We start from the raw sequence: 221687 nt of genomic DNA on the forward strand, positions 1-221687 counted from the left end.
GTTGAAGAACGAAAACGCCGCGCCCGGCATAAAGCTGGGCGCGGCGTTTGGCTTTTGAGAGGTCCCTCATCCGACCTCCCCTTGGGAGGCCACCTTCTCCCGCAAGGGGAGAAGGATCGGGTCGCTAGATATGCAGGACACGCCCATAGGCGTCGAGCGCGGCTTCGTGCATGGCTTCCGACATGGTCGGGTGGGCGTAGACGATGCCGTGCAGGTCTTCCTCGGTGGCTTCCAGGGTGATCGCCGTGACGAAGCCCTGGATCATCTCGGTGACCTCGTGGCCGATCATGTGCGCGCCGATCAGGGCGCCGGTCTTGCCGTCGAAGACCGTCTTGACGAAGCCCTCGATCTCGCCCGCCGCCACGGCCTTGCCGTTGACGCGGAACGGGAAGCGGCCGGCCTTGACCTCGATGCCCGCCGCCTTGGCGGCCGCCTCGGTCAGGCCCACCGAGGCGACCTGCGGATTGGCGTAGGTGCAGCCGGGGATCGGCGAGTTGACGTGCGGGGTCTTGTAGCCGGCGATGTGCTCGGCCGCGTGGATGCCCTCGTGGCTGGCCTTGTGGGCCAGCCAGGGCGGGCCGGCGGCGTCACCGATGGCGTAGAGGCCCGGCACATTGGTCTCGCCGTGCTTGCCGGTGACGACATGGCCGCGGTCCATGTTCAGGCCGATGGCGTCCAGGCCTTCGGTATTGGGCGCGATGCCGACCGCGACGATGCACACGGCGGCGGTCAGGGTCTCGGCCTTGCCGCCGACCTCGACCGCCACCGAGACGCCGTCCTTGGTCTTCTCGACCTTGGTGACCTTGGCGCCGATGCGGAAGGTGATGCCGCGCTTCTCGAAGGCCTTCTGGGCGGCCTTGGAGACCTCGGCGTCCTCGACCGGCATGATGCGGTCGACGGCCTCGACGACGGTCACCTCAGCGCCGAGGGCGCGGTAGAAGCTGGCGAACTCGATGCCGATGGCGCCCGAGCCGATGACCACCAGCGACTTGGGCATGGCCTTGGGGGCCAGGGCGTCGCGATAGGTCCAGATCTTGTCGCCGTCCGAGACCGCGCCGATGGCGGGGATGTCGCGGGCCCGGGCGCCGCTGGCCAGGATCACGTTCTTGGCCTGGATCGTGCGGCTGCCGCCGGCCTTCAGGGCCACGACGACCTTGGGCGACGGGCTGCCCTTCTCGAGCTTGGCCTCGCCCTCGACGACCTCGATCTTGTGCTTCTTCATCAGGAAGGCGATGCCCGAGGACATGGTCTTGGCCACCCCGCGCGAGCGGTCGATGATCTTGGCGAAGTCGAACGAAGCCTTCTCGACCGACAGGCCGTAGCCGGACAGGTGCGACAGCTGCTCGTAGATCTCGCCGGACTTCAGCAGCGCCTTGGTCGGGATGCAGCCCCAGTTCAGGCAGATGCCGCCCAGGTTCTCGCGCTCGATGATCGCCGTCTTCAGGCCCAGCTGGCTGGCGCGGATCGCGGCCACATAGCCGCCGGGGCCGGCCCCGATGACGACGACGTCGAATTCCGTGGACATGGTCTTCTTACCCTAGGTTTGACGCCTTCGGGGGGAGCCGGCGGGCGTCGGTCGATCGATCTGCAAACCGATCCGGGAGTTACAGCAGCGCCTCGACGGCGAGCTTCAGGTCTTCAGGCTTGGTGGTGGGGGCGAAGCGTTCGACGACCTCGCCGTCGCGGCCGATCAGGAACTTGGTGAAGTTCCATTTGATCGCCTCGGTGCCCATCAGGCCCTTCTGCTCGTGCTTGAGATAGGCGTAGAGCGGATGGGCCGACGGGCCGTTGACGTCGATCTTGGCCAGGACCGGGAAGGTCACGTCATAGGTCAGCGAGCAGAAGTTCGCGATTTCCTCGGCGTTCCCGGGCTCCTGGGCCCCGAACTGGTTGCAGGGGAAGGCCAGGACCGTGAAGCCCTTGTCCTTGTAGTCCCGGTACAACGTCTCCAGCCCCTCGTACTGCGGGGTGAAGCCGCACTTGCTGGCTGTGTTGACGATCAGCAGCACCTGGCCGCGATAGTCGGCCAGGCTTGCGTCCTGGCCGTCCAGCGTCTTGGCGGAATAGTCGTAGACGGACATCCCTGCCCTCCCCAGCCCGAGTTAGACGATCAGGGTCAGCGGCTCTTCGATCAGCGGCTTGAAGGCGGCCAGGAACTTGGCCCCGATCGCGCCGTCGACCACGCGGTGGTCGCAGGTCAGGGTGACGGTCATCACCGTGGCCACGGCCAGCTGACCGTCCTTGACCACCGGGCGCTGTTCGCCCGCTCCGACGCTCATGATCGCGCCCTGCGGCTCGTTGATGATCGAGGCGAAGGCCTTGATGCCGAACATGCCCAGGTTGGAGACCGAGAAGGTGCCGCCCTGGAATTCCTCGGGCTTCAGCTTCTTGGACTTGGCGCGAGCCGCCAGGTCCTTCACCTCGGCCGAGATCTGGGCCAGGCCCTTGGTCTCGGCGGCGCGGACGATCGGGGTGATCAGGCCGCCGTCGATGGCCACGGCCACGGCGATGTCGGCGTGGTGGTGCAGGGCGATGCCCTCGGGCGTGTACGAAGCGTTGGCCTCCGGCACGCGCTTGAGCGCCACGGCCGCGGCCTTGATGATGATGTCGTTGACCGAGACCTTGACGCCCTGGCCTTCCAGCAGGTGGTTGATCTTGGCGCGGGCGGCCAGCAGGGCGTCGATCTCCAGATCGATCGTCAGCGGGAAGTGCGGCACGTCGCGGAAGCTGTCGGTCAGGCGGCGGGCGATGGTCTTGCGCATGCCGTCCAGCGGGACCAGGTCATAGGAGCCGGCGGGGATGCCCTGCTGCTCCAGCGACAGCACCTTGCGCGGCTCGGCGGGCGCCGAGGCGGCGGCAGGAGCCGAGGCCGGGGCGGCCTTGGCGGCGGGCGCGCCGCCCTTCTGGGCGGCCTCGACGTCGGCCTTGACCACGCGGCCGTGGGGACCGGTGCCGGCGATCGCCTTCAGGTCCAGGTTCGCGGCCGAGGCCAGGCGACGGGCCAGCGGCGAGGCGAACACGCGGTCGCCAGTGGTCGCGGGGGCCGGCGACGGCTTGGCCGGAGCGGCGGTCTCGCCGGCGGCCTGGGCGGGCGCGGCCGGAGCCGGAGCCGCCTTCGGCGCCTCAGCGGCGGGCGCGGCCTTGGCCGGCGCCTCCTTTGAAGGCGGCGGCGCGGGGCTCTCGCCCTCGCCGGCCAGCTTGGCGATCTGGGCGTTGACCTTGACGTTCTCGGTCCCGGCCTCGACCAGGATGGCTTCGATCACGCCTTCGTCGACGGCTTCCACTTCCATGGTCGCCTTGTCGGTCTCGATCTCGGCGATCACGTCGCCGGCCTTGACGGTGTCGCCGACCTTGACGTGCCACTTGGCGAGGGTCCCCTCCTCCATGGTGGGCGACAGGGCGGGCATCAGGATGTCGATCGACATTGAGCTTCTTCCTCAAGCGTTCGGGACGGCTTCGACCAGAACGGTCGGCGTCCATTTGGCCTTGCGACGGGCAAGGCGTTGTTCGTCCGTTTCGTCGTGATAGTCCAGCCGTTCGGGCGCGCGATCGGCGAAACCCGGCAGGTCGGTCCCCACGACGTTGAGGGTGGCGTAGGCCTGGCCCTCGTCCTCGATCATCGCCGCCACGTAGACGGCGCATTCCCGGCAGATCAGGAAGTCCACCGCCCGCCGCCCGAACCGGTAGCGCATCAGCGATCCCGGCGCGGCGGTGATGTGCAGCCGGCTGCCCGGATCGCTGGTCGTCCGTGCCCCCTGCCGACGGCAGAACGAGCACTGGCAGGCCCGCAGGGCCAGCTCGGCCACCGGCTTGCCGGGGTCGAGCTGCACGTGCACCGCGCCGCAGTGGCAGGAGCCGTTGAGGGTGTTCATTGGCGTAGCGCCCTAATCCGTGCCTCATCCTTAGGACGGATCAAAACGTAATGGCCAGCGTCGCCCTCTTCGGCAAACCCCGCGTCCCATTTCTCGCCAACGAGTTGGAGAAATGCAGACGAGTAAAGCTCCAACGCTTCTTCTGAAGAGCCGGGGTAAGACAAGCTTCTGAGTAGCTCGCGAGAGATGGTCACTCGCAGCCGTTTACGGCCATCAGTGGCCCACCCTTGGTAGCCTTCGCCGACAATGCCGAAGGATCCCTCTCGAAGCTTGTCTTCAAACCGGAACATCAGCCTACCGGTAGCAGACCGTCTTGGCCGCCTTGACGATCTTGGGGACCGACGGCAGCGACAGGGCTTCCAGGTTCGCCGCATAGGGCAGCGGCACGTCTTCCTGGTGGACCCGCAGCGGCGGGGCGTCCAGGTAATCGAAGCCGAACTCGGTGATCCGGGCGACGATCTCGGCGCCGACGCCCATCGGGCCCCAGCCTTCCTCGACGGTCACGAGGCGGTTGGTCTTCTTGACGCTCTCCAGGATCGTGTCGTGGTCCATCGGGCGGATCGTGCGCAGGTCGATGACCTCGGCCGAAATGCCTTCCTTGGCCAGTTCCTCGGCCGCCTGCAGGGCGAAGCCCACCATGCGGCTGTAGGCCACCAGGGTGACGTCGGAGCCCTGGCGACGGACCTTGGCCTTGCCGATCGGCACGATCCAGTCCTCGACGTCCGGGATGTCGAACTCGTGGCCGTACATCATCTCGTGTTCGAGGAAGACGATCGGGTTCGGGTCGCGGATGGCGGCCTTCATCAGGCCCTTGGCGTCGGCCGCGTCATAGGGCGCGACGACCTTCAGGCCGGGGACGTTGCCGTACCAGGCCGCGTAGTCCTGGCTGTGCTGGGCGCCGACCCGCGAGGCCGCGCCGTTGGGGCCGCGGAACACGATCGACGACTTGATCTGGCCGCCCGACATGTAGAGCGTCTTGGCGGCCGAGTTGATGATCTGGTCGATCGCCTGCATGGCGAAGTTCCAGGTCATGAACTCGACGATCGGCTTCAGGCCCGCCATCGCCGCGCCGACGCCGAGGCCGGCGAAGCCGTGCTCGGTGATCGGCGTGTCGATGACCCGCTTGTCGCCAAATTCCTGCAGCAGGTCGCGCGAGACCTTGTAGGCGCCCTGGTACTGGGCGACTTCCTCGCCCATCAGGAACACCTTGTCGTCGCGGCGCATCTCCTCGGCCATGGCGTCGCGCAGGGCGTCGCGGACCGTGATCTTCTTCAGCGGCGTGCCTTCCGGGATTTCCGGATCAGCGAAGGTCGAGGCGGCCGAGATCGGGCCAGTGGACGGAGCGGCGGCGACCGGTGCGGGCGCCGGAGCGGCTTCGGCGGCGGCCGGCGCGGCAGCCGGAGCCGGCGAAGCGGCTTCACCCTCGCCCTTCAGCTTGGCGATCAGGGTGTTGACCTTCACGTTCTCGGATCCGGCGGGCACGATGATGGCCTCGATCACGCCCTCATCAACGGCTTCGACTTCCATCGTCGCCTTGTCTGTCTCGATCTCGGCGATCACGTCGCCGGCCTTGACGGTGTCGCCTTCCTTGACCAGCCACTTGGCCAGGGTCCCCTCTTCCATCGTCGGGGACAGGGCGGGCATCAGGATGTCCGTCACTGGGCGGCCTCCAGGTATACGTCGGTGTAGAGTTCGGAAGGATCGGGCTCGGGGCTGGTGCGGGCGAACTCGGCCGCCTCGGCCACGACGCGCTTCACCTCGGCGTCGACGACCTTCAGGTCGTCCTCGGTGACGCCGGCCTTGGCCAGGCGCTCCTTCAGGTGGTCGATCGGATCGCGGGTCTGCTTGACGTTGTCGACCTCGTCCTTGGTCCGGTACTTGGCCGGATCGGACATCGAGTGGCCGCGATAGCGATAGGTCTTCATCTCAAGGATGAACGGACCCTGGCCGCTGCGGGCATGCTCGGCGGCGCGGGCGCCGGCCTCGGCCACGGCGATCACGTCCATGCCGTCGACTTCCTCGCCCGGGATCCGGAACGAGGTGCCCCGTTTGTGGAAGGCGGTCTCCGACGCCGAACGCTCGACGCTGGTGCCCATGGCGTACTGGTTGTTCTCGATCACGTACACGACCGGCAGCTTCCACAGCTGGGCCATGTTGAAGCTCTCGTAGACCTGACCCTGGTTGGCCGCGCCGTCGCCGAAATAGGCGAAGGCGACATTGCCGTTGCCGCGGTAGTGGTTGTTCAGCGCCAGGCCGGTGCCGAGCGAGACCTGGGCGCCGACGATGCCGTGGCCGCCGTAGAAACCGGTCTCGACGTCGAACATGTGCATCGAGCCGCCCTTGCCGCGCGACGAACCGCCCGCGCGGCCGGTCAGTTCGGCCATGACTTCGTTCGGATCCATGCCGGCGGCCAGCATGTGGCCGTGGTCGCGGTAGCCGGTGATGATCTGGTCGCCCTTGACCTTGATCGACTGCATGCCGACGGCGATGGCTTCCTGACCGATGTACAGGTGGCAGAAGCCGCCGATCAGGCCCATGCCGTACAGTTGGCCGGCGCGCTCCTCGAAGCGGCGGATCAACAGCATGTCGTGGTAGAATTTCAGAAGCTCGTCCTTGCCGACGAAGGCGTTGACACCGGTGGCATCAGCCTTCCCCGCCGGGGCTTCACCCTTGCGCGTACGCGCCATTCAACTCTCCCTGGCCAATCTTCATCGCGGCCTACTCCTGGACGCCCACCGGCCGAATGAACCTTCGGTTCCGCGTAGATGGGGACCCTTTGTCAAACCCGAAACGGGCCAGGCTCGCCTGATCCGCCGGCAGACGCCGAGGACCTGGTCTCCCACCAAACGCTCAGCGCGGGGTGCGGATCACATAGTCCCTGGGATCGGCGTATCCCAGGAGCGAACGCGCGCGTTCTTCCAGGAGGTCCGCCGACAAACTGCCGCTGCGTAATAGACGAGCACGGGCCTCCAGGTCCATCCTTTCGGCGCGGATCTTCTTCAACTCCAGCGTCTTGGCGGCGAGATCTGCGTTGCGCTGCGACGTCGATAACAGGCCGCGCTCCCCCGTCAGGGCGTGAAACACGAAGTAAGTGATCAGCAGAAGGAGCGCCGCAGTCGGCAGGAGAGATTGCAGTCGGGCGAACATCAGCGATTCCCAGGAGGGGAAGTTTACCCTGCCCGATCATGCTTAACGCCTTACTAAACGGGGGGTTTGGCGCGGTGGCGGCAAGTCCTCGCAAGCAGCCTGCCAACGCTTTCATTTGAGATGGTTTCAAGGGCATCTAGATACCGCGTCGCAGCATATAAACGGCCGTTTCGCGGGGTTTTCTGCGGCGCTGCGGCAGGACCTCGAAGCAGTCTTTAGAAAAATTGTTGGTGAATGAAGGCGCCGGCGCCTCCGGATCGGGCGATCGGCGGCGGGAACGTCGCGAATCGCCGCGTGCAAGGCTTTGTGAAAAGTCGATATCGGCGTTATGTTAGCGGTAACCAAAAAACTGGGGGGTCGCATGTTCAAACGTCGCGCTTTCATCCTGTCTCTCGTCGGCGCCGGCATGACGCCCGCCCTGGCCCATGGCGGCGCGGCCAAGCCACGGCGCGAACGCTCCGTCGTCGGCGACGGTCCCGAGCCGAGCGTCATCAAGGGCGACCCGCCCAAGCTGGACTTCGGAGACGGGCTGCGGGTGCCGCTCGACAAGGAGGCCTTCGCCACGCTGTGGGAGGATTCCGGGCGCTGGATGACGTTCGGGCTGGGGCTTGGCCGCGCGGAAAGCGAATCCAACGCCAAGGCCGACAAGGCCGCCAGCCTGACCATGCAGATCATGTTGTTGACCCTGGCCAACGCCCCCGAGCGCCTGGAACAGGTGGATGGCCGCGGCTGGCGGTCCCGCAGCGGCAAGCTCAGCGACCTGGTGATGGGCGAGGTCCCCCTGCCTGGCCAGCCTGTCCGTCCCGCGAACGGTAGTTACCTGGACAAGGGGCTGTTCGGAGGCTCCGGACCGAGCATCACCGCCGACAACACCGCCGACCTCCAATACTCTCAGCGTTACGTCGCCGCCACGGCCTATGTCGTCAAGAAGGCCGACCTGTCGCTGGACGACGTGCGCGCCCTGGGCCGGCTGGCGGAAGAGAAGCGCGCCACGACCTCGCAATAGCGCCGCGAGACCGACATGGTTACGTCTCGCCGTCCTGCCAGGGACGACGAGACGTGAGACCGATGGGTCGCCTAGCGGCCCTTGAGCACCGCGCGGCCGGCATAGACGGCCTGGTCGTCGAGGGCTTCCTCGATGCGCAGCAGCTGGTTGTACTTGGCCAGCCGGTCCGAGCGGGCCAGCGAGCCGGTCTTGATCTGACCGCAGTTGAGGGCGACGGCCAGGTCGGCGATCGTGCTGTCCTCGGTCTCGCCCGAGCGGTGGCTCATGACGCTGGTATAGGCGCTGCGGTGGGCCAGATCGACGGCGTCGATGGTCTCCGACAGGGTGCCGATCTGGTTGACCTTGATCAGGATCGAGTTGGCCAGGCCCTTGTCCAGGCCGATCTGCAGGCGCTTGGGATTGGTGACGAACAGGTCGTCGCCGACCAGCTGAACGGTCTTGCCCAGGGTGTCGGTCAGCAGCTTCCAGCCCTCGAAATCGTCCTCCGACATGCCGTCCTCGATCGACAGGATCGGGAACTTGCCGGCCAGGTTGGCCAGGTAGTCCACCATCTGGGCCGGGTCGAGGCTCTTGCCCTCGCCTTCCAGCTCATACTTGCCGTTCTTGAAGAACTCGGTTGCGGCGACGTCCAGGCCCAGGACGAAGTCCTCGCCCGACTTGTAGCCAGCCGCTTCACCGGCCTTGACGATGAAGGCCAGCGCGTCCTCGGCCGAGCCGAGGTTGGGGGCGAAGCCGCCTTCGTCGCCGACATTGGTGTTGTGGCCGGCGTCCTTCAGGGCCTTCTTCAGGCCGTGGAAGATCTCCGCGCCCATCCGCAGCGCCTCGGCGAAGGTCGGCGCGCCGGTCGGCAGGATCATGAATTCCTGGATGTCGATCGGATTGTCGGCGTGGGCCCCGCCGTTGATGATGTTCATCATCGGCACCGGCAGCACCCGGGCCGAAACGCCGCCGACATATTTGTAGAGCGGCAGGCCGGCCGATTCCGCGGCGGCCTTGGCCGTGGCCAGCGAGACGCCGAGGATGGCGTTGGCGCCCAGGCGGCTCTTGTTGGGCGTGCCGTCCAGTTCGATCATCAGGTTGTCGATGCGGCGCTGGTCTTCGGCGTCGACGCCGGACAGCGCGTCGAACAGCTCGCCATTGACGGCGTCCACGGCCGCCTTGACGCCCTTGCCGCCGTAGCGGGACTTGTCGCCGTCGCGCTTTTCGACCGCTTCGTGCGCGCCGGTCGAGGCGCCCGAGGGCACGGCGGCGCGGCCAAAGGCGCCGTCCTCCAGCACGACATCGACCTCGACCGTCGGATTGCCGCGGCTGTCCAGGATTTCGCGGGCGATGATGTCGACGATCTCGGTCATGGGAGCTCCCCTTTCAAAAGGCGCTTCCCCTTAGCGGCGCGGGCCGCCAACCGCAACCGGCGCTGGCCGGATCATCGGAACGAACGTTCGGCGCTACGCCTGCAGAATCGGCGGCGCCCAGCCCTTGCCGAGACGGAATTTCACCCGGTCCGAACCGAAGTCCAGCTCGACCCGGGCGAACATCCTCAGCACGTCGACGCCCAGCAGCACGGCGGGCCGGCCGTTGAGGTTCCAGACGTCGAAGATGTGCAGGTCGGCCAGCACCAGCGGCAGGTTGGTCATCCGCAGGGCGCCCAGTTCGATCGAGCGGACGACGCGCAGTTCGCCGACCGTCGCCTCGCCCGCCGCGCCGATCAGCCGGACCGCCATGGCGGGTTCGGGCTTGCGGCGCACCCGCAGCTTGATGGCCTGCGCCAGAGCCATGTTGCCCATGCTGGCCCCGGATCCGGAGTCGATGAAGGCCACGCAGCGTACGCCGCTGACCCGGGCGTTGGCGACCGCCAGCCGGCCGAACCGGGCGTCGGCCACCACCGAGACCTCGCGCGCGCCGGGATAGGCGACCGACATGGCGGAGCTGCGACGGATCTCCAGCCGCTTGCGGCGGAAGTCCATGATGACGTTGCGGTCATCGAGCATGTCGACGCCCAGCAGGCCGTCCACGCCCAGCCGCTCGGGCGTAAGCACCGGCAGTTCGGCGTCCTTCATGCGCGAATCGCCCGCCACCATCAGCGGCACCTTGGCCGTGGGCGTGAGGGCCGAGCCTCCCACCCCGTGCAGCATCACGTCGGGACCGCGCTCCAGGGCCAGGCGTTCGGCCAGCGTCGTCGACAACGCGCTGCGGTCCGCGCCGGTGTCGATGACGAAGTTGAACGGCCCCTGCCCGTTGATGAAGACCTCGACCGTCATCCGGTCGGTCGCATCCAGGGCCGTGTCGAGGAAGACCGCGGGGGGCTCGCCCTCGATCGGCGCCAGCGGAGCGGGCGGCGGCGTCGAAGGTTGCGCCATGGACGGCGTCTGCAGCGACGCCGGCAGCAAAGCCGCGGCGGTCGCGGATCGAGCCCAGGCCTGCTCGGCCATCAGCGACAATCCCAGTCCCGCCGTGAGGTTTCGGCGTGTGAGCATGGGCGGATCTCCCTGCCCGCCAGGATAACACGGTTTTTCGACCGCGATGTCGAAATCCAGGTCGGCGGGCGCCAGGGAGGCGTTTTGTCGCTGGGCTCAAAAGCGAAAAGGCGGCGGTCCGGGGACCGCCGCCTTTCAAGCTCTATCGCCGTCTCCCGCCAGGGCGGAAGCGAAGGTGGAGACCTAGTCTTCCTTCGGCGTCAGGATCTGCTTGCCGTTGTACAGACCGGTCTTCAGGTCCACGTGGTGCGGACGGCGCAGTTCGCCCGAGTCCTTGTCTTCGACGAAGGAGTTGGCGCCCAGGGCGTGGTGCGACCGGCGCATGTTCCGGCGAGAAGGCGAAGTTTTTCTTTTAGGAACGGCCATCGAAGTGACTCTGCTCGCTGAGCGTGAAAATCGGAAGCGGCGACTCGGGCAATGCCCAGGCCGCCGCGTGAGGGCGCGCTTATGCCCGAATCTCTTCGGAGATGCAACCGCGCTTGTTAGACCAGTCGACCCTGCTCTTTCGCCGCCGCGATGAAGCTGGCGAACAGGGGGTGCGGGGCGAACGGTCGGCTCTTCAGCTCGGGATGATATTGCACCCCGATGAACCACGGATGGTCCTCGCGTTCGACGATTTCGGGCAGCACGCCGTTGGGCGAGCGGCCGGTCAGCTTCAGGCCGGCGTCCTCCATCAGGTGGGCGTAGCCGATATTGACCTCGTAGCGGTGGCGGTGGCGCTCGCTGATGTCGGTGGTCCCGTAGATCTCGGCGACCTTGCTGCCGGCGGTCAGGACGGCCTCGTAGGCCCCCAGGCGCATGGTGCCGCCCAGGTCGTCGTTGCCGCGCCTCTGGACCGTCTCGTTGCCCTTGATCCATTCGGTCATCAGCCCGACCACCGGACGCTCGGTGGGGCCGAACTCGCTGGACGAGGCGTCCTTGATGCCGGCGACGTTGCGCAGGGTCTCGATGACCGCCATCTGCATGCCGAAGCAGATGCCAAAGTAAGGCACCTTGCGTTCGCGGGCGAACTGGGCGGCGCGGATCTTGCCCTCGGCCCCCCGCTCGCCGAAGCCGCCGGGCACCATGATGGCGTGGGCGTTCTCCAGGCGGGCCGCCGCGGCGCCGGGATCGCCCTCGAAGGTCTCGCTCTCCACCCAGTCCAGGTTGACCTTGACCTTGTTGGCCAGGCCGCCGTGGTGCAGGGCCTCGATCAGCGACTTGTAGGCGTCCTTGAGGACCGTGTACTTGCCGACCACCGCGATGGTCACTTCGCCGTCCGGGTGGTTGACGGTCTGGTCGATCGCCTCCCAGCGCGACAGGTCCGGCTTGGGCGCGTCGCCCATGCCGAACACGTCCAGCACCTCGGCGTCCAGGCCTTCCTTGTGATAGTCGATCGGCACCGCATAGATCGACGAGCTGTCCATCGCCTGGATCACCGCGCTGGGCCGCACGTTGCAGAACTGGGCGATCTTGCGCTTTTCCTCGACCGGGATGTCCTGCTCGCAGCGGCACAGCAGGATGTCGGGCTGGATGCCGATCGAGCGCAGTTCCTTGACCGAGTGCTGGGTCGGCTTGGTCTTCATCTCGCCGGCCGTTTTGATGAACGGCAGCAGGGTCAGGTGCACGTAGCAGCTCTGGCCGCGCGGCAGGTCCTGGCGCAGCTGGCGGATGGCCTCGAAGAACGGCAGGCCCTCGATGTCGCCCACCGTGCCGCCGATCTCGACCAGCACGAAGTCGACGGCCTTCTCACCGGTCTCGTCGAGCGCCGGCGACAGGACGAAGTCCTTGATCTCGTTGGTGACGTGCGGAATCACCTGGACGGTCGCGCCCAGATAGTCACCGCGCCGCTCCTTCTCGATGATCGTCTTGTAGATCTGGCCGGTGGTGATGTTGTCGGCCTTGGTGGCCGACACCCCGGTGAAGCGCTCGTAGTGGCCCAGGTCCAGGTCGGTCTCGGCCCCGTCGTCGGTGACGAAGACCTCGCCGTGCTGATACGGGGACATCGTGCCCGGATCGACGTTGAGATAGGGGTCGAGCTTACGAAGGCGAACCTTGTAGCCGCGAGCCTGCAGGAGCGCTCCGAGCGCTGCGGAGGCGAGGCCTTTTCCCAATGAGGAAACCACGCCGCCGGTGATGAAGATGTACCGGGTCATGGGCGGTCAGATTAGCCGTGATTCGACGTCGCCGGGGAAAAGACCGGCGTTCATCAACAGTAAAAAAGTCGCCGACCCTATTGGGCCGGCTGTTGCGCGGCCGGCGCCGGGGCGTTGATCACCGGGACCGGGGCCGCCGCGGCGGGCTTGGCCTCGGCCTTGGGAGCCGGCGCCTTGGCGGCAGGCTTGGGCGTCGAGACGGCGGGCGCCGGGGCGCTGATCGTCGGGGTCGGGGCCTCGATGGCGGCCGGGGCGGCGGTCGCGGGGGCCGGAACGGTCGTGGTCGGCGCGGGCGCGGTCGGACCGGCGGGGAGCGGGGCGGCGTTCAGGGTCTTGCTGTCCAGGCCGTCCAGCTTCAGGCGATCGACCACCGAATTGCCGGCGCCCATGCGGCCGGTCAGGATGGTCAGGGCCAGGCTGATGATCAGGAAGATCGAGAACAGGATCCAGGTCGTGCGGGTCAGCAGGTCGCCCGCGCCGCGCGCGGTCATGAAACCGCCGCCGCCGCCGCCCATGCCCAGCGCGCCGCCTTCGGAGCGCTGCATCAGCACCACGCCGATCAGGGCGATGCAAACGATGATATTGATGGTCAGCAGAACGCCGATGAGCATGTCTAATTCGATCTCGATCCGGGCGACGGACGCTTCCGCCGCGAAAAACGAAGCGGCCCCTCTATCACTTGCGACGGGCCCGCGCCATAGCTGGGGACGAACCGGCCGCACTCAAGCCCGTCCCTCAAGTCCGCATCGGGTCCATCGTCGCGCATGATCCTCGAGACCGAACGCCTCAGCCTGACGCCCCTGACCGTTGAGGACGCCCCCCTCGTCTACCCGTTCATGAGCGATCCGGAGGCGATGGCCCACTGGGATCGCGACGCCATCGAGGATCCCGACGAGGTCGAGGCCACGGTCGCCGCCCAGGTGGCCGAGATGGAGGAGCGCCGGGCGATGTACTGGGCGATCCGCCTGGGCCAGGACGGCCGCTTTCTCGGCTATTGCGAATTGGTCGACCTGGACTGGCGCCATCATCGCGGCGAACTGGGCTTCATCATCGCCCGCGAGGACTGGGGCCAGGGCTACGCCACCGAGGCCGCCGCCGCCCTGCTGGCCCACTGCGCCTCGTCCCTGGGCCTCAAGCGGATGGTCGCCCGCACCCATGTGGGCGACGCCCGGGCCGAGAAGGTGCTGCAGAAGCTGGGCTTCGAGCAGGAAGGCTATCTGAAGGGCCACGTCGACCGCGACGGCGAACGCCGCGACTGCCGGCTGTATGGGCTGCTGTTCTAATCCTCCCCCTGTGGGGGAGGCGATCGCGCAGCGATCGGTGGGGGGAGTTTTGGGGTCGTCGATCCAGGTTGCGGCCATCGGCCGATCACTCCCCCCTCCGTCGGCTTCGCCGACACCTCCCCCACAGGGGGAGGATCTTGGATGCACGGCTTGGCCGCCTCACGCGGCTAGCCGCTGAGCTATCGGAAAGGGACGCGGAGCGCCGGACACCGTCCGGGAGTTTGAAAATGAGTACCGTTTTCGACGAAGCCCGATCGCTCCGCGCGGTCGTTATCCGGAAGCCCGCGGCGCTGAGCCCTGTTGGGGCCTCGCCGCCTTGAAGCCTCCGACGGGCGGGCCAGGTCAACGAACCCCGGTCCCGGACCGCGAGCGCGTCACCGCCCGCCTGTTGCTCCGCCAGCCCTCGCGCCACGCTGTATCCGTGTTCCGAGCCCAGCCGGCACCAGAGACGCGAGGTTTGGTCCAAAGGGACCGCCGACAGAGCTTCCCGCTCGATCGCCCCTCGCCGCCGCATCGGTCGCTGGCCATGCGCCCTTTCCCTGCGTCGAGGTGAGGTCAGGATAAGGGCGGTTTGGGAGGGTGAGGACAGAAACGGGTCGAGAAAGTTCAAGGCGTTGAAATCGCGGGAGTTTGTTCGCTGAACGCCGAGTACGGCCGGGGACGTGCACTCACGGCAAGGCGTTCGCGGATCGATCCACGGCTTCAGGGTGAGTGCATGTCCCCAACGCCACCCACGGCGTCATCAGCGCCGGACTCAGCGGGTCCGTTGGGGACACGCACTCACGACCGGCGCCCTGCACGCCGGCTGGCGCACCGCCGTGAGTGCGCGTCCCCGGCCCCTAGGCCGCCGCGATGATCGCCAGGAAGTCCGCCGCCTTCAGCGAGGCGCCGCCGACCAGGGCGCCGCCGACCTCGGGCGTGGCCAGGATTTCGCGGGCGTTGTCGGGCTTCACTGAGCCGCCGTAGAGGATCGGCACGGTCGCGCCGTGCTGGCCGAACCGCTCGACCAGAACGCCGCGCAGCGCCCCGTGGATGTGCTCGATGTCGGCCGAGGTCGGCGTGCGGCCCGTGCCGATGGCCCAGACCGGCTCGTAGGCCACGGCGAAATCCTGCCCGGCCAGCGAAGCCGGCAGCGAGCCGCGCGCCATGGCGGTGACCACCGCCTCGGCCTGGCCGGCGTCGCGCTGCTGGCAGGTCTCGCCGAAGCAGACGATCGGCTCCAGGCCGGCGGCCAGGGCCGCCTCGACCTTGGCCGAGACCAGGGCGTCGCTCTCGCCATGGGCGGCGCGGCGCTCGGAATGGCCCAGAATCACCAGCCGGGCGCCCGCGTCGGCCAGCATGGCGGCCGAGACGTCGCCGGTGTGGGCGCCCTCAGGGGCCGGATGACAGTCCTGGCCGCCGACGATCACCCCCTCGCCGGCCATGGCCTGGGCCATCCGGTGCAGCAGGGTCGCGGCCGGGCAGATCGCCACCCGCGCCGCGGGCGGCCTGGCCGACACCGCCGCAGCCACCGCGCGGGCCTCGTCGAGCGAGGCTTCCAGGCCAAACATCTTCCAGTTTCCGGCGATCAGCGGCCGGGGCGTGGTCAGAGAAAGGGTCATGGGCCCGGTTTGGGGCCTCTGGCGGGACGGAAGTCAAGACCGCTTGGGTTCCACCGCCGCTTGCCCGGCGCCCCGGGGCTCTACTATACCCGCAACGCGCGTCCGTTCCGTCGCCCTGCGTGGAATCCGCGCGATTTTCGAGGAAGGTTTCTCCCAGTCATGCTCGCCGGCTTCCGCTCCTTCGCCAAATCGCCGTTCGCGGTGGTCCTGTTTGGTCTGCTCATCGTCAGCTTCGCGGTGTTCGGCATCAGCGACGTCTTCCGCCATCCGCCCGGCAAGTGGGTGATCGCGGCCGGGTCGCGCAACATGTCGCCGGAGGACTTCAAGGCGCAGTTCGAGAACTTCCGCAAGCAGCAGCAGGCCCAGGGCCAGACCATCACGCCGGACGTCGCCGTCCAGCAGGGCGTCGATCGCAAGATCCTGACCCAGCTGTCGCTGCAGGAATCCCTGGCCGAGCTGGTCCGCAAGATGGGCGTGCGCCCGTCCGACAAGCTGGTTGGCGACACCCTGCGCGAGCAGCTGGCCAGCCTGCCGCCCGGCCAGCGGCCGTTCGACCCGATCACCGGCAAGTTCGACCCGGTGATGTACCAGCGCCTGCTGGCCCAGAACGAGCTGACCCCGGCCCGCTACGAGGCCTCGCTGCGCGACGACATCGCCCAGGCCCACCTGTTCAGCGCCGTGGCCTCCAGCCTGCGCGCCCCGCGCATCTATTCGGCCCTGCAGGCCGCCTACGGCCTGGAAGGCCGCGACCTGGCCGCCTTCGCGATCAATCCCGCGACCGTCGAGAAGCCGGCCGCCCCGACCGACGCCCAGCTGCAGGCCTTCATGAAGGAGCACGCCGCCCAGCTGACTCGTCCGGAGACCCGGGTGCTGTCGGTGGCCCGCTTCAGCGCCAAGGCCCTGGAGAACACGGTGACCGTGCCCGAAGCCGACATCGTCAAGACCTACAACTTCCGCAAGGACACCCTGGGCACGGCCGAGACCCGCTCGTTCGTCCAGATCGTCGCCCCCGACGCCAAGGCCGCCGCGGTGATCGCCCAGCGCCTGGCCAAGGGCGACCAGCCGGCCATCGTCGCCAGCGCCTATGGCAAGCAGCCGGTGATGATCGACTCCAAGCCGAAGTCCGCCCTGCCCGACCGCAAGGTGGCCGACGCGGTGTTCGCCCTGGCCCCCGGCCAGGTCAGCGCCCCGATCAACGGCGACCTCGGCGTCTCGGTGGTCAAGCTGACCAAGGTCAGCCCGGCGACCACGCCCAGCCTGGAGTCGCAGCGCCCGGCCATCGAGGCCGAGCTGAAGACCCAGGCCGCCCAGGCCAAGGCCTACGAGCAGACCCAGACCTATCAGGACGCTCACGACGGCGGCGCCAACCTGATCGACGCGGCCACCAAGGCCGGGGCCCTGGTGCTGACCACCTCGCCGATCGCCGCCAACGGCGCCGACCAGAGCGGCCAGCCGGTCGCCGGCCTCACCCCCGACGCCCTGAAGACCGCCTTCGAGCTGCCCTCGGGCGGCGAGAGCGAGCTGATCGAGGCCGGCAAGGGCGAATATTTCGCCGTCCGGGTCGAGAAGGTCATCCCCTCGGCCATGCCGCCCCTGGCCGAGATCCGCGCGCCCCTGGCCCAGCAATGGCAGTTGGACCAGCTGCTGCAGCGCATGAAGGCCAAGGCCGACGAACTGGTCGCCCGGGTCAAGAAGGGCGAGTCGCTGGAAGCGGTCGCCGCCTCGGCCCAGACCCAGGTGCAGCGCGTGCCCAACATCACCCGCCAGAACGCCCGCCAGTTCCAGGGCCTGGGCCGTGACCTGCTGATGGGCGCCTTCGGGGCGAAGCCCGGCGTGGCGTTCGTCAGCCGCGGCCCGCAGGGCGGCTATCTGGTCGCCCTGGTCGAGAAGGTCCATCCGGGCTCGCCCGAGCAGATGGCCCAGATCACCGAGGCCGCCCGCCCGCAGACCTCGCAAGGCCTGTTCCGCGACCTCGGCATGGCCGCCCAGGAGGCCGCCCGGACCCAGCTGAAGACCAAGGTCAACCTGACCCTGGCCCGCCAGGCGATCGGCGTCGACACCAGCGCCCTCCCCGCCGAGGACGGCAAGGCGCCGGCCAAGGCCAAGGAAAAGGCTCCCAAGGGCCTGGCTCAATGAGCCTGGAGCCCTCGCTCGACGCCTTCACCGCCGCCTACGAGTCCGGCCGCCCGCAGGTGGTCTGGACCCGGCTGATCGACGACCTGGAGACCCCGGTCTCGGCCTATCTGAAGATCGGCCACGGCCGCCCCTACGCCTTCCTGTTCGAGAGCGTCGAGGGCGGCGCCTGGCGCGGGCGTTATTCGATCGTGGCCATGAAGCCGGACCTGGTCTGGCGCTGCCGCGGCGACCAGGCCGAGATCGCCCAGGGCGACGACATCGCCGCCGGCCGCTTCACGCCGCAAGCGGGCGGCGCGCTGGACAGCCTGCGCGACCTGATCGCCCAGTCGCGGATCGAGCTGCCGGCCGGCCTGCCGCCGCCGTCGGCCGGCGTGTTCGGGGCCCTGGGCTACGACATGGTCCGCCTGGCCGAGCGCCTGCCGGACGTCAACACCGACATCCTGGGCCTGCCGGACGGGATCATGACCCGGCCGTCGATCGTGGCGGTGTTCGACGCCATCGCCCAGGAGATCATCCTGGTCACCACCGCCCGGCCCCGGGCCGGGGTGTCGGCGGCCGACGCCTACGCCGCCGCACAGGGCCGTATCGAGAGCGTGATGGCCGACCTGCGCGGTCCCTTGAGCCAGCCGGCCCCGCGCCAGAGCCACGGCCAGGCGGAGTTCACCACGCCGGTCAGCCGCGAGGACTACGCGGTGGTGGTCGAGAAGGCCAAGGAGTACATCCGGGCCGGCGACATCTTCCAGGTGGTGCCCAGCCACCGCTTCCGTGCGCCGTTCCCGCTGGAGCCGTTCGCCCTGTACCGCTCGCTGCGGCGGACCAACCCGTCGCCGTTCCTGTATTTCCTGGACCTGGACGGCTTCAACCTGGTCGGCTCCAGCCCCGAGATCCTGGTGCGGCTGCGCGACGGCAAGATCACCATCCGCCCGATCGCCGGCACGCGTCCGCGCGGCGCCACGCCCGAGCAGGACCTGGCGCTGGAGAAGGAGCTGCTGGCCGATCCCAAGGAACGGTCCGAGCACCTGATGCTGCTGGACCTGGGCCGCAACGACGTGGGCCGGGTGGCGATGCTCAAGCACGCCGGCAGCAACGATCCGGCGGCCAAGGGCAAGCACGCCAACGTCCGGGTCACCGACAGCTTCAAGATCGAGCGCTACAGCCACGTCATGCACATCGTCTCCAACGTCGAGGGCGATGCGCCGGACGGCGTGGACCCGGTCGACGTGCTGATGGCCGCCCTGCCCGCCGGCACGCTGTCGGGCGCGCCCAAGGTGCGGGCCATGGAGATCATCGACGAGCTGGAGGTCGAGAAACGCGGCATCGGCTATGCCGGCGCGGTGGGCTATATCGGCGCCGACGGCTCGGTCGACACCTGCATCGTGCTGCGCACAGCGCTGGTCAAGGACGGCATGATGTACGTCCAGGCCGGCGGCGGCGTGGTGGCCGACAGCGACCCGGACGCCGAGTACGACGAGACCCTGCATAAGTCGCGGGCCCTGAAGCGCGCGGCCGAGGAGGCCTGGCGGTTCGCCTAGGCTAAAGTCAGGGCCTAGCGGCCCGCGTCGCCCAGGCGGTCGGACGGCAGGTGCTGGACGACCGCCGGCGGGGCCATGACCATCACCGCGGCGAAGGTCACGGCGCTGAGCGCCGCGAAGGCGGCCGCGGCCAGGACCGGCCCCATCTTCTGCCGGCGCATCGGCTTGCGCAGCAGGGCCCGGGCATAGGCCAGGGCGGCGGTGTCGAGCGTGGAATCAGCGAGGTCCATGCCCGTGAGCATGCCCGGCGACTCGCATCGAGGCGAGATCACAGATGTCGCACCCGCAACCGGCCGTCCCACTTGCGGTTCAGGTACTCGCAGACCAGCCGCCGATGGCAGTGATGCGGCGCGGCCTCCGAGCAGAGCAGGCACGCGCCCTCGAACAGGTCCGGCTTGAGCCGCGCCTCGATCTTGCGCTCGGCCATCAAGCTCAGAAAGCGGGTCTCGTAGACGCGCCAGTCGCCCTTGTCGCGCTTGAACGCCTTGAGCATGTCGTCCGACGGCGCCAGCAGCGGCTCGTGGCGATACGCCATGCCGCCGATCTCGCCGAGGAAGTAGGCAAGGTCGTCGGCCTTGGCGAAACCGGCCAGCTGCGAGGTGTTGTGCAGGCGCACGTCGATCACCGAGCGTACCTGGGCCGCCTTCAGACGCTCGAAGAAGCCCCTGGCCGTGGTCTGGGTGAAGCCGATGGTCGCGACATCTGTCACCCGACCGCCCCCAACGGCGCCTCCGCCACGGCCTCGGCGAACGCCACCTTGCGGGCGCGTTGTCGATAGGCGCGGTCCAGCCGATCGGTCGGACTCTCGAAGATGTCTTCGTGATCTAGTCCTTCGCAGACCAGCAGGCGGTGCTCCGTCTGCTCGTGCGCCTCGATCCGCCCGTCCGGCAGGATATGGGCGACCGCCGAACCCAACGCACGCAGCTGCCGGGAAACCAGCAAGCAACGGTGACAGTCCAATGGCTCCTGCTCGGCGCACATCATCGCGACGACATGGGTTTCGGCGCCCTTGCGAACCCGATCCAGCCCAGCCTTGAAGGCCGGCTCCTCAGCCATCGCTTCGTAGTCGGCGACGCCGTCCTCGAACAGGCGCGCCTCGGACGGGCGTCCGCCCAGGGCGTCGCCCAGGAAGACATAGGCCACGCCGATCGTCTTGAGCCGCTCAGCCAACGCGTCCTTGTTGAACTGCGGCGTGTGCTTGGACCAGGGACTGGTCCTGACATCCGCCACCGCCGTCACGCCGCCCGCGTTCAGCAAGGCCTGGAAACGGTCCCAGCTGTGCGTGGAATGGCCGACCGTCAGAATGCGCGGCTCATTGGAGGGCATAGATTCCATTGACCTGAAGATAGCATCGATCCGGAGCAACGTCCCAGGCGCGCGCGAGACCCAGGCGAACGTGAGCCAATCCCCGTTTTGGGAGCAATGCGCTCGCTCCCGCCAAGCCTTGCTTATCGAACGCCTGCCTGAAATCCTTCGCCCCCACGCTGAGATTTAGTCGGTGGCCGTCGAGAGTCAGTTCCGCGCGAAGCTTGTGGTCCTCCTTGTAGATCTGATCGACCAGTCTGATCTGGGCGGCGTCGATCGACAGGCCGGAGAGTGAACCGCAATGAGCGCCTGGCGGGACATAGGCCTTGCCGCCGTCGAACTTGAGATCCGTCCCGAACACCTTTTCCGGCGAAAGCGCCTCTGCGCGCCGCAGAACCTGCGTGAAGGCTTCGCCTTCCAGCTTGTCCAGTTCACGCACCTTTCCGCGAACGACAATGTCCTCGGTGTTGTGAGGCAGCGCGGTTTCTGGACGGACACCGTTGAAATCCAGGACGTGCCCGGGATGGAAGGTGGTGTTGGGGCCACAGAACTTGGCTTCCCAGAAGGCTCCAGCCTTGGGTTCGGGACGGATCATGACCCCTCGTTCAAGGTCGAAACCCGCCACGCATCGTTGAAACCGGTTGTAGATCGTCACTTCCGTGACGACGACCTTGAAGCTCACGCGCGCAATCCATGAGGAAGTTCAAGCCATGTTATCAATCCTATGGCGAGTCCGCGCGGCGACGCAACATCGGATGGCTTGGCCTGCGGCGTGGTTGCCCCTAGAAGCAAGCGGCGAAAGGCGGCGTCATGATCCTGGTCATCGATAACTACGACAGCTTCACCTACAACCTCGTCCACTATCTGAACGAGCTGGGGGCCGACACCGTCGTGCATCGCAACGACGATCTGTCGGTGCAGGAGGCCCTGGGCCTTCATCCGCAGGCCGTGCTGCTGTCGCCGGGCCCCAAGGCCCCCGACCAGGCCGGCATCTGCCTGCCGCTGCTGCGCGGCGCGCCGGACGACCTGGCCATTCTCGGCGTCTGCCTGGGCCACCAGGCCATCGGCCAGGCCTATGGCGGCGACGTGATCCGCGCCAAGGAAGTGATGCACGGCAAGACCAGCAAGATCTTCCACAACGACCAGGGCGTGTTCAAGGGCCTGCCCAACCCGTTCATCGCCACCCGCTACCACAGCCTGGCGGTCGACAAGGCCACCCTGCCCGACGACCTGGAGATCACCGCCTGGACAGAGGACGGCGAGATCATGGGCGTGCAGCACAAGACCCGGCCGGTCTACGGCGTGCAGTTCCACCCCGAGTCGATCGCCACCGAGGGCGGCCACCAGCTGCTGGCCAACTTCCTGGACCTGGCCAAGGTCCAGCGCGACGCGGCGATCTGGGTCTAGGCGATGTCGGACGCCTTCAAGCCCCTGCTGGCCAAGCTGGCCGACGGCCAGACCCTGGACGAGGACGACGCCGAGACCTTCTTCGCCGCCTGCCTGCGCGGCGAGCCGACGCCCGCTCAGGTGGCCGCGGCGGTCACAGCCATGCGCCTGCGCGGCGAGACGGTGGGCGAGATCACCGCATGCGCCCGCGCCATGCGCCGCGCCGCCATCCACCTGGACCATCCCTATGAGGTGATCGACGTCTGCGGCACCGGCGGCGACGGTCTGCATACCCTGAACATCTCGACCGCGGTGGGCTTCGTGGCGGCGGGTGGTGGCCTGAAGGTCGCCAAGCACGGCAACCGGGCGATCACCAGCAAGTCCGGCACTGCCGACGTGCTGGCGGCCCTGGGGGTCAATATCGACGCTTCCCTCGTCCAGCAGCGCCGGGCGCTGGACACCGCTGGCATCTGCTTCCTGTTCGCCCAGTCGCACCACGGGGCGATGAAGCACGTCTCGCCGATCCGTCAGCAGCTGGGCTTCCGCACCATCTTCAACCTGCTGGGCCCGCTGACCAATCCGGCGGGGGCCAAGCGCCAGGTGGTGGGCGTCTCGGCCCACCGCTTCGTCGAGCCGGTGGCCAAGGCCCTGGGCGCGTTGGGGGCCGAGCGCGCCTGGTCGGTGCACGGGGCCGGCATGGACGAACTGACCACCACCGGCGAGACCGAGGTCGCCGAGTGGCGCGACGGGGCCCTGCGCCTGTTCACCATCACGCCCGAGGCCGTCGGCCTGCCGCGCGCCGCCCTGGCCGACATCACCGGCGGCGACCCGGCCTTCAACGCCGCCGCCCTGACCGCCCTGCTGGACGGCCAGCCGGGCGCCTATCGCGACATCGTCATGCTCAACGCCGCCGCCGCCTTCCTGGTGGCCGACAAGGTCGAGACCCTGCGCGAGGGCGTCGAACTGGCCGGCGCGGTGCTCGACGACGGCCGAGCCAAGGCGGCCCTGGCCGGCCTGGTCGCGGCCACCAATTCAGAAATCGCAGCATGACCGACATTCTCGCCAAGATCGCCGCCTACAAGCGCGAGGACGTCGCCGATCGCAAGCGCCGGCGCTCGTTCGCCCAGCTCGACGCCGCCGCCAAGGCCGCCAACAGCCCGCGCGGCTTCAAGGCCGCGCTGGAGGCCGGCCATGCGCCGGGTCGGCTGTCGCTGATCGCCGAAATCAAGAAGGCCTCGCCGTCCAAGGGTCTGATCCGCGCCGACTTCGACCCGCCGGCCCTGGCTCGCGCCTATGCCGAGGGCGGGGCGTCCTGTCTTTCCGTGCTGACCGACGGCCCCAGCTTCCAGGGCGCCGACGGCTACCTGATCGACGCCCGCGCCGCCGTCGCCCTGCCCTGCATCCGCAAGGACTTCCTCGTCGATCCCTGGCAGGTGGCCGAAAGCCGCGCCCTGGGCGCCGACGCCATCCTGGTGATCCTGGCGATGATCGACGACGCCGTCGCCGCTGACCTGATGAGCGAAGCCGCTCGCCTTGGCATGGACGCCCTGGTCGAGGTGCATGACGAGGCCGAGATGGAGCGGGCCGGCCAGCTGGGCTCGACCCTGGTGGGGATCAACAACCGCGACCTGAAGAGCTTTGTGGTCGACCTGGCCGTCACCGAGCGCCTGGCCGCCCAGGCGCCCCGGGACGCCCTGCTGGTCACCGAAAGCGGCGTCTTCACCCCCGACGACGTGGCGCGCATGGAGGCGGCGGGCGCCAAGGCCATGCTGGTCGGCGAAAGCCTGATGCGGCAGGCGAACGTGGCGGCGGCGACGCGAGCGCTGCTGGGCTAGCCCTTTCGAAACCGGCGCCCGGCATCGCTCGGCCACGGGGCCGCCGCGCGTCAGGCGCCGGTGGCGTCCACGACGATGGCGACCGTCTTGCCGCGCGACAGCGGATCCCATCCCGCCGCGATGGCGGAGGCGATGGCGTTCTTCACCAGTTTCGGATCGATCTGCGAAGCCTTCAGCAGCGGAGCGCCGTATCGGGGTTGCGGCCCGGGCGGAAACTCCACCACCGCCTCGCGCTGCCCCTCCTGGTGGCGCACGGCGATCGCCATGCCGTGGCGCACCGGCGCGTCGCTGGACCACCCGGGCTGGCGATGAAGCCGCCAGACATAGGGCTCTCCATCGACTTCGATCTCTAGTTCAGCGCTCTGCTTGGTTCGTGCCATGCCAGGGTGTTAGCCCGGTCAGCGCGCCCAGGCCACCCCATCCCGGCGCCGTCCGCCCCCGCCGACGCGAATCCCTTCGACAGCTCGAGCCCGCCCGCGACCGCCGCCGATTCGAGGAAGTCGCGGAAACCGGCCGACGCGCCCCTGCTCCGACACTTGTATTTCCTCGGAAATTCGCCCGGCCCGCCGGCGAACACCGTTAACTTGACATCAACAAAGAACACCTAGAGAACATTCACAGAGGTTTGCGGTTTGTTCCGCGACGACTGGCGAGGCCGGACATGCTCACGCGCAAGCAGCACGAGCTGCTGATGTTCATCCACGAGCGGATCAAGGAGAGCGGCGTCTCCCCCTCCTTCGACGAGATGAAGGAGGCGCTGGACCTGGCGTCCAAGTCGGGCATCCACCGGCTGATCACGGCGCTGGAGGAGCGCGGCTTCATCCGCCGCCTGGCCCACCGGGCCCGGGCGCTGGAGGTGGTCAAGCTGCCGCAGCAGGCCACGGCGGCGGCCCCGCCCAAGGGACGCGGCGCGTTCAAGCCGCAGGTGCTGGAAGGCGGCGGCCAGGCTTCGGCGGCCCCCGCGCCGATCGCCGCCGACAACACCCGCGAGCTGCCGATCCTGGGCCGCATCGCCGCCGGCACCCCGATCGACGCCATCCAGCATGAACGCGAGCGCCTGCCGGTGCCCGAGACCATGCTGGGGGCCGGCGAGCACTATGTGCTTGAGGTCCAGGGCGACTCGATGATCGAGGCCGGCATCCTGGACGGCGACTATGTGATCATCCGCAAGGGCGACACGGCCAACAGCGGCGAGATCGTCGTGGCCCTGGTCGGCGAGGAAGCCACCCTCAAGCGCCTGCGCAAGAAGGGCGGCTCGATCGCCCTGGAAGCCGCCAACCCCAAGTACGAGACCCGCATCTTCGGTCCCGACCAGGTCGAGGTGCAGGGCAAGCTGGTGGGGCTGATCCGGCGGTATCACTAAGTTTTCGGCGAATATCAAAGCCACGGCTGGGGACAGGCACATGTGCCTGTCCCCTTTCATATCCTAACTCGCCATCCCCGCCGGCCGGTTCTCCACATACTGCGGCACGTTCAGCGGCGGCAGCCAGGGCTCGCGACGCTTGACCCAGACCTCGTACTGCGGCGTGAACTGGCCCACCGCGTCCAGCCCGCCCAGGTGGATCTCGATCTCGCCGTCGCCCTCGCCTTCAGCCGTCCAGAACAACGGCGAGCCGCAGGTCGGGCAGCCGTGGATCAGGCCGTGCTCGGCGCCGGTCCAGATCGCGGGCCGCCCCTCGATCCGCACCTTGTCGCTCCGAAACGCCGCGAAGGCGTTGAACGGCGCGCCGTGGCGCTTGCGGCAGGTCAGGCAGTGGCACAGCCCCACCCGCAGCGGCCCGCCCGTCACGACATAGCGCACCGCCCCGCACGCGCACCCGCCTTCCCGCTCCATGATCGTCTCCATCGCTCGTCCCGGCCTAAACGTCCGACGCGCCGCTCGGCTCAAAAGGCCAGCCGCCCCTCCAGCTCGGCGAACGGGACCATGACGTGCTCGCTATAGGCCGGGCGGCCCCTCAACCGGTCGTACCAGACCGCCAGACGCGGCAAGGCCGGGCGATCGATCTCAAGCTCGAAATAACGATAGAGATGCGCCCCGATGGCGATGTCGGCCAGGGACGGGTCTTCGCCGACGATGAACGGACGATCGACCAGCCGCGCATCGACCAAGGTCAGATAGCGAACGGTCTGGTCCAGGGCCCGCGCCACGGCGCCCTCGTCGCGCCGGGCCTTCGGCGTGCGATAGCCGCCCCAGAACACCCCGCCCAGGAAGGCCGGCTGCAGCGCCGTCTGCGCCCAGTCCATCCAGCCATCGACCGTCGCCCGGGCCGCCGGGTCGGCCCGCCAGAAGCGGTCCGCGCCATGGGTCGCCGCCAGGTAGCGCAGGATGGCGTGCGATTCCCACACGACGGCCGCGCCGTCCGCGATCACCGGGACCTTGCCGTGCGGGTTCATCGCCCGGAACGCCGGATCGTCCAGGCCGCCGACGTCGCCGCCGGCCGGAATGTGCTCATGCGGCAGGCCCAGCTCGCCGACCAGCCACAACACCTTCTGGACATTGACCGAGCTGCGCCGGCCCCACACCCTCAACATGCCTACCGTTCCGCAACGCCGGTCCAGGGCCGGACGCCCCGCAGCGGCTGGGCCCAGACGATCCACCATTCGCCGCCACGCCGATAGAGCTCGGCCGCCCCGTTGGCGGCGAAGTCGTCGGCGTCGAGCACGATGCGGTCGCGGCAGGCCGGCGGAATGGGCGGCGCGGCGCCCCGCAGCACCACGATCTCGGCCTCGGCGCACATCGCCGCCAGGCCGTCGGCGTCCGGCGCGGCCTTGCTCCACGACAGGGCCAGGGCCACGGGCGCGCCGACGGCGGGGGCGCAGGATCGCCGGTCGCAGGCGTAGAGCGGGCTGGGCGCGACGCTGTCCGGCAGGGCCAGGCCACGGCGGCGGCTCCACAGCTCGGCCCCGAAGCGGTGGGCGTCGGGACGCAGCAGCACCGCCGCGCGACCCTGGCGCACGGCCGCCGTGGTCCCGTCCGGCGCGATCCAGGCGTCGGGCGGCGCCGCGCGCGGCCACAGGGCCACCGCCAGGGCCAGGGGCGCGCCCAGCCAGCGCAGGCGGCCCCGCCACAGGCACAGCAGCATCAGCCCGACAAAGGCCAGGGCCAGGGTGAAGGGCGGGCCGCTGGCGACCACCCGCTGGGCGCCGCCGGCGCTGGCGAAGCCGTCGGCGATCGCCATCATCGCGGCGATGCCCCAGCCGGCGATCGCCAGGAACGGCCGGCCCAGGCCCAAGGGCTCGAGCGCCGCGCCCAGGGCCAGGAACGGCATGATCACGAACGACGACAGCGGCGCCACCATGAGGTTGGCCGGCAGGCCCCAGACGGCGACGCGGTTGAAGTGCTGCATGGCGAACGGCCCGGTCGCCATGCCGGCCACGAAGCTGGCGCCGACGCTGACCGCCAGCCAGCCGAGCGCGCCCTGGATGGCCCGGATCCACCAGGGGGCGGAAATCTCGCGCACCGGACGCGGCCAGGCCTCGGCCAAGGCCACCAGGGCGGCGGTGGCGGCGAACGACATCTGGAAGCCCGGCGCGCCGGCGGATTCCGGCTGGACCAGCAGGATGATCAGGGCGGCCACCGCCAGCCCGTGCAGGGTGATGGCCTGGCGGTCGAACAGGATGGCGGCGAAGGCCACGGTGGCTGTGATCGCCGCGCGCAGGGCCGGTGGCGGCGCGCCCGAAATGACCAGATAGGTCGCGACCGCCGCCAGGCCCGCCACGGCCGCGACCTTCTTGCCTGGAACCCGCAGCGCCGCCCAGGGCCAGGCGGCGATCAGCAGCCGCACCAGTCCGAACGCGAAGCCGCCGACGATGGCCATGTGCAGGCCCGAGATCGACAGGATGTGCGCCAGGCCCGAGGCGCGCATGGCGTCGGTCTGCTGCTGGGTGATCCAGGCCTCGTGGCCGGTGACCATGGCCGCGGCGATCCCGCCGCGCGCCACGCCCATGTCCTCGACGATGCGGCTGGCCAGCCGCCAGCGGAAGGCGTTGACCGCCATGGCCGCCCGCAACCGCCAGGGCGGCGGGTCCAGGGCGGCGGCCCGTGACGCGCCGATCGCGAAGCCGACCCCGCCCACGCCGTGGAACCAGGCGTCGCGGGCGAAGTCGTAGGCCCCCGGCGCGGCGGGCGGCGGCGGCGGTCCCAGCATGGCCCGCAGGCGGACCGCCTGGCCCGGCGCGGGGATGTCCTCGGCCTCGACGGTCACCCGCACCCGCTTGGGCGTGTCCTCCGCGGCCAGGCGGCTGATCCGCACCGGTGCGATCATCAGGCGCGGCCCGCCCGCCCCGGGACTGACCACGTCGACCACGAAGCCGTCGATGGTCATCACCGCCCGCTCGCCCGCCAGGATCGGCGCGGCCACCGCGTGCGAGCGGACCTTGCCGGCCAAGGCCCCGGCCGCCAGAAAGGTCGCCAGCACCAGGAAGACCGACAGTCCTGTCGCCGACCGCCGTCCGATCAGCGCCGCCAGGATCGCCAATCCGGCCGCCAGTCCGGCCAGCAAAACCCAGGACGGTTCGGCCCTCAGTTCCAGGTAGCCGGCCGCGCCGAGGCCGAACGCCACGGGCGACCACAGCATCCAGCGCTCGCGATTGGCGTCGATCTCGCCGATCAGCGAAGCTGTTACCGCTCCCAGGCTAGGACGCGCGCGAAGACGCGTGCTAAGACGCGCCGCCCAGCCACCGGATATGTCCGGTGACGTCCTCGCCACGTCCGTGGCCTCCAGTTCGTCAGCCTTGATCCCGATGACCAATTCCCCCTCGCCTTCGGGCGTCGTCACCCGCTTCGCCCCGTCGCCGACCGGCTTCCTGCACATCGGCGGCGCGCGCACGGCGCTGTTCAACTGGTTATATGCACGCCATACGGGTGGGAAGTTCCTTGTTCGCGTCGAGGACACCGATCGCGAGCGTTCGACCGAAGCGGCCGTCGCCGCGATCTTCGAAGGCCTGGACTGGCTGGGCCTGAAGTCCGACGACGAAGTGGTCTTCCAGTATAGCCGCGCCGACCGCCACCGCGCCGTGGTCGAGGAGATGCTGGCCGCCGGCCGCGCCTATCGCTGCTGGATGACCGTCGAGGAACTGGCCGCGGCCCGCGAGGCCGCCCGGGCCGGCGGTCCCGCCCTGCGCTCGCCGTGGCGCGACGCCCCGCCCCCCAACGACCCCAGCCTGCCCCACGTCATCCGCTTCAAGGGTCCGACCGAGGGGACGACCCTGGTCGACGACCTGGTCAAGGGTCCGGTGACCTTCAACAACGCCGACCTCGACGACCTGGTCCTGCTGCGCGCCGACGGGGCCCCGACCTACAACCTGGCCGTGGTGGTCGACGACCACGACATGGGCGTCACCCACGTGATCCGCGGCGACGACCACCTGAACAACGCCGCCCGCCAGACCCTGATCTACCAGGCCAACGACTGGACCCTGCCCGCCTTCGGCCACATCCCGCTGATCCACGGGCCCGACGGCGCCAAGCTCAGCAAGCGCCACGGCGCCCAGGCGGTCGGCGAGTTCGCCGACATGGGCTACATCCCCGAGGGCATGCGCAACTACCTGGCCCGGCTGGGCTGGGGCCATGGCGACGACGAGGTGTTCAACGACGAACAGGCGATCGCCTGGTTCGACGTCAAGGACGTGGTCAAGGCCCCCGCCCGCCTGGACTGGGCCAAGCTGAACTTCATCAACGGCCAGCACCTGCGCGTGGCCGAGGACGGCCGCCTGGCCGACCTGACCCTGAAGGCCCTGCAGGCCCAGGCCGCGCCACTGCCGACCGACGCCGCCCAGCGCCTGCTGGCGGTCGTGCCGCAGGTCAAGGAAGGCGCCAAGACCATCCTGGAGTTGGCCGAGCACTGCGCGTTCGCCCTGAAGGTGCGTCCGCTGGCCCTGGAAGAGAAGACCGTCAAGCAACTGACCGACGAGACCGTCGAGCGGCTGGCGCGCCTGCGCGTCCAGCTGGGCGCGGCGCCGGTCTGGGGCGTGGCGGAGCTGGAAACCCTGTTGAAATCCTTCGCGGAATCCGAGGGCGTAGGCTTTGGCAAGTTCGGCCCCTCGCTGCGCGGCGTCCTCACCGGCGGCGCCCAGGCGCCCGACCTGAACAAGATCATGGCCGCGCTGGGTCGCGAGGAGTCTCTAGGGCGCCTTGACGACGCCCTGGCGTCGCGCGCATGAGGCGCTATAACGCAACCGCGAAATCGAAAACTGGACTGATCGTTCCACCATTGAAGGGGTCTCTCGCATGACCGACAAAGCCACGCTGACGATCGGCGACAAGAACTACGACCTGCCGATTCTCAAGGGCAGCACGGGTCCGGACGTCCTGGACGTGCGCAAACTGTATGGCGACTCCGACCACTTCACCTTCGATCCGGGCTTCACCTCGACGGCGTCGTGCGAAAGCAAGATCACCTATATCGACGGCGACGCCGGCATTTTGCTGCACCGCGGCTATCCGATCGACCAGCTGGCCGAGAAGTCCTCGTTCCTGGAAGTCTGCCACCTGCTGCTGAACGGCGAACTGCCGACGGCCGAGGAGTTCACCAAGTTCGAACGCAACATCACCTACCACACGATGCTGCACGCCCAGTTCGACAGCTTCTTCCAGGGCTTCCGTCGCGACGCCCACCCGATGGCGGTGATGACCGGCGCGGTCGGCGCCCTGTCGGCCTTCTACGCTGACAGCCTGAACGTCGACGACCCCAAGCAGCGCGAGATCAGCGCCCATCGCCTGATCGCCAAGATGCCGACCATCGCCGCGCGCGCCTTCCAATACTCGCAAGGCCGTCCGTTCGTGACGCCGCGCAACGAGCTCAGCTACTCGGAAAACTTCCTGCGCATGTGCTTCTCGGTGCCGGCCGAGGACTGGGTTCCCAACCCCGTCCTGACCCGCGCCATGGACCGCATCTTCATCCTGCACGCCGACCACGAGCAGAACGCCTCGACCTCGACCGTCCGCCTGGCCGGTTCGTCGGGCGCCCACCCGTTCGCCTGCATCGCGGCCGGCATCGCCTGCCTCTGGGGCCCGTCGCACGGCGGCGCCAACCAGGAAGCCCTGGAGATGCTGGAAGAGATCGGCTCGGTCGAGAACATCCCCGCCTTCGTGCAGGGCGTGAAGGACAAGAAGTACAAGCTGATGGGCTTCGGCCATCGCGTGTACAAGAACTTCGACCCGCGCGCCAAGGTCATGCAGAAGACCTGCTACGAGGTGCTCGAGCAGCTGGGCATCAACGACCCGCTGTTGCACGTGGCCATGGAACTGGAGAAGGTCGCCCTCAGCGACCAGTACTTCATCGACCGCAAGCTGTACCCGAACATCGACTTCTATTCGGGCATCACCCTGCGCGCCATGGGCTTCCCGACCAACATGTTCACCGTCCTGTTCGCCCTGGCCCGCACCGTCGGCTGGATCAGCCAGTGGAAGGAAATGTTCGAGGACCCCTCGCGCAAGATCGGCCGCCCGCGCCAGCTCTACACCGGCGCGACGCAACGCGACTACGTGCCGGTCGACAAGCGCGGCTAGGCGCTTCGACATTGCTGACTTGGAAAAGGCCTCGCGAAAGCGGGGCCTTTTTGTTGATGCGGCCAACTGAATAAGACGCGCTGCGGATATGCGGCCGGCCTCAAAGCCGGCAGCATGGCGGCCGCCGCCACGATTGGTTAACCTGCGTTTACGCGATGCGTCACGACTCGGGGCAACCTCTGCCGGTGATTGATAGCCTCGATCGCTGATCAGCTTGAACGGAGGGACCAGATCGCCATGACCTTCCTGAGAGACAACATCGCCGCTTTCGACGCGATGAAGGCCGACCTGGAGGCCGATCACCTCGGTGAATGGGTCGTATTTGAGAGCGGGACCTTCATCAAGGCGTTCAAATCCTTTGAAGAGGCCGCCACCGAAGCCGTGGATCGCTTCGAGAACGGCGTCTACCTCATAAGGCAGGTAGGCGCTCCGCCGGTTCAGCTCCCCGGCGGCATGGTGTTTCGCCCGACGCACGTGAATGGTCCAGGCTGGCTTTAAATCCGGCAGGGATGGAGCGACGCCAGGCGATCTCCTGGAGCGCTTCGGGCCGACCTTGCTTGTCGATATTGGCCTCAAATCTCGATCCACCGCCGGCGAACGGCCCGATCTTCCGACAAAAGGTGTCCGCGCCCTGATCGATACCGGAGCGGGCGGCGACTGCATCGATGACGATCTGGCAAAGTCCATCGGGCTGCCGATCACCGACGAGGGCGAAATCAGCGGCATTGGAGGCAAACAGCACGCCTTCATCTATACGGCCCGACTATACGTTCCGAAACTGAACCGCCTCCTGTTCCAACCCTTCACCGGGGTGAAGCTGCAGGAAGGCCAGCAGTGGCATCGCGTCATCCTTGGGCGGACGTTCCTACGTCCCTTTTCGATGCGGTACGATGGCCCGAGCGGCGCCGTCGCGATCGAGGACTACGAAGACCCTACGGCGAAGGCGCTGCGGTAATCCGTAAGAGCTACCGTCCCTCGGCGCTGCGCAGGATGAAGCCCAGGATCTCGGCCACCGCCCGATAGAGCGCCTCGGGGATCTCCTCGTCGAGCTCGATGGTCGACAGGGCCTGGGCGAGAGCCGGGTTCTCCTCGATCGGCACGCCGTGCTCGCGGGCGGTCTCGATGATCTTGTCGCCGACCCAGCCGCGGCCGGAGGCGACCACGCGCGGGGCGTTGGGCTCCTCATAGTGCAAGGCCACGGCGATGCGCGGCCCGGCCGAGCGGATCGCGCCGGTCATGGGGCCCCGCTCATGTCGCTTGATCCAGGAACTGGCCCGGCGCGGCGGCGGGCGCGCGCGGCTGGCCGGCGTGGAAGGCGATCTCGGGCTCCAGGGCCGCCTCGCGCAGGGCGCTGCCCAGGCGCTCCTCGCCCGTGCGCAGGCGGGCCATGGCGGCGGGACGCTCGGCCCACAGCGAGACCCGGGCCCGGTCGCCGGTCAGGGCGACCTGGGCGTGGACGGGGCCCATCGGCTCGACGTCCAGCGAGAAGCGGGCGCGCCAAGTGCGGCCCAGGACAGAGGCGCCCTCCCCGCCCGAGCCGCCGCCGTCGCGGCTGATCTCGAATTGGGCGGCCGCCGGACCCTGCGGGGTCATGAACGGCATGTCGAACACCCAGCGCTGCCCGTGCTCCTCGGCTGGACGGCCGACGGCGGGGGGATCCGGCAGCGACGCGATCTGCAGCAGCTCGGTGCGCGCCAGGGCCGCCCCGGTCTCGGCCAGCAGGCGCTGGGCGACGGCGTGCGGTCCGGCGCCGGCGGGCAGGCCCGGCTGGGCGGCGGCCTGGGCGTGGGTCGGGGCGCCGGCATAGGGCGGCGGGGTCTGGGACGGTGGGCCGGACCCGACCTCGGGTCCGCCATAGGCCATCGCCGCCGCCGACGCGGCGCGGCCCAGGGGTGCGGCGGGGAGGTCGTCGGCCAGGATGGCGCCGAAAGCCGGCAAGGCGGGCGCCTGTGGGGCCACGGGCCGGGCGGCCTGCAACGGCGCGTTGACATTGGGCCAGCCGCCGGGCGGCCGGGTGACCATCGGCGGCGCGCCGTCGGCTCGGGGCAAAGCCGGAGCTTCCGGGACGGGCGGCATCGACCTGGAAGCCGAACTCGCTGGCGAAGCCGTCGTCGCGGCCAGCGCCTGGGGCGTGCCGCGGTCGGCTTGCTGGGCCGAGGCGGCCGCAGCGAGGGCGGACGCGCCCGGCGTCGCAGCAGACGTCGCGCCGCCGGACGTCGGCGTCGGCGCCGCGCCAGCCTGTGCGGCCATTGGCGGCAGGGCGTCGGCCCAGGACCGGACGACTTCGCGGAACACCAGCAGGGCCGCCTTCATGTCGCTGTTGGGCGTGGGGGTCGGCACCACTCTGGGCGGGTCGGTCAGGGTGCCGGTCCGCGGACGCGCCGACGGGCCGTCCGGGGCGGCGGTCGCCAGCCGCGCCTCCAGGAACAGGCCGGACCGCTGCAGGGCCTGGCGGATCTCCGGACCGCTGACCTGCCCGTCCAGGCGGGTGCTCAAGGCCATGACCTGGTCGATGGCCGCCTTGACCTGGCGGGGGGTGTCGGGCTCGGCGGCGGCCTGGGCCATGTCGGCCATCAGGGGCGCCAGGCCGGCCTGGCGGGCGGCGGCGCGGCCGGCGGCGGCGGCCACGGCCCGGGCGGGGGTCTCGACCAGGACTTCCGGACCAGCAGCGGCGACGCGGGCGTCGGCGGCCTTGGCGCGGCCAAGCTCGCCCTCGCCCACGGCGTCCTTGGCCAGATGGGCCAGGTCGCCCTGCGACTGGGACTGGGATTGGTCGATCATCGCGCCCAGGGTCTCGACCGTCTGGATCACCGCGATCCGGGCGAGCGCCTCGGCCGCCTGGTCGGCCCGGCTGACGGGGGCGGACGGCGTCAAGGACGACAAGGGGGTGACCGAAAAGATCGTCACGCCGGGGCTCCAGCCGGCGACGGGACGGTCGCCAGGCCCCCACCCTAGGCGAGAGCCGTGAAGCGGATCTTAAAGGCTTGCTTAACGGATCGGCGCAGGCGCGGCGGCTAGACGATCCGCCCGCGCGCCCTCAGGAAGTCCAGCAGCGCCGAAGCGGCCGCTTCGGAGGGGTCGGGCATGCCGCGCCCCATCTTGTCCAGGGCGGCGTTCTGGGCGGCGACCTGGGCGGCGCGCAGGGCCGGGTCGTCCAGCCGTCGGGCGACCTCGGCCGCCAGGGCCGGGCCGGTGCAGGCGTCCTGCAGCAGTTCTGGCGCGACCGTGGCGTCGGCGGCGATGTTGAACAGGGTCACCCAGCGCGGCTTGAACATCGATTTGAGCAGGGCGTAGGTGATCTTGCCGGTGACGTAGCCGACCACCATCGGGCAGCCGGCCAGGGCCAGCTCGGTGGTCACGGTGCCGCTGCAGGCCAGGGCGACCGTGCCGGCGACCATGGCGTCGTCCTTCAGCGCCTCGTCCTCGACGACATGGGCCCGGAACGGCCAGGCCGCGACCCGGGCCTTGACCGACTCGGCCACGGTCGAGGCGGCGGGCACGACGACGTGCAGGTCCGGCCGCTGGGCCTTGAGGCGGCGCACCGCGTCCTCGAACGGCGGCATGACCCGCTGGATCTCCGACGGCCGGCTGCCGGCCAGCACCAGCAGGACCGGCTCGCCGGGACGCGCGCCGATCGCGGCGCGCAGTCTGGCTGGGTCGGCGCGGCTGAAGTCGTGGGCCAGGGCCGAATTGCCGACGAAGACGTTAGCCAGGCCGGCGGCGTCGAAATACGGCTTGTCCATCGGCTGGATCGACAACAGCAGGTCCACCGCCCCGGCCAGGTCCTTGGCGCGGCTTGCGTGATAGGCCCAGACCTGGGGGGCGACGTACTTGACAAGCGGCAGGCCGGGATGCTGCTTCCGCAGCGCCTTGGCCAGGCGGATGTTGAAGCCCCAGCTGTCGATCAGCACCGCCACGTCGGGCGTCTCGCGGGCCGCCAGGGCCAGGGTGTCCTTCAGGCGGGCCATGGCGCGCGGATAGGCCTTCAGGCTCTCGACGATGCCCAGGATCGACAGCTGGGCGATGTCGAACGGGCTCTGGACGCCCTCGGCGGCCATCTTGGCGCCGCCGACGCCGACGAAGCGCACCTTGTCGGCGCCGAGGCGCCGGCGCAGCACGCGGGCCAGCTTGGCGCCCAGGGCGTCGCCCGAGGCCTCGGCCGCCACCAGCATCACGGTCAGCGGCCCTGGCTTCGGCGGACCGCCGGGGCTCATGCGTCGGCCCGTGGTTCGACCCCGTACACGAACAGGCCCAGGTCGTCGGCGCAGGCGATCACCTGCTCGCGGTCGACGATCAGCAGGCGGCCGGCCTCGCCGACCACGCCGGCTAGGCCGGCGCGGGCCGCGCGCTGGATGGTGGCCACGCCGATGGTGGGCAGGTCGACCCGGGTCTCCTGGATCGGCTTGGGGGCCTTGGCCAGCACGCCGCGCGGCGCCTCGGCGTTGCCGCGGATGGCGTGCGGCAGGTCGGCGACCCGGCGCAGCATGGCGTCGGTGCCCTCCTGGGCCTCGACCGCCAGGACCAGGCCGTTGCAGACCACCGCCCCCTGCCCCACGTCCAGCGCGCCGATGGCCCGCGCCACGTCGAGGGCCCGGTCCATGTCGGCGACATGGGCGTCCTTGGGAACGTGCTGGCCCAGGGCGCCGCGCGGCAGGGTCATCTCGCCCCGCACCTCGTGAGCGCCCTCGATGGCGAAGCCTTCCTTCTCGAACTCGGCCAGGAGACGGCGCAGCAGGGCGTCGTCGCCCTTGCGGGCGGCGCTGACCAGGGCCGGGATCACGGTCAGGCCGCGCAGGTCCGGCTTGATGGCCGAGAAGTCGGGCCGCTCGACGACGCCGGCGAAGCACACGGCCTCGCAGCCCTCGGCCCGCAGCGCCTTGAACACCTTGCCGAACTCGCCCAGCCCGACCTCGACGCCCGGATAGCGGGCCAGCACCGGCAGGGCGAACGACTTCAGCCGCATCACGGCGAACGGCCGGCCGGCCGCCTCGCAATGCTGGGCCAGTTCCACCGGCAGGGAGCCGCCCCCCGCGATCAGACCAAGCTTGCGCATGGCCTAGACCTCGCGCTCGGGCAGGCACAACGGCCTGTTGGCGTCGGCGCGGATGAAGTCGACGATCTCCATCACCTCGGGCGTCGCGGCGTGGGTTTCGGCCACGTCGTCCAGGCGCTCCTGGAAGGTGCCTTCGTCGGCGAACAGCAGGCGGTAGGCGGCCCGCAGGGCGTTGATCGCCTCGCGCGTGAAGCCCCGCCGCTTGAGGCCGACCAGGTTCAGGCCCTCCAGGTGGGCGTGGTTGCCCCACACCGAGCCGTACGGAATGATGTCCTTGGTCACCACCCCGCCGCCGCCGACGAACGAGTAGCGGCCGATGCGGGTGAACTGGTGGACGGCGCACAGGCCGCCCATGAACACGAAGTCGCCGATCACCACGTGGCCGCCCAGGGTGGCGTTGTTGGCGAAAGTCACGCGGTCGCCGACCACGCAGTCGTGGGCCACGTGGGCGCCGACCATGTAGAGGCTGTCGGAGCCGACCGTGGTCACCCCGCCGCCGCCCACCGTGCCGGCGTGCATGGTGACGTGCTCGCGGATGATGTTGCGCTCGCCGATCACCAGGCGGGTGTCCTCGCCCTTGTGGGCCAGGTGCTGGGGCGCGCCGCCCAGCACGGCGAACGGGTGGACGGCCGTGCCGGCGCCGACCTGGGTCGCGCCCTCGATCACCACGTGCGAGACTAGCCGCACGCCGTCGCCCAGCTGGACCTGGGGGCCCACGGTGCAGAAGGCGCCGATCTCGACGCCCTGGCCCAGCTGGGCGCCGGGCGAGACGATGGCCGTCGGGTGGATCTGGGTCATGCCTTGGGCGTCTCCACCACCATCGCCGCGAACTCGGCCTCGGCCGCGACCTTGTCGCCGACCTTGGCCACGCCCTTGAACTTGAAGATGCTGGAACGGGCGCGGACCACCTCGACCTCCATGCGGATCACGTCGCCGGGCCGCACGGGATTGCGGAAGCGGGCGTTGTCGACCGACATGAAGAAGATGGTCTTGCCCTCGGTGTCGACCTCGAGCGACTTGCTCATCAGCACCGCGCCGGTCTGGGCCAGGGCCTCGATGATCAGCACGCCGGGCATCACCGGATTGCCCGGGAAATGGCCCTGAAAGAACGGCTCGTTAATCGTCACGCACTTGATGCCGACGATCGACTGGTGCGGGCGATAGGCCTCGGCCCGGTCGACCAGCAGGAACGGATAGCGGTGCGGGATCCTGGCGAGGATCTCGGCGATGTCGATGGCGGCCATAGCCTCGCTGGCCTGGGGCTCTTCGGTCTTGGATTGGCTCATTCTAGCCCCTTGGTTCCCCGGCCGCCCGCCTTGCGCGACAGCCATGCGGTCTCTCGGAGCCACCGCTTCAGCGGTCGCGCCGGAAACCCAGTCCATGTTTCGCCGGCCGGCACGTCCTTGAAGACCGACGCCGAGGCGCCGATCTGGGCGCCCGCGCCGACCGTCAGGTGATCGGCCACGCCGGCCTTTCCGCCGAACGCGACCCCGTCGCCGACCACGGTGCTGCCGGAAATGCCCGTGAAGGCGGCGGCGACGCAGTTACGACCCAGCCGGACGTTGTGGGCGACATGGACGAGATTGTCGATCTTGGTGTTCTCGCCGATGGTCGTATCGCCGAACGCGCCGCGGTCCACGCAGCTGTTGGCGCCGATCGTCACCCCGTCCTGCAGGATGACCCGGCCCAGTTGCGGCAGGTCGACGACGCCGCCGGGCCCGCCGGCCGCGCCGAATCCGGCTTCGCCGATCACCGCCCCGGCATGGATCGACACCCGATCGCCGACCAGGGCGAAGCCGATCACGGCATTGGCCCCGATCCGGCAGTCGCGGCCCACGGCCACGCCAGGGCCGATCGTCGCGCCAGGAGCCAGATAGGTCCCCCGGCCGATTCGCGCGCCCTGGCCGACGACCACGCCGGGAGACAGGGTCACGCCCTCCTCCAGGTGGCTGTCGGGATGGATGTGCTGCGCGCCGTCGTGGCGGCGGGGGGCGTGCAGCCGCCGCGCCGCCGCGGCCCAGGCGGCCTGCGGGTGGCTTGTCAGCAACAGGATGTAGGCGGCTCGCGCCTGGACCTGGACCTGGTCGGCGTGTTCCGGCCGCAGGAAGCAGGCCGCGCCCTCCAGGCCGGCCAGGTCGGCCAGGCGCCGAGGATCGGACAGAAAGGTGATGGCGCCCGCGCCGGCGCTCTCGAGCGGCGCGGCGTGCGAGATCAGGTGACGGCCGTCGGCCGGATCGGCCAGCCGAGCACCGCTCAGGCTGGCCAGTTCCGCGAGAGTCGCCGGACCCAGGTCTTCGAAAAAGCGCGGGTCCGGCATCGGTCCTCTCGTGAGCGGCCCGGGCGTCATGCCCGGGCCGACTCGACTACTTCTTGGGAGTCGTCGGCTGCAGAGCTTGAGCCCCCGGAGCCGCTTGGTCCAGACGTTCGCGATCGAAGGTCAGGGTCTTGATGCGGGCGTCGACGGCGGTGACGACCGCGTCGGTGATGTCCATGGCCGGATTGCCCAGCAGCACCGACTCGCGCTCGATCAGGATCGAGCAGGTCTTGGCCTGGTAGGCCTGGCGGATGGCCGGGTCCAGTTCCTGATAGACGCGGGCCAGTTGCTTCTGCTCGGTGGCCTCGACTTCGCGCTGGCGCAGCTGGCCCTTACGCTGGAAGGCGTTGCCGCGCACCTGCAGGGCGGCGGCCTGTTGTTCGAGGGCGCTCTGGTCGAGGGTGGCCCGCTTGGCGTCCAACGCCTTGGCGTCAGCTTCCAGGCTGGTCCGCTCGGCGTTCAGTTCGGCGTTGACCTGCGAGATGATGGTCTTCAGGCGGGCGTCGACGGCCTTGCCCACCTGCGAGCGGGCGACGGCGCCCTGGCTCGAGAAGATGCAGACGCCGGCGATCGGCGCGCCGTGGGTGACCGGCGGCGCGGCCGGGGCCGTCGGAGGCGTGGCCTGGGCGAAGGCGCCCGACGCCGTGGCGAGAGCGGCCAGACCCGAAACGGTCGCGGCGAGGAACTTGGGGGTCATGCTTATTAAAACCTTGTGGAGGTGGAGAACCGGAAGGTCTCGGTCCTGTCGTAGTCATCTTTAGCGAGAATATGGCTGAAATCGAACGTGATGGGCCCCATGGGGGATTTCCAGTCGATGCTCAACCCCGCCGAAGCCCGCAGGCCCAGGTCGTCCTTGATGTTCTTGTTGATCTCGCCGCCCGCCGTCAGGCGGTCGACGTCGTCCAGCTGGCCGGCCGTACCGAAGTCGCTGAACAGGCGGGCCTTGATCCCGTACTGCTCGGGCAGGAAGGTCGGGACCGTCAGCTCGAACGTGCCGATGGCGTACAGCTTGGCGCCCAGGGCGCTGCTCTGCGTCGTCGTGTCGCGCGGGCCGATACCGGCGATCTCGAAGCCGCGGAACGAGCTGCCGCCCTTGTAGAAGCGGTCGTTGATGCGGATGTTGTCGCCGCCCCAGCCTTCGATATAGCCCGCCGAACCGGTGGCGCTGAAGATGAAGTCCTTGTTGAAGCCCCAGTACCAGCCGGCGTCGGTCTCGGTCTTCAGATACTTGGTGTCGCCGCCGAAGCCGGCCAGATCCTGGCTCAGGTCGGCGAACCAGCCGCGCGTCGGCTGGATCGGGTCGTTGCGCTTGTCGAGCCGCAGGTTGTAGCCGAACAGCGAGGTTATGTACGAGCCGCGCTGCAGGCAGAGGATGTCGGACACCGACCCGCTGGCGCAGAGATTGTCCGCGACGCTCACCTTGTCCTGGCGGAGCTGGTAGCGCAGGCCCATCGAGGCGTTCTGCGTCAGCGGGAAGCCCAGGCGCAGCGTGCCGCCGGTCGATTCCGTGTCGTAGGCGGCGTAGTCGCTGAGGTCGTAGCGATATGAATACAGGTCCAGGCCCGCGCGCAGGTCGCGGCCCAGGAAGCGCGGCTCGGTGAAGCCGAAGTCGATCTGCTGGCGCAGCGAGCCGACCGAGACGCGGGCCCGCAGGTTCTGGCCGCGGCCGCGGAAGTTGCGCTCGGTGATGCCGACGTCCAGCACCAGCTTGTCGACCGAGCTGTAGCCGGCGCTGAACGACAGTTCGCCGGTCGGCTGCTCCTCGGTCTTGACCCGCAGGGTGGTGCGGTCCGGCTGGGCGCTCGGCACCTCCTCGATGTCGACGTCCTTGAAGAAGCCCAGGGCCCGGACGCGGTTCTTCGAGCGGTCGACCAGCACCCGGTTGTAGGCGTCGCCCTCGGCCACTTCCAGCTCGCGGCGCACCACATAGTCCAGCGTGCGGGTGTTGCCGACGATGTCGATCCGGTCGACGTAGACGCGCGGGCCTTCCCGTACCGAGAACACCACGTCCACGGTGTTGTTCTCGTGGTTGGGCACGTAGCGCGGACGCACGTCCACGAAGGCGAAGCCGGCCGCGCCCGCCGCGAAGGTCAGGGCGTCGGTGGCCTGCTCGATCTTCTCGTCTTCATACAGCTGGCCGGCGCGGATCGGCAGGATCTGGGCCAGCAGGTTGCCGTCCAGCTTCTTCAGCTCGGTTTCGACGGTGACCTTGCCGAACTTGTACTTGGGGCCTTCGTCGATCGTATAGGTGACCGCGAAGCCGTTCTTGTCGGTCGCCAGCTCGGCGACCGAGGCCACGACCCGGAAGTCGAAATAGCCGCGGTTGCGGTAGAACTTGCGCAGCTGCTCGCGATCGTACTCGATCCGGTCCGGATCGTAGTTGTCGTTGCTGGTCAGGAACTTGTACCAGTGCGACTCCTTGGTGACGATCACGTCCTTCAGGTCGTTGTCCGAATATTCGACATTGCCCAGGAAGTTGACGCCCAGCACGCCGCTCTTGGGGCCTTCGCTGATCTCGAACACCAGGTCGACGCGCTTCTGCGGCAGTTCGACCACCTTGGGCGTCACGGTCGCCGAGATGCGGCCCGAGCGGCGATACAGCTCGATGATGCGCTGGACGTCGGCCTGGACCTTGGCGCGGGTGAAGATGCCGCGCGGACGGATCTGGACCTCGTCCTTCAGCTTGTCTTCCTTGAGCGCCGAGTTCCCCTCGAAGACCACCTGGTTGATGATCGGGTTCTCGACGACCTTGACGATCAGGTCGCCGCCCTGCAGCTCGATCTTCACGTCGGCGAACAGGTCGGTGCGGGCCAGGGTCTTCAGCGCCAGATCGAGGCGCTGAGGGTCGACCGTCTCGCCCGGCTGGATCGGCAGGTAGGACAGCACGGTCCCTTGCTCGATCCGCTCGTTGCCCTGCACCACGATGCGCTGCACCACGCCCGTGGCCTGGGCCTGGGCGAGGGCCGCCTGCGGCGCGGTCAGCGCCGTGGAACCGAGAAGAAGCGCAACGCCGGTGGCGAACGCGGCGCTATGGGCGCGAATTTTGTTCATGGGACCAATCATGGACGGACGGCCAGCTCACGAGAACAGGTCACGAGAACAGGCCGCCAATGAATTTGAACACGTCGTAGCGATGGAGATCGTTCCAGGCCGCGAACAGCATGAAACCAAGGATCAAGGCAAGCCCCGCTCTGAAGCCGGCCGCCTGGAACTCGGCCTTCAGCGGTCGCTTGGCGATCGCCTCGTAGGCGTACATCAGCAAATGGCCGCCATCGAGCACCGGTATGGGCAGCAGGTTCATGAAGCCGATGCTGACCGACAGGGTGGCGACCATGATCATCTGGCCGACGAAGAAGCGCAGCAGCAGAGTCTGGATGTCGGGCGCGTCGACCGTCGTGGCCGAGGCCATCGCGCCGACCGCGTGGCCGATGCCGATCACGCCGCTGATCTGGTCGGCCGAGATCTGGCCCGTGACCAGACGGCCAAGATAGAAGCCGATGGTGCTGATCTGGTCCCAGACCTGCACGGTGGCGTCGGGAATGGCGCGCCAGATCGACGAGCGATAGTGATAGGGCTTGCTGACATTGCCCACGCCCAGCCGGCCGATCTTCATGCGGCCGTTGATCTTGTCCACCACCTCGACCTGGACCGGCGTGGCCACCAGATGCACGGTCTGGCCTCCACGCTCGACCGTAAAGTCGATAGGCAGGCGCGCCCGCAGGATGACGTAGCCGCTGAGCTCCTCGAAGGTCTTGATCCGGCGACCGTCGACCTTGGTGACCAGATCGCCCGGCTTGAACCCGGCCGCCGCCGCCGGGCCGTCGGCCGGAACTGTGTCGATTCTCGCCGGATGGCGATATTCGCCCAGCGTCACAGCGAAGACGGCGAACACGGCGATCGCCAGGGCGAAATTGGCCATCGGACCGGCGACGGCGATGATCGCGCGCTGCCAGACGGGCTTGAAATGATAGTAGCGCGAAACGGCCGCCTCGCCTTCCCGGCTGGCGATCTCGCGCTTGAGGACGGCTAGGTCGCTGCCGTCAGGCACGCTGGCGGCGTTGTCGTCGCCTGAGAATCGCACGTAGCCGCCCAGCGGGATCGCGGCGATCCGCCACTCGACGCCGGTCTTGTCGCGCCAGGCCACGATCTTGGGACCAAAGCCGATCGAGAAGCAGTCGATCGCCACGCCACAGGCTCGCGCGGCCCAGAAATGGCCGAGTTCGTGCACTGTCACGACGACGGACAGCACGAACACGAACGCAAGAAGGCCCGTCAAAAACCCAATCATAAGGTGGCGCCCAACTCCCCGGTCAGTCTCTAGATACGGTTTTGGCCGACAACCTCGGCCGCAATGCGGCGAGCCGAGGCGTCGGTCATCATCGCGCTGTCGAGGGCGTCGCCGTGGCTGTCGGCGAGCTCGCCCAGGCCGTTCATGCGCTCAAGTGTCCCCGCCACCGCGCGGGCAATATCCAGAAAGCCGATCTGCCGGTCAAGGAAGGCCGCGACGGCCACCTCGTTGGCGGCGTTCATCGCGGCCGGCGCGCCGCCGCCCAGGCGCAGGGCCTCGCGGGCGATGGCGATCGACGGGAACCGGTCCAGGTCCGGCGCCTCGAAGGTCAGCTGGCCGTAGGCGGCCAGGTCCAGGGGCTTGGCGGGCCAGGACAGGCGCTGGGGCCAGGAGAAGGCGCAGGAGATCGGGCTGCGCATGTCCGGCGGGCCCAGCTGGGCCAGCGTCGAGCCGTCGGCGTATTCGACGAGGCTGTGGATCACGGACTGCGGGTGGATCACGACGTCGATGCGCTCTTGCGGGGTCTCGAACAGGTAGGACGCCTCGATCATCTCGAGGCCCTTGTTCATCATCGTCGCGGAATCGACCGAAATCTTGGCGCCCATCGACCAGTTGGGGTGGGCCACCGCCTGCTCCGGCGTGGCCTTGGCCATGGCGGCCTTGTCCCAGGTGCGGAAGGGACCGCCCGAGGCTGTCAGGATCAGGCGCGATACCTGGTCGATACAGTCGCGCTGCAGCACCTGGAAGATCGCCGAGTGCTCGGAATCGACGGGAATCACCGAGCCGCCGGCCTCGCGGGCGATGGCCAGCAGGGCCGGTCCGGCGCAGACCAGGCTTTCCTTGTTGGCCAGGGCGATGACCGCGCCGGTGCGGGCGGCGGCCAGGGTCGGGGCCAGCCCCGCCGCGCCGACGATGGCCGACATCACCCAGTCCGCCCCCATGGCGGCGGCCTCGGAGACCGCGGCGGGTCCGGCGGCGGCCCGCACGCCGGACCCGGCCAGGCGCTCGCGCAGCCGCGGCAGGCAGGTCTCGTCGTCGATGACCGCCACCTGGGGCCGCCAGCGCAGGGCCTGCTGCGCCAGCTTCTCGACGTTGCGGCCGGCGGTCAGGGCCAGGATCTCGACGTGGACGTCGGCCTGTTCGAACAGGTCCAGCGTCGAAACGCCGATGGACCCCGTCGACCCCAGCACCACGACCTTGCGGGCCTCGCCCGGGCGGGTGTGGGTCAAGGCAGCCACCCCCACTGGTCGAGCAGGCGCGCGCCGGCGACCACGATCGCCGCGAACATCAGGCCGTCGACGCGGTCCAGCATGCCGCCGTGGCCAGGGATCAGGTCGCCCGAATCCTTCACGCCGAACCGACGCTTGAGGATGGATTCCCAGAGGTCGCCGGTCATGGTGGCCAGGCCGCCCAGCAGGCCGATCGCGGCGGCCACGGGCCAGGCCAGGTGCAGGTCCGGCAAGGCGGGCAGCGCCTGGGACAGGGCGACGATGCCGACCGCGCCCAGCGAGGCGGCGACCAGTCCGCCGAAGAAGCCCGACCATGTCTTGTTGGGCGAAAAGCGCGGCCACAGCTTGGGGCCCTTCAGCAGGCTGCCCGTCGCGAAGGCGAAGATGTCGGCGAACCAGGTGACGGTGAACATCAGCAGGGTCCAGGACAGGCCGGCCTCCATCCGGCGCAGCCAGATCATCGCGATCACCGCCGGCGCGATATAGATCACGCCATAGGCCGCGTCGGCCCGCCGCTCGACCGCCCCCCGCGCCATCGACGCCGCGGCCAGGGCCCCGACGACCACTACGGGCCAGGTGATGTAGTAGTGGCCGCGGAAAGCGACGATCACCGAGATCGCCACGGCCGCGCCGATCGCCAGCGCCACGCCCAGCACGGACCGCCGGGCGCTCATCTCGGCCCACTCTCGAGCGAGCAACGCGACGCCCACCAGGATCAGGCCCAGGTACCAGACGTCGCCGAACCAGACGGCGGCCACGACCGTAGGCACCAGCACCGTGGCCGAGGCGACACGGATCCGCAGGTTGCTCCAGTTGAAACGCTTAGCCGGCGACGGCGACGTCATCGACGGCGATACCTCCATAGCGACGGTCGCGGCTGCGATATTCCGTCAACGCGGCGGCCAGGTGTTCGGGCCCATAGTCCGGCCAAAGAACGTCCTGATACACGAGTTCGGCGTAGGCGCATTCCCAAAGCAGGAAATTGGAGATCCGCTGCTCGCCGCTGGTGCGCACGATGACGTCCGGAGCCGGGGCCCCGGCCGTCGACAGCCGCTGTTCGAACAGCGCCTCGTCCAGATCGGCCGCCCGGGCCTCGCCCCGTTCCACAGCCTCGGCGAAGGCGCGCGCGGCGTCGGCGATGTCGGCCCGGCCGCCATAGTTGAAGGCCACCTGCAGCAGGAAGGCGTCGTTGTGGGCGGTGCGGCGCTCGGCTCGTTCGATGACATCCAGCACGTCGGGGGCCAGGCCCGTCCGGCGGCCGATGATCCGCACCTTCACGCCCTCGCGGGCCAGGCGCTCGAGGTCGGACTCCAGATAGGCCTTCAGCAGGCCCATCAGTTCCGACACCTCCTGCGGCGGACGGCTCCAGTTCTCGGTGGAAAAGCCGAACACCGTCATCACACCCACGCCCAGGGGCGCGGCGCCCTCGACGGTCCGCTTCAGGGCGTTGACGCCAGCCCGATGGCCCAGGACGCGCGGCAGGTTGCGCCGCTTCGCCCAACGGCCGTTGCCGTCCATGATGATGGCCACATGCAGGGATTGGCCCGACTTGGCGCCCCCGGCGCGCGTCGAGACATCCTGCAGGCCGGTCGTCGGCGCCATGCGCTTCAGCCTTCCCTCATCTCCCCCACAACGCAGGTCGATGCTAAACCTGCATGATCTCTTGTTCTTTGGTTTTCAAGGCCTCGTCGACCCGCTTGATGGCCTCGTCGGTCATCTTTTGGACCTCGGTTTCCATCTTTTTCAGCTCGTCTTCGCTGATGACGGAAGCCTTCTCGGCCTTCTTGAGATCGTCGTTGGCGTCGCGGCGGATGTTGCGGACCGCGACCTTCTGCTGCTCGGCGTACTTGCCGGCGATCTTCACCAGGTCCTTGCGACGCTCTTCGGTCAGCGGCGGGATCGGGATGCGCAGGTTCTGGCCTTCCACGACCGGGTTCAGGCCCAGGCCCGAATTGCGGATCGCCTTCTCGACCGAGACGACGACCCCCTTGTCCCAGACGTTGACGTTGATCTGACGCGGCTCGGGCACGCTGATCGAGGCCACCGCGTTCAGCGGGGTCGGCGAGCCGTAGGCCTCGACCATCACCTGGTCCAGCAGGCTGGCGGAGGCGCGGCCCGTGCGCAGGGAGGCGAACTCCTCCTTCAGGGCGACGACGGACTTGTCCATGCGGTCCTTGTAGCGGGACAGGACGGGTTTTTCGGCGGTGGCCATGGCTTGGGCTCTCTTCGCTGGGAAATTAAGCGGCGCGGTCGCCGGAAACGACGGTGTACGTTCCCTGGCCCTTGAGGACGTTCAACAGGTTGCCGCGTCCCTTGATGGAGAAGACCACGATCGGGATGTTGTTGTCGCGCATCAGCGCCACGGCCGAGGCGTCCATGACCCGCAGGTCCTTGGCCAGAACGTCCATGTAGGTGAGCGTGTCGTAGCGCTTGGCGGCCGAGTCCTTCTTGGGGTCGGCGCTGTAGATGCCGTCGACGCTGGTGCCCTTGAACAGGGCGTCGCACTGCATTTCGGCGGCGCGCAGGGCCGCGGCGGTGTCGGTGGTGAAGAACGGGTTGCCGGTGCCGGCGGCGAAGATCACCACCCTGCCCTTCTCCAGGTGCCGCTGGGCGCGACGGCGGATGTAGGGCTCGCAGACCGTGGCCATCGGGATGGCCGACTGCACGCGGGTGGAGACGCCGATACGCTCCAGGGCGTCCTGCATGGCCAGGGCGTTCATGACCGTGGCCAGCATGCCCATGTAGTCGGCGCTGGAGCGTTCCATGCCCTTGGCCGCGCCGGCCATGCCGCGGAAGATGTTGCCGCCGCCGATCACCAGGCACAGCTCGACGCCGGACTGGACGATCTCGCGGATGTCCTCGGCCACCGATTCGACGGTCTTGGTGTCGATGCCGTAGGGCGTGTCGCCCATCAACACCTCGCCCGAAACCTTCAGAAGCACTCGGCGATAGGGTCTGTGCTGGGCTTCGGACATGCGGAGGCTCTTCCTGAGTCGTCGGGACGCAACATAGTGCGCGTTCCGAAAAAGTGGGATCGGTTTTCCGGGCTTAAACCGGCCAGATCGCGTGCAGGTGCACGACCGGGGCGCAAAAAAAAGCGCGGCGCGCGCTCGATGCGCGCCGCGCCTTTCATAGGCGGTCTCGTTCGCCGCCCCGCCAGAAGAGCGATGGGCGGCGAACGAGGCTTAGGCTTGGCCGGCCATGGCGGCGACTTCGGCGGCGAAATCGCCTTCCGGAGCCTTCTCGACGCCTTCACCCAGGGCCAGGCGAACGAAGCCCTTCACGGTGAGCGGCGAGCCCAGTTCCTTGCCGGCTTCGGCGACCAGCTGCTCGACGGTCTGGTCCGGGTTCATGACGAAAGCCTGCTTCAGCAGCACGACTTCTTCCAGGAACTTGCGGATGCGGCCTTCGACCATCTTCTCGACCACGGCCGGGGGCTTGCCCGACTCCAGCGCCTGCGCGGTGAAGATCTGGCGCTCCTTCTCGATGGCGGCCTGGTCCAGATCGTCCGGCGACAGCGACAGCGGGGCGGTCGCGGCCACGTGCATGGCGATCTTGCGGCCCAGCTCAACGATCTTGGCCTGGTCGCCAGCGCCTTCGATGGCCACGAGCACGGCGATGCGGCCCAGATCCGGGGCCGTCGCGTTGTGGATGTAGGTCGCCACGGCGCCTTCAGCCACGGCGAACCTGGCCGAGCGGCGCAGCACCATGTTTTCGCCGATCGTGGCGATCAGGTGGGTCAGCAAATCCGACACGACTTCGCCGTCGGGCGTGGTGGCCGCGCCGATGGCGTCCACGCCCTCGTTGTCCAGGCCTGCCCTGGCGATCTTGCGCACGGCGTTCTGGAACAGTTCGTTGCGCGACAAGAAGTCGGTTTCGGCGTTCACCTCGACGGCGGCGGCGGTCATCCCCGCCCCTTCGGCGCGGACCACGATGCCCACGAGGCCTTCGGCGGCGACGCGGTCGGCCTTCTTGGCGGCCTTGGACAGGCCCTTCTCGCGCAGCCAGTCGATGGACGCGTCGATGTTGCCGTTGTTTTCGACCAGGGCCTTCTTGCAGTCCATCATGCCGACGCCGGACTTTTCGCGCAGCTCTTTCACCAGCGCAGCGGTCACTTCAGCCATGAGTTCCTCCATTAAACGTCAGAGCGCTTCCAACCGCGACCAAGACCGGTTCGGCGGGAGAAACGCGTGAAACAAAATTACGACCGGGCTTGATAGCCCGGTCGCATGTCAGGTTCACGAAGACCGGATCGAGACCGAAATCCCGATCCGGCGATCGGAAAATTAGCTCGCGGCCGGCTCTTCGGCGACGGCTTCGATCGCTTCGGCGGTCGCTTCTTGAGCGGCTTCCGGAGCGGCTTCGACGGCGGCCGGAGCAGCGGCGGCTTCGAACGCCGCTTCCTGCTCGGCGACTTCAGCGGCGGCGACTTCCGGCGCGGCGGCTTCAGCCACCGGTTCCGGGGTCAGTTCGCGCGCCAGGGTCGGCTCGATCGGGGCCACCGAGGCGCCCAGGTCGACGCCCGAGGCGGCTTGGCCGGCGGCCAGGCCGTCCAGCACCGCGTCGGCGATCAGGTCGCAGTACAGCTGCAGGGCGCGGGCGGCGTCGTCGTTGCCCGGGATCGGATAGGTGATGCCGTCCGGATCGCAGTTGGTGTCGAGGATGGCGACGACCGGGATGTTCAGCTTGCGGGCTTCCAGGATCGCGATCGCTTCCTTGTTGGTGTCGATCACGAACATGATGTCGGGGATGCCGCCCATGTCCTTGATGCCGCCCAGCGACAGTTCCAGCTTGTCGCGCTCGCGGGTCAGCTGCAGCAGTTCCTTCTTGGAACGGCCCGAGCCGTCGCCGCCCAGCACGCCTTCGAGTTCGCGCAGGCGCGCGATCGAGCCCGAAACGGTGCGCCAGTTGGTCAGGGTGCCGCCCAGCCAGCGGTGGTTGACATAGTACTGGGCGCAGCGCTTGGCGGCCGTGGCGACCGGGTCGCTGGCCTGGCGCTTAGTGCCGACGAACAGCACGCGGCCGCCGGCGGCGGCGACTTCACGCACCTTCACCAGGGCCTGGTGCAGGAGCGGGATCGACTGCGACAGGTCGATGATGTGGATGTTCGAACGCGAACCAAAGATGTAGCGGTCCATCTTCGGGTTCCAGCGGTGCGTCTGGTGGCCGAAGTGGGCGCCAGCTTCCAAGAGCTGACGCATGGAGAATTCGGGAAGCGCCATGATAGGTCTCCTTCTTCCGGTTGAACCTCCGTGGACACCCCCGCTCCGACGATTCGGACCGGGACCGGAACGGTAACGACGGGATGTCTCCCCGGCGTCGCCGCACGTCCACGTGTGGAATGGCCGCGCAGATAGGCGCGAACGGACCAAAAAGCAAGCCCTTAGACGCCTGAACCTTGCCCGTCGGGCCGCCGGCCCGGCAAGGTCATGCCGCCGTCGCGTCTTCCGGCCGGCTCAGGCGGTAGAGCGCGCGGGGCTCTCTTGCGTGGATCACCTCGCGCTCGAACGCGAACCCCGCCCGCTCCAGCACCCGGCGCGAGGCGCCGTGGTCGATCATGACCACCCCGACCGGGGACGGCAGGGCTAGCGGTCCAGCGCATGTTCGACTAGCGCCTCCGCGATCTCGCCGGCATATCCCCGGCCCCAGACGCCGCGCGCCAGGGCGTAGGCGATCTCGATCTCCGGAACGCCTTCCACCGTCAACGACCGAATTCCGGTGCTTTCCACGAAGGCGCTGTCGGGCGTGCGCCGATCCACAGTCCGAAGCCGTGGCGGTCCCAATGGGCCAGATTGGCCGCCAGATAGGCTCTTGTCGCCTCCGCGGGTCGGATATCCCGCCCAGATAACGTGAGACGGCCGAACCGAGGTGCAAGGCGACCAGGTCGGGCAGATCCCGCTCGTCCAGGCGCTCGGCGATCAGGCGGGCGGTCGCGAGACGGTCCATCGGGCGGCTCGCATGGCGACTTCGATCGGCGCAGGCCCACAAATGAACCCGATCTGTCCACAGGCGAACCGCAATCGTCATGCGTTTCTGACACAGAGATCGTGTCTGATGGCTCAGGTCCGACGGCTGGGTGGGAGCCGCTTGGCCTGCCGTGACGGGTAGAGGTGGCTCATGCTCGCGGTGTTCGATCTGGACGGCACGCTGCTGGACGGCGATTCCACGGCGCTATGGCTATGGGACCGGGCTTGCCGCTCGGTTCCCCGCCTGCTGACCACGCTGCTGGTCGCGCCGGTCGCCGTCCCGATGGTGATCGCGCCGCGCACCCGGCAGGCCGGAGCCTCGATCCTGCTGTGGATCGCCACGGTCGGACTGGACGAGCGGGCGCTGCGGGACTCGTGCGCCGATTTCGCCGCCCGTTTCCATGCCGACGCCCTGCCCCTTCGCTGGCGCCGCCACGGGGTCGAGACCCTCGACGCTCATCTCGCCGGCGGCGACGAGGTCGTCGTCGTCACCGCCGCCCCGACCCTCCTGGCCCAGGCCCTGATCGCCCCGCTGGACCGGCCGATCATCGTGCTGGGCACCTCGCTCAAGCGCCGGGCCGGCGGCTGGGTCGCCGACATCCATTGCCGTCACCAGCGCAAGTGCCAGGCCCTGGCCGAGGCGGGCCATGGTCCGCGCTGGGCCTATGCCTATACCGACAGCCTCGACGATTTGCCGCTGCTGCGCGGGGCGGACGCGCCGATGATCGTCGGCTGCGGCAAGGCCGCCAAGCGCCGCCTCGGCCGCGCCGGCCTGGCCAACGGCCGCGCCAGCGCCTGGTAGAAGGCTCCCTGCCCGCGCCTGGCGCCCGGTTCCGATCACATCCGAGAAGCCCCATCCGAGTGGTCTACAGCGCCGACCTGGCGGCTCCCGAAGCCCCTGCCCCGCCGACAAGGCGTTTCGGATCGCCAACGTCTCGGCTGATTTGCGAGCCTGGTGGTTTGCCGCGGGCGCGAGGGTGTAAGCCAGGCGGCGTCGGAGTCGATCGACGACCAAGGGGCGCGCCGGGCGCGCGGCTTGGCCGAAACCGGTTTCGAGGCCGGCTGGCCGACCCCACGGATCGCAGCTCTGCGCACGGCCGAAGGCCTGCGGTCATGATCGACAGCTGGACGTAGGGCTGGTCGCGCGCGGCACGCCTTGTTCCCAGCGCCAAGGCCTTCGAGATCCGCGCCCTATCCATCCGCAGTCAGCTAGAGCAAGTCGCGCGATATAGGAACCGCGCGACTTGCTCTAGACTTTTGTTTTCGCAGCGCTTTTGCGGAAAACCGGCGCCCACTTTTCCGCGCGATGCTTTAGTGGAGACGCAGCCAGCGAGAAGACCCGTCTCAAGCAGGCTCTGGACGAGGCCGTCGCCGACAGCCGCCGACAGGATCGCGTTGTCGTCCAGGACGGCCCCGGATCGAGGCCCGGCTCCAGGCGAAGCCGCGGGGTCCACGGACCCGCGCGGCCCTGCTGCAGACCATCCCCCACGTGGGTTCTGCTATCGATGCGCCCCTGCTGACCGATCTGCCCGGGGCGCCTGGATCGCAACGCCTTCGCCTGCCTGAGGCCTGGGCTCCACCTGGACCAGAGCGGGGTGCGGGCTGGGCACGCAGCGATCGGCGGCGGCCAGCTCCGGGTCGCGCCGCCCTCTATGGATCGCGCGGGCCTGGTCAGCCGATCCGCTTCATCCTGACCGCCGGACATCGCGGCGACGCGCCCCAAGTCGGCATTTTGATCGAGGGACTGTCCGCCCGGCTCATCATGGGCGACACCGCCTATGACGGCGTCCTTGTCGGCGATGGTTTGGCGCAAAGGGTCGGTGTCGGCCATGACGCGGGCGGCTCGCGATCAAGGCGGCCGCCCGTGGCGCGTCGCCCTACGATCCTGGGTCGGAATGAAGCGTGCCGATTTGGCCCAGGCCGCGGACGGCCACGTGGACCTTGGTGCTCAGGCCCCCGCAAGAGCCTCCAGGCCTGGTCTTCAGCTCCCCTTTTGGGCTCCGCTGGCGCGCAGTGGGCGCGGACGATGGTGGCGTCGACGATTAGGGGCTCGAAGTCCGGATCATCGGACATCGCCTCGAAAATCCGCCGCCATACGCCCTTCTGGCTCCTGCGGCCGAACCGGTGGAAGGCGCCGTTCCAGTCGCCGAACGCCTCGGAAGGTCGCGCCAGGGCGAGCCGGTGCGAACGGTCCTAGGGCGTCCTCCACGAACGTCCCGCTGTCACGACCCGTCGAGCCTTTCTGATCAAAGCGACCAATGATCAGCCCCGCCATCCGTCGCCAACGGGCGTGGCTCGACTCCAAACGATCCATCACGCTCAAGACCGCCTCCTCAAAGGCGGTCTTGAATCATGATCCACGCCCGACGGGACTCCTTGGAGTCCACGGCGCCTAGCGCGACTTGCCGTCGAACCGGTGCGGTTCCAGGGCGAAGACGTCCACCTCGTCAAGGCAGCGGACATTGATCGCCGCCATCTCGGTCCCATCCGGCCCGAGGCCGCGGCCGAACGACTGGACGCCGCAGGTCCGGCAGAACAGGTGCGCGATCTTGTGGGTGTTGAAGCGGTATTCTGTGAGGGCGTCCTGGCCCTGCTTCAGCTCGAACGCCGAGGCCGGCGCGAAGGCCAGCACCGATCCCAGCTTGCCGCATCGCGAGCAGTTGCAGGTGATCAGGTTATCCAGCGCGACCTCGACCGCGTAGCGCACCGCGCCGCACTGGCAGCCGCCCTCATGTCTGGCCATGGGCCTTCTCCTCCTCTCAGATTCAATCGACCGGCGCGCTCTTGGCGGCCGACCGCCGACACGACCGTCGACGCGGCGGCTCGCGAGACGCCAGCCCCCGCGACCAAGGTCACCGGAGGTCGCCCCGCGCGCCCGAAGCATCGGCTCGCCACCGGCCATCGGGCCGAGGAACCGCGTTGCGCGACATCAGATCGCCTCGCGTCCACGCCCGCCTGTCCGTTCGGACGAAGGTTCGGCCGCTTCATCGTTGAAGCGCTCGACCAGCGCGTCCAGCAGGTCCGCCCGCGATCCCAGGCCTTCGGCGCTCAGCGCATCGGCGACGTGTCCGGCTAGGTCGGCCAAGATGATCCCCCAAGCCGCCGTTTCCCGGTCGACCCCGTCCGCCGCATAGAGACCCACCTTCAGAGAGCAATGCAGCCCTTGTTCGGCGATCCACACGCGGGCCAGTTCCAGCGCGTTCGCATCGCGAACCGCCGCCGGGGGAATTCCAAGCGCGTCCATCCTGCCTCCAAGCCCAAGCGGCCCAAGATCACGTCACCGAAGCGGTCATGAAGGTCGACGCCGACGCGCTCCGAAACTCACACGCCAGCCCACGACGAGAGCGAAAGCCCGCTTTGTCGAAGCACTTCCGAGCGAAGCGGCCTCGTTCGCGCGAAGAACGCCCAGCGACAAAAAACCTGGAGCTCCCGTCTGACACCGTCAGGACGCGAAAATGCCCCGCCCTTGCCCACGCGGAGGCTGAGCCCGCCGCCGCGCGTCCTTCCGCATCATACGTCCTCCAGCAGCGCCACCCCGGGCGCGGTCTTCAGGGCCCCGCGCAAGGCGGCGTCCAAGGTGTAGCGGCCCGGCAGCTTCATCTCGATCTCGCGGCCGCCGCCCAGGGCGGCGATCAGGCTGACCTCGCCGCCCCGCGGCGAGGCTGCCGGCTCGAGCCGCTTCTTCAGGGCCTCGATCTCGGTCGCCGAGGGCGACAGGTGCAGGCGCAGCCCCGCCACCATGTTCTCGATGGCCTTCTCGATCGGCTCGGCGTCGTCGCCGAAGAACCGCACCTCGCCGTCGCGGGCCTTGGCGCGGACCTTGATCGACACCGCCTTGCCCGGCTCCAGCACCTCGCGGCACTTGCGCAGCGCCTCGGGCGGAAACAGCACCTCGTACTCGCCGCTGGGATCCGACAGCGAGACGAAGGCGAAGCGCTCGCCGCTCTGCGAGGCGCGCTCCTGGCGGCGGCGGACCACGCCGCACATGCGGAAGGCCTCCATGCCGGCCTCGGCGCGCGGGATGACCTCGGTCAGCATAGCCGTGCGACGGCGGCGCAGCACCCCGACCATGTCGTCCAGCGGGTGGCCGGTCAGGTAAAAGCCGACCGCGGCCAATTCCTCGTCCAGCAGGTCGACCTGGCTCCAAGGCTCGGTCTTCTTCAGGCGCGGCCGGCCGGCCGCCGGGTCGCCGCCGAACAGGGCGTGCTGCCCGCCCTGGCGATCGGCGGCGATGCTCTGGCCGTGGGCGATCAGCACGTCGGCCGAGGCGAAGATCTGGGCGCGGTTCTTGTGGATGGAGTCGAAGGCCCCGGCCCGGGCCAGGTTCTCGATCGCCCGCTTGTTGACCAGCTTGGGATCGACCCGCTCGACGAAGTCGAAGATGTCGCGGAACGGCCCGCCCTCCTCGCGGATGGCGACCAGGTGCTTCATGGCCTCCAGCCCGACGTTGCGCACCGCGCCCAGGGCGTACAGCACCTCGCCGTTCTCGACCTCGAAGTCGGCGCCCGAGCGGTTGACGTCCGGCGGCCGCACGGTGATGTCGAAGCGCCGGGCGTCCTGGTGGAAGACCGCCAGCTTGTCGGTGTTCGACAGATCCAGGCTCATCGACGCGGCCAGGAACTCGACCGGCGTATTGGCCTTCAGCCAGGCCGTCTGGTAGGCGATCAGGGCGTAGGCGGCGGCGTGCGACTTGTTGAAGCCGTAGCCGGCGAACTTGGCCACCAGTTCGAAGATCGAGCCGGACTGCTCCTCGGGAACGTTCTTTTCCTTGGCCCCGGCGACGAAACGGATCTTCTGGAGATCCATTTCCTCCTTCTTCTTCTTGCCCATGGCCCGCCGCAGCAGGTCGGCTTCGCCCAGGCTGTAGCCGGCCAGGATCTGGGCGATCTGCATCACCTGTTCCTGGTAGACGATGACGCCGTAGGTCTCCTTCAGCACCACCTCCAGCGAGGGATGCAGGTTGTCGACGGGCTTTCGGCCGAACTTGCAGTCGACGAAGGTGTCGATGTTGTCCATCGGCCCCGGGCGGTACAGCGAGATCAGCGCGGTGATCTCCTCGATCGAGCCGCAGCGCATCTTGCGCAGGGTGTCGCGCATGCCCTGGCTTTCCAGCTGGAACACGCCGACCGTCTGGCCCGAGGCGAGCAGTTCGTAGGTCTTGGCGTCGTCGAACGGCAGCTTGCCCAGGTCGATGACCTCGCCGCGCTTCTTCAGGTGCTTGACCGCCCGATCCAGCACCGTGAGGGTCTTCAGGCCCAGGAAGTCGAACTTCACCAGGCCGGCGCTTTCGACCCACTTCATGTTGAACTGGGTGGCCGGCAGGTCCGAGCGGGGATCCTTGTAGAGCGGCGTCAGCTGGGTCAGCGGCCGGTCGCCGATCACCACGCCGGCGGCGTGGGTCGAGGCGTTGCGGAACAGGCCCTCCAGCTGCAGGGCCACGTCCAGGCAGGCCTTGACGTTGCCGTCCTCGTCACGGGCCTGCTTGAGGCGCGGCTCGATGTCGATGGCCTGGGCCAGGGTCACCGGCGCGGCCGGGTTGTTGGGCACCATCTTGCAGAGCCGGTCGACCAGGCCCAGCGGCAGCTGCATCACCCGGCCGACGTCGCGCAGCACGGCGCGGGCCTGCAGGGAGCCGAAGGTGATGATCTGAGCCACCCGATCGCGGCCGTACTTTTCCTGCACATAGACGATCACCTCTTCCCGCCGCTCCTGGCAGAAGTCGATGTCGAAGTCGGGCATGGAGACCCGTTCGGGATTGAGGAACCGCTCGAACAGCAGGCCGAAGCGCAGCGGATCCAGGTCAGTGATGGTCAGCACCCAGGCGACCAACGACCCGGCGCCCGAACCGCGGCCCGGGCCGACGGGGATGCCGTGCTCCTTGGCCCACTTGATGAAGTCCGACACGATCAGGAAGTAGCCGGGGAAGCCCATCTTGATGATGATCGACAGCTCGAAATCCAGCCGGTCCCAGTAGGCCTGCTCGTCGACGGCCAGCTTGTCCAAGGCGGCCAGGCGCATCTTCAGGCCTTCCTTGGCCTGGTGGGTCAGTTCCTCGGGCTCGCTGCGGCCGTCGCCGGTGGGGAAGCTGGGCAGGATCGGGTCGCGCTTGTGCACCATGAAGGCGCAGCGGCGGGCGATGTCGAGGGTGTTGTCGCAGGCTTCCGGCAGGTCGGCGAACAGCTTGCGCATGTCCTCGGCCGGCTTGAACCAGTGCTCGGGCGTGACGCGCCGCCGCTCGTCCTGGCCGACGAAGGCGCCGTCGGAGATGCACAGCAGGGCGTCGTGGGCGTCGTACAGGCTCGGCTTGGCGTAATAGACGTCGTTGGTGGCGACCAGAGGCGCGTCGTTCTCATAAGCCCAATGGACCAGGCCCGGCTCGGCGGCGGCCTGGCGCGGCAGGCCGTGGCGCTGCAGCTCGACATAGAAGCGGTCGCCGAACACCCGCTGCATCTGCGCCAGGGCGGCCTCGCCCTCGGCGGTCTTGCCGGCGGCCAGCAGGGCGTCGATCGGACCGTCCGTACCGCCCGACAGCAGGATCAGCCCCTCGGCGTGCTCGACCACCTTGGCCCAGGGCACGACCGGCTCGGCCATCTCGCCGCTCTCGAGATAGGCCAGGGACGACAGTTCCGAGAGGTTCAGATAACCCCGCTCGTTCTGGACCAGCAGGGTGATGGTCGGGGTGCGGGCCCAGCGCTCGGTCGGCCCCGCCCCGATCCCGGACACCGCCAGGGCGCAGCCGATGATCGGCTGAACCCCGTAGTCCTTGGAATAGACGGAATATTCCAGCGCCCCGAACAGGTTGTTGCGGTCCACCAGACCCGCCGCCGGCATGCCAGCGGCCGCGGCCATGCCGGGGATCTTGTCGGCCTTGATGGCGCCTTCCAGCAGCGAATAGGCCGAGCGCACGCGAAGGTGGACGAAACCCTGACCTTCATTGCCCGACATCACCGCACCTCATGCTTTCGCGACTCAGGCCACCAATTGGGCGACCTGGCACATCATCCAGACGAAGCTCGCGACAGATACAAGCGCCAAAGACTCACGCGCGATACGGACCATGGGAACCCTCCTGCGGTCGTTGCTTGTTTGTTCTATATTCCACTTTTGTTCTCGTCCGCAAGAGACCCTTGTTCGATTGCGCGCTTTTTTGTCGCGCCGCCCGCGCGGATGGGTCGCGGCGGCGGTTTCCGATGGATTTGCGCCGCGGATCGGCTCAGATCGCGGCCATGCGCCTGATCATCGACACCGACACCGCCGGGGACGACGTGTTCTCCCTGATGCTGGCCCTGCGCCGACCGGGCGTGAGCGTCGAGGCCATCACCATCGCCCACGGCAATGTCGGCTTCGAGCAGCATGCCGAGAACGCCCTGGCCACGCTGGAGGCCTGCGGACGGAGCGGCGAGGTCCCGGTCTATCTGGGCGCCCAGCGGCCGTTCACCCGCGCGCCGTTGGACGCGGCCTATGTGTTCGGGGCCGACGGCATGAGCGACAGCGGCTTTGCGAAGGCCGTCCAGCGCCCCTCCCCCGGCCATGCCGCCGACGAGATCGTGCGGCGGGTGATGGACGCGCCCGGCGAGATCACCCTGATCGCCCAGGCCGCCCTGACCAACATCGCCCTGGCCTATCTGCGCGAGCCGCGCATCGCCCAAGCCGTCAAGCATCTATGGATCATGGGCGGGACCGACAACGGGGTCGGCAACGTCACCCCGGCGGCCGAATACAACCTCTATGTCGATCCGGAAGCGGCCAAGATCGTGATCAACGCCGGCTTTCCGACGAGCATCGTCACCTGGACGCAGACGCTACGGGACGGCCTGCTGACCGTGGAGCAGCTGGCGGCCCTGGAGGCCCTGGGCACGCCGCGCGCGGCGTTCTTCACCAAGGTCAATCGCGCCTCCCTGACCTTCGCCCAGCAGACGCAAGGCCTGGACGGCAGCCTGCACCCCGACGCCCTGACGTGCGCCGTGGCCCTGGACGAGACCCTGATCCTGGAGTCCGACATGGCCGTGGTCGATGTCGAGACGATCGGCGAGCTGACGCGCGGCTATCTGAGCGTCTCCCACCCGATCCTGCCCGACATCGAACTGGCGGATCCGGCCCTGAAGCGCCGGCCGCCCAACGCCCGGATCGTTCGGAAGATCGACCAGGCGGGGTTCTACGCCACCGTGCGTGAGGCCCTGCTCTAGAAGGTCTGCGCCACCAGGTGCCCGTCCTTGAGAGCAAAGACCCGGTCCATGTAGCGGGCCAGTTCCATGTTGTGCGTGGCGATCAAGGCCGCCACGCCCCGTTGCCGGGCCTGCTCGTAGAGCGCCTGGAACACCCCCGCCGAATTGGCCGGGTCGAGATTGCCGGTCGGCTCGTCGGCCAGCAGCAGCTTGGGCTTGTTGGCCAGGGCCCGGGCGATGGCCACCCGCTGCTGCTCGCCGCCCGACATCTGGCCCGGCTGGTGGTCGAGGCGCGCGGCCAGGCCCAGCTGGTTCAGCATCTCGGTCGCCGACGCCCGCGCCTCGGCCTTGCTCCGGCCGGCGATCATCGACGGCATGGCGACATTGTCCAGCGCGCTGAATTCGGGCAGCAGGTGGTGGAACTGGTAGATGAAGCCGACGGTCGACAGCCGCACCTTGGTGCGCTGGCGTTCGGACAGCTTGGAGCAATCGCGGCCGTCCAGGGCGATCAGGCCGGCGTTCGGCTTTTCCAGCAGGCCGGCCGCGTGCAGCAGCGACGACTTGCCCGAACCGGACGGACCGATCAGCCCGACCACCTCGCCCGGATAGACGTCCAGGTCGACGCCGCGCAGCACGTTCAGGGCGCCGGCCTCGGTGACATAGGTGCGCTCGACGCCGCGCAGGGCCAGGACGGGGCTACTCATAGCGAAGGGCCTCGACCGGATCGAGCCGCGAGGCGCGGATGGCGGGCGGCAGGGTGGCCAGGATGCTCATGGCCGTCGAGATGCCGACGATGCCGGCCACCTCGGTCCAGTCGATCTTGGCCGGGATATGGGCCAGGAAGTAGATGTCGGCGCTGAACACCGCCGTGCCCGTCACCCATTCCACGAAGTTCTGGATGGCGGTGATATTGGCGCAGAACAGCACGCCCAGCAGCAGGCCCGCCAGGGTTCCCGACAGGCCGATCGACGCGCCGGCCATCACGAAGATTCGCAGGATCGCGCTCTGACTGGCGCCCATGGTCCGCAGGATGGCGATGTCGCGGCCCTTGTTCTTCACCAGCATGACCAGGGCCGAGATGATGTTCAGGGTGGCGATGGCGACGATGAAGAACAGGATCAGCCGCATCACCTTGCGTTCGACCTGCAGGGCGTTGAAGTAGCTGGCGTTCTTGTCCATCCAGTCCTGGACGAAGGCGCCTGGGCCGCTGGCCTGCTGGATGATCGGCTTGATTGCCTTGGCCTTGTCCGGATCGGCGATCTTGATCTCGACATAGTCGATCGCGGTATCGCGGCTGAAGAACAGCTGGGCCTGGGGCAGCGCCATGTAGACGAAGCTCTCGTCGAACTGGCTCATGCCGACGCTGAAGATCCCGCCGACCGTGTAGTCCTTCTCGCTGGTCGAGGTGCCGAAGGCCGTGGCCGGGCCGGAAGGCGAGATCAGGGTGATGGCGTCGCCGACCGACAGGCCGAGGTTGCGGGCCATGCGGTCGCCGATCAGCACGATGTCCCCGCCGTCCTCGCCCTCGCCGAAGCCGGCCAGGGAGCCGCGCTTGATGTTGGACGAGATCATCTTCATGCCGCGCAGATCGGCCGGCGTGACCCCGCGTACGATGGCGCCGGACACCTGGCTGGGGCCGATGACCATGGCCTGGGCCTCGACCATCGGCGCGGCCTGGGTGACGCCGCGCACGGCCTTGATGCGGCCGATGACGCCGTCGCGATCGGGTCCGTTCAGCAGCGGGCCCTGGGCGTAGACGTGGCCGTTGAAGCCCAGCAGCCGGCCCAGCAGCTCGGCGCGGAAGCCGTTCATCACGCTCATCACGGTGATCAGGGCGAACACCGCCAGCATCACCGCGGCGAACGAGATGATGGCGATCAGCGCCACGCCGCCGTTCTTGCGCTTGTTGCGCAGATAGCGCCAGGCGACGGTGCGCTCCCAGGTTCCGAACGGACCCGCGCCGAGGGCCATCAGGCGGCCTTGGCGCTGAGTTGTGCCAGGATCGCGTCGAGCGAGGCGCTATGACGCTCGCCGGTCTTGCGGTTCTTCAGCTCGACCACGCCCTCGGCGATCCCCTTGGGGCCGACGATCAGCTGCCAGGGCACGCCGATCAGATCCATGGTGGCGAACTTGGCGCCGCCGCGGGCGTCGGTGTCGTCGTAGAGCGGGTCGCGGCCGGCGGCCTTCAGCACCTGGTAAGCCGTCTCGCAGGCCTCGTCGCAGGCGGCGTCGCCCTGGCGCATGTTGATGATCCCAACTCCGAACGGGGCGACCGACTCCGGCCAGATGATGCCGCCGTCGTCATGGCTGGCCTCGATGATCGCGCCCAGCAGCCGCGAGACGCCGACGCCGTAGCTGCCCATCTGAACTGGCACGTCCTTGCCGTCGGGCCCGGTGACCAGGGCCTTCATCGGCTCGGAATACTTGGTCCCGAACGAGAAGATGTGGCCCACCTCGATGCCGCGCGCCGACAGGCGATCGCCCTCGGGGATGGCGTCGAAGGCCGCCTCGTCGTGCATTTCCTCGGTGGCGGCGTAGAGCGCCGTGCGCTGGTTCACCAGCGGCTGCAGGTCGCCGTACCAGTCGACGTCCGGGCCGGGCGCGGCCATCTCGACCAGGTCCTTGTGGCAGAAAACGGCGCTTTCGCCGGTCTCGGCCAGGACGATGAATTCGTGGGAAAGGTCGCCGCCGATCGGGCCGGTGTCGGCGCGCATCGGCACGGCCTTCAGGCCCATGCGCGAGAACAGGTTCAGATAGGCCACGAACATGCGGTTATAGGCCTTGCGCGCGCCCTCGGCGTCGAGGTCGAAGCTGTAGGCGTCCTTCATCAGGAACTCGCGGCCGCGCATCACGCCGAAGCGCGGGCGACGCTCGTCGCGGAACTTCCATTGCACGTGGTAGAGGTTCTTGGGCAGGTCCTTGTAGCTCTTCACATAGGCCCGGAAGATCTCGGTGATCATTTCCTCGTTGGTAGGCCCGTACAGCAGCTCGCGCTCGTGACGGTCGACGATGCGCAGCATCTCCGGGCCATAGGCGTCGTAGCGGCCCGACTCGCGCCACAGGTCGGCCAGCTGCAGGGTCGGCATCAGGAGCTCGATGGCCCCGGCCCGGTCCATCTCCTCGCGGACGATCTGCTCGACCTTGTTGAGCACCTTCAGGCCCAGCGGCAGCCAGGCGTAGATGCCCGCCGCCTCCTGGCGGATCATGCCCGCGCGCAGCATCAGCTGGTGCGAGACGATCTGGGCGTCGGAGGGAGCTTCTTTCAGAACGGGCAGGAAATAGCGCGACAGGCGCATGGACGAGACGTCTCCGGGGAATTCGAGGCGTTGAGATAGCCGCTTGGGCCTCAGCTTGGCAACGCGCGCGGCGAAAAGATGACGCCCGGGGCTCTGGAAACGAAAAGAAGGCCGCGCGGTTCACGCGCGGCCTATCAAGTCATCGTCGGGGAAGACGCCACAGAGCAAGGTCGGAAAAGCCGGCCTCGTGAGTCTGAGACTACCCCCCGAACAGTTGTTCGGGGCGCCCGATTGCGCCTGGCCTGACCACTTGACGAACTTCGCCCACGAAATGGGCGAACGCCGGCAAAACCATCGTCGCCCGCCCAAGGCTTGGGCGCCATTCCTGGGATTAATAGGTGGCGGGCAGCGCCGGCAGGTCGATCAGGTGGAAATGGATGGTCAGCAGCAGTCCGGCCATCACCAGGGCCGAGACCCAGGTGGTGGTGAAGAACTTGCGCTTGAGGTTCGGATTGACCGGCGCGCCCGGGTCCGCGCCGGGCGGCGGCTCGATCCCCATCTCCTTGAAGGTGCGGTTGCCCAGGGGCAGCACGGCGAACAACGTGGTCCACCAGATGGTCAGATAGACGGCGATGCAGGTGACGGGACCCATCAGTGAGCGTCCTTGGGGGTTTCCATGAGTTCGACCAGCATGCCGCCCATGTCTTTCGGGTGAACGAAGATGATCAGCGTGCCGTGGGCGCCGATGCGCGGCTCGCCCAGCACGGTGGCGCCCTTGGCGACCAGGCTGTCGCGCGCTTCGTAGATGTTCTCGACCTCGAAGCAGATGTGGTGCTGGCCGCCCTTTGGGTTCTTGGCCAGGAAGCCGTGAATCGGCGAAGCCTCGCCATAGGGCTCGATCAGCTCGATCTGGCTGTTGGGCAGGTTGACGAAACAGACCCAGACGCCCTGTTCCGGCATGGCCCACTTGTCGGTGTGCGAGGTCGCGCCCAGCAGGTCGCGGTACATCTTCACCGACTCGTCGATGGAGGGGGTCGCGACGCCGACGTGGTTGAGCTTGCCGATCATCCGTTCAGGTCCTGCGGGGCGGAGGCGCGCGCGCCTCTGGTCGTTTTGCGAGGATATAGACGACTTCATGGACCCGCGGCGAGGCGTTTCAGCGGGGGGGCCTCGCCCCGCGATCAATCCGCTCGGGCCGGGCGAGCAAGCCACCAATATCGCGCGGGGAACATCTCGACCAGGAACAGCCCGGCGACGAAGCCGCCGACATGGCACTCCCAGGCGATCATCAGTCCGCCCTGCCCCGACGCCATGCCCAGGCCGAAGCCGATGGCGACCAGCACCAGGTTCATGACGACGAAGGACCAGGTCTGCTTGCCGACCTGGCGGGAGAGGATCGGCGTCAGGCCGCCGTCCGGCGTCAGCCGCGCCACCGCGCCCCAAAGGCCGCAGATCGCGCCCGAGGCCCCGACGGCCGAGATCTCGCTGTTCCAGTGCAGGACGAGGAACAGCAGTCCCCCCGCCAGGCCGCAGATCAGGAAGAAGGCCCAGAACAGCAACGCGCCCTTCAGGTCCCGGCCGAGGCGCACGGCGATGGCCGGGCCCAGGCTGACCAGGGCGCTGGTGTTCATCACGATGTGCAGCAGGCCCGCATGCAGGAAGATGTGGGTCAGCGGGGTCCACCAGAACCCCTGCCGGAAATACGGCGGGTAGAGACTGCCCAGGGCGAGCATGGTCTCGTCCCAGCCCTGCGTCTTGCCCAGCAGTTGGACACCGGAGACGATCCACAGGACCGCGGTGAGCGCGCCGAGCGCCCAGGCCTCGCTGGTCATCAGACGCAGGGTCTGGCGCCAGCGGGGCTCGGGGTCGGGGGCGATCGGCCGCGTCGCCTCGGCGGGCGGGCTGGTCTCGTCCATCGTGCGGTCAGATCCGCAGGACCGTGGTCTCGACCACGGGCTTGCGCTCCCAGATGCGGAAGGCGGCCTTCTTCACGGCCTTGGACAGGGCGCTTTCGATGGCCTCGTCGATCTCGCACTGGTCGCCGCTCAGGCGCTTGAAGGCGGTCTCGGCCTCCTCGGCCAAGTCGTCCAGAGCGTCGTCCAGCGGATATTCGGCGTCGCCGGCCAGGCCCAGGCCGCGTACCTGCGGGCCCGAGACGATCTTGTTGCGACCGTCCAGCACGACGGAAACGGCCAGCATGCCGTTGAACGCCGCGTGGCGCCGCTCGCGCAGGGCCTCGCCGTTCTCGGGCGTCACCACCCCGCCGTCGACATAGAGGCGGCCCGACGGGACCTCGTCGATGATCTGCGGATGGCCGGGGGCCAACAGCACCATGTCGCCGTTGCGCGGGCTGACCGCGTGCGGCACCTGCAGGTCCTTGGCGAAGGCGGCGTGCTCGATCAGGTGGCGCCGCTCGCCATGGGTCGGCACGGCGATGGTCGGCCGGGCCCACTGGTACATCTGCTTGAGCTCGTCGCGGCACGGGTGGCCGCTGACGTGGATGCCGGGGGTGTCGCGCTCGGTGTGCAGCCGCACGCCGCGGTCGGCCAGCTTGTTCTGCAGGTTGCGGATCGGGATCTCGTTGCCCGGGATGACGCGCGAGCTGAAGATCACGTGGTCGCCCTGCGAGAGCTTGACGTGCGGGTGGGTGCCCTCGGCGATGCGGGCCAGGGCGGCGCGCGCCTCGCCCTGGCTGCCGGTGCACAGGAACAGCACCTCGTTCTCGGGTAGGTACTTGGCCTGATCGTCGGTGATGAACGGCTCCAGGCCCTCCAGCAGGCCGACGTGGCGGGCGGCGGCGCTCATCCGGTGCATCGAGCGCCCGGCCAGGCAGACCTTGCGGCCGGCGGCCTGGGCGGCGCGGATCACCGTGTCCATCCGGGCCACGTTGGAGGCGAAGCAGGCCACGGCGATCTTGCCGGTCAGGCCCTTGATCAGCCGGTTCATCGCCACGCGAACGTCGGCTTCGGAACCGGCCTCGCCGTCGACGAAGACATTGGTGCTGTCGCAGACCATGGCCAGCACGCCCTCGTCGCCGAGGCGCTTGATGGCCTCGATGTCGGTGGGGCCGCCCAGCTGGGGATCGGGATCGATCTTCCAGTCGCCAGTGTGCAGGATCGTGCCCAGCGGCGTCTTGATCGCCAGGCCGTTCGGCTCGGGGATCGAGTGGGTCAGGGTGATCATTTCCAGGTGGAACGGACCCAGGTCGAAGCTGCCGCTGAGCGGGATCTCGGTGATCGGCACCTCGTCCAGCAGGCGGGCGTCGCGCAGCTTTTCGCGCAGCAGGAAGGCGGTGAAGGGCGTGGCGTAGACCGGCGCCTTCAGGCGCGGCCACAGCCAGTGCACGGCGCCCAGGTGGTCTTCGTGGGCGTGGGTCAGGACGATGCCGATGATGTCGTCGGCATAGGCCTCGATGAATTCGGGGTCGGGCAGGATGATCTCGACGCCGGGCGTGGTCTGGTCGCCGAACGTCACGCCCAGGTCGACGACGATCCATTTGCGATCGTCCGCCGGGCCGTAGCCGTACAGATTGAAGTTCATGCCGATCTCGTTCGACCCGCCGAGCGGCAGGAAGACGAGTTCGTCCTTGGGGGAAGGCTTGTCGGTATATTTGGTCATTAGGTCTCTAGATGGGTGTTGCGGCGATGAATTTCGAGGAGGCCACGGATGGTCAGATCTGAATCGAAGTGGTCGATGCTGTCGGTGGCGCCCTCGAACAGCGAGGCGACGCCGCCGGTGGCGACCACGGTCATGGGTTCGGCCCGTTCGGCCTTGATGCGGGCCACCAGGCCCTCGATCAGGGAAATATAGCCCCAGAACACGCCCGACTGCATGGCGCTGACGGTGTCGGTCCCGACCACGCGGTTGCCGGCCGGGCGCTGGATGGCGATGCGCGGCAGCTTGGCGGCGGCCTCGTGCAGGGCCTGCATGGACAGGTTGATGCCCGGGGCGATGATGCCGCCCTCGAACGCCCCGTCGGCGCCGACGATGTCGAAGGTGGTGGCCGTGCCGCTGTCGATGACGATCAGCGGGCCGGGATAGACCATGTGCGCGCCCACGGCGTTGACCAGGCGGTCGGCCCCGGCCTCGGACGGCTTGTCGATCCGCACCTCGACGCCCAGCCTGGCGTTCTCGCCGATCACCAGCGGCTCGACGTTGAAATAGCGGCGCGACAGGTTGCGCAGGTTGAAGATCGACTGCGGCACGACGCTGGAGATGATCACCGAGTCAATGGCCCGGAAGCCCAGGCCCTGCATCGACAGCAGTTGCGACAGCCAGACCACGTATTCGTCGGCCGTGCGCGTGCTCTCGGTGGCCGCGCGCCACTGGGCGATCCAGGTCGCGCCATCATGGATGGCGAACATGGTGTTGGTGTTGCCCTGTTCGATGGCCAACAGCATCAGGAGGCCCCTCCGAAAAAGACGTCGCCGGCGGTGACCCGCCGCAACTGACCGTCGGACAGACGAAGACGCAGCGCGCCGTCGCCGTCCAGCCCTTCGGCGATCCCCTCCAAGGTTTCGGTCCCGAGCCGGGCGACACAGGGCTCGCCCAGGCCGTGGGCGCGGGCGGTCCAGGCCTCGGCGATGGCGGGGAATCCCAGGCGCAGCCAGACGTCCTGCCAGCGCGCGAAGGCGGCGGCCAGGACCTCGATGGCCTCGACCGGCGACGGCGGCGGGGCGTCCCTGTAGGTGGTCAGGGCGGTGGCCGGGCGTTCGCTGTCGATCGGCTTGCGGGCCAGGTTCACCCCCACCCCGACGGCGATCCACAGGCCGCCGGCCGGCCGGGTGCCGGACTCGACGAGGATCCCGCTGACCTTCAGCCCGCCCAGCAGCGGGTCATTGGGCCATTTCAGGCTGACCAGGCTGGCGGGCACGTAGGCGCCCAGCAGGTCGGCCACCGCCAGGGCGGCGACGAACGACACCTGGGCGGCCTCGGCCGGCGGCTTGTCGGTGGAGAACAGCAGAGTGGCGGCCAGGTTGCCGGCCCCGGTCTCCCAGGCGCGCCCGCGTCGGCCGCGGCCGGCGGTCTGGCGCAGGCCGACGATCCACATCGGCCCCGCCTCCCCCACTTCCGCGCGGCGACGAGCCTCGGCGTTGGTCGAGTCGATCTCGTCCAGGACGACGACGGGCGTCCCCTTGGCGGTCGAGCCTTTAGGCGTCGGGCCGGGGCCCGTCACCTCACGCGTGGCCAAAGGCCGCCGCGGCGGCCCTGGCGGCCGGGTCGAGCCAGATCAGCGCGACCAGCACGACCGGGAACGAGAAGGCGGCGGCCACGAAGCCGACCGCGCGGGCGATCGGCTGCGGCCTGTCCACAGCGCCGGCCGGGGCGTCGAACCACATCGTCTTGATCAGGCGCAGGTAATAGAACGCCGCCACCACGCTGCCGACCAGGCCCAGCACCGCCGCCCATTGCAGCAGCACGTCGCCCGAGCCCATGGCCGCGCCGAAGACGTAGAACTTGGCCCAGAAGCCCGAGAACGGCGGCATGCCCAGGGCCGACAGGGAGAACGCGGTCATGGCCACGGCGACCCCCGGACGGTGCTTCACCAGCCCCGCCATGTCCTCGATGGTCTCCATGGGCTTGCCGTCGCGCGACAAAGCTTGAAGACAAGCAAAGAAGCCGGTGACGTCGACCATGTACAGGGTCATGAACAGCAGCATCGAATGCAGGCCGGTCTCGCCGCCGGTCGCCACGCCCAACAGGGCGTAGCCGACATTGGCGATGGAGCTGTAGGCCCACAGGCGCTTGAGGTTGCTCTGGGCCAGGCCCGCGAAGGCGCCGACGAAGACCGAGGCCAGGGCGGTGATGATCAGGATCTGGCGCCACTGGGCCACCGAATCCGGGAAGGCGTCGCCCAGCACCCGGGCGAACATCATCATCGCGGCCAGCTTGGGCGCGGCGGCGAAGAAGCCGACCACCGGGGTCGGGGCGCCTTCGTAGACGTCGGGCGTCCACATGTGGAACGGCGCGGCCGAGACCTTGAACGCCAGGCCGCACAGCAGGAACACCAGGCCGAACAGCAGGCCCGCGCCGTGCGTCCCGTGGGCCGCGGCGGCGATGTCCTCGAAGCGGGTCGAGCCGGCGAAGCCGTAGATCAGCGAGGCGCCGTACAGCAGCAGGCCCGACGACAGGGCGCCCAGCACGAAGTACTTCAGGCCCGCTTCAGACGACTTGGCGTCGTCGCGGCGGAAGGCGGCCAGCACGTAAAGGGCCAGAGACTGCAGCTCGACGCCGACATAGAGGCTGATCAGGTCGCCGGCCGAGGCGGTGACGCCCATGCCCAGCGCCGACAGGATCACCAGCACGGCGTATTCGAACTTCTGGTCGCCGCGGACCGCCAGCCAGCGGTCGCCCAGCACGACGGCCACGGCGCTGAAGCCGTAGATCGCGACCTTGGCGTAGGTGGCGGCGGCGTCGGCGGCGTAGACGCCGTTGAAGGCGTGTCCGTGCGGCCCGACCACGGCGGCCACGGCCGCGCCCAGCAGGGCCAGGACGGCCGCGCCGGTGAACAGCGGGGTGACCTTGCCGTGGAACGCGCCCCAGACCAGCAGAACCAGGGCCGAGGCCCCGAGGATCACTTCGGGGAGAACGAGGGAGAAGTTGGCGGCGAACGTCATGGGGTCCCTCACCCGCCCACGGCGGCGCGCCAGGCGCCGACGAGCCCGTCGACGGACGACGCGGTCAGGTTCAATACGAGATTGGGATAAACGCCGAGCACCAGAGTGGCGATGATCAGCGGGGCGAAGATCAGGATCTCGCGCTTGTCGAGGTCGGTGATCGTCTTGAGGTCCGGATTGACGATCTCGCCGAACATCACGCGACGATAGAGGTTCAGGGCGTAGACCGCCGACAGGATGACGCCGGTGGTGGCCACGATCGCCGTCCAGGTCGAGGCCTGGTACGTGCCGGTCATGGTCAGGATCTCGCCGACGAAGCCCGAGGTGCCCGGCAGGCCGACATTGCCCATGGTGAACAGCATGAACACCGCCGCGTACCACGGCATGCGGTTGGTCAGGCCGCCGTAGAAGGCGATCTCGCGGGTGTGCATGCGGTCATAGACCACGCCGACGCAGAGGAAGAGCGCGCCGGAGATCACCCCGTGGCTCAGCATCTGGAAGATCGCGCCCTGCTCGCCCTGCACGTTGCCCGAGAAGATCCCCATGGTCACGAAGCCCATGTGGGCCACCGAAGAATAGGCGATCAGCTTCTTGATGTCGGTCTGACGGAAGGCGACCAGCGAGGTGTAGACGATGGCGATGGCCGACATCGTGAACACCAGCGGCTGGAACACCTCCGAGGCGTTGGGGAACATCGGCAGGCTGAAGCGCAGGAAGCCGTAGCCGCCCATCTTCAGCAGGATGCCCGCCAGGATCACCGAACCGGCCGTGGGGGCCTCGACGTGGGCGTCGGGCAACCAGGTGTGGACCGGCCACATCGGCATCTTGACCGCGAAGCTGGCGAAGAAGGCCAGCCACAGCCAGGTCTGCAGCCACGGGGCGAACTTGAAGGTCATCAGCGCCGGGATCGACGAGGTGTGGGCGATGGCGATCATCGACAGGATGGCCGCCAGCATCAGCACCGAGCCGAGCAGCGTGTAGAGGAAGAACTTGTACGCCGCGTAGACCCGGCGCTTGCCGCCCCAGATGCCGATGATCAGGAACATCGGAACCAGGCCGCCCTCGAAGAAGAGGTAGAACAGGATCAGGTCCAGGGCGCAGAACACCCCGACCACCAAGGTCTCCAGGACCAGGAAGCAGATCAGGTACTCGACCACGCGTTTGTCGACCGACTTCCAGCCGGCGATGATGCAGATCGGCAGCAGGAAGGTGGTCAGCAGGACGAACAGGATCGAAATCCCGTCCACGCCCATCCGATAGTGCAGGCCCGCGAACCAGTTGAGGTCTTCCACGAACTGGAAGCCCGGGTTCTTGGCGTCGAACTGGGCGACCAGCACGACCGACAGGGCGAAGGTGACCAGGGTGGTCGCCAGGGCGATCCACTTGGCCAGGGTGTCCGTCTTGGCGTTGTCGCCGTGCAAGGCGCGCGCGCCCAGCAGCAGGACCACGCCGACAAGCGGAGCGAAGGTGGTGAGGCTAAGCAGGCCGGTCATCGATCCGTCCTCAACGGAATGCGTAAAGGGCGAACGTCAGCAGGCCGGCGACGCCGAGCAGCATGACGAAGGCGTAGTGGTACAGGTAGCCGGACTGCAGCTTGCCGGTCCGGCGGCCGACTTCGTAGCTGACGGCGCTGACGCCGTCGGGGCCGAGGCCGTCGATCAGCTTCTGGTCGCCGCCCTTCCAGAACAGGTCGCCGAGGAACTTGGCCGCGCGCACGAAGGTCGCCTGGTACAGCTCGTCGAAGAACCACTTGTTGTAGAAGAACACGTACAGCGGGCCGTTGCGGGCCGCCAGGGCGGCGCCCAGGCGCTCGTTGCCCTTGATCAGATAGACCCACACGGCGATCGCCAGACCGAGGATCGAGGCGACCAGCGGGCTCCACTTCACCCACTCGGGGACTTCGTGGGCCTCGTGCAGCACGTGGTTGGTCGGGGCGTTGTAGATCGCGCCGCGCCAGAACTCGGCTTGGCCGTGGCCGACGAAGTAGTCGGTGAACACGAAGCCGGCGAAGATCGCGCCGATCGACAGCACAAGCAGCGGAACCAGCATCACCCACGGACTCTCGTGCGGCTTGTGGTCATGGCCGTGGCCGTCGTCGGGCAGCGGCTCGTCATGGGTCTCGATCTGGGCTGGCGAGGCGTGGTCGTCGTGATCGTGGGCGTCATGCCCGTGGTCGGCGGCGTGGTGATCGTCATGACCCCAGCGGGCCTTGCCGTTGAAGGTGAAGAAGGCCACGCGCCAGGAGTAGAACGAGGTCAGGCCCGCCACCAGCACGCCGATCGCCCAGGCGAACGTCGCCACGCCGTTGTGACCGCCAGCGGCGAAGGCCGCCTCGATGATGGTGTCCTTCGAGTAGAAGCCGGCGAAACCCAGGTGCAGCGGCGGGAAGCCAAGGCCCGTGATGGCGATGGTGCCGACGGTCATGGCGAAGAAGGTCACGGGCAGCAGCTTGGCCAGGGCGCCGTACTTCCGCATGTCCTGCTCGTGGTGCATGCCATTGATCACCGAACCCGCGCCCAGGAACAGCAGCGCCTTGAAGAAGGCGTGGGTGAACAGGTGGAACATCGCCGCCTGGTAGGCGCCGACGCCGGCCGCGAAGAACATGTAGCCCAGCTGCGAACAGGTCGAATAGGCGATGACCCGCTTGATGTCGTTCTGGGTCAGGCCGACCGTGGCCGCGAACAGGGCCGTGATCGCGCCGATCACCGTGACGATGTTCTTGGCGACGGGCGCGTATTCGAACATCGGCGACAGCAGGCACAGCATGTAGACGCCGGCGGTGACCATGGTCGCCGCGTGGATCAGGGCCGAGACCGGGGTCGGGCCTTCCATCGCGTCCGGCAGCCAGGTGTGCAGGAAGAACTGCGCCGACTTGCCCATCGCGCCGATGAACAGCAGGAAGCAGGCGATGTCGACCAGCGGGAAGGTGTGGCCGGCGAATTCCCAGGTGCGCGCGGCGCCCGAGGCGATCTGCGGGAAGATCTCGGCGAACTGGATCGAACCGAACGCCCAGAAGGTGGTCATGATGCCCAGGGCGAAACCAAAGTCCCCCACCCGGTTGACGACGAAGGCCTTGATGGCGGCGGCGCTGGCGGTCGGCTTCTTGAACCAGAAGCCGATCAGCAGGTACGAGGCCAGACCCACCCCTTCCCAGCCGAAGAACAGCTGCATGAAGTCGGCGGCGGTGACCAGGGCCAGCATGGCGAAGGTGAACAGCGACAGATAGGCGAAGAACCGCGGCTTGTCCGGGTCGTGCGCCATGTAGCCCCAGCTGTAGACGTGCACGAGGGCCGAGACCGTGGTGACCACGATCAGCATCACCGCCGACAGGGCGTCGATGCGGATCGACCAGTTGGAAACGAAGTTCCCGACGTGGATGAAGGGCAGCAGGTCGACCGTGAAGGCCTCCATGTGCCCCCAGGTCCACTGGCTGAACGTGTACCAGCCCAGGGCGCAGCTGAGGATCAGCGCGCCCGTGGTGACGGCCTGCGAGGCGACATCGCCGATGCGGCGGCCGAACAGGCCGGCGACGATCGCGGCGACCAGCGGCGCGAGGACAAGGATGGTGACGAGAGTCTGCACTGCGATCAGCCCTTCATCACGCTGGCGTCGTCGACGGCGATGTCGCCGCGGTTACGGAAGAACGTCACCAGGATGGCCAGACCCACGGCGGCTTCGGCCGCGGCGACGGTCAGCACGAACATGGCGAAGATCTGCCCCGTCACGTCGTGCAGATAGACCGAGAAGGCCACCAGGTTGATGTTCACCGCCAGCAGGATCAGCTCGATCGACATCAGAATGACGATGATGTTCTTGCGGTTCACGAAGATGCCGAAGACGCCGATCGTGAACAGGATGGCGGCGACGACGAGATAATGCGACAGGCCGATCATTCGCTGATCCCCTCGCCCGGCTTGATCTGCACGATTTCCATTCCGGTCTTTGGCGTGCGGGCGATCTGCCTGCCGATGTCCTGGCGCTTGACGCCCGGCTTGTGGCGCAGGGTCAGGACGATGGCGCCGATCATGGCCACCAGCAGCACCAGGCCCGCCAGTTGGAAGAAGAAGATGTAGTCGGTGTAGAGCACCCGGCCGATCGCCTCGGTGTTCGGCATGCCGCCCGGCGAGGCGTTGGGCAGGGCGTTCAGGCCCGCCTTGCCGTTGGCGGCCACCGTCGCGGCGACGAAGATCATCTCCAGCGTCAGGATCCCGCCGACCAGCCCGCCGATCGGCAGGTACTGGGCGAAGCCCTGCCGCAGCTCGGCGAAGTCGACATCCAGCATCATCACGACGAACAGGAACAGCACCGCGACCGCGCCGACATAGACGACGATCAGCAGCATCGCCAGGAACTCCGCGCCCAGCAGGACGAAGAGGCCGGCGGCCGAGAAGAAGGCGGTGATCAGGAAGAGCACCGAGTGCACGGGGTTCTTGGACCACACGACGAGAAAACCCGCCGCGAGCATCGTGAACGCCAGCAGATAGAAAGCTATCGCCTGCAAGGCAGGTGCTCCCTCAGAAAACCATAAAACACGACGAGCCGGACGGCCCGCCGCAAACCCTCGGAATCGCGCCCCGTCCTTTAGCGGTAGGGCGCGTCCAACTCCAGATTCTTCGCGATCAGCCGCTCCCAACGGTCGCCGTTGTCGAGCAGCTTTTCCTTGTCGTAATAGAGCTCTTCGCGCGTCTCGACGGCGAACTCGATGTTCGGCCCCTCGACGATGGCGTCCACTGGGCAGGCCTCCTGGCACAGGCCGCAATAGATGCACTTGACCATGTCGATGTCGTAGCGGGTCGTGCGGCGGCTGCCGTCGTCACGCGGCTCGGCCTCGATGGTGATGGCCTGGGCCGGGCAGATGGCCTCGCACAGCTTGCAGGCGATGCAGCGCTCCTCGCCCGACGGATAGCGGCGCAGGGCGTGCTCGCCCCGGAAGCGCGGCGACTGCGGATTGCGCTCGTTCGGATAGATCACGGTCTTCTTCGGCGCGAGCATGTACTTCATGCCCAGGCCGAAGGCGCCCGCGAAGTCGAGCAACGCCACGCCCTTGATCGCCTGTGTGATGCGCTGGAACACCAGAGCTCTCCTAACACTTCTCTTTTGGGAAAGGACGCACGTCCCTGCCCGCTTCGATCTGTTCCCGGCGGATGGACTGCCGGATGATGCATTCCTTGGCCTTGGCGTCCGCCTGTTGGCGCGCCTCGACCTGTTCGTCCAGGGAACGCGCCCGCGGCGGCGGAAGGCCGCGCGGATGTTCCCATACGGCGCATCCGGAAAGAGCGATCGTCGCGATCAATCCGGTCCAGCGCGCCGTCCGTGTCATTTTCCGCCCCTTGGAATGACGCAGGTGTAGTTCGAAAGCTGGGTGGGGTCGCCCCCGTCCTGCTTGGCTTCGATCTTGCCGCCGTCGGCGGCGCATCTCTCGCTGTCCCGGCGCAGCTGGTCGTAGCCGGCCGTGCCGCGGCCCAGCGAATAGGACGCCTTGGCCGGGACCGCGTCGTCGGTCGCGCAACCGGCCAGGGCCAGTCCGAGGCCGGCCACGGCCAGGTATGTGGCTCTGCCGATCACGCCTGCAGTCCGAAGACCCGCCAGGCCGAGACCAGCATCACCAGCACCAGCGACATCGGCAGGAACACCTTCCAGCCCAGGCGCATCAGTTGGTCGTAGCGGTAGCGGGGCACGATGGCCTTGGCCATGGCGATCATGAAGAACCAGAAGACGATCTTGGCGAAGAACACCAGGGCCAGCAGCAGGTTGGCCCAGAAGGTCGGCCAGGCGCTCAGGAAGCCGGTCGGGAAGCCCGGGTTCCAGCCGCCGAAGAACAGGACGCTGATCATCGCGCACATCAGGACGATGTTGGAATATTCGGCGACCATGAACAGCAGGTACGGCGTCGAGCTGTATTCGACCTGGTAGCCGGCCACGAGTTCGGACTCGGCTTCAGGAAGGTCGAACGGCGGGCGGTTGGTCTCGGCCAGGGCCGAGATGAAGAACATGCCCATGGCGATGATCATCACCGGCGCCAGGACGATGTTCTTCAGCCCGTGGCCGCCGAACACGTTCCAGTTCCAGATCCAGCCCTTCTGCTGCTCGACGATCGAGCTGAGATTCATTGTGCCGGCCAGCAGGATCACCGTGATGATGATCAGGCCGATCGACACTTCGTACGACACCATCTGCGCCGCTGAACGAAGGGCTCCAAGGAACGGGTACTTCGAGTTCGAAGCCCAGCCGCCCATGATGATGCCATAGACGCCCAGCGAACTCATCGCCAGCAGGTAGAGGACGCCGACGTTGAGGTTGGAAACCACCCAGCCCGGCGCGAACGGCACCACGGCCCAGCCGACGAAGGCCAGGACCAGGCTCAGCAGCGGAGCCAGCAGGAAGATCACCTTGTCGGCGCCGGCCGGGATGATGATCTCCTTCAGCACGAACTTGAAGAAGTCGGCGAAGGACTGCAGCAGGCCGAACGGGCCCACCACGTTGGGCCCCTTGCGCATCTGCACGCCGGCCCAGATCTTGCGGTCGGCCAGCAGCAGGAAGGCCAGGCTCAGCAGCACCCAGATCACGACCAGCAGGATCCCGCCGGTGGTCAGCAGGGTCCAGGTGACGGCCGGGTTGGAGAAGAATTCGCTCACCGGCCTACTCCGCCGCGATCTTGGCGGCGCCGGAAGCCGTGGCCGCGCATTCGGCCATGGTCACGCTGGCGCGCGCGATGGGGTTGGTCAGGTGGAAGGCCTTGATCGGGCTTTCGAACGGGGCGTCGGAGAGTTCGCCCTCCCCGCCCAGACCCGACAGGTCGAACGCCGTGGCGATCGAGCCCGGCGCGAAATCGATCTGGCCGAAGGTCGGATGCTCGGCGAACAGCTTGGCGCGCAGCTGGTCCAGGCTGTCATAGGGCAGCTTGGCGCCCAGGTGCTCGGACAGGGCCCGCAGGATCGACCAGTCTTCCTTGGCCTCGCCCTTGGGGAACACCGCCCGCTCGCCCATCTGGACGCGGCCTTCGGTGTTCACATAGAGGCCGTTCTTCTCGGTGTAGGCCGCGCCGGGCAGGATGACGTCGGCCTTGTGGGCGCCGGCGTCGCCGTGGGTGCCCAGATAGACCTTGAAGGCGTCCGATGCGGCGGTCTCGCACTCGTCGGCGCCGAGCAGGAACAGCACGTCCAGCGCCCCCGGCTTCAGCATTTCGCCGGCGGTCAGACCGCCCTCGCCCGGCACGAAGCCCAGGTCCAGGCCGGCCACGCGAGCCGCGGCGGTGTGCAGCACGTTCCAGCCGTTCCAGCCGTCACGGACGACCTTGAAGGTCTTGGCGACGGCCGCGGCGGCCTTCAGCACGGCGGCTCCGTCGGCGCGGCTGAGCGCGCCTTGGCCGATGATGATCGCCGGACGCTGGGCGTTCTTCAGGGCTGCGACGAAGTCGTTCTTGGCCTTGGTCAGGCCCGACAGGGTCTTGGTCCCAGCGCCCAGATAGTCGTAGTCGAAGGTCAGGTCGGCCTGCTGGCCGATGACGCCGAAGCGGGTCTTGCCGGCGATCCACTGCTTGCGGAAGCGGGCATTGAGAACCGGGGCCTCTAGGCGCGGATTGGCGCCGACGAACAGCACCACGTCGGCGTTTTCAATGCCGGCGATCGTCGAGTTGAACAGCCAGCTTTCGCGCGGGCCGTAGCCCAGGGCCGAGCCGTCCTGGCGGGCGTCAAGGTTCTTGACGCCCAGGGCTATGAACAGGTCCTTGGTGGCCTTCAGGCTCTCGGCGTCCTGCAGGTCGCCGGCGATCACGCCGATACGGTCCGGCGTGGCGGCCTTGATCTTGGCGGCGACGGCGGCGAAGGCCTGGGCCCACGAGGCCGCCTGCAGCTTGCCGCCGACGCGGACGTAAGGACGGTCCAGACGCTGGCGCTGCAGGCCGTCGACGGCGTAGCGCGTCTTGTCGGAGATCCACTCCTCGTTGACGTCCTCGTTGACGCGCGGCAGCACGCGCAGCACCGCATTGCCGCGGGCGTCGACGCGGATGGCCGAGCCCAGGGCGTCCATGACGTCGACGCTCTCGGTTTTCTTCAGCTCCCAGGGCCGCGCCTCGAAGGCGTAGGGCTTGGAGGTCAGGGCGCCGACCGGGCACAGGTCGATGACGTTGGCGCTGAGCTCCGACGTCACCGCCGCGCCCAGATAGGTCGTGATTTCAACGTCTTCGCCGCGCGAGATCAGGCCGATCTCCGGCGAGCCGGCGACTTCGGTGATGAAGCGGACGCAGCGCGTGCACTGGATGCAGCGGGTCATCACGGTCTTGATGAGCGGGCCCATGGCCTTTTCTTCGACCGCGCGCTTGTTCTCTTCGTAGCGGCTGTCGTCGCGGCCATAGCCCATGGCCTGGTCCTGCAGGTCGCACTCGCCGCCCTGGTCGCAGATCGGGCAATCCAGCGGGTGGTTGATGAGCAGGAACTCCATCACCCCTTCGCGGGCCTTCTTGACCATCGGGGTCTTGGTGAAGATCTCCTGGCCCTCGGCGGCCGGCAGGGCGCACGACGCTTGCGGCTTGGGCGGGCCGGGCTTCACCTCGACCAGGCACATGCGGCAGTTGCCCGCGATGCTCAGGCGCTCATGATAGCAGAAGCGCGGGATCTCTTCCCCGGCCAGTTCCGCCACCTGCAGAACCGTCATGCCGGGCTCGAACTCGACCTCGACGCCATTGACCTTGGCGATTGCCATAATCGTTTACTCCGCCGCGATCAGCTTGGCGCCCTGCACGTGCAGGCGACCGCTACGATAGGATGCGATCCGCTCCTCCACCTCGTGGCGGAAGTGGCGGAACAGGCCCTGGATCGGCCAGGCGGCCGCGTCGCCCAGGGCGCAGATGGTGTGACCCTCGACCTGGGTCGTGACGTCCAGCAGGGTGTCGATCTCCTTCGGATCGGCCTCGCCGGTGGCCATGCGCTCCATGACCCGCCACATCCAGCCGGTGCCTTCGCGGCACGGCGTGCACTGGCCGCAGCTCTCGTGCTTGTAGAAGTAGCTCAGGCGGGCGATGGCGCGGACCAGGTCGGTGGACTTGTCCATGACGATCACGGCCGCGGTGCCCAGGCCCGAGCGCAGGTTGCGCAGGGCGTCGAAGTCCATCGGCAGGTCTTCGCACTGCTCGGCGGGGATCATCGGCACGGACGAGCCGCCGGGGATGACGGCCTTCAGGTTGCCCCAGCCGCCGCGGATGCCGCCGCAGTGGTCTTCCATCAGCTGGCGGAAGGGGATGCTCATGGCTTCTTCGACGTTGCAGGGCAGGTTCACGTGGCCCGAGACGCAGAACAGCTTGGTGCCGGCGTTGTTGGGACGGCCGAAGCCCGCGAACCAGGCCGCGCCGCGGCGGAGGATCGTGCCGGCGACGGCGATGCTCTCGACGTTGTTGACCGTGGTCGGCATGCCGTAGAGGCCCGCGCCGGCCGGGAACGGCGGCTTCAGGCGCGGCTGGCCCTTCTTGCCTTCCAGGCTTTCCAGCAGGGCCGTCTCTTCGCCGCAGATATAGGCGCCGGCCCCGTGGTGAACGTAGAGGTCGAAGTCCCAGCCGTGGACGTTGTTCTTGCCGATCAGCTTGGCCTCGTAGGCCTGCTTGATGGCGGCTTCCAGCACTTCGCGCTCACGGACATATTCGCCGCGGATATAGATGTAGCAGGCGTTGGCCAGCATGGCGCGCGAGGCGATCAGGCAACCCTCGATCAGGAGGTGCGGATCGTGCCGCATGATCTCCCGGTCCTTGCAGGTGCCCGGCTCGGACTCGTCGGCGTTGACGACCAGGTAGTGCGGACGGCCGTCCTTCACTTCCTTGGGCATGAACGACCACTTCAGGCCGGTGCCGAAGCCCGCCCCGCCCCGACCGCGCAGGCCGGAGTTCTTCATGTTGTCGATGATCCAGTCGCGCCCGGCGTCCAGGATGTCCTTGGTGCCATTCCAGCAGCCGCGCTTCTTCGCACCCTCGAGGCCCCAATCGTGGAGACCGTAGAGGTTCGTGAAGATGCGGTCCTTGTCTTCGAGGATACCGACCATGACTCAGCTTTGCGGATCGAATGGATGGGCGCGCACATAGCGCGTCCGACGAATGATGACATAGGCGAAAAGCGACCAGGCGGCGCCTATCACCAGGAAAGCGACAGGAACGGCCCAGGCGGGCGCGCCCTGACCCATCCGGCCCCAGATCAGGAGCAGGGCCCCGACCAGAGAGCCGACCAGGCCGGCGATGCGCTCGTTGCGGTAAAGACCCCGAACGGTCTTCACATAGGCCACGCGCTTGGCGAGGAGCTGGGGATCATCGGTCACGACGCCTTGCCCTCCCCGTCCCGCTTGGCGGCCTTCATCCAGCCCAGGATGAACCAGATCTGCGCGCCCAGGCCGACGGCGATCGCGCCGATGAACACCGGCGCCAGCCAGCCGATATCGGCCGCGACGTAGCCTATGACCGCCGCGCCGGCCAGCACGAAGCAGACCACGTCGATGGCGAACATCGTGGTCAGGCGCTTCTTCTGGATGGCGTCGGCGGGATTCATTCGACGATCTTCGGGTTGGACTTGGCGGCGGCCGCTCTCTCGGCCTTGATCCGTGCGGTGTAGCGCAGGATCACGAAAAGCATGGGCATCCCGCCCAGCAGGATGATCAGCACGAAGGGAAGTTCCTGATTGAACCTCAGGTACGTCCACACCCCAGCGCCCATGCACGCCCAGTTGAAGACGAGCGCGAGCTGGAAGGCTCTCGTCTTCACAAGGTTCGGCTGGGGCGAAAGCTGGTTCATCAGGCCGCCGGCTCCGTCTTCGGGGCTTTCTTCGGCTTTTCGGGCAGGTTCGGGATCTTGATCTTCTTGGCCAGAGAGCCGTCGTACAGCTTCGGATCCGTCAGGGTTTGGATCGCCCCCTTCGGCTCCGACGCGCCGCGGCCTTCGTAGCTGCCCGGTTGGGGCGACTTGCCGGCGGCGAAGTCGTCCAGGATCTTGGCCAGGCTCTCCGGCGTCAGGTCCTCGTAATAGTAGTCGTTGATGGCGGCCATCGGCGCGTTGCAGCAGGCGCCCAGGCACTCGACCTCTTCCCAGCTGAACTTGCCGTCGGCCGAAACCGCGTTGGCCTCGCCGATCTTGGCCTTCAGCACCGCCTTCAGGTCCAGCGCGCCGCGCAGCTGGCACGGCGTGGTGCCGCACAGCTGGACGAAGGCGACCTTGCCGACCGGCTGCAGCTGGAACATCACGTAGAAGGTGGCGACCTCCAGCACGCGGATGACCGGCATCTGCAGTTGGCGGGCGATCTCCTGGATGGCGGGCTCGGAGACCCAGCCTTCCTGCTTCTGGGCCAGCCACAGCATGGGGATCACAGCCGACTGCTTGCGCTCGGCGGGGTACTTGGCGATCCACCAGTCGGCCTTGGCCTGGCTGTCCTTCGAAAAGGCGAAGCTAGCGGGCTGTTCCTTGGCGAGGCGACGAACACTCATCGTGCGAAATCCACGCGGGCGATCTTGTCGCCCCTGAAGGTGTAGATGGCGGCGACCTGGAACGGCGGCTCGCCGTTGCCGCGGTCGACGTGCTCGTGATCGATCACGTTGGCGCCCACCACGATGCGATTGAGAAGCTTGGCCTTGTTGTTCGGGAACTGCGCGAAGGCGGCCGCGTACCAGGCGCGATAGGCCTGGATGCCCGTGCGCGCCACCTCGCCGTTCAGGCCGGCGACCACGACGTCGTCGGTGAAGTGGGCGCAGTGGGCGTCCAGGTCCTGGGCGTTGTAGGCGTCCAGCTGAGCCTGGGCCACTTTTTCGAGGGCGATGACTTCGAGACTCACCGGTCGACCTCGCCGAACACGATGTCGAGCGATCCCAGGATCGCCGAAACGTCGGCCAGCATGTGGCCGCGGTTCATCCAGTCCATGGCCGCCAGGTGCGAGAAGCCCGGAGCCTTGATCTTGCAGCGGTACGGCTTGTTGGTGCCGTCGCTGACCACATAGACGCCGAACTCGCCCTTGGGCGCCTCGACGGCGGCGTAGACCTCGCCTTCCGGCGTGCGGAAGCCTTCGGTGTAGAGCTTGAAGTGGTGGATCAGGGCTTCCATCGACCGCTTCATCTCGGCGCGGCGCGGCGGGCTGACCTTGTTGTCCTCGGTCAGCACCGGGCCGGGCGTGGCGCGCAGCTTTTCGATGGCCTGCAGGATGATCCTGGTCGACTCGCGCATCTCCTGCATGCGGCACAGATAGCGATCGTAGCAGTCGCCGTTCTTGCCCAGCGGGATGTCGAACTCGAACTCGTTGTAGCACTCGTAGGGCTGGTTGCGGCGCAGATCCCAGGCGATGCCCGAGCCGCGCACCATCACGCCCGAGAAGCCCCAGGCCAGGGCGTCTTCCTTGCTGACCACGCCGATGTCGACGTTGCGCTGCTTGAAGATGCGGTTGTCGGTGATCAGGCCCTCGATATCGTCGCAGATCTTCGGGAAGCCTTTGGCCCACTTTTCGATGTCGTCGATCAGCGACGGGGTCAGGTCCTGGTGGACGCCGCCCGGGCGGAAGTAGTTGGCGTGCAGGCGAGCGCCCGAAGCGCGCTCGTAGAACACCATCAGCTTCTCGCGCTCCTCGAAGCCCCAGAGCGGCGGCGTCAGGGCGCCGACGTCCATGGCCTGGGTCGTCACGTTCAGCAGGTGGTTCAGCACCCGGCCGATCTCGCAGAACAGCACCCGGATCAGGCTGCCGCGCCTGGGCACGTCCACGCCCAGCAGCTTCTCGATGGCCAGGCAGAACGCGTGTTCCTGGTTCATCGGCGCCACGTAGTCGAGGCGGTCGAAATACGGGATGTTCTGGAGGTAGGTGCGCGCCTCCATTAGCTTCTCGGTGCCGCGATGCAGCAGGCCGATGTGCGGATCGACGCGCTCGACGATCTCGCCGTCCAGCTCCAGCACCAGGCGCAGCACGCCGTGCGCGGCCGGGTGTTGCGGGCCGAAGTTGATGTTGAACTTGCGCACCGGGGTTTCCGGCACGGCCGGCAGCGACGGCGCGTCGTGGAAGAAATCGGTCGAGGCGGCGGGGGAATTGGAACCAGTCATGACTCTTACGCGTCCCCTGCCCGCTTCTCGGCCTTCTCGTCGCCCGGCAGGGCGTACTTGGCGCCCTCCCAAGGGGACAGGAAGTCGAAGGCGCGGAACTCGGTGATCTTCACGGGCTCGTAGACCACGCGCTTCAGCTCGTCGTCGTAGCGGACCTCGACATAGCCCGTCATCGGGAAGTCCTTCCGCAGCGGATGGCCGTGGAAGCCGTAGTCGGTCAGGATTCGCCGCAGGTCAGGGTGGCCGTCGAAGAAGATGCCGTACATGTCGAAGGCTTCGCGCTCGAACCAGTCGGCCACCGGGAACACCGGCGTCGCGCTGGGAACGGCGGTGTCCTCGTCGGTCTGGACCTTGAACCGCACGCGATGGTTCTTCACCAGCGACAGCAGGTGATAGACCACGTCGAACCGACGCTCGCGCTCCGGATAGTCGACGCCCGTCAGGTCCACCAGTTGATGGAAGCGATAGTCGGGGTGGTCGCGCAGATAGGTCAGGGCCTGGACCACCCGGTTGGACGGACCCAGCAGGTTCAGCTCGCCGAACGCCACGTGGAACGCGGTGATCGCGCCGGCCGAGTTGGCGACGATCGCCTGGCCCAGGGCTTCCAGCGGCGACAGGACCGGCTCGGCGACCCCTTCGGTGGTGACAACGTCGGTCATCGCTCGATCGTCCCCGTGCGACGGATCTTCTTCTGCAGTTGCAGCACGCCGTAGACCAGGGCCTCGGCGGTGGGCGGGCAGCCCGGCACGTAGATGTCGATCGGCACGATCCGGTCGCAGCCGCGCACGACGCTGTAGCTGTAATAGTAGTAGCCACCGCCGTTGGCGCAGCTGCCCATCGAGATGACGTAGCGGGGCTCGGGCATCTGGTCGTAGACCTTGCGCAGAGCCGGAGCCATCTTGTTGGTCAGGGTGCCGGCGACGATCATCACGTCCGACTGGCGCGGGCTGGCGCGCGGCGCGAAGCCGTAGCGCTCCAGGTCGTAGCGCGGCATGGCCGAGTGCATCATCTCGACGGCGCAACAGGCCAGGCCGAACGTCATCCACATCAGGCTGCCGGTGCGGGCCCAGGTGATCAGGTCGTCGGCGGCGGCCGTGACGAAGCCCTTGTCGGCCAGCTGGCCCGACAGGCCGTCGAAATAGGGGTCGTGCAGCTTGGGGTCATAGCCCTGCACCGTCGACCGCGCGGCCGAGCCGGCGGGAACCAGGGGCGAGCTCGGAGCCGCGCCGGTGGGGGGAACGATCACTCCCATTCGAGGGCGCCCTTCTTCCATTCGTAGATGAAGCCGACGGTCAGAACGCCCAGGAAGACCAACATCGACCAGAAGGCGAAGGCGGCCACGTCGTGCGGCAGCTTCATCAGCGAAACGGCCCACGGAAACAGGAAGGCCACTTCCAGGTCGAAGATGATGAACAGGATCGAGACCAGGTAGAACCGGACGTCGAACTTCATGCGCGCGTCGTCGAAAGCATTGAAGCCGCATTCGTAGGCGGACAGCTTTTCCGGGTCCGGCGCCCTGGGGGCGAGCACCGCGGCGGCAAGGATGAAGGCGATGCCGATGACCGCCGCGATCCCTAGGAAGATCACGATCGGCAGATACTGGAGAAGGAAGGCGTTCATGACAGCCCTTGGCTTGAATCGAGCGGGTTGTAGCTCAGTGTCGCCAGCGCTTCAAACGCCTCGGACACATTGAGAAACGGTCGCAACTGGCATTCACTCACAGCTTCCGCGACATGGCCGTTGACACGCACATCGGCGCGACATATCAGACGCCCCTCGCCGCACGGCGGGTCGCACTTCGCTTCGGCGGAGCCTGATGCGGATGTAGCTCAGTTGGTTAGAGCGCCGGCCTGTCACGCCGGAGGTCGCGGGTTCAAGTCCCGTCATTCGCGCCACCTTCCCAGAAGTTGGCTGCTTCCCACCGCCAGGCCAGCCTATGGAACGACCGCGCCGGACATTGGTTCGCGCCCGACGCGGATGTAGCTCAGTTGGTTAGAGCGCCGGCCTGTCACGCCGGAGGTCGCGGGTTCAAGTCCCGTCATTCGCGCCACTTCCCCTTTTCCCCACCATCCGACCAAGCCCCTTTCGGGCGCGGCGTTCGCCACGCCTCAATAGAATCGTGGAATCGGTCCGGGGTGCGGAGTCGGCGCATCGAACTCGAAGAACTCCTCGTCGACATAGCACCAGCCCCAGCCCTCCGGCGGGTCGTAGCCCTCGATGATCGGGTGGCCGGTGGCCTTGAAATGCTTGGTGGCGTGCTTGTTTTTCGACTGGTCGCAGCAGCCGACATGCCCGCAGGTTCGGCAGAGCCGCAGGTGCAGCCAGGAATCACCTGTCTTCAGGCACTCCTCGCAGCCGGCCGTTCCGGGCGTCACGTCCTGGATCTGGTCCAGATGAGTGCATTTCAGCGCCATGGCGGTCTCCGTTCCTGGTCGCCCCGGGGGCCCGGCGATCCACGACGATTCCTGCACCGATCCCGGCGGCGCGGCTAGAACGAACCGATCGTCTTGAGGTTCGCGCCCCGCGTTCCGATCTAGCGTGCATGTCGCACGCTCGTCCCCTGCCCTTTTCCGTCCTCGACCTGGCCCCCGTTCCGCAAGGAACCAGTGTCGGCCAGGCCCTCCAGAACAGCCTGGACCTGGCCCGCCACGTCGAACGGCTCGGCTATCACCGCTACTGGCTGGCTGAACACCACAACATGCCGGGAATCGCCAGCGCCGCGACCGCCGTGGTCATCGGCCACGTAGCGGCCGGCACCTCGACGATCAGGGTCGGCTCGGGCGGGATCATGTTGCCCAACCACGCGCCGCTGATGGTGGCCGAGGCGTTCGGCACCCTGGCCGCGCTCCATCCCGGCCGGATCGACCTGGGCCTGGGCCGCGCGCCGGGCACGGACCAGGCGACCATGCGGGCCCTGCGCCGCTACATGGGCGCGGTCGACAGCTTCGCTCAGGACGTCGTCGAGTTGCAGGGCTGGTTCCAGCCGGCCCAGCCGGGCCAATCGGTGCGCGCCGTGCCGGGCGAAGGCCAGGACGTGCCGCTGTGGCTGCTGGGCTCCAGCACCTACAGCGCCCAACTGGCCGCGGCCCTGGGCCTGCCCTTCGCCTTCGCCGCCCACTTCGCGCCCGACCAACTGATGGAGGCGATCGCCGTCTATCGCCGCACCTTCAAGCCGTCAGAAGCGCTGGCCCAGCCCTATGTGCTGGTCTGCATCGGGGTCTGCGCGGCCGACACCGACGACGAGGCGCGCCGCCTGTCCACCTCCAGCCAGCAGCAGTTCGTGGCCCTGCGACGCGGCAATCCCGGCCTCCTGCCGCCGCCGGTCGACGACATCCGCGACGTGGCCTCGGACGCCGAGATCGCCGGCCTGGACCACACCTTCCGCTATTCGGCGATCGGCGGGCCCGACACGGTCCGCGCCAAGATCCAGAACGTGCTGGACGCCACCGGCGCCGACGAGCTGATGGCCGCTTCGCAGATCTACGACCACGCCGCCCGGCGACGGTCCTACGAGATCCTGGCCAAGGTGCGCGGCGAACTGATCCAGGCCGCCGCCTAGAGCGCGTTGGGCGAAAACGTCAGCGGCTTCGCCCCAAAATGCGCCCCAAATGTTCGAATATAAAGCCTGTCGGGATCAGATGATCTCATCTGATCCCGACAGGCTCTAAGCCCAGCCGACCCGTTCGGCCGCGGGCTGGATCGTCCCCTCGAACGCAGCGCAGCCGGTGAGCCGGCCGTAGATCGCCGACAGCTTGCGGAACACGGGGTCCCAGCCGTGTCGTTGCTCGGCGCGGTGGCGGGCGGCGCGGCCCAGGGCCGATACGTCGCGCGCGAACACCGACTCGACCGCCTCGGCGAAGGCGCGGGCCTCCGAGGCCGTGGCCAGGGCGCCGACGGTCTCATCCACGGATTCGGCCACGCCGCCGGCCGCCACGCCGATCACCGGCAGGCCGCAAGCCATGGCCTCCAGCACGATCAGGCCGAACGGCTCGTTGTCGTTGGCGTGGACAAAGGCGTCGCAACCGGCCAGCACCGCCGCCAGCCCCTGCGGGTCGCGCTGGTAGTCCATGCAGATCACCCGGTCGCTGGACGGCGCCCCGGCGCCCGCCCCGACGAACAGCAGCACATAGGGATCGCCCAGGCGCTCGACCGCCTCGACCAGCACGTCCAGCCTCTTCTCCCGGGCCGGACGGCCGGCGAACACCAGGATCCGATGGCGGCTGGTCAGTCCCAGACGGCGGCGCAGGGCCTCGCGGTCGCCGCGGCCGGGATTGAAGATGTCGGTGTCGACGCCCAGCGGCAGGCCGATGGCGTTCTTGACGCCCGCCTCGATCAGCCGCCCAGCGATGAACTGGCTGGGGGCCACGGCCTGATCGAACTGGCGGTAGATCGCCGCCCACCGCTTCTGCACCGGCTTTTCGGCCCATTCGCCGATGTGCAGCGCCGCCAGGGCGCCCAGGTCCGTGTGGCAGAAACCGACCACCGGCACGCCCAGCGCGTCCCCCGCCTTCAGGGCCGCCAGGCCCGGCGTATACGGGTCGCCCGCCTCGATGATGTCCGGGCGCTGACGAATCAGTCGCTCCATCCAGGCGTTCTTGACCACGGGCCAGCGATAGCCGTCGCCGAACGGCAGCGGCGCCGCATAGATCGAAACCCGTCCGTGGCCGTCGTGCGCGTCGCGCGGGCCGGGCACGACCAGCGTGTGGCGAACCAGCGGCCGATTCGCCGCGATCCAGGTCCTCTTGGAGTTCAGATAGCGCCGAACCCCGCCGCTGCGGGGCGCGTAGAGCATGGTCGTGTCGACCAGCCTGACCGGCTTTCCGTCAGGCCGGACCGCCTTGAACAGGGGTTCTTCTGCCTCGTTGAACGCCGAGAGCGGATCAAACCTCAAATCCATCACGCCGGAACCTCGCTTGTCAGCCGCTCCCGCCGACACGGTCGCAGAGCCTTAAGACACTCACGGGGGCGGAGGTTCCTCCGAAGCTGGAGCGGTGTCCAGCGCCCGCAACGCGCCGCGCCGCGATAGCGCCTCGCGCAGGAGCATTTCGACCTGGGCGTTGACGCTGCGCAGTTCGGCCGCCGCCAGGGTTTCGACGGCGGCCAAGACCTCTGGACGCACGCGCATCAGGAACGCGCGGCGCCCGCCTTTCGACGCATCGGGTGGAGACGCGGCCAACGGATCAGCCGTACAGCGTGCCGGTGTTGACCACGGGCTGAGCCTCGCGATCGGCGCACAGCACCACCAGCAGGTTGGAGACCATCGCCGCCTTGCGCTCGTCGTCCAGGACGACGACTTCCCGCTCGCTGAGCTGCTGCAGGGCGTTCTCGACCATGCCGACGGCGCCGGCGACGATCGTGCGGCGGGCGGCCAGCACGGCCTCGGCCTGCTGGCGCTTGAGCATCGAGCCGGCGATCTCCGGCGCATAGGCCAGGTGCATCAGGTGCGTCTCGTCGATCGACACGCCGGCCACGGCGGTGCGGCCCCGCAGGTCGGTCCGCAGGCGCTCGCTCACATGGTCGGCGTCGGACCGCAGGGTCGGTTCGCCGCTGTCGTCGTGGTCGTAGGCGTAGTGCGAGGCCGTCTCGCGAAGCGCCGTCTCGATCTGGATGTGCACGAAGGCCACGTAGTCGTCGACGTCGAACAGGGCCTGAGCGGTGTCGGACACCCGCCAGACGATGTTGGCGGCGATCTCGACCGGGTTGCCGCGCTTGTCGTTGACCTTCAGCGTCTCGCTGGTGACGTTGCGCACTCGCAGGCTGATCTTCTTGCGGCCGTACCAGGGCAGCACCCAGCGCAGGCCGGTCCGCCGATCGGTGCCGACATAGGCGCCGAACAGGGTGACGACATAGGCTTCGTTGGGCTGCAGCGCATAGAAGCCGCAGCTGGTCAGCAGGAAAAGCACGATCAGCACCGCGCCGACGACGGGACCGGCGACGCCGCCCGTCGAGAAGGCCCAGACGGCGGCGGCCAGCATCACCGGAAGCGAGATCAGCGACAGCCCGCCGCCGATCCCGCCATAGGCGCGTTCGGTCGAGCGATTGATGTTCGGCGCGTCGGACATGGCGTCCTCCAGAGTTGATTACAAAGTGATATCACTTTGATCGCTTATGGCAAGGCTCGTTCGGACCGCGTAGGCAGGCGACGCAAAGACGGTCGAGGGTCCCTGATGGCGCGTTATCTGTTCACCACCTGGGAAGGCGGCGGCCACGTGCAGCCCATGCTGCTGGTCGCCCGCGACCTGGCGGCCCGCGGCCATGCCGTGCTGGCGCTGAGCGACCCGTGCAACGCGCCCGACGCCGCCGCTCTGGACGTCCCGTTCCGCGCCTGGACGACCGCGCCCTTCCAGGTCGGCAAGACCCGCGACGACGACCGGCTGAAGGACCACGAGGCCGACAACCCGCTGGCGGTGATCCAGCGCCTGCTCGAGCGGGTGATGGCCGGCCCCGCCCTCGCCTACGCCAACGATACCCTGGCCGCGATCGACGCCTTCGCGCCGGACGTGGTGGTGTCGCAGGAGCTGCTGCTGGGCTCGATGGCGGCGGCGGAGGCCCGGGGGCTCCCCCTGGCCTTGCTGACCGCCAACATCTGGTCGCTGCCGACGATGCCCGGCGCGCCGCCATTCGGGGCCGGCATGCCGCCGGCGACCAGCGACGAGGAGCGGGCCATGCACGCCATGGTCGGCCAGATGGGCCGCGGCTTCTTCCAGGCCGGCCTGCCCGACCTGAACGCCGCCCGGGCGGCGCTGGGCCTGTCGCCGCTGGACGATCTGTTCGCGCAGATGGACGTGGCCAGGGCCATCCTGCTGGCGACCAGCAAGGCCTTCGACTTTGCCCCCGAGCCCCTGCCCGCGCCCTTCGCCCACGTGGGCCCCTATCTGGCCGATCCGGCCTGGGTCGAGCCGTTCCCGGCGCCGTCCGGCGACGCGCCGCTGGTCGTGGTGTCGTTCTCCAGCCTCTACCAGGCGCAGGAGCCGGTGCTGCGCGCGATCCTCGTCGCCCTGGGCCAGTTGCCCGTGCGCGGCGTGGTCACCACCGGCCCGACCATCGATCCGGCCGAGTTCGCGGCCCCGGACAATGTCGCCGTCGTCCGCAGCGCTCCGCACGGCGAGTTGCTGAAGGAGGCGGCTCTGTTCGTCACCCATGCCGGCCACGGTTCGACTCTGCGGCCGCTGATGGCCGGGGTTCCGCTGCTGTGCCTGCCGATGGGCCGCGACCAGCACGACAACGCCGCCCGCGTCGCCCATCGCGGCGCCGGCCTGAACCTGCCGGCCGACGCCGGTCCCGACCAGATCGCCGCCGCCATGCGCCGCCTGCTGGACGAGCCGGCCTTCAAGGCCGCCGCCGAGGCCCTGGGGGCGGCGATCCGCGCCGACGAGGCCGCCCACAGCGCGGCGGCGGCGCTCGAGGCGCTGGCGCCTTAGGCGTCGGCGATCTGGATCCGGACCTCGCCGCCGGCATGCTTGGCGGCGAAGGCCAGCAGGCGTTCGCCCTCGTCCGCCAGGGCCCTGGCGACGGCCTTGGTCGGCTTGGCGAACAGGTCGACGTGCAGGATCGACGCGGCCTTGCCGTCCTCGATGCGCCAGCGCCCCGCCGTGAAGCCGTCGACCAGCACGGCGGCGCGCAGGATGCCGTTGGGCGTGTAGAGCCGGCGCTTGTGATCCGCCGACATGATCCGGCTCCGGTCCTCGTGGGCCAGCAGCACGTTGTCGAACTCGCCGAGGAACCGCACGGGCGTCTCGGCATCGCCAGGCGGCCGCTCCGCTTCGGGAAGGTCGAACAGTTCCACTCCGTCCTCGCCCTGGAAGGCCGCCAGGGACGGCCGGAGCGACTCGAACGTGGCCGCCAGGCGGCTGAGGCCCAGCCAGGTCTGGGCGTCGGCCACGCTGGCCGGTCCGAACGCCGCCAGATAGCGCCGCACGAGGTCGGCCAGCGTTAAACTGGGCTTGGGCGCGGCCAGCCGATCCTCCATCGCTGCCAGCGTCGGCTGGCCGCTCCGCCCCCACAGGCCGCGCGGCGGCAGTTGCAGCATCGGCAGGTGAATGCGGGCCGCCATCGCCAGGGCCTGCGGATCGCGCCCCGGCCAGCGCGCCGCCAGGGCGTCGCGAAGCTCGGCGGTGGTCAGCGGTTCCTGTCGCAGCAACTCTCGCGCCGCCGCCGTGATCTCTGCCTGGTCCAACCCGGCCAAGGCCCGGCCGTAAACGCCGCCTTCGGTCAGGAACCGGTCCAGGCCTCGCTGGATCAGCGGCCGGATCGCCGCGAAGTCCTCGGCGGCGGCGATGTGCAGGGTGCCGCGCATCAGCGTGCCGCGCGCCAGGCTGAAGTCTTCCAGCCGTTCGGACAGGTCTTGCGGCGCGAAGGCCTGCAGCCGGGTCCAGAGCGCGAAATACGGCGCCTGGACGGACTGGGCCTGCAGGGCGATCAGCCGCTCCAGCGCCTCCGGCACGGAGATGTCTGCGCGCCGCGACAGGTGCTGGCGCGCCAGCAGCGCCCGGTTCAGCGCCCGGCGATCCAGGGTCTTCACCATGGTGTTCCCGTTCCGCCCACCATCGGCCCATTGTCGGCGAGCGGGGCGGTGAAGCTGACCCTGAAGAACGCCGTCTCCCGGCCCTCGACCCCGAAGTCGTTGTCGGTGCTGAGCAGAAGATCCCGCTCCGACAGCAGGGCCATGCCTTCCAGGTCGGCCTCGATCCGCGGCCAGTCGTCGGTCGACAGCACCAGGGTCTTGGTCAGGACCGGCGCGTCCAGCGTCACGCGATAGAGCTTCGAGGTCCGCGAGATCCGCTCCAGGATCAGCAGTTGGTCGCCGCCCAGCGACACGGCCTCGGAAATCTTCAGGTCCTCCGGCCCCACCGGCCCGGCCGCGGCGTCGCGCCGGAACGTCTCCGGCGCGTCGAACGGATAGAAATGCTCGGCGAGCGGCGCGCCGGTCCGGGCGTCCAGCGTCCATAGGCGGGCGCGGCCACGCCCTTCGGCCGCGACCTCGTCTTCAGGCGCCAGCGGGCTTTGCAGGATCACGTGCAGCCGCGTCTCGTCCGACGACAGGGCCAGGGCCTCGAAGCCCCGGTTCAGGCGCCGGCGGGCGGACAGGGCCGGCAACACCTCCTCCACGCGATAGGCCGCGCCGGCCAGAGCCGCGCCCTCGCCTTTCGGGACCCAGCGCGCCACGACCACGCCATCGGCGCCCACCACCAGGATCGAAGGGCCGTACTCGTCGGCCACCCGGAAAGTCCCGTCGGCCAAGGCCGCAATCCCCTCGGTGTCGCCGCCGGACAGGCTGGGCGCCAGCGCGGCGCCCGACAGGTCGAAGGCGGGCTCCATCGCCGCCAGATCGCCGCCGGGTCCCGGCAGGCCGTCGAAGGCCACGCCTGTCGCGTCGCGCAGCGGCAGCAACTGGAGACAGACGACCCTGTCGGCCTCGACCCGAAGCTGGGCCAGCATCGGCCCGATCGCCGGGCGCGGCATGATCTTGGCCCCGTCGAGCCCGGCCAGGCCGGACAGCGGCGCCAGGCCGTGATCCTCGACCGCCGCCGCGATCTTGATGTTAGGACCACGATCCCCGATCACCCAGACGACGCCCGGCGGGTCGCCGGCCCGCCGCGCCAGGCCCGAGCCCAGGCCCAGGGTGATGCTCAGGCGCCCCTTGGGCGTCTCCACCACGTCGACAAGGCGGTCGGTCCAAGCCAGGCGGGTGACGGTGATGTCGGCGGGTTCGGCGGCCATGCCCGATCCGTGCGGGGACGACGGCGACAATCTATCGCCGGTCGAACCCTGGTGCTGATAGTGCTGATGATGGTGGGCGGTGAGGGGATCGAACCCCCGACCCTCTCGGTGTAAACGAGACGCTCTACCGCTGAGCTAACCGCCCTCAGGACCTTTCAGGCCCGTCTGTTCGAGGCGGACGCAGCCAAGACGGACGAGCCCAAGCGGACGAGGATGTGGGAGATACCCCGTCCGCCCGGAAAAGTCCTGCATAGAAAAGGCGGGACGCCGTCGTGGCGCCCCGCCCTTGAAATCTGGGTACTGGATCAGCCGTTCAGCGTGGTCTTCAGACCTTCGCCGACCTGGAACCGGGCGGTTTTGGACGCCGGACGGTTCACGGTCTCGCCGGTGCGCGGATTGCGCGCGGTGCCCGCGGCCCGAGCGACCGCCTTGAACGTGCCGAAGCCGACCAGGCGCACGTCTTCGCCTGACTTCAGCGAACTGGTGACGGCGTCGATGAAAGCCTCGAGAGCGTCCTTAGCCTGGTTCTTGTTGATGCCCGCCTTTTCGGCGATCGCCGTGACGAGTTCGGCCTTTGTGGTCATGGTCTTCTCCCAGCATGAAAGCGGCGGCGCTGGCTAGAGCTCACGCCGCTTCGCTCGACCGGGAGTATGCGGGGTTCAGACGGCCCGTCAAACGAAGGCGGCGCGGAAAACCTCCGCACCGCCCAAGTTATCAACGATAAGTTACTATTAGTGGGTCAGAACAGCGTCGCTGTCGCCGTCTTCCACCTTCGCAGTCGCAGCAATCGGCTCGTCCTCCTCACGCCATTCGATGGGCGTGAGCGGGCCGATCAAGGCATGTTTCAGCACTTCGTCGAAGGTCGACACCGGGATGATCTCCAGGCCGTCCTTCACGCTCTGCGGGACATCCGCCAGATCCTTCTCGTTCTCCTGAGGGATCAGCACCGTCTTCACGCCCGAGCGCAGGGCCGCCAGCAGCTTTTCCTTCAGGCCGCCGATCGCCGTGACCCGGCCGCGCAGGGTGATCTCGCCGGTCATGGCGATGTCCTTGCGGATCGGGACGCCGGTCAGCACCGAGACGATGGCCAGGGCCATGGCGCTGCCGGCCGACGGGCCGTCCTTGGGCGTGGCGCCGTCCGGAACGTGCACGTGGACGTCGGTCTTCTCGAACGCCGGCGGCTTGATGCCGAACTGCACGGCCCGCGAGCGGACGTAGCTGTTGGCCGCCGAGATCGACTCCTTCATCACCTCCTTGAGGTTGCCGGTGACCGTCATGCGGCCCTTGCCCGGCATCTTCACGGCTTCGATGGTCAGGATGTCGCCGCCGAACTCCGTCCAGGCCAGGCCGGTGACGATGCCGACCTGATCGATCTCGTCGGTCTCGCCGTAGCGGTACTTCTTGACGCCCGCATACTTGGCCAGGCGCTCGTCGTCGATCGTGATCGAGGTCAGCTTCTCGCGCGCCAGGTCCCGCACGGTCTTGCGCGCCAGGGCGCCCAGTTCCCGCTCCAGCGACCGCACGCCGGCTTCCCGGGTGTAGTAGCGGATCAGGTCGCGGATGGCCTTTTCGGGCACCACGAATTCGGACGACTTCAGGCCATGGTCCTTCATCTGCTTGGGCAGGACGTGGCGCTTGGCGATCTCGACCTTCTCGTCCTCGGTGTAGCCGGGGATGCGGATGATCTCCATGCGGTCCAGCAGCGGCTGGGGCATGTTGAGGCTGTTGGCCGTGGTGACAAACATCACCTGGGACAGGTCGTAGTCGACCTCCAGATAGTGGTCGCCGAAGGTCGAGTTCTGTGCCGGGTCCAGCACCTCGAGCAGGGCCGAGGACGGGTCGCCGCGATAGTCGCTGCCCATCTTGTCGATCTCGTCCAGCAGGACGAAGGCGTTGGTGGTCTTGGCCTTCTTCATGGTCTGGATGATCTTGCCGGGCATCGAGCCGATATAGGTGCGGCGGTGACCGCGGATCTCGGCCTCGTCGCGCACGCCGCCCAGCGAGATGCGGGCGAATTCGCGACCCGTCGCCTTGGCCAGCGAACGGCCCAGCGAGGTCTTGCCGACGCCCGGAGGGCCGACCAGGCACAGGATCGGGCCCTTCAGCGAGTTGGTGCGCGCCTGGACGGCCAGGTACTCAAGGATGCGCTCCTTGACCTTCTCCAGGCCGTAGTGGTCCTCCTCGAGCACCGCCTCGGCCTCGACCAGGTCGATCTTCTTGGTCTTGGCCTTGCCCCAGGGAATCGACAGCATCCAGTCCAGATAGTTGCGGACCACGGTGCTTTCGGCCGACATCGGGCTCATGTTGCGTAGCTTCTTCAGCTCGCCCTCGGCCTTGGTGCGGGCTTCCTTGGAGAGCTTTGTCTTCTTGATGCGCTTTTCGAGCTCGATCAGCTCGTCGCGCTGATCGTCGGGGTCGCCCAGCTCGCGCTGGATCGCCTTCATCTGCTCGTTCAGGTAATATTCGCGCTGGGTCTTCTCCATCTGGCGCTTCACGCGCGAGCGGATCTTCTTCTCGACCTGCAGCACCGAGATCTCGCCCTCCATCAGGGCGAAGACCTTTTCCAGGCGCTTCACGACGTCGAAGATTTCCAGCAGGTGCTGCTTGTCGCCGATCTTGACCGACAGATGGGCCGAAATGCTGTCGGCCAGCTTGCCGGGCTCGGCGATCTGCGGGATCGAGGCCAGGGCCTCGGGCGGCACCTTCTTGTTCAGTTTGACGTAGTTCTCGAACTGCTCGACCACGGCGCGCGACAGGGCCTCGGCCTCGGGGCCCACGCCCTGGTCCTCGTTCACCTCGCCGACCTGGGCCTCGTAATAGGCCTCCTGATCGGTGAAGCGCACGACGGCCGCGCGGCCCTTGCCCTCGACCAGCACCTTGACGGTGCCGTCGGGCAGTTTCAGCAATTGCAGGACGGTGGCCAGCACGCCGACATCGTAGATGTCGGCCGGCGCCGGATCGTCGTCGGCCGAGTTCTTCTGGGTGACCAGAAGGATCTCCTTGCCGCCGCGCATCACCTCTTCGAGGGCGCGAACGGACTTGTCACGCCCGACGAACAACGGGACCACCATGTGCGGGAACACAACGATATCCCGCAGGGGCAGCACAGGAAGCGTACGAATCTCAGACATGATGCTTTCTACTCCTGGCCGGCGCGTGCACTCGCGCTCGGCCACGCGGGCCGCCGTCACCCAGACGATGCGCCTGAGTCGTACGGCCCGTCCGCCCGGGACTGAGCGGATGGTCGTTATTTATGTGGACCTTTTGCAACACGGTTCAAGCGTGCTCGCCTCCTAGCGGCGACGCGTCGCGGTCGAGCGGCCAAGATGCAACGGACATGCCCCCTGCTCGGCTCCACCATGCACGACCCGTGCTGGCCGGAGGCCGGCGACGCCCAAATCCTGCCGCGACCGCTGGCTTGGCGCCCGCGCTGGCCGCCGAGCGCCACCACGCAATAAGGTCTGGTGTGATGAAAAGGGCGCGCCCGGCCAAGCCGGACGCGCCCGATTTTTCAAGCGGCGCTGGACGCTGGGCTAGGCCGAAGCGGCCCCGCCCTTCTTTTCCGCGTAGATCAGCAACGGCTGGGCCCGGCCTTCGACGACCTCGGCGTTGACCACCACTTCCTCGACACCCTCGTAGTTGGGCAGCTCGAACATGGTCTCCAGCAGTATGCCTTCCATGATCGAACGCAGGCCGCGGGCGCCGGTCTTGCGGGCGATGGCCTTCTTGGCCACGCCGTGCAGGGCGTCCTCGGTGAAGGTCAGGCCGATGTTCTCCATCTCGAACAGGCGCTGGTACTGCTTGACGAAGGCGTTCTTCGGCTCGGTCAGGATCTTCACCAGGGCCGGCTCGTCCAGATCCTCCAGAGTGGCGATCACCGGCAGGCGGCCGATGAATTCCGGGATCAGGCCGAAGCGCTGCAGGTCGTCGGGCTCGACGCCCCGCAGGATCTCGCCCGTGCGGCGTTCTTCCGGATCCGCCACCTTGGCGCCGAAGCCGATCGACTTGCCCTGGCCGCGCGCCGAGATGATGCGCTCCAGGCCCGCGAAGGCCCCGCCGCAGATGAACAGGATGTTGGTCGTGTCGACCTGCAGGAATTCCTGCTGCGGATGCTTGCGCCCGCCTTGCGGCGGCACGGAGGCGACGGTGCCTTCCATGATCTTCAGCAGGGCCTGCTGCACGCCCTCGCCCGACACGTCGCGGGTGATCGACGGGTTGTCGGACTTGCGGCTGATCTTGTCGATTTCGTCGATATAGACGATGCCGCGCTGGGCGCGCTCGACATTGTAGTCAGCGGCCTGAAGCAGCTTCAGCACGATGTTCTCGACGTCTTCGCCCACATAACCGGCTTCGGTCAGGGTGGTGGCGTCGGCCATCGTGAACGGCACGTCGATGATTCGGGCCAGGGTCTGGGCCAGCAGCGTCTTGCCGGTGCCGGTCGGGCCGACCAGCAGGATGTTCGACTTGGCCAGCTCGACGTCGTTGTTCTTCGAGGCGTGGTTCAGGCGCTTGTAGTGATTGTGCACCGCGACCGCGAGCACCTTCTTGGCGTGATTTTGCCCGATGACGTAATCGTCCAGAACCTCGCAGATCTCGCGGGGCGTCGGCACGCCGTCCTTGGACTTCACGAAGGCGATCTTGTGCTCTTCACGGATGATATCCATGCAGAGTTCGACGCATTCATCGCAGATGAACACCGTCGGGCCGGCGATGAGCTTGCGCACCTCATGCTGACTCTTTCCGCAGAAAGAACAGTAGAGGGTGCTCTTGGTGTCGCCGCTCGCGGCTTTCGTCATGGTCGCTTCTCACGCTAGGGCGGTCCGGGCCGAAGCCGAAACCACCGACTCCTTAGCGCCAATCCCGCCACCGAGGCAGCAGGATATTCGCTCGGAGTTGTCTAATCCTTGACATTCCCCGATCCGGACGCACGGCACAAGCCTTGGAGCCGTTTTACAGCCCCCAAGTTCGTGGATGGTGTGTGCGGTTTCATGGAATTCTTCCCTAAGATGGCGTTCCAGGACGTCAACGCAAGCGGGGACCTGTTCGCTCCCCGTGCGGATCGGTGAGCGCCTGATGAAGAGTCCGTCGCAAATGGTGATGATCTTAGGCGGCGCTGGCGGAATCGTGGTGCAAGGCCGTCAGGTTTGCAGGGCGCGCGTGCGCGGAGACGAATGGCGAGACGTTCATTGATGGCCCAGGGGCTGACGGCCTCCACGGGCATGACCGGCGACCTGCACGAGGGCCCGCCGCTGGTGGCCTTCGATTTCGACGGCACCCTGACGGTTCGCGACAGCTTCACGGCCTTCCTGAAGTGGCGGGTCAGCCCCGCCCGGCATTTGATCGGCATGGCGCGGCTTTTCCCTGCCGCCATTGGGTATCTGTTCGATCGCAACCGCGGCAAGATCAAGGCCGCCGCCGTGCGCGAGTTCCTGCGCGGCGTGCCCCTGGAGCAGCTGGAGCGCGAGGCCCGCGCCTTCGCCCAGTCCGAAGCCCCCAGGCTCTTTCGCCCCGACGCCCTGGCCGTCTGGCGGCGCTGGCGGGCCAAGGGCGCCAGGCTGGTGATCGTCACCGCCTCGCCCGACGTCGTGGTCGCCCCCTTCGCGCGCGGCCTGGGCGCGGACCTGCTGATCGGCTCGCGCCTGGCCCTGGATCCCAACGACAAGGTCCTGGGGCCGCTGGACGGTCCCAACTGCCGGGGCTCGGAGAAGGTGGTCCGCCTGAAGGCGATCTTCGGCGACGATTTGTCGCTGGCCGCCGCCTATGGCGACACCTCCGGCGACCGCGAGATGCTGGCGATCGCCCACGAGAAGGGCTACCGAATTTTTCGAGGCAAGCCGGGCTGATATCGCCATGGTCGCTCCTTGGCGCGGACGGGGGCGCGGCTGGGGACAGGCGCATGCGCCTGTCCCCAATCGTGGACGCGGTTTCGCCGCCTCATGCGGAAAGCCGCTGAAGGTGTGGGAGGGCTGCGGAGCGCCGGGCCAGGCCCGGAAGCTTTGTAGAAAATACCGTTTCGACCAGGACCGACGCTCCGCGCGGTCGTTTTCCGGGAGCGTCCGGCGATCGGCCCTGTTCGGACCTCGCCGGTCTTGGCCCCCGACGGGAGGGTGAGGCCCGCGAAGCCCCGTCCCTTGCGGCGGACGTCACCGCCCGCCTTGACCCTCGCCAGCCCTCGCATCCACGCCGTTTTAGTGTTCCATGCCCGGCCGGCACTGGAGGATGCAAGGTCACGGCCCGCCTTGAGAGCGCGCCGCCGCCGACGAGCGTTTCCCGCTCGACCGCACCCCAAGGCCGCGAAGGTCGCAGGCCTTAGCGCCCTCCCCATCGCCTTGTGGTGCAGTGATTATGCGGCGACGCGGGAGGGGGAGGATAAGTGCGTTTGGGACGTTGTTATTGCTGGGGAAACACGCCGGGAGCGATGGGGACAGGTTTTTCGAACCGAGGCGGACATTTCCAGGATGATCGCTAGCCGCCGACAAACCTTGTCGCGTCCGGGCTTCGCGCACGGGCCGCATCCGTCATCCGCGACCTGGCTTCGACGATGAAATCGCGTTCGGCCTCGGGCGTGGCGAAGAAGCGCCGCGGGAGGACCATGGCGCTGCTTTGAACCAGGAAAACCCAGTGCTTGCGGGTTTGATAGAGGTCCGTAACGCAAGGCCAGCGCACGGTCATCGTCAGGTCCGTCAGGTCGTAGACCAGCCCCTCCGGCGTCAGTCGGAGCGTAAGCGACTGCTCGTACGCCTGTCCGCGCTCGGCGAGGGCTTTTCGCAGTGACGGACCCGCCAACCTCTGAACAGCCAACAGGCCCACGCCGAGGCCGACGATAGCGAACTCGACCGACATCGCGGCTGCGGACCAGGAGCCCGACGCCCATGCCCCGACCGGGATGCCGATGGCCGACATGCAAACCAGGAGGATGACTTTCACCTGACGCGGCGACAAGCCCCGCCGAGCCTTGATATAGGCCAGCGCGGTTGCGCTTTCCCCGACCGCCAGAACGCCTGTCGCTTCCATCTCTTTCCCGTGCATCAGCCCTGCGGCGAACGTTACCTAATCGTCATCCGAAGGCAGAAGCGACAGGTCGATCTTTCCGATCGGAGCCAACGCCGTTCCGCACCAGGGGCAAAAGCCGATCTCGATGACACTTGAACCGTAGCCGTTCTCGCCCGTCCGAACATATAGGCCGAAGCCACCACGAACCTCGGCGATCATGGCGTCCGGGCACGCTGCGCGATCGCGGTGCAACTCACACACTTGATTTAGGTCGAAAGCCATTCGGTCGCAGCAAGACATAACCCTTCAAGATCGCCAAAACGCTCAGGCGTCAATGACTGCCCACGACCCTAGTCGGCCTCCTCTAGCGCCTTGCGTCCTTCGAGGCGCGCTCAGGAGCACGCACCTCAGGATGAGGATCTCTCTCTGCTTTGAATTCCTCATCCTGAGGCGCCCGCGCAGTGGGCCTCGAAGGACGCAAGGCGTGTCTGACATCCCCCCATCGCGGACCATGGACAGGTCCGCTTCGGGAGCGACGACGTCGCCCTCGGTAGGCCAAAGCTCTTGCGGACCCACCCGCGCCGCGGCCGCGAATCATGAAAAAGCCGCCGACCTCGCGGCCGGCGGCTTGATCTAGCGCGGAAGGAAGACCCCTACGCCTTGTCGTCGGCGTCGCCGCGGCTTTCGTTGATGTGATCGATCAGGCCCCAGGCCTTGGATTCCTCGGCGCTCATGAAGTGGTCGCGGTCGAGGGTCTTTTCGACTTCCTCATAGGTGCGGCCGGTGTGCTTGACGTAGATCTCGTTCAGGCGGCGCTTGGTCTTGATGATGTCCTCGGCGTGACGCTCGATGTCCGAGGCCTGGCCGCGGAAGCCGCCTGACGGCTGGTGGACCATGATGCGGGCGTTCGGCAAGGCGATGCGCTGGCCGGCGGCGCCGGCGGTCAGCAGCAGGCTGCCCATCGAGGCGGCCATGCCCATGCACACCGTCGAGACCGGGCTCTTGATGTATTGCATGGTGTCGTAGATCGCCAGGCCGGCCGTCACCACGCCGCCCGGCGAGTTGATGTACATGGCGATTTCCTTCTTGGGGTTCTCGGATTCCAAGAAGAGCAGCTGGGCGCAGATCAGGCTGGCCATCCCGTCTTCGACGGGACCGGTCAGGAAGATGATCCGCTCTTTCAACAGACGGGAGAAGATGTCGAACGCCCGCTCGCCGCGGCTGGTCTGTTCGACCACCATCGGCACGAGGTTCATCGCCGTCGCCATCGGATCATACATAGGGATCGCCCTTTTCATTGTGTCTGGGCGGCGCGAACGCGAATCAGCCCCCGCGCGCCGTCGCCAACGCATATCGCGTGGCGCTTAACAGGTTGCAAGGAGCCGCCCCCCCGCCCGACGCACGAAAAAGGGCGCGACCCTCGCGGATCGCGCCCTGTTCGGGTCAGATGACGGAGGCCTTAGCCGCCGTAGCCTTCCGGCAGGTCGTCTTCTTCCAGGAGCTCTTCCTTGGAGACTTCCTTTTCCTCGATCTTGGCCTTGCCGAAGATCAGGTCGACGACCTTGTCCTCGTAGATCGGGGCGCGCAGCGCGGCCTGCAGGTCGGCGCGCTGGCGGTACATGTCGAACACCTGCTGGGCTTGCGCGCCGTACTGGCGGGCTTCGCGCATCATGGCGTCGGCCAGTTCCTGCTCGGTGACGGCCACGTCGTTCTTGCGGCCGATCTCGGCGAGCACCAGACCCAGGCGCACGCGGCGCTCGGCGATCTTCTTGTACTCGTCCTTCAGCTGGTCCTCGGTCTTGCCTTCGTCCTCGGGCGGCAGGCCGCCCTGGGTCTTGTCGGCCTGGACCTGCTGCCAGATGCCGGCGAACTCGGCGTCGACCATGCGCGGCGGCAGGGCGAAGTCATGCTTGGTGTCCAGCACGTCGAGCAGGGCGCGCTTGAGCTTGAAGCGCGAGCTGTTGGCGTAGCGGCCTTCCAGGTTCGACTTCAGCAGGTCCTTCAGGGCGGCCAGGTCGGCCAGGCCCAGGCGCTTGGCCAGTTCGTCGTCCGGCTCGGCGTCGACCGGGGCGCGCACTTCCTTGACGGTGGTGGCGAACTCGGCGGCCTTGCCGGCCAGGTTGGCGGCTTGATAGTCGTCCGGGAAGTTGACCTTCACCACGACTTCGTCGCCCGGCTTGGCGCCGACCAGCTGTTCCTCGAAGCCCGGGATGAACTGGCCCGAACCCAGGGTCAGCTCGGCGTCGGCGGCCGTGCCGCCGTCGAAGGCCACGCCGTCGATGGTGCCGACGAAGTCGATCAGCAGTTGGTCGCCGTCCTTGGCCTTCAGGGACTTGCCCTTGCGGGGCTCATAGGTGCGGGCCTGCTTGGCCAGGTCGGCCAGGGCCTCGTCGACCTCGGCGTCCGAGACCTTGTAGACCGGCTTGGTCAGCTCGATCGACGCGGGGTCGATCGGCTCGAAGTCCGGCATCACTTCCACGGCCAGTTCGAAGGCCAGGTCCTCACCGCCGGCGAGCACCTTGTCCATGTCGGACGACGGCTTCAGGTCGGGCTGGCCGGCGGGGCGCAGCTTGTTGTCGTCCAGCACCTTCTGGGCGCCTTCGTTCAGCGTCGCCTCGATGACTTCGCCCATCAGGGCCTTGCCGTAGAGGCGGCGAACGTGCGCGGCCGGCACCTTGCCCGGGCGGAAGCCCTTGACGTTCATCTGGGGCGCGACCTCGGCGATCCGGGCCGTAAGACGCGTGGCGAGTTCACTCGCGGGCACCGTCACGCCATAAACGCGGCTGAGGCCTTCGCCCGACTTTTCAACGATCTGCATCGACATTCTTAGCTTCTCGGCTCTTCGGGCGCCCGCGCCCGTCGTCCGCCCCAGGGGTCAAAACATCAAAGCCGCCCACGTCACCGGGGCGGCGAAAGAGCGCCCTTATGTCACGCGTTTGGCGACCATCCAAGGGCATTGGCGCCCTCACGGGACGAAAGTCCCGCTGAAAGCGCGCGCCGCCGGGCGAAAGCCCGCCGGGGTGGTGCGCTTCGCCGGACCAGAGGCCCGGCGAAGTGGTGCGGATGAGAGGACTCGAACCTCCACGCCTCTCGGCGCCAGAACCTAAATCTGGTGCGTCTACCAGTTTCGCCACATCCGCACGATGCGCCGGAGCGGGTTAGACATGCCCGGACGGCTTGGCAAGTCGCCAGGCGATTTGCGCCGGCCCGCCGCCCATCAGAAGTCCGCCCGCGATGGTGAATTATTTCTCGCGTCTCGCGGGAACAACTTCCAGGCCCGCCGGTTATGATGATGTCCGCGGCTGTTCAGAACGCCCTGGATCTACACCGGCCCGGGCCATGCCCCCCCGACTGACGCCCGGGCCGGTGTTTCACCTTCCAAAACATTGGCGCGGAACGATCTGGCCTTGGATGGGTTTGGGTCCGAGTTCGTCCACTGAGCGCGCCCCATGGAAACCATTGAAATCGTCGAAGGCGAAAAGAGCTGGACCGTGCGGCACGGGACGCGGGTGCTTTTCATCGACACGGTCGAGGAACGGACGCTGCGGACGGCGCTGGCCATCAGCCGCACCCTGTTCGACGACGGCGTGCGAGCCCAGGTCGTCCTGATCCGCCAGAACCACTAGCGGCTTCGCGCTTCCCACAGCTTTTTCAGCACCGATGGCGCCAGGTTCGGCAGATCCTCGGCGATCAGGCCGGGACCGTGGGCCGCGCCGGCCTCGGCGTGGATCCAGGCGGCGGCGCAGGCGGCCTCGAAACTCTCCATGCCCTGGGCGATCAGGCCGGCGATAAAGCCAGCCAGCACGTCGCCCGCCCCGGCCGTGGCCAGCCAGGGCGCGCCGTTCAGCCCGACCGCCGCCCGGCCGTCGGGCGCGGCGACCACCGTGTCGGAGCCCTTCAGCAGCACCACCGCCCCGGCCCGCCGCGCGGCCTCCCGCGCCGCCGTGATCCGTTCGGGCGACGCGGCCAGCAGGCCGGGGAAGATCCGCTCGAACTCGCCGGGATGCGGCGTCAGCACGTCGTCCCGGTCGAGCGCCGAGAACAAGGCCGCCGGATCGTCGGCGAAGCTGGTCAGGGCGTCGGCGTCGACGACCAGGGCCGCGCCGTTGCGGGCCAGGGCGAAGACGTGGCGCATCGTCGCCTCCCCCACCCCCGCCGCCGGCCCGATCACCACCGCGTCGGCCTTTTCGGCCCGGGTCTGCAGGTCGAATTCGCTTTCGAACGGCGCCAGCATCACCGCTTCCAGGTGGGCGGCGTTGACGGCCAGGGCGTTGGGCGGCGACAGAACGGTCACCACGCCCGCGCCGATGCGCAAGGCCCCGCGCGCCGCCAGCCGCGCCGCGCCGGTGTTCCAGGCCTCGCCGCTGACGGCCATCATCCGCCCGCGGGCGTGCTTGTGGGCGTCGGCCGCCGGCCAGGGGAAGCGCTCGGCCCATAGGCCAGGATCGTTCTCGAACAGGCGCCCCTGCCCCGTCTCTTCCAGGCCGATGTCGGCCACCACCACCTCGCCGCAGGCGGCTCGCCCAGCGGCCAGCACATGCGCCGGCTTGCGGCGATGGAAGGTGACGGTGAGCGCCGCCTTCAGGCTCCGCTCGCCGAGTGGACGCCCGGTGTCGCCGACCAGGCCGCTGGGCACGTCGACGGCGACGATCCGCGCGGCGCCGGGCGTGACCCGCGCCAGACGGTCGACCTCGCCTTCGAGCGGCCGCGACAGGCCCGCCCCGAACAGACTGTCGACATAGAGCGCCGCCGAGCCCGGCTCCGAAACCAGCGGTCCCGTCTCGCCCTTCCAGCGCGAGGCGGCCCACTGCGCCGCCGGGCTGGTCGGCGGTCCCAGCGCCTCGACCCGCACCGGCCAGCCGCGTCGGCGCAGGTGGCGAGCGATCACATAGCCGTCGCCGCCGTTGTCGCCCGGACCGCACCAGACCACCGTCGGGCAGCGGGCGTAGCGCTCGCGGATGACCTCGGCCACCGCCCGGCCGGCCCGCTCCATCAAGACGATCGTGGGAGTCCCGGCCTCGGCGGCCGCCCGGTCCGCGGCGGTCATCTCGGCGACGGTCATGATCTGGCGCGGCACGGCGGCTCCTCTTCCTACAGGACCTGGGTGGAGGCCTCCCGACCCTTGTCGGCCAGGATCAACGCGCCGTCGACCAGATCGAACGTCGTCACCGACACGTGATCGGGCCGGAACGCCGCCACCGCCTCGCCGCCGGTCGCCGCCGACACCGCCGCGTTCAGGGCCACGAAGTGGCTGAACACCGCCGCGCCGGGGTGCGAGGCCACGCCTTGCGCGACCTCGCGCGTCCAGGCCGCGTAGTCGAGATCGCCCGGGATATCGCGCCACCGCCCCAGGAAGGCCTGGCGCAGCCAGCCGGGACGGTCCTGCGCGTCCAGGGCGGCCGGCGTCGGGATCTCGCCGACCCGGGGATCGATCTCGACCGTCACGCCCAGGGCGTCCGCCAGGGGCTGGGCGGTCTCGCGACAGCGCCGAAGCGGCGAGCTGACCACGCGGAACGGGCGCTCTCCAGCCGGCAGGGCCAGCAGCGCTCGCGCCACCGCCCTGGCCTGCTCCGCCCCGACGACGTCCAGGCCGGGATCGGGATCGGCATCGCCCCAGGTCGAGGCGGGGCGGCCGTGGCGGATCATGTGAATGCGGCTCATCGGCTTCCTCGCCCGTTCGAAATATCTTCCCGACCGTCCGCTCGCGTCGGGTCTTCTTGTAACGCTTGCCGGGCCCGCCGAGGCACCGTCCGCCGTCGCGGCGCGCAAACGCGCAAGAACCGACCCCGGTGGCCGCCCTCCCCGCTTCCGCATCGCCGCAATCTTCAGCAGTTTTCGAGTCGACCGCCCTTTTTCGGCCATTCCCACCCAAGCCCCGCGACGCCGTTCGGCCACGGACAGCGGGGCTTCCGCCCGGTTCTTCGCCGCCGAAACGGCCGTTTCGACGATCCTAGGCCGCCAATCGGCGCTCGCAAGCCGGTTTGGCCGTCCAAACCTGCACTGATCAGCTTTCAGGCTTCAGATGCTCAAATATCCAGCAATGAGCCGAACTCGACAGGACTCGCACGATAAAGCGCTTCAGCCCGCTTGTGAGCCGAGGGGCCGGCGTGCTCCGTGCCGCTCAGTCAGCGGCGCCCGCGCCGTTTGGGCGTGAAAGAAGTCTGATGAAAAAGATCGAAGCCGTCATCAAGCCCTTCAAGCTGGATGAGGTCAAAGAGGCGCTTCAGGAGATGGGCGTACAGGGCATGACCGTGCTGGAAGCCAAGGGCTATGGCCGCCAGAAGGGTCACACCGAGCTCTATCGCGGCGCCGAGTACGTCGTCGACTTCCTCCCCAAGATCAAAGTCGAAGTCGTGGTCGAAGACAACCAGTTGGAGCCCGCGCTCGAAGCCATCACCAACGCCGCCCGCACGGGCCGCATCGGCGACGGCAAGATTTTCGTGTCCGAAATCACGGAAGTCGTCCGCATCCGCACCGGAGAAACCGGCCCGTCCGCCGTCTAGGCCCGGCCGAAAACCGCTTAACGCTCAAAGGGGATAACTATGAGCACCGCCAAGCAGATCCTGGACCTGATCAAGGAAAAGGACGTCAAGTACGTCGATGTCCGTTTCACCGACGTGCGCGGCAAGCTGCAGCACGTCACCTTCGACATCGACCTGGTCGACGACGACTTCCTCAACGACGGCACCATGTTCGACGGCTCGTCGATCGCCGGCTGGAAGGCCATCAACGAGTCGGACATGAAGCTGCGTCCGGATCTGACCAGCGCCATCATCGACCCGTTCTACCAGCAGACCACCCTGGCGCTGTTCTGCGACGTGGTGAACCCCGACACGGGCACCCCCTACAACCGCGACCCGCGCTCGATCGCCAAGAACGCCCTGGCCTACGTCAAGTCGTCGGGCATCGGCGACACCGTGTTCTTCGGCCCTGAAGCCGAGTTCTTCATCTTCGACGACGTGCGCTGGAGCGTGGCCTCGAACAACACCGGCTACTCGTTCGACTCCGTCGAACTGCCGGGCAACTCGGCCAAGGAATATCCGGAAGGCAACATGGGCCACCGCCCGGGCCCCAAGGGCGGCTACTTCCCGGTCAACCCGATCGACTCGGCCCAGGACCTGCGCGGCGAAATGCTGGCCGTCATGGGCGAGCTGGGCATGAAGCCGGAAAAGCACCACCACGAAGTGGCGCCGGCCCAGCATGAACTCGGCCTGAAGTTCGACACCATGGTCGTGATGGCCGACCGCATGCAGCTCTACAAGTACGTGATCCACAACGTGGCCCACGCCTACGGCAAGACCGCCACCTTCATGGCCAAGCCGATGTTCGGCGACAACGGCTCGGGCATGCACGTGCACCAGTCGATCTGGCAGGACGGCAAGCCGCTGTTCGCCGGCGACAAGTACGCCGGCCTGTCGGACATGTGCCTGTGGTACATCGGCGGCATCATCAAGCACGCCAAGGCGATCAACGCGTTCTCGAACTCGACGACGAACTCGTACAAGCGCCTGGTGCCGGGCTACGAAGCCCCGGTGAAGCTGGCCTACAGCTCGCGCAACCGCTCGGCCTCGATCCGCATCCCGCACGTCGACTCGCCGAAGGCCAAGCGCATCGAGGCTCGCTTCCCCGACCCGATGGGCAACCCGTACCTGACCTTCGTGGCCCTGCTGATGGCGGGCCTCGACGGCATCAACAACAAGATCGATCCGGGCGCGGCCGCCGACAAGAACCTGTACGACCTGCCGCCCCGCGAGCAGAAGAAGATCCCGGAAGTCTGCGGCTCGCTGCGCGAAGCCCTGGAAAACCTGGACAAGGACCGCGCCTTCCTGAAGGCCGGCGGCGTCATGGATGACGACTTCATCGACAGCTACATCGAGCTGAAGATGGAAGAGGTGATGCGTCTCACGCTGCACCCGCACCCGGTCGAATTCGACATGTACTACAAGTGCTAGGCTTCACGGCTTAGGACGAAGAACGAGGCCCGCGGAGCGATCCGCGGGCCTTTTTCTTTTGAGCTCGAGACCCGCGCTTCGTCAGAGCGTCCATGTCCAATCGGACGCCGTCTCCGTTTCGATCAACGCCGGAGCTTCAGTATCCGCGATTGACGTGATTTAGCTAATTAGCTAATAGAGAGTCATGAGCACCATCTTCAAAGCCCTCGCCGATCCGAGCCGTCGTCGCGTGCTCCAACTCCTCCGCGACCAGCCCATGACGGCCGGCGAATTGGCCAGTCATTTCCCCTTCGCGAAGCCCACGATGTCCGCCCATTTCGCCGTCTTGCGCGAAGCCGACCTTGTGCACGTCACGAAGGTGGGCGGCTCGATCGTCTACAGCCTCAAGCTCTCTGTCGTCGAAGACGCCCTGCTGGGATTTGCGGAATCCCTCGGTGTCGGCGTCGAACGGAAATCACGCCAGGAAGGGGAAGCGATATGAGCAAATTGACGAGACTCGTTCTCGCGGCCCTGCTGGTCGAGCTGGTCGTCGCGGCGATCTTCGTCCCATCGATGCGATGGGAGGTCATCTCGGAAAACCTTTCCGGCGCAGCGGGCGCTCGACGATTGGACACGGTTCGGCTGGCCATAACCCTTGCCGCTCCCCTCGTGCTTGCGGCCGCGTGGATGGCGATGGAGCGGCGGTTGAGGGCATCGGACACGACCTTGTCACCGCCGCATCGCGGTTATGCGGAGGCCGGCCTTCTGACCGCGGCGTTTTTCCTGATGGCGTATCAGGGATGGTTCGCCAACCATCTCGGCGAAAGCACAGTCGCTCACGCCGGCCAGGAGCACATGCTGCGAGCGGGCACGATCTTCGCCGGACTGGTCATGGCGATCCACGGCAACTTCGCCGCCAAAACCCCCGCCCCCACCGGGCCTCGGGCGCCTGACCCGGCTGTATGGACGAAGGTGAAGTCGCGTTCCGGATGGGTCCTGTCGCTGGCGGGATTGATGATCGCCGTCTGCGCGATCGTTCTGCCGCCTCCTGCGCTGCTCTTCCCCTTCGCCCTCGTGGCGGTATCGGCCATCACCTACGCTGCCGTACAAAACCGGGCGCTCCGCGCGGCTCCCCTACCCTAGCCCCACTCCGCCCACCGGCACGGTCTCGAACCGGTGCCCGAACCCCGCGATGATCGGGCGGGCCTTGGCGATGGCGGCCTGGACGGACGGCAGCTGCAGCGAGGCGGCGTGGCTGGCCTTGTCGGTCCAGACCTCGGTGATCCACAGGGCGTCGGCGTCGGCCGTGTCCTTGGCGACGACGTAGCTGAGGCAGCCCGGCATGCCGCCGGTGCTCTCCGACAGGATGGCGACAAGCTGGTCCCGCTTGCCGGGCGCGGCCTTCATCTGGCCGATCAGTCCGTACATCGTCTTCTCCTCCTTGGCCTGGACGCTGGGCGCGCCGGTCAGGAGGCCGACGGCGAGACCGCCTGTCAGCACCTCCCGCCGCGGCGTTCCCTTCGTCGATCGTCGTTGGGTCATGCGGCCTCCAGCAACCATCGTCGGCGACGCCTGTCCTCGGGATGTCAGCACCAAACCGTTCTACCCCTTGCACTCGCCCTGTGTCGCGACGCTGGCGCCCTGGGCGGCGGCGTTGCAGGCGCTGGGATAGGTCTTGCCGTCGCAGCCGCAGACCGGGGCGTAGATCATCGTGCAGGCCTGGGGCGGCTTGCGGCAGGTCCCCGCGCCGTCGGCGACGTGGCACTGGCCGGCCGGCATCTGGCAGACCAGGCCCGAGGCGCACTGGAAGCCCGCGAAGCCCCCGCACATCCCGCCCTCGACCACCGGCGTCCGGGCGTGCGACGCGGGCGGATTCGGCGCCGGCTGGTCGGCGCCCGGGCTGGAGCAGCCCAGCAGCACCAGCGCGGCGAGCGCGGAAAACAGGCTGCGCGAGGTCATGGACAGGCTCCTTATTCGATAGCGCCCCCAGACTGCCACGTCCTCGGCGCGCCGGGCAAACGCCCAGGGAATCATCGGGCGGTTTCGCGGTGCAGGCGCGCAGCCCCTTTTCAGGGGACGACGCAGAGCCCATACGAGGCGCTCCCGCCGAATCGACGCATGTTCCCCTAATGTCCTCCAAAGACGATCCCAACTTCTCGCTGTTCGGCGACGACGCCCTCGCCCCGGTTCCCGCCTCGCCGTTCCCGGCTCGCGAGCCGCACCCCGAGCCCGCGCCGCGCGCGGCTGCGCCGCCGCCGCCGCCGGCCAAACCCAGCGCGCCCGCCGCGCTCTCGTCGTCCGGCGGCTACGACGCCAGCTCGATCGAGGTCCTGGAGGGTCTCGAGCCGGTCCGCATGCGTCCGGGCATGTATATCGGCGGCACCGACGAGCGGGCCCTGCACCACCTGTTCGCCGAGGTGCTGGACAACTCGATGGACGAGGCCGTGGCCGGCTTCGCCAAGACTATCGAGGTCAAGCTCGACGCCGACGGCTACCTGTCGGTCCGCGACGACGGGCGCGGCATGCCCGTGGACGAGCACCCCAAGCATCCGGGCAAGTCGGCCCTGGAAGTGATCATGACCGTCCTGCACGCGGGCGGTAAGTTCAGCGGCAAGGCCTACGAGACCTCCGGCGGTCTGCACGGGGTGGGCGCCAGCGTCGTCAACGCCCTGTCCGAACTTGTCGAGGTCACCGTCTGGCGCGACGGCTTCGAGCACCGCCAGAGCTTCGCGCGCGGCAAGCCGCTGGGCCCGGTCGAGAGGATTCAGCCCAGCAAGAAGCGCGGCACCCAGGTGCGCTTCAAGCCCGACGACCAGATCTTCGGCGACAACGTGGCCTTCAAGCCGGCGCGCCTGTACCGCATGGCCCGCTCCAAGGCCTATCTGTTCCGCGGGGTGCAGATCAAATGGTCCTGCGATCCCTCCCGCATCCAGGACCAGACGCCGCCCGAGGCCACCTTCCACTTTCCCAACGGCCTGGCCGACTTCCTGGCCGAGCGCACCAAGGGGCTGGAGGTGGTCACCCCCGACAGCTTCGCCGGCCGCATCGAGCGCCAGGGCGAGGCGGGCGCGGTCGAGTGGGCCATCGCCTGGACGCCGCGCGGCTTCGGCGAGCACGACGGCTTCATGCAGTCGTACTGCAACACCGTGCCCACCCCCGAGGGCGGCACCCACGAGAGCGGCCTGCGCGCCGCCCTGACCAGAGGTCTCAAGGCTTACGCCGAGCTGAAGGGCGAGAAGCGGGCGACGATCATCACCGCTGACGACGTGATCGCCCAGGCCGGCGCCCTGATCTCGGTGTTCATCAAGAACCCGGAATTCCAGGGCCAGACCAAGGAAAAGCTCTCTTCGAGCGAAGCGCAACGCTTCGTCGAGAATGCGCTTCGCGACCCGTTCGACCACTGGCTGACCGGCAGCCCCAAGGCCGCCCAGGCCCTGCTGGAGTTCGTGATCGAACGGGCCGAGGAGCGCCTCAAGCGCCGCAAGGACAAGGAAGTCCAGCGCGCCTCGGCGACCCGCAAGCTGCGCCTGCCCGGCAAGCTGGCCGACTGCGCCGCCGGCGCGGTCGATGGCGCTGAACTGTTCATCGTCGAAGGCGACTCGGCCGGCGGCTCGGCCAAGCAGGCCCGCAACCGCAAGAACCAGGCGATCCTGCCCCTGCGCGGCAAGATCCTCAACGTGGCCTCGGCCAGCGGCGAGAAGTTCACGGCCAACAAGGAGCTCAGCGACCTGATGCTGGCCCTCGGAGCCCAGGGCGGCAATCGGTACAAGGAAGAGGATCTGCGCTACGAGCGGATCATCATCATGACCGACGCCGACGTCGACGGCGCCCACATCGCCAGCCTGCTGATCACCTTCTTCTACCGGACCATGCCGGACCTGATCCGCCAGGGTCACCTGTTCCTGGCCCTGCCGCCGCTCTATCGCATCAGCCATGGCGGCAAGAGCGCCTACGCCCGCGACGACGAGCACAAGGACGAGCTTCTGGCCACGCTGTTCAAGGGCAAGAAGCCCGAGATCGGCCGCTTCAAGGGCCTGGGCGAGATGATGGCCTCCCAGCTGAAGGAGACCACCATGGACCCGTCGGTGCGGACCCTGGCCAAGATCACCCTGCCGCGCTCCGAGGAGGCGGTCGAGGCCCTGGTCGAGACCCTGATGGGCCGCAAGCCCGAGCTGCGCTTCCGCTTCATCCAGGAAAACGCCGAGTTCGCGGCCGACGACCTGGACCTGTAGGCCGGGCGCCTTCCTCGCGTTTCAGGGCGGGGAAGGCCGCCCGACCAGCGCTCTCAGCTCGACCTATCAAAGAATCTGACATTTCACATTCGCGCCACTCAAGCGCAGCTAACCCCTCAAACGAATTCGACTTTTCGCGACTAAAAAGCTTCGTTCGCTTGATTTTTGACCGATTTGTCGACCTTTTTCGCTTTTCCTGGACGCTCTTTGGGCAGATGCAGGATGACAAAGCTCGATTTCGAGCCGGTCCGCCTGCGGATTTGGCCCGCGATCGGGCCGAGCGGCGCCCCAAGACGCCGCCAAAGTCTAGGGAAGTCGATCCATGAAGACCCTGCTCGCCTCCACCGTCGCCGTCCTGGCCCTGGCCGCCGCGCCGTTCGCGGTCGCCGCCCCCGTCGGCGTCGAAACCGTCAGCATCCCGGTGTCCAAGTCCAAGCTGGACCTCAACAACCCCCGCGACGCCCAGGTGCTGATGCGCCGCATCAACACCGCCGCCCTGGAAGCCTGCGGGGCCGACGCCCACAGCTTCCCGGAACTCAAGCGCGTGGTGGCCGCCTCGTCCTGCCACCGCGACGCTGTCGCCGGCGCGGTCAGCCAGCTGAACAGCAACCAGGCCGCCCTGACCGTCACGGGCGTCCGTAACCGCTAGGTTTCTTCCCCGCCCGCGGGGAAGGTCGGCGAAGCGCCCGGGGCCGAGCCCCGGGCGTTTTGCGTTGCAGCCCGCCGCCGCCTCGCGCGGCCATTTCGCCGCACCGCAGCATTCTTTCCCCGGCGCCCTTGCTTTCCGGACGGTTTTGGCCTCCTTAGGCCGCCCATCGGACCGTATTTCGGCGCGCCTCATCGGCATCCCGGCGAAAAAGGTCTATTCTCTGAAGATACTGACCAAGAACACGGTCCATTTGGGGGTCGTATTTGGTCGTGGTGCGGGCCGCGCGCGTTTGTGTGTGCGCCGTCCGCTTGAAACGAACTGGACCCGCATGCCCTTCCCCGCCTCCCACCCCGCTCTTGAGCGGGCTCTTGCCGCTCAAGGTTATCTCGAGCCCACCCCCGTCCAGGCCGCCGTGCTGGAAGCCGACGCCGAGGGCCGCGACCTGCTGGTCAGCGCCCAGACCGGCTCGGGCAAGACCGTCGCCTTCGGCCTGGCCGCCGCCCCCACCCTGATCGGCGACGCCGACCGGCTGGGCAAGGCCGGCCTGCCGATGTGCCTGGTCATCGCCCCGACCCGCGAACTGGCCATCCAGGTCAATCGCGAGCTGACCTGGCTCTATGCCGACGCCGGCGCCGTGGTCGTCAACTGCGTGGGCGGCATGGACGCCCGCCGCGAGCAGCGGGCCCTGAACTTCGGCGCCCACATCGTGGTCGGCACCCCCGGCCGCCTGCGCGACCACATCGAGCGCGGCCACCTGGACCTGTCGGAGCTGAAGGTCGCCGTCCTCGACGAGGCCGACGAGATGCTCGACATGGGCTTCCGCGAGGACCTCGAATTCATCCTCGACGCCGCGCCGAAGGAACGCCGCACCCTGCTGTTCTCGGCCACCCTGGCGCGCGAGATCGTGCAGCTGGCCAAGAGCTACCAGAACGACGCCGTCCGCATCGACACCATCGGCCGCAACGAGCCGCACCGCGACATCGAATATCGCGCCGTCCGCGTCGCGCCCAACGAGACCGAGCACGCGATCGTCAACCTGCTGCGCTATTTCGAAAGCCCCGGCGCCCTGGTGTTCTGCAACACCCGCGAAAGCGTCCGCGCGCTGCACAGCAAGCTGCGCGAGCGCGGCTTCGCCGTGGTCGGCCTGTCGGGCGAGCTGTCGCAGCGTGAACGGGCCGACGCCCTGCAGGCCCTGCGCGACGGCCACGCCCGCGTCTGCGTCGCCACCGACGTTGCGGCGCGCGGTCTAGACCTGCCTGACCTCGGCCTGGTGATCCACGCCGAGCTGCCGGTCAACAAGGCCACCCTGCTGCACCGCTCGGGCCGCACCGGCCGGGCCGGCAAGAAGGGCGTCAGCGCCCTGGTCGTGCCCTATACCCGCCGCCGCAAGGCCGAGCAGCTGCTGATGGCGGCCGGCGTCGAAGGCCAGTGGGGCGGCGCCCCGACCGCCGACGAGATCCGCATCAAGGACACCGAGCGTCTGCTCGACGATCCGATCTTCGACGAAGCCGTGGTCGAGGACGACACCGCCCTGGCCGAGGCCATGCTGGCCAAGCGCACGCCGCTCGAGATCGCCGCCGCCCTGATCCGCACCCGCCGCGCCAAGCTGCCTGCCCCGGAAGAGATCTATGACGACCCGCGCCACGGCGCGGATCCGGGCCCGCGTTCGCGCGACGCCGGCCCGCGCAGCAACGACAGCGGCGACCGCTTCGCCGACCGCGGTCCGCGCGACTTCGGCGGTCGCGACGCCCGCGACTTCGGGGACCGCCCCGAGCGCGAACCGCGCGCCGACATGAGCAACTCGGCCTGGTTCCGCCTCAACACCGGCCGCCGCAACAACGCCGACCCCAAGTGGCTGATCCCGCTGATCTGCCGCCTGGGCCACATCACCAAGAAGGACATCGGCTCGATCCGGATCTTCGACTACGACACCAAGTTCGAGATCTCGGCCGAGGCGGAAGTGAAGTTCGGCGCGGCCGTCCAGGCCACCGTGCGCGACGACGTGACCATCACCCCGACTACGGCCCCGGCCGCCCGGGACGCCGGCCCGCGCAAGGAGTACGCGCCGCGTCCGCCCCGCGACGACAACGACGCGCCGCGCCGCGAATACGCCCCGCGTCCGCCCCGCGACAACGACCGCGCCCCGCGCGCCAACGCCCCGGGCTCGCGCGACCACACCCCGCGTCCGTCCGCGTTCGGCGCCGACGGCGTCAGCAACGCCAAGCCGTATGCGCGCAACGAAGAGCCGAAGCGCGACTACAAGCCGCGCGACCGCGACGAGGCGCCCAAGCGCGACTTCAAACCCCGCGCGGAGGGCCCCCGTTCGGACGCTCCCAAGCGCGAGTTCAAGCCGCGTGACGAAGCCCCGCGCGCCTATGCCGAGGCCGCCCCGCGCCGCGCCCCGCGCACCGACCGCGAGAGCGTGCCCTACGATCCGGCCGCCGCCCCGGAAAAGCCGTTCCGCAAGCCCCGCGCCGACGCCGGCGCTGGCCCAGCCAAGCCGTTCAAGGGCCCCAAGCCCTTCAAGGCCAAGGGCGACTTCGGCGGCAAGCCGGCGTTCGGCGGTCCCAAGCCTGCTTTCGGCAAGAAGCCAGGCAAGGCCCCGTTCAAGAAGAAGTAGTTTGGTGTTGGGGGGGTGAAAGCCCCCTCAGTCGCTTCGCGACAGCTCCCCCAGAGGGGGAGCATCTGTCCACGATAGATCCTCCCCCTCTGGGGGAGGTGGCCCGGAGGGCCGGAGGGGGTTCGCGGCCTAAACCGCCTGCCCCGCGCACCAGCCCGACGCCCAGGCCCACTGGAAATTGTAGCCGCCCAGCCAGCCGGTCACGTCGACCACCTCGCCGATGAAATAGAGCCCCGGCGCGGCCTTGGCCTCCATCGATCGCGAGTCCAGGCCGTCGGTGTCGACCCCGCCCAGCGTCACCTCGGCCGTGCGGTAGCCTTCGGAACCGACCGGCTTGAACGTCCAGGCGTTGACCGTCGCGGCCACGCCGCGCAGCAGCACGTCCGAGCAGTCGGCCATGTTGCCGTAGGCGCCGGCGTCCTCGGCGATCAACTGGGCCAGGCGCTTGGGCAGGAGCTCGCCCAGCACCGTCGACAGGGCCCGCTTGGGCGTGGCCGTCCGAGCGGCGCGCAGGGCCTGGAACACGTCGACGCCGGGGGCCATGTCGACGCTGATCTCGCCACCCTCGCGCCAGTAGGACGAGATCTGCAGGATCGACGGGCCCGACAGGCCGCGGTGGGTGAACAGCATGGCCTCGGCGAACTTGGTCTTGCCGCTGGAGACCACCGCGTCCAGGGCCACACCCGAAAGCGGCGCCAGGCGCTCGAGGGTCTTGACCTCGAAGGTCAGGGGCACGAGCGCGGGACGGGTCTCGACGATGTTCAGGCCGAACTGCTGGGCGATCTCGTAGCCCAGGCCTGTCGCGCCCATCTTCGGGATCGACTTGCCGCCGGTGGCGACCACGACCGAGCGGCAGGCGACCGGCCCGTTGGAGAAGCTGACGCGCCAGCCCTCCCCGTCTCTGGCCACGCTCTTGACCTCGGTCTCCAGGCGCAGCGTCACGCCGGCCGCGGCCATCTCGCTCAGCAGCATGTCGATGACCTGCCGGGCCGAGCCGTCGCAGAACAGCTGGCCCAGGGTCTTCTCGTGGAAGGCGATACCGTAGCGCTGGACCAGGGCGACGAAGTCGGCCGGCCGATAGCGGCGCAGGGCCGAGACACAGAACTTCGGGTTGGCCGACAGGAAGTTGGCCGGCGCGGTGTTGACGTTGGTGAAGTTGCAGCGGCCGCCGCCGCTGATGCGGATCTTCTCGCCGGGGGCCTTGGCGTGGTCGACGACCAGCACCTTGCGGCCGCGCTTGCCCGCCTCGATGGCGCACATCATGCCGGCCGCGCCGGCGCCCAGCACCACGACGTCGAAGTCTTCCAAGGCCAAGCCCTTCCTGTTGAGGGGCGTATCGACAGGAGGGCGGCGGGGAAGTCAATGCGGCGACGTTGACGTCACGGCCGACCGGCGCGATCCTCCTCCCATGGCCGACGGTGCTGACATTCATCTGGACCCCGAACGCGCCACCGGCGCGTCATACGCCGCCGAAGACGCCATCGCCGAGTTTCGCGCGAACGTCGAGGCTGGACTCGCGAAACGCAAATGAGCCGTGACGTCCGGCTGACCGCCCGGGTCAAGCACGCCTTGGAACGTCCGTAAGTCATGCAGGCGTCAATTTCGCCCGGCATTGGGCTTTGAAAGCCCGCACCCTTGACGCCAGCGCCTGGGGGGTTAGGAACCCTGCCCTCCTCCCGCCCAGGCTTCTCCCATGACGTCCGCCGCCCCAGCGACGATCGGCCCGACTATCGGCCCGACCATCGGCATAGACTTCGGCACGACCAACACCGTGGTCTCGATGACCCACGGCGACGGCCCGGCCACGCTGGTCAGGTTCCCGACGGCGGGCGGCGACATCTTCGCCTTCCGCTCGGCCTTGAGCTTCCACGCCGTCATGGGCGCCAACGGCCGGCCCAACGAACTGGTGACCGAGGCCGGCCCCTGGGCGATCGAGGCCTATGTCGAGGACCCGCTGGAGACCCGCTTCATCCAGTCGTTCAAGACCTTCGCCGCCAGCGCCGCCTTCACCGAGACCAAGATCCTCAACAAGCGCTATCTGTTCGAGGACCTGCTGGCCGATTTCCTGCTGAAGCTGAAGGCGCACGGCGGGGCGGCGATGGAAACCCTGCCGCCGCGGGTGATCGTCGGCCGGCCCGTCACCTTCGCCGGCGGCAATCCCGACGAGGCCCTGGCCCTGGCCCGCTACGAGGCCGGCTTCAGGCGGCTGGGCTTCACCGACATCCGCTACGCCTACGAGCCGGTGGGGGCGGCGTTCTTCTTCGCCCGCCAGCTGAAGCAGGACGCCACGGTGCTGGTCGCCGACTTCGGCGGCGGCACCAGCGACTTCTCGATCGTGCGGTTCGAGCGGGACGCCGGGAAGCTGCGCTCCACCGCCCTGGCGCGGTCGGGCGTCGGCCTGGCCGGCGACGCCTTCGACTACCGGATCATCGACCAGCTGGTGTCGCCGGAGCTGGGCAAGGGCAGCCTCTACAAGGCGTTCGACAACCGGCTGCCGATCCCCCAGCGCTACTACACCGCCTTCGCCCGCTGGGACCAGTTGGCCCTGCTGCGCGCCTCCAAGGACATGCGCGACATCCGCGCCCTGCAACGCACCGCGGTGGAACCCGAGAAGATCGCCCGGCTGATCGAGGTGCTGGACGACAACCACGGCTACGCCCTCTACCGCGCCGTCTCGTCGCTGAAGGAGGCGCTGTCGAGCCAGGAAGACGCCGTCTTCCGCTTCGAGGCCGGCTCGGTGCTGATCGAGAAGACCGTCCAGCGCGCCGATTTCGAGGGCTGGATCGCCCCGGAGCTGAAGGCCATCGAGACGGCGGTCGACCAGGCGTTGGAGCGCTCGGGCCTGGGTCCCGACGGGGTGGACCGGGTGTTCCTGACCGGCGGCAGTTCGTTCGTGCCGGCGGTCCGCGAGATCTTCGTGCGTCGCTTCGGGGCGGCGAAGATCGAGGGCGGCGGCGAGTTCGAGTCGATCGCCTCGGGCCTGGCCCTGATCGGCCGCGAAGCCGACCTGGACCTGTGGAGCGAGAAGGCCAGGCTCCCCGCCTGAAGGCCGTGAAAGCGGCGCTGCGATTTCTCTCGCCGCCGCGACAAATCCGTTCCGGTCCCTCCGCGTCCGCGACGTCTGCTCTTTAGTGGAGCTTGGAGATCCGCGGTTCGTCCCGCGCCCGACGCGCCATCAGGTCGATGGTCGGGGGACCGTAGGATGGGCGACAAGGCGCGCACGATCGCGATCGTGCTGCATGACCTGCCGTTGGGCGGGTCGGAACGGATCGCGGTGCGGCTGGCCAACCGCTGGGCGGAGCTCGGCCGCGAGGTGACCCTGTTCTGCGGATCGCGCCAAGGCCCATTGGCGCGGTGGATCGACGCCGAGGTCCGGGTGGTCGAGGCCGATCCGCCCATTCCGCGCGGACGCGGCTCGCGCAAGGCCCTGGGGAATGCGGCGGCCGCCTATGTGGCCCGACGCCGGACCGACATCCTGTTCGCGCCGGGCAACTATCACTGGCCGGTCCTGCCCGCCATCGAAGCCCTGCCCGCCGACCAGCGGCCGGGCGTCGTCGCCCAGATCGGCACGCCGCTCTATCGCCAAGGCCGCGGTGCCCTGGCCCAGGTCCCCTACAACCTGAAGACCCGCCGCCAGCTGCGCGCGTCGATCAGGCGATTTCGCTGTCGGACAGCATGACCGAAGACGCCAATCGCATCCTGGGGCGACGCATCACCCAGCGCATCGCTCTTCCCGCCTTGGACGACGACCACGCCTTCACCCCGCCCCCGGAGGGCAAGACCATCCTCGCGGCCGGCCGGCTGGTGAAGGAGAAGGGCTTCGACATCGCCCTGCGCGCCTTCGCCCTGCTGGGCGATCCCGACGCCGAGCTGGTGATCGTTGGCGAAGGCGAGCGTCGGGCCGAGCTGGAGGCCCTGGCCGCCGAGCTGGGCGTGGCCGACCGCGTACGCCTGCCCGGCTATGTTCCCGACATTCGGCCCTGGCTGGAGGCGGCCCGCGCCTTCCTGCTGACCTCCTGGTACGAGGGCTATGCGGCGGTCATCGTCGAGGCTCTGGGCGCGGGTCGCCCGGTGGTCAGCACCGACTGCACGCCCGCGGCCCGCGACCTGCTGAGCGACGGCCTCCACGGTCGCGTGACCCGGATCGGCGACGCCGAGGGCTTGGCCGAGGGTCTGCGCCAGGTGCTGAACGCCCCCGCGCCAGACCCGGCCGCCCTGGCCCGTTCGGTCGCCGGCTATCGCATCGGCCCGATCGCCGAGGCCTATCTGCAGGTGTTCGACGCCGTCGTCGCCAAGCGGACCAGCCCGGCGGCGACCAAGCGCTTCATGCCTTTCCCGGCACGCGCTTTTTCCATTCCCGCCGGACGTCCAGCGCCAGCGAGCGCGGCGAGACTTCGAAGCGCTTGGCGTCGATCAACGTGACCGGCCCGGCGGCCGACAGGGTGTGAAACCCGTCGGTCAGGCGTCCGAAACTAGGCGGCGGCGAAATCGGTTCGTCGGCCTCGGCCTCGAAACGCTCCGGAGTCAGGGTGGTGACCCGCAGCGCCCGGATGGCGCCGCCATAGGTTCGCCGGCAATCCTGCATCGGCAGCACGATCGCGCCATCGACGACGACAGGCGTGCCTCCAGGCCGTGAGCTGGAGGGATCCAAGCGCACGGGGTTGCCGGGGTGCGGGGTCCAGGGGCCGGTGAGCGTCTCGGCCCAAGCCACGTGCAGGGCGCTGACCTTCGCGGCCTTGGTCGTGGCTGGGGTGTAGAACAGCCACCAAAGGCCGTCGTGGAACACCGGCGTGGCGTCGATGGCCACCTGGTCCAGTTCGATCGCCCGGACCGGCGCCCATTTCGTCGGGAAGTCCACGGCGCGATACAGGGTCAGCCGCCCGGACTTGTGCGCCTCGGGCAGCATGTAGGTCTCGCCGTCCGCCTCGATGACGAAGGGATACGACAGGTGCCAGGGCTCCTTCAGCGCGGGGCGACGCTCCAGCAGGTTCAGGTCCGCGTCGAAGGTCAGCACCTCGATGGCGCCGACGCGGTCGCGATAGTCGTAGATCTCGGCGAAGACGTGGAGCAGGCCGTCGCGCCAGACGCCCATCGGGTCGGCCAGGAAGCACAGCGGGCCCGGATCAGGGACCCAGGACACCGGATGCTCGGCCAGCGCCCCGGGCTTGAGCAGCTCCGCCATCGGCGCGCGGACCAGGCCGACGCGCCACATGTCCTTCACCAGGCCCAAGGGTCAGTTCACCTGGCCGGTGAACCCGGCCAGGGCCTCGCGGGCGCAGGCGTCGGCGGTCTCGTGCGAGGTGTCGGCCACCGCCAGGCCGCCAACCAGCTTGCCGCCGATGTGCAGCGGCAGCGATCCGCCGTGCGGATTCAGCCGCTCGGGCTCGGCCTTGATCAGGGCGGCGAAGGCCGGGTCGGCCTTCTCACGGGGCTCCATCACGCTGCCGGGCGCGTCGAACTGGACGGCGGTGGCGGCCTTGCGCGGGGCTGCGACCGGCGGCTTGGGGCTGGCGGGCGCGCGCAGCACGACCAGCGGGTTGCCCTTGTCGTCGACCACGCTGGCGCTGACCGCCGCGCCCTTGGCCGCGCAGGCGTCGACCGCGGCGCGGGCCAGGTCGATCGACAGCGGCAGGTCGAGCGCGGGGGCGGTGGTCTGAGCGAAAGCCGGCGTCGCGGCCAGCAGCGCGCTCACGATCATGATCCGCTTCATTCTATCCTCCGCTCATCCCGGCGAACGCCGGGACCCAAGCCGAGTCTGGAGTAGCGTGCGGCGCTCAAACGGCCAAGGCCGCTTGGGTCCCGGCGTTCGCCGGGATGAGTGGAAAAGAGAGGTTGGCGGACCGAAAAAGGGGCTCGCGAACGAGCCCCTTCTACAAGATCAGCCCTTGTTGGCCAGCGCCGCCTGGGCCGCGGCCAGTCGCGCGATCGGCACGCGGTAGGGCGAGCAGGACACGTAGTCCAGCCCGACGCTTTCGCAGAAGCTGATCGAGGCGGGGTCGCCGCCGTGCTCGCCGCAGATGCCCAGCTTGACGCCCGGACGGGCCGCGCGGCCGCGCTCAGCGGCGATGCGGATCAGGTCGCCGACGCCGTCCTGGTCGAGGCTGACGAAGGGGTCCTTGTCGAAGATGCCCTTGTCGATATAGGCGCCCAGGAACTTGCCGGCGTCGTCGCGGCTGATGCCGAAGGTCGTCTGGGTCAGGTCGTTGGTGCCGAAGCTGAAGAACTCGGCGTTGGCGGCCAGGTCGCCGGCCCGCAGGGCGGCGCGCGGCAGCTCGACCATGGTGCCGACCGTGTACTGCAGATCCACGCCCTGCTCTTCCAGCACGGCCTTGGCGGTGCGGTCGGTCAGGTCGCGCAGGTACTTCATCTCCTCGCCCTTGGCGACCAGCGGGTGCATGATCTCGGGGATCGGCGCGACCTTGCCGGACTTGGCGATGTCGCAGGCGGCCTCGATGATCGCCCGCACCTGCATCTCGTAGATCTCGGGATAGGACACGCCCAGGCGGCAGCCGCGGTGGCCCAGCATCGGGTTGGTCTCGTGCAGTTCCTTGGCCCGTTGCATCAGCTTCTGGGCGTCCAGCCCGGTGGCCTGCGCCACCGCCACGACATCTTCCTCCGTGTGCGGCAGGAACTCGTGCAGCGGCGGGTCGAGCAGGCGGATGGTGACCGGCAGGCCTTCCATGATCGTGAACAGCTCGACGAAGTCGGCCTTCTGGAACGGGGCGATCTTGGCCAGGGCGGCGCGGCGGCCGGCCTCGTCGTCGGCCAGGATCATCTCGCGCACGGCGGCGATCCGGGTGTCGTCGAAGAACATGTGCTCGGTGCGGCACAGGCCGATGCCCTCGGCGCCGAACTGGCGGGCGGTCTTGGCGTCCAGCGGAGTCTCGGCGTTGGCGCGGACCTTCATGCGGCGGGCCGCGTCGGCCCATTCCATCAGGGTGGCGAAGTCGCCGGTCAGCTCGGGTTCGATCATCTTGGGCGAACCGACCAGGATCTCGCCGGTCGAGCCGTCGATGGTGATGATCTCACCGGCCTTGAACTCGCGGCCTCGCACCCGGAACAGGCCTTCCTTCGGGAAGATCGCCACGTCGCCCGCCCCGCTGACGCAGGCCCGGCCCATGCCGCGCGCCACGACGGCGGCGTGGCTGGTCATGCCGCCGCGGGCGGTGATGATGCCCCGCGCCGCGTGCATGCCGTGGATGTCTTCCGGCGAGGTCTCCTCGCGCACCAGGATCACGGCCTCGCCAGCGGCGGCGGCCTTTTCGGCGGCGTCGCTGTCGAAGACGATCTTGCCGGTGGCCGCGCCGGGCGAGGCCGGAAGGCCCTTGGCGATCAGTTCGCGATGGGCGGTCGGATCGATGGTCGGGTGCAGCAGTTGGTCGAGCGAGGCCGGCTCGACGCGGCCGATCGCCTCTTCGCGCGAGATCACGCCCTCGGCGGCCATGTCGACGGCGATCTTCAGGGCGGCCTTGGCCGTGCGCTTTCCGCTGCGGGTCTGCAGCATGTAGAGCTTGCCCTGCTCGACCGTGAACTCGATGTCCTGCATGTCGCGGTAATGGCGCTCCAGCGTCTCGACCACGGTCTTGAACTGCTGGAACACCTCGGGCATGGCCTCTTCCATCGAGGGGGCGGTGTCGCCCATCTCCTCGCGGGCCGCCTTGGTCAGGGACTGCGGCGTGCGGATGCCGGCCACCACGTCTTCGCCCTGGGCGTTGATCAGGAACTCGCCATAGAGCCGGCCGTCGCCGTTGCTGGGATTGCGGGTGAAGGCCACGCCGGTGGCCGAGGTCTCGCCCATGTTGCCGAACACCATCGACTGGATGTTGACGGCGGTGCCCCAGGCCTCGGGGATGTCGTGCATGCGGCGATAGAACTTGGCCCGGTCGTTCATCCAGCTGGCGAACACCGCGCCGACCGCGCCCCACAGCTGCTCCTGGGCGTCCTGCGGGAAGGGCTTGCCCAGGGCGTCGCGCACCGCGGCCTTGTAGTCCTTGATCACCGCGGCCCAGTCGTCGGCGGTCAGGGCCGTGTCGACGGTGACGTCGAGGCGATCCTTGTGGTCGTCGAGGATCTCCTCGAACATGTGGTGCTCCAGGTCGAGGACGACGTTGGAGTACATCTGGATGAAGCGGCGATAGCTGTCGTAGGCGAAGCGGCGGTCGCCCGACAGCTGGGCCAGGCCCTCGACGGTCTCGTCGTTGAGACCCAGGTTGAGGACGGTGTCCATCATGCCCGGCATCGAGGCCCGGGCGCCCGAGCGCACCGAAACCAGCAGCGGGTTCTTCACGTCGCCGAACGCCTTGCCGGTCAGCGTCTCGACTGTCGCCAGGCCGGCGTTCAGCTGGTCCTTCAGCTCGGCCGGGTACTGCTTGCCGTTGGCGTAGTAGTGGACGCAGGCCTCGGTGGTCACCGTGAAGCCCGGCGGCACCGGCAGGCCCAGGGACGACATCTCGGCGAGATTGGCGCCCTTGCCGCCCAGCAAGTTCTTCATCTTGGCGTCGCCGTCGGCGCCGCCTCCCCCGAACGAATAGACCCATTGCGTCTTGGTCAGCGTATCAACCGGCATATCTTGTTCACCCTGCGATAGTGAAAAACCGGCGGTTCTCTGGTTGGAACCGTCCTGGCCTGGGACAATGAGCTTAACGCCCATCCCGCACTGCAATATCCGGGCGTTCAGTAGCACCTTGTCAAAGAAGCCGTCCACCGACGGATTGCGGTTCGCAGTCTAAACTGAAAATTCGGCAAAATCTTCCAATGACAACGTTGTCCTGATCGAGATTTGCGCGAACGCTTGATGGAATGAACACCGCCGCGAGTCTTGGGACCGGTGGCATGGGCTCCGTCTCGCCATGGTGAAGCTAGGGTTCGCGCCGCTTCTCGAACAGGTCGATGGTCATCCGCAGGGCCATGACGACGACGGTCCGGGCGTCCTGATCGCCGCCGGCGCGGTGGATCCGTTGCACGTCGGGCTGCAGGGCGAAACGGCCCAGCTGGTCTCGCTGGTCGGCCGTTTCAGGATCGGCGGCGGTGAGCGCCAGGACCTGCGCCGAGCCGGCTGAAGCGCGGCTGCGGCCAAGCGCCGCGCCCGGCTTCACTGGTCCGCCAATGCGCTAGGATCGCGGCATGACGTGGCTCAACCCTCCCTCCGTGACGCGCGGCGTCAGGTCCCTGCACTGGATCGTCGGCGCGACCATCGTGCTGGTGGCCGTCTCGGTCCTGGGCGGCATGGCCCTGATGCTGTTCGCCGCCCAGTCGCTGGACCGCATGGAGAGCCAGGACGAGCGCGAACTGGTCCAGCGCACCGTCCAGCGCGACCTGCAGCGCATGGCCCGCGAACTGACCTCGGCGACCGTCTGGGACGACGCCGCCAAGGCCATGGGCCCGCCGGTCGACATGGCCTGGGCCGACGTCAATTTCGGCGAGTACTATCATCAGTATTTCCAGCACGACCTGACCTTCGTGGTTCGCGACGGCCAGGTGATCTACGGCTCGCTGGCCGGCGCCCGAGTGTCGGCCAGCGCCCTGGGCGCTCTGCCGAGCGACGCCGCGCCCCTGGTCGCCCGGGTCCTGACCAAGGCGACGGCCGCGCACCGGGCCAAGCGCTTCAGCCTCGAAGGCTCCACCACCGGCTCAGGCCTGGTGCGGTCGGGCGACGAGATCTACCTGGTGGTCGCCGCCGACGTGATCGCCGAGACCGCCCCGCTGGCGGCGCGACAGCAGGCGGCCTCCCCCTCGATCGCGGTCACCGCCCGCCGGGTCAGCACCACCTATACCCGCGGCCTGCAGAAGGACCTGGGCATAGCGGGCCTGGTCCTGGTCGCCGAAAGCCGGTCCAGCGACCACAGCGTGCCGCTGCACGACATCAACGGACAGCCGATCGGCGGCTTCGCCTGGCCGGCGCGCGATCCGGGCATGTCGCTGCTGAAGGCCGGAGCGCCCTGGATCATCCTGGTCTTCGCCGCCCTGGTCGCGGCCGCCCTGATCCTGTTCCTGCGCGTCACCGACGCCCTGGACAAGCTGTCCGCCAGCCGCCGCGCCCTGATCGCCGCCAAGGAGGAGGCCGAGGCCGCCAACGCCGCCAAGACCCAGTTCCTGGCCAATATGAGCCACGAGATCCGCACTCCGCTGAACGGGGTGCTGGGCATGACCCAGGTGATGCAGGCCGACCAGCTGCCGGACCGCCAGCGCGGCCGCCTGGACGTGATCCACCATTCCGGCCAGGCGCTGCTGGCCCTGCTGAACGACATCCTCGACATGGCCCGGCTGGAGAGCGGCGGCGTCCGCCTGCGCGCCGAACCTTTCGACCTGGAGATCCTGGTCGAGGCGACCTGCGCCCTGTTCTCGGGGGCGGCGGCCAACAAGGGCATCGCCCTGACCTTCATGGTGGCGCCGGGCTGCGAAGGCGCCTGGATCGGCGACCCGATCCGCCTGCGGCAGGTGCTGGGCAACCTGGTCGCCAACGCTGTCAAGTTCACCCATCACGGCTCGGTGCGGATCGAGGTCCTGGCGTCGGACATCGGCCTGCGGTTCGAGGTGCGCGACACCGGCGTCGGCATCGCGCCGGAGCATTGCCCGCGCCTGTTCAAGATCTTCTCGCAGATCGACGGCTCCTCGACCCGCGCCCACGAGGGCTCGGGCCTGGGCCTGGCGATCAGCCACGACGTGGTCGCCCTGATGGGCGGGACGATCGGCGTCGACAGCACGCCCGGGGTCGGCTCGACCTTCCACTTCGACGTCCCGCTGCGCCGGGTGCGCGGCGAGCGGCCGACCTTGCGGGTGGTCGGGGAGTAGCCTCCCTACCCGCCGACCAGCGAGAAGTCGGCGACCTGGCCCATGGCGTCGCGGACGGCGGCCAGGGTCTTCAGCCGGCTGTCGCGTTCGGCCGGAACCTCGGAATTGACGAACACGCCGTCCAGGAAGGCGTCGACCGGGCCGCGCAGGCCGGCCAGCTCGCGCATGGCGGCCGTGAAGTCTTCCGCCGCCAGGGCGTCGGCCAGCGGCTTTTCGATCATCCGCAGGCCGTCGTGCAATTGCACCTCCGGGGCCGAGGCGTCGGGCAGGATCTCGCGACCGCCTTCGGCTTTCCAGCCCTTCTTCTCCTCGGCCTTGAGGATGTTGGAGGCGCGTTTGTAGCCGGCCATCAGGGTCTTGCCGTCGTCGGTGGTCAGGAACCCGTCCAGCGCCTCGACCCGAGCGACGATGCGCACCAGGTCGTCGTCGCCGAGCGCGAACACGGCGTCGACGAGGTCGTGGCGCTTGCCTTGGTCCTTGAGGGTGCCCTTCAAACGGTCAATGAAGAAGGCCAGCGTTTCGTCGACAAGCGACAGCTTATCGACAGCGCGCCAAGACGTTGCTCCAGCGACCTTTTCATGCGCCCAAAGCGCCGCCGAAATCGCGCTGTCACGTAGCGGCACGCGCACGCTATTTGAGAGAATCGTCCGGATCACCCCCAGCGCCGCCCGTCGCAGTGCATAAGGATCCTTCGATCCGGTCGGCTTCTCGTCGATGGCGAAGAAGCCCACCAGCGTGTCCAGCTTGTCGGCCAGGGCCACGGCCACGCTCAGCGGCGCGGTCGGGACGGCGTCGGAGGGGCCCTGCGGCTTGTAATGGTCGCGGATGGCGTCGGCGATCTCGGGGTCCAGGCCGGCGGCGCGGGCGTAGTAGCCGCCCATCAGGCCCTGCAGTTCCGGGAACTCGCCGACCATCTGCGAGGCCAGGTCCGCCTTGGCCAGCCGCGCGGCCTCCTTGGCCTTGGCGACGTCGGCGCCGACCAGGGGCGCGATCTCGCCGGCCAGGGCGACGATACGCTCCACCCGCTCGGCCATCGTCCCCAGCTTGGCGTGGAAGGTGACGCCGTTCAGCTTCGCAAGCCACGGCTCGAAGCCGACCTTGACGTCCTCGTCCCAGAAGAACCGGGCGTCGGACAGGCGCGAGGACAGGACCTTGGCGTTGCCCTGGGCGATCACCGCGCCGCTGTCGGCCGACTGGACGTTGGCGATGGTGATGAAGTGCGGGGCCAGGCCGCCCGTCGCCGGGTCGCGGACGGCGAAATACTTCTGGTGGGTGCGCATCGAGGTGCGGATCACCTCGCCCGGCAGGTCCAGGAAGGCAGGGTCCATGTCGCCCAGCACCGGGGTCGGCCACTCGGCCAGGCCGGCGACTTCTTCAAGCAGGCCGATGTCCTCGACCAGTTCCAGGTTCCGCGCGAAGCACAGGGTCTTGCAGCCCTCCAGGATGCGCGCCTTGCGCTCCTCGACGTCCAGCACGACGAAGTGCTCGGCCAGGCCCTTGGCGTATTCGTCGAAGTCGCGAACCTTGAACGGCTGGCCGCCCCAGCCGTAGCCGACGCGCATGAAGCGGTGGCCCTCGGTGACGTCGCCGGCTTCGATCCCCTCGACGGCGAACGGCACGACCTCGCGGTCGAAGACGCAAAGGATGCGCTTCAGCGGCCGCACCCAGCGCAGCTTGCCGCTGCCCCAGGTCATCGACTTGGGCCACGGGAAGCCGCGGATGATCGCCTCGACCATCTCGGCGACGATCTCTGTGGTCGGGCGGCCCTTCTTGTCGAGGAAGGCCATCCACACGCCGTCGCGCTCGACCAGCTGATCCTGGGTCAGGCCCGCCTTGCGCAGGAAACCTTCCAGGGCTTGCGGCGGGGCGCCGACGCGGGGGCCCTTCAGCTCTTCCTTGCGGTCGGCCTGGGCGATGGGCAGCCCCTCGACCACCAAGGTCAGCCGGCGCGGGCCGGCGAAGGTCTTCAAGGCCTCGGGCAGGAAGCCGGCGGCGGCCAGGTGCTCGCGCGCCATGCGCTCCAGGTCGCGCGCGGCGCCGGCCTGCATGCGGGCGGGGATCTCTTCGGAGAACAGTTCGAGAAGCAGTTGGGGCATGACTTTACTTACGCGGCTTCCTGCTGTTCGACCCAGGCGCTGGCGCACAGCTTGCAAAGGTCGCGGATGCGGCCGATGTAGCTGGCGCGCTCGGCCACGGCGATCGCGCCGCGGGCGTTCATCAGGTTGAACAGGTGGCTGGCCTTGAGGACCATGTCGTAGGCGGGCAGCACCAGGGCCTTGCCCTGGTAGGAGCGGGCCAGCATCAGCGGCACCTGCTGCTCCATGTCCTCGAACTGGCGCTTGAGCACGGCCACGTCATAGCCGTGGAAATTGGCTTCGGACTGCTGGCGCTCGTTCTCCAGGAACACGTCGCCATAGGTCAGGTGGCCCAGCGGCGCATCGGGATCGTTGAACGGCAGGTCGTAGACGTTGTCGACGCCGAACACGTACATGGCCAGGCGCTCCAGGCCGTAGGTCAGCTCGCCGGCCACCGGCGAGACGTCGAGGCCCCCCACCTGCTGGAAGTAGGTGTACTGGCTGACTTCCATGCCGTCGCACCAGACTTCCCAGCCCAGGCCCCAGGCCCCGACCGTGGGGTTCTCCCAGTCGTCCTCGACGAAGCGGATGTCGTGGGTGCGCAGGTCCAGGCCGATGGCCTCCAGCGACCCGAGATACAGGTCCTGCATGTTCGGCGGGTTCGGCTTCAGGATCACCTGGTACTGGTAGTAGTGCTGCAGGCGGTTGGGGTTTTCGCCATAGCGGCCGTCGCCCGGGCGGCGCGAGGGCTGGACGTAGGCCGCGTTCCAGGGCTTGGGACCCAGGGCGCGCAGCACCGTGGCCGGGTGCAGGGTCCCCGCGCCGACCTCGACGTCGTGCGGCTGCAGGATCACGCAGCCCTGGGCGCTCCAATAGTCGTGGAGCGTCAGGATCAGGTCTTGGAAGGACTTGGGTTTGGAAGACATCAGGGTCCGAACAGGGCCAGAAAAAAGTCGGCGGACCATAGGGCCCGCCGACTGGCGCTTCAAGCAATGTTGGACCGCTGGAACGGCTTAGTTACCGTTGGCGGCGCTGCGCTTGCCGGCGTGCGACAGCGGCGCGCCGTAGAGCTTGCGGTTTTCCGGCGTGTCGGCGATCGGCGGGTTGGAGGTCACGTTGGGGTCGCCGGCCTTGAGGCCCGCCTGCTGCTCGGCCGGCATCGACGAGACGCGGCCGGCGGTGTCGGTGGCCGTGCCGGTCGGCGCCGCCATCGAGGTGGTGGGGTCGGTCGGCGTCGTGGTGGCGGCGCTGGGGTCGGCGGGCAGGGTCTGGTCGGCCGGCGCGGCGGCGGTCGGATCCGGGTTCACCGGGGCGCCGGTCTCGGGCGTGGCCTGGGGCGTTGTCGATGGAGCCGTGGATTGGGCCATGGCCGCGCCGGACATCAGCGCCAGGGCGGCGGCTGCGGTAGCGATACGCACAAACATCGGGCTGATCCTTTTCGAAGGAAATCCAACCACATCAGCGTTTCGGCCCCAGACTCCGTTGCGACTCCGTTGCGCGGATCACGGGGTCGTGAACGCTCTATTTGAAGAACATCACGATCGCCACGCCCGCGAAGATGAAGCCGAATCCGACCAGCGTCTTCCAGCTGATCGCCTCGCCCAGATAGAAGACCGAGAACAGCGTGAAGACGACCAGGGTGATCGCCTCCTGGCCGGTCTTCAGCTGGGCGGTGGTGTAGACGTTATGGCCCAGGCGGTTGGCGGGCACGGCCAGCAGGTATTCCGGCAAGGCGATCAGCCAGCTGGTGAAGATGGCGACCAGCATCGTCGTCGCGCGGTTCTTCAGGTGGCCGTACCAGGCGAAGGTCATGAAGACGTTCGAGGCGATCAGCAGGCACCAGGGCGCGATCTTCAACCAGACGGAAGGCATGGGCGGCGGAGGCTCCGGAGCGCGGGAAGGCCGGCTATTGTATACGCTTGGCGACAAGCTGGACCACCCCGCCCTTTCGAGAGGCAAAACGCCCACTTTCCAGGCAATCAAGACCCTCGATGCACAAACTTTAGGCGCCACGTCCCTTTCGTTTCCAATTCCCTACCAGGCGACAGCCATGTCGGAAGCGCGACCGATAGCGTGAAGGCGCCGGGGAAACGATGCGGACTCAAGGGCCTGTGTCGCGGTGCGAGTGAGCAACGCGCTCTAAAACCAATTCTAAGGGGAGCCCGCTCAGTCGGCGGGTCGGAGCAAGGCGGATGAAACTGATCATAGCGATCGTCAAACCCTTCAAGCTCGACGAGGTCCGCGAGGCGCTCGTCGCTGCGGGCGTCGAAGGCCTGACGGTGTCCGAGGTCAAGGGTTACGGCCGTCAGAAGGGCCAGACCGAGATCTATCGCGGCGCCGAATACCAAGTGAACTTCGTGCCGAAGGTGAAGCTGGAAGCCGTCGTCGACGACGCGTCGGCGGCCAAGGCGGTCGAGGCGGTCAAGGCCGCGGCGGCCACGGGCAAGATCGGCGACGGCAAGATCTTCGTCCTCAATGTCGAGGAAGCCGTTCGCATCCGGACCGGCGAAACCGGCCCGGCCGCTTTGTAATTCGTCGGGGAAAAGGGGATACCAACGATGAGACTGCACTTTAAGCCGCTGGCCGGGCTGATGCTCGCCGCGACCTTGGCGGGGGCCCCGCTGGGCGCCGTCGCCTTCGCCCAGGACACGGCCGCGCCAGCCGCCGCGGCCGCGCCCGCCGCCGCCGCGCCAGCTCCGGCGGCCACGCCCGCCGCGGCTCCGGCCGCCGCGCCGACCATCGTCGACAAGATGGACAAGGGCGACAACGCCTGGATGCTCGTCTCGTCCCTGCTGGTCCTGCTGATGATCATCCCGGGCCTGGCCCTGTTCTACGGCGGCCTGGTCCGTTCGAAGAACATGCTGTCGACCATGATGCAGGTCTCCACGGTCGGCATCATCGGCATCGTCGCCTGGGTGCTGTGGGGCTACAGCCTCGCCTTCACCGACGGCGGCGGACTGGACACCTTCGTCGGCGGCTTCAGCCGGCTGTTCCTCAACGGCGTGACCCCCGCCAGCAACGTCGCCACCTTCTCGACCGGCGTCGTCATCCCCGAACTGACCTTCATCGTCTTCCAGTCGACCTTCGCCGCGATCACCGCCGCCCTGGTCGTCGGGTCGCTGGTGGAACGCTTCAAGTTCTCGGCCATGGTGGTGTTCGCCATCCTGTGGCCTCTGCTCTCCTACTACCCGATCGCCCACATGGTCTGGTGGTGGCCCGGCCCCGACGCCATCGCCCTGCACCCGACCGACCCGATCAAGGCCGGCCTGAGCTGGAGCTTCGGCGCCCTCGACTTCGCCGGCGGCACCGTGGTCCACATCAACGCCGGCATCGCGGCCCTGGTCGGCGCCATCATCCTGGGCAAGCGCCAGGGCTACGGCAAGGAACCGATGCCGCCGCACTCCCTGACCCTGACCCTGGTCGGCGCGGGCCTGCTGTGGGTGGGCTGGTTCGGCTTCAACGCCGGCTCCAACCTGGAAGCCAACGGCTACGCCTCGCTGGCGATGATCAACACCTTCGTCGCCACCGCCGCCGCAGGCCTGTCCTGGATCGTGGTCGAGTGGGTCACCAAGAAGAAGCCGTCGGCCCTGGGCCTGGCTTCGGGCATCGTGGCCGGCCTGGTCGCCGTCACCCCGGCCGCCGGTTTCGCCGGCCCGATGGGCGCCCTGATCCTCGGTCTGGTCGTCTCGCCGATCTGCATCTTCTTCTGCTCGGTCGTGAAGAACGCGCTGAAGTATGATGACAGCCTGGACGCCTTCGGCATCCACGGCATCGGCGGCATCGTCGGCGCCATCGGCACCGGCCTGCTGGTCAACCCCGCCTGGGGCGGCGCCGGCGTCGTCGACTACGCCAGCTGCGCCAAGGACGGCGACATCTCGACCTGCGACACGGCCGTCTACAGCCTGGCCACCCAGGTGATGGCCCAGGTCAAGGCCGTCGGCGTGACCATCATCTGGTCGGCCATCGCCTCGGCCATCGTGTTCTTCGTGATCAAGCTGGTCATCGGTCTCCGCGCTTCGCCGGACTCCGAAGAAGAAGGCCTGGACATCTCCGAGCACGGCGAACGCGCCTACCACAGCTAAGGCTGAGGTCAGGTTCGGTCCAAAGGAAGGGCCCGGAAGCTTCGGCTTCCGGGCTTTTTCTCTATGGAACGCCGTCATCGCCCAGGCGACGGCCGGGGACATGCTCTCACGGCGAGGCCTCGACCAATCGAGCCACGAAGGTTGGGGTGAGTGCGTGTCCCCAACGTCATCCACGACGCCCGATCTTCATCCGAAATGAGGCCTCAAACCGAACTCAGCGGATCGGTTGGGGACACGCACTCACAGCGGACGCCCCGCAAAACGGCCGGCGCGCCGCCGTGAGAGCATGTCCCCGGTTACGGTCTAGAACGGCCCGCCCAGCCTGCAGCGCTTGACCCACCAGTCGGGCCGCATCTGCTCGATCCGTTCGGCCAGGCCCTCGGCCTCGATGTCGCCGCCGCACAGGGCGAAGCAGGTGGCGCCGGAACCGGACATCCGGGCCAGCAGGGTCTCGGGCTCGCCGGCCAGCAGGTCCAGGACCTGGCCGATGCGCGGCTCCAGGGCCACGGCGGGCGCCTGCAGGTCGTTGCGCGTGAAGCCGGCCAGCCAGGCGCAGACCTCCTCGACGCTGGCCAGCCCGTCCAGCAGCGGCGGCGCGGCTTCGCCCTCGGGCGCCACGGCCGCGTCATAGGCGCGGTAGACCGCTCCGGTCGGCGAAGGGACCAGCGGATTGACCAGCACGGCGTGCAGCTCAGGCAGGACTGGGGCGGGCGACAGGCGCTCTCCCCTGCCCTGCGCCATCACCGGAGCCCCCCACAGGCACGCCGCGCCGTCCGCGCCGAGGCTCCCGGCGACGGCTTCCAGGTCGGCGTCGGACAGGTCGGGGGCCAGGGCCTCGCGCAGCAGCCTCAGGGCCGCACCGGCGTCGCTGGAGCCCCCGCCCAGGCCCGCGGCGATCGGCAGGGCCTTGTCGAGGACCAGGCCGAACGGCGGAACCGGTCCGCCCAGCCGGGCATGCAGGGCGTTGGCGGCCCGCACCACCAGGTTGCCGTCGTCCAGCGGAACCTCGCCGCCGAACCGCCCTATCGCCTCGAAGCTCGGCGCGTCCGCCGCCTGCAACCGCACCCGGTCACCGACATCGGCGAACAGCATCAGGCTGGTGATCGGGTGGTAGCCCTCCGCGTCGGGCGGGCCGACGTGCAGGAACAGGTTGACCTTGGCCGGGGCGAAGGCGTCGAGGCGCATGGCTTACCCTTGCAGGGAGAATGGACCGCAGAGCCCTAGCCCGCCTTGGCCACCGAGGTCGAGGCCGCGGGACCGTTCGGGCCCAGGCCGTCCTTCAGCTTGGCCTCGGCCTCGGCCTTCTGCTTGGCGTCGGGCGCGAGGCTGAGCACCCGCTGCCACTGGTAGCGGGCCTCGACGCGCCGGCCGATGCGCCAGTAGGCGTCGCCCAGGTGGCCGTTGACGTCCGGATCGCCCGGCTCCAGCTCGACGGCCTGCTCCAGCTTGGCCACGGCGGTCTTGTAGTCGCCCTGGCGGTAGTAGCCCCAGCCCAGCGAGTCGAGCATGGCTCCCGACTGCGGCCGCGCGTCGACAGCCTTCTGGACCATGGCGATGGCCTCGGGCAGGCGCACCCCGCGGTCGATCCACGAATAGCCCAGATAGTTCAGCAGGTCGGGCTCGTCCGGGCTGAGCTTGACCGCCGTCAGCAAGTCGCGCTCGGCGTCGCTCCAGCGGCCGGCCCGCTCCAAGGCGATGCCGCGCATGTAGAGCAGGCGCCAGTCGGGCTTGTCGCCCTGGCTGGCGATCAGCGGATCCAGGGCGGCCGCCGAGTCGGCCCAGCGCTCGTTGGCCCGCAGCAAATCGGCATAGGTGATCTGGGCGTCGCGGTCCTTGGGGGCGGAGACGGCCGCCTGCTGGGCCAGGGCCACGGCCTTGTCCTTTTCGCCGGCGGTCTGGTAGCTCCAGGCCAGCTTGGACTGGGCCGCCACGTAGCGGGTCGAGGTCGTCGCCACCTTGGCGTAGGCGTCGCGCGCGCCGGGCTGGTCGTCGTCCTGGGCCAGCAGGTCGCCGACCAGCAGCCAGGCGTCGTCGCGCTTGGGGTCCAGTCGCAGGGCCAGGCGCAGATAGGCCAGGCCGAACTGGCTCTGGCGCTCGCTGGCGAAGCTGGCGGCGCAGGCGACCAGCATGTGGGCCGCGCCCTGCTTTTCGGTGGGCATGGCCGGCGCCGGGCCGCGCGCCGCCGCCCGGGCCCGGGCCTTCTGCAGACCCTGATCGTCCGGGTCGCGGGCCAGGGCTTCGTCGTACAGCGCCACCGCGTCGGCCTGCCGCTTGCGGCGCTCCAGGAACGCACCATAGTCCTCGACGAACAGGGCCCGGGCGTTCTCGATGGCCATCAGCGCCTTGTAGTCGGTCTCGGCCTCGTCGTAGCGCTTGGCGCGCTCAAAGAGCCGCGCCTGGCTCAGCTGGCCGAAATACTGCACGAACCGGTCGCCCTGCAGCTCCGGACGGACCACCGCCCCGTTGTTGTCGCCCGCGGCGGCCGCCAGCCAGGGGGCCAGCAGCACGGCGGCGGGGCGGTGGGGAAAGCCCAGGGTCTCGGTCTTGAGCAGGGTCTGGGCGTCGCGGCCCTTGCCGCTGGCCATCAGGTCGACCACCCGGGTCAGGACTCCCAGGCGGCGCACCTGTTCGTTGGCGTCGGTCCCGCGCGGCGCGATGGCGGCCGCGCGCGGCACGTCGCCGGCCAGCAAGGCGGCGGTGAAGGCCCGGTCGGCCAGCACGCCCGGATCCACGTCCAGCTGGCGCGCCTCGTCGAAATAGGTCGCCGCCTGAGCGTTCGAGCCGCCCTGCAGCGCCGCCTGCCCGGCCAGGAACTGGCCATAGGCCGAGCGGCTGGAGCCCCAGCCGGGGTCCGTCGCGACGTCGCCGCGTAGGTCCGGACCGGGAGCGATGGCGGCGCAGGCGGTCAGGGCCGAGGCCGAAACAAGGGCGAGAAGCAGCTGGATACGCGTCATGTCCGCACCCTCATCGGTTTCCGGGCGCGCCGCAACAAAAAGGCGCGGTCCGTGAGTTCGGACCGCGCCCCGCGGCTTTCAAGAGGCTTTGAGAGCCCGCTACATGTTCGGGTAGTTCGGCCCGCCGCCGCCTTCGGGCGTGGTCCAGACGATGTTCTGCGACGGGTCCTTGATGTCGCAGGTCTTGCAGTGGACGCAGTTCTGGGCGTTGATCTGGAAGCGCGGATCGGTTCCCTGCTCGTTATAGAGCACCTCGTAGACGCCGGCCGGGCAGTACAGCCGGGCCGGTTCGCCGTACTGGGGCAGGTTCACCGCGATCGGGACCGACGGGTCCTTCAGCTTCAGGTGGGCGGGCTGGTCTTCCTCGTGGTTGGTGGCCGAGATGAACACCGAGCTCAGCTTGTCGAAGCTGATCACGCCGTCCGGCTTGGGATAGACCAGGGGCTTGTAGTCCTTGGCCAGGCCGGTCGAGGCCGCGTCGGTCTTGCCGTGGGCGATCGTCCCGAAGAACGAGAAGCCGCCGAACAGGTGGGTCACCCACATGTCGAACATGCCCAGCGCCCCGCCCAGGGCGGTGCCGAACTTGCCCAGCAGCGGCTTGGCGTTGCGGACGACCTTCAGCTCCTTGGCCACCCAGGACGTCTCGTAGAGGTGCTGATAGGCGGTGAGCTCATCGCCGGCGCGGCCCGCGGAAAGGGCCTCGAAGGCGGCGTCGGCGGCCAACATGCCGGTCTTGACGGCGTTATGGCTGCCCTTGATGCGCGGCACGTTGACGAAGCCGGCCGAGCAGCCGATCAGCACGCCGCCGGGGAAGGTCAGCTTGGGCACCGACTGGTAGCCGCCCTCGGTGATGGCCCGCGCGCCATAGGCGATGCGCTTGCCGCCTTCCAGGTGCGGCTTGACCGCCGGATGGTGCTTGAAGCGCTGGAACTCGTCGAACGGCGACAGCCAGGGGTTCTTGTAGTTCAGGTGGACCACGTAGCCGATCGACACGTAGTTGTCGCCGAAGTGGTACATGAAGCTGCCGCCGCCGGTTTGGTTGTCCAGCGGCCAACCGGTGGTGTGCTCGACCAGGCCCGGCTGGTGCCTTTCCGGCGGGACTTGCCACAGCTCCTTGATGCCGAGGCCGAATTTCTGCGGCGACTTGCCGGCGGAAAGGTCGAACTTGGCGATCAGCTGCTTGGCCAGCGAGCCGCGCACGCCCTCGGCGATGAACACATACTTGCCGTGCAGCTCCATGCCGGGATTGTAGTCGGGCTTGTGGTGGCCGTCCTTGGCCACGCCGACGACGCCGACCACCACGCCCTTGACCGAGCCGTCCTCGTTCCAGACCAGGTCCGAGGCCGCGAAGCCCGGATAGATCTCCACGCCCAGCGCCTCGGCCTGGGTCGCCAGCCAGCGGCTCACATTGCCCAGGGACGCGACGTAGCAGCCGTGATTGTGCATGAACGGCGGCATGGCGAACATCGGCAGACTGAGGTCGCCCGAGGGGCCCAGCAGGCGGAAAACGTCCTTGGTGACCGGGGTCTCCAGCGGCGCGCCGCGTTCCTTCCAGTCGGGGAACAGCTCGGCCAGGCCCTTGGGATCGATCACCGCGCCCGACAGGATGTGGGCGCCGACCTCCGAGCCCTTTTCCAGCACGGCCACCGAGACCTCGGTCCCGGCCTTGGCCGCCAGTTGCTTGAGCCGGATGGCGGCCGACAGGCCGGCCGGTCCGCCGCCGACGATGACGACGTCGTATTCCATCGACTCGCGTTCGAGCTCTTCGCTCATGGCATCTCCCGCCCCGGGCGCACGTTGCCCGCGTTCTCGCTGTTTGAGTCGAAGCTTATCGTGAGCTGACGCACCGGTGGTCAAGAATAAACAGATGTTTTTGCTGCGATGCAGCGCAGGCCCGACGTGGCGACCCGCGAAACTTCGTACTAAGAGAAGCGCATGGACATCGCCGTCGATCCGCGCGCCGTGGAAAGCCTGCTCGCCTTCTGGGCCGATGCGGGCGTCGAGGCCTCGTACGCGGACGATCCGATCGACCGGCTGGCCGAGGGCGCGGCCCTGTTGCGGGCCCGCAAGGAGCCCCCCGCCCCGGCCGCCGCCGCTCCCCTGGCCGCGCCGGTGTTCGGGCGCGGCCCCGACCTGGGCGCCGCCGTCGCCGAGGCCAGGGCTTTGGCCGCCGCCTGCGCCGACCTGCCGGCCCTGGCCGCCGCCATCGCCGCCTTCGAAGGCTGTCCACTGAAGACCCAGGGCGCGCGCCAGGCCGTGGTCTCGCGCGGCCCGGCCGACGCCCCGCTGATGATCATCGGCGAGGCTCCCGGCGCCGACGAGGACCTGCAGGGCGCGCCGTTCGTCGGCCGGGCCGGTCAACTGCTCGATCGGATGCTGAAGGCCGCCGGTGTGCTCGACCGCGCCTTTGTGACCAATACCGTCTTCTGGCGCCCGCCCGGCAACCGCACCCCCACCCCGCAGGAGCAGGCGGTCTGCGCGCCGTTCCTGGAACGGGCGATTCAGCTGGTGCAGCCGAAGATGCTGCTGCTGGTCGGCGGCGCCTCGGCCAAGAGCCTGCTGAAGCGCGAGGAAGGCATATTGTCGCTGCGCGGACGATGGTTCGAATGGACCTCCAGCGACGGCCAAACCGAGCTTCCGGCCTTGCCCACCTTGCATCCGGCGTTCCTGCTGCGCCAGCCGGCGGCCAAGAAGAAGGCCTGGACCGACATGCTTATGCTCAGCGAGAGGCTTGATCGTCCGGAGCGTCCCAATTAGAGATTCGGGCGACCAGTTGGACACGGGACGCGTCGGGGAGCCTCGTCGAGGCAAGGGCGCGCAAACGCATTGCAGCTTTTAGCTCGCCCTCTGGCCGTGTTCTCGGCCTTCGTGCTTTGCCTCGCGGTCGCTTTCAGCGTCCCCCTGAGCGCCCGCGCTTCGACGCTCGAACCTCTGTCGGAAGCCGACGCCCGCTTCTATCGCGCCGCCTTCGCCGCCGCCGACCATGGGGACTTCGACGCCGCCGAGGCCGCCCAGGCCAACGCCCGCGACAAGAGCCTGCGCGGCGCGCTGGACTTCGCCAGGATCATGCACCCGACCGCCCACGCGGCCAGCTATGACGAGCTGACCGACTGGCTGGCGTCCTATGGCGACCAGGCCGGCGCCGAGCGGATCTACGCCCTGGCGCTCAAGCGCAAGCCGGCCCGCGCGCCCGCCCCGAAGGCCCCGATCCTGTTCGCCGGCGGGGCCAAGATCTCGGCCCCGACCGACCGGGCCCGCGCCGCCCGCGAGGCCTATTATTCCGGCGAGGTGAAGAAAGCCCTGACCCTGGCCCAGGCCGCCGGCGAGCCCTGGATCGCCGGCCTCGCCGCCTTCCGCCTGCAGTCATACGCCCAGGCCCGGACCTATTTCGAGCGCGTCGCCGACGACGAGGGCCAGGACGAATGGCTGCGTTCGGCCGCCGCCTTCTGGGCCGCGCGTTCGGCGGCCTCGGGCGGCCAGTCGCGCGACGTCGAGGACCTGCTCGGCCAGGCCGCCCGCGCGCCCAACACCTTCTACGGCATGATCGCCGCCCGCCAGCTGGCCCTGGCCGGCCAGGCCCTGGCCCAGGACGACCCGATCGCCGCCCTGCTGACCAAGGTCTCCTACGAAGGGCCGGACACCGCCTCGCTGGCCCGACTGCTGGCCGCCGACCCGCGCGCCCGCCGCGCCGCCGCCCTGGCCCAGATCGGCCGCTGGAGCGAAGCCGGCCAGGAGCTGCGCGCCGGCCTGTCCCTGGCCAACGACGATCCCAAGGCCCGGGGCGACTGGACCGATCTCGCCCTGGCCCTCAACGAGAAGGCCCCGCTGAACGCCGGCCGGCCGGTCAAGCGGATCGGCGGCGAGGACTATCCCCTGCCCCCGCTGACGCCGAAGGGCGGCTTCACGATCGACAAGGCCATGGTCTACGCCCTGGTGCGCCAGGAAAGCCGCTTCGACCCCTACGCCATGTCGGGCGCCGGCGCGGTGGGCCTGATGCAACTGATGCCGATCGCAGCCGCCCGCGCGGCCGGCGACGACAAGCTGCTGGCCGACACCAGCCCGCTGCTGGATCCCAGCTTCAACCTGCGGGTCGGCCAGGACTACTTCACCTGGCTGATGGACCGAGGCCTGCAGAGCCCTGACCTGTTTCGCGCCGTGGCGGCCTATAACGGCGGGCCGGGCACGCTGATCAAGACCCAGGAACAGCTGGGCGGCGCCGACTGCGACCCGCTGCTGCTGATCGAAAGCCTGCCGGCCCAGGAAACCCGCAACTATGTCGAGAAGGTCATGGCCTCGTACTGGACCTATCGCAAGCTGATGGGCGCCGAGACCAAGACCCTGGACGCCGTGGCTAGCGGCGCGCGGGTGATCGATTTCAGGCTGGATCAGTAAGCGGCCTGGCCGGTCTGAAGGGCCCTGGCGATGGCTTCCAGCGGACTTGCTGGACGTCAGCTATGGGTGGTTAGGGCACCTTGGGAAAGGTTAAGCATATCCGCACGTATCTAATTCAGGCACCGGCTGACGCACTGCTGACGGGGAGGCTGGATTGGGCTTGAACTATGTGCTGACAACAAACCTTTGGGCTTGGCGGCACACGCAGCCTACCACAGCGGAAGCATTTGAAGCAGCGCTCAGCGCGGTGGACCGGCTAATGGCCTGCCTCGCGATAGAGGAAGCCTTCGCCGTATTGATCGCCAACTACGTCACATTCGAAAAGGCCGTCGCCAGCGCGAATATCAAAAACATGGTGGAGAGTGGTGCCTCAATAGCAGACTTGAACAATCGACGCCGAGAGATTGATCGCCATCTGGTGAACCTACTTGCCGCCGGAGAAATGTTCTCAGATCACGCTCTCCGTCGAGCGAAGGCGCAGTTCGGTCGTAAATCCAGTGAGATCGAAGTGTTGAAAGGTGCATTCCAAGAACAACGGGAACGTCTCGTAGGGTTTTGGGCCACAGAATGCCTCCGCAATGCTGTTCTTCACAATGCATTGCCAATCACGTCTTGGACCACGGGTAGCCGGTGGGTGGGGTTGAACACGCCAGATGGCAATTTCAGCAAACTCAGCCCGACCGCCCGGGCGGAATACTCCGTCACCTTCACCTTCGCCACTGACCTGTTGGCGCGGGATAACAAGGTTGATGCAGCTCTCATTGATCGGCTTAAGGCCGAACGTGCTGATGAAAAAGGCCGCGTCTCTTGGGTCGTCACCATTCGGGAGTACGTAGAAGGCTTGTCGATGGTCCTTGGTGAGGGGCGGAAACTCTGGACGGAAGTTGAGAGGACAGCGTCAGCATTACTGGCCGAGATGGCTGATACGTACCGAGCCAATCTTCCTGAGGGCATCGAGCAGCCGTTGCATGTGTTCGCAGTCGAAACGAACGACGATGGCCGCTGGCTACGAGAAGTCCTTCTGAACGCCCATCTAGAAGGCCAACTCGCTGAGCTCCGCCGCCAACACAAACCCATGGTCAACCTGCACCGAAGATACCTCTCAGGTTAGCTGGCATTGGAGCCGTGCTCGATCGCCGACCTACCCGCGTTCAAGCGGACCATCTTAACGTCCGCTCAGGGTCGAAAGTTACCCTTACCCTTGATCGTGCCCGAACCCCTGGTTCAGCTCGCACGTGAAGTGCCAGCGGTTCACCGGCTACCCCCGCTGCCGTTTGAGGAGTCCTCCCAACCGGACAGCCGTGGCGCGGGGCTCGGAATGGCGGGCGTATCCTGAAGAGTGGCGTACCCTTAAACCCGCAGCCGCACGGCCTTCGGCTTCAGCCGCCCCAGCAGCGCCTTCAGCGGATCAACGCCAGGCTTGAAGCCGCCGGCCGCCGCGAGGGCATCGCGGGACGCCAGCACCGCCAGCGGCCGCCCCGCCAGGCCGAACGGCCCTGGAGCCGCGATCCAGGCCGGCTTGCCGCCGCCGCCCGCCAGGTGCGCTTCGGCCGGCGTGCGCCAGGCTTCCGGCAGAACCAGGTCCTCGCCCAGCGCCAGGATCCAGGCGCTCCTGGCCGCCGCGCAGCCGGCCGCCAGCCGCGCGCCTGCGTCCCCCGTCGCCTGAACCACGCGCGCGCCGCTGTCCTCGGCGATGGCCAGGGTGGCGTCGGTCGAGCCGGCGTCGGCGAACACCACCGCCTTGACCAGGCCGTCGACGGCGGCGGGCACCAGCAGGGGCAGGACATGGACCAGGCGCGCGGCGCTGTCGCGGGTCGGCAGGACGACGGTGATCATGGGTCCTGCTTCCGATCACCCGCTACCCAGGTCAAGCCGAGACTTGCCCCGTCGAAACATGGCATAGCCGCCGCATGATCCCGACAAGCGCTTTCGCCGCCTTCCTGTTCGACATGGACGGCACGGTGACCAACTCCATCGCCGCGACCGAACGCGTCTGGACCGCCTGGGCGCGGCGCCATGGTCTGGATGTCGAGACCTTCCTGCCCACGATCCACGGCGTGCGCGCGGAGGAGACCATTCGCCGCCAGAACCTGGCCGGCGTCGACATCGCCCATGAGGTCGCGGCGGTCCTGGCGGGCGAGATCGCCGACATCGACGACGTCCACCCGATCCCCGGCGCGGCAGCTTTCCTACGCGATCTGCCCGCTGATCGCTGGGCCGTCGTCACATCCGCCCAGCGCGACCTGGCCTTGAGCCGCCTGACCGCCGCCGGGCTCCCGATCCCGACAGTGCTGGTCACGGCCGAGGACGTCTCGCGCGGCAAGCCCGCGCCCGACGGTTACGTGCTGGCGGCCCAGCGCCTGGGCGTGGCGGCCGACGCCTGCCTGGTGTTCGAGGATGCGCCCGCCGGCGTCCTGGCCGGCGAAGCGGCCGGCGCCCAGGTGATCGTCGTCACCGCCGCGCACCGTCACCCGTTCGAGACGGAGCATCCGACCCTGGCCGACTATTCGGACGTCCGGATCAAGATCGGACTCGATGGGCTGCGTTTGTCCAAGGCCTAGGGTCTATGGACAGTTGACGGTTTTGGGCCGAATTCCTCGTCCTTCGACAGGCTCAGGATGAGGAATTCCACTGAACCGCCCTACAGGTAGCCCTCATCCTGAGCCTGTCGAAGGACGAGGGCGGCGCACCGGCGCTAAAGGCCTACCTGTCCAAGGCCTAGGGTGCGACCTCAAAACAGCGACAACTGATCCCCGGCCCTGGCCGGCACGGCGAACTGCGAGAGGTCCAGCGGCGGCAGCTTGCGGTCCAGGCCGAACCGCGTGCGCGCCAGATGGAAGCGTTGGCTCATCACCTCGGCCACCGGGCCCTCGCCGGTCATCCGCTTGCCCCATTCGGTGCTGTAGGCCGCCCCGCCGCGCATCTGGCGAACCAGGGACATCACCCGCCGGGCGCGGTCGGGATGCTCGGCCGCCAGCCATTCCTCGAACAGGTCCTTGATCTCCAGCGGCAGGCGCACGGCGACATAGCCGGCCGTGCTGGCCCCGGCGGCCGCGGCCGCCTCCAGCACCGCCTCCATCTCATGGTCGTTCAGCGACGGAATGGACGGCGCGAACATCACCGTGGTCGGCACCCCCGCCGCCGTCAGTTGGCGCACCGCGTCGAGCCGGCGCCTGGGCGTGGCGGCGCGCGGCTCCATGCTGCGCGACAGCCGGTGGTCCAGGCTGGTGATCGACACCGCCGCCCGGGCCAACCCCGCCTGGCCCATCGGTCCCAGGATGTCGAGGTCGCGGGTGATCAGGTTCGACTTGGTGATGATCGAGAACGGGTGGCGAAACCGCGCCAGGGTCTCCAGCACCGCCCGCGTCACCCGCAGCTGCTTCTCGTCCGGCTGGTACGGATCGGTGTCGCCGCCGATATGGATGACCTTGGGGACGTATTTCGGCCTGGACAGCTCGCGCTCCAGCAGCTTGCCGGCCTCGGGCTTGAAATAGATCTTGGTCTCGAAATCCAGGCCGGCCGAGTGTCCCAGATAGGTGTGGGCCGGCCGGGCGTAGCAGTAGATGCAGCCGTGGCTGCAGCCGCGATAGGGATTGATCGAGCTTTCGAAGCCGACGTCGGGGCTGTCGTTGCGGGCGATGATGGTCCGCGACTTCATCGGCTGCAGGACGGTGGCGATCTGGGCCGGCTCCTCCTCCTCGCCCCAGCCGTCGTCGAAGGCTTCGCTGGCCTGGGACTCGAAGCGGCCGGTGTGATTGGACTTGGCCCCGCGTCCCCGCGCGCTGGACGGCGGATGACCGGGAAGATTGACGGGAGCGACCATGGATGGATCATGGACCCGCCAAGAGAACAATTCAAGAACGCAATGCCCGCCGACTGGCAGAGGACCGAGCGATTTCGAGGCGCCCCGCCCACCTTTCCGCCTACCGCGACAGCCTTCGCTGACAGCCGCCCGCGTTCGTGCCAAGCTCGCCCAGAGGCACGTCGGGCGAAGGGCGCCCGGGCCCTCGCATCGGGAGGCTCCCATGACCACCAAGCCGGACGAAGAGGTCGAAACCGAAGTCGAAGCCCCGCATGTCGCCAAGGTCGGCGTGATCGACACGGGCCACAACGTCACCAGCTTCAACGAGGAGCCGATCAACGGCCTCCTGGCCGACATCGCCGACGGCGACGCCTGATCGACGACCAAGCCGCCGCCCCGCGGATTCGCGGAGCGGCGGCGCTCGACCCGGACCTTTGTTCAAAACTGTCATGGATTGTCGAAAACATCGCACTCCGACTCGAATAACCTCGATCTTCTATAGAAGTGAAACCCAGGTTTTCGCGAAAATTGACGACAGGTTGAGCAGCCTTAAGCTTTTGAAGCTTGGCCTCAACTGATCTCTACCACACGCCGTTGCGGCGCGGCGCGGCCAATGCTAGCAAAATCGAAACTGAACCTGGCGACAGCAGTCGCGGCGGGTTTCGGCAGAAAGGCGGCGAGCTGGACATGACTTCCCCGGACGCGAACCCCACGGCCAGCCTGCCCCGCGACCAGACGCTGATCCTGGCGCGCCTGGTCACCGACGCCTCGCGCGCCTTCGATCGCGACCCCGACACCGCGCGGGAACTGGTGCATCGCGCCAGCGCACTGCTGCAGGCCGAGGTCCGTCGCCTGACCCGCCCCCCCGCAGACCGGCAAGCTGGCGCCCTGGCAGGCGCGCACGGCCAGGACCTTCATCGACCAGAACCGCGACCGCAACCTGCAGGTCCGCGATGTGGCCGCCGCGGTTCGCCTGAGCCCCAGCTATTTCTCGCACGCTTTCAAGCAAAGCTTCGGCCAGTCGGCCAAGAGCTACATCATCGAGCGGCGGATCGCCCGGGCCAAGCACCTGATGCTGACCACGCGGGACACCCTGGCCCACATCGCGCTGGCCTGCGGTTTCTCCGACCAGGCCCATTTCTGCCGGACCTTCGGAAGTTTGGTCGGCCAGACGCCCAGCCGCTGGCGTCGCAACCATCAGGAACACCCGAGCGAGCCGGCCGCCCTGGCGGCCTAGGCGAAGTCCCGAAAGTCGCGCCCTCTTGTTCCCGCGCCGCCGAGCCCCAGATTTGAGTCTCCTAGAGGAGATCGACTTGTCTTCACCGTTCCAAGGGCACGAGGTTGAGGCGCGACTGCGTCCGACCGCCAACGCCTATCCCTTCGACCTCGACCGGGCGCTGTCCTCGGTGGTCGCCCTGGAGGCCCAGGTCCCGGCCGACGCCTTCACGGCCCGGATCCTGGGAACCGAGCGGCTGGGGAACGGCGTGGTGATCAGCGAGAACGGCCTGGTGCTGACCATGGGCTACCTGATCACCGAGGCCAGCCAGGTCGTGCTGACCCTGAACGACGGCCGGCGCGTGGAGGCGCACGTGCTGGGCTTCGACAGCCAGACGGGGCTGGGCCTGGTGCAGGCGCTTGAGCCCCTCGGCTTGCCGGCCCTGCGCTTGGGCGCTTCCAAGGCGCTGGAGTCCGGCAGCCCGGTGGTCATCGCCGGCGCCGGCGGACGCGCCCACGCGGCGGCCGGCCAGGTTCTGACGCGCATGCCCTTCGCCGGCTACTGGGAATATCTGCTGGACGAGGCGATCATCACCGAGCCCGCCCATCCGCATTGGAGCGGCGCGGCCCTGATCGGCCCCGAGGGCGAACTGGTCGGCGTCGGCTCTCTGAGCCTGGCGGGACAGTCGCGCGACGGCCGCGCCAAGCCATTGAACCTGTTCGTGCCCGCCGACCTGCTGCCGCCGATCCTGGACGACCTGGCGCGCGGCAAGCCGGCCCATCCGCCACGCCCCTGGCTGGGCGTCTTCGCCCAGGAGACCGAATCGCACGTCGTGCTGGTCGGCGTGTCGCCCGGAAGCCCGGCCGCCCGCGCCGAACTTCGGGCCGGCGACCTGATCCTGGCCGTGGCGGGCGACAAGGTCTCCGACCTGGCGGAATTCTATACCGCCCTGTGGGACCAGGGTCCGGCCGGCGTCACGGTCTCGCTGCGGATCCAGCGCGAGCAGGACGTCTTCGAGGTCGAGATCCGCTCGGTCGACCGCAACGCCCTGCTGAAGAAGCCTCGGCTCAACTAGCCGAGCCGGATGGAGGGCCGGTTCGCCGCGCCCGTGCCCTCGCATGGCATGGTGAGGGTCAGGGTCACCCCTTAGTAGCCTTGTCCGCCTGCTTGGCGTAAAGCCCGGACGTGACTCGCTCGCCAAGCCTTGGCTGGACCTGGACACGCGGCGTCTTCCTGGCGCTCGCGATCCTGGCGCTCGCCCTGAAGGTCATGGTCCCGGCGGGCTTCATGACCCAGGCCGAGCCGCAGAACGGCCTGCCGTTCGCGCTGGTGCTCTGCACCGGCCAAGGTCCGCTGGTGGTCCAGCCGGGCGACGCCCTGGACCCTCACGACAAGGCGCCCGCCGACAAGCCGGGCCATGACGCCCCCTGCCCGTTCGCCAGCCATGGCGCCACCGCGCCGCCGCCCAGCACGCTGGCGGTGGCCAAGGTCGAGTTCGTCGCCTATCGGCCCATGGCCTTGACGCGCGCCGTCGATCCGGTCCCGGGCCGCGGCCTAGCCGCCCCGCCCTTGCCGGCCCGAGGTCCGCCCAGCCTGCTGATCTAGCGTCCGGCCGTTCGCGGCCGGCCTGCTCGCGCCCGCGCCGCCCGGACGATGTCCGGGGGCCGCCTTCGCATGTTGCGTCCTCGCACACCGTTCAGCCTGCTCCGGCCGCGTCCTGTCGCGCGCCGAAGGACCCAGATCCGATGAAGTCTCTTCTGCTGGCCTCCACGGCCGCTCTTCTCGCCCTGCCCGCCATCGCCCTCGCCGCGCCCGACGACGATCCGGCCGCCCGCCAGGTCAGCTCCGTCATCGTCACCGCCCGCCCCGACCCGGAGGACCCGCCCGTGGTCGCCGACGCCCGCCGGCGGCTGTCCGAAACCCCCGGCGGCGTCTCGGTGATCTCCCAGGAGTCCTACGCCAGCCGCCAGGCCCTGGCGCTGGACGACATGCTGCGCGACGCCCCCGGCGTCTACGCCCAGCGCAAGTGGGGCGGCGACGTCCGCCTGTCGATCCGCGGCTCGGGCATCGGCAACGCCAGCCACAATCGCGGCCTGCTGCTGGCCCAGGACGGCGTGCCGCTGAACGAGGCCGACGGCTATGGCGACAGCCAGGTGGCCGACCCGCTCAACACCCGCTTCACCGAGGTCTATCGCGGCGGCAACGCCCTGCGCTTCGGCGGCGCCCTGCTGGGGGGAGCCATCAACATGGTCACGCCGACCGGCCGCGACGCCGGCTTCGAGCAGCAGGTACGCCTCGACGGCGGCTCCTACGGCCTGCTGCGCGAGCATGTGGCCCAGGCCCGCCAGTCGGGCGACTGGGACGTCTACGCCGCCGCCACCAACCAGACCGGCCAGGGCTGGCGCTCGCAGAGCCAGCAGAACATTCAGTTCGGGTCGCTGAACATCGGCCGCGGCTTCGGCGAGGACCGCGAAGTGCGCTTGGTGGTCAACGGCTCCAACGTCAACCAGGAGATCCCCGGCTCGCTGACCCTGGCCCAGTTCGCCGCCAATCCGCGCCAGACGGCCGCCGCCAGCGCCGCCAACGACCAGGGCCGCAACCAGCGCGGCCTGCGCGGCTCGCTGCGCACCGCCTGGCGGCTGGACGACCACACCGTGTTCGAGGGCGCGGTCTATGCGGTGTGGAAGGACCTGGACCATCCGATCTTCCAGGTCATCGACCAGCAGAGCCGCAACTACGGCGCCTTCGGCCGGCTGGACTGGGAGGGCGAGCTGGGCGGCCTGAAGGCCGACGCCTATCTGGGCGCCTGGTATCGCCAGGGCGACCTGGATTCAGCCTTCTACACCAATCTCAGGGGAGCTCGCGGCGCCCTGCAGTCGCTGTCGCTGCAGAACGCCAAGGCGGCCGACGTCTTCGCCGAGGGCCGGGTGTTCGCCAGGCCGCATCTGGCCCTGGTCGGCGGCCTGACCTGGGGGACCGCCAAGCGCGACTACCGCAGTTTCGCCGTCCCCGGCGTGGCCACGACCTTCAACCTGACCGCCGGCAAGGACTACGCCTGGGTCTCGCCGCGGGTCGGCGTGCTCTGGCAGGACGACGACGGCTCGCAGGTCTTCGCCAACGTCACCCGCTCGGTCGAGCCGCCGAACTTCGGCGCCCTGTCGCCGAGCAATGTCGGTTTCGCGCCGGTGCAGGCCCAGGAAGCCTGGACCGGCGAACTCGGCGCGCGCGGCCATCGCGGGTCGTTCACCTACGACGTGACGCTGTACCGCGCCCACCTCCAGCACGAGCTGCTGCAGTTCGCGGTCGACAGCCAGCACCCGGCCGCGACCTTCAACGCCGACAGGACCATCCACCAGGGGATCGAGGCGGCGCTGGACTGGAGGCTGGCCCCGCGCTGGCGGCTGCGCCAGACCTGGACCCTGTCGGACTTCCGCTTCGACGGCGACGCCCAGTACGGCGACAACCGCCTGCCGATCGTGCCCAAGAGCTTCTACCGCGCCGAACTGCGCTACGACGCCGCCCGGGGGTGGTTCGTGGCTCCGTCGGTGGAATGCTCGGCCTCCGACCAGTGGATCGACTACAGGAACACCAAGGCCGCCCCGTCCTACGCGATCCTCAACCTCAACGCCGGCTGGACGCTGAACGACAAGGTCTCGCTGTTCGTCGATGCGCGGAACCTGGCCGACAAGGCCTATGTCTCCAACGTCCAGGCCGCCACGACCTGGACCCCCGCCACGGCCGCTATCTGGCCGGGCGACGGCCGCTCGGTGTTCGGCGGCGTCACGGTGTCGTTCTGACCCCAGCCTCCCCTCAAAGGACCCTGATCATGAAGCCCTTCCTCGCCGCCCTCGCCCTCGCTGCAGTGGCGATGCCGTCCTTCGCCGCCGCCAGGCCGCCGGCCATCCAGGTCACGGACGCCTGGTGCCGCGCCGCGCCCAAGGGCGCCCTGGCCGGCGGCTGCTACGTCACCTTGACCGCCGGCGCCGACGACCGCCTGGTCGCGGTCGACACTCCGGCGGCGGCTCGCGCCGAGATCCACACCATGTCGATGGACGGCGGGGTGATGCGGATGCGCAAGCTGGCCGACGGCGTCGCCCTGCCGGCCGGCAAGCCCGTGGCCCTCAAGCCCGGCGCCGAGCACCTGATGCTGATCGGGCCGAAGATCGCCCTGACGCCCGGCGCCAAGGTGGTCCTGACCCTGCGCTTCAAGTCAGCCCCGCCCGTCACCGTGACCGCGCCGGTGAAGGCCGTGCAGATGCCAGCCATGAGCATGCCGATGGGAGGCCACTGATGACGTCGTGGAAAGCCGCCGCCCTCGCCCTGGCCCTGGTCTGCGCGCCCCTCGCCGCCTGCGACAAGCCCGCCGAGACGGCCAGCCAAGGCTCGACGGTCCAGATCGGCGGTCCGTTCCAGCTGGTCGACATGAACGGCCGGCCGGTCACCGAGAAGACGCTGCTGGGCAAGCCCACGGCGATCTTCTTCGGCTTCACCTACTGCCCCGAGGTCTGTCCGACCACCATGGCCGAGATGACCGCCTGGCTGAAGGCCCTGGGGCCCGACGCTGACAAGCTGAACGTGGTCTTCGTCTCGGTCGATCCGGAACGCGACACGCCCGAGCAGCTGAAGCTCTACCTGTCCAACTTCGACCGGCGCATCCAGGGCTTCACCGGCACGCCGGAGAACATCGCCAAGACCGCCAAGGCCTATCGCGTCTACTACCAGAAGGTGGCGACGGACGGCGGCGGCTACACGCTGGACCATTCCTCGGCGATCTACCTGTTCGACGCCCAGGGCCGGTTCGTCGAGCCGATCGGCTATGGCGGCCCACCGGAACGGGGCCTGGCCCAGCTGAAGGCCTTGCTGAAGACCTGAGATCGCAAAAAGGAGGAAGGTGGAGGCCCGGCCCGGAATCGAACCGGGGTGCACGGATTTGCAATCCGCTGCGTCACCACTCCGCCACCGGGCCATCCGGGTCAACGCAAGGTGCGTCGGCGAAGAGGTCGGTTCGAATACAGGAGCCCGCCGCGCTAGGCAATGGCCATGAACGGGTTGGCTGCAGGGTTTGCTATCGGGGTTTTTCGAGCAGCAGCGCCTTGGTCAGGAAGGCCTGGTCCCGCCCGGCCACGCTCAGGCCCGCCGCGCCGAACAGGACCGGCAGGTCGGTCTGGGCGTAGGTCGAATAATAGGGCTCGTGGAAATAGGCCGGGAAGGCCTCCAGCAGCCGCGACAGGTCGGGCTCGTCGACCGGCTGCACCGAATCGGCGAAGGCCAGCACGCCGCCGGGCTTGAGCACCCGGGCGATCTCGGCGGCCACCACGGGACGCACCCGCGGCGGCAGTTCGTGGAACAGGTAGACGCAGGTCACCGCGTCCAGGCTGGCGTCGGCGAACGGCAGGTGCTCGGCGTTGGCCTGCACCCCGCCCCGCCCCGAGCGGCTGCGGGCCGCGGCCAGATAGGCTCGCGACAGGTCCAGGCCGGCGATGGCGGCGCGGGGAAAGGCCGCGTCCAGGTCGGCCAGGAAGGCGCCCGAGCCGCAGGCCAGGTCGACCACCTTGAGGCCGCGCTGGTCCTGACCGCGCCAGCGGCGGGCCAGCAGCGACAGGGCCCGGCGGCGCATGGCCCCGGCCGCGCCGGAGAACAGCGCCTCGACCTGGGCCTCGTAGCGGCGGGCGCTGGCGTCGGTGAACCAGCCGCCGGACTGGTAGTGGAAGTTCTGCCGATAGTAGTTGGGATAGCCCTCGGTTCCCGCCTCGTCGCGCACCTCCACCCCGTCGCCCCGGCGGCGGCGCTGGTCGACGGCGCGGGCGTCGGCGATGACGTCCAGGGCCTGGCGGAAGGCGTCGGCGGGGTTGCGCGGTCCGTCGCCTGTCGGCGGATAGAGGCCGGCGGCGACGTCGGCGGCGTCCTTGTCGAAGGCGGTCAGATAGGCCTTGCGCAGCCGGTCGGCCGAGACGGGCGGGCCCTGCGGCTCGAACCGGGCCTTGGCCTCGCCGCGGGTCGGCTGGGCCAGGGCGCGGGTGACGCCGCCGGCGGCGGTCCACCAGGCGGCCTTGACCGCGGCCCGGGCCCGCTGGCTGGCGCCGTCCAGGGCGAAGGCGCCGCGGCCCTTCGGAATGGCCTCCCGGGGCTCGCCCGACTTGCCGGATCGCTCGTCCATGACCGTCTCCCGGACGGCCCCTCGTGGAAGAGGACCGTCCTACCGCGAAAACACGCCGACCAGCTCAATATGGGGCGACCACAGGAACTGGTCCACCGGCAAGACCCGCTCCAGGCGGAAACCGGCGTCGACCAGTATCTTGGCGTCGCGGGCGAAGGTGGCCGGATTGCATGAGACGCCGACCACGCGGGCCACCTTTGACTTGGCGATCTCGACGTGCTGCTCGTAGGCCCCGGCCCGGGGCGGGTCGAGCACGGCGACGTCGACCTTGTTCAGCTCGGTCGACAGCACCGGCCGGCGGGTCAGGTCGCGGGCCTCTGCTGTGATCGCCTTCAGCCCGTTGGCCGTGCCCAGCGCGCCCTTCAGGGCGGCGATGGCGGGCGCCGAGCTGTCGGCGGCGTGGACGCTGCCCACCTCGGCCAGGCGGAAGGTGAAGGTGCCCACGCCGCTGAACAGGTCGACGATCCGCGACGCGCCCTGGGCCGCCTCGACCGCGAACTCGACCATGGCCTTCTCGGCCTGGGGCACGGCCTGCAGGAAGCCGCCGGCCGGCAGGGCGACCACGGCCGGGCCCAGCTTCACCATCGGCTGGCGGGCCATGTAGATCATCTCGCCGGCCATGGTGACCCGGGCGAAGTCGTGCTCGCCGGCGATCATCGCGGCGCGAACCCGGGCGTCTGCCGACAGTCCGCCGCTCTTGGCCTCGACGCCGGTGACGTCGATGTCCAGCCCCGTGGCGGTCAGGGTGACGTGCAGGGTCGGGGCCGACTTGGGATGCTCCAGGAACGGCGCGGCCAGGCGGGCCAGGGCCGGAAAGGCCGCGACCAGCTTGGGGTTCGACACCGGGCAGGTCTCGATCCGCGCCAGGTTCCACGATCGGCGCTCCTTGAAGCCCAGCCGCGCCCCGCCCTTGCCGCCCCGGGCGTGCAGGGCGACGCGGCGGCGCGAGGCCGGCGGCGACGCGAAGGTCGGCAGGACCTCGGTCTCCAGCCCCTCGCGGGCCAGCTGGAACCGCACCTGCTCGCGCTTCCACTCCAGATAGGGCGCGGCGTCCCAGTGCTGGAAGGCGCAGCCGCCGCAGACCCCGAAGTGCGGGCACGGCGGCAGGACGCGGTCGGGACTGGGCTCCAGCACCTCGACCAGCTCGCCGCGATTGCCGCTCATCTCGGCGGTGACCCGCTCGCCCGGCAGGGTCAGGGGGACGAAAGAGCCCTCGGCGATGCCGTCGCCCTGGGCGCCGACCGCCTGGATCCTCAGTTCACGCATGGACAGTCCAATTCGACAGGCGGAACCTTCACCGGTCCGCGCCATTTCTGTTATGATGTTCGGGACGGTGCCCGCCATGCCCGCGCCACGATCGACACGGACAAGATTTCGGACGCTCCCATAGCCTATTCGGAGCGAATGCGTGTGAACGAAGATGAACGGGTCGCTCAACGTCCGTTCATCAACGGCTTGGCAATTTAGGTGTTAAGGCGGGTCCGGCTCTCGGCGGCCCTGGTCGGAGGAGTTTCTCATGATGTTCAAGACCGTTCTCGGCGTCGCCGCCGCGGCCGCCCTCGCCGGCGCGCTGGCCCCGACGATGGCCTCGGCCCAGGCCTATGGCGCCTATGGCAACTCCGGCGCCTACGGCGGCGGCGGGAATTACGACAGTAACGGCTATTACTACGATCCCTGCCGCCGCAGCACGACGCAGCGCGGCACGGGCGGCGGCCTGGCCGGGGCCGGCATCGGCGCGGCGATCGGCAGCGGCGTGGCCGCCAAGGGCGCCCGCACCGAGGGCGCCGTGCTGGGAGGCGTGCTGGGCGCGATCGCCGGCTCGGCCATCGGCCGCAACTCGGCGGCCTGCTCGCCGGGCGCCAACCCGCCGCCACCACCGCCGCCGTCCTACAACCAGGGCGCCTATAACAGCTACGACCGTCCGGACGACGGCTATTACCGCGACAGCCGCTATGGCGACACCCGCTATGGCGACCGCAGCGACGACCGCCGCGGCGGCTACACCTACGAGTCCGAGCGCTCGTACAGCGTGACCGACAGCCGGACCGACGCCAACGGCTGCACCCTGGCCGAAAGCCCAATCTACCTGCCCGACGGCCGCACCCAGAAGCGTTTCGTCCGCGTCTGCCCCGACGCCTCGGGCCGCTATCAGGTCGTCGACTAGGCGATCCGAGATCTCAGTCGAATTGAAGGAGCCGCCGGCGTTCGCGCCGGCGGCTTTCTTTTCGCCGCGACGGCCTGAAAATCAGCCCTTCACCGCCCACAGCAGGTGCTCGACCTGGCCGTCGCCGCCGGTGATCGGGCTCGGGGCGACGCCCTTGACCGTCCAGCCGGCCGCCTCGACGAAGGCCGAGACCGAGGCGATGCAGTCGGCGATGATCTGCGGGTCCTTGACCAGGCCGCCCTTGCCCACCCGGTCGCGCCCGGCCTCGAACTGCGGCTTGATCAGGCTGACCAGGTCCGCGCCCGGCTCGGCCAGGTCCAGGGCCACGGGCAGGCATTTCTCCACCGAGATGAAGCTGACGTCGCAGACCACCAGGTTCGGCGCCGCGTCCAGATGGCCTTCGTCCAGCGTCCGGGCGTCGACGCCGGAACGGTCGACCACGCGCGGGTCGGCGGCGATGCGCGGATGCAGCTGCTCGCGGCCCACATCGACGGCGTAGACCTTGGCCGCGCCCTTGGACAGCAGCACCTCGGTGAAGCCGCCGGTCGAGGCCCCGACATCCAGGGCGACCTTGCCCTCGACGGCGATCGGCCAGAGCTCCAGGGCGTGGGCCAGCTTCAGGGCGCCGCGTCCCACCCATGGGAAGGCGGCGACGCCTTCCAGCATCGCGGTCGGCTCCAGTTCCTGCGAGGGCTTGGTCACCAGCTTGCCGTCGGCCTTGACCGCCCCGGCCTCGATGGCGGCGCGGGCCTTGGCCCGGCTGTCGAACAGGCCGGTCTCGACCAGCAGGATGTCGGCGCGTTTGCGTTTCATCGCCGGGCTGTAGCACGACTTGCGGCCGGCGCGCCTTCGGGTTCACAGTGATCGCCGTTCACCGATGCGCCGCAGATGTCGGGACGCCCGAGGAAACCCGATGGACACTCGCCATGGCCTGACCGCCGCCGCGCCCGCTTCGCAGGCGTCCTGGACGCCCGACGCCACGCAGATCGCCGACCGCATCCGGACCCGGGCGGTCGGCGCCGTGGAGGTCGTCGAAAAGGCCGTGCGCGACGCCGAGGCCCTGGACGGCGCCCTGGGCGTGCTGGTCACCGCCGACTTCGAGCGGGCGATCGACAAGGCCCGGCGCCTGGACCAGGGCCAGGGTGATCGCGACGCGCCGTTCGCCGGCGTGCCGTTCCTGGTCAAGGACCTCAACGACTATGCCGGCCTGCCCACCCGCTCGGGCTCGCGGTCCATGCTGGGCCTGCCGCCCGCCGCCGCCCAGGACGGCTATTGCGACGCCTTTGACCGGGCCGGGCTGGTGGTGATCGGCAAGTCGGCGACGCCGGAATACGGCTTCCTGCCGACCACCGAGCCCGTGGCCTTTCCGCCGACCCGCAATCCCTGGAACCTCGCCCACAGCAGCGGCGGCTCGTCCGGCGGGGCGGCGGCGGCCACGGCGGCGGGGATCGTGCCCTTCGCCCACGCCAATGACGGCGGCGGCTCGATCCGCATTCCCGCCTCCTGCTGCGGCCTGTTCGGGCTGAAGCCGTCGCGCCACCGGATGCCGCCCAGCCGACCGCCGCTGCGGGCCGTCGACCTGGCGGTCGAGCACTGCGTGTCGCGCAGCATCCGCGACAGCGCCGCCCTGCTCGCGGCCACCGAACAGGCCGCCGGTCCCCTGCCCGCCGTCGGCCTGGTGGCCGGACCGAGCCAAAGGCGGCTGCGGGTCGGGCTGGTCACAGAGACCCAGCTGGGCGTCCAGCCGGACGCCGAGGTCCGCGCCGCCGCCGAGGCCGCGGCCAAGCTGATGGAGTCGCTCGGCCACCAGGTCGAGCCCGCCCAATGGCCGACCAACGGCCCGGTCTTCGCCCTGGACTTCCTGGCCATCTGGGCCAGCGGCGCGGCCGAGCTGGTCGATTTCGTGACCCAGACCCTCGGCCGCCGGCCCGACGAGACCGTGCTGGAGCCGTTCACCCTGGCCCTGGCCGAGCTGTTCGGCGGCCTGCCCGAGGGCGGGCTGGCCCAGTCGGTAGCCCGCCTGAACGCCGACGCCCTGGCCTATGACCGCTGGTTCGACCGCTATGACGTGATCCTCTCGCCGGTGCTGGGCCAGCCGCCGGCGCCGCTGGGCTGGGTGGCGCCGACGGTGTCGATCCCCGACCTGACCGAGCGCCTGAACGCCTATGTGGGCTACACCACGCTGCACAACGTGGCCGGCGCGCCGGCGATGAGCGTCCCGCTGCACTGGACCGCCGAGGGCCTGCCGGTGGGCGTGCAGTTCGCCGCCCGGGCCGGGGACGAGCGGACGCTGTTCGAACTGGCCTATGAACTGGAAGCGGCCCAGCCGTGGGCCTGGCGGCGGCCGGGGATCAGCGCCGGCTAGCGTGTTGCGTCCTTCGAGGCTCGGCTTCGCCTCGCACCTCAGGATGAGGACTTCAGCAAAAGACCCTCATCCTGAGGGGCCCGCGCAGCGGGCCTCGAAGGACGCACGGCGTCCCTCTACCCCTCCACGAACACCTTCTTCAGCTCGTTCTTCGTGATCTTGCCGTTGGCGTTGCGCGGCAGGGTCTCGGGCCAGAAGACCACCTTGACCGGCACCTTGAAGGCGGCCAGGCGATCGGCGACGAAGGCGCGCAGTTCGGCCTCGGTGGCCTGCGCGCCCGGCTTCAAGGTCACCACGGCGGCCGGCTCCTCGCCCAGGGTCTTGTGCGGGATCCCCACCAGGGCGGCGTCCATGATCGCCGGATGCTCGTACAGCAGGTTCTCCACCTCGATGCAGTAGATGTTCTCGCCGCCGCGGATCAGCATGTCCTTGGCCCGGTCGATGATGTAGCAGAAGCCCTCCTCGTCCAGCCGCGCCAGGTCGCCGGTGCGCACCCAGCCGTCGATGAAGGTCTGGGCGGTGGCCTCGGGCTTGTTCCAGTAGCCCTTCACCACCTGCGGGCCCTTGCACCACAGCTCGCCGACCTCGCCGGTCGGCAACTCGCGATATGGCGCCTCCAGGGTCATGATCTTCAGGTCGGTGACCGGCACGGCCGGGCCGCAGCTGTCGGGACGGTTCTCGTAATCCTCGGCCGAGTTGCTGGTGGCGGTGGCCGAGGTCTCGGTCATGCCCCAGCCGTTGCCCGGCAGCGACTTGGGCCAGATCTCCTTGATCTTGCGCACCAGCTCCGGAGCCGACGGCGCGCCGCCATAGGCCACGGTCTCCAGCGACGACAGGTCGTAATTGGGACGGCTGGGGTGCTCGATGATCTGCCAGGCGATAGTCGGCACGCCGCCCATCTGGGTCAGCTTCTCGTCCTGGATCAGCTGCATGGCCTTTTCCGGATCCCACTTGCGGATCATGGCCAGCTTGGCGCCGGCGAACAGCGAGGGGTTCATCACCGCGAAGCAGCCGGTAGCGTGGAAGAACGGCACCGAGATCAGCGAGCCCTTCTGCGGCAGGCTGGGATCGGGCTGGGGCGGGACCTCGCCGCGTCGCAGGTAGCTGCGGGCGCCGGCGGCGGCGGTGGCGAAGATGTTGCTGTTGACGTTGCGATGGGTGCCCAGCGCCCCCTTCGGCTTGCCGGTCGTGCCGGAGGTGTAGAAGATCGTGGCGTCGTCCTCGGGACCCAGTTCGACGGTCGACAGCGGCTTCTCGTCCAGCTTGATCCAGTCGTTGGGGCAGCCGATCACGCCCTCCAGCCGCTTGACGTAGGGATGGGCGATCTCTTCCTTCGAGCGGCTGACATAGACCCGCTTCAGCTCGGGGCAGTTGTGCAGGTGCTCGGCCAGGCGCTCGAAGCGCTCGACGTCCATCACCGCCACCGAGGCGCCGCTGTCGACTAGGCCGTATTCCAGCTCCTGGCCCGTCCACCAGGCGTTCAGCGGGGTCAGGATCGCGCCCAGCGACAGGCCGGCATAGAAGGCCACCGGCCATTCGGGCAGGTTGCGCATGACCAGGGCGACCCGGTCGCCCTTCCTGACGCCGGCCGCCTCCAGCTCGGCGGCGAACACCGTCACGGCGCGGTAGAAGGCCTCGAAGCTGACCCGCTCGTCCTCGTGCACCATGTAGATCTTGTCGCCATGGGTGCGGCCTGCCAGCAGGGTGTCGCGCAGGGTCGGCGGGCAGTGCTTCCAGACCCGGGTCGGAACGCCGCGGATCTCGATCTCCTCCATCTCGCCGGGCGAGCCGGGGGCGGTGATCAGGGCGTAGGCCTGCTTGACCGACATGGCCGGCCAGGGGACGGCGGCGGGGGTCGGGGCGGCGTGAGGCGCGGTGGCGGCCTGGGTCATCGTTACTCTCCCGGTCTATGGTCGCGCTTCGCTGGCCGAGCACGTTTCCCCACGAGAAAGCACAGGCCGAGGCGGGATGCAAACGTCTGTTCGAACCTAAGGGAACAACGATAAGTTAGAGGTGGCGGAAGACGCTTTTCAGACCCTCCCCCCGTGGGGGAGGCGATCGCGCAGCGATCGGTGGGGGGAGTTTTAGGATCGTAGGTCCTCCAGGATCTGGCCATCGGCCGATCACTCCCCCCTCCGTCGGCTTCGCCGACACCTCCCCCACAGGGGGAGGATCTGGGACGGGGACAGGCGCATGCGCCTGTCCCCAGCCATGAGGCGGCGACCTCGGCCTTTCGCGGCCGAGTTGATGGGAAGGGTGCGAAGCGCCCGGGCCTCGCCCGGATGATTTGCAGTTTTGAGTACCGTTTCGACGAAGTGCAGGCGCTTCGCGCAGCCGTTATCCGGAAGCCTTCGGGTCGCGGATTTTTAACCCGCTCCGATGGAGGCCCCCGACGGGCAGGGAATTGGCGTTCCCCGGACCGCACGGGCGATTTCAGCCCGTGCCTGTTGCGCTTGCCGATCCTTCGCCGCCTGGGTTTCGTCCCGACTAAGGGGAACCTGCCCAGGACCGTCGCGAAAGGTTGTCACCGAAGACCACCGACAAACGCTTCCCGCTCGACCACCCCCGAAAGCCGCATCGGTCGCCGTACGTGCGCCCTCCCCGTGCCTTCAGGTGAGGTCAGGATACGGGCGGTCTGAAGGGTGAGGATCAAATCGGGTCGAGAAAGTTTAGGGCGTTGAAATCCTAAGGTTCTATCCGCTATCCGCCGAGCATAACTCGCCGGGGACGTGCTCTCATGGCAAGGCGTCGCGGAGCGATCCACGGCCTCGGGGTGAGTGCATGTCCCCAACGACATCCACGGCGTCATGGGACTTCAACGCCGGACTCAGCGGGTCCGTTGGGGACACGCACTCACGACCAGCGCCCTGCAAACCGGCCGGCGCCTTGCCGTGAGTGCGCGTCCCCGGCCGCGAACGCCCGTACGGCTTGCCGCCTTCAAAGGATCGCCCTACCTCAGGTTCAGCAAAGGGAGTCGTCGCATGCGTCCGTGGATCTTAAGCCTCGCCGTCGCCGCCAGCCTGGCGCTGGCCTCCCCCGGCCTCGCCGCGCCGCCCCCAGCGCCCGCCATCGCCGCCGCGCCCGACGCGGCGCTCGACGCGCCCCTGGCCGCCCGGCTGGACAAGGTGGTCGACGCCGCCCTGGCCGAGCACCGGCTGGTCGGGACCGTGGTGCTGGTCGCCCGCGACGGCAAGCTGGTCTACCACCGCGCCGCCGGCCTGGCCGACCGCGAGGCCGGTCGCCCGATGCGCGAGGACGCCGTCTTCCGCTTCTCCTCGGTGACCAAGCCGTTCGTCAGCGTGGCGGTGATGAAGCTGGTCGAGGAGGGCACGCTGCGGCTCGACGACCCGGTGACCAAGTGGCTGCCCGACTTCCGGCCGAAGCTGGCCGACGGGACCGAGCCGGTGATCACCCTGCGCCAGCTGCTGAACCACACCAGCGGCCTGACCTACGGCCTGGCCGAGGCGCCGTCGCACCCCTATCACCGGCTGGGCGTGTCGGACGGCATCGACCTGTCGGGGATCAGCCTGGACGAGAACGTGCGCCGCCTGGGCCAGGCGCCCCTGGCCTTCCCGCCCGGCTCGGCCTGGCGCTATTCGCTGGCCATCGACGTGCTGGGCGCGGTGGTCGAGAAGGCTGCGGGCAAGCCCCTGCCCCAGGTCGTGGCCGAGACGGTCACGACGCCGCTCGGCCTAACCGACGCCGGCTTCGTGGCCCGCGACCCGGCCCGGCTGGCGACGCCCTATATCAACGCCCAGCCCGCGCCGACCCGGATGACCGACAACCAGGACGTCCCGCTGGGACCCACGGCCGTACGCTTCGCGCCCAGCCGCGCCACGGACAAGACCGCCTTCCCGTCCGGCGGCGCGGGCATGGTCGGCACGGCCGGCGACGTGCTGGCCCTGCTGGAGACCGTCCGCAAGGGCGGCGCCCCGATCCTGAAGGCCGCGACCGTCGCCGAGATGATGAAGGACCAGGTCGGGCCACAGGCGACGACCCAAGGCCCCGGCTGGGGCTTCGGCTATGGCTGGGCGGTGCTGGACGACCCCGCCGTCGCTCACACCCCGCAGGCGGCCGGCACGATCGCCTGGGGCGGGGTCTATGGCCACAACTGGTTCGTGGACGCCAAGAACGGCCTGACCGTGGTGATCATGACCAACACCGCCTTCGAGGGCATGAACGGCCCCTTCACGGCCCAGGTCCGCGACGCGGTCTACGGGCGCTGATCGGGGTCGTTGAGCGAACCGCGTTCGAACATGGACCCATTTTGACCGCATCAGCGTCCAGCCGACGCCCCATTGTCGCGTCAGCGTAACAGAACGTTGGGGGACATTTCGACAGATGGGAAACCGCATGCGTTCATTTCTGACCCTCGGCGCCGCCGCCGTAGCCCTCGCCATCGCCGCCCCGGCCCTGGCCCAGACCACGTCTCCGACCGCCCCGGCTCAGGACCCGGCGACGGCGGCCCCCGCCAACCCAGACCCGGCCGCCTCGGCCCCGGCGCCCGCCGCGGCCGCGCCGGTCACCGCCGGCCAGCCGGTCAAGGACAACACCGGCGCCACGATCGGCACCGTCGCCGAGGTCAAGCCGGACGCTTCCGGCAAGACGATGGCGGCGATCAAGATGGACGACAAGACCTTCGCCGTCGACGTCGCCAACCTGGCCGTCCGCGACGGCGCCACCCTGATCAACGCCAGCAAGGCCGAGATCGAAGGCATGCTGGGCGGCGCGAAGAAGTAACAGCCGGCGCTTCCCTCCCCTTCATGGGAGGGGCATCGCCTATGATTACAGCCGGAAAAAGCTGTCATCCCGGACAAGCTCGGCAACGCCGAGCGAAGATCCGGGACCGCCGCAAGCGCTTGCGTTCACGCGTCGGTCCCGGATCTTCGCGCTGCGCGCTCGTCCGGGATGACGACCGCTTCTGGTCATAGGCGACGGCCCTCCCCGCGAGGGAAGGGAAACTTTCCAGATCAGCCCACCGCCTCGAGCCGCGCCAACGCCGCTTCCAGCTTGGCCTTCGCGGCCTCCGCCTCGGCCAGGCGCTCGCGGTTCTCCTCGACCACCTCTTCCTTGGCGCGGGCCAGGAAGTCGGGGTTGCTCAGCTTCTTGCCGGTCTTCTCGATCTCGCCGACATGGCCGGCGATCTCCTTGGCCAGGCGGGCCTTCTCGGCCGTCAGGTCGATGAACTCGGCGATGGCCAGGGCGCCGGTCGCCTCGCCCAGCACGATCGGGACCGAACCCGTCGGGGCCGTGTCGGCCTCGCGGGCGCTGTCCAGGCGGGCCAGGCTCAGCAGCAGGTCGCGATGGCGGGCCAGGCGGCCCTTGGTCTCGGTGTTGGCGCCGATCACCGACAGCGGCGGCTTGGCGCCGGGCGGCACGTTCATCTCGGCGCGGATCGAGCGGATCTCGCCGACCGTGTCGACCAGCCAGCCGATCTCGGCCTCGGCGTCGGCGTCGATCCAGCTCTCGGGCAGCTCGGGCCATTTCTCGACGATCAGCATGCCCTCGCGCGGCGCGCCGAACTCGGCGGTCTTGTCCCACAGCTCCTCGGTGATGAACGGCATGACCGGGTGCAGCAGCTTGAGAATGACGTCCAGCGCCCAGGCGGCCGTGGCCCGGGTCTCGGCCTTGGCCTCGGCGTCGTCGCCGTTGAGGATCGGCTTGGCCAGCTCGACGTACCAGTCGCAGAACACGTTCCAGATGAACCTGTAGAGCGCGTCGGCCGCGTCGCTGAAGGCCGGGGCTTCCAGGGCGCGGGTCACCTCGACGACGGTCTTGACCGTCTCGCCGCGGATCCACTTGTTGATCGGCTGCTTCACGGTCGCGGGATCGAAGCCCTCGACGCGGACGCACTCGTTCATCTGGGCGAAGCGCGAGGCATTCCACAGCTTGGTGCCGAAATTGCGATAGCCTTCGATGCGTTGCTTGGAGAGCTTGATGTCGCGGGCCTGGCCCGACATCGCCGTCATGGTGAAGCGCACCGCGTCGCAGCCCAGCTCGTCGATCAGGACCAGCGGGTCCATGACGTTGCCCTTGGACTTGCTCATCTTGGCGCCCTTCTCGTCACGGACGAGGGCGTTGATGAACACCTGCTTGAACGGGACTTCGCCCATGAAGTGGATGCCCATCATCATCATCCGGGCGACCCAGAAGAAGATGATGTCGAAGCCCGTGACCAGGGTGCTGGTTGGGTAGAACTTGGCCAGGTCTTGTGTCTTCTCCGGCCAGCCCAGGGTCGAGAACGGCCACAGGGCCGAGCTGAACCAGGTGTCGAGGACGTCCTCGTCGCGCTTCAGGACCGGGGCCTCGTCGCCATAGTGCAGGATGGCGGCGGCCAGGGCCTCTTCCTCGGTCTCCTCGACGAAGATGTGGCCGTCGGGCCCGAACCAGGCCGGGATCCGGTGGCCCCACCACAGCTGGCGCGAGACGCACCAGGGTTCGATGTTGCGCAGCCACTCGAAATAGGTCTTTTCCCAGTGCTTGGGCTCGAAGACCGTCGCCCCCTCCTCCACCGCCTTCAGGGCGGGCTGGGCCAGGGTCTTGGCGTCGACGTACCACTGGTCAGTCAGGTAGGGCTCGATGACCACGCCCGAGCGGTCGCCGTGCGGGACCATGTGGCGGGTCTTCTCGATCTCGCGCAGCCAGCCATCTTCCTCGGCCTTGGCGACGATCGCCTTGCGGGCCGCGAAGCGGTCCAGGCCGCGATAGGCTTCGGGGACCTCGTCGTTCAGCCGGGCGTCCGGCGTCAGAATGTTGATCGCCGGCAGGCCGTGGCGCTTGCCCACGCCGAAGTCGTTGAAGTCGTGCGCGGGCGTGATCTTGACCGCGCCCGAGCCCTTGGTCGGGTCGGCGTAGTCGTCGGCGACGATCGGGATGCGGCGGCCGACGATCGGCAGGACCACGTCCTTGCCGACCAGGTCCTTGTAGCGCTCGTCCGACGGATGGACGGCCACGGCGGTGTCGCCCAGCATGGTCTCCGGCCGGGTGGTGGCCACGACGATGAAGTCGCGGGTCTCGAATTGCGTGGCCTTGCCCTCGTCGTCGAAGGCGACCGGGTACTGGAACGTCACGCCGTCGGCCAGCGGATAGGCGAAGTGCCAATAGTGACCGTCGACCTCCTTCTGCTCGACCTCGAGGTCGGAGATGGCGGTCTGGAACTGCGGGTCCCAGTTGACCAGGCGCTTGTCGCGATACAGCAGGTTCTGCTTGTACAGCTGGACGAACACCTTGCGGACGGCGGCCGACAGGCCCTCGTCCAGGGTGAAGCGCTCGCGCGACCAGTCGCAGCTGGCGCCCAGGCGGCGCAGCTGGTTGGTGATCGCCCCGCCGCTTTCGGCCTTCCACTCCCAGACCTTGTCGACGAAGGCCTCGCGGCCCATCTCGCGGCGGCCGATGTTGCCGGCGGCGGCCAGCTGGCGCTCGACGACCATCTGGGTGGCGATGCCGGCGTGGTCGGTGCCCGGCAGCCACAGGACCGACTTGCCGCGCATGCGGTGGAAGCGCGTCAGCACGTCCTGCAGCGTGTTGTTCAGCGCGTGGCCGATGTGCAGGCTGCCCGTGACGTTGGGCGGCGGGATGACGATCGTGAACGCCTCGGCGCCCGGCGCCTCGCTGGGCTTGAAGGCCCCGGAGGCCTCCCAGGCGGCGTACAGGCGGGGTTCGACGGATTTGGGATCGAAGGTCTTTTCAAGCATGGCGCGGTGGGTATGCCATCTGCGGCCGCCGGGCGAAACCTTGGGCCTTGGTTCAACGGGGATTTCAGGACGGAAAAAGGCGGCCGCCGGAGCGACCGCCTCTTGGATTTCACAGGTTGCGCCGCCCTGCGTCCTTCGAGGCCCACGGCGTGGGCGCCTCAGGATGAGGAAAGCAGAAGCAACCCACCGCCCTCATCTTGAGGTGCTCGCCAGCGGCGAGCCTCGAAGGACGCAGAGCGGTTGAGCCGCTATACCCCGCGGCCGCGGGCGATGCGGTGAACTTCTTCCTCGACCTTGGCCTCGACGATGCGCGGCAGGTTCTGGTCCAGCCACTCCTTGAGCAGCGGGCGCAGCAGTTCGCGCACGACGTCCTCCAGAGTGCGGCCGTCCTTGGGCATCAGCAGGGCCGAGCTCAGGCTGCCGAAGGCGCTGGCGGCCAGGCCGGCGGCGTGGTCGCCCACCAGGTTGTCGGCCACTTCGTCGCGGGAGAACGCCGACGCGGGGGCCGGTTCGGGCGGCGGAGGCGGCGGCGGGGCGGGTTCCGGCTCGGGTTCCGGCGAATAGACGTCGATGTCGCCCATCGATTCGACAGGGGCCGGCGGCTCGATCGGGTCGGTCAGTTCCAGAACGTCGTCCTCGGCCGGAGCCTCCTCGACGGGCGCGGGCTCGGGTTCCGGCGCCGCGGCGGCCTCCGCCGGCGCGTCATCTTCCGAGATGATGCGCCGGATGGAGGCGAGGATTTCCTCCATCGTCGGTTCTTGGGGGCTCTGGTCGGACATGGGTTGGGCGTCTCGAAGAGGGTACGAATCCGGGGACGCCCCGACGGACGCCTACCGCGATGGTGCAGACTTGCGCGCCTTAAGCAAGCTCAAGCATCGAAGGCGCGCCAATTGGTCCCTATTTGGCGCCGGCCTTGGCGGAGGACGCCGGCGCGGCCTTGACCGCCGTCGACGGGGCGCCGACCTTGTCGATCACGCGGACGACGGGCTCCCACGGCACCCAGCCGAAGGCGTGGTTGACCTTGTTGTACGACTTGACCGGGTCGTAGCGCTCGACCTCGGGGGCCAGGTTGGCGACGTTCAGCACCCCCATGGCCTGCAGCACGCTGGCGCTGGCCACGTATTCGTCGCGGTGAGCGACCACCAGGGCGACCTCGGCGTTGGCCAGCTCCAGCTGGGCGTTCAGCACGTCCAGGGTGGTGCGCAGACCGACCTGCTGCTCCTGGCGCACGCCCTCGAAGGCGATCTTGGTGGCCCGCACCTGCTCCTCGTTCGACACCAGGTTGGCCCGCGAGGCCAGCAGGTTGTTCCAGGCGGTCGAGATCTGCTGCAGGGCCGAGCGCTGGGCGCTCTCGACCGAGATGCGGGCGGCGTTCTCGCGTTCCTTGGCGGCGCGGACCTGCGAGGCGTTCAGGCCGCCGGTGAACAGCGGCACCGAGGCGGTGATCGAACCGCTGAGCGCGCGGTCATAGTCGCCGTACTGGCGGCCGACGCTGTTGATCTCGCCGGCGTCCCAGCCCAGGCCGGCGCGGGCCGAGACGGTGGGGCGATAGACGGCCTTGGCGGCGGCGACGCGGGCGGCGGCGGCCTGCTGGGCGTAGCGGGCGGCCTGGATCTGCGGGTTGTTCTTGTCGACCAGGTCGAAGGCCTGCTCGACGCTGGCCGGCAGCAGGGCGGCCAGGGACGGCTCGGGGGCCAGGTCGGTCGGGTTCTGGCCGACCACGGCGGCGAAGGCCGCCCGGCTGGCGGCCAGCAGGGCCTGGGTCGACGACAGGCTGGCGCGGGCCGCGGCCAGGCGGGCCTCGGACTGGGCCACGTCGGTGCGGGTGATCTCGCCGACCTCGAAGCGCGCCTTGGACTCTTCCAGCTGGCGCGTCAGGACGGTGACGTTCTCCTGGGCGATGCGCAGGCGTTCCTGGTCGCGGCGGACGTCGACATAGCTCTGGATGACGTTGCCCAGCACCGATTGCTCGACGCTGCGCAGGTCCTCGCGGCCGGCCAGCACGTCGGCTTCGGCGGCGGTCAGGTTGGCGCTGGCCCGGCCGCCGGTATAGAGCGTCTGGCCCAGATTGACCGAGGCGCCGCTGCCGGCGGAGTCGGCGTGGTCGCGGTTGGGCACCTGTACGATCTGGCCGCCGACGATCGCGGCGGTGGTGCCGGGATCGGCCAATTCGGTGTGGGTGCCGCTGATGCTGGCCGAACCGGTGACGCTCGGGCGGAACGCCGTCTTGGCCTGGACCACGCCCTCGTCGGTGACGCGCTGGTTGGCGCGCTGGCCCTGCAGGGTGGGGTTGGTCTGGTAGGCCAGGGCCAGGGCGTCGGCCAGGGTCTCGGCCCGCGCGGCCGAGGCGAGGCCGGCCATCAGGCCCAGGCTGCAGGCTGCGGCCAGCAAAGCGGCCCGACGGCTATTCGACATCAAGTTCATTCCCCACGAAACCTTCGCCAGACCCGGCGCGACGCCCGCGCCCACTATGATCGGCTGTACGGCGAGAGACCATAGGCCGCTAGTTAAGCTTTTTTCACGCAGACGTTGCGCGCCCCAGCTTTCTGGACCGAAGCGCTCAGAACGCAAAGCCCTGTTCGACGGCGAAGCCGGCCAGCAGCGGCGGCGTGGCGTCGAAAACCGCGCGGCGACCCACGCCGTCCTCGGCCCGGACATAGATCACCGCGCGGCCGACCGGCCCTTCGCGCTCGATCACGGCCAGGCGGCCGCCCTGGGCCAGCGCCCTGGCCCAGCTGGCGGGGGCCCGCGGCACGGCGCCCTCGCAGATGATCACGTCGTAGTCGGAGCCCGGCGCGGCCGTCAGGTCGTCGCCATCCAGGCGGGTGACCGAAACGCCCATCTGCTCAAGCACGGCGGCGGCGTAGGGGGCGGCGATGGCCAGGGCCTTGTCGCCCTCGCGCGGACGCAGGTGCTGCAGAAGCTTGCCCACGTCGCGCGGACGCAGCAGCCAGCGCCCGGGGGCGTATTCGACGTCGGCGTCGGCATAGGCCAGGTAGCCCTTGCCGGCGGGGACCAGGGTCTCGCGCGGCACGACCCTCAGGGCGTCCTGCAGGGGCAGATCGGTGACGTCGGCCGTGCGGATCTGGCTTTCGACCATGTTCAGGCGCGCGGCGGCGAAATCGGAGCTCATGGAATCCCTCGAAGGGCTGGAATTTTCAGCCCGCTTATAGGTCCGCCGCTCGGTCCTAGGCAATCGAGGGTTTGCAGTAACCTGGCCGTAGCATGCGCGGCGCCCCAGCGCTTATCAGCGCCTACCAGCGCCGAAACCCCGCCACCCGCGCCGCGAACGCGTCGGCGTCCTCGTGCCCGTCCCAGTCGGCGATGGCCGGGGCCAGGGAGGCGGCTTCCAGCAGCTGGTGCTGGGCGTCCTTGTAGCGGGCGGTGCGGGCGTAGCGGGCGGTGTCCAGGATCATCGCCCGCAGCAGCAGGGTGGCGGCCAGCGGGTGGCGGCCCTCGATGGCCCGGGCGGCGGGTTCCAGCAGTTCCGGGCGGTCGCCGTCCAGGTCGCCGGGCCGGCGCAACACCAGGCGGGCGGCGCGGTCCCAGGCCGGCCAGCGGATCAGGAAATCCAGGGCCGCGTGGACGTCGTGGAAGTCCTCGGCATGGGCCAGGGCCTTGTCCTCGGCCTCGACATCGTCGAAGTCGGGCAGGCGCTTGAGGTAGTCGCGCAGTCGTTCGACCGACAGGCCGCGCTCGAAGCTGGCCCAGCGCATGTCCTGGGCTAGGTCGCCCTGCCCGCGCGCCTCGAGCACCTCGATATAGGCGTCCTCCCAGTCCAGGGCGCCGGGACCGGGCGGGGTGGGCCGGCCCAGCACCGCCCCGACCAGCTGGACGAACGAGCCCGGCGTCGAGCGGTCCAGCGCCGCGATGGCCTCGTCCAAGCGGCCCGCCGCCGCCAGCCGCCGGGCGATCTGCGCCCCGATCGGCGGCAGCACGGCCTGGGAGTCGGTGAACTGGGCGATGTAGCCGTCGACGTCGCCCTGGGCGTCGGCCAGCACCTGGACGGCGGCCTTCAGCGCGCCGCTGACCCGCTTCTGCGCGGCCATGGTCGTCTCGACCCGCGCCCGCAGCAGGGCCACGCCCTCGGCGCCCAGCGCCGGCAAGGCGTTCTTCAACACTCGCGGCCCCAGGCCCGCGCGGCCGTGCAGCAGCAGGTCCATCAGTTGGTCGCCCAAATTACGTGGATTGGGGGCCCGCGGGTCGGGCAAGGCCAGGGGCGCGATCGCCGCCACCGCCTCGACCGCCGCGTCGAACGCCGCCTCGATCTCGCCCTTGGCGTCGGCGGTGCGGTGGGACACCCCCTCGGCCAAGGCCACGAAACCCAGCATCATCGGCAGGGCGAGGGTCGGGTCCAGCGCGGTCAGCTGTCCCGCGATCAGGCCGCGAAGCATGTCCAGTTCGCGCACGAACTCCTTGTGCTTGCGCCAATGGATGCGGGCCCGGCTGTCATTGACCGCCTCGAGGCGCTTGGTCAGTTCGGAGGCCAGGTCGTCGGCCCCGATCGCCGCGGCCAGCTCCAGGCGCAGGCGCCGCTTGATCTGGGCGTGGCCCTCGGCGACGTCGATCAGCAGGTCGGCCAGCCGCTCGGCGCCCAGGGCGGCCAGGTTGGCCGTCGTCAGGGTCTTCTTCGAGCCCGTGCGCTTCACCGTCGCCAGCGGAGTTCTCCCGTCACGCGTCAAACCTTCCGCCCAGGCGAGTCGCCAGGTCCGGAAGCGCATCCTCTAGCACGGCGGCATAGGCCAAGGCTGCATGAGGCGCGGCGGCGCCCTGCAGCCGCCGGAAGGCGTCCTCGACCACCATGGCCTGCTGTTCGAGGTTCAGGGTCGCGAACCGCGGCCGATCCGCCAGGTCGTAGGCATAGGCGGCGGGGCCGTCGCCAGCCCGCAGCTTGGCGAAAAGCAGGTTCAAGCCGCGCTGGGCCTGCCAGACATGGACCAGTTCGTGGACGAACACCGCCTGCTCGGCCACCGGCGCGTCCGGCGCCGCGAAGTCGGGCCGCATCGCCCGGGCCGGCCAGACGATCAAGCCGCCGCCGGCCACGAAGGCCCGGTTCCAGAACGGGATGGCCAGCAGCCGAACCCGCCCGGCGTCGAGGCTGGCCCCGAACACCTGAGCGGCCAGGTCGCGCTCGCCGTCGGTCAGGCGTCGCCAACGGCCGGCTCGCGGGGTCGTGCGGCGTGTGAACATCGGCAGACAAACGTCAGTTGTTTCAGGGACCTGCGCCCGGAACGCGAAGGGCCCGGAGAGTATGGCCCGCCGTGGCGCCGACCGCCATCACCGTCCCCACAAGAAGCCTAGGCGCTGCGCTTCAGCGGCGCCGCCGGGCAGTGCTGGCGCAGAAACTCCTGGTGACTGGGAAGCGTCGCCACGAAGTCGGCCAGCATGGGGGCGGACTTGTCCATCAGGTTCATGATCACGCTCAGCGGAATGCGGTCGACCAGCTGCTGGTAGCGGTCGGGCCGCACGCCCATACCCTCCATCACCGACTGCCAGCTGGGGGCGCGGAACATGTCGTCGACGCCGTCGCGCAGCACGCCGGCCGCCTTGAACAGCGCGATGCGTTCCTTAAGGCTCTGCGGCGGGACCACCTGCTGGTACTCGCGCCAGAACGGCGTGTCGTCGCGCCGGGTGGTCACGTAGTGCAGGACGATGAAGTCGCGGATCTCCTCGTAGTCGGCGACCATCCGGCGATTGTACTCGGCCGCCAGGATCGGGTCGGCGTCCATGTCGGGCATGAACCGCAGCAGGTAGTCCATGCCCTTGTAGATCAGGTGCAGGGCCGTGGATTCCAGCGGCTCGATGAAGCCGCACGACAGGCCGATCGAGACCACGTTCCTGACCCACGGCCGCTCGCGCACCCCGGTCTTGAACGGGATGATGTTGGGACCCAGCACCACCTCGCCCTGGACCTGGCGCATCAGGGTGGCCGTCGCCTCGTCGTCGCTCAGGTACTTGCTGGCGAACACATAGCCGTTGCCCGAGCGATGCTGCAGGGGGATACGCCAGCGCCAGCCGAAATCTTGGGCCTGGACCAGGGTGTAGGGATGCGGCGGACCGACGTTTTCGGTCTGGGCCACGACGGCGCGATCGCAGAGCAGGACGTCGCCCCAGTCGCGGAACGGCTCGCCCAGGGTCTTGCCGATCAGCAGGGCGCGGAAGCCCGAGCAGTCGATGAAGAAGTCGCCGGCCACCTCGCGGCCGTCCTTCAGGATCACCTTGGCGACGCCGCCGTCGGGCCGGGTCGCCACCTCGGTGACCATGCCCTCGGTGCGCTTGACGCCCCGCACCTGCGCGAACCTGCGCAGGTACAGCGCCACCAGCCGCGCATCGACGTGCAGGGCGTAGTTGGCGTTGGCGATCATCGTCTTCTGCGCGGCCGCCGGCAGCATGAACTTGCCCGCTTCGGCCATCACCGAGGCCGGGGCGAAGTCCTGGAGCCTGGACGGATGGCCGTTCTGCTTGGCCCGCAGCCAGCACTGGTAGAACTCGTTGACCTCCAGCGGCCCGCCGATCTGACCGAACGGATGGTAGTAGACGTCGCCCTTCTCCAGCCAGTTCTCGAACCGGATGCCCAGCTTGAAGGCGGCTTGGGTTTCCTGGATGAATTCCTGCTCGTTGATGCCCAGGGTGCGGATCAGCTGGAGGAACGGCGGGATGGTGGACTCCCCCACCCCGATCGTGCCGATCTCCTCGGACTCCACCAGCTCGACCTGCGTCGGTCCGTTCTGGAAATAGTGGCTGAGCATGGCCGCGCAGATCCAGCCGGCCGAGCCGCCGCCGACGATGACGATCTTGTTCAGGTGGGCCATTCGAAGGTTCCTACTCGGCCGCCACCGATTGCGGGCGGGCGTACTGTTCGATGAAGTCGCCGTGGGGGCGCGTGGCCGCCACCGTGTCGGCCACCGCCTTGCGCATTTCGGCCAGGGCGGCCGACAGCTGGCCGGCGTCGAAGCCGTCGACGCTGAGGTCGTAGGTTTCCGGCAGCAGGCCGAAGCCCGCATAGATCGCCAGCCAGCTGGGCGGGGAGAACATCTCCCAGCGGTAGCGGACGAAATGCCCCTGGGCGCGCCACAGGTCGATCTTCTTTTGGAGGGTGTCGGGGATCGCCATCTCGCGGCAGTGGGTCCAGAAGCCGGTCGGGTCTTCGGGACGCTGGTTGAGCTTGTAGTGCAGGATGATGAAGTCGCGCACGCGCTCCATCTCCAGGCGCGACATTTCGTTGAACTCGTCGACCACCGCCGGGTCGAAGTCGCGGCTGGGGAACAGCGCCTTGATCTTCTCGATGCCGGTCTCGATCAGGGCGATGCTGGTGCTTTCCAGCGGCTCCAGGAAGCCCGAGGCCAAGCCTAGGGCGATGCAGTTCTTGTTCCAGGCCTTCAGCCGGCGGCCGGGATGGAAGCCGATCTTGCGCGGCTCGTGCAGCAGGCGCTCGTCCAGGGAGCCGGTCAGGACCGCCCTCGCCTCGTCGTCGGTGGTGTGGCGGCTGGAATAGACGTAGCCGTTGCCCCAGCGGTGCTGCAGCGGGAGCCTCCACTGCCAGCCGGCCGGACGGGCGGTGACGTCGGTATAGGGCGGCGGGTCCCCCTTCCCTTCGCTCTGCACCGCCAGGGCGCTGTCGCACAGCAGCCACTGGCTCCAGTCCTCGTAGCCGGTGTGCAGGGCCTCCTCGATCAGCAGGCCGCGGAAGCCCGAGCAGTCGATGAACAGGTCGCCCGCCACGGTCGCGCCGCTGTCCAGCGACACCGACTCGATGAAGCCGTCCTCGCCGCGCAGGTTGACCTTGACGATCTTGGCGTCGAGGCGGCGCACGCCGTTCTGCTCGGCGACCTGGCGCATCAGCCCGGCGAACAGGCCGGCGTCGAAATGCAGGGCCCAGTCGAACACCGACAGGGTCGAGGGCGGGTTGCGCGAGGGGGTGGTGAACTTGCCGCCGGCGGCCAGGCTGGCGCCCAGCGAATAGTCGCCGATCGGCGCGGCCTCGCCCAGGGCCCGCAGCCGCATCCAGTAGTGGTGGAAGGCCACGCCCTTCAGGTCCTGGCCGTAGAGGCCGAAGGGGTGGATGAACGAGGCGCCCGGCGTCGTCCAGTCGTTGAAGCGGATGCCCAGCTTGCAGGTGCCGCCGGTGGCGCGCAGCACGTCGATGTCGGACAGGCCCAGGGCCTGGTAGAAGCGGCGGATGGTCGGGATCGTCGCCTCGCCCACCCCGATCGTGCCGATCTGCGAGGACTCGATCAGGGTGATGGTGACCGGAGCCGCGCCGAAGTGATGCTTCAGGCTGGCGGCCGCCATCCAGCCCGCCGTGCCGCCCCCGACGATGACGATGTCGCGGATCCGCCGGTCGCTGGCGCTGTCCTGCATGGTGGCTCCCTACCCTTGATCGAAGCTCGTGGCGGCTTCTTCTCGCGGGCTTCACGCGCCCGTCTTGGTCGTCGTCGTTATGCTTAGAGCATTTTCGAGCGAAGTGGATTCCGGTTCGCGTGAAGAAAATGCGCCAACAACAAAGCCGCCCCCCGCGAAAAAAGAAGCCGCCGTGACAGGGGGTCACGGCGGCCCGCAGGGAAAGGGCTCTAAGTCGCGATCACCACTTGGCGCGGATGCCGAGGGTGTAGCGCGGCTCGAACTGGTTCTGGCTGAAGTACTGAGTCTTACCGTCCGCGAACTTGACGTAGTAATTCTCGATCTCGCCGCTGACGTTCGAGCCGTTGAAGTAAACCGTGACGTTGTCGCGAACGTTGTAGCTGACGTTCACGTCGACGAAGCCTGTGGCGTCCTGGAAGACGGCCAGGTTACCGCCGACACTGCCGGTGACGCTGTTGAGGCGGTCGGTCCGGTAGTTGTAGGCGACGCGGGCCTGCAGCTTGTCGTCCTGGTACCAACCCACGAGGTTGTACTGGTACTTGGAGTTGTCGGTGAACGGCAGCTTCTTGCCGTCATAACCGACACGCGACTCCGAGCTGGGCGAGTAGGTGGCGTTGGCGTCGACGCCGAAGTTCGAGAAGAAGCCCCCGTCCGTCAGAAGGTCGCTGAAGGCCAGCTTGGTGCCCGCTTCCAGACCCTTGACCGAACCGCCGTCGCCCTGGATGGGCTGGCTGACGTTGACTTCGCGCGGCGTGCCGTCCTGGTCCTTGAAGGTGCCGCGGGTCGTGCCGCCGGTGACGAAGCTGTCGATCTTCAGCTTGAACACCGACAGGTTCACCATCGAAGCGCTGCCGAAGTAGTACTCGACCGCGCCGTCGAAGTTCGTGGAACGCCACGGATCCAGTTGCGGGTTGCCCGACGAGCTGGCGCCCGTCACGCAGCGGCCCGGCTTGGTGCCGCAGTCGGCGGTGGCGATGCTGAGACCACCGCCGTAGTTCTGCAAGTCCAGAGGCTGCATCGTCTTGGCGTAGGCGAAGCGCAGCTTCAGGTGCTCGTTGACATCGTATGTGGCGTTCAACGACGGCAGCCAGTCGGTGTACTTGCGGCTGGTCACCGTATCGCCGACGTCCAGGTTGGTGTCGCCGTAGTTCTGGGTGTCGCCGGTCAGGTTCTGCTTCACCAGCAGGTCGGTCTGGATGACGCGAAGGCCGAAGTCGCCCGACAGCTTGCCGATCTCGAAGTTGGCCGCGCCGTAGGCGCTCTGCTCCTTCAAGGTAACGTCATAGGTCACACCCGGGATCTGATAACGGACCGCCGCGCCGAACACCTTTTCCTGGAACGATTTGACGTCGTCGAAGTCATGCGGGTCCACCACCCAGAAGCCCGGGATGCCCTGGGTGATGGAGCCCAGATCATCCATCCAGATGACGTTGTTGTAGGCGTCGATCTTGGTCGGACGGTTGACGGTGTAGCCCTGGAAAACCGGGGCCCCGCCGGCCGGATTGGGCACGAACTCGCCCGCCTGGCATTGGTTCTGGTCCATGACGACGTCGATGGCCTTCCACTGGGCGAAACAACCCGCGGCCGGCACCGGCGTGCCGTTGGCCTGAACGGCCCCCGGCGTGCCGCCGTAGAACGGCGAGAACAGGTGGAAGGCTTCCACGTTGACCGTGCGATCGCTCTGGCGGACGCCGGCGTCGATCTTGGTCACGAAGCCCAGGAACTTGTCGTCGAACTTGTAGTGTCCAGCGGCGCTGAACACATTCATGTCCGAGTCGATCTCGTTGTTGCCTTCCGAGGAGAACGCGCCGATCGCGTAGCTGTCCTTGTTGGCCATGTAGTCCTTGAGCGTCTTGCCCGCCCCCAGACCACCGGCCAGCGGCCGATCGAAGCCGCTCCAGATCGCCTTGTTGCCACCGATATTGTAGTGCAGCTGCGGGTTGGCCCCGTAACCTTGCGGGTTGGGGTTCAGGTAGCAGCCGCCGGCGCTGCCGACGACCGCGTTGCTACGCTGCGCGGCCGGATACTGGGCGCAGATGGCGGCCGGGTAGAACGGCCCGCGCGTGCGGTCGGCGGCGTTGCGGAACAGGTTGAAGCGGTCCGGAGCGTACTGCCAGTTGCTCAGGTCGCCCTGGGCCTGGCCGTTCATGCTGAGACGGTTGCCGTTGGCCCGCACGGCCCGCACTTCGCTCGTGAAGGCGCCGCCGTTGTCGTACTTCAGTTCGAGGTTGTAGTTCTTGGTCTCCGACTTCGTGGTGCGGTTCACCGAGAAGCTGTTCACCCACCACGCATTGATGTCGTACTCGTCGACCGCCAACCAGGGACGGCCGTTGCCGGCGGGCGGGGCCGGGCTGCTGACGCCGGTGTTCTCGAACACCGTCGGGGTCGTCCAGACGCCGAAGGCGCCGCCATCCCAGCGGTTGGAGATGTTGATGCCGGCGGCGCGGTTGTATTCGTCGAGCTTGGCGTAGAAGCCCTCGGCGATCAGGGTGAAGCCCTCGCCCAGGTCCGCCTCGAAGGCGACGTTGACGCCCAGACGCTTGCGCTCCTGCTCGCGGTGGAAGCTTTCGAAGCCGTGCGGCGAGATGAAGTTGTTGGCGGCCGAACCGCCCCAGTCGTTGTTGCCGGACAGGCCGACGACGCCCGACGAGTTGTTGCCGAGATTGACCTCGCTCTTGGCGGCGGCCACCAGCAGGCCGACGCGTTCATTGCGCCAGCTGAGCAGGCCGTTGACCAGGTAGTCGTTGTCCTTGGTGCGCTCGCCGCGCTGGCCTTCGAGGCCGCCGGCGAAGTGCAGGCCCTGCTCCATCTGGAACGGACGACGGGTGCGCAGGTCGACCGTGCCGCTGATGCCCGACAGGGCGTTGCGCGGGTCGGTCGACTTGTAGACGACGACCGAATTCATCAGTTGGGCAGGCACGTCCAGCAGGTTCGGCTGGGCCGCGCCCATGTTGCCGGCGCTCAGATACTGCTCGCCGTTCAGCAGGGTGATGACCTGCTTGAGGCCGCGAATGTTGATGGTCGCGCCTTCACCCGCGTCCCGCTGGATCTGGACCCCCGGGATGCGCTGCAGCGAGTCGGCGATGGTGGTGTCGGGCAGCTTGCCGATGTCTTCCGACGAAATCGCGTCGACGATGGCGGTTTCGCGCCGCTTGATGTCGACCGAACGCATCTGCGAGCCGCGGATACCGGTGACGACGATTTCGTCGACCTGGGCGGAATCGTCCTGCGCGGTCTGGGCGTGGACGCCCGTGGCCAGGGCCATGGACGAGGCGCCCGCCAGCAGCGCCAGGGTCATGCCCCGCGCCCAGGCGGACTGGTTTCGTGGATTGGACAAGGTCTTCGCTCCCCAAACGTTTTTATGGCCGTTCTTGACCCGGCCGGTTTCGGCGCGGGCTGCGTAGTGTCTTCCGCCTGTCGTCGAGAGCGCCGGCCTGCCCGGCGAGCCCCGCTTCAAGCGAAAGTTCGTTGGCGACCCCGGCGTCGCTCGACGCCCGCGCTGGCTCACGCCCTCCCCAGCCGTGTCTCAAGATCGACAAATGTCCCGAGCGTGTCAATCGAAATGTCAACGTTGTCATTTTGTGACGAACCGTTGGAAAACGGCCCGACCGGAAGCCTTCCGGCTTGCCTTAAGACCCGATAATCAGCCTATATAGCGTTGTTTTTAATAGCATTATGACGATACACGGCGATCAAAGTCGATCAATAAGAGTCAAAGAGCATCAAGCCGCGCCACATCCCCCGCGCGAGCGCCTGTCGAATATATATGGCCAAGCTTTGCCTTTCGACACATTGAATTTTGCCGCTGCAATGTCTCTAGATGACCCGAAACGCCCGGATAATTGTCTTTTAAGGACAAATACATGTCCCGGCCGATGACATCGTTGTCGGGCTGAGCTATGGCTTGGCGCGGGGGCGGCGACGACCAGGACGGTCGGACGCGCGACGACCACTTGAGTCTGGATGCGACAAGGTCATGGCGACGATCCACGATGTGGCGCTGCGAGCGGGCGTGTCGCCCAAGACCGTCTCGCGGGTGATGAACGACCACGAGAGCGTCAGCGCCAAGACCCGCGAACGGGTGCGCGCCGCCATGCAGGCCCTGGACTACCATCCCAACGCCGTGGCCCGGGGCCTGCGCGCCCAGGCCGCCCCGGCGGTCGGCATCCTGATGGGCGACCCCAGCGGCGGCTACCAGACCCGCATCCACCACGCCCTGATGGTCGCCTGCCTGCGGAACGGCCGCCACCTGTCGGCCGAGCTGGTCGAGGGCGACATGGCCGGCTGGCAGGACCGCATCCGCGCCTTCGTCACCGAGGGCGGGATCCGCGAAATGGTGCTGCTGCCGCCCGAATGCGATTTCGCGCCGCTCAAGGCCCTGCTGCGCGAGCATGGTGTGCGCTGCGTGCTGATCTCGCCGACCAGCCCCGATTCCCAGTCGCCCAGCATCGTGATGGACGACAGGGCGGCCGCCCGCGAGGTGGTCGAGCACCTGTTCAGTCTGGGCCACGAGCGGATCGGCCACATCGCCGGCCATCCCGACCACGCCGCCAGCACGCTGCGTCGCAACGGCTTCAACGAGGCCTACGCCGCCGCCGGCAAGCCGCGCCCCGATCCCGCCCTGATCGTGCCCGGCGACTTCAGCTTCAAGGGCGGCCTGGCCGGCGCCCAGGCCCTGCTCGACATGAACAACCCGCCGACCGCCATCTTCGCGGCCAATGACGACATGGCCGCCGCCACCTGCATGGAGGCCCAGCGCCGCGGCCTGAAGCTGCCGGACGAGCTGTCGGTGGTCGGTTTCGACGACGCGCCGATCGCCGCGGCCATCTGGCCGTCCCTGACCACCATCCGCCAGCCCTTCGACCAGATGACCCAGCGGGCCATCACCGCCCTCAACGCCTGGAACGCCAACGCGGCGCTCGGCAAGTCGGCGGCGACCATCCTCACCCAGCACAGCCTGGTGATCCGCGAATCCACCGGCCCGGTTCGCAGAAGCTAGGCCGCAATTCCACCACGCGCCGGCGAGTATCGTCCGCGCCGATAGAACGGGAGGTACTATGAACCGACAGTCCTGGCGGGGCCCGGCCCTGGCCCTCATGCTCGGCGTCTCCGCCGGCGTCCTGGCCTCCACCGCCTGCGCCCAGGCGCCCGCACCCGCCCCTGCCGCCCGTCCGTGGCTCGATCCCAAGCTGGACGCCGACACCCGCGCCGGCCTAGCGGTCAAGGCCATGACCCAGGACGAGAAGCTGACGGTGATCTTCGGCTTCTTCGGCGCCGACATGGGCGACAAGTACAAGCGCGTTCCCGAGGCCCTGGCCGGCTCGGCCGGCTATGTGCCGGGGATCGCGCGCCTGGGCATCCCGGCCCAGTTCCAGACCGACGCCGGCGTCGGGGTGGCCACCCAGGGCGGCGAGCCCAACAAGCGCGAGCGCACCGCCCTGCCCTCCGGCATGGCCACCACCGCCACCTGGAATCCGAAGTTGGCCCAGGCCGGCGGCGCGATGATCGGCGCCGAGGCCCGCGCCTCCGGCTTCAACGTCATGCTGGCCGGCGGCGTCAACCTGGTCCGCGAGCCGCGCAACGGCCGCAACTTCGAATATGGCGGCGAGGACCCCTGGCTGGCCGGCAAGATGGTCGGGGCCCAGATCAAGGGCATCCAGTCCAACGCCATCGTCTCGACCATCAAGCACTACGCCCTGAACGGCCAGGAGACCGGCCGCTTCGTGCTGGACGCCAGGATCGGCGAGGCCGACGCCCGCACCTCCGACCTGCTGGCCTTCCAGTTCGCGATGGAGGATTCCGACCCGCACTCGGTGATGTGCGCCTACAACCGCGTCAACGGCGACTACGCCTGCGAGAACGACTTCCTGCTCAACAAGGTCCTCAAGCAGGACTGGGGCTACAAGAACTACGTGATGTCCGACTGGGGCGCGGCGCATTCCAGCGCCAAGGCGGTCAATGCCGGACTCGACCAGGAATCGGCCGGCGACGCGTTCGACACCCAGCCCTTCTTCAAGGGCCCGCTGAAGGACGCCCTGGCCAAGGGCGAGGTCAGCCAGGCGCGGCTGGACGACATGGCTCGCCGCGTCCTGCGCGGTCTGTTCGCCAGCGGCGTGGTCGAAAAGCCGGTCAAGATCGCGCCGATCGACTACGCCGCCCACGCCAAGGTCACCCGCGCCGACGCCGAGGAAGGCGTGGTGCTGCTGAAGAACGACAAGGGCCTGCTGCCGCTCTTGTCTGAAAAGGGGGTCGCCTCGGCCCGGAAGATCGTCGTGATCGGCGGCCACGCCGACGTCGGCGTGCTGTCGGGCGGCGGCTCGTCGCAGGTCTATCCGATCGGCGGACGCGCCGTGCAGGGCGAGGGTCCGGCCAGCTGGCCCGGCCCGATGATCTACTTCCCCTCCTCGCCCCTGAAGGCGCTGAAGGCCCGGCTGCCCGGCGCCGACATCCAGTTCGCCGACGGCAAGGACAAGGCCGCCGCCGCCAAGCTGGCGGCCGGCGCCGACGTGGTGCTGGTGTTCGCCACCCAGTGGAACGGCGAGTCCTTCGACAGCCCCCTGACGTTGGAGAACGACCAGGACGCCCTGATCGACGCCGTCGCCACGGCCAACGCCAAGACCGTGGTGGTGCTGGAGACCGGCGGGCCGGTGCTGATGCCGTGGCTGTCCAAGGTCGGCGGCGTGGTCGAGGCCTGGTATCCAGGCTCGGAAGGCGGCGAAGCCATCGCCCGCGTGCTGACCGGCGAGGTCGACGCCTCGGGCCGCCTGCCCGTCACCTTCCCGGCCGCCCTGGACCAGCTGCCGCGTCTGGTGCTGGACGGCGACCCGAAGAAACCCGACGACCTGTTTGCGGTCGACTATACGATCGAGGGCGCCGCGGTCGGCTACAAGTGGTTCGACAAGAAGGGCCACCAGCCGCTGTTCGCCTTCGGCCACGGCCTGTCCTACACGACCTTTGCCTATGACAACCTCAAGGCCGAGACCAAGGGCGGCGCTCTGAGCGTCAGCTTCGACGTCCGCAACACCGGCAAGCGGGCCGGCAAGGCCGTGCCGCAGGTCTATGTCTCGCCCAAGGCGGGCGGATGGGAAGCGCCCCAGCGCCTGGCCGGCTTCAGCAAGGTCGAGCTGGCGCCCGGCGCGACCACCCGGGTCACCCTGACCGTCGATCAGCGGCTGCTGGCCACCTGGGACGACAAGGCCCACGGCTGGTCGGTGGCGGCCGGATCCTACACGGTCGCCCTGGGCGCCTCGTCGCGCGACACGGCCGCCAAGGCCGACGTCACGGTGGCCGCCCGGTCCTTGCCCGTGGGCCTGATGAAACCCTGAACCGCCGCTCCGAAGGCCATTTGGTCGCAGCTGAAATTAAGGCCCGATTAACCATAAAAGCCGAATTTCGGCAGGTCTTTCTTGAAGACACCCCACATCACTGACTTTCCACAGCCCGGTCCTCGACCGGGCTGTTTTTTTGTCCGAATGCGCTTGCACCGAGTCAAATCGGCGGCTATCACCCGGCCTCTTCCTGAGGCGACCTGTTCCGCGGTAGCTCAGTGGTAGAGCAGCCGGCTGTTAACCGGCTGGTCGTAGGTTCGAATCCTACCCGCGGAGCCACCTCTGGTTTTGAGAGAAATCCGGCCTTTCGGCCGGATTTTTCGTATCCGGGCCAAGGTTTGTTTCCTTCAACAGATCAGAGGGTTGTCGGAATTCCGTCGACAGATCGCCGTTGGTCCACGAGCCGTTCCACCCGCGGCCGACGGCATCAACTGCACCCCGATCCCGAGGATGCGGCATGGGGATCAGCGGCTGCGGCCCCTCGACGCCGACCTGCTGTTCGAAATCGACGCCGGCCACGACCTGATGATCACCGAACCCGATGCGGTGACCTCGGTGCTGGCCCAAGCGGCGTCGATGCAACGAACTCCGACGTCGGCGATCCCCGGCCGATAGGGCGAATGCGGCCTCCGCGGCGGCGGCGACACACGCCCTAGGCGTGTGCCCGGCCAACCGGACCCAACACATGCTCACGCCCTTACCTTCCTTCAATTGACGGCTGAATTTGCCGTATTTCGTCGTAATCGCGGCCTCGGCGATGGAATTAGTTGAATGTTTTCATCGAGTTGTTTCTATTCGCCAATTAGTTGCGCTAAAGGCTTGCAACCCTTGTTTCGCGATGGCAGCGTAGGCCCCGTTCCAAGTGAGTACCAATGTTCTTCGAACTTCAACCATCTTTGGTTGCAGATCGCGGATCTGTGCGCCGAGCAACAATCGTTCGATTGAAGGGGCTCCCGGATGTCTGTGAAGCTATCGTACCCTGGCGTGTACGTCGAAGAGATCGCGAGCGCGGTCCGGACGATCGGCCAAGTCTCGACGTCCATCGCGGCCTTCGCCGGATGGGCGCGACAGGGACCCGCCGGCCGGCCGGTCCGCTGCCTCAGCTGGTTCGATTTCGAACGGACATTCGGCGGCCTCGATGGCCGCAGCTATCTCGGCTACGCGGTGTCGCACTTCTTCGGCAACGGCGGCTCGCAGTGCTACATCGTCCGCACCCCAAGCGCCGCGGATGTCACGGCCGAAGCCGTGGTCGACGGCCTGGAGGTCGAGGCGACCGGCCCGGGGGCCTGGGCCAACGTCTACCAACTGGTGACCAAGCCGCGCGCCGACGACACCAGCCGGTTCCGGCTCGACATCGTCGTCAAGGCCTCGGGCGTGGTGACGGAATCCTACGCCAACCTCTCGCTCGAGCCGTTCGACAGCCGCTTCGTCACCAACGTGATTGGCGATGAATCGCAGCTGGTGATCGTCACCAAGGCCGACGTCACGAAGAAGGTCACCGCGAAGACCGTCGATCTCGCGGGCGGCGTGGACGGACCCGCCATCGGTCCGGGCGACGCCGCCTTCGACACCGCGCTGATGGGCGACGGGGCGACCACGGGGATCTACGCCCTGGCCAAGGTCGACCAGTTCAACCTGCTGAACGTGCCGGGCTACACCGCCACCGCCAACCTGGCGAAGCTCGAGAAGTTCTGCCGCGACCATCGCGCCTTCCTGCTGGTGGACTCCGACAAGGGCTCGACGCCGACGTCGAGCGCGATGACCGGCGCGCCGGACAGCAGCCTCACCGGCTCCGACGCGATCAACGCGGCCTTCTACTATCCGTGGCTGCTGGCGCCGGATCCGCAGCAGCAGTACCGAATCCGCTCGTTCCCGCCGGGCGGCGCGATCGCCGGGGTCTACGCCCGCACCGACGCCAGCCGCGGCGTCTGGAAGGCGCCGGCCGGCACGGACGCCAGCCTCAGCGGCGTGGTCGGGGTCACCATCCCGACCAACGACGCCGAGAACGGCGTGCTGAACCCGCTCGCGGTCAACTGCATCCGCAAGTTCCCGGTCTACGGCGCCATCGTCTGGGGCGCCCGCACCCTGCAGGGCGCCGACGAGATCGGTTCGGAGTGGAAGTATGTGCCGGTGCGGCGGACCGCCCTCTTCATCGAGGAGAGCCTCTACCGCGGCCTGAAATGGGTGGTGTTCGAACCGAACGACGAGCCGTTGTGGGCGCAGATCCGGCTGAATGTCGGCTCGTTCCTGAACGACCTGTTCCGCCAGGGCGCCTTCCAGGGGACCACTCCCAAGGACGCCTATTTCGTGAAGTGCGACAAGGACACCACCACCCAGAGCGACATCAACCGGGGCGTGGTGAACGTCCTCGTCGGCTTCGCGCCGCTGAAGCCCGCCGAATTCGTGGTCATCAAGCTCCAGCAGCTCGCTGGCCAACTGGCGACCTAGGTCGAGATCGAGAGGGGAACGGCAATGGCCCAGTTCAGCGTCAACGCACAGCGTTTCGACCCATACAAGAACTTCAAGTTCCGCGTGAAATGGGACGGCAAGTACATCGCCGGGGTCAGCAAGGTCTCAGCCATCAAGCGCACGACCGAAGTGGTCAAGCACCGCGACGGCGGCGATCCGTCGAGCAGCCGCAAGTCGCCCGGCCGCACCGAGTTCGAGGCCATCACCCTGGAGCGCGGCGTCACCCACGATGTCGAGTTCGAGCAGTGGGCGAACAAGGTCTGGAACTACGGCTCAGGCCTGGGCGCCGAGGTTTCGCTGAAGGACTTCCGCAAGGACCTGATCCTCGAGGTCTACAACGAGGCAGGTCAGCTGGCGATCGCCTACAAGGTGTTCCGCGCCTGGGTGTCCGAATACCAGGCGCTGCCGGATCTCGACGCCAACGCCAACGCCATCGCCATCCAGCACCTGAAGCTGGAAAACGAAGGCTGGGAGCGGGACTACGAGGTCGGGGAGCCGGGCGAGCCCACCTTCACCGAGCCTTGATCGTCATGGGCTCGGCGGCCATCGCCGCGGCGTCCCTGCTCCAGGCCTGGGAGCAGGGGGAGCGGCAGCATCCTCTTCATCGCGCCCTCGCCCTGCTGCAGGTGGCGGAACCGCAGACGCCCGTGGAGGCGCTCGCGGACCTGCCCATCGGCGAACGGGATCGTCGGCTCTTCTCCTTGCGATCGCGGCTGTTCGGTCCTCGCGTCGAGGCCGTCGCCGCCTGTCCTGAATGTGGTGAGATGCTGGACATCGCCTTCGACGGCCGCGACGTGTTCGGCGGCGACGCCGGAACGCCGTCCGGCGTGCGTGTGATCGGTGGTCGAGAGCTCGCCCTGCGCGCAGCCAGCACCGTGGATCTTCTGGAAATCGCGCCCCTCCCCGTTCACGAACGGCCAGCCGCCCTCTTGGCGCGGTGCGCCGGCGAACCGCTCGACGGGCCGGAGCGCGACGCCGCCGAAGCCGGACTGGCGGAACTCGATCCCCTGTCCGAGGTGAGCTTCGCGCTCAGGTGCGAAGCCTGCGGCGGCGCCTGGAGCGAGATCTTCGACATCGCCGCCTTCGTCTGGGCCGAGGTGGGCGACCGCGCGCAAAGACTGATGCGGGAAGTTCACGCCCTGGCCCGGGCCTACGGCTGGCGCGAGGCGGACATCCTGTCGCTCTCGCCCCGGCGCCGCGCCGCCTACCTGTCCCTGGTCGCGGAGGGCTAGCCGGTGTTCCTGGCCCATCTCATCGACCGGACGCTGGAGGGCCGCGGCGCCATCGTTCCGCGCCGCGCCGCGCGCTTCGAACCCGAGGCCGGGGTGGCGGAACCCGGTTGGCTGGACGTCGAGCCTGCGCCCACGCCTCCGCGCGCCTCGGCTCCGTCTCCGGCCGAGACACACCCACGGGCCAGGGCTGACCAGCCTCATGCGCCGGAGCAGGCTTTGGCCATCGCGTCATCCACGACGACGCCGACGGTGGATTCCGGCGCGGCGCCGTTCGAACGCCAAGCCCCGGCGGCCGCGGCCTCGGTGTCTTCGACCACCATCATCCACCGCCTGGAAGGCCTCGCGCCGCCCGAGCCGCCCGCGACCGGGGTCCAGACCTCCCCCGCGGTCGCGACGCCGGCGATCGCCCCCCCCGCGATCCATGAGCGCCACACCCACGAGCGGGTCGAGGTGCGGCACGCGCCCCGCGAGATCGAGCGTCGGCTGGAGGTGCTCACCCGCGAGCACCTGATCGAACGGATCGTCCGCGACACCTCTGCGCCGCAAAGTCCGAGGGACGTTCTTGCGAAGCCCGCGGACGGCGTGCCGGCCCAGGTCGAAGCCGCGCCGCTCCGCCGCCCGCGCGCCGCCCAGCCCGCGGCCGCGACGATCTCACGGCGCCCAGGCCCCCTCGCCCTTCCGGCGCCGCCTCCGCCCGCCGCGCCGACGGTCGTGCAGGTCAGCATCGGCCGGATCGAAGTGCGCAACGCTCCGGCGCCGGCCGCCCGTTCGGCCAGCCGGGCGCGCGAGCCGAGGACCGGGCTGGAGGACTACCTCCGCCGCCGGGAGCAGGGATAGATGGCTGGCCCGTTCGCCATCGCCGCGGTTACGGCGGTCCTCAAGGACCTGCTCAACGACGGGCTGGCCAATCACGACCTCTCGGCGCTCGGCCACGTCGCCGTGACCGCCCTGGCGCCGGACCGCATCCCGGTCACCACGGCCGAAGAAAAGAGCCAGATCAACCTCTTCATGTATCAGGTCACGCCGAACATCGGCTGGCGCAACGTCGGCCTGCCCTCGCGCGGCGCGTCGGGCGAGCGGCTGACCAACCCGCCCCTGGCGCTGGACCTGCACTATCTGGTCACCGCCTACGGCAAGGTGGAGTTCCACGCCGAGGCCCTGCTCGGCTACGCCATGCAGCTGCTGCATGAGCGGCCGATCCTGACCCGCGAAATGATCCGCGCGACGCTGAAGCCGGCGCTGCCGCCAGAGGTGACGCTGCCGCCCGAGCTGGCGATGATCTCCAGCGCCGACCTCGCCGATCAGGTCGAGACCATCAAGATCTCTCCCGCTCACCTGGGGACCGAGGAGATGTCGCGGCTGTGGGCGGCGATGCAGGCCAAGTACCGGCCGACCGCGGTCTACCATCTGTCCGTGGTGCTGATCGACGCCGGCCGCCCGGCCAAGGCTGGGCTCCCCGTGCTGCGCCAGGCTGACGACGGCAAGGGGCCGACGGCCGGCGCCGGGATCACGCCGCCCTTCCCCATTATCCAGTCGGTGTCCTTCCCCTCCGGCCAGCTGCAGGCCTTGTTGGGCGACGCCGTGGTCGTCGAAGGCGGCAACTTCGCCCTGGCGACCGGCAAGGCCGCCGATGTCACAGCCTTCGTGCGGCTCGCCTCGGCGCTCCGCGGAGTCAGCCTCGACATTCCGGTTCCGACCATCGACCGCGGCGACGCGCGCCTGGGCTTCACCGTCCCGAACACCCCGGCGGCGCTCCCGGCCGGGGTCTACGGCCTGTCGATCGGGGTCACGCCGACGGCGCCCGGCGGCGACACCCGGTTCAGCAACGTCGCGCCGCTGTCGATCGCCCCGGTGATCCTGACCGGCCTCGCGCCGGTGGCGCGCACGGCCGTCGATCCGGCCACCGACCTGGGCCTGGCGACCATCAACATCACCTGCTCGCCGCAGGTGCTCCCGGATCAGCGCGTCACCCTGGTGCTCGGCGCCAAGGAGATCCAGGCCAACCAGCATCCGACCAAGACCTCCGCCCTGACCTTCGTGGCGCCGCTGATGGCGACGGGCTCCTACCGCGTGCGGCTGCGCATCGACGGCTCTGAAAGCCTGCTGGTGCAGGGCGCGGCCTCGGGCGACCCGCAATTCGACCCCACCCAGACGCTGGATCTCACCTGATGGATCTCGTGGCCTGGCAGGAACAGAACGGTCGATACCTCGCCGCCTCCCTGGTCTGGTTGCGCGCTCGGCTGCAGCTGCTCGCCGACAGCGCCGAGCCCGCGGAACCGCCCCGCCGAACCGGCATGCTGCCATTGCGCAAGTCGGCCGTGGCCAGGGAGAACGTCCGCCTCAGCGACGTCTCGTCGACCCGCGACAAGGCCGCCGAGATGGATCCGCCACCGGCCCTGCAACTGCTGGCCGACCAGCTGCGGCTCACCCCGTTCGAGCGCGACGTGGTGCTGCTGTGTGTGGCGATGGAGCTGGACACCCGCGTGCCCGGCCTCTGCGCCCAGGCGCTCGGCGATCCCGGGCAGCCCTATCCCACCTTCGGCCTGGCCATGGCCTTGTTCGACGACCCGAGCTGGGACGCGATGTCTCCGCAGCGCCCGCTCCGCTACTGGCAGGTGGTGGAGCCTGGCGTCGGCCCGACCCAGCCGCTGTCATCGGCGCCGCTGCGCGCCGATGAACGGATCGTCCACTACGCCAAGGGTCTCAACGTCCTCGACCCCCGGCTGGCGGTCCTGGGCTCCGGCTTCGACGGCGACGACGCGCCGTTGCCGCCGTCCCAGCAGGAGCAGGCCGAGCGGATCGTCGAGCGTTGGGGGGGCGCAGAACTCTCCGCCCCCGCGCCGGTAGCGACGCTGATCGGACCGGACGGCGAGGCCAAGAGGCTGGTCGCCCAGGCCGTCGCGACCACGCTCGACCGCAAGCTGCACGTGATCGCCGCCGAAGGCTTGCCCACCACCGCTTCCGAACTCGACCGGCTCGCGCGGATCTGGCAGCGCGAGGCCGCCCTGCTGCCGATCGCCCTCTATGTCGACGCCGAAGGCGCCGGCTACGCGGCCGAGCGGGATGCTTCGGTGTCGCGCTTCATCGCCCAGGCCGCGCGGTCGGACGGGTTCGTCTTCCTGGGAACCCGCGAACCCTGGGCCCCCGCCGGCTTCGAAGCCCTGCTCGTCCCCTGCAGCCGTCCGACGGCGGAGGAACAGGACGAAGCCTGGCGCGAAGTCTTGTCCAGCCTCGCTGAAGCCGACCGCGACGCCGCCGCCGCCCGGCTCGCCGGCCAGTACAGCCTGAACCTTTCCGAGATCCGCGCCGTCGCACGCCTGACCCCCGCCGATCCGCCGGAGACCCTCGCCGACCGGCTGTGGGCCCGCTGTCGCGAGCGGGTGCGGCCGCGATTGGGCTCGCTGGCCGACCGCATCGACCCACGGGCGCGATGGGAAGACCTGGTGGTCGCCAAGGAAACCGACCAGTTGCTGCGGGCGATGGTCGACCAGGTCGCCGCGCGCGGGCAGGTCTACAGCCGCTGGGGCTTTTCGCAGCGGATGAACCGCGGCCTGGGCGTCAGCGCCCTATTCGCGGGCGACAGCGGCACCGGCAAGACCATGGCCGCCGAGGTGATCGCCAATGCGCTCGGCCTCGCCCTCTACCGGATCGACCTCTCCCAGGTGGTCAGCAAATACATCGGCGAGACCGAGAAGAACCTGCAGCGGGTGTTCGACCTGATGGAGGGTGGCGGGGCGATCCTGTTCTTCGATGAAGCCGACGCCCTGTTCGGCAAGCGCAGCGAGGTTCGCGACAGCCACGACCGCTACGCCAACATCGAGGTCAACTACCTGCTGCAAAGGATGGAGACCTATACGGGCGTCGCCATCCTCGCCACGAACATCCAGAGCGCGCTGGACCCCGCCTTCGTGCGCCGACTGCGCTTCATCGTGCCGTTCAGCTTCCCAGGGCCGCCGGAGCGGCAGGCCCTGTGGGAACGCGTCTTCCCCGCCGCCACGCCCGTCGAAGGCCTGGACGTCGAGCGGCTGTCCCGGCTCAGCCTGACCGGCGCCGGCATCCACAACGTCGCCCTGCAGGCCGCCTTCCTGGCCGCCAGCGGGGGCGGGACGGTGACCATGCCGCTGATCCTTCGCGCCGCCCGCACCGAGTTCCGCAAGATGGACCGGCCGCTGAACGAAGCGGAGTTCAGGGTCTGAACATGGAGGTTCGCGTCCATATCCACCGGCTGATCGTCGACGGACCCGCTCTCGGGCGGGTCGAGCGCAGCCGGTTGACCGAGGCGCTGTCGAGCGAACTGGGTCGGCTGATCACCGACCGCGGCCTCCCGGGCGCGGCGGCCGCGGGGTTCGCGGCGCCGAGCGCCCTGGGTGGGCAGGTGATCGGGGGGACGACGGATCCCGAAGCCTATGGGCGCGCTCTGGCCGGGGTGGTCTACGCGGGCCTGGGCGCCTCGCGATGAAGAGCGTCGCCGCCACCCAGGCCCGGGAAGCCGCTCCCGATCCGGCGCCGCGACCAGAGCCCGCCGCCCAGCCGCGCGGCGGCCGCCCCGCGGCGCGCGGCGGCCAGCACTTCGCCGAAGTTCCCGCCGCCGCCGGCCGCGGCGTCCCCGACGACGACCAACTGACCACGCTCCTGGGCCACATCGCCGGCCAACTCGGCATCAGGCCGGGGTCGATCAGGATCGAGAGCGGCGACGGCGCCATCCGCATCACCAGCCGGGCGGGCGCGCCAGGGGTCACCCACAAGGGCGTGATCCATATTCCGCAGGCGCGGCTTTCGCCGACCACCCTCAAGGGCCGCCGTCTGCTGGCCCACGAGGCGGCCCACCTGGCGCAGATGCAGCTGCCGGCGGGCGGCCGCTTCCGCAAGCCGACGCCGCTGCAGGCCGAGGTCGAGGCGGAGCTCTTTGCGCGGCGCTACGCCGCCACCCGCGCGGCGGAGCCGGTCCGGGTGGCGCTGCCGGCGCAGGCCGTCGCCACCTACGACGAACTGCTGGAGATCGTCGCCAAGAACCACCCTCTCGAGATCGCCGCGATCACCGACCTGATGTCCTACGGCCCCCTGGATTGGGCCGTCACCGACCGGGAGGTGTTCGACGTCCTGCAGATCCTCGCCGGCTACACCCTTCCCGTCGCGCGCGGCATCTTCCGGGCGGTCGATCCCACCGCACGGAAGCACTTCTACGACAACCTCAACCCGCCGCATTTCGCCAAGCATCGGGGCGAGATCCTGGCGGCCTGCTGGGGGGCGGTGTCGGAGCAGGAGTTCGCGGTCACCAGCTACGACATCCTGAGCCGGATGAATCTCGACGACCTGGGCGCGCTGGAAGCCATAGCCCTCGCCAAGGTCGCCGAGCTGAACCCGAAGATGGTGGCGGTCGCCGTCGAGGCCGACGGCGTCAAGAGCAAACGCATCAACGACGCCCGCGCCTATGTGGACTCCGGCAAGGCCACGAAGGACGCCGAGAAGGAACTCAAGGAGGGTCGCGACGGCGAAGCGAAACTCACGGCCGACCGTGAGGGCGCCGACGCTCGCCGCAAGGCCCTCGACGAGGCCGACACCTCGGTCCATACCGGGGCGATCACCGTCGAGGGGCTGCATCTCGCCCTGCGCTACGAACCCGGGATGACGCGGTTCAGCGTCAAGCAGCTGAGGTCGATCGATGTCGCCTTCGACGCGATCACCATCGCCGACCTGAACGTCGCGATGAGCGACTCGCTCCTGGCCGCCAAGTCGATGCGGATCACCGGCGGCCAGGTGAAGATGGGCTCCCAGTCCGTCAAGGACGACGCCCAGGCGGTCTGGATCTGGAACATGCTCGGCATGATCCTCAATCCGGCCGGCGCCAACAACGCCGCGCTGAGCTTCGACCTGATGGCGCTGCGCAGCTTGGCGATGAGCTCCGGCGTCTTCATCGAGCTGATCGAGATAGAGGGCTTCGGCTTCGAGGCGGGCGGCGACGCCTCCAGCTACATCGAAGCACTGATCAAGTCGGTCGGCCGGCTCAAGCCCCGCGCCGCCGCAGAGCGTCAGGCGGCCAGGTCCGACTCCGAGCACGCCGAGCGCCACCTGCAGGAAGCCGCACGGATTGATCGGCAGATCGCCAAGGCGCAGGAGGAGGTCGACAAGGGCGGGCCGCACGGCGCCGTGGTGGACATCGGCGCCATCCGTATCAGCGGGGTCCCCGGGGTCAGCGACAAGCCGCTGAACATCGCGGACATCCACGGCCAGGGCCGATCGGTCACCGCCATCGTGCCGATCTTCTTCGACCCGACCTCCCTACGGAACCTGATCCGTGGCAGGGACAATGCGTCGAGCATCGCCGGGCGCCAGCCCGAGGCGGAGCAGTTCTCGATCGGCATTGGCCGGATCGAGGCGAAGGAGCCCCTGCGGCTCGCCGGCGGGATCCCGACCCCCAAGAAGGCGCGGGAGGAATACGACGACTTCATCAAGGCGAAGTCCGGCCGCCGATACGACGAGGGCGCGACCCCGGTCGAGCATGCCCTGCGGGACCGGGTGACCCAGGCGACCCGCTACGCGGCCCTGGCCGCGCGCGGCGTGCAGAACCTGGTCGGGGATGAGACTGGGGGTGAGGTTAAGGAGTTCCGCGAGCTTCGCGCGGCCCTGACTCTGTTCGAAGAGCGCCGGGCGACCATCGTCGAGGCGCTGGTCCTCGAGGGCGTCAGCCTCAACATCACCAGCGACGGCAATCCCGAACTGGTCGCCGAGACGCTGAAGACCGGCGTGATCCGTACTTTTGGTCCGGACGGCGCCGAAGCTCTGACCATCGGCGGCGTCGAAGGACGGGAGGTGGCCGTCGGGGCGGCCCTCAGCGGCGGCCTCGCCAACTACAAGGAATGGCGCAAGGCGCTGCAGTCCGGGACGCTGCGCGCCGACCAGCTCACCCTCAAGGACATCCGCCACGCCGGCTCGGGCGCCGCCATCGACGAGTTGAGCTTCGAAGGCCAGGGCGACGCCAAGGGCCTCGACGCGAAGCTCGACCGGGGTTCCCCCGAGACCGGCGGGTCCAGCGTCCACGTCCGTTCGGCCAAGATCGTCGCGAAAGGGCTGAACGCACCGAGCCACGCCGCCCTGCTGCGGGCCGAGATGAATCGCATCGAGGCGATAACGCCCAAGGAGCGGACGAAGGACGAACTCAAGCGCCTGAACGTCATCGGACAGATGCTGCGCGAATACGAGGAGATCAACGGCGCGCGCGTCAAGGCCGAGCAGGCGTCGGCGAAGGCCCGGACAAAGTCCGCCCGCGCCGCGGCCGGCAAGGCGCTCGACGAGGCGCTGCTGAAGCTGAAGGACTGGCAGGATCGGCTGGTCATCGAGAAGCTGACGATCGACCAGCTGGACCTGGCGATCTCGGGCCTGGGCGACGTGCTGGCCGAGGGATACGCCTTCGACAAGGACGCCAAGGCCCTCAAGGTCTCCGGCGGCGCGCAGGGCAAGCCCTGGGTCCAGAAGATCGAGGCCGAAGGCGTCAAGACCCGCGGCGCCACGGGCGACCAGACGGTCGCCGAGCGGATCACCCTCGGTCCCATCGGCGGCGACGTGGTGCGGACCGACAAGGGATACGCCATTCTCGGCCTCACCGTCGCCTCGCTGGGAGTGAAGGCGCTCTCCTGGCGATCCGGCGCCACCACGGTGCAGTCGATCGGCGAGACCCGCCTCGAAGGCCTGTCGATCATCGCCAACTACGAGAAGCAGGGCGGCGCGACCCGGATCTTCATCGTCCAGGCCGGCGTCAAACAGATCGTCGCCGACCAGTTGCGCTACGAGGACGACGCCGCCGTCGTGACGGTTAAATCGGGCTCGCTGGTGGGGATCACCATCAGCAGCCTCGACGTGACCCTGCCCGACGAGGGTGACCCGGTGATCGCCGAAGGCGGCGAAATCGCTGTCGAAAAGGTCCGGGCGCTGACGATCGACGCGCTTGCCGGCGGCAAGAAGGTCGCCGCCCAGGTCGACTCCAGGAATCCCGCCGACGTCGCCGCCATCTCGGTCAGCTTCGCCAAGGCCGGCGAACGAACGCTGTCCCTCAACGGCTTGGGAGCCGAGGCCGAGGTCAGCGATCCCAAGAACAAGAGCCGGCTCCACGTCTCCCTCAAGCGACTGAGCGGCTCCGTCACCCAGAATGGCGACGACTACCATGTCCGCAACCTCTTCATCGGCGACATAGCCGTCACCGACGTCCACTGGGTCTCGAGCCCCTGGACCATCGACGTGCCGGGCAAGGTCAACGGTCGGCTGGACTTCCACAACGGCCAGGTGGGCCATCCCGGCGCCCTCGAGGGGACGATCACCTCCGCCACGGTCCGCAATCTCGTCCTCCAGCAGAAGTCCAAATAGCCATGGGCGACAAAAAGAAGGCTCCAGACCCAATCCCGAAGGTCCCCGACCCGCCCGCCAAGCAGGCGACGCCGCCGGCCGGGGCGCCGACGACACGGGCCGGAGCGCCGGAGAAGGCTCAGGCGCCCGCGGCCCCGATCCGGCCGCTGGACCTGACCCTGACCCCGCCGTCCATGCTCACGCCGCCCAGCGGCGCCAGCCCGGGGTTCACCCTGCCCCCGGCGAACAAGGATCCGATCGACTGGTTCGGCATGCGTCAGCCCTTCCTGACCCACGGCCTGCCAATGACGGCGCAGGACGGCGACCAGCTCGCCTCCAACTTCCACTACAGCCTTCGGCTCCTGCAGAACTGGGGCATGCCGTCGGATCTCGCGATCAAGGTGGCGAACCTCGGCCTGTCGTTCGCCTACGACAACCAGCTCGGCCGTGAGAGCCCGAACACGCTCGAGAAGTTCGACGCCGACACCGAGAAGATGCTCGGGCCGGGCAAGACCCTGGGCAAGTTGGTGGTGCCGGTGATCACGCCCGATACGCTCGGCTGGGCGGTCGAGAAGGTCACCGGCAAAAAAATCGATTTCAGGTTCTAGGGGCGCGCGCATGGGCTTTCCAACACGCACGCCGAGCCTGATCCGCGGAGGACTGGTTCAACTCGACTCCCAGTCCGGCCGGGTCAAGAACGTCATCACCCTTCAGTACAATCCCGACACCCTCAGCCGCTCGCTGCAGATCAAGGGCGTTGGCGGCGACGGCGCCGAGTTCAGCGAGGCCATGCGGCTGAAAGGCCCGCCCGTCGAGACCATCAAGCTCGAAGCCGAGATCGACGCCACCGACAAGCTGGAGACCGGCGACGCCACCGCCCAGCAACTCGGCCTGCACGCCCAGCTCGCCCAGTTCGAAACCCTGGTCTACCCGACGAGCGGCCGGCTGCGGTCGAACAACAGCGAAGCCTCGAGCGGCTCGCTGGAGATCATCACCTCGAACAAGGACCTGCTGCTGTTCGTCTGGAGCCGGACGCGGATCCTGCCGGTGCGGATCACCGAGTTCTCGGTGACCGAGGAGGGGTTCGACGCCGCCCTCAATCCGCTGCGGGCCAAGCTGTCGATCGGCATGCGGGTGCTGACGATCGACGACCTCGCCTTCGACAGCCGCGGCGGCTCGATCTTCATGAGCTACCTCGAACAGAAGGAACAGCTCGCCTCCCGCGTCGTCAGCACGGGCCTGGGCGCCCTCGGCGTCAACGCGATCCCCTGAGGAGCCAAGCCATGACCATCCCCCCCGCCAGCCGCTACTTCGGTCTCGAGACCAGGATGCTCGAACGTCCCGACGGGACCAAGGTCGCCTATCTGGCGCGCCGGCTGGTCCCCGCGCCGGAGCGATTCGCCACCCTCGGCTTCCACACCGTGGTCCAGGGCGAGCGGCCAGACCATGTCGCGGCCGCCCGGATGGGCGATCCGGAGCAGTTCTGGCGTCTCTGCGACGCCAACGCCGTGCTGAACCCCCGCGAACTCACCGCCCGGATCGGCGCGCGCATCCGCATCACCCTGCCGGAAGGCATTCCCGGTATCCCCGATGCTTGAAGGCGTCCACCTGACGCTGATGATCGGGCCGGCCGTGCCGGTCCCTGCGCCGCGCGTGGTGATGGACGCGTTGCGGTCGATTTCCGTGACCAGCGGCAAGGACCGCAGCGGCTTCCAGATCACCTTCGCGGTCGGGCGAGATTCGCCCCTGCTGAAGGCCATGCTGCCGGCCGGCTATTTCGACCCGATCACCACCCGGGTGCTGATCATCGCCACGGTGAACGGCTTCCCGCACGTGCTGATGGACGGGCTGGTGACCCAGCAGGAGCTGGCGCCCAGTAACGAGCCGGGCCAATCGACCCTCTCGATCACCGGCGAGGACCTCAGCCTGGCCATGGACCTGGTCGAGATGGTGATCCCCTACCCGCAGATGCCGGTGATCGCGCGGATCAACCTGATCCTGGCGAAATACGCGGTGCTGGGCGTGGTCCCGGTCGTGATCCCCACGATCATCCCCATCGCCGAAGTGGTGACCCACGGGTTCGAGACCCAGACGACGACCGACCGCGCCTTCATCAAGACCTTGGCCCGCAGCGCCGGCTACGTCTTCTACGTCGAGCCGGGCCCGGCGCCGGGGACCTCGATCGCCTACTTCGGCCCGGACATCCGCGTCCCCATCCCGCAGCCGGCCCTGAACGTCGACATGGACGCGGCGACCAACGTCGAGTCGCTGAGCTTCAGCCTCGATGGCCTGGCCAAGAAGCTGACGGTCGTGACCATCCTGGAACCGGGAACGGGCACGATTCCGATCCCGGTTCCGATCCCGAACCTCAACATCTTCCGCCCGCCGATGGGCCTTCGCCCGACCGCGCCGGCGCGGATCGAGTTCAACAGCGACTTCGCCAAGCTGACGCCGGACAAGGCGGCCTCGAAGATCCTTGGCCTCCTGATGAGCAACGGCGACGCCGTCAGCGCCTCGGGCAGCCTCGACGTGCTGCGCTACGGACGGCCGCTGCGCTCCCGCGCCATGGTCGGGGTGCGCGGTGCGGGGCTCGCCTATGACGGCCTCTATTATGTCGACAGCGTCACCCACAAGATCAAGCCCGGGGAATATAAGCAGAGCTTCACGCTCGGCCGCGACGGCTTGATCTCCAACACGCCGAAGGTGGTCCCGTGAGCGAACCCGCCAAACAAGGCCGGTATCTCGGCAAGTATCGCGGCACCGTGATCAACAATATCGATCCGGAGCTGCGCGGCCGGATCATGGCGATGGTGCCCGACGTCCTGGGGCTGGTGCCGTCGAGCTGGTGCGAAGCCTGTGCGCCGCTGTCCGGGCCGGTCGGCCCGCCCATGGGCGGCTACTTCGTCCCGCCGATCGGCGCGGGCGTCTGGATCGAGTTCGAACAGGGCGATCCCAGCACCCCCATCTTCGCCGGCTGCCGCTTCCCCTCCCCCGCCAGCGTGCCGCCGCTCGCGCTGGCGGGCCTGCCGGTCTCGCCCAATATCGTGCTGCAGACGGTCGGCCAGAACACCCTGGTGATCAGCGATCTTCCCGGCCCGACCGGCGGCATCATGCTGAAGTCGATGACCGGGGCGACCCTGATCGTCAACGACACCGGCATCTACATCCAGAACGGCAAGGGCGCGTCCCTGACGATGGTCGGACCGACGGTCACCGTGAACAACGGCGCCGTGGTGGTGGTGTAGCCATGCCAGGCTTCCTCATGCACGCCGGAGCAACCATCCAGTGCCCCCACGGGGCGCCCGCGCAGATCATTCCGACCCAGCCGCGGGTCACCGTCAGCGGCATGCCGGTGGCCTTGATGAGCGACCAGATCGTCGCCACCGGCTGCCCTTTCACCATCCCGCCGGCCAAGCCGCAGCCCTGCGTGCTGGCCAAGTGGCTGATGCCCAGCACCCGGGTCACCATCAACGGCAGCCCGGCGATGGTGGCGGCCGGCCCGGGCGTCGGCCCCGGCCTGTTCCAGAGCGCCGACCAGATCCCGAACGGACCGCCCATCGTGGGCAGCGTCCAGACCCGCGTCACAGTCATCTGAGGGCAGACAGCATGACCGTTCAGATCAGCTACCCCTATCGTTTCGACCATCGTCGGCGGACCACCTCCACGGACTACGACGACCATGTCCGCGACGTGGTCGAGCAGTTCCTGCTGACCGAGCCCGGCGAGCGGGTGAACCGGCCGGACTTCGGCGGCGGGGTGGCGCAACTAGTGTTCGCGCCGAACAGTCCGGAACTGGCCGCCGCCCTGCAGTTCTCGCTGCGGGCCGGTCTGCAGCGCTGGCTGGGCGATGTCATCGAAGTCACCGACCTTGCCGTGACCTCCGAGGACTCCACCCTCACCATCGACATCAGCTACCGCCTACGGGCGACGGGCCAGGAGCGGACCGACCGGTTCGAACGCGCCCAATGAGCACCCTCGATTGCAAGACCGACGGCCGCCGCGCCGTCGTCCACGCCAGCGCCAGCTGGAACGGGCTGGACTACATCGAGGTCGACGAGGCCCAGACCACCCTCTCGGTCTATTTCCTGGGTCCGACGCCCGCGAAGATCGGCGCCGACAACATCCTGATCAGCGGCGGTCGCGGACCGGCCGACCAGGTGAGCGTCAAGGGCGTCAAGCTGCAGACCTCCGACGATCCGCACGTCGACGGCGTGCTGCTGGTCTTCGTCGACCATCCGGGCGACTTCTCGACCTACACTCTCGCCCTCCAGGGGCTGGACGGGATCGATCCCCGCTACATGGCCCTGGAGTTCAGCTTCAAGGCCGGCTGCCCGAAGGAACTCGATTGCGCGCCAGGCTGCGCCGCCGCACCCGAGATCTTTCCCACCTCGGCTATCGACTATCTGGCCAAGGACTACGCCGGCTTCCGCCAGCTGATGTTCGACCGGTTGGCGAGCACCTGTCCCGACTGGCGCGAGCGCCATGTTCCCGACCTCGGCGTGGCCCTGGTGGAGGTGTTCGCCTATGCCGGCGACTATCTCAGCTACTACCAGGACGCCGCGGCCACCGAGGCCTATCTGGCGACCGCAAGGCGCAGGCCCTCGGTGCGCCGGCACGCCCGGCTGGTCGATTATCGCCTCGGCGAGGGCTGCAACGCCCGGGCGCTGGTCTCGGTCGAGACGCGGCGGAACCTCTTCGTCGAGGCGGCCGATGTCGCCTTCATCACCCGCGCCCCCGGCCTGCCGGAGACGCCAGGCGTCGGCGCCGTCACCCTCAAGGACATCTCCGGCGTCGCGCCTGGCCGGATCGAATGGTTCGAACCCGTCCCGCCCGCTGGCCGCATCTTCTTCTGGGAAGCCAACAACCTGTTGCGCTTCCACAGCTGGGGCGGGCGGCAATGCTGCCTCCACGCCGGGGCGACGAGCGCGACCCTGCTGGGTCGGCTGGCGCAAGCCTCCCTGCCGCCGGAGCCCGAGACGCCCGCCTTGCGCAAGCGCGCCGCCAAGGATCTGGCCGAGGACGTCGCCCCCGGCGAACCGCCGCCCGGCGATCCCGAGGACGACGGCGAAGGGCTGAAGATCCGGCTAGCGCCCGGCGCCTTCCTGATCTTCGAGGAAAGGGTCAGCCCGACGACCGGCGAGACGGCGGACGCCGATCCGCGTCACCGGCAGGCGGTGCGGCTGACCGAGGTGCGTCAGTCCCGTGACGAACTGCTCGACCTCGATGTGATCGAGATCGCCTGGGCGGCGCCGGACGCCCTGACCTTCGACCTCTGCCTCTCCGCCGTGGGCGGTGCGCCGGACTGCCGGTTGATCGAGGACGTCTCGGTGGCGCGCGGCAATGTGGTGCTGGTCGACCACGGCCGCACCCAGCCGCCCGAGGACCTGGGCCAGGTTCCGGCGGTAATCACGGATCAATGCTGCGAGTGCGAGGGCGAACCGACCGTGCCGACGGTGCGCGCCGGCCCCTACCGTCCGGAACTGGCCGACGCGCCGCTGACCTTCGCCGCGCCGTATGTGGGGACGGAAGCCGCTCGGACCGCTTTGGCTCCCGACGCCGGCGCCGCCGCGCCAGCTGTCCAGCTGCAATCCAGCGACGGCGGCGGCTGGACACCGCGCTACGATCTGCTCGACAGCAGCCCGGAGGATCGCGCCTTCGTGGTCGAGATGGAGGAGGATCGTCGCGCGAAACTGCGGTTCGGCGACGGTGAACTGGGCGCGGCCTTGCCGCCGGGCGCCGGCTTCACCGCCACCTACCGGATCGGTTCGGGACCGGCGGGCAACGTCGGCGCAGGCGCCATCGCTCTGCTGCTGCACCGGGAGAGCGTGCTGGCCCAGGATATCGCCCGCGTCAGCAATCCGATCGCCGCCACGGGCGGGACCGCGCCCGAGCCGATCGCCGAGGCCAGGCTGAACGCGCCCTACGCCTTCCGCGCCGAGCCTGCCGGCCTGAAGCGAGCGATCACGCCGGAGGATTACGCCCGGATCGCCGAGCGCGACACCCGCCTGCAGCGCGCCTCGGCGCGTTTCGGCTGGAGCGGCAGCTGGTGCGAGGCCGCCGTGGGCCTGGACATCCGCGCCCGCCAGACGACCTGGCGCGACGCCATCCTCGCCGACGGCCAGATGCGGCTGGAACAGGTGCGCCGGATCGGCCACGAACTCGACGTCCGCCTGGCCCAGCAGGTCCCCGTCGACCTGGCGCTGAAGATCTGCGTCGCGCCCGACCACCTGCGCGGTCATGTGCGGGCGGCCCTGCGGGACGCCTTCAGCGGCCGCGCCCTCCCCGGCGGTGGGCTCGGCCTCTTCCATCCCGATCGGCTGACCTTCGGCGCCCCGCTCTACCTGAGCGCCATCGTCGCCGCCGCCCAGTCCGTGGCCGGGGTCGTCAGCGTCCAGGTCACCCGGCTGAAACGCCAGTTCGCTCCGGCCAACCGCGAGATCGAGAACGGTCTGCTGCCGATCGGGCCTTTCGAAATCGCCCGCCTCGACAACGACCGCAACCATCCCGACGGCGGGAAGCTCGAACTCTTGCTCGAGGGAGGTCGCTGATGCCCTGCGCCGCCGATTGCCGTTGCGACTGTTGCCGCGGAACCACCGCCATCACGCCCCGAAAGGTCTGGAACCGCCCGGGCCTGCCCGCCCTCGCGGCGAGGGTGGGAGAACATGGCAGCTTCCTGGAGACGATGAAGGCCAGACTCTCGGCCGCAGACCTTCCGGCGCTGCAGGGCCTGGGATCGCGCGAGACCGATGATCCGACCATCGCCCTGCTCGACGCCTGGTCGACCGTCGGCGACGTGCTGACCTTCTATCAGGAGCGGCTGGCCAACGAGGGCTATCTGCGCACCGCCACCGAGCGCCGCTCCGTGCTCGAGCTCGCCCGACTGATCGGCTACCAGCCGCGTCCCGGCGTGGCGGCCACCACCTATCTGTCCTTCGAGATCGACGCCAACGCCAAGGACCCGGTGACCATCGCGGTGGGAACCAAGGTCCAGAGCCTGCCTGGACCCGGGGAAACCGCGCAGACCTTCGAGACCACGGAGAACCGGGTCGCCCGCCGGGAATGGAACGCCATCCGGCCCCGGTTGGAGCGGCCGCCGACCCCGCGGACCATCCTCTTTGGCGACGCCCAGACCCCGTTCGCCCGCGTCTATGTGAAGGGCGCCTCCACCGGATTGAAGCCAAACGACGCCCTGTTGCTGCAGATCGGCTCCGACAAGCCCCGCGTGTTCCGGGTGCTGGCGGTGACGCCCGACCAGCCGGCCGACCGCACTCAGCTGCGCCTCGCGCCCTGGAACGGCGGTGCGCTCGACACGCCTTCAGAACTGCAGGTGCAGCGCGCCGCGGCCGAGGCCCGACGGTCGCCGGCGCAGCTCTATCCCGGTCTGGCCGGCGAGGTGCTGGCGGAGGTCGACGAGCTCCTCGAGTGGCTCGCTGATTTCATCCGGGTCAAGCCCCCGCACCCGGATCTTCTGGAGATCCTGCCGCGACCGAACGTGGTGGCGATGATCCTCGCTCCCTTGCTGGCGACCCGGCGCGAGGCCATCGCCGCGCCGTCCGAAGCCGCCCTGCTTGAAGCGCTGGAATCCAACACCAGCGAGGGAACGATCGGCCTGATTCCCGACATCGCCGCTGTCGCCCAGGACGTCATCGAGGAGATGACCGATATCGAGGGTGGGGGCGTGATCGGCGCCCAGACCGACGCCCTGGCCGAAAGACTGAGGGCGCTGAAGCCCTCAAGCCAGGAGTCGCCTCGCGACGAGGCGCGCGCCTCGCGCCTGTTGCGCAAGGTGATCGGCCGGCTGGCGGCGGAGCGTTCGATCCCGCCGCGCAACAGCGAGTCCCTCGCCCGCGATCCGAACGCGGTCTTCGCCTCCACATCCGACGTCGGCGCCCAGGCGGTCGAGGCGCTGGAACCGAGGCTGGCCGGAGTGGTCGGAGAGGCGCTCGCCAACATCACCGTCTCCCCCGCCGTGACAATCCGGCTCTGGGTGCTGAAGGAACGGTCGCTGCTGTTCGGCGCCGCGGCGCCGCGAAAGGTGACCGGCGTCTCCACGGCGGGCGTCGTCGCCACTCACGAGTGGAGCGACGACGACATCATCACCGCCGAACGCACCGACACAATAGCCCTGGAGACGCCGAAGGAGGCGATCGGCTCGGGCGACTGGGTCGTCCTCGACTATGGCGCGGCGGACTTCTCCAACCTCGGCCGCATCACCCTGCCGACTTGGGACGAAGACCATCTGCTGATCTCCAGGGCCGGCTATGTCCAGAGCAAGGCCGCACGGGCCGCCTACGGCGTCGCCGGCCAGACCACCCAGATCCAGCTGCTCGACCCGAGGTTCGGCGGATCACAGTCCTGGTTCAGCTTCAGCAACGCCGGTCCACACGCGGCGACCACCGGCGCCAGCACGACCGAGGCCTTCCATTTCATCCGCAATCTCTCCGTGCTGGTGTCGAGCGGCGAGCTGGAGCTGGCGCCCGAACCGATCACCGCCGAGGTCTGCGGCGGCGACGACTGGATCGAGACCGACGGCCTCTACACGGGACTGGAGACCGGCCGCTGGGTGGTCGTCAGCGGTGAGCGCACGGACGTCGCCGGAGCGCCCGGCCTCACCGGCAGCGAACTGGCGATGATCGGGGCGGTCAAGCAGGACGCCGCGCGCCAGGAAGGCTCCGAGGCCTTCGCGCCCGGGGAGACCCTGCACAGCTTCATCCGGCTCGCCGCCCCCCTCGCCTACTGCTATCGGCGCGACACCCTGGCGATCAACGCCAACGTCTCCAAGGCCGGCCACGGCGACGGTCGCGGCGAGGTTCTGGGTTCCGGCGACGCCACCGTCCCGCTGCAGAGCTTCCTGCTGCGCCAGCCGCCGCTCACCTATCCCCCCGCCAACACTCCCCAGGGCGTCGCCAGCACCCTTCACGTCTATGTCGAGGGTGTTGAGTGGACGGAGACGCCGTCCTTGGTCGGGGCTGGACCGACGGATCGGGTCTTCATCACCCAGGTCGAGGACGAAGGCGCCACCCGCGTGGTGTTCGGCGACGGCCGACATGGCGCGCGCCTGCCCACCGGACAGGAGAATGTCCGGGCCCTCTACCGCAGCGGAATCGGCAAGGCCGGCAATGTGGCCCTGGGTCAGATCAGCCAGTTGCTCAGCCGCCCGCTGGGCGTCAAGGGCGTCTTCAATCCGATCGAAGCCTCGGGCGGCGCCGACAAGGAGACCCGCGACCGCATCCGGGTGAACGCCCCGCTGGCGGTCATGGCGCTCGACCGACTGGTCGGGCCGAAGGACTACGCCGACTTCACCCGCACCTTCGCCGGGATCGGCAAGGCCGCGGCCGAGCGGGTGTTCGCCGGCGGAGGCGCCGCCATGTTCGTCACCATCGCCGGCGCCGACGACATCGCCGTTCCGAAGTCCGGAGACCTCTACGCCAACCTGATCGCGGCCCTGAGGCGGTTCGGTGACCCAGCCCTGCCGGTGCGGGTGGAGAGCCGGGAGCTGCTGGCCCTGGTGATCTCGGCGCGGATCGCGCCGGACCCCGCCTACCTCTGGGAGGATGTGGTCGCCCGCGTCCGCGCCGTCCTGCTCGACCGATACAGCTTCGAGCACCAGGAGCTCGGCCAGCAGGTGGCGCTGAGCGAGGTGATCACTCTGATCCAGAACCAACGCGGCGTGCTGTTCGTCGACGTGGACGCCCTTGGCGCGGCCTCGCAACTGACGGAGAGCGGTGAACGGCGATCGCCGCAGGAACTCTCCGCCGCCATGCGGGAGGTCTTCGCCCGGGCCACCCAGAGCGGCCGGCCCGACCCCTATGTACGAATCCGCGGCATCCGCAAGACAGCCGGCCAGGTGCTGCCCGCCCAGTTGGGCGTGCTGCTGCCGAATCTGGCCGAAACCCTCCTTTTGACCCGGATCGAAACGTCATGAACCGCTCGCCCGACCGTCTCTACGACCTGCTGCCGGCAACCTACCGGCTACGCGACGCCGACCAGGGCTATCCGCTGCGCGACATGCTGCGGGTGGTCACCGAACAGGTCGAGGGCGTCGAGGCCGACATCGACCAGCTCTACGACAACTGGTTCATCGAGACCGCTGCGGACTGGGCCGTGCCCTATATCGCCGAACTGGTCGGCTATACGGCGGTCAATGCGGCCGGCGATCCGACCACTTCGGCCCCCGCCGAGAACCGCATCCTGGTCCCCCGCCGCGAGGTGGCCAATACGGTCGCCTTCCGCCGCCGCCGGGGGACCCTTTCGGTGCACGAGGACCTGGCCGCCGCCGTGGCCGGCTGGCCGTCACTGGCCGTGGAGTTCTTTCGGCGGCTGGCCTGGACGCAGAACCTCAATTATCCGCATACAGATGGTTCTCGAGCGCGCACGGTCAGTTTCCGCTCCGCCGCGGACCTCGAGCGGATCGGCACGCCGTTCGACCCGTTCGCCCGCACCATCGACGTCCGACGGATCACTTCCCGGAAGAGACAGGGCCTCTACAACCTGCCGAGCGTCGGCCTCTGGATCTGGCGGCTGCGCGGCTACACCGTCACCGATGCACCGGCCTACTGCCTGGACGCTGGCAAGAACAGCTTCAACTTCTCGGTCCTGGGGCACGACGTCTCCCTGGTCACCCGGCCAGAGCCGGAGCCCGGCCCCACCCATATCGCCACCGAGCTAAACGTGCCGACCTCGATCCGCCGACGCGCCTTCGCCGAACACCCGGAGCACTACTATGGCGCCGACAGAAGCTTCTCTATCTCGGCGGACTGGGGGCCCTACACCCACCACACGCCGCTGCCGATCGAGGTCATCATCCCCGCCGATCTCAGCGGTTGGGCCTACACGCCGCCGAACGGCTTTGTGGCGGTCGATCCCCAGCTCGGCCGTATCCAGTTTCCCGCCAGGCAACTGCCGCGCCGGCAGGTGAGAGTCAGCTATCGCTACGCCTTCAGCGCCGATCTGGGCGGCGGAGAGTACCGGCGCACGCTCAGCCAGCCGGAGGGCGCCGTCATCTACCGGGTCGGCGAAGGCCAGGAGTTCACCACCCTGGGCGGGGCGCTGGGCCGCTGGCGTCATCTCGACCCGGTCGAAGCTGTGATCGAGATCACCGACAGCCGCGCCTATGTCGAGCCAGTGGCGATCAAGCTCGCCCCAGGGCAGTCGCTGCAGATTCGCGCTGCAGACCGCCGCGGACCGACCCTGCGCCTGCTTGACTGGCAGACCGACGGTCCCGACACCCTGCTGGTCACCCTCGGCGAGACCAGCCGCTTCGTGCTCGACGGCCTCACCATCGCCGGTCGCGGCGTCAGCGTGGTCGGCGATGCTGAACGGCGGGGCGAAGGCTCTCCCTGCGGCTCCCACGTGGAGATCCGCCATTGCACCCTGACGCCGGGCTGGAGCCTGGACTGCGACTGCGAACCGGCGCGCCCCAACAAGGAAAGCCTCGAACTGCGCAACGTCCGCGCGCACGTGGTGATCGACCACAGCATCCTGGGCCCGATCGAGATCTCCGAGGACGAGGTTCGCGCCGAGCCCATCCCGATCACCATCACCGACAGCGTCGTCGACGCCATGGACGGGGACCGCGAGGCGATCATCGGGCCCGAACAGCGCCACGCCCACGCCGTCCTGACGATCGCCCGAACCACCGTGTTCGGCGTGGTCCAGGCCCACGCCGTGCAACTGGCGGAGAACAGCATCTTCAACGACTGCGTCCACGTCGCCCGCCGGCAGATCGGCTGCATGCGGTTCTGCTACGTGCCGCGCGCCTGCCGGACGCCCCAGCGTTACAACTGCCAGCCCGACCTGGTCGTATCAGCCGCCGCCGGCGACGCCGCAAAGGCGCTGGAGGCCATGCGAGTCAAGCCTCAGTTCACCGCCCGCCGCTACGGCGCCCCGGCCTACGGCCAGCTCGCAGCCGACGGCGCGTCCGAGATCGCCACCGGCGCCGACGACGGCGCCGAGATGGGCGCCTTCCACGACCTCTTCCAACCGCAGCGCCTCGCGAACCTGCGCACCCGGCTCGAGGAATTCACACCTGCCGGCATGGATGCCGGCGTCCTGCTTGCGAACTGATCCCCGGAGGAAATCATGAAGGGCGACTTCTCGACCATTCGCTACGACCGCTCGAAGCACTTCAACCGGGTCCTGAAGCAACAGGGCCGGGTGGAGTTGGACTCCGACTGGAACGAGCAGACCGCAATTCTGCAGCACCTGATCCGCACCGTCGTGCGCGATCTGGTCGGCCCGTCCGCCGGGCCGCAGGCCGACTGCGGCTTCGGCCTGGGCGACTGGGAAAGTTCCGGCCGGAAGCCGAAGCAGCACGACTTCCTGATCAATCCGGGGCGCTATTACGTCGATGGCCTGCTGGTCGAGAACGAGGCGCCGGTCCCCTACTCCGCCCAGCCGCATCTGCCGGAAGCCGCGCTGCTGGACACCGGCAAGACCTATCTGGCCTATCTGGACGTCTGGGAGCGCCATGTGACGGTGTTGGAGGACGACAGCCTGCAGGAGATGGCCCTGGGCGGACCCGACACCTGCACCCGGGTGCAGACCGCCTGGGCGGTGCGCACCATCCTGACCGATCCCCCGCCGACAGCGGCGAGCGAACGCGAGCTGAAAGCCGCCGAGGCCAAGCTCGCCGACATTCGCGCGCAACTCGACAGCGAGCTCACCGCCGCCCAGCGCGCCAAGCTGGAGAAGACCGCGGCCCAGCTCAAGGCCAAGATCCAGGAGCTCGCCGCCCAGATTGGCGACGGACAGCCACGCCAGCCCGCCCCCGACGTCAGCGACGATCCCTGCGAGCTGCTGCTGGCGCCGATCCGCGGTTGGACCTCCGGCACGATGGCGGCGCGTTTGCCTGACGAGGCGCCGGCCGACAGTCCCTGCGTCCTGCCGATCGCGTCCCGCTATCGGGGCCTCGAAAACCATCTCTACCGGATCGAGGTCCACGCCGGCGGCGACACCGGCGACGCCGACGCCGTCCCGACCTTCAAGTGGTCGCGGGAAAACGGTTCGATCGCCACGGGCTTCATCTCCGTCAAGGGCGCCGATCTGAAGGTCGCCAATGCACGCGGATTTTCAGCCGGCGCCTGGGTGGAGGTCTCGACGGAGACCGACGAGCTGCTCGGCCGTCCCGGCCTGCTTCGCCGAGTGGCGCGGGTCGAAGGCGATGTCCTGACGCTCGACGAGACCGTCAGCCTGCCCAAGGCGGCGATCAATCCGATCGTCCGTCGCTGGGACCAGACGGCCAGCGAAGCCCAGCCCTTGATGGACGGCGCCCTGCCGATCGTCGCCGGCGCAGGCGAGCAGGGCTGGATCGCGCTGGAGGACGGGATCGAGGTGCAGTTCGGCGGCGGCCCTTATCGGACCGGCGACCACTGGTGGATCACCGCGCGAGTGGCCACCGGCGAGATCGACTGGCCAAGGGACACCTCCGGCAAGCCGCAGGCGGTGCAGCCGCACGGCGTTGAACACCACTACGCGCCGCTCTACACGCTGACGGCCACCGAAACGGCGCCCTTCACCAGCCTGGTCGAGGACTGCCGCTGCCGCTTCGCCCGCCTGCCCTGCATCGCCGACTAGGCCTGAGCCCCCCTCTCCGGAGAGGCCATTGGAATGGGGGGCTCTTTGATACGGGCGCGACCCTAGAGCGGGTTGAGGTTTAGCTGAATCGCGGGATTCCCAAATCAGCTAGGGTCTGATTCAAGATGCTGGCTGGGAAGGAGGCCAGCATGGATGGGCAAGCCCTGTTCGTTGGATCTTCGTGAGCGCGTGGTGGCGGCGGTTGAGAGCGGCGGCCTGTCGCGCCAACAGGCCGCGGCGCGGTTTGGCGTGGCGCCCAGTTCGGCGATCAAGTGGGTGGCGCGGTTCCGGGCGACCGGGAGCGTCGCGCCGGCCAAGATGGGCGGCTACAAGCCAAGGACGCTGCGTGGCGAGCATGCCGACTGGCTGGTCGCCCGCTGCCGGGAGAAGGACTTCACCATCAGCCAGTTGGTGGAGGAGCTGCAGCGGGTGCGGGGCCTGAAGGTGGACCGGCGTTCGGTCTGGGAGTTCCTGCACGCCCAAGGCCTCAGCTTCAAAAAAAAGCCTGTTGGCCAAGGAGCAGGATCGGCCTGACGTGGCTCGCCGACGTGAGCAATGGCGCAAGTATCAGGGGCGCATCGACGCTGATCGCCTGGTGTTTATCGACGAGACCTGGGCCAAGACCAACATGGCGCCCCTGCGCGGTTGGAGCCCTCGTGGCGCCCGACTCAAGGCCAAGGCCCCGTTCGGCCGATGGAAGACCCTGACCTTCATCGCCGCCCTCAGGCGCGACCGGATCGATGCGCCCTGCCTGCTCGATGGCCCGATCAACGGCCAGATCTTCCTGGCCTGGGTGCGGACCTTCCTGGTCCCCACCCTTCAAGCCGGCGACGTCGTGGTTATGGACAATCTGGGCAGCCATCGCGGCAAGATGGTCCGCCAGGCCATCCGCCAAGCCGGGGCCAGGCTCCTCTTCCTGCCCAAATACTCCCCCGACCTGAACCCCATCGAGCAGGTCTTCTCCAAGCTCAAGCACCTCCTGCGAAAGGCTCAGGCCCGCTCACACAATGGCCTGCTCAAGGCCACCGGCATGCTCCTCAACGCCTTCCCTCCAGAAGAATGCGCCAACTATCTCAGAAACTCAGGCTATGCCGCCTAATCTCAACACGCTCTAGATCGCGGCCGGGCGCGCGACACATCGTTCGCAATGCATCCACGAAGGGGAGCCACCTCCCTTTCGCGCAATGCGGCGCGAAGGATCGGCTGGGAATAACGCCCTTCTTTTCCAAGATACACCGGCCTTCGACGACGCCGGTTCGACCCGTCGGTGCAATCTCGGCCCTGTCTCCTATATGTCGGGTCCCGCCACCACCGGACCACGCCATGACCAAGCCCCTGAAGATCGATTTCGTCTCCGACGTCTCCTGCCCCTGGTGCGTGGTCGGCCTGGGCGGGTTGGAGGCCGCGCTCGACCGGGTCGGCGACCTGGTCGACGCCGAGATCCATTTCCAGCCGTTCGAACTCAATCCGAACATGCCGCCCGAGGGCCAGAACATCGTCGAGCACATCGCCGAGAAGTATGGCGCGACGCGCGAGCAGTCGGCGGCCAACCGCCAGGCCATCCACGACCGGGCCGCCGCCGTGGGCTTCTCCATGGTCACCGACGAGAACAGCCGGATCTACAACACCTTCGACGCCCACCGCCTGCTGCACTGGGCTGGACTGGTCGGCGACCAGAAGGCTCTGAAACGCGCGCTGTTCGAGGCCTATTTCACTGACGGCCAGAGCCCGGCCGATCCCGAGGTGCTGGTCGCCGCCGCCATGAAGGCCGGCCTGGACCCGCACGCCGCCCATCAGGTGCTGGCTTCGGGCCAGTACGCCCAGGAGGTCCGCGAGGCCGAGCGCAAGTGGCAGGCGGCGGGGATCAGCTCCGTGCCGGCCGTGGTGATCAACGACCGCTACCTGATCTCGGGCGGCCAGCCGGCCGACTATTTCGAGCAGGCCCTACGCCAGATCGCCGCCGAGCCCTGAGGCAGATCGTCAAATATATTTACTTCGAAGCGGAGCCTTGGCGGGTCGAGCGCGTTTAGTCTCCGAACGGGGAACATCGCATGATCAATCCGACTTCGACCCGCATCACCACGGAACAGGCGACCTTCGAGCGGGAGCTCGTCAGCCTGATCCCGCACCTGCGCGCCTTCGGCCGGTCGCTGACCGGCAACGCCAGCCACGGCGACGACCTGGCCCAGGACGCCCTGGCCAAGGCCCTGGCCTCCCGCGCCTCCTACCAGCCCGGCACCAACATGAAGGCCTGGACCTTCATGATCCTGCGCAACGTCTTCTATTCGGAAAAGCGCCGCTCGTGGCGTTCGTGCCCCCTCGATCCGGAGGTCGCCGAACGCACCCTGGTGTCCGTGACCAACCCGACGGCCGCGCTGGAACTGGACGAGATGCGCCGGGCCCTGGACATGCTGCCGCCCGACCAGCGCGAGGCCGTGATCCTGATCGGCGCCGCCGGCATGTCCTACGAGGAAGTCAGCGACGTCACCGGCGCGGCGCTGGGCACCATCAAGAGTCGCGTCAGCCGGGCCCGCGACCGGCTGGCCCTGATCTTCGCCGAAGGCAAGATCACCGAGGACCACCAGCCGGCCCACGCCGCCATGGCGGCGATCTTCCGGCGCATCGACGGCTACCGGACGGCGTCCCGCGCCGCCTGACCGCTCTCGAAGCCAAGCGAAGGGCGGCGCCTCAGTGCGCCGCCTTTTTGCGTGGGATCAGGTGCAGCGCGCCGACGATCGCGCCGCCGACGATCAGCCCCGCCACCGCCGAGCTCGCCGCCATGGCCAGCCAGCCGGTGACCGGCCCGACCACCGGAGCCCCGCCAGCCCAGTGCGACGCCCCCTCGACCCAGCGCGGCACGGGGGTCAGGTGGAAATGCTCCAGGCCGTGGACGATGATGCCGCCGCCGACCCACAGCATGGCCGCCGTGCCGATCACCGTCAGGGCCTCCATCGTCACCGGCATGGCCTTGACCAGGCCGCGCCCGAAGGCCCGCGTCGCGGCGTTGGACCGTTGGGCCATGTGCAGCCCGATGTCGTCCATCTTCACGATCAGCGCGACCACGCCGTAGACGGTGATTGTCAGCGCCACCCCGATCACCGCCAGGGCCGCGGCCTGGATGGCCAGCGGTTTGTCGGCGACGTCGGCCAGGGCGATGGCCATGATCTCGCCCGACAGGATCAGGTCGGTGCGGATGGCCCCGTTGACCTTTTCGGCCTCGAGCTCCGCGCTGCTCAAGGCCAGGTCCTCGGTCTCCTCGCCGGCGATCTCGTGCTGCGCGAACGCCTCGATGATCTTCTCGGTGGCCTCGAAGGCCAGGTAGGCGCCGCCGACCATCAGGATCGGCGTCACCGCCCAGGGCGCGAAGGCGCTGAGGACCAGGGCGCCGGGCAGCAGGAACAGCAGCTTGTTGCGGAACGAACCGACCGCGATCTTCCAGACGATGGGCAGCTCGCGATCGGGCGTGAAGCCCATGGCGTAGCCGGGGGTGACGGCGGTGTCGTCGACCACCACGCCCACCGCCTTCGTGCCCGCCTTGCCGGCGGCGGCGCCGACGTCGTCCAGGGACGCGGCGGCCAGCTTGGTGATGCCGGCGATGTCGTCGAGGAGGGCGGCAAGGCCGGAGGGCATGGCGGAGTCTCTGCAGCGAAGGATCAGGCTAGGCGAATAGACCGGACCGCTCGCCCCGGTCGAGCCCTAACCCTTCTGGAGACGGTCCGCCGCGTCCGACGATCAGGTCTTCGGATGGGCCGTGCCCAGAGCCTCGACGGGCGCGTCGTCGTCGCCGCCATCGCCGTCGGGGGTGACGATCTCGGCCGGCTCGTCCTGCCGGGACAGGTCGCGGGCGCCCACGCCGCCGCCCTGCTGGATATTGCGATTGGCCTCGACCGTCGAGGAATCATAGGCGTCGTCGGCGTCGTCGCCGTTGGTGACGTCGGGTTGAACCATGGAAGCTCTCCAGTCTCGTCCCAAGCCAACGACCGGCGGGCCCCGGCCGTTCCCCGCCACGCTCCCTCAGATTCCCTGCGGTGCGCGTCAGAATAAAATCAGAGCCTGTGGCAGTTGCAGTCGCAGAAGGACGCGCCAGATAAGCGTGACGCCGACGCGGGGTCGGCGCACGCTTCAGGGACTGCTTCATGCCCACTCTGTTCGATCCGCTTCGCCTTGGCGACCTCGAGCTGCCCAACCGCGTCGTCATGGCGCCGCTGACCCGCCTGCGGGCCGGCCCCACCCAGATCCCCAACGCCCTGATGGCCGACTACTACGCCCAGCGCGCCTCGGCCGGCCTGCTGATCACCGAGGGCGTGCCCGTGGTCCCGCAGGGCGTCGGCTACCAGGGCGTGCCCGGCATCTGGTCCCAGGAGCAGGTGGAGGGCTGGAAGCAGGTCACCCAGGCCGTGCACGACAAGGGCGGCCGCATCTTCATGCAGATCTGGCACGTGGGCCGGATCTCCGATCCCTCGTTCCACGGCGGCGAACTCCCGGTCGGTCCTAGCGCCATCGCGGCCAAGGGCCATGTCAGCCTGCTGCGCCCCGAACGCCCCTACCCCACGCCCCGCGCCCTGACGACCGAGGAGGTGGTCGGCGTGGTCGAGGCCTTCCGCAAGGGGGCGCAGAACGCCAAGGCCGCCGGCTTCGACGGCGTCGAGATCCACGGCGCCAACGGCTACCTGATCGACCAGTTCCTGCAGGACGGATCCAACCAGCGCACCGACCGCTACGGCGGCTCGATCGAGAACCGCGCCCGGCTGATGCTGGAAGTCGCCGACGCCGCCGCCTCGGTGTTCGGCCCCGGCCGGGTTGGCGTGCACCTGGCGCCGCGCGCCGACAGCCACTCGATGGGCGACAGCGATCTGGCCGCGACCTTCGGCTATGTCGCCAAGGAACTGGGCCAACGCGGTATCGCCTTCCTGTGCGCCCGCGAATATGACGGCCCCGACAGCCTGGCCGCCGAGCTGAAGAAGGCCTTCGGCGGCGTCTACATCGTCAACGAGAAGTTCACCGCCGCCACGGCCCAGGCGGCCCTGGACGCGGGCAAGGCCGACGCCGTGGCGTTCGGCAAGGCCTATATCGCCAATCCGGACCTGGTGGAGCGCCTGCGCCTGGGCGCGCCGCTGAACGATCCGGATCCGTCGACCTTCTACGGCGGCGATGGTCGCGGCTATACCGACTACCCCGTCCTGAAGACGCTCGTCGCCGCCGCGGCCGAATAGGCCAAGGCGCTTGCGATGGCGGGATTTCCGCCCAAGCCTGTATCCGCTGCGCCATTTGCCGCGTTGGGACTTCACCAGCTGGCGCGTAGCGGATACAGGCTTAACCATGAGCGCGACCAACGATCACTGGAAGACCGTCCTGCAACGCGGCGCCAACGCCCTGGCCTTCCGGATCACCAGCCCGGCCAACGCCGCCAAGCCGGCCATGGTGGCCGAGCCCGCGCCCCAGAAGCGCGTCCTGCCCGTCATGGTCTATCACGCGGTGGCCGCCTGCGCCCTGGTCGACGGCTGGGTGGCGGGCGGCGAAGGCGAGATCCTGATCGACCGCCCCGCCGTCCTCACCCGCCAGAAGCTGGTCAACGCCAAGGCCGCCGAACCGCCGGGCAGCGCTGAGTCGCCGTTCTCGACCGGCTACGCGGCCGACTACCGTCTGGAGCTGGCGCGCCTGGCCTGGCTGGCGATCATCGACGATCCAGGCCATCGCCTGGAGGCCTTGGCGGCGGCCTACGAGCCGCCGGAGCCGAGGGTGAAGCTGGTTTAGGGGCTCCGTCCGGGTACTCCTGAAGTTGTCATCCCGGCCTCGGGTCGCGCAAGCGGCCCGCCTCACGGCGGGCGGGCGCAGCGCTTGTCCGGGACCCAGGACAGCCGCACCGCATCAGCCCAGTCCCCTGGGTCCCGGACAGCCTCTGCGAGGCTTCCGGGATGACAACCTTTGAATGCGTTTGGGAACGCGTTTGGGCTGGATCGACGCCGCCTACCACGCCCCCGTATTCGGCATCGAAGCCCACGGCTCGGCCGGGTCCAGGCTGCCGTCCTGCAAGAGCTCGATCGAGATGTTGTCGGGCGAGCGGACGAAGGCCATGTGGCCGTCGCGCGGCGGGCGGTTGATCGTCACGCCCATGTCCATCAGCCGCTGGCAGGTCTCGTAGATGTCATCGACCCGATAGGCCAGGTGTCCGAAGTTGCGGCCGCCCTGATAGTCCTCGGGATCCCAGTTGTAGGTCAGCTCGACCAGCGGCGCCTTGCGCTCCTTGGCCAGCTCGACGTCCTCCGGCGCGGCCAGGAACACCAGGGTGAAGCGACCCTTGTCGTTCTCCATCCGGTACATCTCTGTCAGGCCCGGGCCCCGGCAATAGAACCGCAGCGAGGCGTCGAGGTCCTTCACGCGGACCATGGTGTGCAGATAGCGCATGGGCGGCTCCTGGGGGCGGTTCCTGAGGTCGGATCGGGCGTGGACGCAGGATACAGCCGCGGCCCGCCGTGCCGCACCCCACATTTGTCGGCTTGAACGGCCGGGAAGGCCCTATTCGCCGGCCCGTGCGGCCGGGCCCTGCAGCGCCTGCTGGGCCCGCTCGACCGCTTCCATCAGATGGCCCAGGGCCAGGCCCTCGGGGCTGTCGGCGCGGTAGATCTCGCGCAGGGCCGGCACCCGGTCCTTGCAGGCGGCCATGGCGTCCAGGGCCCGATCGATCTTTCGCGTCAGCATGACAGTCATCGCCGTTTATGTTCTATGTTCGTTCTACAATGGCGATTTTCGGATATCAATCGACGACCGCCCCCGCCTCCACAGGTTTCTCCCGAGTCTGTCGCCGCCACAACGCCGCGTATTCGCCGCCGGCCTCCAGGAGCGTCGCGTGGCCGCCGCGCTCCACGACCTTGCCCCGGCGCAGCACGATGATCTCGTCGGCGTCGGCGATGGTCGACAGGCGGTGGGCGACGACCAGGGTGGTGCGACCGGCGCGGGCCTTGCGCAGGGTGGCCTGGATGGCCGCCTCGGTGCGGCTGTCCAGGGCGCTGGTCGCCTCGTCCAGGATCAACACGCGGGGATCGGCCAGCAGGGCCCGGGCGATGCCGACCCGCTGGCGCTCGCCGCCCGACAGCTTCAGGCCGCGCTCGCCGACCTTGGTCTCCATGCCCTCCGGCAGATTTCGGATGAACTCGCCCAGCTCCGCCGCCTCGGCCGCGGCCCAGACGTCCGCCTCGGAGGCGTCGGGACGAGCGAAGGCGATATTGGCCATCAGGGTGTCGTTGAACAGCGCCACGTCCTGCGGCACCAGGGCCACGGCCCGGCGCAGCGAGGCCTGCTTCAGGGCCCTCAGGTCGTGGCCGTCCAGGGTGACCCGGCCGGCCTGGGGATCGATCATCCGCAGGGCCAGGCGCACCAGGGTGGTCTTGCCCGCGCCCGACGGTCCGACGATGGCCACTGTGGTCCCCGGCTGAGCGGTGAAGGTCACGGCCTGCAGGCCCTCCGAGCGCGCGCCGTGGCGGAACGACACGCCTTCGAAGGCCACGGCCCCGCCCCGCCGGTCGGCGGGCGGCGGCAGGTCGATCGCGTCGGCGGCGTCGGCCACGTCGGGCTGGGCCCGGCGCAGGTCGAGCATGGCCTCCATGTCGATGAACGACTGGCGGATCTCGCGATAGGCGAAGCCCAGGATGTTCAGCGGCCCGTACAGGTTGACCAGGATCAGCACGGCGGCGGTGACGTCGCCGGGCCCGATCCGGCCCGCGGCCGCCTCGCCGCCCGCCAGGATGGCCATCACGCCCAGCCCCAGGCTCATCACCGCCGACTGCACGGTGTTGAGCAGGGTCAGGGAGTTGGTCGCCTTGATATTGGCCGCGCCATAGGCCGTCAGGGCCGCGTCATAGCCGCCGACCGCCCGGTCCTCGGCCCCGAAGGCCTTGACCGTCTCGTAGTTCAGCAGCGCGTCCACGGCCCGCCCGGCCGCCTCGGCGTCGGCCTCGTTCATCACCCGCCGATGGCCGATCCGCCAGTCGGAGATGGCGAAGGTCACCACGCCGTAGATCACCACCGTGACCACCGCCGTCAGGGCGAAGCGCCAGTCATAGGCCTTGGCCAGCACGATGGCGGCCATCACCAGCTCGACCGCGGTCGGGGCGATGTTGAACACCAGGCCGCGCAGCAGGAAGTCCATCGACCGCGCGCCGCGATCGATCACCCGCGACAGCGAGCCGGTGCGCTTGGTCTGGTGGAAGTCGATCGACAGCGACAGGGCGTGGGCGAAGGTCTCGACCGCCGCGCGGGTCTGGGCCGCCTGGGCCACGGGGGTGAACACCGCGTCGCGCGCCTGGGGGGCGACGGCGGCGATGAAGCGGATCAGGGCCCAGCCGCCGGCCAGGGCGGCGAAGGTCAGGCCGACCTGCACCGTCGCCCCCTGCCCCGCGCTAAGGGCGTTGACCGCCTTGCCCAGCAGCAGCGGCGCGATCACGCCCAGGAACTTGCCCGCGAAGGTGAAGACCAGAGCCAGGGCCACCCGCCAGCGCAGGCCCGGCGCCTTGGAGCGCATGACCAGGCTGAACAGGTCGGCCAGGGCTTTCCAGCCGTTGGCCTTGACCTCGGGAGGCGCGACCGTCCCGCCGCCGGTTCGCGACGCCATGCCCCTCATCGGGCGGCGCCCAGCAGTTGGGTGCTCTGCACGCCGCCGCCTGGCGTCATCCAATCGATCCGCCAGCCCGCGGCCGAGAGCGTCGAGGCCGCCGGCCCGGCGGTGGGCGGCAGGGGCGGGCCGACATCGACCACCACCTGCTGCTCGCCCCCCTCGCCCGCCACCTGGATCACGTGGGTTCCGCCGGCCAGCGGCTGGTCGAGCGAGATCGAGAAGCGGCCCTCCCCGTCGACCTTGCCTTCGCCGCGCGTGACCCTGTCGACGCGCACGCCCAGCCCCGCGCCCGGCGCGCCGACGCCGGAGACCACGCTCCCGCCGCTTCGGTCATAGTCGATCGCCAGGATGCGCGGCGACGGCGAGCTCTGCCCCATCACCTCGGCCCCGGCCCCCGCGCGCAGCAGCACCGCGGTCCCGTTCGGCGCGACCATCAGATAGCCCTGGGCCTGGACGATGCGCCCTTCCATGGTCATCGACAGGCCGTAGAGCCGGGGTTCGGCGGCCAGGGGCGCCACCAGCCGCCACGCGCCCGTCGCGTCGGCCTTGCCTAGCAGCGCCTCGCCGGTCGGCGCGCCCAGCCTGACGCTGGCCAGGGGCTCGGCCTGGCCCGACAGCGCCACGGCGTCGCCCTGCCGGACCGCCGCCGCCACGCTGGGCGGCTTCAGATAGCTGTCGCGCGGTGAAACCTGCTCGGTCTTGGTCGTCGCCGGATCGTGGCGCCAGCCCTTATCCTCGCGACCGCAGGCGCCCAGCGCCAGCATCGCCAGCGCCGCGACGACCCAGGCCGACTTGAAACCGATCTCGCGAATCCTGATCATGGCGTATCCAACGGCCGACGACGCCCCGACGGCCCGTTTCTTGGCTGTTCACGTGCGGCGCGCCGCCCTTGGGGACAAGGACCGGCGCGCTGTTTATTTTTCTGGAGTGGACGACGATGCCCGACCTGTCCAGCGGCCAAGCCGCCGCCGCGAAGGCCGTCCCGGCCGTCTGCGTCTATTGCGGCTCGTCGAACACCGCCGACCCTGCCTTCCTCCAGGCGGCGTTCGAGATCGGCGGCGACTTCGCCCGGGCCGGACTGAAACTGGTCTATGGCGGCGGCGGCGTCGGGCTGATGGGCGCCACGGCGCGCGGCGCCCACGCGGCCGGCGGGCGGGTCCTGGGCATCATCCCCGAGTTCCTGCGCGGCCGCGAGCAGCCGTTCGACGATGTCGAGACGGTGATCGTCACCTCGATGCACGAGCGCAAGATGATGATGTTCGAGCGCTCGGACGCCTTCGTCGTGCTGCCCGGCGGCATCGGCACCCTGGAGGAGATCATCGAGCTGCTGTCCTGGCGGCGCCTGGACCTGCACCGCAAGCCGATCGTCTTCCACAATCCGGACGGCTTCTGGGATCCGCTGTTCACCCTGCTGCAACATACGATCGACCAGGGCCTGACCCCGCCCTCGCTGGCCAACGCCTGGCGGGTGGCCGAGAAGGCCGGCGACATAACGCCCGCCCTGCTGACCTGGCTGGCGGAAATCGGCCAGGAAGAGGCCACGTCAAACGTTCGTTTGTTGACTTAGTTGCGAAACGCAACCAATTTTGTCCCCAGCCGGCCTCCCGATGTCGGCCCCAGGGGATAATAGGAAACAAAAGCATGCGTATCTTCCTGACCGCGCTCGTCGCGGCCTCCGCCCTGTCCACTCTTGGTATGGCGACCGGCGCGTTCGCGGCCGAAGGCGCGGTTCTCAAGCTGAAGGCGCCCGCCAAGGCGCCCACCCTGATCCAGGACGGCGCCATGTGGCGCTGCAACGGCGACGTCTGCGCCGCCCCGCAGGTCAAGTCGCTGCCGATCGGCCGCGCTTGCCGCAAGGTCGCCGCCGAACTCGGCGCGGTCGACTCCTTCAACTATCGCGGCCAGGACCTGGACGCCGCCGGCATCGCGGACTGCAACACCGCCGCCAAGTCGTAGGACCGACGACTCGCACGCCGTGTCGAAGCGACGCGGCGTGCGTCCCGGCCTGGTCCTCCCGTCTGGACCGCCGGCCGAGCGCGTCGATTTATCCGCGCCACACCTCTAGACATGATAGGACTGCCGGCAAGGCGCGCAGACGCGCCATCGGCTCGTGCGCCTCGCAGGCGGAACGGCCCGCCACGCGCCGGACATACGGGCGCTCCTCCTCGACCCTGAAAACACGACGCCGACCGGTGAATCTCGCCGAACGCGAACATCCGCCGCCGGGTTAGACCCGCGCGCGATGCTCCGCGCCCAGCGGCTCGCCGTCCCCAATCATTTTTGGCGCGCATGGCGCCATCCAGGAGCGCCGCCTTGATCGCCTATCTCGTCCTCGTTCACCGCTATCCCGAGCAGTTCAAACGCCTCTTCAAGGCCATCCACGATCCCGACAGCCACTACCTCGTGCACGTCGACAAGAATTCCGGCCCGGCCCTGGAGGCCGACATCCGCGGCTTCCTGGCGGCCTATCCCAACGCCGCTGTCCTGGAGAGCAAGAAGGCCCTGTGGGGCGGCTATAGCCTGGTCGACGCCGAACTGCGCGGCATGGCCAAGCTGCTCGAGATGGGCAAGGACTGGACCCACTTCATCAACCTCAGCGGCCAGGATTTCCCGCTGATGACCCAGAAGCGGATCAAGGCCTTCCTGACGCGTCACCGGGGCCAGGAATTCATCCGGGTGCTCGACCAGGCCAAGGTCCGGCCCGACACCATGGGTCGCGTGTTGCGGCATGTGGAGGAGCTGGGCGGCCGCATCATCGACACCCTGGCCACCCGCCTCTTCCTCGACGGCGCCACGCCCTACATCGGCACCCAGTGGAAGATCGTCAGCCGCGGGTTCTGCGACTTCGTCTGTCACGACCCGTCGGTCGAGCGCTACAAGGCGTTCTATCGCAACACCTTCATCGCCGACGAAGGCTTCTTCCAGACCGTGATCATGAACACCGCCGCCCATGGCGAGGTGATCAATGACGACAAGCGGATGATCGACTGGATTCCGGACGGCGACATCAAGCTGCGCCCCCGGACCTTCACGGCCGTCGACGCCGTGTCGCTGACGACCAGCACGGACCTTTTCGCGCGCAAGTTCGACGCCGAGGTCGACGGCGAGATTCTCGACATCCTCGAGGCCCACCTGCGGACCCAGGACGTCGCCAACAGGGATCAAGCGCCGGCCAAGACCCGGATCGTGGCCGCGAGCGAACTGCTGACCGCCTAGGACGATCCGGCGGACGGGAAACACCCGTCCGCCCTCTCGCCTACGTCTTCGAGCCCTTCGACGGTTCCGAGACCGTCGGCTTGGGCGTCCGCCTTCCCCCGACCAGCATCCCGCCCATCAGGGCGAAGGACAGCATGGCGTGGCTCATTCTCGATACGTTCATCGGCGGCGTCTCCCGTCAGCGCGTCGAGACAGAGCATGCGCCGACGCGGTCCCGACGCAACAGGAACAGTCCGAACCCTGACGAAATCCGCACACGGACAAACACGATCGCCTTGCGGCGCAAAGCCCTTGCCCGGCAAGAAAAAAGCGCCCGCGACGGCCTGTCGCGGGCGCTTTCGTCTTCGAGCCTCCGTCGTCCGTGGACGGCGTCAGGCGGCCTGGCTGCTCGCGGGCCCGAACGACAGCGATTCGTAGCGCTTCAGGTGGTGGTCGACCGAGCCGAACAGGCCCTCGATGATCGAGGCGCGCTTGAAGTAGTGGCCGATGGCCAGTTCGTCGGTCATGCCCATGCCGCCGTGGATCTGGATGGCGTTCTGGCCCACGAACTTGCAGGCCCGGCCGATGCGGACCTTGGCGGCCGACACGGCCTTGGCGCGCTCGGCGTCGCTTTCGTCCAGCTTGATCGTGGCCATGTAGGTCATCGACACGGCCTGTTCGACCTCGATGAACATGTCGACCATCCGGTGCTGCAGCACCTGGAAGTTGCTGATCGCCGTGCCGAACTGCTTGCGCTGCTTGGCGTAGTCCAGCGTGCCCTCGTGCAGCCTGCGCAGCACGCCCACGGCCTCGGCGCCGACGGCGGCCGTGGCCTCGTCGATCACCTTGTCAACCAGCGGCAGGCCGCCGCCCTCTTCGCCGACCAGGGCGTCGGCCGGGATCGAGACGTTCTCGAAATAGACCTCCGAGGCGCGGCCGCCGTCGACGGTGGGATAGTCGCGGGTGACGACGCCCGGCAGGCTCTTGTCGATCAGGAACACCGAGACCCCGCCGGCGTCGCGCTGGGCGCCGCCCGTGCGGGCCGTGACCACCAGGTGGGTGGCGAACGGCGCGCCGACCACCACGGCCTTGTGGCCGTTCAGGACATAGCCCGCGCCTTCCTTCCTCGCCGTGGTCTTCAAGTCGCGCCAGGTGTAGCGGGCCTGCGGCTCGGCATAGGCGAAGGCGATGGTGGTCGTGCCGGCCACGATCCCCTCGATCACCGACGCCGCCCCGGCGTAGCCCGAGTGCTTCATGAAGCCGCCGCCGATCACCACCGTGCCCAGATAGGGCTCGATGACCAGCGCCTTGCCGAACTCCTCCATGATGATCATGTTGTCGATCGCGCCGCCCCCCAGGCCGCCCAGCTCCTCGCTGAACGAGGCCCCCAGGATGCCCAGCTCCTCGGCGAAGGCCTTCCAGTAGTCGGCGCGCCAGCCGCTCTCCGACGCCACGATCTTGCGGCGGGTCTCGAAGTCGTACTTGTCCTGCAGGAAGCTCGCGACCGTGTCGCGGACCATCGACTGCTCTTCGGTGAAGTTGAAGTCCATGAGGCGGTTTCCTCTTATCGCTCCCCTCCCCCTTGCGGGGAGGGGTTGGGGGTGGGGGAGCCAGCGTCGAGGATCGAGATTACGCGCTGGACGGCGGTATGCGGGTCGTAGATGGCCAGCTCGTTTGGAATACGGATGACCGTATAGCCACGCGATTCAAGCCAGGATTGGCGTTCGGCGTCGCGGGACGCCACGTGGGGCAAGTCGTGAATTCCACCGTCCACCTCGATGATCACACGATGATGGTGGCAGACGAAGTCCACGACGTAGGGACCAAGGGAAGACTGGCGGCGAAAGTGCGATCCGGGGATCTCGACCTTTCGCAACGCCTTCCAGAACAGCTTTTCGGCCAGGGTCGGCTCGCGGCGCATTCGACGGGCTGCTCGATCGGCCCGCTCGGATGTGTGCAAAGGTCCTGGCGTTCGCGCTGACACCCCCACCCCCTACCCCCTCCCCGCAAGGGGGAGGGGAACATCAGACGCTCATGATTAGATCAAAGCCCCAGCACCATCTTGGCGATGATGTTGCGCTGGATCTCGTTGGAGCCTCCGTAGATCGAGGTCTTGCGGACGTTGAAATAGGTCGGGGCGGCGCGGTGGGCGAAGTCGGGGCCGATCGGGTGGGCGTTGTCGCCGTCGTTCGGGAAGCCGCGGAAGTACGGCGCGCCGTAGTGACCGGCGGCCTCCAGCACCAGCTCGGTGATCCGCTGCTGGATCTCGGTGCCCTTGATCTTCAGCAGCGAGGATTCCGGCCCCGGGCCCTTGCCGGCCGCCTCGCCGGCCAGGGTACGCAGTTCGGTGTATTCCAGGGCCGTCAGGTCGATCTCCAGGTCGGCGACCTTGCGCTTGAAGGCCGGGTCGGCCAGCAGCGGCTGGCCGTCGTCGCCCAGTTCCTCGGCGGCGATCTGGCGGATGCGCTCGATACCGCGCTTGGAGCGCGCCACGCCGGCGATGCCGCTACGCTCGTGGGCCAGCAGGAACTTGGCGCAGGTCCAGCCCTTGTTCTCCTCGTAGATGCGGTTCTCGACCGGCACCTTGACGTTCTCGAGCCAGACCTCGTTGACCTCGTGCTCGCCGCCCAGGGTGATGATCGGCCGCACGGTCACGCCCGGCGACTTCATGTCGATCAGCAGGAACGAGATGCCCTCCTGGATCTTAGCGGTCGGGTCGGTGCGGACCAGGCAGAAGATCCAGTCGCCGTGCTGGGCCAGGGTGGTCCAGGTCTTCTGGCCGTTGACCAGGTAGTACTCCTCGCCATCGTCGCCACGAATGCGCTCGGCCTTGGTCTTCAGGCTGGCCAGGTCCGACCCCGCGCCGGGCTCGGAATAGCCCTGGGCCCACCAGATGTCGCCCGACAGGGTCGGCGGCAGGAAGCGTTCCTTCTGCTCGGGGGTGGCGAAGGTGTAGATCACCGGCCCGACCATGTTGACGCCGAACGGCAGGATCGGCACGCAGTCGGCGCGGGCGGTCTCTTCCGACCAGATGTAGCGCTGCACCGAGGTCCAGCCCGGCCCGCCGTACTTCTCCGGCCAGGCCGGCGCCACCCAACCCTTCTTGGCCAGGACGCGGTGCCAGGACAGGAAGTCTTCCTTCGCCATTTCCTCGCCCTCCTCCTGCTTCTCGCGCAGGCCGGCGGGGTAGTTCTCGGCGATGAAGGCGCGGACCTCGTCGCGGAACGCGACGTCTTCGGGCGAGAAATCGAGGTTCATGGCGGACTCCCGGAAACCGGCCCTCTTCAAGGGGCCGTCTTTGGCTTTCGGGAGTCACCTTAGAGTTCGAACGAGCGTTTGGAAAGATGACCTTAGCGTCAACGTAAACAATGTTCAGGTGGTACTGGACCAGACAGGCCCTGCGTCCTTCGAGGCCCGCGACGCGGGCGCCTCAGGATGAGGGAATCGGTGCGAGCGGCATCGCGGAGTTCCTCATCCTGAGGTGTGAGCCGAAGGCGAGCCTCGAAGGACGCAGGGCGTCACCGAACCTCGCAGGCCAGCCGCACCAAAGCCAGGGCCGTCACGCCGCCGACGCCCTCCTCCTCGGCGATGTCCAGGTTGATCAGCGGCCGCTTGCCCAGCGCTTCCAACAGGCGGGCATGACCCTTGGCGGTTCCGACGTGGCCGGCCTGGCAGTGGGCGACCAGGGCCGGATCGATCGCGTGCAGCACCGCGGCGGCGGCGGCGGCGGCGTAGCCGTCCAGCAGGACGGGGATCTTCTGGACCCGTGCGGCCAGGATCGCCCCGACCAGGGCGGCGGTCTCGCGACCGCCCAGCTGGCGCAGGGCCTGCAGCGGATCGGACAGGTCATCCTCGCCGGCGGCGCGGGTCACGGCGGCGGCGACCGGTTCGGGCGCGTCGCTCCAGTCCGAGGCCTCGCCGCCGAACAGGGCCAGGGCGATGGCGCCGGCGGCGCGGTCGGTCTCGGCGGCGATCACGCCGGGGATCAGCAGGTCGGGCTGCTTGGCCAGCGCTTCCATGCCGAAGGCCATGGTCGCGGCGCATTCCTTCTCGCTCATCGACGCCTTGACGGCCGGGTCGGGCGTCGGGCGGTCGATGGCCAGGTCAAAGGCTTCCAGGCCCGCGCCCTGCGCACCGGCGATGCGGCAGACATTGGCCCCGCCGGCGGCCACGGCTTCCAGGCGCTCGCGAGCGTAGCCGCGCGGCCCCACGCCTTGGCGCGCCCCGGCATAGAGCGCGACGACCGGGCGCAGCACCGCCGGCGGGGTCTTGCCGGTCCAGGCCGTCAGCCAGGCCGAGATCGTGGCCAGGCGATCACCGCCCTCGAGGTCCGAGGTCGGAGCGGGCGGCGCGTCGGCGGCCAGCTTGCGGATGTCGTCGAAGGGCGAGGCGGCGGATGAGGAAGCGGTCATGAGGCGCGGGCTTAAGCCAGCCCGCGCCTCATGCAAAGTCCGGTTCGATCCGATCGCGGCCGTCAGGCGCCGGCTGGCGGCGCGGTCGAAGCCGTCGACGAGGCCTGGACCAGCGCCTTGCAGGCGCCGTCACGCTCGGCGATCAGCGACGCCTTGAGGGTGTCCTTGGCCTTGCCGGCCTGGGACTTGGCGGCCCGTTCGGCGGCGTCCACCCGTTCCTGGACAAGCGGGTCGCGGCTGCGGCCCTGGGTCTTCACGAAGGCCTGCAGGGCGCTCGCGTCCGAGGCGCCCAGGTTGGCCGCCTTGGCCAGGCCAAGGCAGCGCGCGGCCCGCACGAGTTCGCTGTCGCTGACGCGATCGGCGGCCAAGGCCGGCGCGGCCGCCGAAGCGGCGAACACAGCGGCGATGGTGAGACCAAGGATACGCATGATGACTCCTTTGATTTGGGAGATGACGGACGCTATCGACGCACGGGATCGCGCCGGAGCCGCTCTTGCGCGGCCTACCGGGAACGGCGACATATGGGGCATGAGTTCAACGCCCCTCGGCACGCTGGATCCGGCGCCCCGCCCTCCCCGCCCGATCGCGACGCCTTGCGTGAAGGTCTGCGCGGTGGATGGACAAAGCGGCTTTTGCCTGGGCTGCCGGCGAACCCTTCCGGAGATCGCCGGCTGGGCTCGGCTGAGCGACGAGGAGCGGGCGGCGATCATGGCCGACCTGCCTCGTCGCCCGGACCCGATGGCCAATCTGATGATCGGCCAGGGCTAAACGGTCCCTAGTTCGCGGTGTTCATCGCCGCGCCGGTGCTCGCGCCGCCCAGCCAGGCCGAGCAAGTGGTGGAACGTTCGGCGAGCAGTTTTTCCTTCTTGGCGCCGTCGGCCTTGTCGCCTTCCTTCTGCGCGCCCGAGATCTTGTTGTTGGCCGACGCGCGGACCGGCAGTTCGCGGCTGCCGGTTTCCTGTTTCAGGAACGCGTCGATGCCGGCGGTGTCCAGCTTGCCCAAGCCCTCCGAAGCAGCCAGGCCGCGGCAGCGGGCGGCTTGCAGGAACTGCGTGTTGCTGATTTCGGCGGCCTGGGCCGCTCCGGCCAGGCCGGAAAGCGCGACGGCGGCGGCGATGATGACCTTCTTCATGGCGTTGTTCCCTCAACAAGCACTGATTTGATGAACAGCCATATGCCGCCGAGACACCTCGAATTGAAGTTAAATCGAAGTCATATTGCACATTACTTGGATGTAACGTTAGCATTGGCAAGTATTACAGGTTTTTAATTTTCCACACACTCGACGATCTGTTAACTTTACTGAACTGTGAAGACCGCGATTCACGGGTTGAAAACCCATTCGCGACTATTCTCCCCGCAACGGCCGCAGAAGCGGTCAGCAAGCCGGTATGGCGGGGTGACTTCGATGTTCAAGTTCGCGGCCATCGCAATCGTAGGCGCGCTCTCGGCGATCGGGGCGGCGAAGGCCGTCGTGTCGCTGGACGACCCGCGCCAGCCGGACCTGCGCGGCCCCGCTCCCGCCGTGGCGACCGCCGACGACGGCGCCGCCCAGATCGTCAAGGCCGCCGACGGCCATTTCTGGGCCGAGGCCAAGGTCGACGGCCGCGCCGTGCGCTTCCTGATCGACACGGGCGCCACCGCCGTCGCGCTCAGCCAGACGGACGCCAAGCGGCTGGGCATCGACACCAAGGCCCTCGACTACAGCTACAAGGTCATGACCGCCTCGGGCGAAACCCGCGCCGCCTCGGTCAAGCTGGCCAGCGTCTCGGTGGCCGGCGCCCAGGTGCGCGACGTCGAGGCCCTGGTCGTCGAGAAGGGTCTGGAAACCTCGCTGCTGGGCATGAGCTATCTGGGCCGGCTGTCCAGCTTCCAGGCCACGCCGCGCGCCCTGGTCCTGCGCTCTTAGGGCTAGCTCGCGGCCGCTTCCAGCGTCCGGGCCTCGCGCGCGTCCATCGCCTGGCGGACGGCGGCCAGAGCGCGGTCGACCACGTCCAGCCCCGCCCCGGCCGCCACGCCCTCGACGGTCAGGATCCGGCGCCAGGCCCGCGCGCCCGGCAGGCCGTGGAACAGGCCCAGCATGTGACGGCTCATCGCCGCCAGATGCACACCCGCCGCCAGCTGGGCGGCCATGTAGGGCCTGTAGAGCTCCACCGCCTCGAATGCGTCGACATCGGCGACATCCTCGCCGAACACCCGGCGGTCGACCTGTCCCAGCAGGCCCGGCTCGTGATAGGCCGCCCGGCCCAGCATCGCCCCGTCCACATGCTCCAGTTGGGCCAGCGCCACGTCGAGATCGGGGATGCCGCCGTTGATCACGATCGTCAGGTCCGGGCGCTCGCGCTTGAGCCGGTGGACCAGTGGATAGTCCAGCGGCGGCACGTCGCGGTTCTCCTTCGGCGACAGCCCCTTCAGCCAGGCCTTTCGGGCGTGGACCACGAAGCCGGTGACGCCGGCCTGGGCCGACAGATCGACCAGCTCGAACAGGCTCTGTTCCGGGTCCTGGTCGTCGATGCCGATCCGGCACTTGACCGTCACCGGCACGGACACCGCCGCCGCCATGGCCGCCATGCAATCGGCCACCAGCCGCGGCTCGCGCATCAGGCAAGCCCCGAACCGGCCGCTCTGCACGCGGTCGGACGGACAGCCGACGTTCAGATTGATCTCGTCATAGCCCCAATCCTCGCCGATCTTGGCGGCGGCGGCCAGGTCGGCGGGTTCGGACCCGCCCAGCTGCAGCGCCACCGGATGCTGACCGGCGTCGAAACCCAGCAGCTTGTCGCGGTCGCCGTTCAGCACCGCGCCGCTGGTCACCATCTCGGAATAGAGCAGCGCCCGGCGCGACAGCACCCGGTGCAACGACCGGCAATGGCGGTCGCTCCAGTCCATCATCGGGGCAACGGCGAGCTTCGACATAAGAGTTTGACTTAATTCGCGATCTTCACTGGGCCGCCCATCTGGGGCGGCGCGCGATGAACTTCAAGGCGTCGGAGAATGTCGTGCGCCATAACACGCGCGACATCACTTGTGTATGCGTAGGCGGCACTTGCGTATGCGTAGGCGGCCTCACGGACGCCTATCCCGGGCCGCGACCTCGCCAGGATCAGGCGCGCTTTTCCTCGGGGCCGCCGGGTCGGCGCTTGCGCCAGGACGTCTCGATGTGCTCGCGCATCGCGCGGGCCGCCCCCTCGGAATCGC

The 221687-nt window shown here is 68.7% G+C and carries 212 protein-coding genes, 6 tRNA genes and 5 pseudogenes (1 of these 223 running past the window's edge); 85 read left to right on the forward strand and 138 right to left on the reverse strand.

All coding sequences use genetic code 11. The features are described from left to right. Nucleotides 1-124 precede the first annotated feature (124 nt). The 8 genes and pseudogenes from lpdA to ACSQ2G_RS00040 all read right to left on the reverse strand — a co-directional run bounded on the left by lpdA (nt 125) and on the right by ACSQ2G_RS00040 (nt 7019). Nucleotides 125-1525 carry a dihydrolipoyl dehydrogenase gene (lpdA, locus tag ACSQ2G_RS00005; protein ID WP_056750222.1) on the reverse strand — a complete coding sequence of 467 codons (1401 nt, stop codon included), beginning with the start codon at nt 1523-1525 and terminating at the stop codon, nt 125-127. Between the two features lie 79 nt (nt 1526-1604). Beyond that, on the reverse strand, nt 1605-2081 hold the full coding sequence (locus ACSQ2G_RS00010) for a glutathione peroxidase (RefSeq protein ID WP_436027261.1): 477 nt from the start codon (nt 2079-2081) through the stop codon (nt 1605-1607). Nucleotides 2082-2102: 21 nt separating this feature from the next. Beyond that, nucleotides 2103-3425, reverse strand: coding sequence for a pyruvate dehydrogenase complex dihydrolipoamide acetyltransferase (locus tag ACSQ2G_RS00015; RefSeq protein WP_436027263.1), 1323 nt, complete (start codon nt 3423-3425; stop codon nt 2103-2105). Nucleotides 3426-3437: 12 nt separating this feature from the next. Then, a pseudogene (locus ACSQ2G_RS00020) lies at nt 3438-3521 on the reverse strand (aldehyde-activating protein); the annotation flags it as partial. Between the two features lie 69 nt (nt 3522-3590). Beyond that, nucleotides 3591-3872 (reverse strand): annotated as a pseudogene (locus tag ACSQ2G_RS00025) (GFA family protein); the annotation flags it as partial. Between the two features lie 294 nt (nt 3873-4166). Then, nucleotides 4167-5531: a pyruvate dehydrogenase complex E1 component subunit beta gene (locus ACSQ2G_RS00030; protein ID WP_436027265.1), complete on the reverse strand. Its 1365-nt coding sequence runs from the start codon at nt 5529-5531 to the stop codon at nt 4167-4169. Continuing rightward, nucleotides 5528-6559, reverse strand: coding sequence for a pyruvate dehydrogenase (acetyl-transferring) E1 component subunit alpha (gene pdhA / locus ACSQ2G_RS00035; RefSeq protein WP_028041683.1), 1032 nt, complete (start codon nt 6557-6559; stop codon nt 5528-5530). Before pdhA ends, ACSQ2G_RS00030 begins: the two co-directional genes overlap by 4 nt. 163 nt (nt 6560-6722) lie before the next feature. Next, a complete protein-coding gene (locus ACSQ2G_RS00040; RefSeq protein WP_310081300.1) occupies nt 6723-7019 on the reverse strand; it encodes an FtsB family cell division protein in 297 nt (98 codons plus the stop codon). A gap of 361 nt (nt 7020-7380) precedes the next feature. Here ACSQ2G_RS00040 and ACSQ2G_RS00045 point away from each other — a divergent pair, with 361 nt between their 5' ends. Continuing rightward, entirely contained in the window at nt 7381-8025 is a 645-nt protein-coding gene (locus ACSQ2G_RS00045) for a hypothetical protein (RefSeq protein ID WP_436027267.1), read from the forward strand. Between the two features lie 71 nt (nt 8026-8096). On the opposite strand, the gene eno is transcribed toward ACSQ2G_RS00045, so the two are convergent. From eno to secG, 5 genes are all read right to left on the reverse strand, one after another. Then, nucleotides 8097-9377 (reverse strand): phosphopyruvate hydratase, encoded by a 1281-nt coding sequence (gene eno / locus ACSQ2G_RS00050; protein WP_436027269.1) that lies wholly within the window; start codon nt 9375-9377, stop codon nt 8097-8099. A 93-nt stretch (nt 9378-9470) separates the two neighbouring features. After that, nucleotides 9471-10499: a retroviral-like aspartic protease family protein gene (locus ACSQ2G_RS00055; protein WP_436027270.1), complete on the reverse strand. Its 1029-nt coding sequence runs from the start codon at nt 10497-10499 to the stop codon at nt 9471-9473. 183 nt (nt 10500-10682) lie between these two features. After that, nucleotides 10683-10865 (reverse strand): 50S ribosomal protein L32, encoded by a 183-nt coding sequence (rpmF, locus tag ACSQ2G_RS00060; RefSeq protein WP_007671126.1) that lies wholly within the window; start codon nt 10863-10865, stop codon nt 10683-10685. Nucleotides 10866-10981: 116 nt separating this feature from the next. Further along, entirely contained in the window at nt 10982-12634 is a 1653-nt protein-coding gene (locus tag ACSQ2G_RS00065) for a CTP synthase (RefSeq protein ID WP_436027272.1), read from the reverse strand. Between the two features lie 77 nt (nt 12635-12711). Beyond that, the gene (gene secG, locus ACSQ2G_RS00070) at nt 12712-13245 is read right to left on the reverse strand and encodes a preprotein translocase subunit SecG (RefSeq protein ID WP_436027273.1); all 534 of its coding nucleotides are present in this window, start codon (nt 13243-13245) and stop codon (nt 12712-12714) included. A 153-nt stretch (nt 13246-13398) separates the two neighbouring features. Here secG and ACSQ2G_RS00075 point away from each other — a divergent pair, with 153 nt between their 5' ends. Then, complete coding sequence (locus ACSQ2G_RS00075) at nt 13399-13917, forward strand: GNAT family N-acetyltransferase (RefSeq protein WP_436027274.1); 519 nt, start codon at nt 13399-13401, stop codon at nt 13915-13917. Nucleotides 13918-14756: 839 nt separating this feature from the next. Here ACSQ2G_RS00075 and tpiA read toward each other — a convergent pair. After that, nucleotides 14757-15518, reverse strand: a complete 762-nt coding sequence (gene tpiA, locus ACSQ2G_RS00080; protein WP_436027275.1) for a triose-phosphate isomerase — start codon at nt 15516-15518, stop codon at nt 14757-14759. Between the two features lie 159 nt (nt 15519-15677). On the opposite strand from tpiA, the gene ACSQ2G_RS00085 reads away from it, so the two are divergent. Together ACSQ2G_RS00085 and trpE are read left to right on the forward strand one after the other, a co-directional pair. Then, a complete protein-coding gene (locus ACSQ2G_RS00085) occupies nt 15678-17654 on the forward strand; it encodes a peptidyl-prolyl cis-trans isomerase (RefSeq protein WP_436027277.1) in 1977 nt (658 codons plus the stop codon). Continuing rightward, complete coding sequence (gene trpE / locus ACSQ2G_RS00090; RefSeq protein WP_436027279.1) at nt 17651-19186, forward strand: anthranilate synthase component I; 1536 nt, start codon at nt 17651-17653, stop codon at nt 19184-19186. Before ACSQ2G_RS00085 ends, trpE begins: the two co-directional genes overlap by 4 nt. 14 nt (nt 19187-19200) lie before the next feature. On the opposite strand, the gene ACSQ2G_RS00095 is transcribed toward trpE, so the two are convergent. The 4 genes from ACSQ2G_RS00095 to ACSQ2G_RS00110 are packed head-to-tail and all read right to left on the reverse strand — an operon-like array spanning nt 19201 to nt 21173. After that, nucleotides 19201-19416, reverse strand: a complete 216-nt coding sequence (locus ACSQ2G_RS00095; RefSeq protein WP_436028882.1) for a hypothetical protein — start codon at nt 19414-19416, stop codon at nt 19201-19203. 38 nt (nt 19417-19454) lie between these two features. Further along, nucleotides 19455-19895, reverse strand: coding sequence for a DUF488 domain-containing protein (locus tag ACSQ2G_RS00100; RefSeq protein ID WP_436027281.1), 441 nt, complete (start codon nt 19893-19895; stop codon nt 19455-19457). Next, entirely contained in the window at nt 19892-20512 is a 621-nt protein-coding gene (locus ACSQ2G_RS00105) for a DUF488 domain-containing protein (RefSeq protein ID WP_436027283.1), read from the reverse strand. Before ACSQ2G_RS00105 ends, ACSQ2G_RS00100 begins: the two co-directional genes overlap by 4 nt. Then, on the reverse strand, nt 20499-21173 hold the full coding sequence (locus tag ACSQ2G_RS00110) for a dual OB domain-containing protein (RefSeq protein ID WP_436027285.1): 675 nt from the start codon (nt 21171-21173) through the stop codon (nt 20499-20501). Before ACSQ2G_RS00110 ends, ACSQ2G_RS00105 begins: the two co-directional genes overlap by 14 nt. Before the next feature lie 128 nt (nt 21174-21301). Between ACSQ2G_RS00110 and ACSQ2G_RS00115 the strand changes: the two genes are divergently transcribed. From ACSQ2G_RS00115 to trpC, 3 genes are read left to right on the forward strand one after another with little or no spacing between them, the layout of a single operon-like run. Further along, nucleotides 21302-21898: an aminodeoxychorismate/anthranilate synthase component II gene (locus ACSQ2G_RS00115; protein ID WP_310081318.1), complete on the forward strand. Its 597-nt coding sequence runs from the start codon at nt 21302-21304 to the stop codon at nt 21896-21898. Nucleotides 21899-21901: 3 nt separating this feature from the next. Further along, complete coding sequence (gene trpD, locus ACSQ2G_RS00120) at nt 21902-22927, forward strand: anthranilate phosphoribosyltransferase (protein ID WP_436027288.1); 1026 nt, start codon at nt 21902-21904, stop codon at nt 22925-22927. Beyond that, nucleotides 22924-23712: an indole-3-glycerol phosphate synthase TrpC gene (trpC, locus tag ACSQ2G_RS00125; protein WP_436027289.1), complete on the forward strand. Its 789-nt coding sequence runs from the start codon at nt 22924-22926 to the stop codon at nt 23710-23712. The genes trpD and trpC overlap by 4 nt, the downstream gene beginning before the upstream one ends. Before the next feature lie 50 nt (nt 23713-23762). Here the strand turns inward: trpC and ACSQ2G_RS00130 are convergent, their stop codons facing one another. Next, the gene (locus ACSQ2G_RS00130; RefSeq protein WP_310081324.1) at nt 23763-24092 is read right to left on the reverse strand and encodes a hypothetical protein; all 330 of its coding nucleotides are present in this window, start codon (nt 24090-24092) and stop codon (nt 23763-23765) included. Nucleotides 24093-24373: 281 nt separating this feature from the next. Between ACSQ2G_RS00130 and lexA the strand changes: the two genes are divergently transcribed. Further along, entirely contained in the window at nt 24374-25075 is a 702-nt protein-coding gene (lexA, locus tag ACSQ2G_RS00135; protein WP_436027290.1) for a transcriptional repressor LexA, read from the forward strand. Between the two features lie 63 nt (nt 25076-25138). On the opposite strand, the gene ACSQ2G_RS00140 is transcribed toward lexA, so the two are convergent. The 3 genes from ACSQ2G_RS00140 to ACSQ2G_RS00150 are packed head-to-tail and all read right to left on the reverse strand — an operon-like array spanning nt 25139 to nt 28421. Further along, the gene (locus ACSQ2G_RS00140; RefSeq protein ID WP_436027291.1) at nt 25139-25558 is read right to left on the reverse strand and encodes a GFA family protein; all 420 of its coding nucleotides are present in this window, start codon (nt 25556-25558) and stop codon (nt 25139-25141) included. Between the two features lie 38 nt (nt 25559-25596). After that, entirely contained in the window at nt 25597-26244 is a 648-nt protein-coding gene (locus ACSQ2G_RS00145; protein ID WP_436027292.1) for a glutathione S-transferase family protein, read from the reverse strand. A 2-nt stretch (nt 26245-26246) separates the two neighbouring features. Continuing rightward, nucleotides 26247-28421 carry a ComEC/Rec2 family competence protein gene (locus ACSQ2G_RS00150; protein WP_436028884.1) on the reverse strand — a complete coding sequence of 725 codons (2175 nt, stop codon included), beginning with the start codon at nt 28419-28421 and terminating at the stop codon, nt 26247-26249. A gap of 34 nt (nt 28422-28455) precedes the next feature. Here ACSQ2G_RS00150 and gltX point away from each other — a divergent pair, with 34 nt between their 5' ends. The 4 genes from gltX to ACSQ2G_RS00170 all read left to right on the forward strand — a co-directional run bounded on the left by gltX (nt 28456) and on the right by ACSQ2G_RS00170 (nt 32177). Next, nucleotides 28456-29874 carry a glutamate--tRNA ligase gene (gene gltX / locus ACSQ2G_RS00155; RefSeq protein ID WP_436027293.1) on the forward strand — a complete coding sequence of 473 codons (1419 nt, stop codon included), beginning with the start codon at nt 28456-28458 and terminating at the stop codon, nt 29872-29874. 67 nt (nt 29875-29941) lie between these two features. Next, entirely contained in the window at nt 29942-31222 is a 1281-nt protein-coding gene (gltA, locus tag ACSQ2G_RS00160; protein ID WP_145684056.1) for a citrate synthase, read from the forward strand. A gap of 237 nt (nt 31223-31459) precedes the next feature. Further along, entirely contained in the window at nt 31460-31720 is a 261-nt protein-coding gene (locus tag ACSQ2G_RS00165) for a hypothetical protein (RefSeq protein ID WP_436027294.1), read from the forward strand. Further along, nucleotides 31701-32177, forward strand: coding sequence for an aspartyl protease family protein (locus tag ACSQ2G_RS00170; RefSeq protein WP_436027295.1), 477 nt, complete (start codon nt 31701-31703; stop codon nt 32175-32177). Before ACSQ2G_RS00165 ends, ACSQ2G_RS00170 begins: the two co-directional genes overlap by 20 nt. A gap of 10 nt (nt 32178-32187) precedes the next feature. Here ACSQ2G_RS00170 and ACSQ2G_RS00175 read toward each other — a convergent pair whose 3' ends face one another. The 19 genes from ACSQ2G_RS00175 to ACSQ2G_RS00265 form a co-directional block, all read right to left on the reverse strand. After that, on the reverse strand, nt 32188-32460 hold the full coding sequence (locus ACSQ2G_RS00175) for an EscU/YscU/HrcU family type III secretion system export apparatus switch protein (RefSeq protein ID WP_436027296.1): 273 nt from the start codon (nt 32458-32460) through the stop codon (nt 32188-32190). Between the two features lie 10 nt (nt 32461-32470). Then, a complete protein-coding gene (gene fliK / locus ACSQ2G_RS00180; RefSeq protein WP_436027297.1) occupies nt 32471-34129 on the reverse strand; it encodes a flagellar hook-length control protein FliK in 1659 nt (552 codons plus the stop codon). A 107-nt stretch (nt 34130-34236) separates the two neighbouring features. Further along, nucleotides 34237-35436 (reverse strand): lipid-A-disaccharide synthase, encoded by a 1200-nt coding sequence (gene lpxB / locus ACSQ2G_RS00185; RefSeq protein WP_436027298.1) that lies wholly within the window; start codon nt 35434-35436, stop codon nt 34237-34239. Beyond that, the gene (gene lpxI / locus ACSQ2G_RS00190) at nt 35433-36275 is read right to left on the reverse strand and encodes a UDP-2,3-diacylglucosamine diphosphatase (RefSeq protein WP_436027299.1); all 843 of its coding nucleotides are present in this window, start codon (nt 36273-36275) and stop codon (nt 35433-35435) included. Before lpxI ends, lpxB begins: the two co-directional genes overlap by 4 nt. Before the next feature lie 3 nt (nt 36276-36278). Then, nucleotides 36279-37073 (reverse strand): acyl-ACP--UDP-N-acetylglucosamine O-acyltransferase, encoded by a 795-nt coding sequence (gene lpxA / locus ACSQ2G_RS00195; RefSeq protein ID WP_436027300.1) that lies wholly within the window; start codon nt 37071-37073, stop codon nt 36279-36281. Beyond that, nucleotides 37070-37519, reverse strand: coding sequence for a 3-hydroxyacyl-ACP dehydratase FabZ (fabZ, locus tag ACSQ2G_RS00200; protein ID WP_310081758.1), 450 nt, complete (start codon nt 37517-37519; stop codon nt 37070-37072). Before fabZ ends, lpxA begins: the two co-directional genes overlap by 4 nt. 38 nt (nt 37520-37557) lie before the next feature. Continuing rightward, nucleotides 37558-38592, reverse strand: coding sequence for a UDP-3-O-(3-hydroxymyristoyl)glucosamine N-acyltransferase (gene lpxD, locus ACSQ2G_RS00205; RefSeq protein ID WP_436027302.1), 1035 nt, complete (start codon nt 38590-38592; stop codon nt 37558-37560). 46 nt (nt 38593-38638) lie between these two features. Continuing rightward, on the reverse strand, nt 38639-39286 hold the full coding sequence (locus ACSQ2G_RS00210) for an OmpH family outer membrane protein (protein ID WP_436027303.1): 648 nt from the start codon (nt 39284-39286) through the stop codon (nt 38639-38641). A gap of 5 nt (nt 39287-39291) precedes the next feature. Next, nucleotides 39292-41652, reverse strand: coding sequence for an outer membrane protein assembly factor BamA (gene bamA / locus ACSQ2G_RS00215; RefSeq protein ID WP_436027304.1), 2361 nt, complete (start codon nt 41650-41652; stop codon nt 39292-39294). 28 nt (nt 41653-41680) lie between these two features. After that, complete coding sequence (locus ACSQ2G_RS00220) at nt 41681-42865, reverse strand: M50 family metallopeptidase (RefSeq protein WP_436027305.1); 1185 nt, start codon at nt 42863-42865, stop codon at nt 41681-41683. Nucleotides 42866-42906: 41 nt separating this feature from the next. Then, nucleotides 42907-44106, reverse strand: coding sequence for a 1-deoxy-D-xylulose-5-phosphate reductoisomerase (locus ACSQ2G_RS00225; RefSeq protein WP_436027306.1), 1200 nt, complete (start codon nt 44104-44106; stop codon nt 42907-42909). Further along, on the reverse strand, nt 44103-44951 hold the full coding sequence (locus ACSQ2G_RS00230; protein WP_436027308.1) for a phosphatidate cytidylyltransferase: 849 nt from the start codon (nt 44949-44951) through the stop codon (nt 44103-44105). The genes ACSQ2G_RS00225 and ACSQ2G_RS00230 overlap by 4 nt, the downstream gene beginning before the upstream one ends. After that, nucleotides 44929-45708 carry a polyprenyl diphosphate synthase gene (uppS, locus tag ACSQ2G_RS00235; protein ID WP_310081350.1) on the reverse strand — a complete coding sequence of 260 codons (780 nt, stop codon included), beginning with the start codon at nt 45706-45708 and terminating at the stop codon, nt 44929-44931. Before uppS ends, ACSQ2G_RS00230 begins: the two co-directional genes overlap by 23 nt. A 43-nt stretch (nt 45709-45751) precedes the next feature. Further along, a complete protein-coding gene (gene frr, locus ACSQ2G_RS00240) occupies nt 45752-46318 on the reverse strand; it encodes a ribosome recycling factor (protein ID WP_310081352.1) in 567 nt (188 codons plus the stop codon). A gap of 25 nt (nt 46319-46343) precedes the next feature. Then, a complete protein-coding gene (gene pyrH, locus ACSQ2G_RS00245) occupies nt 46344-47081 on the reverse strand; it encodes a UMP kinase (RefSeq protein WP_436027309.1) in 738 nt (245 codons plus the stop codon). Nucleotides 47082-47291: 210 nt separating this feature from the next. Next, nucleotides 47292-48230, reverse strand: coding sequence for a translation elongation factor Ts (gene tsf, locus ACSQ2G_RS00250; RefSeq protein ID WP_436027310.1), 939 nt, complete (start codon nt 48228-48230; stop codon nt 47292-47294). 162 nt (nt 48231-48392) lie between these two features. Next, nucleotides 48393-49328, reverse strand: coding sequence for a 30S ribosomal protein S2 (gene rpsB, locus ACSQ2G_RS00255; protein ID WP_310081358.1), 936 nt, complete (start codon nt 49326-49328; stop codon nt 48393-48395). 205 nt (nt 49329-49533) lie between these two features. Beyond that, nucleotides 49534-49665, reverse strand: coding sequence for a hypothetical protein (locus ACSQ2G_RS00260; RefSeq protein WP_436027311.1), 132 nt, complete (start codon nt 49663-49665; stop codon nt 49534-49536). A 26-nt stretch (nt 49666-49691) separates the two neighbouring features. Beyond that, entirely contained in the window at nt 49692-49811 is a 120-nt protein-coding gene (locus ACSQ2G_RS00265; protein ID WP_436027313.1) for a GNAT family N-acetyltransferase, read from the reverse strand. Between the two features lie 412 nt (nt 49812-50223). Here ACSQ2G_RS00265 and ACSQ2G_RS00270 point away from each other — a divergent pair, with 412 nt between their 5' ends. Further along, nucleotides 50224-50874, forward strand: a complete 651-nt coding sequence (locus ACSQ2G_RS00270; protein ID WP_436027314.1) for a haloacid dehalogenase-like hydrolase — start codon at nt 50224-50226, stop codon at nt 50872-50874. A 978-nt stretch (nt 50875-51852) separates the two neighbouring features. Here the strand turns inward: ACSQ2G_RS00270 and ACSQ2G_RS00275 are convergent. From ACSQ2G_RS00275 to sidA, 5 genes and pseudogenes are all read right to left on the reverse strand, one after another. Next, a pseudogene (locus ACSQ2G_RS00275) lies at nt 51853-52386 on the reverse strand (transposase); the annotation flags it as partial. Between the two features lie 78 nt (nt 52387-52464). After that, nucleotides 52465-52815, reverse strand: a complete 351-nt coding sequence (locus ACSQ2G_RS00280) for a GFA family protein (RefSeq protein WP_436027315.1) — start codon at nt 52813-52815, stop codon at nt 52465-52467. A 186-nt stretch (nt 52816-53001) separates the two neighbouring features. After that, a complete protein-coding gene (locus tag ACSQ2G_RS00285) occupies nt 53002-53316 on the reverse strand; it encodes a DUF5076 domain-containing protein (RefSeq protein ID WP_436027316.1) in 315 nt (104 codons plus the stop codon). A gap of 266 nt (nt 53317-53582) precedes the next feature. Beyond that, the gene (dnaE, locus tag ACSQ2G_RS00290; protein ID WP_436027318.1) at nt 53583-57017 is read right to left on the reverse strand and encodes a DNA polymerase III subunit alpha; all 3435 of its coding nucleotides are present in this window, start codon (nt 57015-57017) and stop codon (nt 53583-53585) included. Nucleotides 57018-57041: 24 nt separating this feature from the next. Next, a complete protein-coding gene (gene sidA, locus ACSQ2G_RS00295; protein ID WP_035018457.1) occupies nt 57042-57131 on the reverse strand; it encodes a cell division inhibitor SidA in 90 nt (29 codons plus the stop codon). A gap of 167 nt (nt 57132-57298) precedes the next feature. Here sidA and ACSQ2G_RS00300 point away from each other — a divergent pair, with 167 nt between their 5' ends. Further along, nucleotides 57299-58258: a nucleoside hydrolase gene (locus ACSQ2G_RS00300; RefSeq protein WP_436027320.1), complete on the forward strand. Its 960-nt coding sequence runs from the start codon at nt 57299-57301 to the stop codon at nt 58256-58258. Here the strand turns inward: ACSQ2G_RS00300 and ACSQ2G_RS00305 are convergent. The 29 genes from ACSQ2G_RS00305 to ACSQ2G_RS00445 form a co-directional block, all read right to left on the reverse strand. Next, a complete protein-coding gene (locus ACSQ2G_RS00305; RefSeq protein ID WP_436027322.1) occupies nt 58255-58941 on the reverse strand; it encodes an ABC transporter ATP-binding protein in 687 nt (228 codons plus the stop codon). The genes ACSQ2G_RS00300 and ACSQ2G_RS00305 overlap by 4 nt on opposite strands. After that, nucleotides 58934-60208, reverse strand: a complete 1275-nt coding sequence (locus tag ACSQ2G_RS00310; RefSeq protein WP_436027324.1) for a lipoprotein-releasing ABC transporter permease subunit — start codon at nt 60206-60208, stop codon at nt 58934-58936. Before ACSQ2G_RS00310 ends, ACSQ2G_RS00305 begins: the two co-directional genes overlap by 8 nt. After that, the gene (gene proS / locus ACSQ2G_RS00315) at nt 60208-61533 is read right to left on the reverse strand and encodes a proline--tRNA ligase (protein ID WP_436027326.1); all 1326 of its coding nucleotides are present in this window, start codon (nt 61531-61533) and stop codon (nt 60208-60210) included. Before proS ends, ACSQ2G_RS00310 begins: the two co-directional genes overlap by 1 nt. Before the next feature lie 331 nt (nt 61534-61864). Beyond that, nucleotides 61865-62125 carry a DUF1467 family protein gene (locus tag ACSQ2G_RS00320; protein ID WP_028037620.1) on the reverse strand — a complete coding sequence of 87 codons (261 nt, stop codon included), beginning with the start codon at nt 62123-62125 and terminating at the stop codon, nt 61865-61867. After that, complete coding sequence (gene mce, locus ACSQ2G_RS00325; RefSeq protein WP_436027328.1) at nt 62125-62541, reverse strand: methylmalonyl-CoA epimerase; 417 nt, start codon at nt 62539-62541, stop codon at nt 62125-62127. The genes ACSQ2G_RS00320 and mce overlap by 1 nt, the downstream gene beginning before the upstream one ends. 113 nt (nt 62542-62654) lie before the next feature. Then, nucleotides 62655-63389, reverse strand: coding sequence for a rhomboid family intramembrane serine protease (locus tag ACSQ2G_RS00330; protein WP_436027330.1), 735 nt, complete (start codon nt 63387-63389; stop codon nt 62655-62657). A 7-nt stretch (nt 63390-63396) separates the two neighbouring features. Next, on the reverse strand, nt 63397-65091 hold the full coding sequence (locus tag ACSQ2G_RS00335) for a ribonuclease J (RefSeq protein ID WP_436027331.1): 1695 nt from the start codon (nt 65089-65091) through the stop codon (nt 63397-63399). Next, on the reverse strand, nt 65091-65876 hold the full coding sequence (locus ACSQ2G_RS00340; protein WP_436028886.1) for a type III pantothenate kinase: 786 nt from the start codon (nt 65874-65876) through the stop codon (nt 65091-65093). Before ACSQ2G_RS00340 ends, ACSQ2G_RS00335 begins: the two co-directional genes overlap by 1 nt. After that, entirely contained in the window at nt 65873-66649 is a 777-nt protein-coding gene (locus ACSQ2G_RS00345; RefSeq protein ID WP_436027332.1) for a biotin--[acetyl-CoA-carboxylase] ligase, read from the reverse strand. Before ACSQ2G_RS00345 ends, ACSQ2G_RS00340 begins: the two co-directional genes overlap by 4 nt. Before the next feature lies 1 nt (nt 66650). After that, entirely contained in the window at nt 66651-68090 is a 1440-nt protein-coding gene (gene nuoN, locus ACSQ2G_RS00350) for an NADH-quinone oxidoreductase subunit NuoN (RefSeq protein WP_436027333.1), read from the reverse strand. 8 nt (nt 68091-68098) lie between these two features. Then, on the reverse strand, nt 68099-69583 hold the full coding sequence (locus ACSQ2G_RS00355) for an NADH-quinone oxidoreductase subunit M (protein ID WP_436027335.1): 1485 nt from the start codon (nt 69581-69583) through the stop codon (nt 68099-68101). 10 nt (nt 69584-69593) lie between these two features. Beyond that, nucleotides 69594-71672: an NADH-quinone oxidoreductase subunit L gene (nuoL, locus tag ACSQ2G_RS00360; protein ID WP_436027337.1), complete on the reverse strand. Its 2079-nt coding sequence runs from the start codon at nt 71670-71672 to the stop codon at nt 69594-69596. A gap of 5 nt (nt 71673-71677) precedes the next feature. Continuing rightward, a complete protein-coding gene (nuoK, locus tag ACSQ2G_RS00365; protein WP_028037628.1) occupies nt 71678-71983 on the reverse strand; it encodes an NADH-quinone oxidoreductase subunit NuoK in 306 nt (101 codons plus the stop codon). Next, nucleotides 71980-72591, reverse strand: a complete 612-nt coding sequence (locus tag ACSQ2G_RS00370; protein WP_436027339.1) for an NADH-quinone oxidoreductase subunit J — start codon at nt 72589-72591, stop codon at nt 71980-71982. Before ACSQ2G_RS00370 ends, nuoK begins: the two co-directional genes overlap by 4 nt. Before the next feature lie 80 nt (nt 72592-72671). Continuing rightward, nucleotides 72672-73163: an NADH-quinone oxidoreductase subunit NuoI gene (nuoI, locus tag ACSQ2G_RS00375; protein ID WP_310081392.1), complete on the reverse strand. Its 492-nt coding sequence runs from the start codon at nt 73161-73163 to the stop codon at nt 72672-72674. A 10-nt stretch (nt 73164-73173) separates the two neighbouring features. Further along, entirely contained in the window at nt 73174-73410 is a 237-nt protein-coding gene (locus ACSQ2G_RS00380; RefSeq protein WP_436027341.1) for a hypothetical protein, read from the reverse strand. Next, complete coding sequence (locus tag ACSQ2G_RS00385) at nt 73407-73655, reverse strand: hypothetical protein (protein ID WP_436027343.1); 249 nt, start codon at nt 73653-73655, stop codon at nt 73407-73409. Before ACSQ2G_RS00385 ends, ACSQ2G_RS00380 begins: the two co-directional genes overlap by 4 nt. Continuing rightward, the gene (nuoH, locus tag ACSQ2G_RS00390; protein ID WP_436027345.1) at nt 73652-74725 is read right to left on the reverse strand and encodes an NADH-quinone oxidoreductase subunit NuoH; all 1074 of its coding nucleotides are present in this window, start codon (nt 74723-74725) and stop codon (nt 73652-73654) included. The genes ACSQ2G_RS00385 and nuoH overlap by 4 nt, the downstream gene beginning before the upstream one ends. Nucleotides 74726-74729: 4 nt before the next feature. Beyond that, nucleotides 74730-76790 carry an NADH-quinone oxidoreductase subunit NuoG gene (gene nuoG / locus ACSQ2G_RS00395; RefSeq protein ID WP_436027347.1) on the reverse strand — a complete coding sequence of 687 codons (2061 nt, stop codon included), beginning with the start codon at nt 76788-76790 and terminating at the stop codon, nt 74730-74732. A gap of 6 nt (nt 76791-76796) precedes the next feature. After that, nucleotides 76797-78116, reverse strand: coding sequence for an NADH-quinone oxidoreductase subunit NuoF (nuoF, locus tag ACSQ2G_RS00400; protein WP_436027349.1), 1320 nt, complete (start codon nt 78114-78116; stop codon nt 76797-76799). A gap of 3 nt (nt 78117-78119) precedes the next feature. Continuing rightward, a complete protein-coding gene (locus ACSQ2G_RS00405) occupies nt 78120-78386 on the reverse strand; it encodes a hypothetical protein (protein ID WP_436027351.1) in 267 nt (88 codons plus the stop codon). Then, entirely contained in the window at nt 78383-78613 is a 231-nt protein-coding gene (locus tag ACSQ2G_RS00410; protein ID WP_436027353.1) for a hypothetical protein, read from the reverse strand. Before ACSQ2G_RS00410 ends, ACSQ2G_RS00405 begins: the two co-directional genes overlap by 4 nt. Beyond that, the gene (locus ACSQ2G_RS00415; RefSeq protein ID WP_436027355.1) at nt 78610-78855 is read right to left on the reverse strand and encodes a hypothetical protein; all 246 of its coding nucleotides are present in this window, start codon (nt 78853-78855) and stop codon (nt 78610-78612) included. The genes ACSQ2G_RS00410 and ACSQ2G_RS00415 overlap by 4 nt, the downstream gene beginning before the upstream one ends. Then, nucleotides 78855-79541 carry an NADH-quinone oxidoreductase subunit NuoE gene (nuoE, locus tag ACSQ2G_RS00420; RefSeq protein ID WP_436027357.1) on the reverse strand — a complete coding sequence of 229 codons (687 nt, stop codon included), beginning with the start codon at nt 79539-79541 and terminating at the stop codon, nt 78855-78857. The genes ACSQ2G_RS00415 and nuoE overlap by 1 nt, the downstream gene beginning before the upstream one ends. Then, nucleotides 79538-79870: a nuclear transport factor 2 family protein gene (locus ACSQ2G_RS00425; protein ID WP_436028888.1), complete on the reverse strand. Its 333-nt coding sequence runs from the start codon at nt 79868-79870 to the stop codon at nt 79538-79540. The genes nuoE and ACSQ2G_RS00425 overlap by 4 nt, the downstream gene beginning before the upstream one ends. An 11-nt stretch (nt 79871-79881) precedes the next feature. After that, nucleotides 79882-81132 (reverse strand): NADH-quinone oxidoreductase subunit D, encoded by a 1251-nt coding sequence (locus ACSQ2G_RS00430; protein ID WP_310081406.1) that lies wholly within the window; start codon nt 81130-81132, stop codon nt 79882-79884. A gap of 5 nt (nt 81133-81137) precedes the next feature. After that, nucleotides 81138-81791 (reverse strand): NADH-quinone oxidoreductase subunit C, encoded by a 654-nt coding sequence (locus tag ACSQ2G_RS00435; protein WP_436027359.1) that lies wholly within the window; start codon nt 81789-81791, stop codon nt 81138-81140. Continuing rightward, nucleotides 81788-82405 (reverse strand): NuoB/complex I 20 kDa subunit family protein, encoded by a 618-nt coding sequence (locus tag ACSQ2G_RS00440; RefSeq protein ID WP_436027361.1) that lies wholly within the window; start codon nt 82403-82405, stop codon nt 81788-81790. Before ACSQ2G_RS00440 ends, ACSQ2G_RS00435 begins: the two co-directional genes overlap by 4 nt. After that, nucleotides 82375-82752 (reverse strand): NADH-quinone oxidoreductase subunit A, encoded by a 378-nt coding sequence (locus tag ACSQ2G_RS00445; RefSeq protein WP_436027363.1) that lies wholly within the window; start codon nt 82750-82752, stop codon nt 82375-82377. Before ACSQ2G_RS00445 ends, ACSQ2G_RS00440 begins: the two co-directional genes overlap by 31 nt. 198 nt (nt 82753-82950) lie before the next feature. Here ACSQ2G_RS00445 and ACSQ2G_RS00450 point away from each other — a divergent pair. Then, nucleotides 82951-83027 (forward strand) — tRNA-Asp (locus tag ACSQ2G_RS00450). A 78-nt stretch (nt 83028-83105) separates the two neighbouring features. Beyond that, a tRNA-Asp gene (locus tag ACSQ2G_RS00455) sits at nt 83106-83182 on the forward strand. 58 nt (nt 83183-83240) lie between these two features. Here ACSQ2G_RS00455 and ACSQ2G_RS00460 read toward each other — a convergent pair. Further along, nucleotides 83241-83546, reverse strand: a complete 306-nt coding sequence (locus tag ACSQ2G_RS00460) for a UBP-type zinc finger domain-containing protein (protein ID WP_436027365.1) — start codon at nt 83544-83546, stop codon at nt 83241-83243. A gap of 128 nt (nt 83547-83674) precedes the next feature. Here ACSQ2G_RS00460 and ACSQ2G_RS00465 point away from each other — a divergent pair, with 128 nt between their 5' ends. Next, complete coding sequence (locus tag ACSQ2G_RS00465; RefSeq protein WP_436027367.1) at nt 83675-84691, forward strand: LLM class flavin-dependent oxidoreductase; 1017 nt, start codon at nt 83675-83677, stop codon at nt 84689-84691. 105 nt (nt 84692-84796) lie between these two features. Here ACSQ2G_RS00465 and ACSQ2G_RS00470 read toward each other — a convergent pair whose 3' ends face one another. Genes ACSQ2G_RS00470 through ACSQ2G_RS00480 form a run of 3 tightly spaced genes read right to left on the reverse strand, consistent with a single transcriptional unit; the run spans nt 84797 to nt 87194 of the window. Continuing rightward, nucleotides 84797-86029, reverse strand: a complete 1233-nt coding sequence (locus tag ACSQ2G_RS00470) for a glycosyltransferase family 4 protein (protein ID WP_436027369.1) — start codon at nt 86027-86029, stop codon at nt 84797-84799. A gap of 60 nt (nt 86030-86089) precedes the next feature. After that, the gene (locus ACSQ2G_RS00475) at nt 86090-86257 is read right to left on the reverse strand and encodes a hypothetical protein (protein ID WP_436027371.1); all 168 of its coding nucleotides are present in this window, start codon (nt 86255-86257) and stop codon (nt 86090-86092) included. Nucleotides 86258-86312: 55 nt separating this feature from the next. Continuing rightward, on the reverse strand, nt 86313-87194 hold the full coding sequence (locus ACSQ2G_RS00480) for an SPFH domain-containing protein (protein WP_436027372.1): 882 nt from the start codon (nt 87192-87194) through the stop codon (nt 86313-86315). 105 nt (nt 87195-87299) lie between these two features. Between ACSQ2G_RS00480 and ACSQ2G_RS00485 the strand changes: the two genes are divergently transcribed. Then, entirely contained in the window at nt 87300-88553 is a 1254-nt protein-coding gene (locus ACSQ2G_RS00485; RefSeq protein WP_436027374.1) for a glycosyltransferase, read from the forward strand. Here the strand turns inward: ACSQ2G_RS00485 and ACSQ2G_RS00490 are convergent. From ACSQ2G_RS00490 to clpX, 6 genes are all read right to left on the reverse strand, one after another. Further along, on the reverse strand, nt 88550-89656 hold the full coding sequence (locus ACSQ2G_RS00490) for a winged helix DNA-binding domain-containing protein (protein ID WP_436027376.1): 1107 nt from the start codon (nt 89654-89656) through the stop codon (nt 88550-88552). The two genes, ACSQ2G_RS00485 and ACSQ2G_RS00490, sit on opposite strands and share 4 nt — an antisense overlap. Beyond that, the gene (locus ACSQ2G_RS00495) at nt 89650-90852 is read right to left on the reverse strand and encodes an esterase-like activity of phytase family protein (RefSeq protein ID WP_436027378.1); all 1203 of its coding nucleotides are present in this window, start codon (nt 90850-90852) and stop codon (nt 89650-89652) included. The genes ACSQ2G_RS00490 and ACSQ2G_RS00495 overlap by 7 nt, the downstream gene beginning before the upstream one ends. A gap of 70 nt (nt 90853-90922) precedes the next feature. Continuing rightward, nucleotides 90923-90997, reverse strand: a tRNA-Val gene (locus ACSQ2G_RS00500). A gap of 160 nt (nt 90998-91157) precedes the next feature. Next, nucleotides 91158-91436, reverse strand: a complete 279-nt coding sequence (locus ACSQ2G_RS00505; protein WP_028037652.1) for an HU family DNA-binding protein — start codon at nt 91434-91436, stop codon at nt 91158-91160. Between the two features lie 147 nt (nt 91437-91583). After that, nucleotides 91584-93983: an endopeptidase La gene (gene lon / locus ACSQ2G_RS00510; protein ID WP_436027380.1), complete on the reverse strand. Its 2400-nt coding sequence runs from the start codon at nt 93981-93983 to the stop codon at nt 91584-91586. A gap of 402 nt (nt 93984-94385) precedes the next feature. Then, nucleotides 94386-95648, reverse strand: a complete 1263-nt coding sequence (gene clpX, locus ACSQ2G_RS00515) for an ATP-dependent Clp protease ATP-binding subunit ClpX (RefSeq protein WP_436027382.1) — start codon at nt 95646-95648, stop codon at nt 94386-94388. 375 nt (nt 95649-96023) lie between these two features. Between clpX and ACSQ2G_RS00520 the strand changes: the two genes are divergently transcribed. Beyond that, nucleotides 96024-96695, forward strand: a complete 672-nt coding sequence (locus ACSQ2G_RS00520; RefSeq protein ID WP_436027384.1) for an HAD-IB family hydrolase — start codon at nt 96024-96026, stop codon at nt 96693-96695. Between the two features lie 622 nt (nt 96696-97317). Here ACSQ2G_RS00520 and ACSQ2G_RS00525 read toward each other — a convergent pair. From ACSQ2G_RS00525 to ACSQ2G_RS00545, 5 genes are all read right to left on the reverse strand, one after another. Further along, nucleotides 97318-97866, reverse strand: a complete 549-nt coding sequence (locus ACSQ2G_RS00525; protein ID WP_436027386.1) for a YcxB family protein — start codon at nt 97864-97866, stop codon at nt 97318-97320. 36 nt (nt 97867-97902) lie between these two features. Further along, on the reverse strand, nt 97903-98145 hold the full coding sequence (locus ACSQ2G_RS00530; protein WP_436027388.1) for a DUF6980 family protein: 243 nt from the start codon (nt 98143-98145) through the stop codon (nt 97903-97905). A gap of 353 nt (nt 98146-98498) precedes the next feature. Beyond that, nucleotides 98499-99125 carry an ATP-dependent Clp protease proteolytic subunit gene (locus ACSQ2G_RS00535; protein WP_028037656.1) on the reverse strand — a complete coding sequence of 209 codons (627 nt, stop codon included), beginning with the start codon at nt 99123-99125 and terminating at the stop codon, nt 98499-98501. 179 nt (nt 99126-99304) lie between these two features. After that, a complete protein-coding gene (tig, locus tag ACSQ2G_RS00540; RefSeq protein WP_436028889.1) occupies nt 99305-100663 on the reverse strand; it encodes a trigger factor in 1359 nt (452 codons plus the stop codon). Between the two features lie 237 nt (nt 100664-100900). Continuing rightward, a tRNA-Leu gene (locus ACSQ2G_RS00545) sits at nt 100901-100985 on the reverse strand. Nucleotides 100986-101294: 309 nt separating this feature from the next. Between ACSQ2G_RS00545 and ACSQ2G_RS00550 the strand changes: the two genes are divergently transcribed. Continuing rightward, complete coding sequence (locus ACSQ2G_RS00550; protein WP_436027390.1) at nt 101295-101471, forward strand: hypothetical protein; 177 nt, start codon at nt 101295-101297, stop codon at nt 101469-101471. Here the strand turns inward: ACSQ2G_RS00550 and ACSQ2G_RS00555 are convergent. Continuing rightward, the gene (locus ACSQ2G_RS00555; protein WP_436027392.1) at nt 101468-102922 is read right to left on the reverse strand and encodes an NAD(P)H-hydrate dehydratase; all 1455 of its coding nucleotides are present in this window, start codon (nt 102920-102922) and stop codon (nt 101468-101470) included. The genes ACSQ2G_RS00550 and ACSQ2G_RS00555 overlap by 4 nt on opposite strands. 14 nt (nt 102923-102936) lie before the next feature. Then, entirely contained in the window at nt 102937-103506 is a 570-nt protein-coding gene (locus ACSQ2G_RS00560; protein WP_436027394.1) for a histidine phosphatase family protein, read from the reverse strand. Between ACSQ2G_RS00560 and ACSQ2G_RS00565 the strand changes: the two genes are divergently transcribed. The 5 genes from ACSQ2G_RS00565 to ACSQ2G_RS00585 all read left to right on the forward strand — a co-directional run bounded on the left by ACSQ2G_RS00565 (nt 103496) and on the right by ACSQ2G_RS00585 (nt 106919). Further along, nucleotides 103496-103849: a hypothetical protein gene (locus tag ACSQ2G_RS00565; RefSeq protein ID WP_436027396.1), complete on the forward strand. Its 354-nt coding sequence runs from the start codon at nt 103496-103498 to the stop codon at nt 103847-103849. The genes ACSQ2G_RS00560 and ACSQ2G_RS00565 overlap by 11 nt on opposite strands. A 160-nt stretch (nt 103850-104009) precedes the next feature. Continuing rightward, nucleotides 104010-104348 (forward strand): P-II family nitrogen regulator, encoded by a 339-nt coding sequence (locus ACSQ2G_RS00570; protein ID WP_436027398.1) that lies wholly within the window; start codon nt 104010-104012, stop codon nt 104346-104348. 39 nt (nt 104349-104387) lie between these two features. Next, entirely contained in the window at nt 104388-105797 is a 1410-nt protein-coding gene (gene glnA / locus ACSQ2G_RS00575; RefSeq protein WP_436027400.1) for a type I glutamate--ammonia ligase, read from the forward strand. Between the two features lie 184 nt (nt 105798-105981). Next, nucleotides 105982-106278, forward strand: a complete 297-nt coding sequence (locus ACSQ2G_RS00580; RefSeq protein WP_436027402.1) for an autorepressor SdpR family transcription factor — start codon at nt 105982-105984, stop codon at nt 106276-106278. Then, nucleotides 106275-106919 carry a hypothetical protein gene (locus ACSQ2G_RS00585; protein WP_436027404.1) on the forward strand — a complete coding sequence of 215 codons (645 nt, stop codon included), beginning with the start codon at nt 106275-106277 and terminating at the stop codon, nt 106917-106919. Before ACSQ2G_RS00580 ends, ACSQ2G_RS00585 begins: the two co-directional genes overlap by 4 nt. On the opposite strand, the gene ACSQ2G_RS00590 is transcribed toward ACSQ2G_RS00585, so the two are convergent. Beyond that, nucleotides 106911-107318 carry a putative quinol monooxygenase gene (locus tag ACSQ2G_RS00590; RefSeq protein WP_436027406.1) on the reverse strand — a complete coding sequence of 136 codons (408 nt, stop codon included), beginning with the start codon at nt 107316-107318 and terminating at the stop codon, nt 106911-106913. The two genes, ACSQ2G_RS00585 and ACSQ2G_RS00590, sit on opposite strands and share 9 nt — an antisense overlap. Nucleotides 107319-107378: 60 nt before the next feature. Continuing rightward, nucleotides 107379-107735 (reverse strand): Kazal-type serine protease inhibitor domain-containing protein, encoded by a 357-nt coding sequence (locus ACSQ2G_RS00595; RefSeq protein WP_436027407.1) that lies wholly within the window; start codon nt 107733-107735, stop codon nt 107379-107381. A gap of 170 nt (nt 107736-107905) precedes the next feature. Between ACSQ2G_RS00595 and parE the strand changes: the two genes are divergently transcribed. The 3 genes from parE (at nt 107906) to ACSQ2G_RS00610 (ending at nt 113277) form a co-directional block, all read left to right on the forward strand. Further along, nucleotides 107906-110008, forward strand: coding sequence for a DNA topoisomerase IV subunit B (gene parE / locus ACSQ2G_RS00600; RefSeq protein WP_436027409.1), 2103 nt, complete (start codon nt 107906-107908; stop codon nt 110006-110008). A gap of 322 nt (nt 110009-110330) precedes the next feature. Further along, nucleotides 110331-110657, forward strand: coding sequence for a UrcA family protein (locus ACSQ2G_RS00605; RefSeq protein ID WP_436027411.1), 327 nt, complete (start codon nt 110331-110333; stop codon nt 110655-110657). Between the two features lie 328 nt (nt 110658-110985). After that, nucleotides 110986-113277 carry a DEAD/DEAH box helicase gene (locus ACSQ2G_RS00610; RefSeq protein ID WP_436027413.1) on the forward strand — a complete coding sequence of 764 codons (2292 nt, stop codon included), beginning with the start codon at nt 110986-110988 and terminating at the stop codon, nt 113275-113277. Nucleotides 113278-113406: 129 nt separating this feature from the next. Here ACSQ2G_RS00610 and ACSQ2G_RS00615 read toward each other — a convergent pair whose 3' ends face one another. Continuing rightward, nucleotides 113407-114585 carry an NAD(P)/FAD-dependent oxidoreductase gene (locus ACSQ2G_RS00615; RefSeq protein ID WP_436028891.1) on the reverse strand — a complete coding sequence of 393 codons (1179 nt, stop codon included), beginning with the start codon at nt 114583-114585 and terminating at the stop codon, nt 113407-113409. Between the two features lie 100 nt (nt 114586-114685). On the opposite strand from ACSQ2G_RS00615, the gene ACSQ2G_RS00620 reads away from it, so the two are divergent. The 4 genes from ACSQ2G_RS00620 to ACSQ2G_RS00635 all read left to right on the forward strand — a co-directional run bounded on the left by ACSQ2G_RS00620 (nt 114686) and on the right by ACSQ2G_RS00635 (nt 117699). Further along, nucleotides 114686-114808 carry a hypothetical protein gene (locus tag ACSQ2G_RS00620; protein ID WP_436027415.1) on the forward strand — a complete coding sequence of 41 codons (123 nt, stop codon included), beginning with the start codon at nt 114686-114688 and terminating at the stop codon, nt 114806-114808. A gap of 162 nt (nt 114809-114970) precedes the next feature. After that, nucleotides 114971-116323 carry an Hsp70 family protein gene (locus ACSQ2G_RS00625; RefSeq protein WP_436027417.1) on the forward strand — a complete coding sequence of 451 codons (1353 nt, stop codon included), beginning with the start codon at nt 114971-114973 and terminating at the stop codon, nt 116321-116323. Nucleotides 116324-116479: 156 nt separating this feature from the next. Next, on the forward strand, nt 116480-116956 hold the full coding sequence (locus tag ACSQ2G_RS00630; RefSeq protein ID WP_436027419.1) for a glycosyltransferase: 477 nt from the start codon (nt 116480-116482) through the stop codon (nt 116954-116956). Then, nucleotides 116953-117699 (forward strand): glycosyltransferase, encoded by a 747-nt coding sequence (locus ACSQ2G_RS00635; RefSeq protein ID WP_436027420.1) that lies wholly within the window; start codon nt 116953-116955, stop codon nt 117697-117699. Before ACSQ2G_RS00630 ends, ACSQ2G_RS00635 begins: the two co-directional genes overlap by 4 nt. Here the strand turns inward: ACSQ2G_RS00635 and ACSQ2G_RS00640 are convergent. The 3 genes from ACSQ2G_RS00640 to ppdK form a co-directional block, all read right to left on the reverse strand. Continuing rightward, entirely contained in the window at nt 117602-118498 is an 897-nt protein-coding gene (locus ACSQ2G_RS00640) for a glucosamine inositolphosphorylceramide transferase family protein (RefSeq protein WP_436028893.1), read from the reverse strand. The two genes, ACSQ2G_RS00635 and ACSQ2G_RS00640, sit on opposite strands and share 98 nt — an antisense overlap. Nucleotides 118499-118510: 12 nt before the next feature. Beyond that, on the reverse strand, nt 118511-118975 hold the full coding sequence (locus tag ACSQ2G_RS00645; protein WP_436027422.1) for a GlcG/HbpS family heme-binding protein: 465 nt from the start codon (nt 118973-118975) through the stop codon (nt 118511-118513). A 180-nt stretch (nt 118976-119155) separates the two neighbouring features. Next, complete coding sequence (ppdK, locus tag ACSQ2G_RS00650) at nt 119156-121843, reverse strand: pyruvate, phosphate dikinase (RefSeq protein WP_436027424.1); 2688 nt, start codon at nt 121841-121843, stop codon at nt 119156-119158. 283 nt (nt 121844-122126) lie between these two features. On the opposite strand from ppdK, the gene ACSQ2G_RS00655 reads away from it, so the two are divergent. Then, nucleotides 122127-122336 (forward strand): hypothetical protein, encoded by a 210-nt coding sequence (locus ACSQ2G_RS00655; RefSeq protein WP_436027425.1) that lies wholly within the window; start codon nt 122127-122129, stop codon nt 122334-122336. Nucleotides 122337-122400: 64 nt separating this feature from the next. Next, nucleotides 122401-124068, forward strand: a complete 1668-nt coding sequence (locus ACSQ2G_RS00660; protein ID WP_436027427.1) for a sensor histidine kinase — start codon at nt 122401-122403, stop codon at nt 124066-124068. A 5-nt stretch (nt 124069-124073) separates the two neighbouring features. On the opposite strand, the gene glyS is transcribed toward ACSQ2G_RS00660, so the two are convergent. From glyS to ACSQ2G_RS00680, 4 genes are all read right to left on the reverse strand, one after another. Beyond that, a complete protein-coding gene (gene glyS / locus ACSQ2G_RS00665) occupies nt 124074-126164 on the reverse strand; it encodes a glycine--tRNA ligase subunit beta (RefSeq protein WP_436027429.1) in 2091 nt (696 codons plus the stop codon). Between the two features lie 8 nt (nt 126165-126172). After that, nucleotides 126173-127072 (reverse strand): glycine--tRNA ligase subunit alpha, encoded by a 900-nt coding sequence (locus ACSQ2G_RS00670; RefSeq protein ID WP_310081769.1) that lies wholly within the window; start codon nt 127070-127072, stop codon nt 126173-126175. 84 nt (nt 127073-127156) lie between these two features. After that, complete coding sequence (locus ACSQ2G_RS00675) at nt 127157-127567, reverse strand: hypothetical protein (RefSeq protein ID WP_436027431.1); 411 nt, start codon at nt 127565-127567, stop codon at nt 127157-127159. 97 nt (nt 127568-127664) lie between these two features. Further along, nucleotides 127665-128015, reverse strand: a complete 351-nt coding sequence (locus tag ACSQ2G_RS00680; protein WP_310081464.1) for a DMT family protein — start codon at nt 128013-128015, stop codon at nt 127665-127667. A 320-nt stretch (nt 128016-128335) separates the two neighbouring features. On the opposite strand from ACSQ2G_RS00680, the gene ACSQ2G_RS00685 reads away from it, so the two are divergent. After that, complete coding sequence (locus ACSQ2G_RS00685; protein ID WP_007665036.1) at nt 128336-128674, forward strand: P-II family nitrogen regulator; 339 nt, start codon at nt 128336-128338, stop codon at nt 128672-128674. A 27-nt stretch (nt 128675-128701) separates the two neighbouring features. After that, nucleotides 128702-130225, forward strand: coding sequence for an ammonium transporter (locus tag ACSQ2G_RS00690; RefSeq protein WP_436027433.1), 1524 nt, complete (start codon nt 128702-128704; stop codon nt 130223-130225). A gap of 303 nt (nt 130226-130528) precedes the next feature. On the opposite strand, the gene ACSQ2G_RS00695 is transcribed toward ACSQ2G_RS00690, so the two are convergent. The 3 genes from ACSQ2G_RS00695 to ACSQ2G_RS00705 all read right to left on the reverse strand — a co-directional run bounded on the left by ACSQ2G_RS00695 (nt 130529) and on the right by ACSQ2G_RS00705 (nt 134952). Continuing rightward, nucleotides 130529-131410, reverse strand: coding sequence for a 4-(cytidine 5'-diphospho)-2-C-methyl-D-erythritol kinase (locus tag ACSQ2G_RS00695; RefSeq protein ID WP_436027435.1), 882 nt, complete (start codon nt 131408-131410; stop codon nt 130529-130531). Between the two features lie 35 nt (nt 131411-131445). Continuing rightward, nucleotides 131446-133179: a tetratricopeptide repeat protein gene (locus tag ACSQ2G_RS00700; RefSeq protein ID WP_436027437.1), complete on the reverse strand. Its 1734-nt coding sequence runs from the start codon at nt 133177-133179 to the stop codon at nt 131446-131448. 99 nt (nt 133180-133278) lie between these two features. After that, nucleotides 133279-134952, reverse strand: a complete 1674-nt coding sequence (locus ACSQ2G_RS00705) for an electron transfer flavoprotein-ubiquinone oxidoreductase (RefSeq protein ID WP_436027439.1) — start codon at nt 134950-134952, stop codon at nt 133279-133281. A 162-nt stretch (nt 134953-135114) separates the two neighbouring features. Here ACSQ2G_RS00705 and ACSQ2G_RS00710 point away from each other — a divergent pair, with 162 nt between their 5' ends. The 3 genes from ACSQ2G_RS00710 (at nt 135115) to ACSQ2G_RS00720 (ending at nt 138682) form a co-directional block, all read left to right on the forward strand. Continuing rightward, nucleotides 135115-135936 (forward strand): uracil-DNA glycosylase, encoded by an 822-nt coding sequence (locus ACSQ2G_RS00710; protein ID WP_436027441.1) that lies wholly within the window; start codon nt 135115-135117, stop codon nt 135934-135936. 69 nt (nt 135937-136005) lie between these two features. Further along, nucleotides 136006-137571: a lytic transglycosylase domain-containing protein gene (locus tag ACSQ2G_RS00715; protein WP_436027443.1), complete on the forward strand. Its 1566-nt coding sequence runs from the start codon at nt 136006-136008 to the stop codon at nt 137569-137571. Nucleotides 137572-137731: 160 nt separating this feature from the next. Beyond that, nucleotides 137732-138682, forward strand: a complete 951-nt coding sequence (locus tag ACSQ2G_RS00720; protein ID WP_436027444.1) for a hypothetical protein — start codon at nt 137732-137734, stop codon at nt 138680-138682. Nucleotides 138683-138921: 239 nt separating this feature from the next. On the opposite strand, the gene ACSQ2G_RS00725 is transcribed toward ACSQ2G_RS00720, so the two are convergent. Then, nucleotides 138922-139407: a glycosyltransferase gene (locus ACSQ2G_RS00725; protein WP_436027445.1), complete on the reverse strand. Its 486-nt coding sequence runs from the start codon at nt 139405-139407 to the stop codon at nt 138922-138924. A gap of 74 nt (nt 139408-139481) precedes the next feature. On the opposite strand from ACSQ2G_RS00725, the gene ACSQ2G_RS00730 reads away from it, so the two are divergent. After that, entirely contained in the window at nt 139482-140132 is a 651-nt protein-coding gene (locus ACSQ2G_RS00730) for an HAD-IA family hydrolase (protein ID WP_436027447.1), read from the forward strand. A 170-nt stretch (nt 140133-140302) separates the two neighbouring features. On the opposite strand, the gene ACSQ2G_RS00735 is transcribed toward ACSQ2G_RS00730, so the two are convergent. Further along, nucleotides 140303-141394 carry a PA0069 family radical SAM protein gene (locus tag ACSQ2G_RS00735; protein ID WP_436027449.1) on the reverse strand — a complete coding sequence of 364 codons (1092 nt, stop codon included), beginning with the start codon at nt 141392-141394 and terminating at the stop codon, nt 140303-140305. A gap of 202 nt (nt 141395-141596) precedes the next feature. Between ACSQ2G_RS00735 and ACSQ2G_RS00740 the strand changes: the two genes are divergently transcribed. Continuing rightward, on the forward strand, nt 141597-141749 hold the full coding sequence (locus ACSQ2G_RS00740) for a hypothetical protein (protein WP_436027450.1): 153 nt from the start codon (nt 141597-141599) through the stop codon (nt 141747-141749). A gap of 194 nt (nt 141750-141943) precedes the next feature. Here ACSQ2G_RS00740 and ACSQ2G_RS00745 read toward each other — a convergent pair whose 3' ends face one another. Beyond that, a complete protein-coding gene (locus ACSQ2G_RS00745; RefSeq protein ID WP_436027452.1) occupies nt 141944-142291 on the reverse strand; it encodes a hypothetical protein in 348 nt (115 codons plus the stop codon). A 37-nt stretch (nt 142292-142328) separates the two neighbouring features. Between ACSQ2G_RS00745 and ACSQ2G_RS00750 the strand changes: the two genes are divergently transcribed. From ACSQ2G_RS00750 to ACSQ2G_RS00775, 6 genes are all read left to right on the forward strand, one after another. Next, on the forward strand, nt 142329-142610 hold the full coding sequence (locus tag ACSQ2G_RS00750; RefSeq protein ID WP_436027454.1) for a helix-turn-helix transcriptional regulator: 282 nt from the start codon (nt 142329-142331) through the stop codon (nt 142608-142610). 76 nt (nt 142611-142686) lie between these two features. Next, nucleotides 142687-143664, forward strand: coding sequence for a S1C family serine protease (locus ACSQ2G_RS00755; RefSeq protein WP_436027456.1), 978 nt, complete (start codon nt 142687-142689; stop codon nt 143662-143664). A gap of 110 nt (nt 143665-143774) precedes the next feature. Further along, nucleotides 143775-144194, forward strand: a complete 420-nt coding sequence (locus ACSQ2G_RS00760; protein ID WP_436027458.1) for a DUF2946 family protein — start codon at nt 143775-143777, stop codon at nt 144192-144194. A gap of 140 nt (nt 144195-144334) precedes the next feature. Beyond that, on the forward strand, nt 144335-146386 hold the full coding sequence (locus ACSQ2G_RS00765; RefSeq protein ID WP_436027460.1) for a TonB-dependent receptor family protein: 2052 nt from the start codon (nt 144335-144337) through the stop codon (nt 146384-146386). Between the two features lie 29 nt (nt 146387-146415). Then, nucleotides 146416-146880 (forward strand): copper chaperone PCu(A)C, encoded by a 465-nt coding sequence (locus ACSQ2G_RS00770; RefSeq protein ID WP_436027462.1) that lies wholly within the window; start codon nt 146416-146418, stop codon nt 146878-146880. Then, complete coding sequence (locus ACSQ2G_RS00775; RefSeq protein ID WP_436027464.1) at nt 146880-147461, forward strand: SCO family protein; 582 nt, start codon at nt 146880-146882, stop codon at nt 147459-147461. The genes ACSQ2G_RS00770 and ACSQ2G_RS00775 overlap by 1 nt, the downstream gene beginning before the upstream one ends. Before the next feature lie 20 nt (nt 147462-147481). On the opposite strand, the gene ACSQ2G_RS00780 is transcribed toward ACSQ2G_RS00775, so the two are convergent. From ACSQ2G_RS00780 to ACSQ2G_RS00790, 3 genes are all read right to left on the reverse strand, one after another. Then, nucleotides 147482-147555, reverse strand: a tRNA-Cys gene (locus ACSQ2G_RS00780). 99 nt (nt 147556-147654) lie between these two features. Further along, a complete protein-coding gene (locus tag ACSQ2G_RS00785; RefSeq protein WP_436027466.1) occupies nt 147655-148746 on the reverse strand; it encodes a class I SAM-dependent methyltransferase in 1092 nt (363 codons plus the stop codon). Between the two features lie 39 nt (nt 148747-148785). Next, a complete protein-coding gene (locus tag ACSQ2G_RS00790; RefSeq protein WP_310081495.1) occupies nt 148786-150012 on the reverse strand; it encodes a class I SAM-dependent RNA methyltransferase in 1227 nt (408 codons plus the stop codon). Nucleotides 150013-150262: 250 nt separating this feature from the next. On the opposite strand from ACSQ2G_RS00790, the gene ACSQ2G_RS00795 reads away from it, so the two are divergent. Further along, nucleotides 150263-150910: a hypothetical protein gene (locus ACSQ2G_RS00795; RefSeq protein ID WP_310081497.1), complete on the forward strand. Its 648-nt coding sequence runs from the start codon at nt 150263-150265 to the stop codon at nt 150908-150910. Between the two features lie 81 nt (nt 150911-150991). Here the strand turns inward: ACSQ2G_RS00795 and ACSQ2G_RS00800 are convergent, their stop codons facing one another. Then, nucleotides 150992-151723, reverse strand: a complete 732-nt coding sequence (locus ACSQ2G_RS00800; RefSeq protein WP_436027469.1) for a TlyA family RNA methyltransferase — start codon at nt 151721-151723, stop codon at nt 150992-150994. 100 nt (nt 151724-151823) lie between these two features. On the opposite strand from ACSQ2G_RS00800, the gene ACSQ2G_RS00805 reads away from it, so the two are divergent. After that, a complete protein-coding gene (locus tag ACSQ2G_RS00805) occupies nt 151824-153275 on the forward strand; it encodes an amidase (protein ID WP_436027471.1) in 1452 nt (483 codons plus the stop codon). After that, nucleotides 153276-153432: pseudogene (locus ACSQ2G_RS00810) on the forward strand (hypothetical protein); the annotation flags it as partial. Here ACSQ2G_RS00810 and ACSQ2G_RS00815 read toward each other — a convergent pair. Further along, nucleotides 153392-155167, reverse strand: a complete 1776-nt coding sequence (locus tag ACSQ2G_RS00815) for a class I adenylate-forming enzyme family protein (protein ID WP_436027473.1) — start codon at nt 155165-155167, stop codon at nt 153392-153394. The pseudogene ACSQ2G_RS00810 and the gene ACSQ2G_RS00815 sit on opposite strands and share 41 nt — an antisense overlap. A 1089-nt stretch (nt 155168-156256) precedes the next feature. Here ACSQ2G_RS00815 and ACSQ2G_RS00820 point away from each other — a divergent pair. Together ACSQ2G_RS00820 and ACSQ2G_RS00825 are read left to right on the forward strand one after the other, a co-directional pair. Then, complete coding sequence (locus ACSQ2G_RS00820) at nt 156257-157501, forward strand: serine hydrolase domain-containing protein (RefSeq protein ID WP_436027475.1); 1245 nt, start codon at nt 156257-156259, stop codon at nt 157499-157501. A gap of 127 nt (nt 157502-157628) precedes the next feature. Then, entirely contained in the window at nt 157629-158015 is a 387-nt protein-coding gene (locus ACSQ2G_RS00825; protein WP_436027476.1) for a hypothetical protein, read from the forward strand. A gap of 230 nt (nt 158016-158245) precedes the next feature. Here the strand turns inward: ACSQ2G_RS00825 and ACSQ2G_RS00830 are convergent, their stop codons facing one another. From ACSQ2G_RS00830 to ACSQ2G_RS00870, 9 genes are all read right to left on the reverse strand, one after another. Continuing rightward, complete coding sequence (locus ACSQ2G_RS00830; protein ID WP_436027478.1) at nt 158246-160969, reverse strand: valine--tRNA ligase; 2724 nt, start codon at nt 160967-160969, stop codon at nt 158246-158248. A 248-nt stretch (nt 160970-161217) separates the two neighbouring features. Then, a complete protein-coding gene (popZ, locus tag ACSQ2G_RS00835; protein ID WP_436027480.1) occupies nt 161218-161748 on the reverse strand; it encodes a pole-organizing protein PopZ in 531 nt (176 codons plus the stop codon). A gap of 118 nt (nt 161749-161866) precedes the next feature. Then, nucleotides 161867-163384 (reverse strand): TolC family outer membrane protein, encoded by a 1518-nt coding sequence (locus ACSQ2G_RS00840; protein WP_436027482.1) that lies wholly within the window; start codon nt 163382-163384, stop codon nt 161867-161869. Between the two features lie 145 nt (nt 163385-163529). Then, nucleotides 163530-164102: a protein-L-isoaspartate O-methyltransferase family protein gene (locus ACSQ2G_RS00845; RefSeq protein WP_436027484.1), complete on the reverse strand. Its 573-nt coding sequence runs from the start codon at nt 164100-164102 to the stop codon at nt 163530-163532. A 121-nt stretch (nt 164103-164223) separates the two neighbouring features. Next, a complete protein-coding gene (locus tag ACSQ2G_RS00850) occupies nt 164224-165618 on the reverse strand; it encodes a DUF6880 family protein (protein WP_436027485.1) in 1395 nt (464 codons plus the stop codon). 22 nt (nt 165619-165640) lie between these two features. Further along, nucleotides 165641-166159 (reverse strand): hypothetical protein, encoded by a 519-nt coding sequence (locus tag ACSQ2G_RS00855; RefSeq protein WP_436027487.1) that lies wholly within the window; start codon nt 166157-166159, stop codon nt 165641-165643. Between the two features lie 107 nt (nt 166160-166266). Then, nucleotides 166267-167781 carry a tryptophan halogenase family protein gene (locus tag ACSQ2G_RS00860; protein WP_436027488.1) on the reverse strand — a complete coding sequence of 505 codons (1515 nt, stop codon included), beginning with the start codon at nt 167779-167781 and terminating at the stop codon, nt 166267-166269. Nucleotides 167782-167791: 10 nt separating this feature from the next. Continuing rightward, complete coding sequence (locus ACSQ2G_RS00865; RefSeq protein WP_436027490.1) at nt 167792-169330, reverse strand: tryptophan halogenase family protein; 1539 nt, start codon at nt 169328-169330, stop codon at nt 167792-167794. A gap of 220 nt (nt 169331-169550) precedes the next feature. Then, nucleotides 169551-172628: a TonB-dependent receptor gene (locus ACSQ2G_RS00870; RefSeq protein ID WP_436028896.1), complete on the reverse strand. Its 3078-nt coding sequence runs from the start codon at nt 172626-172628 to the stop codon at nt 169551-169553. A 678-nt stretch (nt 172629-173306) separates the two neighbouring features. On the opposite strand from ACSQ2G_RS00870, the gene ACSQ2G_RS00875 reads away from it, so the two are divergent. The 26 genes from ACSQ2G_RS00875 to ACSQ2G_RS01000 all read left to right on the forward strand — a co-directional run bounded on the left by ACSQ2G_RS00875 (nt 173307) and on the right by ACSQ2G_RS01000 (nt 204928). After that, nucleotides 173307-174329: a LacI family DNA-binding transcriptional regulator gene (locus tag ACSQ2G_RS00875; RefSeq protein ID WP_436027492.1), complete on the forward strand. Its 1023-nt coding sequence runs from the start codon at nt 173307-173309 to the stop codon at nt 174327-174329. A gap of 58 nt (nt 174330-174387) precedes the next feature. Continuing rightward, the gene (locus tag ACSQ2G_RS00880; protein WP_436027494.1) at nt 174388-176655 is read left to right on the forward strand and encodes a beta-glucosidase family protein; all 2268 of its coding nucleotides are present in this window, start codon (nt 174388-174390) and stop codon (nt 176653-176655) included. Nucleotides 176656-176862: 207 nt separating this feature from the next. Next, nucleotides 176863-176937 (forward strand) — tRNA-Asn (locus ACSQ2G_RS00885). Nucleotides 176938-177108: 171 nt separating this feature from the next. Beyond that, nucleotides 177109-177273, forward strand: a complete 165-nt coding sequence (locus ACSQ2G_RS00890; RefSeq protein WP_436027496.1) for a hypothetical protein — start codon at nt 177109-177111, stop codon at nt 177271-177273. Nucleotides 177274-177615: 342 nt separating this feature from the next. Then, nucleotides 177616-179106, forward strand: a complete 1491-nt coding sequence (locus ACSQ2G_RS00895) for a phage tail sheath family protein (protein ID WP_436027497.1) — start codon at nt 177616-177618, stop codon at nt 179104-179106. Nucleotides 179107-179130: 24 nt separating this feature from the next. Next, nucleotides 179131-179652: a phage tail protein gene (locus ACSQ2G_RS00900; protein ID WP_436027499.1), complete on the forward strand. Its 522-nt coding sequence runs from the start codon at nt 179131-179133 to the stop codon at nt 179650-179652. After that, nucleotides 179649-180359: a hypothetical protein gene (locus tag ACSQ2G_RS00905; protein ID WP_436027501.1), complete on the forward strand. Its 711-nt coding sequence runs from the start codon at nt 179649-179651 to the stop codon at nt 180357-180359. The genes ACSQ2G_RS00900 and ACSQ2G_RS00905 overlap by 4 nt, the downstream gene beginning before the upstream one ends. A 3-nt stretch (nt 180360-180362) precedes the next feature. Next, complete coding sequence (locus tag ACSQ2G_RS00910) at nt 180363-181196, forward strand: hypothetical protein (protein WP_436027503.1); 834 nt, start codon at nt 180363-180365, stop codon at nt 181194-181196. After that, a complete protein-coding gene (locus ACSQ2G_RS00915; RefSeq protein WP_436027505.1) occupies nt 181197-182528 on the forward strand; it encodes a DUF4255 domain-containing protein in 1332 nt (443 codons plus the stop codon). Next, entirely contained in the window at nt 182528-184555 is a 2028-nt protein-coding gene (locus ACSQ2G_RS00920; RefSeq protein WP_436027507.1) for an ATP-binding protein, read from the forward strand. The genes ACSQ2G_RS00915 and ACSQ2G_RS00920 overlap by 1 nt, the downstream gene beginning before the upstream one ends. A 2-nt stretch (nt 184556-184557) precedes the next feature. After that, on the forward strand, nt 184558-184818 hold the full coding sequence (locus ACSQ2G_RS00925; protein WP_436027509.1) for a hypothetical protein: 261 nt from the start codon (nt 184558-184560) through the stop codon (nt 184816-184818). Beyond that, nucleotides 184815-188717: an eCIS core domain-containing protein gene (locus ACSQ2G_RS00930; protein WP_436027511.1), complete on the forward strand. Its 3903-nt coding sequence runs from the start codon at nt 184815-184817 to the stop codon at nt 188715-188717. The genes ACSQ2G_RS00925 and ACSQ2G_RS00930 overlap by 4 nt, the downstream gene beginning before the upstream one ends. Before the next feature lie 2 nt (nt 188718-188719). After that, nucleotides 188720-189304 (forward strand): hypothetical protein, encoded by a 585-nt coding sequence (locus tag ACSQ2G_RS00935; RefSeq protein WP_436027512.1) that lies wholly within the window; start codon nt 188720-188722, stop codon nt 189302-189304. Between the two features lie 10 nt (nt 189305-189314). Next, nucleotides 189315-189968 (forward strand): hypothetical protein, encoded by a 654-nt coding sequence (locus ACSQ2G_RS00940; protein ID WP_436027513.1) that lies wholly within the window; start codon nt 189315-189317, stop codon nt 189966-189968. Nucleotides 189969-189979: 11 nt separating this feature from the next. Continuing rightward, nucleotides 189980-190294, forward strand: coding sequence for a hypothetical protein (locus ACSQ2G_RS00945; RefSeq protein ID WP_436027515.1), 315 nt, complete (start codon nt 189980-189982; stop codon nt 190292-190294). Next, entirely contained in the window at nt 190287-191411 is a 1125-nt protein-coding gene (locus ACSQ2G_RS00950; RefSeq protein ID WP_436027517.1) for a hypothetical protein, read from the forward strand. Before ACSQ2G_RS00945 ends, ACSQ2G_RS00950 begins: the two co-directional genes overlap by 8 nt. Next, complete coding sequence (locus ACSQ2G_RS00955) at nt 191408-191941, forward strand: phage baseplate assembly protein V (protein ID WP_436027518.1); 534 nt, start codon at nt 191408-191410, stop codon at nt 191939-191941. Before ACSQ2G_RS00950 ends, ACSQ2G_RS00955 begins: the two co-directional genes overlap by 4 nt. Nucleotides 191942-191943: 2 nt before the next feature. Next, the gene (locus ACSQ2G_RS00960) at nt 191944-192291 is read left to right on the forward strand and encodes a hypothetical protein (RefSeq protein ID WP_436027520.1); all 348 of its coding nucleotides are present in this window, start codon (nt 191944-191946) and stop codon (nt 192289-192291) included. 11 nt (nt 192292-192302) lie between these two features. Then, entirely contained in the window at nt 192303-192665 is a 363-nt protein-coding gene (locus tag ACSQ2G_RS00965) for a GPW/gp25 family protein (protein ID WP_436027522.1), read from the forward strand. Beyond that, complete coding sequence (locus ACSQ2G_RS00970) at nt 192662-195244, forward strand: putative baseplate assembly protein (protein ID WP_436027523.1); 2583 nt, start codon at nt 192662-192664, stop codon at nt 195242-195244. The genes ACSQ2G_RS00965 and ACSQ2G_RS00970 overlap by 4 nt, the downstream gene beginning before the upstream one ends. 134 nt (nt 195245-195378) lie before the next feature. Beyond that, nucleotides 195379-198621 (forward strand): putative baseplate assembly protein, encoded by a 3243-nt coding sequence (locus ACSQ2G_RS00975; RefSeq protein ID WP_436027525.1) that lies wholly within the window; start codon nt 195379-195381, stop codon nt 198619-198621. Continuing rightward, a complete protein-coding gene (locus ACSQ2G_RS00980; RefSeq protein ID WP_436027527.1) occupies nt 198618-200762 on the forward strand; it encodes a hypothetical protein in 2145 nt (714 codons plus the stop codon). Before ACSQ2G_RS00975 ends, ACSQ2G_RS00980 begins: the two co-directional genes overlap by 4 nt. A 15-nt stretch (nt 200763-200777) precedes the next feature. Further along, a complete protein-coding gene (locus tag ACSQ2G_RS00985; protein ID WP_436027528.1) occupies nt 200778-202271 on the forward strand; it encodes a DUF6519 domain-containing protein in 1494 nt (497 codons plus the stop codon). Between the two features lie 153 nt (nt 202272-202424). Then, nucleotides 202425-203370, forward strand: a protein-coding gene (locus tag ACSQ2G_RS00990; protein WP_436027530.1) for an IS630 family transposase whose coding sequence is annotated in 2 segments (ribosomal slippage) — nt 202425-202766 and nt 202768-203370 — 945 coding nt in all. Because the reading frame shifts where the segments join, the coding sequence is not laid out codon by codon here. Between the two features lie 224 nt (nt 203371-203594). Continuing rightward, nucleotides 203595-204242, forward strand: coding sequence for a DsbA family oxidoreductase (locus ACSQ2G_RS00995; RefSeq protein ID WP_436027532.1), 648 nt, complete (start codon nt 203595-203597; stop codon nt 204240-204242). 80 nt (nt 204243-204322) lie between these two features. After that, on the forward strand, nt 204323-204928 hold the full coding sequence (locus tag ACSQ2G_RS01000) for a sigma-70 family RNA polymerase sigma factor (RefSeq protein WP_436027534.1): 606 nt from the start codon (nt 204323-204325) through the stop codon (nt 204926-204928). A 31-nt stretch (nt 204929-204959) separates the two neighbouring features. Here ACSQ2G_RS01000 and ACSQ2G_RS01005 read toward each other — a convergent pair whose 3' ends face one another. Together ACSQ2G_RS01005 and ACSQ2G_RS01010 are read right to left on the reverse strand one after the other, a co-directional pair. Continuing rightward, entirely contained in the window at nt 204960-205901 is a 942-nt protein-coding gene (locus tag ACSQ2G_RS01005; RefSeq protein WP_436027536.1) for a DUF808 domain-containing protein, read from the reverse strand. Between the two features lie 102 nt (nt 205902-206003). Beyond that, nucleotides 206004-206219, reverse strand: a complete 216-nt coding sequence (locus ACSQ2G_RS01010) for a hypothetical protein (protein WP_436027538.1) — start codon at nt 206217-206219, stop codon at nt 206004-206006. Between the two features lie 188 nt (nt 206220-206407). Here ACSQ2G_RS01010 and ACSQ2G_RS01015 point away from each other — a divergent pair, with 188 nt between their 5' ends. Both ACSQ2G_RS01015 and ACSQ2G_RS01020 read left to right on the forward strand, forming a co-directional pair. Continuing rightward, complete coding sequence (locus ACSQ2G_RS01015) at nt 206408-207484, forward strand: alkene reductase (RefSeq protein ID WP_436027540.1); 1077 nt, start codon at nt 206408-206410, stop codon at nt 207482-207484. A gap of 106 nt (nt 207485-207590) precedes the next feature. Next, nucleotides 207591-208025, forward strand: coding sequence for a hypothetical protein (locus tag ACSQ2G_RS01020; protein ID WP_436027541.1), 435 nt, complete (start codon nt 207591-207593; stop codon nt 208023-208025). Between the two features lie 213 nt (nt 208026-208238). On the opposite strand, the gene ACSQ2G_RS01025 is transcribed toward ACSQ2G_RS01020, so the two are convergent. From ACSQ2G_RS01025 to ACSQ2G_RS01040, 4 genes are all read right to left on the reverse strand, one after another. After that, entirely contained in the window at nt 208239-208676 is a 438-nt protein-coding gene (locus ACSQ2G_RS01025; RefSeq protein ID WP_436027543.1) for a VOC family protein, read from the reverse strand. A 111-nt stretch (nt 208677-208787) separates the two neighbouring features. Beyond that, nucleotides 208788-208970 carry a hypothetical protein gene (locus tag ACSQ2G_RS01030; protein WP_310081547.1) on the reverse strand — a complete coding sequence of 61 codons (183 nt, stop codon included), beginning with the start codon at nt 208968-208970 and terminating at the stop codon, nt 208788-208790. A gap of 55 nt (nt 208971-209025) precedes the next feature. Further along, nucleotides 209026-210879, reverse strand: a complete 1854-nt coding sequence (locus tag ACSQ2G_RS01035) for an ABCB family ABC transporter ATP-binding protein/permease (protein WP_436027545.1) — start codon at nt 210877-210879, stop codon at nt 209026-209028. Nucleotides 210880-210884: 5 nt separating this feature from the next. Next, the gene (locus ACSQ2G_RS01040) at nt 210885-211703 is read right to left on the reverse strand and encodes a hypothetical protein (protein ID WP_436027547.1); all 819 of its coding nucleotides are present in this window, start codon (nt 211701-211703) and stop codon (nt 210885-210887) included. 116 nt (nt 211704-211819) lie between these two features. Here ACSQ2G_RS01040 and ACSQ2G_RS01045 point away from each other — a divergent pair, with 116 nt between their 5' ends. The 3 genes from ACSQ2G_RS01045 (at nt 211820) to ACSQ2G_RS01055 (ending at nt 214098) form a co-directional block, all read left to right on the forward strand. Continuing rightward, nucleotides 211820-212449: a TIGR00730 family Rossman fold protein gene (locus tag ACSQ2G_RS01045; protein WP_436027549.1), complete on the forward strand. Its 630-nt coding sequence runs from the start codon at nt 211820-211822 to the stop codon at nt 212447-212449. A gap of 74 nt (nt 212450-212523) precedes the next feature. After that, the gene (locus ACSQ2G_RS01050; protein WP_436027551.1) at nt 212524-212838 is read left to right on the forward strand and encodes a CC_3452 family protein; all 315 of its coding nucleotides are present in this window, start codon (nt 212524-212526) and stop codon (nt 212836-212838) included. Nucleotides 212839-213171: 333 nt separating this feature from the next. Next, nucleotides 213172-214098 (forward strand): beta-1,6-N-acetylglucosaminyltransferase, encoded by a 927-nt coding sequence (locus ACSQ2G_RS01055; protein WP_436027553.1) that lies wholly within the window; start codon nt 213172-213174, stop codon nt 214096-214098. A gap of 40 nt (nt 214099-214138) precedes the next feature. Here ACSQ2G_RS01055 and ACSQ2G_RS01060 read toward each other — a convergent pair whose 3' ends face one another. The 7 genes and pseudogenes from ACSQ2G_RS01060 to ACSQ2G_RS01090 all read right to left on the reverse strand — a co-directional run bounded on the left by ACSQ2G_RS01060 (nt 214139) and on the right by ACSQ2G_RS01090 (nt 218917). Continuing rightward, nucleotides 214139-214261 carry a hypothetical protein gene (locus ACSQ2G_RS01060; protein WP_310081553.1) on the reverse strand — a complete coding sequence of 41 codons (123 nt, stop codon included), beginning with the start codon at nt 214259-214261 and terminating at the stop codon, nt 214139-214141. A gap of 208 nt (nt 214262-214469) precedes the next feature. After that, on the reverse strand, nt 214470-215627 hold the full coding sequence (locus ACSQ2G_RS01065; protein ID WP_436027555.1) for an acyl-CoA dehydrogenase family protein: 1158 nt from the start codon (nt 215625-215627) through the stop codon (nt 214470-214472). Nucleotides 215628-215641: 14 nt separating this feature from the next. Beyond that, complete coding sequence (locus ACSQ2G_RS01070) at nt 215642-216067, reverse strand: endonuclease domain-containing protein (RefSeq protein WP_436027556.1); 426 nt, start codon at nt 216065-216067, stop codon at nt 215642-215644. Between the two features lie 53 nt (nt 216068-216120). After that, the gene (locus tag ACSQ2G_RS01075) at nt 216121-217335 is read right to left on the reverse strand and encodes an acyl-CoA dehydrogenase family protein (protein WP_436027558.1); all 1215 of its coding nucleotides are present in this window, start codon (nt 217333-217335) and stop codon (nt 216121-216123) included. A gap of 114 nt (nt 217336-217449) precedes the next feature. Beyond that, nucleotides 217450-217595, reverse strand: a pseudogene (locus ACSQ2G_RS01080) (hypothetical protein); the annotation flags it as partial. Further along, complete coding sequence (locus ACSQ2G_RS01085; RefSeq protein ID WP_436027560.1) at nt 217596-218489, reverse strand: nicotinate-nucleotide--dimethylbenzimidazole phosphoribosyltransferase; 894 nt, start codon at nt 218487-218489, stop codon at nt 217596-217598. It lies immediately after the preceding pseudogene. A gap of 62 nt (nt 218490-218551) precedes the next feature. Beyond that, nucleotides 218552-218917: a hypothetical protein gene (locus ACSQ2G_RS01090; protein ID WP_436027562.1), complete on the reverse strand. Its 366-nt coding sequence runs from the start codon at nt 218915-218917 to the stop codon at nt 218552-218554. Nucleotides 218918-219017: 100 nt separating this feature from the next. Here ACSQ2G_RS01090 and ACSQ2G_RS01095 point away from each other — a divergent pair, with 100 nt between their 5' ends. After that, nucleotides 219018-219257, forward strand: coding sequence for a DUF1289 domain-containing protein (locus tag ACSQ2G_RS01095; protein ID WP_436027564.1), 240 nt, complete (start codon nt 219018-219020; stop codon nt 219255-219257). Between the two features lie 7 nt (nt 219258-219264). Here ACSQ2G_RS01095 and ACSQ2G_RS01100 read toward each other — a convergent pair whose 3' ends face one another. Then, on the reverse strand, nt 219265-219621 hold the full coding sequence (locus ACSQ2G_RS01100; RefSeq protein WP_436027566.1) for a hypothetical protein: 357 nt from the start codon (nt 219619-219621) through the stop codon (nt 219265-219267). A 276-nt stretch (nt 219622-219897) separates the two neighbouring features. Between ACSQ2G_RS01100 and ACSQ2G_RS01105 the strand changes: the two genes are divergently transcribed. After that, a complete protein-coding gene (locus ACSQ2G_RS01105) occupies nt 219898-220398 on the forward strand; it encodes a TIGR02281 family clan AA aspartic protease (protein ID WP_436027568.1) in 501 nt (166 codons plus the stop codon). 2 nt (nt 220399-220400) lie between these two features. Here ACSQ2G_RS01105 and dusA read toward each other — a convergent pair whose 3' ends face one another. Both dusA and ACSQ2G_RS01115 read right to left on the reverse strand, forming a co-directional pair. Then, nucleotides 220401-221405, reverse strand: coding sequence for a tRNA dihydrouridine(20/20a) synthase DusA (gene dusA / locus ACSQ2G_RS01110; protein WP_436027570.1), 1005 nt, complete (start codon nt 221403-221405; stop codon nt 220401-220403). A gap of 187 nt (nt 221406-221592) precedes the next feature. Then, nucleotides 221593-221687 carry the end of a FadR/GntR family transcriptional regulator gene (locus tag ACSQ2G_RS01115; protein ID WP_436027572.1) on the reverse strand. It continues 652 nt past the right edge of the window, so the window shows 95 of its 747 coding nt (coding positions 653-747); its start codon lies beyond the right edge, outside the window — the gene reads right to left on this strand; it ends in the stop codon at nt 221593-221595.

The sequence above is a fragment of the Caulobacter sp. LjRoot300 genome (assembly GCF_964253875.1).
Taxonomy (GTDB): Bacteria; Pseudomonadota; Alphaproteobacteria; order Caulobacterales; family Caulobacteraceae; genus Caulobacter.

Excerpts from the sequence above, each read along its gene's own strand:
- ACSQ2G_RS00015 (WP_436027263.1), bottom strand. The coding sequence starts at position 3,425 with ATGTCGATCGACATCCTGATGCCCGCCCTGTCGCCCACCATGGAGGAG.
- nuoN (WP_436027333.1), bottom strand. The coding sequence starts at position 68,090 with ATGACGTTCGCCGCCAACTTCTCCCTCGTTCTCCCCGAAGTGATCCTC.
- gltX (WP_436027293.1), top strand. The coding sequence starts at position 28,456 with ATGACCAATTCCCCCTCGCCTTCGGGCGTCGTCACCCGCTTCGCCCCG.
- nuoK (WP_028037628.1), bottom strand. The coding sequence starts at position 71,983 with ATGATCGGCCTGTCGCATTATCTCGTCGTCGCCGCCATCCTGTTCACG.
- ACSQ2G_RS01050 (WP_436027551.1), top strand. The coding sequence starts at position 212,524 with ATGCGTATCTTCCTGACCGCGCTCGTCGCGGCCTCCGCCCTGTCCACT.
- ACSQ2G_RS00465 (WP_436027367.1), top strand. The coding sequence starts at position 83,675 with ATGTCGCACGCTCGTCCCCTGCCCTTTTCCGTCCTCGACCTGGCCCCC.
- ACSQ2G_RS00595 (WP_436027407.1), bottom strand. The coding sequence starts at position 107,735 with ATGACCTCGCGCAGCCTGTTTTCCGCGCTCGCCGCGCTGGTGCTGCTG.
- ACSQ2G_RS00610 (WP_436027413.1), top strand. The coding sequence starts at position 110,986 with ATGCCCTTCCCCGCCTCCCACCCCGCTCTTGAGCGGGCTCTTGCCGCT.
- ACSQ2G_RS00790 (WP_310081495.1), bottom strand. The coding sequence starts at position 150,012 with ATGCGTGAACTGAGGATCCAGGCGGTCGGCGCCCAGGGCGACGGCATC.
- ACSQ2G_RS00700 (WP_436027437.1), bottom strand. The coding sequence starts at position 133,179 with ATGACGCGTATCCAGCTGCTTCTCGCCCTTGTTTCGGCCTCGGCCCTG.
- ACSQ2G_RS01040 (WP_436027547.1), bottom strand. The coding sequence starts at position 211,703 with ATGATCAGGATTCGCGAGATCGGTTTCAAGTCGGCCTGGGTCGTCGCG.
- ACSQ2G_RS00745 (WP_436027452.1), bottom strand. The coding sequence starts at position 142,291 with ATGAAGGTCCTGGCCGTGCGCGCCTGCCAGGGCGCCAGCTTGCCGGTC.
- ACSQ2G_RS00735 (WP_436027449.1), bottom strand. The coding sequence starts at position 141,394 with ATGGTCGCTCCCGTCAATCTTCCCGGTCATCCGCCGTCCAGCGCGCGG.
- ACSQ2G_RS01095 (WP_436027564.1), top strand. The coding sequence starts at position 219,018 with ATGAGTTCAACGCCCCTCGGCACGCTGGATCCGGCGCCCCGCCCTCCC.
- ACSQ2G_RS00310 (WP_436027324.1), bottom strand. The coding sequence starts at position 60,208 with ATGGCCCTCGGCGCGGGTCCGTTCGGAACCTGGGAGCGCACCGTCGCC.
- tpiA (WP_436027275.1), bottom strand. The coding sequence starts at position 15,518 with ATGACCCTTTCTCTGACCACGCCCCGGCCGCTGATCGCCGGAAACTGG.
- ACSQ2G_RS00800 (WP_436027469.1), bottom strand. The coding sequence starts at position 151,723 with ATGAAACGCAAACGCGCCGACATCCTGCTGGTCGAGACCGGCCTGTTC.
- ACSQ2G_RS00970 (WP_436027523.1), top strand. The coding sequence starts at position 192,662 with ATGAGCACCCTCGATTGCAAGACCGACGGCCGCCGCGCCGTCGTCCAC.
- ACSQ2G_RS00145 (WP_436027292.1), bottom strand. The coding sequence starts at position 26,244 with ATGTTGAGGGTGTGGGGCCGGCGCAGCTCGGTCAATGTCCAGAAGGTG.
- lpxD (WP_436027302.1), bottom strand. The coding sequence starts at position 38,592 with ATGCCGGACCCGCGCTTTTTCGAAGACCTGGGTCCGGCGACTCTCGCG.
- ACSQ2G_RS00260 (WP_436027311.1), bottom strand. The coding sequence starts at position 49,665 with ATGATCGACCACGGCGCCTCGCGCCGGGTGCTGGAGCGGGCGGGGTTC.
- ACSQ2G_RS00820 (WP_436027475.1), top strand. The coding sequence starts at position 156,257 with ATGCGTCCGTGGATCTTAAGCCTCGCCGTCGCCGCCAGCCTGGCGCTG.
- ACSQ2G_RS00635 (WP_436027420.1), top strand. The coding sequence starts at position 116,953 with ATGACCGAAGACGCCAATCGCATCCTGGGGCGACGCATCACCCAGCGC.
- ACSQ2G_RS00580 (WP_436027402.1), top strand. The coding sequence starts at position 105,982 with ATGAGCACCATCTTCAAAGCCCTCGCCGATCCGAGCCGTCGTCGCGTG.
- lpdA (WP_056750222.1), bottom strand. The coding sequence starts at position 1,525 with ATGTCCACGGAATTCGACGTCGTCGTCATCGGGGCCGGCCCCGGCGGC.
- ACSQ2G_RS00505 (WP_028037652.1), bottom strand. The coding sequence starts at position 91,436 with ATGACCACAAAGGCCGAACTCGTCACGGCGATCGCCGAAAAGGCGGGC.
- ACSQ2G_RS00695 (WP_436027435.1), bottom strand. The coding sequence starts at position 131,410 with ATGCGCCTCGACGCCTTCGCCCCGGCCAAGGTCAACCTGTTCCTGCAC.
- ACSQ2G_RS00490 (WP_436027376.1), bottom strand. The coding sequence starts at position 89,656 with ATGGTGAAGACCCTGGATCGCCGGGCGCTGAACCGGGCGCTGCTGGCG.
- ACSQ2G_RS00075 (WP_436027274.1), top strand. The coding sequence starts at position 13,399 with ATGATCCTCGAGACCGAACGCCTCAGCCTGACGCCCCTGACCGTTGAG.
- lpxA (WP_436027300.1), bottom strand. The coding sequence starts at position 37,073 with ATGACCCAGATCCACCCGACGGCCATCGTCTCGCCCGGCGCCCAGCTG.
- ACSQ2G_RS00865 (WP_436027490.1), bottom strand. The coding sequence starts at position 169,330 with ATGCAGGACAGCGCCAGCGACCGGCGGATCCGCGACATCGTCATCGTC.
- mce (WP_436027328.1), bottom strand. The coding sequence starts at position 62,541 with ATGATCGGCAAGCTCAACCACGTCGGCGTCGCGACCCCCTCCATCGAC.
- ACSQ2G_RS00660 (WP_436027427.1), top strand. The coding sequence starts at position 122,401 with ATGACGTGGCTCAACCCTCCCTCCGTGACGCGCGGCGTCAGGTCCCTG.
- ACSQ2G_RS00925 (WP_436027509.1), top strand. The coding sequence starts at position 184,558 with ATGGAGGTTCGCGTCCATATCCACCGGCTGATCGTCGACGGACCCGCT.
- lexA (WP_436027290.1), top strand. The coding sequence starts at position 24,374 with ATGCTCACGCGCAAGCAGCACGAGCTGCTGATGTTCATCCACGAGCGG.
- ACSQ2G_RS00605 (WP_436027411.1), top strand. The coding sequence starts at position 110,331 with ATGAAGACCCTGCTCGCCTCCACCGTCGCCGTCCTGGCCCTGGCCGCC.
- ACSQ2G_RS01035 (WP_436027545.1), bottom strand. The coding sequence starts at position 210,879 with ATGGCGTCGCGAACCGGCGGCGGGACGGTCGCGCCTCCCGAGGTCAAG.
- secG (WP_436027273.1), bottom strand. The coding sequence starts at position 13,245 with ATGCTCATCGGCGTTCTGCTGACCATCAATATCATCGTTTGCATCGCC.
- ACSQ2G_RS01065 (WP_436027555.1), bottom strand. The coding sequence starts at position 215,627 with ATGGACTTCAACTTCACCGAAGAGCAGTCGATGGTCCGCGACACGGTC.
- dusA (WP_436027570.1), bottom strand. The coding sequence starts at position 221,405 with ATGTCGAAGCTCGCCGTTGCCCCGATGATGGACTGGAGCGACCGCCAT.
- ACSQ2G_RS01105 (WP_436027568.1), top strand. The coding sequence starts at position 219,898 with ATGTTCAAGTTCGCGGCCATCGCAATCGTAGGCGCGCTCTCGGCGATC.
- ACSQ2G_RS00860 (WP_436027488.1), bottom strand. The coding sequence starts at position 167,781 with ATGGCCCACCTGAACAAGATCGTCATCGTCGGCGGCGGCTCGGCCGGC.
- ACSQ2G_RS00655 (WP_436027425.1), top strand. The coding sequence starts at position 122,127 with ATGGTGAAGCTAGGGTTCGCGCCGCTTCTCGAACAGGTCGATGGTCAT.
- ACSQ2G_RS01060 (WP_310081553.1), bottom strand. The coding sequence starts at position 214,261 with ATGAACGTATCGAGAATGAGCCACGCCATGCTGTCCTTCGCCCTGATG.
- ACSQ2G_RS00710 (WP_436027441.1), top strand. The coding sequence starts at position 135,115 with ATGGACATCGCCGTCGATCCGCGCGCCGTGGAAAGCCTGCTCGCCTTC.
- ACSQ2G_RS00270 (WP_436027314.1), top strand. The coding sequence starts at position 50,224 with ATGCTCGCGGTGTTCGATCTGGACGGCACGCTGCTGGACGGCGATTCC.
- ACSQ2G_RS00570 (WP_436027398.1), top strand. The coding sequence starts at position 104,010 with ATGAAAAAGATCGAAGCCGTCATCAAGCCCTTCAAGCTGGATGAGGTC.
- ACSQ2G_RS00920 (WP_436027507.1), top strand. The coding sequence starts at position 182,528 with ATGGATCTCGTGGCCTGGCAGGAACAGAACGGTCGATACCTCGCCGCC.
- ACSQ2G_RS00985 (WP_436027528.1), top strand. The coding sequence starts at position 200,778 with ATGAAGGGCGACTTCTCGACCATTCGCTACGACCGCTCGAAGCACTTC.
- ACSQ2G_RS00115 (WP_310081318.1), top strand. The coding sequence starts at position 21,302 with ATGATCCTGGTCATCGATAACTACGACAGCTTCACCTACAACCTCGTC.
- pyrH (WP_436027309.1), bottom strand. The coding sequence starts at position 47,081 with ATGTCCGAAGCCCAGCACAGACCCTATCGCCGAGTGCTTCTGAAGGTT.
- ACSQ2G_RS00620 (WP_436027415.1), top strand. The coding sequence starts at position 114,686 with ATGGCCGACGGTGCTGACATTCATCTGGACCCCGAACGCGCCACCGGC.
- nuoG (WP_436027347.1), bottom strand. The coding sequence starts at position 76,790 with ATGGCAATCGCCAAGGTCAATGGCGTCGAGGTCGAGTTCGAGCCCGGC.
- ACSQ2G_RS00525 (WP_436027386.1), bottom strand. The coding sequence starts at position 97,866 with ATGGAAGCGACAGGCGTTCTGGCGGTCGGGGAAAGCGCAACCGCGCTG.
- ACSQ2G_RS00530 (WP_436027388.1), bottom strand. The coding sequence starts at position 98,145 with ATGTCTTGCTGCGACCGAATGGCTTTCGACCTAAATCAAGTGTGTGAG.
- ACSQ2G_RS00565 (WP_436027396.1), top strand. The coding sequence starts at position 103,496 with ATGCGGCTCATCGGCTTCCTCGCCCGTTCGAAATATCTTCCCGACCGT.
- bamA (WP_436027304.1), bottom strand. The coding sequence starts at position 41,652 with ATGATTGGTCCCATGAACAAAATTCGCGCCCATAGCGCCGCGTTCGCC.
- ACSQ2G_RS00045 (WP_436027267.1), top strand. The coding sequence starts at position 7,381 with ATGTTCAAACGTCGCGCTTTCATCCTGTCTCTCGTCGGCGCCGGCATG.
- ACSQ2G_RS00830 (WP_436027478.1), bottom strand. The coding sequence starts at position 160,969 with ATGCTTGAAAAGACCTTCGATCCCAAATCCGTCGAACCCCGCCTGTAC.
- ACSQ2G_RS01090 (WP_436027562.1), bottom strand. The coding sequence starts at position 218,917 with ATGCGTATCCTTGGTCTCACCATCGCCGCTGTGTTCGCCGCTTCGGCG.
- ACSQ2G_RS00415 (WP_436027355.1), bottom strand. The coding sequence starts at position 78,855 with ATGAACCAGCTTTCGCCCCAGCCGAACCTTGTGAAGACGAGAGCCTTC.
- ACSQ2G_RS00900 (WP_436027499.1), top strand. The coding sequence starts at position 179,131 with ATGGCCCAGTTCAGCGTCAACGCACAGCGTTTCGACCCATACAAGAAC.
- ACSQ2G_RS00935 (WP_436027512.1), top strand. The coding sequence starts at position 188,720 with ATGGGCGACAAAAAGAAGGCTCCAGACCCAATCCCGAAGGTCCCCGAC.
- dnaE (WP_436027318.1), bottom strand. The coding sequence starts at position 57,017 with ATGTCGGGCAATGAAGGTCAGGGTTTCGTCCACCTTCGCGTGCGCTCG.
- ACSQ2G_RS00065 (WP_436027272.1), bottom strand. The coding sequence starts at position 12,634 with ATGACCCGGTACATCTTCATCACCGGCGGCGTGGTTTCCTCATTGGGA.
- ACSQ2G_RS01010 (WP_436027538.1), bottom strand. The coding sequence starts at position 206,219 with ATGGTTCAACCCGACGTCACCAACGGCGACGACGCCGACGACGCCTAT.
- ACSQ2G_RS00975 (WP_436027525.1), top strand. The coding sequence starts at position 195,379 with ATGAAGGCCAGACTCTCGGCCGCAGACCTTCCGGCGCTGCAGGGCCTG.
- ACSQ2G_RS00440 (WP_436027361.1), bottom strand. The coding sequence starts at position 82,405 with ATGGAAGAAGGGCGCCCTCGAATGGGAGTGATCGTTCCCCCCACCGGC.
- gltA (WP_145684056.1), top strand. The coding sequence starts at position 29,942 with ATGACCGACAAAGCCACGCTGACGATCGGCGACAAGAACTACGACCTG.
- ACSQ2G_RS00140 (WP_436027291.1), bottom strand. The coding sequence starts at position 25,558 with ATGGAGACGATCATGGAGCGGGAAGGCGGGTGCGCGTGCGGGGCGGTG.
- ACSQ2G_RS00410 (WP_436027353.1), bottom strand. The coding sequence starts at position 78,613 with ATGAATCCCGCCGACGCCATCCAGAAGAAGCGCCTGACCACGATGTTC.
- ACSQ2G_RS00950 (WP_436027517.1), top strand. The coding sequence starts at position 190,287 with ATGCTTGAAGGCGTCCACCTGACGCTGATGATCGGGCCGGCCGTGCCG.
- parE (WP_436027409.1), top strand. The coding sequence starts at position 107,906 with ATGTCCTCCAAAGACGATCCCAACTTCTCGCTGTTCGGCGACGACGCC.
- ACSQ2G_RS00795 (WP_310081497.1), top strand. The coding sequence starts at position 150,263 with ATGATGTTCAAGACCGTTCTCGGCGTCGCCGCCGCGGCCGCCCTCGCC.
- ACSQ2G_RS00285 (WP_436027316.1), bottom strand. The coding sequence starts at position 53,316 with ATGGACGCGCTTGGAATTCCCCCGGCGGCGGTTCGCGATGCGAACGCG.
- ACSQ2G_RS00380 (WP_436027341.1), bottom strand. The coding sequence starts at position 73,410 with ATGACACGGACGGCGCGCTGGACCGGATTGATCGCGACGATCGCTCTT.
- ACSQ2G_RS00460 (WP_436027365.1), bottom strand. The coding sequence starts at position 83,546 with ATGGCGCTGAAATGCACTCATCTGGACCAGATCCAGGACGTGACGCCC.
- ACSQ2G_RS00495 (WP_436027378.1), bottom strand. The coding sequence starts at position 90,852 with ATGGCCGCCGAACCCGCCGACATCACCGTCACCCGCCTGGCTTGGACC.
- ACSQ2G_RS00055 (WP_436027270.1), bottom strand. The coding sequence starts at position 10,499 with ATGCTCACACGCCGAAACCTCACGGCGGGACTGGGATTGTCGCTGATG.
- ACSQ2G_RS01085 (WP_436027560.1), bottom strand. The coding sequence starts at position 218,489 with ATGACCGCTTCCTCATCCGCCGCCTCGCCCTTCGACGACATCCGCAAG.
- ACSQ2G_RS00535 (WP_028037656.1), bottom strand. The coding sequence starts at position 99,125 with ATGTATGATCCGATGGCGACGGCGATGAACCTCGTGCCGATGGTGGTC.
- ACSQ2G_RS00010 (WP_436027261.1), bottom strand. The coding sequence starts at position 2,081 with ATGTCCGTCTACGACTATTCCGCCAAGACGCTGGACGGCCAGGACGCA.
- ACSQ2G_RS00740 (WP_436027450.1), top strand. The coding sequence starts at position 141,597 with ATGACCACCAAGCCGGACGAAGAGGTCGAAACCGAAGTCGAAGCCCCG.
- sidA (WP_035018457.1), bottom strand. The coding sequence starts at position 57,131 with ATGGTCCGTATCGCGCGTGAGTCTTTGGCGCTTGTATCTGTCGCGAGC.
- ACSQ2G_RS00430 (WP_310081406.1), bottom strand. The coding sequence starts at position 81,132 with ATGACTGGTTCCAATTCCCCCGCCGCCTCGACCGATTTCTTCCACGAC.
- ACSQ2G_RS00645 (WP_436027422.1), bottom strand. The coding sequence starts at position 118,975 with ATGATCGTGAGCGCGCTGCTGGCCGCGACGCCGGCTTTCGCTCAGACC.
- ACSQ2G_RS00825 (WP_436027476.1), top strand. The coding sequence starts at position 157,629 with ATGCGTTCATTTCTGACCCTCGGCGCCGCCGCCGTAGCCCTCGCCATC.
- pdhA (WP_028041683.1), bottom strand. The coding sequence starts at position 6,559 with ATGGCGCGTACGCGCAAGGGTGAAGCCCCGGCGGGGAAGGCTGATGCC.
- ACSQ2G_RS00305 (WP_436027322.1), bottom strand. The coding sequence starts at position 58,941 with ATGAGTAGCCCCGTCCTGGCCCTGCGCGGCGTCGAGCGCACCTATGTC.
- ACSQ2G_RS00105 (WP_436027283.1), bottom strand. The coding sequence starts at position 20,512 with ATGCCCTCCAATGAGCCGCGCATTCTGACGGTCGGCCATTCCACGCAC.
- ACSQ2G_RS01030 (WP_310081547.1), bottom strand. The coding sequence starts at position 208,970 with ATGCTGACGCGAAAGATCGATCGGGCCCTGGACGCCATGGCCGCCTGC.
- ACSQ2G_RS00940 (WP_436027513.1), top strand. The coding sequence starts at position 189,315 with ATGGGCTTTCCAACACGCACGCCGAGCCTGATCCGCGGAGGACTGGTT.
- ACSQ2G_RS00770 (WP_436027462.1), top strand. The coding sequence starts at position 146,416 with ATGAAGCCCTTCCTCGCCGCCCTCGCCCTCGCTGCAGTGGCGATGCCG.
- trpC (WP_436027289.1), top strand. The coding sequence starts at position 22,924 with ATGACCGACATTCTCGCCAAGATCGCCGCCTACAAGCGCGAGGACGTC.
- ACSQ2G_RS00930 (WP_436027511.1), top strand. The coding sequence starts at position 184,815 with ATGAAGAGCGTCGCCGCCACCCAGGCCCGGGAAGCCGCTCCCGATCCG.
- ACSQ2G_RS00480 (WP_436027372.1), bottom strand. The coding sequence starts at position 87,194 with ATGTCCGACGCGCCGAACATCAATCGCTCGACCGAACGCGCCTATGGC.
- ACSQ2G_RS00945 (WP_436027515.1), top strand. The coding sequence starts at position 189,980 with ATGACCATCCCCCCCGCCAGCCGCTACTTCGGTCTCGAGACCAGGATG.
- ACSQ2G_RS00895 (WP_436027497.1), top strand. The coding sequence starts at position 177,616 with ATGTCTGTGAAGCTATCGTACCCTGGCGTGTACGTCGAAGAGATCGCG.
- ACSQ2G_RS01000 (WP_436027534.1), top strand. The coding sequence starts at position 204,323 with ATGATCAATCCGACTTCGACCCGCATCACCACGGAACAGGCGACCTTC.
- ACSQ2G_RS00980 (WP_436027527.1), top strand. The coding sequence starts at position 198,618 with ATGAACCGCTCGCCCGACCGTCTCTACGACCTGCTGCCGGCAACCTAC.
- ACSQ2G_RS00840 (WP_436027482.1), bottom strand. The coding sequence starts at position 163,384 with ATGTCGAATAGCCGTCGGGCCGCTTTGCTGGCCGCAGCCTGCAGCCTG.
- ACSQ2G_RS01020 (WP_436027541.1), top strand. The coding sequence starts at position 207,591 with ATGAGCGCGACCAACGATCACTGGAAGACCGTCCTGCAACGCGGCGCC.
- ACSQ2G_RS00175 (WP_436027296.1), bottom strand. The coding sequence starts at position 32,460 with ATGACCGGCGCGATCCGCTCGGCCGGGCCGCGCATCGCCGTGGCCTTG.
- ACSQ2G_RS00875 (WP_436027492.1), top strand. The coding sequence starts at position 173,307 with ATGGCGACGATCCACGATGTGGCGCTGCGAGCGGGCGTGTCGCCCAAG.
- ACSQ2G_RS00630 (WP_436027419.1), top strand. The coding sequence starts at position 116,480 with ATGGGCGACAAGGCGCGCACGATCGCGATCGTGCTGCATGACCTGCCG.
- ACSQ2G_RS00320 (WP_028037620.1), bottom strand. The coding sequence starts at position 62,125 with ATGGGTCCCGTCACCTGCATCGCCGTCTATCTGACCATCTGGTGGACC.
- ACSQ2G_RS00475 (WP_436027371.1), bottom strand. The coding sequence starts at position 86,257 with ATGCGCGTGCGTCCAGAGGTCTTGGCCGCCGTCGAAACCCTGGCGGCG.
- ACSQ2G_RS01055 (WP_436027553.1), top strand. The coding sequence starts at position 213,172 with ATGGCGCCATCCAGGAGCGCCGCCTTGATCGCCTATCTCGTCCTCGTT.
- ACSQ2G_RS00730 (WP_436027447.1), top strand. The coding sequence starts at position 139,482 with ATGATCCCGACAAGCGCTTTCGCCGCCTTCCTGTTCGACATGGACGGC.
- ACSQ2G_RS00680 (WP_310081464.1), bottom strand. The coding sequence starts at position 128,015 with ATGCCTTCCGTCTGGTTGAAGATCGCGCCCTGGTGCCTGCTGATCGCC.
- ACSQ2G_RS00785 (WP_436027466.1), bottom strand. The coding sequence starts at position 148,746 with ATGGACGAGCGATCCGGCAAGTCGGGCGAGCCCCGGGAGGCCATTCCG.
- ACSQ2G_RS01005 (WP_436027536.1), bottom strand. The coding sequence starts at position 205,901 with ATGCCCTCCGGCCTTGCCGCCCTCCTCGACGACATCGCCGGCATCACC.
- ACSQ2G_RS00165 (WP_436027294.1), top strand. The coding sequence starts at position 31,460 with ATGACCTTCCTGAGAGACAACATCGCCGCTTTCGACGCGATGAAGGCC.
- uppS (WP_310081350.1), bottom strand. The coding sequence starts at position 45,708 with ATGGCGCCGACGACCGGCCTGCAGGATGTCTCGACGCGCGCCGGGGGC.
- glyS (WP_436027429.1), bottom strand. The coding sequence starts at position 126,164 with ATGCCCCAACTGCTTCTCGAACTGTTCTCCGAAGAGATCCCCGCCCGC.
- tig (WP_436028889.1), bottom strand. The coding sequence starts at position 100,663 with ATGCAGATCGTTGAAAAGTCGGGCGAAGGCCTCAGCCGCGTTTATGGC.
- ACSQ2G_RS00170 (WP_436027295.1), top strand. The coding sequence starts at position 31,701 with ATGGTCCAGGCTGGCTTTAAATCCGGCAGGGATGGAGCGACGCCAGGC.
- ACSQ2G_RS00815 (WP_436027473.1), bottom strand. The coding sequence starts at position 155,167 with ATGACCCAGGCCGCCACCGCGCCTCACGCCGCCCCGACCCCCGCCGCC.
- ACSQ2G_RS00330 (WP_436027330.1), bottom strand. The coding sequence starts at position 63,389 with ATGGACGAGACCAGCCCGCCCGCCGAGGCGACGCGGCCGATCGCCCCC.
- ACSQ2G_RS00445 (WP_436027363.1), bottom strand. The coding sequence starts at position 82,752 with ATGAACGCCTTCCTTCTCCAGTATCTGCCGATCGTGATCTTCCTAGGG.
- ACSQ2G_RS00960 (WP_436027520.1), top strand. The coding sequence starts at position 191,944 with ATGCCAGGCTTCCTCATGCACGCCGGAGCAACCATCCAGTGCCCCCAC.
- ppdK (WP_436027424.1), bottom strand. The coding sequence starts at position 121,843 with ATGCCGGTTGATACGCTGACCAAGACGCAATGGGTCTATTCGTTCGGG.
- ACSQ2G_RS00095 (WP_436028882.1), bottom strand. The coding sequence starts at position 19,416 with ATGGACCTCGCTGATTCCACGCTCGACACCGCCGCCCTGGCCTATGCC.
- ACSQ2G_RS00845 (WP_436027484.1), bottom strand. The coding sequence starts at position 164,102 with ATGAGCTCCGATTTCGCCGCCGCGCGCCTGAACATGGTCGAAAGCCAG.
- ACSQ2G_RS00585 (WP_436027404.1), top strand. The coding sequence starts at position 106,275 with ATGAGCAAATTGACGAGACTCGTTCTCGCGGCCCTGCTGGTCGAGCTG.
- ACSQ2G_RS00435 (WP_436027359.1), bottom strand. The coding sequence starts at position 81,791 with ATGACCGACGTTGTCACCACCGAAGGGGTCGCCGAGCCGGTCCTGTCG.
- trpD (WP_436027288.1), top strand. The coding sequence starts at position 21,902 with ATGTCGGACGCCTTCAAGCCCCTGCTGGCCAAGCTGGCCGACGGCCAG.
- ACSQ2G_RS00870 (WP_436028896.1), bottom strand. The coding sequence starts at position 172,628 with ATGACCCTGGCGCTGCTGGCGGGCGCCTCGTCCATGGCCCTGGCCACG.
- ACSQ2G_RS00915 (WP_436027505.1), top strand. The coding sequence starts at position 181,197 with ATGGCTGGCCCGTTCGCCATCGCCGCGGTTACGGCGGTCCTCAAGGAC.
- ACSQ2G_RS00890 (WP_436027496.1), top strand. The coding sequence starts at position 177,109 with ATGCGGCATGGGGATCAGCGGCTGCGGCCCCTCGACGCCGACCTGCTG.
- fabZ (WP_310081758.1), bottom strand. The coding sequence starts at position 37,519 with ATGGCCGCCATCGACATCGCCGAGATCCTCGCCAGGATCCCGCACCGC.
- ACSQ2G_RS00560 (WP_436027394.1), bottom strand. The coding sequence starts at position 103,506 with ATGAGCCGCATTCACATGATCCGCCACGGCCGCCCCGCCTCGACCTGG.
- ACSQ2G_RS00725 (WP_436027445.1), bottom strand. The coding sequence starts at position 139,407 with ATGATCACCGTCGTCCTGCCGACCCGCGACAGCGCCGCGCGCCTGGTC.
- proS (WP_436027326.1), bottom strand. The coding sequence starts at position 61,533 with ATGCGCCTGTCGCGCTATTTCCTGCCCGTTCTGAAAGAAGCTCCCTCC.
- nuoE (WP_436027357.1), bottom strand. The coding sequence starts at position 79,541 with ATGAGTGTTCGTCGCCTCGCCAAGGAACAGCCCGCTAGCTTCGCCTTT.
- ACSQ2G_RS00805 (WP_436027471.1), top strand. The coding sequence starts at position 151,824 with ATGGACACTCGCCATGGCCTGACCGCCGCCGCGCCCGCTTCGCAGGCG.
- lon (WP_436027380.1), bottom strand. The coding sequence starts at position 93,983 with ATGTCTGAGATTCGTACGCTTCCTGTGCTGCCCCTGCGGGATATCGTT.
- rpsB (WP_310081358.1), bottom strand. The coding sequence starts at position 49,328 with ATGGCGCTTCCCGAATTCTCCATGCGTCAGCTCTTGGAAGCTGGCGCC.
- ACSQ2G_RS00355 (WP_436027335.1), bottom strand. The coding sequence starts at position 69,583 with ATGACCGGCCTGCTTAGCCTCACCACCTTCGCTCCGCTTGTCGGCGTG.
- ACSQ2G_RS00590 (WP_436027406.1), bottom strand. The coding sequence starts at position 107,318 with ATGACCCAACGACGATCGACGAAGGGAACGCCGCGGCGGGAGGTGCTG.
- ACSQ2G_RS00705 (WP_436027439.1), bottom strand. The coding sequence starts at position 134,952 with ATGAGCGAAGAGCTCGAACGCGAGTCGATGGAATACGACGTCGTCATC.
- ACSQ2G_RS00085 (WP_436027277.1), top strand. The coding sequence starts at position 15,678 with ATGCTCGCCGGCTTCCGCTCCTTCGCCAAATCGCCGTTCGCGGTGGTC.
- tsf (WP_436027310.1), bottom strand. The coding sequence starts at position 48,230 with ATGGCTGAAGTGACCGCTGCGCTGGTGAAAGAGCTGCGCGAAAAGTCC.
- ACSQ2G_RS00550 (WP_436027390.1), top strand. The coding sequence starts at position 101,295 with ATGGAAACCATTGAAATCGTCGAAGGCGAAAAGAGCTGGACCGTGCGG.
- ACSQ2G_RS00880 (WP_436027494.1), top strand. The coding sequence starts at position 174,388 with ATGAACCGACAGTCCTGGCGGGGCCCGGCCCTGGCCCTCATGCTCGGC.
- popZ (WP_436027480.1), bottom strand. The coding sequence starts at position 161,748 with ATGTCCGACCAGAGCCCCCAAGAACCGACGATGGAGGAAATCCTCGCC.
- eno (WP_436027269.1), bottom strand. The coding sequence starts at position 9,377 with ATGACCGAGATCGTCGACATCATCGCCCGCGAAATCCTGGACAGCCGC.
- ACSQ2G_RS00040 (WP_310081300.1), bottom strand. The coding sequence starts at position 7,019 with ATGTTCGCCCGACTGCAATCTCTCCTGCCGACTGCGGCGCTCCTTCTG.
- ACSQ2G_RS00230 (WP_436027308.1), bottom strand. The coding sequence starts at position 44,951 with ATGACGTCGCCGTCGCCGGCTAAGCGTTTCAACTGGAGCAACCTGCGG.
- lpxB (WP_436027298.1), bottom strand. The coding sequence starts at position 35,436 with ATGAGCCCCGGCGGTCCGCCGAAGCCAGGGCCGCTGACCGTGATGCTG.
- ACSQ2G_RS00130 (WP_310081324.1), bottom strand. The coding sequence starts at position 24,092 with ATGGCACGAACCAAGCAGAGCGCTGAACTAGAGATCGAAGTCGATGGA.
- ACSQ2G_RS01015 (WP_436027540.1), top strand. The coding sequence starts at position 206,408 with ATGCCCACTCTGTTCGATCCGCTTCGCCTTGGCGACCTCGAGCTGCCC.
- ACSQ2G_RS00520 (WP_436027384.1), top strand. The coding sequence starts at position 96,024 with ATGGCGAGACGTTCATTGATGGCCCAGGGGCTGACGGCCTCCACGGGC.
- ACSQ2G_RS00685 (WP_007665036.1), top strand. The coding sequence starts at position 128,336 with ATGAAACTGATCATAGCGATCGTCAAACCCTTCAAGCTCGACGAGGTC.
- nuoF (WP_436027349.1), bottom strand. The coding sequence starts at position 78,116 with ATGGTCGGTATCCTCGAAGACAAGGACCGCATCTTCACGAACCTCTAC.
- ACSQ2G_RS00280 (WP_436027315.1), bottom strand. The coding sequence starts at position 52,815 with ATGGCCAGACATGAGGGCGGCTGCCAGTGCGGCGCGGTGCGCTACGCG.
- ACSQ2G_RS01075 (WP_436027558.1), bottom strand. The coding sequence starts at position 217,335 with ATGAACCTCGATTTCTCGCCCGAAGACGTCGCGTTCCGCGACGAGGTC.
- ACSQ2G_RS00690 (WP_436027433.1), top strand. The coding sequence starts at position 128,702 with ATGAGACTGCACTTTAAGCCGCTGGCCGGGCTGATGCTCGCCGCGACC.
- clpX (WP_436027382.1), bottom strand. The coding sequence starts at position 95,648 with ATGACGAAAGCCGCGAGCGGCGACACCAAGAGCACCCTCTACTGTTCT.
- ACSQ2G_RS01100 (WP_436027566.1), bottom strand. The coding sequence starts at position 219,621 with ATGAAGAAGGTCATCATCGCCGCCGCCGTCGCGCTTTCCGGCCTGGCC.
- ACSQ2G_RS00765 (WP_436027460.1), top strand. The coding sequence starts at position 144,335 with ATGAAGTCTCTTCTGCTGGCCTCCACGGCCGCTCTTCTCGCCCTGCCC.
- glnA (WP_436027400.1), top strand. The coding sequence starts at position 104,388 with ATGAGCACCGCCAAGCAGATCCTGGACCTGATCAAGGAAAAGGACGTC.
- ACSQ2G_RS00625 (WP_436027417.1), top strand. The coding sequence starts at position 114,971 with ATGACGTCCGCCGCCCCAGCGACGATCGGCCCGACTATCGGCCCGACC.
- trpE (WP_436027279.1), top strand. The coding sequence starts at position 17,651 with ATGAGCCTGGAGCCCTCGCTCGACGCCTTCACCGCCGCCTACGAGTCC.
- ACSQ2G_RS00995 (WP_436027532.1), top strand. The coding sequence starts at position 203,595 with ATGACCAAGCCCCTGAAGATCGATTTCGTCTCCGACGTCTCCTGCCCC.
- ACSQ2G_RS00210 (WP_436027303.1), bottom strand. The coding sequence starts at position 39,286 with ATGACCCCCAAGTTCCTCGCCGCGACCGTTTCGGGTCTGGCCGCTCTC.
- ACSQ2G_RS00965 (WP_436027522.1), top strand. The coding sequence starts at position 192,303 with ATGACCGTTCAGATCAGCTACCCCTATCGTTTCGACCATCGTCGGCGG.
- ACSQ2G_RS00855 (WP_436027487.1), bottom strand. The coding sequence starts at position 166,159 with ATGTTCACACGCCGCACGACCCCGCGAGCCGGCCGTTGGCGACGCCTG.
- ACSQ2G_RS00775 (WP_436027464.1), top strand. The coding sequence starts at position 146,880 with ATGACGTCGTGGAAAGCCGCCGCCCTCGCCCTGGCCCTGGTCTGCGCG.
- frr (WP_310081352.1), bottom strand. The coding sequence starts at position 46,318 with ATGGCCACCGCCGAAAAACCCGTCCTGTCCCGCTACAAGGACCGCATG.
- ACSQ2G_RS00335 (WP_436027331.1), bottom strand. The coding sequence starts at position 65,091 with ATGACCAAATATACCGACAAGCCTTCCCCCAAGGACGAACTCGTCTTC.
- ACSQ2G_RS00300 (WP_436027320.1), top strand. The coding sequence starts at position 57,299 with ATGCGCCTGATCATCGACACCGACACCGCCGGGGACGACGTGTTCTCC.
- lpxI (WP_436027299.1), bottom strand. The coding sequence starts at position 36,275 with ATGCGCAAGCTTGGTCTGATCGCGGGGGGCGGCTCCCTGCCGGTGGAA.
- ACSQ2G_RS00675 (WP_436027431.1), bottom strand. The coding sequence starts at position 127,567 with ATGTTTGTGCGTATCGCTACCGCAGCCGCCGCCCTGGCGCTGATGTCC.
- ACSQ2G_RS01025 (WP_436027543.1), bottom strand. The coding sequence starts at position 208,676 with ATGCGCTATCTGCACACCATGGTCCGCGTGAAGGACCTCGACGCCTCG.
- ACSQ2G_RS01045 (WP_436027549.1), top strand. The coding sequence starts at position 211,820 with ATGCCCGACCTGTCCAGCGGCCAAGCCGCCGCCGCGAAGGCCGTCCCG.
- rpmF (WP_007671126.1), bottom strand. The coding sequence starts at position 10,865 with ATGGCCGTTCCTAAAAGAAAAACTTCGCCTTCTCGCCGGAACATGCGC.
- ACSQ2G_RS00470 (WP_436027369.1), bottom strand. The coding sequence starts at position 86,029 with ATGGATTTGAGGTTTGATCCGCTCTCGGCGTTCAACGAGGCAGAAGAA.
- ACSQ2G_RS00485 (WP_436027374.1), top strand. The coding sequence starts at position 87,300 with ATGGCGCGTTATCTGTTCACCACCTGGGAAGGCGGCGGCCACGTGCAG.